At 57.9% G+C, this 224,637-nt stretch carries 225 protein-coding genes, 1 tRNA gene and 1 riboswitch (2 of these 227 only partly in view); of the genes, 111 read left to right on the top strand and 115 right to left on the bottom strand.

The window, feature by feature from the left end; translation table 11 throughout:
• The 4 genes from prpE to ACR3FC_RS04185 all read right to left on the bottom strand — a co-directional run.
• Nucleotides 1-383, bottom strand: the beginning of a protein-coding gene (gene prpE / locus ACR3FC_RS04200; RefSeq protein ID WP_480473554.1) for a propionate-CoA ligase PrpE. It extends 1,507 nt beyond the left edge of the window; only the first 383 of its 1,890 coding nucleotides appear in the window; the start codon lies at nt 381-383; its stop codon lies off the left edge, out of view.
• Between the two features lie 231 nt (nt 384-614).
• Complete coding sequence (locus ACR3FC_RS04195) at nt 615-1,004, bottom strand: GFA family protein (protein WP_480473553.1); 390 nt, start codon at nt 1,002-1,004, stop codon at nt 615-617.
• A 45-nt stretch (nt 1,005-1,049) separates the two neighbouring features.
• Entirely contained in the window at nt 1,050-3,323 is a 2,274-nt protein-coding gene (locus tag ACR3FC_RS04190) for an NADP-dependent malic enzyme (protein WP_480473552.1), read from the bottom strand.
• A gap of 215 nt (nt 3,324-3,538) precedes the next feature.
• A complete protein-coding gene (locus ACR3FC_RS04185; protein WP_480473551.1) occupies nt 3,539-3,697 on the bottom strand; it encodes a hypothetical protein in 159 nt (52 codons plus the stop codon).
• Between the two features lie 53 nt (nt 3,698-3,750).
• On the opposite strand from ACR3FC_RS04185, the gene ACR3FC_RS04180 reads away from it, so the two are divergent.
• From ACR3FC_RS04180 to upp, 6 genes are all read left to right on the top strand, one after another.
• Nucleotides 3,751-4,854 carry a cupin domain-containing protein gene (locus ACR3FC_RS04180; RefSeq protein WP_480473550.1) on the top strand — a complete coding sequence of 368 codons (1,104 nt, stop codon included), beginning with the start codon at nt 3,751-3,753 and terminating at the stop codon, nt 4,852-4,854.
• 93 nt (nt 4,855-4,947) lie between these two features.
• On the top strand, nt 4,948-5,340 hold the full coding sequence (locus tag ACR3FC_RS04175) for a cytidine deaminase (RefSeq protein WP_267365809.1): 393 nt from the start codon (nt 4,948-4,950) through the stop codon (nt 5,338-5,340).
• 4 nt (nt 5,341-5,344) lie between these two features.
• On the top strand, nt 5,345-6,652 hold the full coding sequence (locus tag ACR3FC_RS04170; protein WP_480476797.1) for a thymidine phosphorylase: 1,308 nt from the start codon (nt 5,345-5,347) through the stop codon (nt 6,650-6,652).
• Entirely contained in the window at nt 6,649-7,860 is a 1,212-nt protein-coding gene (locus tag ACR3FC_RS04165; RefSeq protein ID WP_480473549.1) for a phosphopentomutase, read from the top strand. Before ACR3FC_RS04170 ends, ACR3FC_RS04165 begins: the two co-directional genes overlap by 4 nt.
• The gene (locus ACR3FC_RS04160; RefSeq protein ID WP_480473548.1) at nt 7,857-8,843 is read left to right on the top strand and encodes an adenosine deaminase; all 987 of its coding nucleotides are present in this window, start codon (nt 7,857-7,859) and stop codon (nt 8,841-8,843) included. Before ACR3FC_RS04165 ends, ACR3FC_RS04160 begins: the two co-directional genes overlap by 4 nt.
• Entirely contained in the window at nt 8,840-9,472 is a 633-nt protein-coding gene (upp, locus tag ACR3FC_RS04155) for a uracil phosphoribosyltransferase (RefSeq protein WP_480473547.1), read from the top strand. Before ACR3FC_RS04160 ends, upp begins: the two co-directional genes overlap by 4 nt.
• 6 nt (nt 9,473-9,478) lie before the next feature.
• Here upp and ACR3FC_RS04150 read toward each other — a convergent pair whose 3' ends face one another.
• Nucleotides 9,479-10,492 carry a hypothetical protein gene (locus ACR3FC_RS04150; protein ID WP_480473546.1) on the bottom strand — a complete coding sequence of 338 codons (1,014 nt, stop codon included), beginning with the start codon at nt 10,490-10,492 and terminating at the stop codon, nt 9,479-9,481.
• A gap of 148 nt (nt 10,493-10,640) precedes the next feature.
• Between ACR3FC_RS04150 and ACR3FC_RS04145 the strand changes: the two genes are divergently transcribed.
• On the top strand, nt 10,641-11,576 hold the full coding sequence (locus ACR3FC_RS04145) for a DMT family transporter (RefSeq protein WP_480473545.1): 936 nt from the start codon (nt 10,641-10,643) through the stop codon (nt 11,574-11,576).
• A 268-nt stretch (nt 11,577-11,844) separates the two neighbouring features.
• Nucleotides 11,845-12,618 carry a Hint domain-containing protein gene (locus ACR3FC_RS04140; protein ID WP_480473544.1) on the top strand — a complete coding sequence of 258 codons (774 nt, stop codon included), beginning with the start codon at nt 11,845-11,847 and terminating at the stop codon, nt 12,616-12,618.
• A gap of 56 nt (nt 12,619-12,674) precedes the next feature.
• On the opposite strand, the gene ACR3FC_RS04135 is transcribed toward ACR3FC_RS04140, so the two are convergent.
• From ACR3FC_RS04135 to ACR3FC_RS04100, 8 genes are all read right to left on the bottom strand, one after another.
• A complete protein-coding gene (locus ACR3FC_RS04135; protein WP_480473543.1) occupies nt 12,675-14,876 on the bottom strand; it encodes a 3-hydroxyacyl-CoA dehydrogenase NAD-binding domain-containing protein in 2,202 nt (733 codons plus the stop codon).
• A complete protein-coding gene (locus ACR3FC_RS04130; RefSeq protein WP_480473542.1) occupies nt 14,869-15,357 on the bottom strand; it encodes a cupin domain-containing protein in 489 nt (162 codons plus the stop codon). Before ACR3FC_RS04130 ends, ACR3FC_RS04135 begins: the two co-directional genes overlap by 8 nt.
• On the bottom strand, nt 15,357-16,568 hold the full coding sequence (locus ACR3FC_RS04125; protein ID WP_480473541.1) for an acetyl-CoA C-acetyltransferase: 1,212 nt from the start codon (nt 16,566-16,568) through the stop codon (nt 15,357-15,359). The genes ACR3FC_RS04130 and ACR3FC_RS04125 overlap by 1 nt, the downstream gene beginning before the upstream one ends.
• Before the next feature lie 11 nt (nt 16,569-16,579).
• Entirely contained in the window at nt 16,580-17,218 is a 639-nt protein-coding gene (locus tag ACR3FC_RS04120) for a glutathione S-transferase family protein (protein WP_480473540.1), read from the bottom strand.
• A 280-nt stretch (nt 17,219-17,498) separates the two neighbouring features.
• Nucleotides 17,499-17,711: a hypothetical protein gene (locus ACR3FC_RS04115; RefSeq protein WP_209503252.1), complete on the bottom strand. Its 213-nt coding sequence runs from the start codon at nt 17,709-17,711 to the stop codon at nt 17,499-17,501.
• Nucleotides 17,712-17,766: 55 nt separating this feature from the next.
• A complete protein-coding gene (locus ACR3FC_RS04110) occupies nt 17,767-19,548 on the bottom strand; it encodes an acyl-CoA dehydrogenase C-terminal domain-containing protein (RefSeq protein ID WP_480473539.1) in 1,782 nt (593 codons plus the stop codon).
• Between the two features lie 42 nt (nt 19,549-19,590).
• Nucleotides 19,591-19,992 carry a MerR family transcriptional regulator gene (locus ACR3FC_RS04105; protein WP_209503256.1) on the bottom strand — a complete coding sequence of 134 codons (402 nt, stop codon included), beginning with the start codon at nt 19,990-19,992 and terminating at the stop codon, nt 19,591-19,593.
• 270 nt (nt 19,993-20,262) lie between these two features.
• A complete protein-coding gene (locus tag ACR3FC_RS04100; protein WP_480473538.1) occupies nt 20,263-20,631 on the bottom strand; it encodes a MerR family transcriptional regulator in 369 nt (122 codons plus the stop codon).
• 115 nt (nt 20,632-20,746) lie between these two features.
• On the opposite strand from ACR3FC_RS04100, the gene ACR3FC_RS04095 reads away from it, so the two are divergent.
• From ACR3FC_RS04095 to ACR3FC_RS04085, 3 genes are read left to right on the top strand one after another with little or no spacing between them, the layout of a single operon-like run.
• A complete protein-coding gene (locus ACR3FC_RS04095; protein ID WP_480473537.1) occupies nt 20,747-21,166 on the top strand; it encodes a PaaI family thioesterase in 420 nt (139 codons plus the stop codon).
• A gap of 1 nt (nt 21,167) precedes the next feature.
• Nucleotides 21,168-21,686 (top strand): PaaI family thioesterase, encoded by a 519-nt coding sequence (locus ACR3FC_RS04090; RefSeq protein ID WP_480473536.1) that lies wholly within the window; start codon nt 21,168-21,170, stop codon nt 21,684-21,686.
• Nucleotides 21,687-21,688: 2 nt separating this feature from the next.
• Entirely contained in the window at nt 21,689-23,005 is a 1,317-nt protein-coding gene (locus ACR3FC_RS04085) for an MATE family efflux transporter (protein ID WP_480473535.1), read from the top strand.
• Here the strand turns inward: ACR3FC_RS04085 and arsC are convergent.
• From arsC to ACR3FC_RS04065, 4 genes are read right to left on the bottom strand one after another with little or no spacing between them, the layout of a single operon-like run.
• Complete coding sequence (gene arsC / locus ACR3FC_RS04080) at nt 23,002-23,343, bottom strand: arsenate reductase (glutaredoxin) (RefSeq protein ID WP_480473534.1); 342 nt, start codon at nt 23,341-23,343, stop codon at nt 23,002-23,004. The genes ACR3FC_RS04085 and arsC overlap by 4 nt on opposite strands.
• Nucleotides 23,340-24,398, bottom strand: coding sequence for a quinone-dependent dihydroorotate dehydrogenase (locus ACR3FC_RS04075; RefSeq protein WP_480473532.1), 1,059 nt, complete (start codon nt 24,396-24,398; stop codon nt 23,340-23,342). The genes arsC and ACR3FC_RS04075 overlap by 4 nt, the downstream gene beginning before the upstream one ends.
• A complete protein-coding gene (locus tag ACR3FC_RS04070) occupies nt 24,395-24,826 on the bottom strand; it encodes a DUF1330 domain-containing protein (protein WP_480473531.1) in 432 nt (143 codons plus the stop codon). Before ACR3FC_RS04070 ends, ACR3FC_RS04075 begins: the two co-directional genes overlap by 4 nt.
• Nucleotides 24,823-25,161, bottom strand: a complete 339-nt coding sequence (locus tag ACR3FC_RS04065; RefSeq protein WP_480473530.1) for a DUF952 domain-containing protein — start codon at nt 25,159-25,161, stop codon at nt 24,823-24,825. The genes ACR3FC_RS04070 and ACR3FC_RS04065 overlap by 4 nt, the downstream gene beginning before the upstream one ends.
• Before the next feature lie 108 nt (nt 25,162-25,269).
• Between ACR3FC_RS04065 and ACR3FC_RS04060 the strand changes: the two genes are divergently transcribed.
• Nucleotides 25,270-26,847, top strand: a complete 1,578-nt coding sequence (locus ACR3FC_RS04060; protein ID WP_480473529.1) for a bifunctional metallophosphatase/5'-nucleotidase — start codon at nt 25,270-25,272, stop codon at nt 26,845-26,847.
• Between the two features lie 59 nt (nt 26,848-26,906).
• On the opposite strand, the gene ACR3FC_RS04055 is transcribed toward ACR3FC_RS04060, so the two are convergent.
• Nucleotides 26,907-28,559: a tetratricopeptide repeat-containing sulfotransferase family protein gene (locus tag ACR3FC_RS04055; protein ID WP_480473528.1), complete on the bottom strand. Its 1,653-nt coding sequence runs from the start codon at nt 28,557-28,559 to the stop codon at nt 26,907-26,909.
• Nucleotides 28,560-28,614: 55 nt separating this feature from the next.
• Here ACR3FC_RS04055 and ACR3FC_RS04050 point away from each other — a divergent pair, with 55 nt between their 5' ends.
• Both ACR3FC_RS04050 and mnmH read left to right on the top strand, forming a co-directional pair.
• Nucleotides 28,615-29,280 (top strand): SOS response-associated peptidase, encoded by a 666-nt coding sequence (locus tag ACR3FC_RS04050; protein ID WP_480473527.1) that lies wholly within the window; start codon nt 28,615-28,617, stop codon nt 29,278-29,280.
• 37 nt (nt 29,281-29,317) lie between these two features.
• Nucleotides 29,318-30,370, top strand: coding sequence for a tRNA 2-selenouridine(34) synthase MnmH (mnmH, locus tag ACR3FC_RS04045; RefSeq protein ID WP_480473526.1), 1,053 nt, complete (start codon nt 29,318-29,320; stop codon nt 30,368-30,370).
• On the opposite strand, the gene selD is transcribed toward mnmH, so the two are convergent.
• The 7 genes from selD to ACR3FC_RS04010 are packed head-to-tail and all read right to left on the bottom strand — an operon-like array spanning nt 30,361 to nt 38,453.
• The gene (selD, locus tag ACR3FC_RS04040; protein ID WP_480473525.1) at nt 30,361-32,520 is read right to left on the bottom strand and encodes a selenide, water dikinase SelD; all 2,160 of its coding nucleotides are present in this window, start codon (nt 32,518-32,520) and stop codon (nt 30,361-30,363) included. The two genes, mnmH and selD, sit on opposite strands and share 10 nt — an antisense overlap.
• A 5-nt stretch (nt 32,521-32,525) precedes the next feature.
• On the bottom strand, nt 32,526-32,912 hold the full coding sequence (locus ACR3FC_RS04035) for a Na+/H+ antiporter subunit G (protein ID WP_480473524.1): 387 nt from the start codon (nt 32,910-32,912) through the stop codon (nt 32,526-32,528).
• A 7-nt stretch (nt 32,913-32,919) separates the two neighbouring features.
• A complete protein-coding gene (locus ACR3FC_RS04030) occupies nt 32,920-33,189 on the bottom strand; it encodes a K+/H+ antiporter subunit F (protein ID WP_209503286.1) in 270 nt (89 codons plus the stop codon).
• Nucleotides 33,186-33,683 carry a Na+/H+ antiporter subunit E gene (locus tag ACR3FC_RS04025; protein ID WP_480473523.1) on the bottom strand — a complete coding sequence of 166 codons (498 nt, stop codon included), beginning with the start codon at nt 33,681-33,683 and terminating at the stop codon, nt 33,186-33,188. The genes ACR3FC_RS04030 and ACR3FC_RS04025 overlap by 4 nt, the downstream gene beginning before the upstream one ends.
• Nucleotides 33,683-35,227 carry a monovalent cation/H+ antiporter subunit D gene (locus tag ACR3FC_RS04020; RefSeq protein WP_480473522.1) on the bottom strand — a complete coding sequence of 515 codons (1,545 nt, stop codon included), beginning with the start codon at nt 35,225-35,227 and terminating at the stop codon, nt 33,683-33,685. Before ACR3FC_RS04020 ends, ACR3FC_RS04025 begins: the two co-directional genes overlap by 1 nt.
• Nucleotides 35,224-35,583 (bottom strand): Na+/H+ antiporter subunit C, encoded by a 360-nt coding sequence (locus ACR3FC_RS04015; RefSeq protein ID WP_480473521.1) that lies wholly within the window; start codon nt 35,581-35,583, stop codon nt 35,224-35,226. Before ACR3FC_RS04015 ends, ACR3FC_RS04020 begins: the two co-directional genes overlap by 4 nt.
• Nucleotides 35,583-38,453 (bottom strand): monovalent cation/H+ antiporter subunit A, encoded by a 2,871-nt coding sequence (locus ACR3FC_RS04010; RefSeq protein WP_480473520.1) that lies wholly within the window; start codon nt 38,451-38,453, stop codon nt 35,583-35,585. The genes ACR3FC_RS04015 and ACR3FC_RS04010 overlap by 1 nt, the downstream gene beginning before the upstream one ends.
• A gap of 233 nt (nt 38,454-38,686) precedes the next feature.
• Here ACR3FC_RS04010 and ACR3FC_RS04005 point away from each other — a divergent pair, with 233 nt between their 5' ends.
• Together ACR3FC_RS04005 and ACR3FC_RS04000 are read left to right on the top strand one after the other, a co-directional pair.
• Entirely contained in the window at nt 38,687-39,148 is a 462-nt protein-coding gene (locus ACR3FC_RS04005; protein ID WP_480476795.1) for a rhodanese-like domain-containing protein, read from the top strand.
• Entirely contained in the window at nt 39,145-39,969 is an 825-nt protein-coding gene (locus ACR3FC_RS04000; RefSeq protein ID WP_480473519.1) for a CE1 family esterase, read from the top strand. Before ACR3FC_RS04005 ends, ACR3FC_RS04000 begins: the two co-directional genes overlap by 4 nt.
• On the opposite strand, the gene mdoH is transcribed toward ACR3FC_RS04000, so the two are convergent.
• The 13 genes from mdoH to cbiE form a co-directional block, all read right to left on the bottom strand.
• Complete coding sequence (gene mdoH, locus ACR3FC_RS03995) at nt 39,970-41,841, bottom strand: glucans biosynthesis glucosyltransferase MdoH (RefSeq protein ID WP_480473518.1); 1,872 nt, start codon at nt 41,839-41,841, stop codon at nt 39,970-39,972.
• Nucleotides 41,838-43,337, bottom strand: a complete 1,500-nt coding sequence (locus tag ACR3FC_RS03990; protein WP_480473517.1) for an OpgD/OpgG family glucan biosynthesis protein — start codon at nt 43,335-43,337, stop codon at nt 41,838-41,840. Before ACR3FC_RS03990 ends, mdoH begins: the two co-directional genes overlap by 4 nt.
• The gene (locus ACR3FC_RS03985; RefSeq protein ID WP_480473516.1) at nt 43,334-44,551 is read right to left on the bottom strand and encodes an OpgC family protein; all 1,218 of its coding nucleotides are present in this window, start codon (nt 44,549-44,551) and stop codon (nt 43,334-43,336) included. Before ACR3FC_RS03985 ends, ACR3FC_RS03990 begins: the two co-directional genes overlap by 4 nt.
• 28 nt (nt 44,552-44,579) lie before the next feature.
• Nucleotides 44,580-45,950 (bottom strand): tetratricopeptide repeat protein, encoded by a 1,371-nt coding sequence (locus tag ACR3FC_RS03980; protein ID WP_480473515.1) that lies wholly within the window; start codon nt 45,948-45,950, stop codon nt 44,580-44,582.
• A 179-nt stretch (nt 45,951-46,129) separates the two neighbouring features.
• Entirely contained in the window at nt 46,130-47,314 is a 1,185-nt protein-coding gene (locus ACR3FC_RS03975) for a CaiB/BaiF CoA transferase family protein (RefSeq protein ID WP_480473514.1), read from the bottom strand.
• Nucleotides 47,301-48,920 carry a thiamine pyrophosphate-binding protein gene (locus ACR3FC_RS03970; protein WP_480473513.1) on the bottom strand — a complete coding sequence of 540 codons (1,620 nt, stop codon included), beginning with the start codon at nt 48,918-48,920 and terminating at the stop codon, nt 47,301-47,303. Before ACR3FC_RS03970 ends, ACR3FC_RS03975 begins: the two co-directional genes overlap by 14 nt.
• Nucleotides 48,921-48,999: 79 nt before the next feature.
• Nucleotides 49,000-49,458: a DUF302 domain-containing protein gene (locus ACR3FC_RS03965; RefSeq protein ID WP_480473512.1), complete on the bottom strand. Its 459-nt coding sequence runs from the start codon at nt 49,456-49,458 to the stop codon at nt 49,000-49,002.
• 87 nt (nt 49,459-49,545) lie between these two features.
• Nucleotides 49,546-50,289, bottom strand: coding sequence for a precorrin-6A synthase (deacetylating) (cobF, locus tag ACR3FC_RS03960; RefSeq protein ID WP_480473511.1), 744 nt, complete (start codon nt 50,287-50,289; stop codon nt 49,546-49,548).
• A complete protein-coding gene (cobA, locus tag ACR3FC_RS03955; protein WP_480473510.1) occupies nt 50,282-51,010 on the bottom strand; it encodes a uroporphyrinogen-III C-methyltransferase in 729 nt (242 codons plus the stop codon). The genes cobF and cobA overlap by 8 nt, the downstream gene beginning before the upstream one ends.
• On the bottom strand, nt 51,007-52,329 hold the full coding sequence (locus tag ACR3FC_RS03950; RefSeq protein ID WP_480473509.1) for a cobyrinic acid a,c-diamide synthase CobB: 1,323 nt from the start codon (nt 52,327-52,329) through the stop codon (nt 51,007-51,009). The genes cobA and ACR3FC_RS03950 overlap by 4 nt, the downstream gene beginning before the upstream one ends.
• Nucleotides 52,316-53,110, bottom strand: a complete 795-nt coding sequence (gene cobM / locus ACR3FC_RS03945) for a precorrin-4 C(11)-methyltransferase (RefSeq protein ID WP_480473508.1) — start codon at nt 53,108-53,110, stop codon at nt 52,316-52,318. The genes ACR3FC_RS03950 and cobM overlap by 14 nt, the downstream gene beginning before the upstream one ends.
• Nucleotides 53,107-53,475 (bottom strand): cobalamin biosynthesis protein, encoded by a 369-nt coding sequence (locus ACR3FC_RS03940; RefSeq protein ID WP_480476793.1) that lies wholly within the window; start codon nt 53,473-53,475, stop codon nt 53,107-53,109. Before ACR3FC_RS03940 ends, cobM begins: the two co-directional genes overlap by 4 nt.
• Nucleotides 53,472-54,671, bottom strand: a complete 1,200-nt coding sequence (gene cbiE / locus ACR3FC_RS03935) for a precorrin-6y C5,15-methyltransferase (decarboxylating) subunit CbiE (RefSeq protein ID WP_480473506.1) — start codon at nt 54,669-54,671, stop codon at nt 53,472-53,474. The genes ACR3FC_RS03940 and cbiE overlap by 4 nt, the downstream gene beginning before the upstream one ends.
• On the opposite strand from cbiE, the gene ACR3FC_RS03930 reads away from it, so the two are divergent.
• Nucleotides 54,670-55,401 (top strand): cobalt-precorrin-6A reductase, encoded by a 732-nt coding sequence (locus ACR3FC_RS03930; RefSeq protein ID WP_480473504.1) that lies wholly within the window; start codon nt 54,670-54,672, stop codon nt 55,399-55,401. The genes cbiE and ACR3FC_RS03930 overlap by 2 nt on opposite strands.
• Here the strand turns inward: ACR3FC_RS03930 and cobJ are convergent.
• The 7 genes from cobJ to ACR3FC_RS03895 are packed head-to-tail and all read right to left on the bottom strand — an operon-like array spanning nt 55,392 to nt 63,356.
• Nucleotides 55,392-56,156, bottom strand: coding sequence for a precorrin-3B C(17)-methyltransferase (cobJ, locus tag ACR3FC_RS03925; RefSeq protein ID WP_480473502.1), 765 nt, complete (start codon nt 56,154-56,156; stop codon nt 55,392-55,394). The two genes, ACR3FC_RS03930 and cobJ, sit on opposite strands and share 10 nt — an antisense overlap.
• Nucleotides 56,153-56,881 (bottom strand): precorrin-2 C(20)-methyltransferase, encoded by a 729-nt coding sequence (locus ACR3FC_RS03920; protein WP_480473500.1) that lies wholly within the window; start codon nt 56,879-56,881, stop codon nt 56,153-56,155. Before ACR3FC_RS03920 ends, cobJ begins: the two co-directional genes overlap by 4 nt.
• Complete coding sequence (locus ACR3FC_RS03915) at nt 56,878-57,507, bottom strand: precorrin-8X methylmutase (RefSeq protein WP_480473498.1); 630 nt, start codon at nt 57,505-57,507, stop codon at nt 56,878-56,880. The genes ACR3FC_RS03920 and ACR3FC_RS03915 overlap by 4 nt, the downstream gene beginning before the upstream one ends.
• A complete protein-coding gene (locus ACR3FC_RS03910) occupies nt 57,507-58,628 on the bottom strand; it encodes a cobalamin biosynthesis protein CobG (RefSeq protein WP_480473496.1) in 1,122 nt (373 codons plus the stop codon). The genes ACR3FC_RS03915 and ACR3FC_RS03910 overlap by 1 nt, the downstream gene beginning before the upstream one ends.
• Nucleotides 58,625-61,918: a cobaltochelatase subunit CobN gene (gene cobN / locus ACR3FC_RS03905; RefSeq protein ID WP_480473494.1), complete on the bottom strand. Its 3,294-nt coding sequence runs from the start codon at nt 61,916-61,918 to the stop codon at nt 58,625-58,627. The genes ACR3FC_RS03910 and cobN overlap by 4 nt, the downstream gene beginning before the upstream one ends.
• Nucleotides 61,919-61,921: 3 nt before the next feature.
• Nucleotides 61,922-62,977 carry a cobalamin biosynthesis protein CobW gene (gene cobW / locus ACR3FC_RS03900; protein WP_480473492.1) on the bottom strand — a complete coding sequence of 352 codons (1,056 nt, stop codon included), beginning with the start codon at nt 62,975-62,977 and terminating at the stop codon, nt 61,922-61,924.
• Nucleotides 62,978-62,981: 4 nt separating this feature from the next.
• Nucleotides 62,982-63,356 carry a DUF1636 family protein gene (locus tag ACR3FC_RS03895; RefSeq protein WP_480473491.1) on the bottom strand — a complete coding sequence of 125 codons (375 nt, stop codon included), beginning with the start codon at nt 63,354-63,356 and terminating at the stop codon, nt 62,982-62,984.
• Nucleotides 63,357-63,450: 94 nt separating this feature from the next.
• A riboswitch (cobalamin riboswitch) is annotated at nt 63,451-63,655 on the bottom strand.
• A 102-nt stretch (nt 63,656-63,757) separates the two neighbouring features.
• On the opposite strand from ACR3FC_RS03895, the gene ACR3FC_RS03890 reads away from it, so the two are divergent.
• The 4 genes from ACR3FC_RS03890 to ACR3FC_RS03875 all read left to right on the top strand — a co-directional run bounded on the left by ACR3FC_RS03890 (nt 63,758) and on the right by ACR3FC_RS03875 (nt 71,803).
• Nucleotides 63,758-64,753, top strand: coding sequence for an NAD(P)-dependent oxidoreductase (locus ACR3FC_RS03890; RefSeq protein WP_480476791.1), 996 nt, complete (start codon nt 63,758-63,760; stop codon nt 64,751-64,753).
• Nucleotides 64,754-65,591: 838 nt separating this feature from the next.
• Nucleotides 65,592-66,593, top strand: coding sequence for a hypothetical protein (locus ACR3FC_RS03885; protein WP_480473490.1), 1,002 nt, complete (start codon nt 65,592-65,594; stop codon nt 66,591-66,593).
• Between the two features lie 490 nt (nt 66,594-67,083).
• Complete coding sequence (locus ACR3FC_RS03880) at nt 67,084-69,213, top strand: site-specific DNA-methyltransferase (RefSeq protein WP_480473489.1); 2,130 nt, start codon at nt 67,084-67,086, stop codon at nt 69,211-69,213.
• A 4-nt stretch (nt 69,214-69,217) separates the two neighbouring features.
• Nucleotides 69,218-71,803, top strand: coding sequence for a DEAD/DEAH box helicase (locus tag ACR3FC_RS03875; protein WP_480473488.1), 2,586 nt, complete (start codon nt 69,218-69,220; stop codon nt 71,801-71,803).
• Nucleotides 71,804-71,813: 10 nt separating this feature from the next.
• Here ACR3FC_RS03875 and ACR3FC_RS03870 read toward each other — a convergent pair whose 3' ends face one another.
• Both ACR3FC_RS03870 and ACR3FC_RS03865 read right to left on the bottom strand, forming a co-directional pair.
• Complete coding sequence (locus tag ACR3FC_RS03870; RefSeq protein WP_480473487.1) at nt 71,814-73,175, bottom strand: tyrosine-type recombinase/integrase; 1,362 nt, start codon at nt 73,173-73,175, stop codon at nt 71,814-71,816.
• Between the two features lie 289 nt (nt 73,176-73,464).
• A tRNA-Cys gene (locus ACR3FC_RS03865) sits at nt 73,465-73,538 on the bottom strand.
• 224 nt (nt 73,539-73,762) lie between these two features.
• On the opposite strand from ACR3FC_RS03865, the gene ACR3FC_RS03860 reads away from it, so the two are divergent.
• The 3 genes from ACR3FC_RS03860 (at nt 73,763) to ACR3FC_RS03850 (ending at nt 76,776) form a co-directional block, all read left to right on the top strand.
• Complete coding sequence (locus ACR3FC_RS03860; protein WP_480473486.1) at nt 73,763-74,416, top strand: protein-L-isoaspartate O-methyltransferase family protein; 654 nt, start codon at nt 73,763-73,765, stop codon at nt 74,414-74,416.
• A 94-nt stretch (nt 74,417-74,510) separates the two neighbouring features.
• Nucleotides 74,511-75,929, top strand: a complete 1,419-nt coding sequence (locus ACR3FC_RS03855) for a TolC family outer membrane protein (protein WP_480473485.1) — start codon at nt 74,511-74,513, stop codon at nt 75,927-75,929.
• Nucleotides 75,930-76,002: 73 nt separating this feature from the next.
• Nucleotides 76,003-76,776 (top strand): hypothetical protein, encoded by a 774-nt coding sequence (locus tag ACR3FC_RS03850; protein WP_480473484.1) that lies wholly within the window; start codon nt 76,003-76,005, stop codon nt 76,774-76,776.
• Nucleotides 76,777-76,779: 3 nt separating this feature from the next.
• Here the strand turns inward: ACR3FC_RS03850 and ACR3FC_RS03845 are convergent, their stop codons facing one another.
• Together ACR3FC_RS03845 and ACR3FC_RS03840 are read right to left on the bottom strand one after the other, a co-directional pair.
• Entirely contained in the window at nt 76,780-78,237 is a 1,458-nt protein-coding gene (locus ACR3FC_RS03845) for a cobyric acid synthase (RefSeq protein ID WP_480473483.1), read from the bottom strand.
• 162 nt (nt 78,238-78,399) lie between these two features.
• Nucleotides 78,400-78,720, bottom strand: a complete 321-nt coding sequence (locus ACR3FC_RS03840) for a DUF6280 family protein (RefSeq protein WP_037310273.1) — start codon at nt 78,718-78,720, stop codon at nt 78,400-78,402.
• A 219-nt stretch (nt 78,721-78,939) separates the two neighbouring features.
• Here ACR3FC_RS03840 and efp point away from each other — a divergent pair, with 219 nt between their 5' ends.
• Entirely contained in the window at nt 78,940-79,503 is a 564-nt protein-coding gene (gene efp / locus ACR3FC_RS03835; RefSeq protein ID WP_480473482.1) for an elongation factor P, read from the top strand.
• Between the two features lie 53 nt (nt 79,504-79,556).
• On the opposite strand, the gene ACR3FC_RS03830 is transcribed toward efp, so the two are convergent.
• Together ACR3FC_RS03830 and ygfZ are read right to left on the bottom strand one after the other, a co-directional pair.
• Nucleotides 79,557-80,498, bottom strand: a complete 942-nt coding sequence (locus tag ACR3FC_RS03830; protein ID WP_480473481.1) for an ABC transporter transmembrane domain-containing protein — start codon at nt 80,496-80,498, stop codon at nt 79,557-79,559.
• A 106-nt stretch (nt 80,499-80,604) separates the two neighbouring features.
• Nucleotides 80,605-81,348, bottom strand: a complete 744-nt coding sequence (ygfZ, locus tag ACR3FC_RS03825; protein ID WP_480473480.1) for a CAF17-like 4Fe-4S cluster assembly/insertion protein YgfZ — start codon at nt 81,346-81,348, stop codon at nt 80,605-80,607.
• Between the two features lie 73 nt (nt 81,349-81,421).
• Here ygfZ and ACR3FC_RS03820 point away from each other — a divergent pair, with 73 nt between their 5' ends.
• Complete coding sequence (locus ACR3FC_RS03820; protein ID WP_480473479.1) at nt 81,422-82,096, top strand: TIGR04283 family arsenosugar biosynthesis glycosyltransferase; 675 nt, start codon at nt 81,422-81,424, stop codon at nt 82,094-82,096.
• A 1,004-nt stretch (nt 82,097-83,100) separates the two neighbouring features.
• A complete protein-coding gene (locus ACR3FC_RS03815) occupies nt 83,101-83,940 on the top strand; it encodes an EamA family transporter (RefSeq protein WP_480476789.1) in 840 nt (279 codons plus the stop codon).
• Nucleotides 83,941-83,968: 28 nt separating this feature from the next.
• Here ACR3FC_RS03815 and ACR3FC_RS03810 read toward each other — a convergent pair whose 3' ends face one another.
• The 3 genes from ACR3FC_RS03810 to parE form a co-directional block, all read right to left on the bottom strand.
• Nucleotides 83,969-84,940, bottom strand: a complete 972-nt coding sequence (locus ACR3FC_RS03810; protein ID WP_480473478.1) for a UDP-glucuronic acid decarboxylase family protein — start codon at nt 84,938-84,940, stop codon at nt 83,969-83,971.
• 240 nt (nt 84,941-85,180) lie between these two features.
• Complete coding sequence (locus ACR3FC_RS03805) at nt 85,181-86,068, bottom strand: trypsin-like peptidase domain-containing protein (protein ID WP_480473477.1); 888 nt, start codon at nt 86,066-86,068, stop codon at nt 85,181-85,183.
• Nucleotides 86,065-88,023 carry a DNA topoisomerase IV subunit B gene (gene parE / locus ACR3FC_RS03800; protein ID WP_480473476.1) on the bottom strand — a complete coding sequence of 653 codons (1,959 nt, stop codon included), beginning with the start codon at nt 88,021-88,023 and terminating at the stop codon, nt 86,065-86,067. The genes ACR3FC_RS03805 and parE overlap by 4 nt, the downstream gene beginning before the upstream one ends.
• A 152-nt stretch (nt 88,024-88,175) precedes the next feature.
• Here parE and ACR3FC_RS03795 point away from each other — a divergent pair, with 152 nt between their 5' ends.
• Complete coding sequence (locus ACR3FC_RS03795; protein WP_480473475.1) at nt 88,176-88,784, top strand: carboxymuconolactone decarboxylase family protein; 609 nt, start codon at nt 88,176-88,178, stop codon at nt 88,782-88,784.
• A gap of 70 nt (nt 88,785-88,854) precedes the next feature.
• Here the strand turns inward: ACR3FC_RS03795 and ACR3FC_RS03790 are convergent, their stop codons facing one another.
• Nucleotides 88,855-89,733, bottom strand: a complete 879-nt coding sequence (locus ACR3FC_RS03790; protein WP_480473474.1) for an alpha/beta fold hydrolase — start codon at nt 89,731-89,733, stop codon at nt 88,855-88,857.
• Nucleotides 89,734-89,854: 121 nt separating this feature from the next.
• Here ACR3FC_RS03790 and ppk2 point away from each other — a divergent pair, with 121 nt between their 5' ends.
• Nucleotides 89,855-90,778 (top strand): polyphosphate kinase 2, encoded by a 924-nt coding sequence (gene ppk2 / locus ACR3FC_RS03785; RefSeq protein ID WP_480473473.1) that lies wholly within the window; start codon nt 89,855-89,857, stop codon nt 90,776-90,778.
• Between the two features lie 107 nt (nt 90,779-90,885).
• Nucleotides 90,886-92,256, top strand: coding sequence for an MATE family efflux transporter (locus ACR3FC_RS03780; protein ID WP_480476787.1), 1,371 nt, complete (start codon nt 90,886-90,888; stop codon nt 92,254-92,256).
• On the opposite strand, the gene ACR3FC_RS03775 is transcribed toward ACR3FC_RS03780, so the two are convergent.
• Both ACR3FC_RS03775 and ACR3FC_RS03770 read right to left on the bottom strand, forming a co-directional pair.
• Nucleotides 92,253-92,654: a hypothetical protein gene (locus ACR3FC_RS03775; RefSeq protein ID WP_480473472.1), complete on the bottom strand. Its 402-nt coding sequence runs from the start codon at nt 92,652-92,654 to the stop codon at nt 92,253-92,255. The two genes, ACR3FC_RS03780 and ACR3FC_RS03775, sit on opposite strands and share 4 nt — an antisense overlap.
• Nucleotides 92,655-92,656: 2 nt before the next feature.
• Nucleotides 92,657-93,859, bottom strand: coding sequence for a pyridoxal phosphate-dependent aminotransferase (locus ACR3FC_RS03770; protein ID WP_480473471.1), 1,203 nt, complete (start codon nt 93,857-93,859; stop codon nt 92,657-92,659).
• 92 nt (nt 93,860-93,951) lie between these two features.
• Here ACR3FC_RS03770 and ACR3FC_RS03765 point away from each other — a divergent pair, with 92 nt between their 5' ends.
• From ACR3FC_RS03765 to ACR3FC_RS03755, 3 genes are all read left to right on the top strand, one after another.
• Nucleotides 93,952-94,344, top strand: a complete 393-nt coding sequence (locus ACR3FC_RS03765) for a helix-turn-helix domain-containing protein (RefSeq protein ID WP_480473470.1) — start codon at nt 93,952-93,954, stop codon at nt 94,342-94,344.
• Between the two features lie 29 nt (nt 94,345-94,373).
• Nucleotides 94,374-94,598, top strand: coding sequence for a succinate dehydrogenase assembly factor 2 (locus ACR3FC_RS03760; protein ID WP_480476785.1), 225 nt, complete (start codon nt 94,374-94,376; stop codon nt 94,596-94,598).
• Nucleotides 94,599-94,676: 78 nt separating this feature from the next.
• Nucleotides 94,677-95,174 carry a MarR family winged helix-turn-helix transcriptional regulator gene (locus tag ACR3FC_RS03755; protein ID WP_480473469.1) on the top strand — a complete coding sequence of 166 codons (498 nt, stop codon included), beginning with the start codon at nt 94,677-94,679 and terminating at the stop codon, nt 95,172-95,174.
• Here ACR3FC_RS03755 and ACR3FC_RS03750 read toward each other — a convergent pair whose 3' ends face one another.
• Genes ACR3FC_RS03750 through ACR3FC_RS03740 form a run of 3 tightly spaced genes read right to left on the bottom strand, consistent with a single transcriptional unit; the run spans nt 95,175 to nt 97,011 of the window.
• Complete coding sequence (locus ACR3FC_RS03750; protein WP_480473468.1) at nt 95,175-95,888, bottom strand: DUF1194 domain-containing protein; 714 nt, start codon at nt 95,886-95,888, stop codon at nt 95,175-95,177.
• Nucleotides 95,885-96,586: a DUF1194 domain-containing protein gene (locus ACR3FC_RS03745; protein WP_480473467.1), complete on the bottom strand. Its 702-nt coding sequence runs from the start codon at nt 96,584-96,586 to the stop codon at nt 95,885-95,887. The genes ACR3FC_RS03750 and ACR3FC_RS03745 overlap by 4 nt, the downstream gene beginning before the upstream one ends.
• Nucleotides 96,583-97,011 carry a VOC family protein gene (locus tag ACR3FC_RS03740; RefSeq protein ID WP_480473466.1) on the bottom strand — a complete coding sequence of 143 codons (429 nt, stop codon included), beginning with the start codon at nt 97,009-97,011 and terminating at the stop codon, nt 96,583-96,585. The genes ACR3FC_RS03745 and ACR3FC_RS03740 overlap by 4 nt, the downstream gene beginning before the upstream one ends.
• A 176-nt stretch (nt 97,012-97,187) precedes the next feature.
• On the opposite strand from ACR3FC_RS03740, the gene thyX reads away from it, so the two are divergent.
• Nucleotides 97,188-98,096 (top strand): FAD-dependent thymidylate synthase, encoded by a 909-nt coding sequence (gene thyX / locus ACR3FC_RS03735; protein WP_480473465.1) that lies wholly within the window; start codon nt 97,188-97,190, stop codon nt 98,094-98,096.
• Between the two features lie 446 nt (nt 98,097-98,542).
• Here the strand turns inward: thyX and ACR3FC_RS03730 are convergent, their stop codons facing one another.
• Nucleotides 98,543-98,749: a cold-shock protein gene (locus tag ACR3FC_RS03730; protein ID WP_008758035.1), complete on the bottom strand. Its 207-nt coding sequence runs from the start codon at nt 98,747-98,749 to the stop codon at nt 98,543-98,545.
• Between the two features lie 215 nt (nt 98,750-98,964).
• Here ACR3FC_RS03730 and ACR3FC_RS03725 point away from each other — a divergent pair, with 215 nt between their 5' ends.
• Together ACR3FC_RS03725 and ACR3FC_RS03720 are read left to right on the top strand one after the other, a co-directional pair.
• Nucleotides 98,965-99,282, top strand: a complete 318-nt coding sequence (locus ACR3FC_RS03725) for an ArsC/Spx/MgsR family protein (RefSeq protein WP_480473464.1) — start codon at nt 98,965-98,967, stop codon at nt 99,280-99,282.
• A gap of 41 nt (nt 99,283-99,323) precedes the next feature.
• Nucleotides 99,324-99,692, top strand: a complete 369-nt coding sequence (locus ACR3FC_RS03720; protein WP_480473463.1) for a hypothetical protein — start codon at nt 99,324-99,326, stop codon at nt 99,690-99,692.
• Between the two features lies 1 nt (nt 99,693).
• Here ACR3FC_RS03720 and ACR3FC_RS03715 read toward each other — a convergent pair whose 3' ends face one another.
• From ACR3FC_RS03715 to thrS, 5 genes are all read right to left on the bottom strand, one after another.
• Nucleotides 99,694-100,212, bottom strand: a complete 519-nt coding sequence (locus tag ACR3FC_RS03715; protein WP_480473462.1) for a DoxX family protein — start codon at nt 100,210-100,212, stop codon at nt 99,694-99,696.
• Nucleotides 100,209-100,970 carry an HvfC/BufC family peptide modification chaperone gene (locus ACR3FC_RS03710; protein WP_480473461.1) on the bottom strand — a complete coding sequence of 254 codons (762 nt, stop codon included), beginning with the start codon at nt 100,968-100,970 and terminating at the stop codon, nt 100,209-100,211. The genes ACR3FC_RS03715 and ACR3FC_RS03710 overlap by 4 nt, the downstream gene beginning before the upstream one ends.
• Nucleotides 100,967-101,824 (bottom strand): MNIO family bufferin maturase, encoded by an 858-nt coding sequence (gene bufB / locus ACR3FC_RS03705; RefSeq protein ID WP_480473460.1) that lies wholly within the window; start codon nt 101,822-101,824, stop codon nt 100,967-100,969. Before bufB ends, ACR3FC_RS03710 begins: the two co-directional genes overlap by 4 nt.
• 72 nt (nt 101,825-101,896) lie before the next feature.
• Entirely contained in the window at nt 101,897-102,199 is a 303-nt protein-coding gene (locus tag ACR3FC_RS03700; protein ID WP_267365389.1) for a BufA1 family periplasmic bufferin-type metallophore, read from the bottom strand.
• Between the two features lie 221 nt (nt 102,200-102,420).
• On the bottom strand, nt 102,421-104,379 hold the full coding sequence (gene thrS, locus ACR3FC_RS03695) for a threonine--tRNA ligase (RefSeq protein ID WP_480473459.1): 1,959 nt from the start codon (nt 104,377-104,379) through the stop codon (nt 102,421-102,423).
• A gap of 194 nt (nt 104,380-104,573) precedes the next feature.
• Between thrS and ACR3FC_RS03690 the strand changes: the two genes are divergently transcribed.
• From ACR3FC_RS03690 to ACR3FC_RS03675, 4 genes are all read left to right on the top strand, one after another.
• Nucleotides 104,574-105,323, top strand: coding sequence for an alpha/beta fold hydrolase (locus ACR3FC_RS03690; RefSeq protein WP_480473458.1), 750 nt, complete (start codon nt 104,574-104,576; stop codon nt 105,321-105,323).
• Nucleotides 105,323-106,315, top strand: a complete 993-nt coding sequence (locus tag ACR3FC_RS03685; protein ID WP_480473457.1) for an alpha/beta hydrolase — start codon at nt 105,323-105,325, stop codon at nt 106,313-106,315. The genes ACR3FC_RS03690 and ACR3FC_RS03685 overlap by 1 nt, the downstream gene beginning before the upstream one ends.
• Nucleotides 106,316-106,356: 41 nt before the next feature.
• Complete coding sequence (locus ACR3FC_RS03680) at nt 106,357-106,971, top strand: hypothetical protein (protein ID WP_480476783.1); 615 nt, start codon at nt 106,357-106,359, stop codon at nt 106,969-106,971.
• Between the two features lie 83 nt (nt 106,972-107,054).
• Nucleotides 107,055-107,771 carry an alpha/beta fold hydrolase gene (locus ACR3FC_RS03675; protein WP_480473456.1) on the top strand — a complete coding sequence of 239 codons (717 nt, stop codon included), beginning with the start codon at nt 107,055-107,057 and terminating at the stop codon, nt 107,769-107,771.
• Here ACR3FC_RS03675 and ACR3FC_RS03670 read toward each other — a convergent pair.
• The gene (locus ACR3FC_RS03670) at nt 107,762-108,349 is read right to left on the bottom strand and encodes a DUF6151 family protein (RefSeq protein ID WP_480473455.1); all 588 of its coding nucleotides are present in this window, start codon (nt 108,347-108,349) and stop codon (nt 107,762-107,764) included. The genes ACR3FC_RS03675 and ACR3FC_RS03670 overlap by 10 nt on opposite strands.
• A gap of 5 nt (nt 108,350-108,354) precedes the next feature.
• Nucleotides 108,355-109,626 carry a polyhydroxyalkanoate depolymerase gene (phaZ, locus tag ACR3FC_RS03665; protein ID WP_480473454.1) on the bottom strand — a complete coding sequence of 424 codons (1,272 nt, stop codon included), beginning with the start codon at nt 109,624-109,626 and terminating at the stop codon, nt 108,355-108,357.
• A gap of 111 nt (nt 109,627-109,737) precedes the next feature.
• On the opposite strand from phaZ, the gene ACR3FC_RS03660 reads away from it, so the two are divergent.
• The 3 genes from ACR3FC_RS03660 to phaR all read left to right on the top strand — a co-directional run bounded on the left by ACR3FC_RS03660 (nt 109,738) and on the right by phaR (nt 112,805).
• Complete coding sequence (locus ACR3FC_RS03660; RefSeq protein ID WP_480473453.1) at nt 109,738-111,540, top strand: PHA/PHB synthase family protein; 1,803 nt, start codon at nt 109,738-109,740, stop codon at nt 111,538-111,540.
• Between the two features lie 131 nt (nt 111,541-111,671).
• Nucleotides 111,672-112,118, top strand: a complete 447-nt coding sequence (locus ACR3FC_RS03655) for a phasin family protein (protein WP_209503426.1) — start codon at nt 111,672-111,674, stop codon at nt 112,116-112,118.
• Between the two features lie 135 nt (nt 112,119-112,253).
• Nucleotides 112,254-112,805, top strand: coding sequence for a polyhydroxyalkanoate synthesis repressor PhaR (gene phaR / locus ACR3FC_RS03650; RefSeq protein ID WP_480473452.1), 552 nt, complete (start codon nt 112,254-112,256; stop codon nt 112,803-112,805).
• A 48-nt stretch (nt 112,806-112,853) separates the two neighbouring features.
• Here the strand turns inward: phaR and ACR3FC_RS03645 are convergent, their stop codons facing one another.
• The 6 genes from ACR3FC_RS03645 to ACR3FC_RS03620 all read right to left on the bottom strand — a co-directional run bounded on the left by ACR3FC_RS03645 (nt 112,854) and on the right by ACR3FC_RS03620 (nt 119,345).
• On the bottom strand, nt 112,854-114,068 hold the full coding sequence (locus ACR3FC_RS03645; protein WP_480473451.1) for a DegT/DnrJ/EryC1/StrS family aminotransferase: 1,215 nt from the start codon (nt 114,066-114,068) through the stop codon (nt 112,854-112,856).
• A 113-nt stretch (nt 114,069-114,181) separates the two neighbouring features.
• A complete protein-coding gene (locus ACR3FC_RS03640; protein ID WP_480473450.1) occupies nt 114,182-115,486 on the bottom strand; it encodes an NAD(P)/FAD-dependent oxidoreductase in 1,305 nt (434 codons plus the stop codon).
• A gap of 8 nt (nt 115,487-115,494) precedes the next feature.
• Complete coding sequence (locus ACR3FC_RS03635; protein WP_480473449.1) at nt 115,495-116,853, bottom strand: glutamine synthetase family protein; 1,359 nt, start codon at nt 116,851-116,853, stop codon at nt 115,495-115,497.
• Nucleotides 116,853-117,533 carry a type 1 glutamine amidotransferase gene (locus ACR3FC_RS03630; protein ID WP_480473448.1) on the bottom strand — a complete coding sequence of 227 codons (681 nt, stop codon included), beginning with the start codon at nt 117,531-117,533 and terminating at the stop codon, nt 116,853-116,855. Before ACR3FC_RS03630 ends, ACR3FC_RS03635 begins: the two co-directional genes overlap by 1 nt.
• Before the next feature lie 59 nt (nt 117,534-117,592).
• Nucleotides 117,593-118,912 (bottom strand): glutamine synthetase family protein, encoded by a 1,320-nt coding sequence (locus ACR3FC_RS03625; RefSeq protein ID WP_480473447.1) that lies wholly within the window; start codon nt 118,910-118,912, stop codon nt 117,593-117,595.
• Between the two features lie 67 nt (nt 118,913-118,979).
• Nucleotides 118,980-119,345, bottom strand: coding sequence for a hypothetical protein (locus ACR3FC_RS03620; RefSeq protein WP_480473446.1), 366 nt, complete (start codon nt 119,343-119,345; stop codon nt 118,980-118,982).
• A 24-nt stretch (nt 119,346-119,369) separates the two neighbouring features.
• Between ACR3FC_RS03620 and dusA the strand changes: the two genes are divergently transcribed.
• From dusA to ACR3FC_RS03600, 4 genes are read left to right on the top strand one after another with little or no spacing between them, the layout of a single operon-like run.
• A complete protein-coding gene (gene dusA / locus ACR3FC_RS03615) occupies nt 119,370-120,320 on the top strand; it encodes a tRNA dihydrouridine(20/20a) synthase DusA (protein ID WP_480473445.1) in 951 nt (316 codons plus the stop codon).
• Nucleotides 120,321-120,338: 18 nt separating this feature from the next.
• Nucleotides 120,339-121,163: a sulfite exporter TauE/SafE family protein gene (locus ACR3FC_RS03610; protein WP_480473444.1), complete on the top strand. Its 825-nt coding sequence runs from the start codon at nt 120,339-120,341 to the stop codon at nt 121,161-121,163.
• Nucleotides 121,160-121,942 carry a hypothetical protein gene (locus tag ACR3FC_RS03605; RefSeq protein WP_480473443.1) on the top strand — a complete coding sequence of 261 codons (783 nt, stop codon included), beginning with the start codon at nt 121,160-121,162 and terminating at the stop codon, nt 121,940-121,942. Before ACR3FC_RS03610 ends, ACR3FC_RS03605 begins: the two co-directional genes overlap by 4 nt.
• 39 nt (nt 121,943-121,981) lie before the next feature.
• Nucleotides 121,982-122,707, top strand: coding sequence for a SpoIIAA family protein (locus tag ACR3FC_RS03600; RefSeq protein ID WP_480473442.1), 726 nt, complete (start codon nt 121,982-121,984; stop codon nt 122,705-122,707).
• A gap of 623 nt (nt 122,708-123,330) precedes the next feature.
• On the opposite strand, the gene ACR3FC_RS03595 is transcribed toward ACR3FC_RS03600, so the two are convergent.
• From ACR3FC_RS03595 to ccmI, 3 genes are read right to left on the bottom strand one after another with little or no spacing between them, the layout of a single operon-like run.
• Nucleotides 123,331-123,564 (bottom strand): DUF1289 domain-containing protein, encoded by a 234-nt coding sequence (locus ACR3FC_RS03595; protein ID WP_209503450.1) that lies wholly within the window; start codon nt 123,562-123,564, stop codon nt 123,331-123,333.
• 18 nt (nt 123,565-123,582) lie between these two features.
• Complete coding sequence (gene ruvX / locus ACR3FC_RS03590) at nt 123,583-124,047, bottom strand: Holliday junction resolvase RuvX (RefSeq protein ID WP_480473441.1); 465 nt, start codon at nt 124,045-124,047, stop codon at nt 123,583-123,585.
• Nucleotides 124,044-125,264 (bottom strand): c-type cytochrome biogenesis protein CcmI, encoded by a 1,221-nt coding sequence (ccmI, locus tag ACR3FC_RS03585; RefSeq protein WP_480473440.1) that lies wholly within the window; start codon nt 125,262-125,264, stop codon nt 124,044-124,046. Before ccmI ends, ruvX begins: the two co-directional genes overlap by 4 nt.
• A 176-nt stretch (nt 125,265-125,440) precedes the next feature.
• On the opposite strand from ccmI, the gene ACR3FC_RS03580 reads away from it, so the two are divergent.
• From ACR3FC_RS03580 to ACR3FC_RS03560, 5 genes are all read left to right on the top strand, one after another.
• Nucleotides 125,441-126,685, top strand: coding sequence for a sarcosine oxidase subunit beta family protein (locus tag ACR3FC_RS03580; RefSeq protein ID WP_480473439.1), 1,245 nt, complete (start codon nt 125,441-125,443; stop codon nt 126,683-126,685).
• Nucleotides 126,686-126,760: 75 nt separating this feature from the next.
• Nucleotides 126,761-127,090, top strand: coding sequence for a sarcosine oxidase subunit delta (locus tag ACR3FC_RS03575; RefSeq protein WP_480473438.1), 330 nt, complete (start codon nt 126,761-126,763; stop codon nt 127,088-127,090).
• Between the two features lie 67 nt (nt 127,091-127,157).
• Nucleotides 127,158-130,172, top strand: a complete 3,015-nt coding sequence (locus tag ACR3FC_RS03570) for a sarcosine oxidase subunit alpha family protein (protein WP_480473437.1) — start codon at nt 127,158-127,160, stop codon at nt 130,170-130,172.
• Nucleotides 130,165-130,731: a sarcosine oxidase subunit gamma gene (locus tag ACR3FC_RS03565; RefSeq protein WP_480473436.1), complete on the top strand. Its 567-nt coding sequence runs from the start codon at nt 130,165-130,167 to the stop codon at nt 130,729-130,731. Before ACR3FC_RS03570 ends, ACR3FC_RS03565 begins: the two co-directional genes overlap by 8 nt.
• Before the next feature lie 380 nt (nt 130,732-131,111).
• Complete coding sequence (locus ACR3FC_RS03560; protein WP_480473435.1) at nt 131,112-131,555, top strand: hypothetical protein; 444 nt, start codon at nt 131,112-131,114, stop codon at nt 131,553-131,555.
• Nucleotides 131,556-131,588: 33 nt separating this feature from the next.
• On the opposite strand, the gene ACR3FC_RS03555 is transcribed toward ACR3FC_RS03560, so the two are convergent.
• Nucleotides 131,589-132,407 (bottom strand): FkbM family methyltransferase, encoded by an 819-nt coding sequence (locus ACR3FC_RS03555; protein ID WP_480473434.1) that lies wholly within the window; start codon nt 132,405-132,407, stop codon nt 131,589-131,591.
• A 43-nt stretch (nt 132,408-132,450) separates the two neighbouring features.
• On the opposite strand from ACR3FC_RS03555, the gene ACR3FC_RS03550 reads away from it, so the two are divergent.
• Together ACR3FC_RS03550 and ACR3FC_RS03545 are read left to right on the top strand one after the other, a co-directional pair.
• Entirely contained in the window at nt 132,451-133,050 is a 600-nt protein-coding gene (locus ACR3FC_RS03550) for a superoxide dismutase (protein WP_480473433.1), read from the top strand.
• A 4-nt stretch (nt 133,051-133,054) separates the two neighbouring features.
• Complete coding sequence (locus ACR3FC_RS03545; RefSeq protein WP_480473432.1) at nt 133,055-133,933, top strand: metallophosphoesterase; 879 nt, start codon at nt 133,055-133,057, stop codon at nt 133,931-133,933.
• Nucleotides 133,934-134,037: 104 nt separating this feature from the next.
• Here the strand turns inward: ACR3FC_RS03545 and ACR3FC_RS03540 are convergent, their stop codons facing one another.
• Entirely contained in the window at nt 134,038-134,589 is a 552-nt protein-coding gene (locus ACR3FC_RS03540; RefSeq protein ID WP_480473431.1) for an LOG family protein, read from the bottom strand.
• A gap of 127 nt (nt 134,590-134,716) precedes the next feature.
• On the opposite strand from ACR3FC_RS03540, the gene ACR3FC_RS03535 reads away from it, so the two are divergent.
• Genes ACR3FC_RS03535 through ACR3FC_RS03525 form a run of 3 tightly spaced genes read left to right on the top strand, consistent with a single transcriptional unit; the run spans nt 134,717 to nt 138,435 of the window.
• On the top strand, nt 134,717-136,096 hold the full coding sequence (locus ACR3FC_RS03535) for a LysM peptidoglycan-binding domain-containing protein (protein ID WP_480473430.1): 1,380 nt from the start codon (nt 134,717-134,719) through the stop codon (nt 136,094-136,096).
• Between the two features lie 58 nt (nt 136,097-136,154).
• Nucleotides 136,155-137,978, top strand: coding sequence for an ABCB family ABC transporter ATP-binding protein/permease (locus tag ACR3FC_RS03530; protein WP_480473429.1), 1,824 nt, complete (start codon nt 136,155-136,157; stop codon nt 137,976-137,978).
• Between the two features lie 58 nt (nt 137,979-138,036).
• Nucleotides 138,037-138,435, top strand: a complete 399-nt coding sequence (locus tag ACR3FC_RS03525) for a DUF2147 domain-containing protein (RefSeq protein ID WP_480473428.1) — start codon at nt 138,037-138,039, stop codon at nt 138,433-138,435.
• 43 nt (nt 138,436-138,478) lie between these two features.
• Here the strand turns inward: ACR3FC_RS03525 and ACR3FC_RS03520 are convergent, their stop codons facing one another.
• Both ACR3FC_RS03520 and ACR3FC_RS03515 read right to left on the bottom strand, forming a co-directional pair.
• Nucleotides 138,479-142,258 carry an efflux RND transporter permease subunit gene (locus ACR3FC_RS03520; RefSeq protein ID WP_480473427.1) on the bottom strand — a complete coding sequence of 1,260 codons (3,780 nt, stop codon included), beginning with the start codon at nt 142,256-142,258 and terminating at the stop codon, nt 138,479-138,481.
• Entirely contained in the window at nt 142,255-143,481 is a 1,227-nt protein-coding gene (locus ACR3FC_RS03515) for an efflux RND transporter periplasmic adaptor subunit (RefSeq protein ID WP_480473426.1), read from the bottom strand. The genes ACR3FC_RS03520 and ACR3FC_RS03515 overlap by 4 nt, the downstream gene beginning before the upstream one ends.
• A 225-nt stretch (nt 143,482-143,706) precedes the next feature.
• On the opposite strand from ACR3FC_RS03515, the gene ACR3FC_RS03510 reads away from it, so the two are divergent.
• The 5 genes from ACR3FC_RS03510 to ACR3FC_RS03490 all read left to right on the top strand — a co-directional run bounded on the left by ACR3FC_RS03510 (nt 143,707) and on the right by ACR3FC_RS03490 (nt 149,066).
• On the top strand, nt 143,707-144,378 hold the full coding sequence (locus ACR3FC_RS03510) for a hypothetical protein (RefSeq protein WP_480473425.1): 672 nt from the start codon (nt 143,707-143,709) through the stop codon (nt 144,376-144,378).
• Between the two features lie 44 nt (nt 144,379-144,422).
• On the top strand, nt 144,423-145,745 hold the full coding sequence (locus tag ACR3FC_RS03505; RefSeq protein WP_480473424.1) for a PQQ-like beta-propeller repeat protein: 1,323 nt from the start codon (nt 144,423-144,425) through the stop codon (nt 145,743-145,745).
• Between the two features lie 49 nt (nt 145,746-145,794).
• A complete protein-coding gene (der, locus tag ACR3FC_RS03500; RefSeq protein WP_480473423.1) occupies nt 145,795-147,258 on the top strand; it encodes a ribosome biogenesis GTPase Der in 1,464 nt (487 codons plus the stop codon).
• 165 nt (nt 147,259-147,423) lie between these two features.
• Nucleotides 147,424-148,407: a fatty acid desaturase gene (locus tag ACR3FC_RS03495; protein WP_480473422.1), complete on the top strand. Its 984-nt coding sequence runs from the start codon at nt 147,424-147,426 to the stop codon at nt 148,405-148,407.
• 92 nt (nt 148,408-148,499) lie between these two features.
• Nucleotides 148,500-149,066: a helix-hairpin-helix domain-containing protein gene (locus ACR3FC_RS03490; RefSeq protein WP_480473421.1), complete on the top strand. Its 567-nt coding sequence runs from the start codon at nt 148,500-148,502 to the stop codon at nt 149,064-149,066.
• 58 nt (nt 149,067-149,124) lie between these two features.
• Here ACR3FC_RS03490 and serS read toward each other — a convergent pair whose 3' ends face one another.
• Both serS and ACR3FC_RS03480 read right to left on the bottom strand, forming a co-directional pair.
• Nucleotides 149,125-150,417, bottom strand: a complete 1,293-nt coding sequence (serS, locus tag ACR3FC_RS03485; RefSeq protein ID WP_480473420.1) for a serine--tRNA ligase — start codon at nt 150,415-150,417, stop codon at nt 149,125-149,127.
• A 72-nt stretch (nt 150,418-150,489) separates the two neighbouring features.
• The gene (locus tag ACR3FC_RS03480) at nt 150,490-152,154 is read right to left on the bottom strand and encodes a mechanosensitive ion channel family protein (protein ID WP_480473419.1); all 1,665 of its coding nucleotides are present in this window, start codon (nt 152,152-152,154) and stop codon (nt 150,490-150,492) included.
• 201 nt (nt 152,155-152,355) lie between these two features.
• Here ACR3FC_RS03480 and yajC point away from each other — a divergent pair, with 201 nt between their 5' ends.
• The 10 genes from yajC (at nt 152,356) to ACR3FC_RS03430 (ending at nt 159,362) form a co-directional block, all read left to right on the top strand.
• Nucleotides 152,356-152,643, top strand: coding sequence for a preprotein translocase subunit YajC (yajC, locus tag ACR3FC_RS03475; protein WP_209503494.1), 288 nt, complete (start codon nt 152,356-152,358; stop codon nt 152,641-152,643).
• A gap of 33 nt (nt 152,644-152,676) precedes the next feature.
• Nucleotides 152,677-154,338 (top strand): protein translocase subunit SecD, encoded by a 1,662-nt coding sequence (secD, locus tag ACR3FC_RS03470; protein ID WP_480473418.1) that lies wholly within the window; start codon nt 152,677-152,679, stop codon nt 154,336-154,338.
• A 1-nt stretch (nt 154,339) separates the two neighbouring features.
• Nucleotides 154,340-155,314 (top strand): protein translocase subunit SecF, encoded by a 975-nt coding sequence (gene secF, locus ACR3FC_RS03465; protein WP_480473417.1) that lies wholly within the window; start codon nt 154,340-154,342, stop codon nt 155,312-155,314.
• Complete coding sequence (locus tag ACR3FC_RS03460) at nt 155,307-156,059, top strand: TSUP family transporter (protein ID WP_480473416.1); 753 nt, start codon at nt 155,307-155,309, stop codon at nt 156,057-156,059. Before secF ends, ACR3FC_RS03460 begins: the two co-directional genes overlap by 8 nt.
• Nucleotides 156,060-156,071: 12 nt before the next feature.
• Nucleotides 156,072-156,425 carry an Mth938-like domain-containing protein gene (locus ACR3FC_RS03455; protein ID WP_480473415.1) on the top strand — a complete coding sequence of 118 codons (354 nt, stop codon included), beginning with the start codon at nt 156,072-156,074 and terminating at the stop codon, nt 156,423-156,425.
• Nucleotides 156,426-156,569: 144 nt separating this feature from the next.
• Nucleotides 156,570-157,184 carry a heme ABC exporter ATP-binding protein CcmA gene (gene ccmA, locus ACR3FC_RS03450; RefSeq protein ID WP_480473414.1) on the top strand — a complete coding sequence of 205 codons (615 nt, stop codon included), beginning with the start codon at nt 156,570-156,572 and terminating at the stop codon, nt 157,182-157,184.
• Nucleotides 157,181-157,837, top strand: coding sequence for a heme exporter protein CcmB (gene ccmB, locus ACR3FC_RS03445; RefSeq protein ID WP_480473413.1), 657 nt, complete (start codon nt 157,181-157,183; stop codon nt 157,835-157,837). The genes ccmA and ccmB overlap by 4 nt, the downstream gene beginning before the upstream one ends.
• A 61-nt stretch (nt 157,838-157,898) precedes the next feature.
• Entirely contained in the window at nt 157,899-158,672 is a 774-nt protein-coding gene (locus ACR3FC_RS03440) for a heme ABC transporter permease (RefSeq protein WP_480473412.1), read from the top strand.
• Complete coding sequence (gene ccmD / locus ACR3FC_RS03435) at nt 158,669-158,827, top strand: heme exporter protein CcmD (RefSeq protein ID WP_209503508.1); 159 nt, start codon at nt 158,669-158,671, stop codon at nt 158,825-158,827. Before ACR3FC_RS03440 ends, ccmD begins: the two co-directional genes overlap by 4 nt.
• Complete coding sequence (locus ACR3FC_RS03430; protein ID WP_480473411.1) at nt 158,820-159,362, top strand: DsbE family thiol:disulfide interchange protein; 543 nt, start codon at nt 158,820-158,822, stop codon at nt 159,360-159,362. Before ccmD ends, ACR3FC_RS03430 begins: the two co-directional genes overlap by 8 nt.
• Here the strand turns inward: ACR3FC_RS03430 and ACR3FC_RS03425 are convergent.
• The gene (locus ACR3FC_RS03425) at nt 159,357-160,058 is read right to left on the bottom strand and encodes an SDR family NAD(P)-dependent oxidoreductase (protein WP_480473410.1); all 702 of its coding nucleotides are present in this window, start codon (nt 160,056-160,058) and stop codon (nt 159,357-159,359) included. The two genes, ACR3FC_RS03430 and ACR3FC_RS03425, sit on opposite strands and share 6 nt — an antisense overlap.
• 135 nt (nt 160,059-160,193) lie before the next feature.
• The gene (gene acnA, locus ACR3FC_RS03420; protein ID WP_480473409.1) at nt 160,194-162,884 is read right to left on the bottom strand and encodes an aconitate hydratase AcnA; all 2,691 of its coding nucleotides are present in this window, start codon (nt 162,882-162,884) and stop codon (nt 160,194-160,196) included.
• Nucleotides 162,885-163,110: 226 nt separating this feature from the next.
• Between acnA and ACR3FC_RS03415 the strand changes: the two genes are divergently transcribed.
• A complete protein-coding gene (locus ACR3FC_RS03415; protein WP_480473408.1) occupies nt 163,111-163,812 on the top strand; it encodes a DUF1223 domain-containing protein in 702 nt (233 codons plus the stop codon).
• Here ACR3FC_RS03415 and ACR3FC_RS03410 read toward each other — a convergent pair whose 3' ends face one another.
• The 4 genes from ACR3FC_RS03410 to purB all read right to left on the bottom strand — a co-directional run bounded on the left by ACR3FC_RS03410 (nt 163,813) and on the right by purB (nt 168,253).
• Nucleotides 163,813-164,736 (bottom strand): lysophospholipid acyltransferase family protein, encoded by a 924-nt coding sequence (locus ACR3FC_RS03410; RefSeq protein ID WP_480473407.1) that lies wholly within the window; start codon nt 164,734-164,736, stop codon nt 163,813-163,815.
• Between the two features lie 120 nt (nt 164,737-164,856).
• Nucleotides 164,857-165,957, bottom strand: a complete 1,101-nt coding sequence (locus ACR3FC_RS03405) for a flagellar motor switch protein FliG (RefSeq protein WP_480473406.1) — start codon at nt 165,955-165,957, stop codon at nt 164,857-164,859.
• Between the two features lie 69 nt (nt 165,958-166,026).
• Nucleotides 166,027-166,569: a tetratricopeptide repeat protein gene (locus ACR3FC_RS03400; RefSeq protein ID WP_480473405.1), complete on the bottom strand. Its 543-nt coding sequence runs from the start codon at nt 166,567-166,569 to the stop codon at nt 166,027-166,029.
• 379 nt (nt 166,570-166,948) lie between these two features.
• Nucleotides 166,949-168,253 (bottom strand): adenylosuccinate lyase, encoded by a 1,305-nt coding sequence (purB, locus tag ACR3FC_RS03395; RefSeq protein WP_480473404.1) that lies wholly within the window; start codon nt 168,251-168,253, stop codon nt 166,949-166,951.
• Between the two features lie 354 nt (nt 168,254-168,607).
• Between purB and ACR3FC_RS03390 the strand changes: the two genes are divergently transcribed.
• Nucleotides 168,608-169,168: a hypothetical protein gene (locus ACR3FC_RS03390; RefSeq protein WP_480473403.1), complete on the top strand. Its 561-nt coding sequence runs from the start codon at nt 168,608-168,610 to the stop codon at nt 169,166-169,168.
• 11 nt (nt 169,169-169,179) lie between these two features.
• Entirely contained in the window at nt 169,180-169,497 is a 318-nt protein-coding gene (locus ACR3FC_RS03385) for a hypothetical protein (RefSeq protein ID WP_480473402.1), read from the top strand.
• A gap of 32 nt (nt 169,498-169,529) precedes the next feature.
• Here ACR3FC_RS03385 and ACR3FC_RS03380 read toward each other — a convergent pair whose 3' ends face one another.
• Complete coding sequence (locus ACR3FC_RS03380) at nt 169,530-170,744, bottom strand: bifunctional alpha/beta hydrolase/OsmC family protein (RefSeq protein ID WP_480473401.1); 1,215 nt, start codon at nt 170,742-170,744, stop codon at nt 169,530-169,532.
• Between the two features lie 275 nt (nt 170,745-171,019).
• Here ACR3FC_RS03380 and ACR3FC_RS03375 point away from each other — a divergent pair, with 275 nt between their 5' ends.
• On the top strand, nt 171,020-171,214 hold the full coding sequence (locus tag ACR3FC_RS03375; RefSeq protein ID WP_480473400.1) for a hypothetical protein: 195 nt from the start codon (nt 171,020-171,022) through the stop codon (nt 171,212-171,214).
• Between the two features lie 10 nt (nt 171,215-171,224).
• Here the strand turns inward: ACR3FC_RS03375 and dddP are convergent, their stop codons facing one another.
• A complete protein-coding gene (gene dddP / locus ACR3FC_RS03370) occupies nt 171,225-172,568 on the bottom strand; it encodes a dimethylsulfonioproprionate lyase DddP (protein ID WP_480473399.1) in 1,344 nt (447 codons plus the stop codon).
• 122 nt (nt 172,569-172,690) lie between these two features.
• On the opposite strand from dddP, the gene ACR3FC_RS03365 reads away from it, so the two are divergent.
• Nucleotides 172,691-173,434 (top strand): heme-dependent oxidative N-demethylase family protein, encoded by a 744-nt coding sequence (locus ACR3FC_RS03365; protein WP_480473398.1) that lies wholly within the window; start codon nt 172,691-172,693, stop codon nt 173,432-173,434.
• A 36-nt stretch (nt 173,435-173,470) separates the two neighbouring features.
• On the opposite strand, the gene ACR3FC_RS03360 is transcribed toward ACR3FC_RS03365, so the two are convergent.
• From ACR3FC_RS03360 to ACR3FC_RS03345, 4 genes are all read right to left on the bottom strand, one after another.
• The gene (locus tag ACR3FC_RS03360; RefSeq protein ID WP_480473397.1) at nt 173,471-174,373 is read right to left on the bottom strand and encodes a hypothetical protein; all 903 of its coding nucleotides are present in this window, start codon (nt 174,371-174,373) and stop codon (nt 173,471-173,473) included.
• A gap of 198 nt (nt 174,374-174,571) precedes the next feature.
• Nucleotides 174,572-175,360: a lytic murein transglycosylase gene (locus ACR3FC_RS03355; RefSeq protein WP_480473396.1), complete on the bottom strand. Its 789-nt coding sequence runs from the start codon at nt 175,358-175,360 to the stop codon at nt 174,572-174,574.
• A gap of 287 nt (nt 175,361-175,647) precedes the next feature.
• Nucleotides 175,648-177,054, bottom strand: coding sequence for a type I glutamate--ammonia ligase (gene glnA / locus ACR3FC_RS03350; RefSeq protein ID WP_480473395.1), 1,407 nt, complete (start codon nt 177,052-177,054; stop codon nt 175,648-175,650).
• 33 nt (nt 177,055-177,087) lie between these two features.
• Complete coding sequence (locus ACR3FC_RS03345) at nt 177,088-177,426, bottom strand: P-II family nitrogen regulator (RefSeq protein ID WP_209503542.1); 339 nt, start codon at nt 177,424-177,426, stop codon at nt 177,088-177,090.
• A 169-nt stretch (nt 177,427-177,595) separates the two neighbouring features.
• On the opposite strand from ACR3FC_RS03345, the gene ACR3FC_RS03340 reads away from it, so the two are divergent.
• The 3 genes from ACR3FC_RS03340 (at nt 177,596) to tig (ending at nt 182,238) form a co-directional block, all read left to right on the top strand.
• Nucleotides 177,596-179,299: an NAD(P)H-hydrate dehydratase gene (locus tag ACR3FC_RS03340; RefSeq protein WP_480473394.1), complete on the top strand. Its 1,704-nt coding sequence runs from the start codon at nt 177,596-177,598 to the stop codon at nt 179,297-179,299.
• 309 nt (nt 179,300-179,608) lie between these two features.
• Nucleotides 179,609-180,733 (top strand): porin, encoded by a 1,125-nt coding sequence (locus tag ACR3FC_RS03335; protein ID WP_480473393.1) that lies wholly within the window; start codon nt 179,609-179,611, stop codon nt 180,731-180,733.
• Between the two features lie 173 nt (nt 180,734-180,906).
• Nucleotides 180,907-182,238: a trigger factor gene (gene tig, locus ACR3FC_RS03330; protein ID WP_480476781.1), complete on the top strand. Its 1,332-nt coding sequence runs from the start codon at nt 180,907-180,909 to the stop codon at nt 182,236-182,238.
• Between the two features lie 100 nt (nt 182,239-182,338).
• On the opposite strand, the gene ACR3FC_RS03325 is transcribed toward tig, so the two are convergent.
• From ACR3FC_RS03325 to rpsF, 6 genes are all read right to left on the bottom strand, one after another.
• Nucleotides 182,339-183,193 (bottom strand): acyl-homoserine-lactone synthase, encoded by an 855-nt coding sequence (locus tag ACR3FC_RS03325; protein ID WP_480473392.1) that lies wholly within the window; start codon nt 183,191-183,193, stop codon nt 182,339-182,341.
• A gap of 107 nt (nt 183,194-183,300) precedes the next feature.
• Entirely contained in the window at nt 183,301-184,002 is a 702-nt protein-coding gene (locus ACR3FC_RS03320) for an autoinducer binding domain-containing protein (RefSeq protein ID WP_480473391.1), read from the bottom strand.
• Between the two features lie 235 nt (nt 184,003-184,237).
• Nucleotides 184,238-184,723 (bottom strand): transglycosylase SLT domain-containing protein, encoded by a 486-nt coding sequence (locus ACR3FC_RS03315; protein ID WP_480473390.1) that lies wholly within the window; start codon nt 184,721-184,723, stop codon nt 184,238-184,240.
• A gap of 166 nt (nt 184,724-184,889) precedes the next feature.
• Nucleotides 184,890-185,510 (bottom strand): 50S ribosomal protein L9, encoded by a 621-nt coding sequence (gene rplI / locus ACR3FC_RS03310; protein ID WP_267364588.1) that lies wholly within the window; start codon nt 185,508-185,510, stop codon nt 184,890-184,892.
• A gap of 12 nt (nt 185,511-185,522) precedes the next feature.
• Nucleotides 185,523-185,750 carry a 30S ribosomal protein S18 gene (gene rpsR, locus ACR3FC_RS03305; RefSeq protein ID WP_005608650.1) on the bottom strand — a complete coding sequence of 76 codons (228 nt, stop codon included), beginning with the start codon at nt 185,748-185,750 and terminating at the stop codon, nt 185,523-185,525.
• Between the two features lie 28 nt (nt 185,751-185,778).
• A complete protein-coding gene (gene rpsF, locus ACR3FC_RS03300) occupies nt 185,779-186,132 on the bottom strand; it encodes a 30S ribosomal protein S6 (RefSeq protein ID WP_209503558.1) in 354 nt (117 codons plus the stop codon).
• 353 nt (nt 186,133-186,485) lie between these two features.
• Here rpsF and ACR3FC_RS03295 point away from each other — a divergent pair, with 353 nt between their 5' ends.
• Entirely contained in the window at nt 186,486-186,932 is a 447-nt protein-coding gene (locus ACR3FC_RS03295; RefSeq protein WP_480473389.1) for a hypothetical protein, read from the top strand.
• A gap of 125 nt (nt 186,933-187,057) precedes the next feature.
• Nucleotides 187,058-187,630, top strand: a complete 573-nt coding sequence (locus tag ACR3FC_RS03290; protein ID WP_209596807.1) for a YceI family protein — start codon at nt 187,058-187,060, stop codon at nt 187,628-187,630.
• Between the two features lie 57 nt (nt 187,631-187,687).
• Here the strand turns inward: ACR3FC_RS03290 and ACR3FC_RS03285 are convergent, their stop codons facing one another.
• Complete coding sequence (locus tag ACR3FC_RS03285; protein WP_480473388.1) at nt 187,688-188,911, bottom strand: cytochrome b/b6 domain-containing protein; 1,224 nt, start codon at nt 188,909-188,911, stop codon at nt 187,688-187,690.
• Nucleotides 188,912-189,085: 174 nt separating this feature from the next.
• On the opposite strand from ACR3FC_RS03285, the gene fabD reads away from it, so the two are divergent.
• The 7 genes from fabD to mltG all read left to right on the top strand — a co-directional run bounded on the left by fabD (nt 189,086) and on the right by mltG (nt 195,393).
• Nucleotides 189,086-190,024 (top strand): ACP S-malonyltransferase, encoded by a 939-nt coding sequence (fabD, locus tag ACR3FC_RS03280; protein WP_480473387.1) that lies wholly within the window; start codon nt 189,086-189,088, stop codon nt 190,022-190,024.
• A 42-nt stretch (nt 190,025-190,066) separates the two neighbouring features.
• The gene (fabG, locus tag ACR3FC_RS03275) at nt 190,067-190,804 is read left to right on the top strand and encodes a 3-oxoacyl-[acyl-carrier-protein] reductase (RefSeq protein ID WP_480473386.1); all 738 of its coding nucleotides are present in this window, start codon (nt 190,067-190,069) and stop codon (nt 190,802-190,804) included.
• A gap of 207 nt (nt 190,805-191,011) precedes the next feature.
• Nucleotides 191,012-191,245 (top strand): acyl carrier protein, encoded by a 234-nt coding sequence (locus tag ACR3FC_RS03270; protein WP_050602116.1) that lies wholly within the window; start codon nt 191,012-191,014, stop codon nt 191,243-191,245.
• Nucleotides 191,246-191,383: 138 nt separating this feature from the next.
• A complete protein-coding gene (locus ACR3FC_RS03265) occupies nt 191,384-191,923 on the top strand; it encodes a GNAT family N-acetyltransferase (RefSeq protein WP_480473385.1) in 540 nt (179 codons plus the stop codon).
• A 123-nt stretch (nt 191,924-192,046) separates the two neighbouring features.
• Nucleotides 192,047-192,790 carry a 1-(5-phosphoribosyl)-5-[(5-phosphoribosylamino)methylideneamino]imidazole-4-carboxamide isomerase gene (locus tag ACR3FC_RS03260; RefSeq protein WP_480473384.1) on the top strand — a complete coding sequence of 248 codons (744 nt, stop codon included), beginning with the start codon at nt 192,047-192,049 and terminating at the stop codon, nt 192,788-192,790.
• Nucleotides 192,791-192,969: 179 nt separating this feature from the next.
• Nucleotides 192,970-194,235 (top strand): beta-ketoacyl-ACP synthase II, encoded by a 1,266-nt coding sequence (gene fabF / locus ACR3FC_RS03255; protein ID WP_480473383.1) that lies wholly within the window; start codon nt 192,970-192,972, stop codon nt 194,233-194,235.
• Entirely contained in the window at nt 194,236-195,393 is a 1,158-nt protein-coding gene (mltG, locus tag ACR3FC_RS03250; protein ID WP_480473382.1) for an endolytic transglycosylase MltG, read from the top strand.
• Nucleotides 195,394-195,483: 90 nt separating this feature from the next.
• On the opposite strand, the gene ACR3FC_RS03245 is transcribed toward mltG, so the two are convergent.
• Nucleotides 195,484-196,749, bottom strand: coding sequence for a DEAD/DEAH box helicase (locus tag ACR3FC_RS03245; RefSeq protein ID WP_480476779.1), 1,266 nt, complete (start codon nt 196,747-196,749; stop codon nt 195,484-195,486).
• 701 nt (nt 196,750-197,450) lie between these two features.
• On the opposite strand from ACR3FC_RS03245, the gene ACR3FC_RS03240 reads away from it, so the two are divergent.
• From ACR3FC_RS03240 to ACR3FC_RS03150, 19 genes are all read left to right on the top strand, one after another.
• On the top strand, nt 197,451-197,795 hold the full coding sequence (locus ACR3FC_RS03240) for a hypothetical protein (protein WP_480473381.1): 345 nt from the start codon (nt 197,451-197,453) through the stop codon (nt 197,793-197,795).
• Entirely contained in the window at nt 197,704-199,074 is a 1,371-nt protein-coding gene (locus ACR3FC_RS03235) for a DNA-packaging protein (protein ID WP_480473380.1), read from the top strand. The genes ACR3FC_RS03240 and ACR3FC_RS03235 overlap by 92 nt, the downstream gene beginning before the upstream one ends.
• A gap of 104 nt (nt 199,075-199,178) precedes the next feature.
• Nucleotides 199,179-199,805 (top strand): hypothetical protein, encoded by a 627-nt coding sequence (locus tag ACR3FC_RS03230; RefSeq protein WP_480473379.1) that lies wholly within the window; start codon nt 199,179-199,181, stop codon nt 199,803-199,805.
• Nucleotides 199,806-200,154: 349 nt separating this feature from the next.
• Entirely contained in the window at nt 200,155-201,318 is a 1,164-nt protein-coding gene (locus ACR3FC_RS03225) for a phage portal protein (RefSeq protein ID WP_480473378.1), read from the top strand.
• Nucleotides 201,311-201,529, top strand: a complete 219-nt coding sequence (locus ACR3FC_RS03220; protein ID WP_267365006.1) for a GTA head formation protein, RCAP_rcc01685 family — start codon at nt 201,311-201,313, stop codon at nt 201,527-201,529. Before ACR3FC_RS03225 ends, ACR3FC_RS03220 begins: the two co-directional genes overlap by 8 nt.
• 14 nt (nt 201,530-201,543) lie before the next feature.
• Entirely contained in the window at nt 201,544-202,101 is a 558-nt protein-coding gene (locus tag ACR3FC_RS03215) for an HK97 family phage prohead protease (RefSeq protein ID WP_480473377.1), read from the top strand.
• 35 nt (nt 202,102-202,136) lie between these two features.
• Nucleotides 202,137-203,315 carry a phage major capsid protein gene (locus ACR3FC_RS03210; protein ID WP_480473376.1) on the top strand — a complete coding sequence of 393 codons (1,179 nt, stop codon included), beginning with the start codon at nt 202,137-202,139 and terminating at the stop codon, nt 203,313-203,315.
• A 171-nt stretch (nt 203,316-203,486) separates the two neighbouring features.
• A complete protein-coding gene (locus ACR3FC_RS03205; protein ID WP_480473375.1) occupies nt 203,487-204,086 on the top strand; it encodes a head-tail connector protein in 600 nt (199 codons plus the stop codon).
• Nucleotides 204,083-204,421: a phage head closure protein gene (locus ACR3FC_RS03200; RefSeq protein WP_480473374.1), complete on the top strand. Its 339-nt coding sequence runs from the start codon at nt 204,083-204,085 to the stop codon at nt 204,419-204,421. The genes ACR3FC_RS03205 and ACR3FC_RS03200 overlap by 4 nt, the downstream gene beginning before the upstream one ends.
• Complete coding sequence (locus ACR3FC_RS03195) at nt 204,418-204,831, top strand: DUF3168 domain-containing protein (protein WP_480473373.1); 414 nt, start codon at nt 204,418-204,420, stop codon at nt 204,829-204,831. The genes ACR3FC_RS03200 and ACR3FC_RS03195 overlap by 4 nt, the downstream gene beginning before the upstream one ends.
• 20 nt (nt 204,832-204,851) lie before the next feature.
• Nucleotides 204,852-205,265 carry a phage major tail protein, TP901-1 family gene (locus ACR3FC_RS03190; protein ID WP_267364994.1) on the top strand — a complete coding sequence of 138 codons (414 nt, stop codon included), beginning with the start codon at nt 204,852-204,854 and terminating at the stop codon, nt 205,263-205,265.
• Between the two features lie 4 nt (nt 205,266-205,269).
• Nucleotides 205,270-205,590, top strand: coding sequence for a gene transfer agent family protein (locus tag ACR3FC_RS03185; protein ID WP_480473372.1), 321 nt, complete (start codon nt 205,270-205,272; stop codon nt 205,588-205,590).
• Nucleotides 205,587-205,796, top strand: a complete 210-nt coding sequence (locus ACR3FC_RS03180; protein ID WP_480473371.1) for a rcc01693 family protein — start codon at nt 205,587-205,589, stop codon at nt 205,794-205,796. Before ACR3FC_RS03185 ends, ACR3FC_RS03180 begins: the two co-directional genes overlap by 4 nt.
• Nucleotides 205,783-206,445: a phage tail tape measure protein gene (locus ACR3FC_RS03175; protein WP_480473370.1), complete on the top strand. Its 663-nt coding sequence runs from the start codon at nt 205,783-205,785 to the stop codon at nt 206,443-206,445. Before ACR3FC_RS03180 ends, ACR3FC_RS03175 begins: the two co-directional genes overlap by 14 nt.
• Before the next feature lie 15 nt (nt 206,446-206,460).
• Nucleotides 206,461-207,093: a phage distal tail protein, Rcc01695 family gene (locus ACR3FC_RS03170; RefSeq protein ID WP_480473369.1), complete on the top strand. Its 633-nt coding sequence runs from the start codon at nt 206,461-206,463 to the stop codon at nt 207,091-207,093.
• Nucleotides 207,093-207,980, top strand: a complete 888-nt coding sequence (locus tag ACR3FC_RS03165) for a DUF2163 domain-containing protein (protein WP_480473368.1) — start codon at nt 207,093-207,095, stop codon at nt 207,978-207,980. The genes ACR3FC_RS03170 and ACR3FC_RS03165 overlap by 1 nt, the downstream gene beginning before the upstream one ends.
• Complete coding sequence (locus tag ACR3FC_RS03160) at nt 207,977-208,423, top strand: C40 family peptidase (protein WP_480473367.1); 447 nt, start codon at nt 207,977-207,979, stop codon at nt 208,421-208,423. The genes ACR3FC_RS03165 and ACR3FC_RS03160 overlap by 4 nt, the downstream gene beginning before the upstream one ends.
• The gene (locus tag ACR3FC_RS03155) at nt 208,423-212,532 is read left to right on the top strand and encodes a baseplate multidomain protein megatron (RefSeq protein ID WP_480473366.1); all 4,110 of its coding nucleotides are present in this window, start codon (nt 208,423-208,425) and stop codon (nt 212,530-212,532) included. Before ACR3FC_RS03160 ends, ACR3FC_RS03155 begins: the two co-directional genes overlap by 1 nt.
• An 8-nt stretch (nt 212,533-212,540) precedes the next feature.
• Complete coding sequence (locus tag ACR3FC_RS03150; RefSeq protein WP_480473365.1) at nt 212,541-212,837, top strand: DUF7742 family protein; 297 nt, start codon at nt 212,541-212,543, stop codon at nt 212,835-212,837.
• Here the strand turns inward: ACR3FC_RS03150 and ACR3FC_RS03145 are convergent.
• On the bottom strand, nt 212,818-213,213 hold the full coding sequence (locus ACR3FC_RS03145; RefSeq protein ID WP_480473364.1) for a TraR/DksA family transcriptional regulator: 396 nt from the start codon (nt 213,211-213,213) through the stop codon (nt 212,818-212,820). The two genes, ACR3FC_RS03150 and ACR3FC_RS03145, sit on opposite strands and share 20 nt — an antisense overlap.
• 27 nt (nt 213,214-213,240) lie before the next feature.
• Here ACR3FC_RS03145 and cysE point away from each other — a divergent pair, with 27 nt between their 5' ends.
• Nucleotides 213,241-214,050 carry a serine O-acetyltransferase gene (gene cysE / locus ACR3FC_RS03140; RefSeq protein ID WP_480473363.1) on the top strand — a complete coding sequence of 270 codons (810 nt, stop codon included), beginning with the start codon at nt 213,241-213,243 and terminating at the stop codon, nt 214,048-214,050.
• A gap of 6 nt (nt 214,051-214,056) precedes the next feature.
• Here the strand turns inward: cysE and ACR3FC_RS03135 are convergent, their stop codons facing one another.
• The 7 genes from ACR3FC_RS03135 to ACR3FC_RS03105 form a co-directional block, all read right to left on the bottom strand.
• Nucleotides 214,057-214,362 (bottom strand): hypothetical protein, encoded by a 306-nt coding sequence (locus ACR3FC_RS03135; protein WP_480473362.1) that lies wholly within the window; start codon nt 214,360-214,362, stop codon nt 214,057-214,059.
• An 88-nt stretch (nt 214,363-214,450) separates the two neighbouring features.
• Nucleotides 214,451-215,764 carry a pyruvate dehydrogenase complex dihydrolipoamide acetyltransferase gene (locus ACR3FC_RS03130; RefSeq protein WP_480473361.1) on the bottom strand — a complete coding sequence of 438 codons (1,314 nt, stop codon included), beginning with the start codon at nt 215,762-215,764 and terminating at the stop codon, nt 214,451-214,453.
• Between the two features lie 14 nt (nt 215,765-215,778).
• Entirely contained in the window at nt 215,779-217,152 is a 1,374-nt protein-coding gene (locus ACR3FC_RS03125) for a pyruvate dehydrogenase complex E1 component subunit beta (protein ID WP_480473360.1), read from the bottom strand.
• Nucleotides 217,153-217,167: 15 nt separating this feature from the next.
• Nucleotides 217,168-218,157, bottom strand: coding sequence for a pyruvate dehydrogenase (acetyl-transferring) E1 component subunit alpha (gene pdhA / locus ACR3FC_RS03120; RefSeq protein WP_209503593.1), 990 nt, complete (start codon nt 218,155-218,157; stop codon nt 217,168-217,170).
• A 159-nt stretch (nt 218,158-218,316) separates the two neighbouring features.
• Nucleotides 218,317-218,616 carry an FtsB family cell division protein gene (locus ACR3FC_RS03115; RefSeq protein ID WP_209503595.1) on the bottom strand — a complete coding sequence of 100 codons (300 nt, stop codon included), beginning with the start codon at nt 218,614-218,616 and terminating at the stop codon, nt 218,317-218,319.
• A gap of 141 nt (nt 218,617-218,757) precedes the next feature.
• Nucleotides 218,758-219,102, bottom strand: a complete 345-nt coding sequence (locus ACR3FC_RS03110; RefSeq protein WP_480473359.1) for a lysozyme inhibitor LprI family protein — start codon at nt 219,100-219,102, stop codon at nt 218,758-218,760.
• A 72-nt stretch (nt 219,103-219,174) separates the two neighbouring features.
• Complete coding sequence (locus tag ACR3FC_RS03105; RefSeq protein WP_480473358.1) at nt 219,175-220,365, bottom strand: phosphoglycerate kinase; 1,191 nt, start codon at nt 220,363-220,365, stop codon at nt 219,175-219,177.
• Nucleotides 220,366-220,498: 133 nt separating this feature from the next.
• Between ACR3FC_RS03105 and ACR3FC_RS03100 the strand changes: the two genes are divergently transcribed.
• Together ACR3FC_RS03100 and ACR3FC_RS03095 are read left to right on the top strand one after the other, a co-directional pair.
• On the top strand, nt 220,499-221,005 hold the full coding sequence (locus tag ACR3FC_RS03100; protein WP_209503601.1) for a peptidylprolyl isomerase: 507 nt from the start codon (nt 220,499-220,501) through the stop codon (nt 221,003-221,005).
• Nucleotides 220,998-221,555 carry a peptidylprolyl isomerase gene (locus ACR3FC_RS03095; protein ID WP_480473357.1) on the top strand — a complete coding sequence of 186 codons (558 nt, stop codon included), beginning with the start codon at nt 220,998-221,000 and terminating at the stop codon, nt 221,553-221,555. The genes ACR3FC_RS03100 and ACR3FC_RS03095 overlap by 8 nt, the downstream gene beginning before the upstream one ends.
• A 41-nt stretch (nt 221,556-221,596) precedes the next feature.
• Here ACR3FC_RS03095 and ACR3FC_RS03090 read toward each other — a convergent pair whose 3' ends face one another.
• From ACR3FC_RS03090 to ACR3FC_RS03075, 4 genes are all read right to left on the bottom strand, one after another.
• The gene (locus ACR3FC_RS03090) at nt 221,597-222,439 is read right to left on the bottom strand and encodes an alpha/beta fold hydrolase (RefSeq protein WP_480473356.1); all 843 of its coding nucleotides are present in this window, start codon (nt 222,437-222,439) and stop codon (nt 221,597-221,599) included.
• Nucleotides 222,440-222,537: 98 nt separating this feature from the next.
• The gene (gene aqpZ / locus ACR3FC_RS03085) at nt 222,538-223,227 is read right to left on the bottom strand and encodes an aquaporin Z (protein WP_480473355.1); all 690 of its coding nucleotides are present in this window, start codon (nt 223,225-223,227) and stop codon (nt 222,538-222,540) included.
• A 102-nt stretch (nt 223,228-223,329) separates the two neighbouring features.
• Nucleotides 223,330-224,151 carry a M90 family metallopeptidase gene (locus ACR3FC_RS03080; RefSeq protein ID WP_480473354.1) on the bottom strand — a complete coding sequence of 274 codons (822 nt, stop codon included), beginning with the start codon at nt 224,149-224,151 and terminating at the stop codon, nt 223,330-223,332.
• Between the two features lie 118 nt (nt 224,152-224,269).
• Nucleotides 224,270-224,637 carry the 3' portion of a bactofilin family protein gene (locus tag ACR3FC_RS03075; protein WP_209596778.1) on the bottom strand. Its footprint extends 133 nt past the window's final position, so 368 of the gene's 501 nt are visible here — the last part of the coding sequence; its start codon lies beyond the right edge, outside the window — the gene reads right to left on this strand; its stop codon occupies nt 224,270-224,272.

Below are 224,637 nucleotides of genomic sequence, written 5' to 3'. Positions count from 1 at the left end.
GCAAGCATTGCCTCAAGCGCTTCGGGGATCATCGGCATGTAGATAATGACACGGTCACCTTTCTCGACACCCTTTGCGCGAAGCGCGCCGGCCAGAGTGGCCACGCGGTTGCGAAGCTCGACATAGGATATCTCGCGCTTGGTGTGGGTGATGGGGCTGTCATAGATGATGGCGGTTTGTTCACCGCGCCCGTTTTCCACATGACGGTCCACGGCATTCCAACAGGTATTGACCCGCGCGTCGCTGAACCATTCGTACAAGGGCGCATTGTCGTCGAACAGTGCCTTGCTGGGGGCCTTGACCCAATCGATCCCTTTTGCGGCGTTCATCCAGAACGCTTCGGGGTCAGTCTTCCAGCTGTCATAAACGTCCTGATACGCCATCTCGTCCTCCTCACAACGGCCTGGACATTGTGTTAGGTTGCAGAAAACATCCGGGCAAGCGCGACGCATGACGACGCGTCAGTTTATCGCAAAAAATTTGCAGATCAGCGGAATATGACTTGCAAATTTTTGCAAAATCGCAGGTGTAGCAGAGTTTTCATCGCCGCAGTGCGAAGATTTGCAAAGTTGCAAACTTTTACATGCAAATCTTGGGCTCCTCCGGGAATCATCTCAACCAGCCGTTTTGGCGTAACGTGGCAGCTTGTCCTGAAGGTTCAGCCAGGGCAGGTGATCGGCGTGGAACACGTGAAACTGTGGTGGCAGGGTTTCCGGTTCGTCCAGCGTTGCGGTGTATAGATGTATGTTCACGCAATCGCGCGCTGTGCGATAGGCCATCTGGGTTCCGCAGTTGCCGCAAAAAAGACGTTCGACCCCTTCAGATGAACGATAGATCTTTGGTGCCTGACCCAGCCATCTGACTGCTTCATGCGGCAGCCCGAAAAAAGCCGTGACCGGCGCGGCGCAGTTTCGCCTGCAATCTGAACAGTGGCAATAACAGCTCCACGCGACTTGGGCATCGCTTTCCCAATGCACGGCGTTGCAGTGGCAATGTCCTTTCATGCGCTTCCCCCCTGTTGACAGGGGCGCCAGCAAGGCTGCCCCCGGTTAACCGTAATGCGCCACGGGTGTTCCTGCAATCGCCGCCATGTTCAGCAGACCGCGCGCGGTGATGGATGGAGTAACAATATGGGCCTTGTTGCCCATTCCCATCAGGATCGGGCCAACTTCAATCCCGTCCGCCTTCATCTTCAGAATATTGCGCACGCCGCTGGCCGCATCTGCGTGGGCGAATATCAGAACGTTTGCCGCCCCCTCCAATCGCGACGCCGGGAAGATGCGCGCCCGCAGGTCTGCATCCAAAGCCGCATCTACGTTCATTTCGCCTTCGTAGACAAAATCGCGCGGCTGCCGATCAAGGATTTCCAGCGCCGCCCGCAGCCGTTTGCCTGATCCTTCAGCCTGATTGCCAAATTGCGACTGCGAACAGAAGGCGATCTTGGGCTCGATCCCGAACCGGCGAACATGTCGCGCAGCACCAATGGTGGTTTCTGCCAGTTCTTCCGGCGACGGCAATTGCCGGACATGCGTGTCGGCAATGAACAGGGGGCCATCTTCCAGGATCATCAGGGACAAGGCACCATGCGGGCGCAGTTTGTTGTCGTCCAACACCTGTTCGACATAATTCAGGTGCCAGCGGAATTCACCAAATGTGCCGCAGATCATGCTGTCCGCTTCGCCACGATGCACCATGATCGCGCCAATGGCCGTTGTGTTGGTGCGCATGATCGCTTTGGCCAGATCCGGTGTAACACCGCGGCGCTGCATGATCTGGTGGTAGGAAGTCCAATAATCGTAATAGCGCGGGTCGTTTTCCGGGTTGACGATCTGACAGTCCTTGCCCGGACGAATGGTCAGCCCCAGCTTTTCACACCGGGTTTCGATCACATCGGGTCGCCCGATCAGAATTGGCGTTTCCGTCGTCTCTTCGAGAATGGCCTGCGCGGCTCTCAGAACCCTTTCATCTTCACCTTCGGCAAAAACGATGCGACGGGATGCGACGGCCGCAGCCTCGAACACAGGACGCATCAGAAGGGCAGACTTGAAAACAGTCTGGTTGAGCTTTTCCTTATAGGCTTCAAAGTCGTCGATAGGGCGTTTTGCAACACCGCTTTCCATGGCGGCTTTGGCGACCGCCGATGACACCACGCCCACAAGACGCGGGTCAAATGGTTTTGGGATCAGGTAATCCGGGCCAAAGGTCAGTTGCTCGCCCTTATAGGCAGCCGCGGCTTCGGCGCTTGTGGTTGCGCGCGCCATCTCAGCGATACCATCCACGCAGGCAATCTGCATCGCGTCGTTGATCTCGGTCGCTCCGACGTCCAATGCACCCCGGAAGATAAACGGAAAACACAACACGTTGTTGACTTGATTGGGAAAATCGCTTCGACCCGTGGCGATGATTGCGTCTGGCGCAACTGCGCGCGCGTCCTCTGGCAGGATTTCCGGCGTCGGGTTGGCCAGGGCGAAGATAATCGGGCGGCTGGCCATTTTCCGGACCATATCAGGCTTCAGAACATTTGGTCCGCTGAGACCTAAAAACAGGTCAGCCCCACCGATCACATCGTCCAGCGTCCGCAAGTTCGACTTCTGCTCGAACTGTGACTTGTGCGGGTTCATGTCCTCGGCCCGTCCTTCGTAGACAAGCCCGTGAATGTCGCACAGCCAAATGTTTTCACGTTTCACGCCCAGCTTGACGAGCATGGTCAGGCACGCGATCCCGGCGGCCCCGCCACCGGTTGACACGACCTTGATGTCCTCAAAAGACTTTCCGGCCACATGTAGCGCATTCTTGGCCGCAGCCCCGACCACAATGGCAGTTCCGTGCTGGTCATCATGGAAAACCGGGATGTTCATACGTTCACGGCAGAGCTTTTCGACGATGAAGCAATCGGGGGCCTTGATGTCTTCAAGGTTAATGGCGCCAAATGTCGGTTCAAGGGCACAGACGATATTCGCCAGCTTTTCGGGATCGGGCTGATCGACCTCGATATCAAAACAGTCAATGCCCGCGAACTTTTTGAACAGAACAGCCTTGCCTTCCATAACCGGCTTCGACGCGAGAGCCCCGATATTCCCCAGGCCGAGCACGGCGGTGCCGTTTGACACCACAGCAACAAGGTTACCGCGCGCGGTGTACCGCTCGGCATTGGCTGCATCGGCCTTGATTTCAAGACTTGCCTCCGCCACGCCGGGCGAATAGGCGCGGGCCAGATCGCGACCGTTGGCCATAGGTTTGGTGGCCTTGATCTCAAGCTTTCCGGGTTTGGGAAATTCATGATATTCGAGCGCAGCTTGTCGCAGGCTGGGGGTGTCAGACATCGGCGATTCAGCTCCCATTGAGAATTTGATTTAGCCTTAAACTATTTATTTGAACTTGGCTACGCTACGTAACTCTGCCGTGATGTCGCAACCAGAATCCGGATTGATATTGTCTGAGTTCATTTTCACCTTTTCACATTGCGACGTCCAAGATCACTCTGGCAAGGCCGTCGTGACATTCAGGCCTGATGACATGGCTGGTAACCAATGAGGGATCAGTAGGTTGGATGTTGGTTGCAGCGATGCTGGGCAGTTGTTGTCGCCCAGATTTTGGTCGAGTTCACCGCGCTGAACGGCGGAATTTTACCCGTGATCATTGAAATGCGGTTCTTCGCTGCGGAAGAAATGCCGGGGATGTTTTTTTCGGTTGGCATTTTGGCGTCTGTTCTGATCGGATGGCCAAAGTTGCAATTCGAAGAGAATACTGATGACCAAGACATCCGATCTGGCGAAAACGCACGCTGAGATTCGCCTGCCCACGCGGGAAATTCGCGACGACATCCCCTTTTACACGAAAAAACTGGGGATGAAGATGGACATGATCTATCCCGCTGACGATCCGCGCGTCGCGGTGTTTTCGGGGCATGGCGTGCGGTTGCGCATTGAAAAAGACGCACCGGAAAGCCCTGGAACCTTGCGTATTCTGACGGATAATCCGTCTGATTTCGCGGGTGGTGAACGCGTTCTGGTGGCGCCAAATGGCACCCGGGTCGAAATTGAAGAACGAAATCCGCCACTGGTGATGCCAGAGACCGTGCATTCCTTTGTCGTGCGCAGGCTCAAGGATCAGGCCCCTTGGATCATCGGTCGGGCCGGGATGCACTATCGCGATCTGGTGCCGGATCGGCTGGGCGGGTCGATCATCGCCAGTCATATCCGCATTCCCGATGGCGGACCGGTCCCGGACATGGTGCATTTTCACAAGGTCGGGTTTCAGCTGATCTTTTGCATCCATGGCTGGGTGGATGTGGTCTATGAGGATCAGGGCGAGAAAATGCGCCTGACAGCGGGGGACTGCTTTATTCAACCACCGGAAATCCGGCACCGTGTTCTCGAAGCCTCTGATAATGTTCAGGTCATCGAGATTGGAGTGCCGGCTGAGCATGTCACGGAAATCGACCATGACATGATACTTCCCACTCCGCACATCCGCCCGGACCGCGAATGGCAGGGGCAACGTTTTGTCTATAATCAGGCCAAGGGTGCCGAGTGGATGCCCTTCCGTCTTCCGGGTTACATCTGCCGCGACACCACGATTGCCGAGAACACCAAGGGCGTCGCTGGGGTGCAGGTTGTGCGCAAAGGATCGGGTGATCCGGAATGGGCCATCCATGACACCGACATTCACTTTACCTTTGTGATGGACGGAGAGGTCACCCTGGAAGGAGAGGGGCGCGATCCCTACCGGCTGGAGCAAGGGGATGCGTTCGTCATCCCACCTGGGATGCGCACACGGCTGTCCGACCCAACAGACAATATCGAATTGTTGGAAGTCACCTTACCCGGTACCTTCAACACAACGCTGGGTTAAGCGAAAAACACGGGTCGGGGGCTTCAAATTCCCCGCTTTAATACGTTAGCGTGCAAATTTCTGACCAGATGATCAAAAAAATGGGGAATCGCCATGTCGCTGAAAGACGCCGCCTTGTCTGTCCGGGAAAACGCCTACGCGCCATATTCGAACTTCAAAGTTGGCGCAGCGCTCCGGTCTTCTTCGGGTCATGTCTTTTCCGGGTGCAACGTCGAAAATGTGGCCTATCCCGAGGGCACCTGCGCGGAAGCAGGTGCAATTGCCGCAATGGTGGCCGCGGGTGAGCAGGAACTGACCGAAGTCTACGTGGTTGCCTCCAGCCCTCAGCCTGTGCCGCCTTGCGGTGGATGCCGTCAGAAGCTGGCCGAGTTTGGCAAGCGCGATGTAAAGGTCACTCTGGCAACCGTCGATGGTGCGGAGTTTGAGACAACCATCGGAGATTTGCTGCCGGGTGCGTTTGACGCGTCGCACATGGAAGATGTCTGAACGCATGGACGCCCGTTCAATCATAGCCAAACTGCGCAGGCACGAAGTTCCAGGCCGCGACGAGCTGATCTGGTTCGCGCAAGGGTTGGCAGACGGCAGCGTCAGCGATGCGCAGGCCGGGGCGTTTGCCATGGCCGTCTGTATGGGCGGGCTGGGCCCTCAGGGGCGTGCGGACTTGACGATTGCGATGCGCGATAGCGGCGATGTTGTCAGTTGGGATGTGGACGGGCCGGTGATCGACAAGCACTCGACCGGTGGGGTCGGGGACTGTGTCAGCCTTGTGCTTGCTCCGGCGCTGGCGGAATGCGGTGCGTTTGTTCCGATGATCTCGGGCCGGGGTTTGGGGCACACGGGTGGAACATTGGACAAGCTCGAGGCGATTCCGGGTGTCAGCACTCAGATCAGTCAGGACCGACTTGCGCAGATATTGCGCGAAACGGGTGCGGCTATCGTCGGCGCGACGGGCCAGATTGCACCGGCGGACAAGCGGCTTTATGCAGTTCGGGACGTGACGGCGACGGTCGAAAGTCTGGATCTGATCACAGCATCGATCCTGTCCAAAAAGCTGGCGGCCAGCCCGGATGCCTTGGTTCTTGACGTCAAGGTCGGTAGCGGTGCCTTTATGAAAACAATTGAGGATGCCCGCAAGCTGGCCACAGCATTGACCGAGACTGCGAACGCGGCCGGGTGCCGGACTTCGGCGGTGATCACCGACATGAACCAGCCTTTGGCACCGGCGCTGGGCAATGCACTGGAGGTCGCGGAAGTGATGAAGGTTCTGACCGGTCCGGATGCTTCGCCTCTGGTGGACATATCTTCCGAGTTGGGCGGCGTCCTGTTGGCCGATGCAGGCATGTGCAAATCGGTCGAGGAGGGGTGCGAGCAGATCGCCGAGATCATCCGTGACGGTCGCGCCGCCGAACGGTTTGGTCGCATGTTGGCTGCGGTTGGTGGTCCTGTGAAATTTGTCGATACCTGGACCCGTTTCCTTCCTGAGGCGAGCGTTATTCAGGAGGTTCCTGCTCCCGAAGACGGTTACATCTCCTCCATCGACGGTGAGGCGCTGGGCCTTGCGGTCGTCGCGCTGGGTGGCGGCCGTCAGGTCGAAAGCGATGAGATCGATCCGGCAGTAGGAATATCTAACATCCTCAGGCTGGGGGATCGTGTGTCCAAAGGTTCACCGATTGCCGTGGTCCACACTGCGCGGGAAGGCGCCGCACGGCGCGCGGCGGAAACTGTGCTGTGCGCGATGACGATCAGCGATACAGCTCCCAAGCGTCCCGATCTGATCCACGAAAGGATCAGCGTATGAGCCGTGCATTCCTTGTGGTTATGGATTCCGTCGGAATAGGCGGGGCACCCGACGCAGATCAGTTTTTCAACGGTGATGTCCCGGATAACGGGGCAAACACGCTGGCCCATATCGCCCAAGCCTGCGCGGAAGGCCGTGCAGAAGAGGGGCGCACCGGCCCATTGCACCTGCCCAACCTAGACGAGCTGGGTTTGGGCGCGGCTGTGCGGCTGGCGTCTGGAGAGGCTACTCCGGGCCTCGATGCCGAACCCGCTGGACTATGGGGCTGCGCGCGTGAGCATTCGCCCGGTAAGGACACGCCCTCAGGCCACTGGGAACTGGCTGGCCTGCCGGTGCCCTGGGATTGGCATTACTTTCCAAACACGGTTCCGGCTTTTCCAACGGAACTGAGCCGCGCGGCAGCCGAAGCTGCCGGGACCGAAGGCATTCTTGGCGACTGCCACGCGTCCGGAACAGCGGTCATTGCCGAGCTGGGCGCCGAGCATATGCGCACCGGCTGGCCGATCTGCTACACATCCGCTGACAGTGTATTTCAGATCGCGGCTCATGAGGAAAGCTTTGGGCTGGAACGGTTGCTGGACATGTGCCGCGCGCTTGCTCCGCGTTTGCATCAGATGAAAGTCGGGCGTGTCATTGCGCGCCCCTTTGTCGGAACGCCTGAGACGGGGTTTGATCGGACGACCAATCGCAAGGATTTCGCCATTCTGCCCCCGGCACCGGTGCTGACCAATTGGGTGCAGGATGCAGGGCGGCGGGTTCATGCTGTAGGTAAGATCGGCGACATCTTCTCGATGCAAGGGATCAACACGCTGCGCAAAGGGTCGGATGCCCAGCTAATGCAGCACCTGTCTGACCTTGTGGACGAGGCGGAAGAGGGCAGTCTGGCCTTCGCCAACTTTGTCGAGTTCGACAGCCTGTACGGACATCGCCGGGACATCAGCGGATATGCGCGTGCGTTGGAATGGTTCGACCGCGAGATCGGAGAAGTCCTTAAGAAGCTTCACCCGGGCGACCTGTTGCTGTTGACTGCTGATCATGGCAATGACCCAAGCTGGACCGGAACAGATCACACCCGTGAACAGGTTCCGGTTCTGATTGCGGGGCAGGGTGCGGGACAGATCGGGCAAGTGGATTTTGCCGATATCGCGGCCAGCATTGCCCATCATCTGAATATTCCGGCGCAAGGGCCGGGAAGGAACTTTTTATGAGCGTTGCAGACCTGCCCAAAATTGAACTGCATCTTCACCACGAAGGTGCAGCGCCTCCGGCCTTCATCCGCCAGCTTGCGCATGAAAAACGGGTGGATCTGAGCGGTATCTTCAAGGCGGACGGGTTGTATGATTTTCGTGATTTCGCGCATTTTCTGAGCGTGTACGAAGCCGCTTGCGAAGTTCTGAAAACGCCCGAAGACTTCCGGCGGCTGACATTGGCCATTCTTGAGGAAAGCGCTGAAAATGGCGTGGTTTATTCCGAGACCTTCCTCAGCCCTGATTTTTGCGGCGGTGGCGACCTGCATGCGTGGCGGGATTATCTGAACGCCATTCAGGATGCGGCAGACGAGGCCGAGCGTAAATTCGGTATCACCTTGCGCGGTGTCGTTACATGTGTCCGCCATTTTGGCGCCGAACAAGCCAGGCGAAGTGCCCATTGTGCGGCCGAGACCGCCGGAAACTGGATCACCGGTTTCGGCATGGGCGGCAACGAATCCATTGGCACGCAGGGCGACTTCAAATGGTCTTTCGATTGTGCCCGCGAAGCCGGGCTGCGCCTGACCACGCATGCGGGTGAGTTTGGCGGTCCTGACAGTGTGCGCGACGCTGTGCGCGATCTGGGGGTTGAGCGTATCGGGCATGGCGTCCGCGCCATCGAAGACCTTGATCTTGTTCATGAACTGGTTGACCGGGATATCACGCTTGAAGTGTGTCCGGGTTCGAATGTGGTTCTGGGCCTTTTCCCGGATTTTGCTGCCCACCCCATCGCGAAACTGCGCGATGCGGGCGTAAAGGTTACGGTTTCCACCGACGATCCTCCGTTTTTTCACACGACCATGCGGCGGGAATATGAGATGTTGAACGCGGCTTTCGGTTGGGAGGCCGGGGATTTTGCGGCATTGAATGAGATGGCCCTGAACGCGGCCTTCTGCGATGAAGACACCCGCGCGCGGGTCAAGAAAAGACTGGAGAACACATGAGCGAACATCTGACCGTCGTCGATCACCCGCTGGTGCAACACAAGCTGACGCTCATGCGGGACAAGGGCACCTCGACCGCCGGGTTCCGGCAGTTGTTGCGCGAAATCACGTTGCTGCTGGCCTACGAGGTCACGCGCGACATTCCCTTGACCACGCGCAATATCGAAACGCCGATGGAAGAGATGGACGCACCCATTCTGGCAGGTAAGAAAATGGCACTGGTGTCAATCCTGCGAGCCGGAAACGGGATGCTGGATGGGGTGCTTGAACTTGTGCCTTCAGCACGCGTCGGTTTCGTGGGGCTGTATCGCGACGAAGAAACGCTGAAACCCGTACAGTATTATTTCAAGGCCCCCGAAAGCCTGAAGGACCGTTTGGTCATTGCGGTGGATCCAATGCTGGCCACCGGCAACAGCTCGGCCGCGGCCATTGACCTACTGAAAGAGGCCGGGGCGACGGATATTCGCTTTCTGTGCCTGTTGGCGGCACCCGAAGGTGTCGCGCGGATGAAAGAAGCGCACCCTGACGTGCGTATCGTTACAGCAGCGCTGGACCGCGAGTTGAACTCGAAAGGCTACATCATGCCCGGTCTGGGGGATGCCGGTGACCGGATGTTCGGAACTAAGTAACCCGGTTTATTCGCCGCAAATATTCTGTAGCCGGACCCAGTCGCGGTCCGGCAGCACCTGTTCCAGCGCCCTTCCCGCCATTGGATCCGCTTCGATCAGGCCAAGAACGGTTTCGCCGGTCACATCACGGGCATAGGCGTAGGGGGTTGAGGGAAGCGCGCTTTGCGAGAACATCGCCAGCAAATCGTCATCAGAAATGGCCGGGCGGGGCTGTGACAGGACCTGCTCGGTATATATGTCGATAATCTCGGACGTCAGTCCGCCGGTTGTCAGCAGTCTAAAGGCAGAGGTTGCGCCGGTTCTGTCCAGCAAGTCATCCAGCGGGTCTTTGTGCGCGGTCCGCGCCCGTTCAGCAATCACATAGCCCGCTGCGACCGCAGGGTCTTCGTAATCCTCTACCAAAGCACGGCTTAGCAGGACTGTGCCGCCAGGCAGGCTGAGGCTGTCCTGAACGCCTGCGGGCAGAATGATGATCTGCCGTACGCCGGTGCGCCGGGCCAATTGTTCCAGTGAATCCCGAGCATCCCGCGACGTACAGGCCCGGCCCGAGACGCGCTCGATCCGATGCAAGATCATATCGCCGATTTCTTGCCGTTTAACTTGGGGCACGACCGAGACAACATGGTTTTGCAGCGCACCGGGCAGCCAGAACAGCAACAGCGCCAGCACAGCGGCCACGACGCCTCCGACACTCAGCCAGCGCAAACGCCCCGGGTGGGGGCGGGACCGATCTATAGCGCGCTGCAATCGGTCGATCGCTTCAAGCATCGTGGTTTCGGATTCGGCCAGCTCAAGCGTTTCATCCGGATCACCGTCCGGGTTGAATATGGCCGGAAAGGAACCGGGGTTCTGGCGTTCAAGTGCCGCCAGCGACCAGTGGGTCAGCGCCCTGTCATTGAAATCGGAAATGGTCAGGGTGGCTTCGCCGATAGACACCACAACCTCGCGCCGCTGTTCATCGGGCGAGGGGCGCCACAGACCGGTGGCTTCGATCCGCTGGTACTGTTTCAGGGCCGTCATCTGGGTGGGTCTGCTCGAATTTGTTTTGCCGCAGCTTAGCATGGTGAAATCGCAGGGCGCAAACCTGTTGCGCAGTCATTGCGAATTGTGCTGGATACCCGAAAGGATCGAGAGTGTCGGTCCACGATCACAATCAGGACACGACTTCATGCAGGCGCATTCCTCATCTTCTGCTGTGCTGGCTTCGGCCCTGATGGTCAGTGCCATGGCAATTATCGGCGTCATCGACAATGTTGTGATCCTTTTGGCCGAAACCGTCGGGCTGTGGCAGTTCCATCTGACCCGTGCACTGTTGATGCTGCCGCTGATAGTTGGCCTGTCGTTTCTGGGGCTGGGCGGGTTGAGGCCCGTGCGGTGGGGCCCTGTCATTTTGCGCAGCGTTCTGATTACCACGGCAATGCTGTTCTATTTTGCATCCCTTGCCATGATGCCAATTGCACAGGCGCTGGCAGGGTTGTTCACCTCACCGATTTTTGTGCTGTTGATCTCCGCTCTGGTGCTCAGGCAACCAATAGGGCCGTGGCGCATACTGGCAGTACTGATTGGATTTACTGGCATCCTTCTGGTGCTTCAGCCAAACCCCGGCGATTTTGACCTGCGCACGTTGGTGCCCGTGGCGGCCGGGTTTTTCTATGCCCTCAGTTCGATCCTCACACGTACACATTGTTCTCAGGAAAGCACTGTGGCCATGCTGGCCGTCATGGTCATTACGCTGGGTTTGGCCGGTGCGATGGGGCTCACGTTTCTGACAATCTCGCCGGTCGTTACGGCAGACGGTGCCGAGGGGTTTGTTACGCGTGGATGGGTCTGGGATATGGGGCCTGCCATACCGTGGCTGGTTACTCAGGCTATCGGTTCTACAATCGCGGTTTTCATGCTGATCAAGGCGTATCAGGTGGGCGAGCCGTCTTATGTGGCGGTGTTCGAGTATTCTGTCATGATTTTCGGCCCGCTTTTCGCTTTTGTGGCCTTTGGACAAACCATTGGCGTCTTTCAGATTTCGGGCATCCTTATGATTGCGTCAGCGGGTCTGTTGCTGGGGTGGCGCGCCAGCCGATCATCTGACCAGCAAAAAGTTGCCTGACGCGATTGGGTCGTATGTACGCCTAAGCCAGACCGTTTTGTTATTTCCGTATCCAGTGAAACGCCGTGGATTCGGAGGATCGACAAATGGCATTCGTTTCAGAAATGGCAAAAATGCTCGGTGAGCTTTCTGGAGTGTTCACGAAAACCCTCGGTAATTACGCGGAATTGGTCAAAAATGGGCGCAAATATGTCTGAAATGTGACGGGCAGAATTTTTGGTGTTAGCTCATTGGCATAACCGTTTTGTGCCAAAAGGGGGTAAGGCACGTGTCCGAAGTAACAAGTATTTCTGTTTATCTGGATCAGCTGCCAGAAGTTGATCGAACCAACAAAAAACAGGCGGTAAATGCGCGCCGTGGCGGGTTTTTGCACGGCACCAAGATCGCCACGACTGCAGGGTGGAAGCCGGTCGAACGGATCGCGGTAGGTGATCTGGTTCGAACCCTCGATCATGGGTTCAAAGAGGTTCGGCGCATCTCAATAAGCGTTGTGGTCATTCCGGCCGATGAACGCCGGGTCGAGTTCCTGCCGATCCTCGTGCCTGCCCACGCCGCATATAACGGGCGAGCTGTCTGGTTGATGCCCGAACAGGGCATGGCGCTGAACCTGTCCCGGATCAACGCCAAGGCCGATGGACCTTCGGTGGTGCCCGCGCGTTTGCTGAACGGAGCCGGTCGCCTGACGTCACAGGCACCGGGGTCGTCTTTTGAAGTGTTTTCCTTGTTCTTTGATGATGATCAGGTGATCTTTGTCGAAGGCGGATTGCAGGCCTATTGCCCGTCCGGTCGCTTCAACATGCGCGGCGCAACTACGGGAACACGGTATGAAGTCGCGACCGAAGAGGTTGCCTCCGACCTGATCCATTCGCTTATAAGCAGAGGCGATATGTCGGCTCTTGCTAACCCATTGGGTGCGCTGCCTGCACCCATTCCCCAGGAACCGATATTTCCGATCCGCCCGCCATTTGGGGTCAGGCGACCGGGTCGACCGGGACGCCCAAGCGCGCCGGTTCTGTTCCTGCGGCCCGAATGGCAGATCTAACCAAACACTGACAAGAACGATGCGGGCGCATGATGACATGCGCCCGCGTCATTGGATTAAGCGGCTTTTGCTTCGGGGTTGAAGCGACCGTAGAAGCTCTGACCTTTTTCTGCCATCTCGCGCAGCAGCGGCGGGCAGGCAAAGCGTTCGCCGTATGTCTCGGCCAATTGATCACAACGCTCGGCCGCATAGGGCGTGCCGATGATGTCCAGCCAGCTGAACGGACCACCCGACCACGGGGCAAACCCCCAGCCCAGAATTGCACCGACATCGCCCTCGCGGATGTCTTCCAGAACACCTTCTTCCAGTGCGCGGACCGCTTCCAGAACCTGAGCAAACATCAGACGTTCCTGCACTTCGATCAGGTCAGGCTGGTCATCGGCAAGCGGATACTTCTCTTGCAGGCCCTTCCAGTATTCGACGCGCTTGCCCTTTTCGTCATAGTCGAAGAAACCCGCGTTCGCCTTGCGACCCAGACGGCCCTGTTCCTCCATCCAGAAGATCAAATCGTCCGAGGGGCTTTCCGGATAGGCATCGCCCATCGCCGCCTTTGTCGCGCGGGCGATCTTGGCACCCAGATCAATCGAGGTTTCGTCGGTCAACTGGATCGGACCGACCGGGAAACCCAACTGCCGCGCGGCGTTGTCGATCAAAATGGGGCTGACGCCTTCAGTGACCATGCGCGCGCCTTCGTTGATATATGGAATGATGCAGCGGTTTGCGTAGAAGAAACGCGCATCGTTGACCACGATCGGGGTCTTGCGGATCTGGCGCACATAGTCCAGCGCCTTGGCCACCGCACGATCCCCGGTTTCCTTGCCCTTGATAATCTCGACCAGGAACATCTTCTCGACCGGTGAGAAGAAGTGGATGCCGATGAACTGGTCTGCCCGCACCGAGGCTTTGGCCAGATCGCTGATCGGCAGGGTCGAGGTGTTCGATGCAAAGATGCAGTCCTCGGGGATAATCGCCTCGACCTTCTTGGTCATCTCAGCCTTGACGCCCATGTCTTCAAAGACGGCTTCGATAATCAAGTCACACCCTTTCAGGTTGTCCAGATCCGGCGTCGCGGTGATGCGACCCAGCATGGCCTCTTTTTTCTCAGCCGTGACCTTGCCGCGCTTCATGCCTTTGTCGAGATAGGTATCGGTATAGGCTTTGCCTTTGTCCGCAGCCTCCTGGTCGCGGTCGATCAGAACCACTTCCATACCGGCCTGCGCCGAAACCAGGGCGATACCAGCCCCCATCATGCCCGCGCCCAGAACACCGATCTTCTTGACCGACTGATCCGGGACACCGGCGGGGCGCACGGCGCCTTTTTCCAGCGCTTCCTTGTTCAGGAACAGCGACCGGATCATCGCACCTGACGAAGGGTTCATCAGCACGGACGTGAACCAGCGCGCTTCGATTTTCAGCGCGGTGTCGAAATCCACCAGAGCGCCTTCGTAAACCGCGCTCAGCAGAGCCTTGGCTGCCGGGAAAGCCCCTTGGGTCTTGCCGTTCACCATCGCCGACGCGCCAACGAAGTTCATGAAGCCTGCAGGATGATAGGGGGCGCCACCGGGCATCTTATAACCCTTCGCGTCCCATGGCTTGACCAGATCGGCGTCCTTGGCGTTCAGCACCCATTCCTTGGCTGCTGCCATTGGATCGGCTGCAATCTCGTCGATATAGCCTGCGCCCTTGGCTTTCTTGACGTCCAGCATCTTGCCTTCCAGCAACAGCGGAGCCGCGGCAATGGCGCCAACTTTGCGGACCATGCGGGTGGTGCCGCCCGCACCGGGGAAGATGCCGACCATGATCTCGGGCAGGCCGTACTTCGCCTTTGGGTTTTCAGCCGCAAAGATACGATGGGTGGACAGCGGCAGTTCCATACCGATGCCCGCAGCGGTCCCCGGCAGAACTGTAGCAATCGGCTTGCCACCTTTCTTGTTCTTGGGGTCCATGCCAGCCAGTTCGATCTTGCGCAACAGGGCGTGCATTTTCATCGTTCCCTCGAACAGACCCTTGGCCGGATTGTCGCCCGCCTGTTCTTTCATCACCGCCAGCAGGTTCAGATCCATGCCGCCCGCAAATGACCCTTCCTTGCCCGAAGTAACGATGATGCCTTTCACCTCATTGTCGGCCAGCGCCTGATCGATGCAATCGCTCAATTCTGCTAGCCCATCAAAGGACATCACGTTCATGGTCTTCCCGGGCACGTCCCAGGTGATCGTGGCGACGCCGTCTGCGTCTTTGCTCAGAGTGAAATCAGTCATTGTCATCTCCAATCTGGTCAGCCGTCAGCGGGCTGCCATCTTTGCGTGTGAAGGAGAATCCGTTCTCATCAACCTTCACCATCATGTCCATGTCGCTGTAATAGCCGGTCTCGGTCGGGGTCCGTGTGCCCACCACCAGAAAGGTCATGGGCGCATCGGTCTTGTTCACAAGATGATGGCCGTTGGCCTCACCTGCGGGCCAGGCAGCGCAATCGCCGGGCTGCATCTCGTGCTCGCCATCATCATCGACCAGCGTGCACGAGCCGGTGAGGATGATGGCAAACTCGTCCTGCTTCATGTGGTAATGGCGCAGCGAGGACAGGCCCTGCGGTTCCAGCCGCACGATGTTGACCCCGTATTGGGTCAGCCCGCCTGCATCGCCCACCCGCTGGCCGAAGCGACCTGCGGTCGCTTCGGCCAGCTTGCCGGGATAGGCCGAGCCGCCCTGAAACGGGATCTGAGAAAGATCCAGCTTGGGCATCAGACGCGCTCGATAATGGTTGCCGCACCCATGCCGGATGCAATGCAAAGCGTGGCCAGACCGGTTTCCATGTCCTGACGCTCAAGCTCATCCAGCAGCGTACCGATGATCATCGCACCCGTGGCACCCAGCGGGTGACCCATCGCGATCGAACCGCCGTTGACGTTGACCAGTGCAGGGTCGACATCAAATGCCTGCTGGAAACGCAGCACGACCGAGGCAAAGGCCTCGTTCACTTCAAACAGGTCCAGATCGCTGATCTTCATGCCATTGTCGGCCAAAATCTTCTCGGTCACCGGTACCGGGCCGGTCAGCATAATGGTTGGATCGGTGCCAATCTTGGCGGTGGCCTTGATGCGAGCACGCGGCTTGAGGCCGTATTTCTCGCCAAATTCCTTGTTGCCGATCAGAACAGCAGCGGCTCCGTCCACGATGCCCGAGCTGTTGCCTGCATGGTGGATGTGGTTTACGCGTTCAAGATGGGGGTATTTCAGCATCGCAACCTTGTCGAAGCCAGGCATCTGTTCGCCCATCATTGCGAATGAAGGGTTCAGGGCGCCGAGGCTCTGCATATCGGTGCCCGGACGCATGTATTCATCGCGGTCCAGAATGGTCAGACCGTTTTGATCCTTGACGGTGATCACGGATTTCTCAAACCGGTTGTCGGCCCATGCTTCCGCAGCACGTCTTTGCGATTCAACCGCCAGCGCATCCGCGTCATCACGGGTAAAGCCATACTCGGTGGCAATGATGTCGGCCGAGATGCCCTGAGGCACGAAATAGGTCTCCATCGCCAGCGAGGGGTCAACGGCGATTGCTGCACCGTCGCTACCCATGGCCACGCGACCCATCATCTCGACACCGCCTGCAATGTAGGCATCGCCCGCGCCGCCTTTCACCTGGTTTGCGGCCAGGTTCACGGCTTCCATGCCCGAGGCGCAGAAACGGTTGATCGCCAGACCTGGGATCGACTGGTCGAGGTCGGACGCCAGAACGGCCGAGCGCGCCAGACAGCCGCCTTGCTCCATCACTTGCGTGACGTTTCCCCAGATCACGTCTTCGACGGCGTGACCTTCCAGGTTGTTGCGCTCTTTCATCGCGTTCAGGGTCAGGGCGGACAGGCGCACCGAGGTTACCTCGTGCAGGCTGCCATCCTTGCGGCCCTTGCCGCGCGGCGTGCGCAGGGCGTCATAAATATAGGCTTCGGTCATGGGTCTTCTCCTCAAGCTCGATCCGACGGGTTGCCGGGCATCAGGTCATAGGGGTGTTTCCAGCCGGGCTGTTCGGACAAGCGGGTCAGCCAAGCGTCGATATGGGGCCAGTCGGCACGGTCAAAGCCAAATGGTTCAGGGTAATACAGATAACCACAGCAGCTAAGGTCGGCGTTGGTCACACCATCACCAACGATCCAGTCGCGGCCGTCCAGGTGGTTGTTCAGGATCTCATAAGCTGCCTTCAAACGCCCTTTATTGAATGCAATGACATCAGGGTTGCGGTGCTGCTCGGGTAGGAAATTGATCAGGAACCGCGTCAAACCAGCCATGGAGCTGAGTTTGTGATTGTCCCACAAGACCCAACGCAGAATATCGTAGTTTTCTTCCCGGTCCTTGCCACCGAACTTGCCGGATTTCTCTGTGACATAGGCTTGAATTGCACCGGATTGGCTGGTGCGAAAATCTCCATCGACCAGAACAGGCGCTTCACCCAACTCGTTTACGTCAGCACGATATTCCGGCGTGCGGGTTACGCCTTTGAAGAAATCGACAAAGACAGGTTCCCACTCCAAACCGGACATTTCCAGAGCCAAAGCAGCTTTGTAGCTGTTTCCACTTTCTCCGAAGCAATGAAGTTTGATGGTCATGTGCTCGCCCCTCCCAAGGCGCATGTGGCTAGGTTGGATTTGAGTATTTTTGAAAAGATGAAGGACTGCCGGTAACCTTAAATCAACCATCTTCGTTTCAAGTGGTCGTGCGGGACAGGCTGGAGAGCCGATGACCGCAAAAGGTGAAAGTCGTTCCTGTCCTGATGGCGAGTGCGCCCGGTGGCAGGGACGCATCGCCGCTTCATCTTTTCACAAATACTCCCGCCGGAGGCGTCCGGCATTCAAGTTAGCGTCGCCGTTGAGTTTTCTTTGCAGCAGCTCATCTTTTCCGTGCCTCAAGTTCGGAATTGAAGATGCGCAGGCGGTGGGTCAGGTTCTCCTCATCAATCACGCTGTTGAAATTCTCGAACAAGAAAGACAGCGCCTCGCCTTCGTCCAGACCAGCATCCCGCGCGAACGCTTTGAGTTTGCGATACCCATCTTCAGTCATCGCAACCGGAAAGCGGCGGGTCAGGCGAAAACGTTTTGGCATTTGGTCTCCTCCGGTAAGCTGGGTCCGGGCGGTGTTGCCCAGACCCAGACTGAGTTCAGAAGTTCGCCGCGTCTAGTGCCATTACCGTGTCCGCACCGGTCTGAATGCGCGCAAGATGCATCGCTGTCGCTGGCAGGCGGCGCGCCATGTAGAAGCGACCGGTGTTGATCTTGGTCTCGTAGAACTCTTTGTCCGACGCATTACTGTCCAGAGCGTGCTGCGCGGCCTTGGCCATCTGCGCCCACATCAGGCCCAGGCAAACATGGCCGAACATGTGCATGAAGTCATAGGACCCGGAAAGTGCGTTATTCGGGTTCTTCATGCCTTCCTGCATGAAATACATGCCTGCGGCCTGAAGATCCTTGGACGCAGCTTTCAGCGGCTCAATGAACGCCTTGTTGTAAGCTTCGTTCTGGCCCGCGTTATCCTTGCAGAAGCTTTTGACCATCTCGAAGAAGGCCATGACGTGTTTGCCGCCATCCTGCGCCAGTTTGCGACCCACAAGGTCAAGCGCCTGAACGCCATTTGCGCCTTCGTAGATCATCGCGATGCGGGCGTCGCGGGTGTATTGTGACATACCCCATTCTTCGATGTAGCCATGGCCACCATAGACCTGCTGCGCCTGAACGGTCATGTCGTAACCTTCGTCGGTCAGGAAGCCTTTGATGACCGGAGTCAGCAACGAGATCAGCCCGTCTGCATCCTTGTCTCCCGCGCGGTGCGCCTTGTCGATCATTGTCGCGCCCCAAAGGATGAACGCGCGTGCGCCTTCGGTAAAGCTTTTCTGATCCATCAGGTTGCGACGGATGTCAGGATGCACGATCAGAGGATCGGCCGGACCATCCGGATTTTTGACACCGGTCACATCGCGACCCTGCAAACGGTCTTTGGCGTATTCCAGAGCGTTCTGATAGGCCGCTTCGGCTTGCGACAGGCCCTGCATGCCCACACCCAGACGCGCTTCGTTCATCATGGTGAACATGGCGCGCATGCCCTTGTGCTCTTCGCCCAGCAGCCAGCCGGTGGCTTCGTCATAGTTCATGACGCAGGTCGAGTTGCCGTGGATGCCCATTTTCTCTTCGATCTTTCCGACCGATACGCCGTTGCGTTCGCCCAGGCTGCCGTCTTCGTTCACAAGGAACTTGGGCACAATGAACAGCGACACGCCTTTGATGCCCTCGGGGCCACCTGGGATCTTGGCCAGCACCAGGTGGACGATGTTGTTAGCCATGTCGTGGTCGCCAGCCGAGATAAAGATCTTCTGGCCGGAAATCTTGTAGCTGCCATCACCTTGCGGTTCTGCCTTGGTGCGCATCAGGCCCAGATCGGTGCCACAATGCGGTTCGGTCAGGTTCATGGTGCCGGTCCATTCACAGCTGACCATGTTGGGCAGGTATTTGTTCTTCTGCTCGTCTGTCCCGTGCGCCAGAATGGCCGAGGCCGCGCCATGGGTCAGGCCCTGATACATGGTGAAAGCCTGGTTGGAGCCCGAGAACATCTCACCTACGGCTGTGCCGATCACGTAGGGCATGTTCTGGCCACCATACTCTTCCGGCATGTCGAGGCCAGTCCAGCCACCTTCCTTCATCTGCTCGAAGGCGTCTTTGAACCCGGTAGGGGTGTACACAATACCGTTTTCCAACCGGCACCCTTCGGTGTCGCCGACAACGTTCAAAGGATGCAGGACGTTGGTGGCAACCTTGCCTGCTTCTTCCAGAACTGCGCCGGTGAATTCGGCTTCTAGTTCGTCATAGCCGGGGATATCCGACTGCGAGACTTTCAGAACATCGTGCAGAATGAACTGCATGTCTTTGGTTGGCGCGTTGTAAACGGGCATGTGAAACTCCCTTAATTCATATGTCCGGAAGGCAGGGCGAGGTTACTCGGCCGCCTTCTTTTCCTGTTTCATTGAGGCGATGACTTTCTCGCCCCAGCGCAACTGCTCTTTCAGATCGTCGATGGCCTGCGTCAGCTCTTCGCGGCGCGATTCCATGTCGGCCAGACGCTCGCACGCGATTTCATATGTGCGATTCATCTGGGTGACCTGTTGGTCGCCCACATGGTAGAGATCCAGCAGCTGTCGAATTTCCTCGAGGCTGAACCCGAATCTTTTGCCGCGCAGGATCAGCTTCAGCCGCGCCCGGTCACGTTTGGTGAACAGACGTTTTTGGCCTTCGCGGATCGGGAACAGCAGTTCCTTTGCCTCGTAGAACCGCAAGGTGCGTGGTGTGACATCATAGGTCTCGCACATCTCGCGAATGGTCATCACATCTTCGGTCATTCGTCATACTCTCGTCACTGGCGTCATGAGACATGAATTGCGCAGTTGGTGGGCGCTTTACAACATGTGAGTGACGTTTACGTAATCCAGACGCTGCGTCACTTTTAAGTTGACGTAACATCCGTGCACGTAAGCAGCTTCCGGCGTAATTTTGTTACCGTTACGTCAACTAATTTCCGGCATGAATAAACGGGTGCCTTGAAGGGGATGCGCACCGGTTTTGACAGGTTCTGCCACCTGCAATGCTTAGTTATGAAATATCGGAAAAGGTTATTCCAGCGACTTGGCCGTTTGGTTGCGCAGGCTTTTGAGTTCGTCCATTGCCTCATCCAGCTGCTGGCGCTGCTGCTGAAGCTCACTCATCTGGCGGTCCGCCATTTCGACAAAGGTGGCCATCTGGGCCTCGTTTCCCTGATCTTCATAGATCAGTAGCCATTGGCGAATCTCTTCTAGAGGAAAACCAAACTTTCGGCCGCGCATGATCAGTTTCATCCGCGCGCATTCCCGGGCCCCATAAAAGCGCGAACGCCCTTCGCGGTCCGGTTGCAAAAGCTCGATATATTCGTAGTAGCGCAAGGTGCGCGGTGTCACGTCAAACTCGGCGCACATTTCTTTGAATGACAAACGGTTGTTGGACATTCCCGGTCTCCTCGTCAGCAACCTAGGCGGTCCCGATCCCAAGCGCAACAGGCAGGCTTGCTCTTTACCGGAACACCGGCTCATAAAGGCGGTGCAGAGAACAGGACGCATACCCATGGTCGATAAGACAGTTTTAGCCCGCCAGTTTATCGAGGCGATCCCCCATGCGCGGGCATTGAACCTTACGCTCACGCAGATCGGCGAAGGTGAGGCTGAGATAACCTTGCCCTACAACGAAGACCTGATCGGGGATCCGCGCACAGGGGTGATACATGGGGGGGCGATATCCACGATTCTGGACACCTGTTGTGGTGCTGCGGTGATGAGCCACCCATCGGCCCCCGGAGGAACCGCAACAATCGATCTGCGGATAGACTATATGCGCGCGGCGACGCCAGGTCAGACGATTACTGCGCACGCCGTCTGTCACCATATCACGCGAAACGTTGCCTTCGTGCGGGCCACCGCAATGGACAACGACACGGACCTGCCGGTGGCGACTGCCTCGGGCTCTTTTACGGTTGAAGGGAAGTAATATGCCAAGACCTCGTCCCGAGCCGATGCAGGTGGTCAAGCAGCGCCGCGATGCAGCCCTGCGTGCGCTTGTCGACGGCGTACCGTATATACGTTTTCTGAACATCAGTTTTGACAGGCGCGGGGATGAACTGACCGGCGTTTTAAATTTCGATGACAAGCTGATCGGCAATCCGTTTCTGCCTGCAATTCATGGCGGCGTGACGGCTGCCTTTTTGGAAGTGACAGCCGTTATCACGCTGAGCTGGGAACACATATTCCCAAGTATAGAAAACGGTGAGATCGATGCAGATGCCATCGTGTCAGACGAAAGCATCCGGTTTCCGAAGACGATCGACTTTACCGTCGACTATCTGCGTTCCGGCTTGCCGCGAGACGCCTATGCGCGGGCGTTTATCAGCCGGTCCGGGCGGCGTTACGCCTCGGTACGGGTTGAAGCCTGGCAGGACAATCATGCGAAACTGTTTGCGCAGGCCTCCGGGCATTTCTTGATGCCGCAACCAGCCAGAGACAAGAGCTGACCATGCAGGTCGCCTCGGCGCCCATCACGCATGGACGGGTGCTGAAGATCGCGGTGCCGATTGTCCTGTCGAACGCCACGGTCCCGATTCTGGGGGCAGTGGATACCGGCGTTGTCGGTCAGTTGGGGCAGGCTGCGCCTATCGGGGCGGTCGGGATCGGCGCAGTTATCCTGTCAACGATCTACTGGATCTTCGGCTTCTTGCGGATGGGAACCACCGGGATGGCGGCGCAGGCACGCGGGGCAGGCGACGCTGTTGAAACCCGGGCATTGCTGATGCGCGGTCTGATGCTTGGCGGCGCGGCCGGGTTGTTCTTTATCCTCACCCAAGTGGCTGTGTTCGCGGGTGCGTTCGCCCTTTCTCCGGCAAGTCCCGAGGTCGAAACGCTTGCCCGCGCCTATCTTGAGATTCGAATTTGGGGGGCGCCAGCGACTATCGCACTTTTTGCGGTCACCGGATGGTTGATTGCCGTTGAACGCACGCGTGGGGTTTTTGTTCTTCAGGTCTGGATGAACGGATTGAACATCGTTCTGGACCTGTGGTTCGTGCTTGGTCTCGGCTGGGGTGTCGAAGGGGTTGCCATAGCCACTTTGATTGCGGAATGGACGGGTCTGGCGCTGGGCCTTTGGCTGTGTCGGGACGGGTTCGAAGACGGAATCTGGCGTGACTGGGCCCGCGTATTTGATGCCGTTCGGCTGCAACGGATGTTGCAGGTCAACGGCGATATTATGATCCGGTCGGTTTTGCTAACCGGATCCTTCACGACCTTTCTTTTCGTCGGTTCCGATCTGGGTGATGTCAATCTGGCGGCCAATCAGGTCTTGCTTCAGTTTCTAGAAATCACAGCTTTTGCGCTGGACGGGTTCGCCTTTTCCGCCGAGGCGCTGGTCGGAAGCGCGGTGGGTGCCAGAGACAGGTATCAGGTGCGCCGCGCGTCCGTCATGACTTCGCAATGGGGTGTTGGCGGTGCCCTGTTACTGGGTGTGGTTTTCTTTGTCGCCGGACCGGCGTTGATCGACCTCATGTCAACATCGCCGCAGGTGCGCGAGGCCGGGCGCGAGTTTCTTATCTGGGCCGCGTTGGCACCCGTTATAGGCGTGGCAAGCTGGATGTTTGACGGCATCTACATAGGTGCTACATGGACCCGCGCCATGCGTAGCGCGATGTTCCAATCGGTCGCTATCTATCTGGTTGCGCTGTTCATTCTGGTGCCAAGTTTCGAAAACCACGGCCTGTGGGCCGCGTTGATGGTGCTTAATATAGCACGTGGCGTGACTTTGGGATGGCGCTATCCCAAGCTCGAGGCGCAGGTGGCCTAGAGCAGCGCAAGAAGGTTTTCCGGCGGACGCCCTATGGCGGCCTTATCCCCCGCAATTGCAAGCGGACGCTCAATCAGGATCGGGTTTTCAGCCATGGCCCGGATCAGGGCGTCGTCTGGCGAAGCCTTTGTCAACCCCAGTTCCTTGAACCGAGATTCTCCGGTACGAATCATCTCAACGGGCGAAAGCCCCAAGGCGGATTGTGCCGCTCGCAGCTCATCGATTGATGGTGCATCCTCAAGATATTTGCGCACCGTGACCCGTGCGCCATTCTCTTCCAGCAATGCAAGACCCGCGCGGGATTTTGAACAGCGCGGGTTGTGCCAATATTCGATCATAGCCAGTCCTCTCGTTTGCTGCCGACGGCTTGGGCTACATTCTCAAAGCCGTCGCGGGCCAGTAGTTCATCCAGCCCGTTCGCAATGTCCGCCGCCAGAGAAATGCCGCCATACACCATCGCCGTATAGAACTGCACAGCAGATGCCCCGGCGCAGATCTTGGCATAGGCCTGTTCCGCATTGCTGATGCCACCGACGCCGATCAGGGGAATGTCACCCCCGGTCAACTGGCTGAGCCGCGCCAGAACACGTGTTGATTTCTCGAACAGCGGTGCGCCGGACAGCCCGCCGGTTTCACCTTTGTGCGAACTGCGCAGCCCGTCGCGTGACAGGGTGGTGTTGGTGGCGATCACGGCATCCACACGGGTCTCGCGCGCAACCTCGGCAATGTCCTGCAACTCGGCATCGGTCAGGTCCGGCGCGATTTTCAGGAAGATGGGCAGCGGGCGAGGCAGCGCATCCCGGGTTTCAATCACACCGTTCAAAAGTGCGCTCAGCGCCGCCTTGCCCTGCAAATCCCGCAGCTTTTCCGTATTCGGGGATGACACGTTGACCGTGGCAAAATCCAGATGCGCGGCACAATGCGCCAGCACCTTGACGAAATCACCCGCGCGATCCTCGCTGTCCTTGTTGGCGCCCAGATTCAGGCCGATCACCCCATTCTTGGGGCGATCAGCAAGCCGTTTTGCCATCACCTCCATGCCTTCGTTGTTGAAGCCAAAACGGTTGATCGCCGCTTTGTCCTCGGTCAGGCGAAACAGGCGGGGTTTGGGGTTTCCCGGTTGGGGGCGCGGTGTGACGGCACCGACTTCGATGAAGCCGAATCCTGCGCGTGACAGCGGCGTCAGAACCTCACCGTTCTTGTCGAAGCCCGCGGCCAATCCTACCGGGTTAGGCAGGTCCAAACCTGCAAGGCTGGTTTTCAGGCGCGGCGTTGCCACCGGCCCCGGCGCAGGCGCAAGCCCCGCCTTCAAAGCCCTGATCGACATTCCGTGGGCGGTCTCGGGGTCCATGCAATGCAGGGCCGCAAGCCCGAACTTCTCGGTCAGTTTCATCCAAACGCTTTCCCGCTTTTGCTTGATCCGCACCGGATCAGGCGCGAGGTTTCTACCGCAGCCTGCCGATGGACCACCGCTGCCCGGTACACCGGGTCAGTCACCATTTCCAGAAACGCATATGCAGTCGGATAGCGTGCGATAAAGACGGCATCCCATACCTCATCAGCCGGTCCGATCAGCGTCGTTTCAAATACACCCCGCCACAGGATGCTTGCCCCGATACGGCCAATGATTGCGGTGGTTTCAGTCCCGTATTTCTGATAGGCCTGCGCCCCGGTCAGCCCTGCGCCGGCCAATTCATGCGAACTGGGATACTGCGCCTCGGCGCGGAACTTCACTAGATTGAGCATCTCGATCGGCTGGTCGCGGTCCAGGGCCTTGAACGCCTCGAACTGGGCGCGATCCGGATCGACATAGGATGTCATGCCATGTCCTCGGGAAACCGATGTGCCGTACCGACAAAAGGCAGCGGACGCGCCCAGACAACATCGCTTAACCTGATCTGACGATACAGATGCGGAAACAGGGCGTTTCCTCGCGACACTTCCCATTTCAGGTCATCGCCCATGGCGTCGGCATCACATGCCAACAGTGTAAGCCCTTCAACGCCGGCAAAATGCTTGGCGGCGGTTTCAGCCGCTTGTTCAGCGGTGGAAAAGTGAACAAACCCGTCTGACACGTCAATGGGTGCTCCGTCTGTGGCGCCCAGACTTTGCAGTTCAGCCCATTCGTCGGTTCGGAAAATCTTGTAGATCAGCATGATGACCTGATGCCCCGCACGGCGCTTGGAATCAAGCTGGATTTCTCCTTTGACTCTCAGTCGACATAAGCGCACGATCCCCGGCAATAATAATTAGGGAGTTCCAAGATGTTGACCCGATTTTTAACTTCGGTTGCGGTGGTGGGCCTGACTGCGGGCGTCGCAGCAGCCGACTACAAGCTGACAATTCTGCACACCAACGATTTCCATTCGCGCTTTGAGCCGATCAACAAATACGACAGCGGATGCGGTGCGGAAGACAATGCGGAAGGTAAGTGCTTTGGCGGCTCGGCGCGCCTTGTTACGGCAGTTGCCGATGCGCGCGAGCGCGCAGAAAACTCGATTCTGGTGGATGGAGGTGACCAGTTCCAGGGGTCCCTTTTCTATACCTACTACAAGGGCAAGGTCGCGGCCGAGTTCATGAACAAGCTGGGCTATAACGCCATGACCGTTGGCAACCACGAGTTTGATGACGGCCCCGAAGTGTTGCGGGGGTTCATCGACTCGGTCGACTTCCCGGTCCTGATGTCCAACGCTGATATTCGCGACGAAGAGCTTTTGACGGACAGGATCAAGAAATCGACTGTTATCGAGGTGGGCAGCGAAAAGATCGGCCTGATCGGTCTGACCCCAATCGACACGGATGAGCTTGCCTCGCCCGGCCCCAACGTCACGTTCTCGGACCCGGTGCCAGCCGTGCAGGCCGAAGTCGATAAACTGACGGGTGAGGGCGTTAACAAGATCATCGTTCTCAGCCACTCCGGCTATGGCGTCGATCAGCGCGTCGCGCAAGAGACGACCGGCGTTGATGTGATCGTCGGCGGACATTCAAATACGTATCTTTCGAATGTGTCGGATAAGGCGGCAGGTCCGTACCCAACGGTGGTAAACGGCGTACAGATCGTTCAGGCCTATGCCTATGGCAAGTTTCTGGGCGAGTTGAACGTCACTTTCGATGACGACGGCAAAGTGGTCGAGGCAGTTGGCGAGCCTTTGATCATGGACAACGCAGTAACCGAGGATCAGGCCGCGCTGGACAGGATTGCGGAACTGGCGGTGCCTTTGGATGACATCCGTAACAAGGTCGTTGCAAGCGCTGCGGAAGCTGTTGAAGGGGATCGCTCTATTTGCCGCGTGCAGGAATGCCAGATGGGCAACCTGGTCGCCGATGCGATGCTGGCGCGCGTGGCGGATCAGGGCGTTCAGATCGCCATTGCCAACTCGGGTGGGTTGCGGGCGTCCATCGACCCTGGCGATGTAACCATGGGCGAAGTTCTGGCTGTACTACCTTTCCAGAACACATTGTCGACCTTCGAAATCAGCGGACAGGGTGTCATTGACGCGCTGGAGAATGGCGTAAGTCAGGTGGAAGAAGTGAAAGGTCGTTTCCCGCAGGTCGCTGGTCTTAGCTTTACCTGGGACCCAAGCGTTGCGCCGAACGAAGGACGCGTCAGCGAGGTGATGGTTGCCGACGGTGACGGTTTTATACCGATCGACCCGAACAAGACTTACCTTGTCGTCACCAACAACTTTGTTCGCAACGGCGGTGACGGGTACGAGATGTTCGAAGGCGACGACAAGAACGCCTATGACTTCGGCCCGGACCTTGCGGATGTAACCGCAGAATACCTGGCGGAAAATGCGCCCTATCAGCCCTATGTCGACGGGCGTATCAAGCAGAAATAACTGGGTTTACGACAAAGAAAAAAGCCGCATCCTCGTGATGCGGCTTTTTGGGGAACCGATCAGCTGAAATCGTATTCCGGCCAGAGTTCGGGGTCGATCCCGTCGAGCATCGGCTTGATATGCTCGACAACCCCGCGCCAACCTCCGATAGACTTGGTCGAGATCTTGCTGCGCACCTGATCAATGCTGGCCGTGCGCACCTGTTTCGTGTTCTTTTCAGGGTGCATCATCGTTTCGTTCCACTCCAAATCGCAGAACGCGGCGACCTGCTGGCTGTAAGTTTTCGGGTCTGCCACCAGTTCTTCGTAAGGCACCGTCAGAATACGATTGCCGAACACGGCATCCCAATGTGCCATGTAGCGACGATACATATTTGCCGAATGGGCGATGGCCTGCATATTCGAGGCATAGCGCATTCCACCGGCAGGAAAACACCTGATCCATTTGGACAATCCAACATCACGCGGATCGCGCAGCATATTAATAATCTTTGCCTTTGGGAAGGCAGACAGCAGGAAGCCGATACGTTGATAATTGTGCGGCATCTTGTCGACAAAGGCGACAGAGTCGCCCGGAATGGGCGGCATCAATTCGAGGAATTCCCGCGCGAGTTCAGACGCTTTGGCAACGTCGTACTTCATGCCTTTTTTCTCATATTCACGCGACAGGTCGGCCCCCAAAGTCAGTTCACCGCAACCGGATATTCCGGGGGCTGAACTCAACATCATTTCCATCAATGTCGTGCCCGAGCGGGGCTGACCCAGTACAAAGATTGGTGTTGGCCCCTCGGCAAAGCCAGACTCTGGTGCATCTGAATCGACGGGGAACAAGCTGGTGATCCGGAACAGTTTTTCCTCTTCATCGGCCGAGACATAAGGGTTGCCTTGGTGCTGAATATCATTGGCCCGCGCGTAATGCGGCATGGCGGCATTCAAACCGTCTAACTTTGAAATCAAATGCGCCTTGGCGAACTGGAGTTCCAGCTTATCATCTCCCTTTTCGGAGATGGCTTTATTTACGGCTTCCAGCAGCTCCGGAGCTTCCTCTGTAGTTGCCATTGCCGATAATTGCAGCAAAGCCGACACATGCTCGGGTTCGTTTTGAAGAATGCGCCTCAGTATTGCTTTGGACTCGTTCTTTTCGCCGGTTTGGTGAAGGTCTATAGATTTTATAAGGGCAATTTTTGTGTTCTCGGGGTCCAGCTCGTAGGCGCGGGCGACATCCCGCGAGTTTTCATCGTCAAAGCCGATATTGGCGTAAGCTCTGGCACGTTTAGCAAGAAGGTCCACATTGTCTGGATCGCTCTCCAGCTTCCTGCTCGCATGTTCGATCATCATGCGCCAGTTGGTGCCTTTGAGGTGAATTTCATCCAGCACGCGGTTCAATTCCTGGTTGTTGGGGAATTGCTCCAGCTTTTGTTCGGTATATTCCAGAGCCTTGGGAATTTGCCCGGTCTGCATCAATGCATTCGCCAGGTTTTCAACAAACTGCAGGTCGTCCGGTTTCATCCGCGAGGCTTCAACAAAATGCGGAATTGATTTCTTGTATTGCTTCATCTCGGTCAAGACAAAGCCGGCGATGGCATGATAATCTGAGTCTTTTGGGAATTTCTTGACACCCAACTGGGCCTTTTTCAAAGCTTGCGGCAGCTTGCCTGCTTCCAGAAGGGCCAGTGCTTTGCTCTTAAGGGATTGCGTTGTCTGGTTTTCCATGTGACCCCGTGAAATCCTGTGCCTGTATCAAGAATGTATCGGTGGTTCATTACCCATGTGCGGACGGTTTGCAATAACTCTTCCCAACGACGCAATGGCGCAGCTGTTTTCGGCGCGCCCGGCAAACGCTCTGCCTGCGGTGCCGAATTTCAATGTTTGTCCGACAAATCAGGTACATGTCGTGCGTAGTGGCGAAACAGGGCGCCATCTGGACGCGCTGCGGTGGGGATTCCTGCCTCATTGGTACAAGACCGAAACAGCGGGGCCGTTGCTGATCAACGCCCGGGCCGAGACCCTGGCGGACAAACCCGCCTTTCGCGATGCTTGCCGGACACGCCGCTGTCTGATCTTAGCGACCGGGTTCTATGAATGGACAAAAACGAAACAGGGAACGCGCCTGTCCTGGTATATCCACCGTCAGGACAAAGCTCCGATTGCTTTTGCCGGGGTCTGGCAGGACTGGGGTCCTGAAGGTGAACGGCAGGGCACCTGTGCAATCGTGACGACGGCTGCCAACAAAAGGCTTGAGGTCATTCATCAGCGAATGCCCTTGATCGTAGAACCCGAAGACTGGCCATTGTGGTTGGGTGAAGCCGGAAAAGGGGCCGCGCGGCTGATGCAGCCGGGGCACGAGGATGTGCTGACCTTCCACCGGGTCAGTCCTGTGGTGAACTCGAACCGGGCCAGCGGGCCAGAGCTGATCGAACCTTATGACGCGTGACCTTTTCTTTAGAAACGCAGCAAGCTAAACCTTCGGCATGGCTCTGAAACTTCCTGACCTGACCCAACTTTACGCGCACGGGTATGATACCGTGATCGACGTTCGCAGCCCTGCCGAGTTTGCCGAAGATCATCTACCGGGTGCAATAAACCTGCCTGTGCTGAACAACGAGGAACGCGCCCGGGTCGGAACCATTTATGTACAAGACAGCCCCTTTCTGGCGCGCAAGCTGGGCGCTGCTTTGGTGTTCCGCAATGCAGCCAATCACATCGAACACCACCTCAGCCATCATGACGGAGCGTGGCGCCCCTTGGTCTATTGCTGGCGCGGTGGACAGCGTTCCGGATCATTCACATGGATGTTGCAGCAAATCGGTTGGCGCGCGGAAGTTGTTGAGGGCGGCTATCGTACCTACCGTCGATTGGTGAACGCTTATTTGTACGATGATCCCTTGCCACATCGGCTGATCGCGCTGGACGGCTACACCGGCACCGCAAAAACCGATCTTTTGGCTCTGTTGCACGCACGAGGTGTACAGGTTCTGGACCTTGAAGCGCTGGCCAACCATCGCGGGTCCTTGCTGGGCGAAAGGCCTGGGGGGCAGCCCAGTCAGAAGGGGTTTGAATCTGCTCTGTCCGCTGCGCTGTGCGCAATGGACCCGGCGCGTCCAGTCGTGGTCGAAGCGGAATCCTCCAAAATTGGCAGCTTGATTCTGCCACCCAGCCTTTGGAACGCGTTGTGTAAGGCTCCGCGCGTGAGCATTACGGCTTCGATTGAAGCACGTTCGGCCTATCTGGTGCGGGCTTATGACGACATTCTGTCTGACAGTGACCGATTGCGGGACCGGTTATCACCGCTGCGGTTCCATCGCGGGCATGAGGTCGTGGACGGGTGGCTGCGCTTGATTGATGCGGACGAAAAACAAGCGCTGACACAGGCGTTGATGGAACAGCATTATGATCCCGCATACACCAAATCCCGACAATCCCGCCCGGTACAGGTGTTGGCCAATCTCGATATCGCAACTTTGGACAATGCGGGGCTGAGCGACGCGGCCGCGCAAATTGAAAGCCTGCTGAATCAGCTGTGAATGCGCAAGCCGGGTGTGCTGGTCAGTTGGCCAATGATCATTGCCGGATATCCCGCGTCCAGAAGATCTTGCAGAAGAGTTTCGGCGTCCTTCGCATTCACGGCGGCCAGCAGGCCCCCGGCTGATTGCGGATCAAAAAGCAGCGCCGCCTTGCCCCCGGACGGAAGATTGGGCGCAATCGCGCTGTTGTCAGCAAAAATCGTTGACCGGACCCCCTGATCCGTCAGCGCAAGAGCACCGTCCATCACCTTTACAGCGTTCAGATCAAGCATGGCGCCGCAATGCGATGCGTCGCAGATGCCTTGCAGATGCCCGGCCAGACCAAACCCGGTCACGTCGGTCATCGCATGGGCGTTGGCCAAAATGCGGGCTGCATCGCCCTGCGGCTGTGTCATATGTTTGTAGGCTGCCGCGACCCAGGCCCCTTCGGCAAGACCGGCCATTTCCGCTGCCATCAGAACTCCGCTTCCCAAGGGTTTGGTTAGGATCAGGCGATCTCCCGGCTGCCCGCCCGCCAATGTAATCGGGGTAGCCTCACACAGGCCAGTCAGCGTGAAACCAACAGTCATCTCATCGCCCATTGAACTGTGCCCGCCCACGATTTCTGCACCCGCAGCGCGCATGACGTCACTCGCGACTGACATGACTTCGGACATTGTGCGGCTTTGCAGGGGGGCGGACATGCGCGGCAGGATGATCGTTGCCGTGGCCGCCTGAGGCGCGGCCCCCATGGCCCAGATATCCCCTAGGGCGTGAACCGCGGCAACACGCGTCATCAGTGCGGGATCGTTGGTGAAAGCCCGCAGATGGTCGGACGTCATGACTTGCTGCGCCCCGCCTGTTTGCAATAGCGCGGCATCGTCGCCGGGCAAGGTAGTGACGTCGGTACGAGTAGGGGCGGGGAGGGATTTCAGGGCGATTTGCAATGCGTCGCGCCCGATCTTTGCTCCACATCCTCCGCACATGGGCTTTTCACCCAAAACCCCATCAAGCCCAGCGGCCCGGTCGCGTGGCAGGGCGGGCGGTGTCATTCGCGGCAGGTCGCGAAACATTTTCATGAAACTCTGGTCGATATGGTTCTTCCAGGCCCACATCAAAGGGCCGCTGAACGATGTTCCCAAACGCTCGGCCAGTGCTGACTTGCCACCTAGTGAGATCAGTTTGAGATAGTCTTTTTGCGGTGTGTATTTTCGCATCCGTCCCGCGCCGAGCGCCGCGCGCAGATTATCGAACAAAACCGGCGCTTCGCGCACCGCATAGACGCCAGCTTTCGGTCTGGGGTTTTCCGAAAGATGGGCGCAATCCCCGGCGGCAAACACAGCCGGATCACTGGATTGCAGGTAGCTGTTCACGCGGATGTATCCGTCCTGAAGGTCAAGCCCTGTATTTGCGATCCAGTCATAGGCGCGTGCTCCGGCGGCACCGGTCACGAAACCAGCCGGAATTGTGCGCCCGTCCTGTAGTTCCACGTGATCCTGCCCGATCCGGGTGATCACCGTGTTTTCGATCACCTCCACGCCAAGATCATGCATTGCAATCCGGATTGTTGCCGCCGCCTTGGGTTTGGTTGCAGTCAGGGCCGAGGCACTATCGATCAGGGTAATCTGTGCCGCCCGCCCCCTGGCCTTTAACGCGTGCGCCATCGCCATGACCAGTTCGACGCCCGCGACGCCGCCGCCGATCACAGCGACCGAGGCCGGCCCTTGACCCTTTAGATACTCGGCCCATTTCGCAGCAAAAGGTCCCAACGGCTTGGCTGGCACTGCATGTTCCGCAAAGCCCGGCAGGGCGGGCATGTCCGACGTGATCCCTACATTGACCGAAGCCACATCGAAGCCTACCGGAGGATGCCCGGGGACGTGCACTTCATGTGTTTCGGTGTCGATGCCACTGACCGCACCCAAGATCACACGTGCACCTGCGAAACGGGCCAATCTGACAAGATCGATATCCAACTCCCACCGGTCGTAATGACCGGCGACATATCCGGGCAACATTCCTGAGTAGGGGGCAGTGGGGCCGGGGTTGATCACGGTTACCCGCGCGCCGGGCAAAGGGTTCATTCCCCATTTGCGCAGCAGCAGGGCATGGGTGTGGCCGCCGCCAATAAAAACCAGATCACGGGTCAGGGGCAGCGGAGATGTGTGCATTTGTGTTAATTCGCGCTGTGGTCCGGAACATCCTCGACCTGCTCGACCGCGTGGGTGGCCCAGAGCTCATCCTCGCCAGCATCGGGCAGGTCGCTGGGCAGTTCATGACGGTGAATGTGCCATTTTGCAATGAACAGGGCCGTGATCGGAGCCGTCAGGAATAGAAACAGCGTGATCAGAAGCTCGTGTAGCGACAGTTTGCCTTCCAGCAGAACGGAATGGGTGATCGAAGCCAGCAACACCCCGCCCACACCCAAAGTTGTCGCTTTGGTCGGCGCGTGAAGGCGCGACATAGGGTCATTCAACTTGATCATGCCGAAGGACCCGACAAACCCGAAGATACCCGAGACTATCAGGAAAACGGCGATCAGCAGCTCTGCAAGGAATGTCATATCGCCCTCATTCGATGATGTTGCCGCGCAGCATGAAGCGCGCATAAGCCACGGTTGAGACAAAACCCAGCATCGCGATGATCATCGCCGCTTCGAAGAAAATCTCGGTCCCTTTCGACAGGCCATAAAGGATCATCAGGGCAATCGTATTGATGACCATCGTATCCAGAGCCAGAACCCGTGTCCCAACGCCGTCCGCGGTAATGATCCGCCACAGACACATCATGATCGCCGCGCCGAAACAGGCAAATGCAAAGTAGATTGCGTATTCGATCATTCGAAAATCTCCTTCAGGCGACGTTCATAGCGTTGCTTGATTTCGTCGCGCACCTGATCCGGGTTCGGCGCGTCCAGGCAATGAACCAGCAGATTGTGCCCCTGTGCCGACAGGTCGCAACTGACGGTGCCGGGCGTCATCGTGATGGTTCCGGCCAGCACGGTTATGGCCTCGGGTGTCCGAAGCTCCAGCGGAATGCTAACCCAGTTGGGCCGCCGGTCTTCATTGCGTTTGAAGAGGACGATCCGGGCCACCGTCATATTTGCAACGACAATATCCCACAGCACCACGATCATGTATTCGGCGACCATGGGCCAGTTGCGCAGCTTGGGCCTGTCGGGCCAGTAAGGTTGTGTGACGAAGGGAATGATGATTCCAAGGATCAGGCCAAAGACCAGAGAATTCAGTGACGGGCTGTTGGCCAGCAGAATCCAGACGATCGTCAACAAAATGGTCAGGTGCGGGTGCGGAAAAATCCGGTGTAGCAGTTTCATCACTCGGCCCCTCCCAATACGGCGGAGATGTAGTTTTCGGGCATAAACAGCTGCCCTGCGGTTTGGCTTGTATATTCCAGCGCAGGACCCGCGAACAATGTCAGCAGGATCAGGCCGGCTACGGCGCCAAACACGGCAGTAAAGGCCAGACCGGGTTGCGGTTCAGGTGCGACCGGTGCAGGGGCAGCTTCATTTTCCGCTGGCTCAGCTATCGGAACAGCCTGAGTGTCGTAACTTTTCCAGAAAATCAAAGTTCCGGCTCGGGCCAACCCGATTATTGTGACGAACGAGCCGATCAGAATCACGGCCCAGACCGTCGTGGCATCCGAAGCATCGCGCGAGGCGTCCAGCACAAGCAGCTTGCCAATAAAGCCGGACAAGGGCGGCATCCCCGCCATCGCAATCGCCCCCACGAAGAACAGCGCGGACACCAGCCCGCTTTGCGGCATGGGTGGCGTTGGTGCGATGGCCCCGCCGCGCCGCGCCATCACCAGATCGGCAACCAGGAACAGCAGGGCTGTCGCCAGTGTCGAATGGAACACATAGTACAGTGCCGCGGCTGTTGCATCAGGCGTGAATTGCGAGATTGCGATCAACAGGGTGCCCATGGATGCAATCGCGCAGAACGCCACCATGCGGGCGATGTGTTTTGACCCCAGAATGCCGATAGCCCCGACAGCCAAAGTGACAAGTGCAGCAGGTTGCAACCACGCACCCACCAGTCCCTGTGTTGCGGCGACATCGGGGCCAAAGGCCAGTGTGAACATCCGCAGAATCGAATAAGCCCCGACCTTGGTCATGATTGCAAACAGGGCCGCGACGGGCATTGGCGCATTGGCGTAGCTGGCAGGTAGCCAGAAATGCAGGGGCAGAACGGCGGCCTTGATGCAAAAGACCAGCAGCAAAAGAACCGCGCCAACCCGCAGCAATGCCGTATCCTCGGCCGGGATTTCTGCTACCCGTAAGGCGATATCTGCCATGTTCAGTGTCCCAGTCACGCCATAGATCGTGCCCAAAGCAAACAGGAACAAAGTCGATCCCAACAGGTTGTAAGCGACATATTGCACACCCGCCTTCAACCGCACCGCACCGCCACCATGGGTCATCAGGCCATAAGAGGCGATCAGCAGAACTTCGAAAAACACGAAAAGGTTAAAGGCATCTCCGGTCAGGAAAGCGCCGCAGACACCCATAAGCTGAAAATGGAACAGGGCGTGGAAATGCTTGCCCCGGTTGTCCCAGCCTGTTGCAATGGCGTAAAGCACAATCGGCAGGGCAAGCAGAGCTGTCAGCAAAACCATCATGGCTGACATTCGATCCAGCACCATGACAATGCCAAACGGGGCAGGCCAGTTGCCAAGCTCGTATACCTGAATATCTCCGCCCGAGGCCTGTGCCGTGATCGTCAAGGCGATACCCAACAGGGCTACAACACCGGCAACCGAAAAGATGCGCTGCAAATCCAGATGGTATCGCAGGACCATGATGTTAAACGGAGCCAGGATCGCGGGCAGGACGATCGGCGCAACGATCCAGTGGTTCATGCGTCTTCTCCTGCTGCATCTACGCTGTCCTGCGCTGTCATGTCGATATGGTCATCCTTGGAGGACAGGTACGCGCTGAGCGAGATCATCACGATCACCGCGGTCATCCCAAAGGAAATCACAATTGCGGTCAGCACCAGCGCCTGTGGCAGAGGATCGGTATAAGTGACGTCCTTGTATTTGTTCAGAACCGGGGGGGCGTTCAGCGCAAGGCGCCCGGTCGCGAACAGGAACACGTTGACCGCGTAAGTAATCAGCGACAGGCCCAGAATAACAGGGAACGTCCGGCGGCGCAGGATCAGGAATATTCCGGCAGCGGTCAAGATACCGACGGCAGAGGCTACGAGCGCTTCCATCAGGCCTGCTCCTTCTCTTGTTCTTGTTCCGGTGGAGAGTCCCGCAGAGGGTTGATATCCATCGGAAATTCCTGTGCCATTCCGGGTTGCCATGCAAAGCGGGACAGGCTGTCGAGCGCCAGCATTACCGCGCCCAGAACCGCAAGGAACACGCCCGTGTCAAACAGCATGGCGGTGGCCCATTCGAATTCCTCAAGTGGCGGCCAGTGGAGATAGCCGAAATCACTGGTCAAGAAGGGGCGTTCATTAAACCAGGCCCCCAGACCCGTGGCTGCGGCGATCAGGACGCCCCAGCCAATGGTGCCATGGTAATAAAACCGCTGCCGCTCAATCGCCCAGGTATAGCCGCTGGCCATGTATTGCATCAGATAGGCGATGGCGACGATCAGCCCGGCGATAAAACCGCCGCCTGGCTGGTTGTGCCCACGGAAGAAAATATAAGCCCCGACCATCAGCGCAATTGGCATCATCACGCGGGTCGCCACAACCATCATCAGCGGATGTGAATCACCGGATTGAGGCCAATGCGGTTTGCGATTCAGCAGGTAACTGCGGACATTGGTGCTTAGCACGGATTCCGTCAGCGCAAAGATAATCAGCGCGGCAATGCCCAGCACGATGATCTCGCCAAACGTATCAAAACCCCGGAAGTCGACCAGGATCACGTTGACAACATTGGTGCCGCCACCACCCTTATAGGAATTGGCCAGATGGAATTCTGAAATCGTTGGAAATGCAAAATCGCGCATCATCATCGCGTAGACCAGCGCGCCGGTGCCAAGACCGGCAACGACGGAAATCGCGGCATCCCGCCATCGCCGCGCCGCGCTGCTGTCCCACGGCGTCTCGGTCGGCAGGAAGTTCAGCGACAGCAGCAACAAGATCATCGTTACCACCTCGACCGAGATTTGCGTCAAGGCAAGGTCAGGAGCTGAAAGATAGTTGAACGCGATGGAAACGATCAGGCCCACGACACCGATCAAAACCAGCGACAACAGGCGGTTCCGGTGGAACCACATGATACCAAGCGTCGCGCCCACCAAACAGATCCAGCCGATGATCGGAATGATCTGCGCTGGCAGCGGAACGCGTGTTTCCACACCGATGGTGCCTGTCGAATAGGCGTAATAACCAAGGCCTACAGTGAAGGCGACGAAGATGACCGCATAGCGGCTGAGAACACCGTTATGCATTTCATCGGTTATCCAGCGGCTTAACCTGGTCAGCGCGTCGATGATTGCCTCAAAGATCACCTTGGCCTCGGGTCGGGGCAGGGCATTCCAGACCTGCTCGCCGCGTTTGTGCATTGCCAGCAGGAACAGGCCGCCCAACGTCGCAACAACCGACATGTAAAGTGCAGGCGTGAAGCCATGCCACAGTTTGAGCGAGTAATACGGCAGCTTCTCTCCGCCAATTACCGCGCTGGAAACCACGGCGATCAGGGGGCCAACGATTACTGCGGAATTCAGACCGATCAGGACGACCAGCACCACCAGCAATGCGGGTGCCAGCCACAGCCCGACAGGCGGGTCATGCGGATGGGCGGGATAATCGTCTCGCTGGGGTCCAAGGAAAACATGGCTGACGAATCGGAAAGAATAAGCGGCCGAAAACAGCGCTGCCAAAAGTGCCAGTCCCGGAACCAGATAATGTGAATGCAACCAGGTGGTATGGACGGTCTCTTCCAGCATCATCTCTTTCGACAAAAAGCCGTTCAGCGGCGGCAGACCCGCCATGGACAGGGCCGCGATGGTGCCGATGGTAAAGGTGATCGGCATCAGGTGGCGCAGACCGCCCAACCGCTTCAGGTTCCGCGTACCGGTCTCGTGATCCACGATCCCGGCGGTCATGAACAGGGCAGCCTTGAAGGTCGCATGGTTGATGATGTGGAAAATGGCGGCCACGGCGGCAATTTTGGTGCCAAAGCCCAGCAGCATGGTGATCAGGCCCAGATGGGATACGGTCGAAAAGGCCAGCAGCGCCTTTAGATCATCCTTGAACAGCGCGATGACCGCACCCAGCAGCATGGTGATCAGACCAGTCGTGGCCACGATGTAGAACCAGGCATCTGTTCCTGCCAGAACCGGCCACATCCGCGCCATCAGGAACAGACCGGCTTTCACCATGGTGGCCGAGTGCAAATAGGCGGAAACCGGTGTCGGTGCGGCCATCGCATGCGGCAGCCAGAAGTGAAACGGGAACTGTGCCGACTTGGTGAAAGCGCCCAACAGGATCAGGATCAACGCCGGCAGGTAGTAGGGGGACGCCTGAATCAGTTCCTTGCTCTGCAAAATGACACTCAGGTCATAGGACCCAACGATATTGCCGAGGATCAGCATCCCGGCGATCATCGCCAACCCGCCCGAGCCGGTGACGGCCAAGGCCATGCGCGCGCCCTGACGGCCATCGGGCAGATGTTTCCAATAGCCGATCAGCAGGAATGAGCTGAGCGATGTAAGTTCCCAGAAAACAATCAAAAGTAGGATATTGTCGGACAGGACAATACCAACCATCGCCCCCTGAAATAGCAGCAGGTAGGTATAGAACTGCCCCATCGGGTCTTCGCGCGACAGGTAAAACCGTGCGTAGAGAATGATGAGCAATCCAATGCCGAGGATCAGCAAGGCGAAAAGAAATCCCAGCCCGTCCAGCATGAAATTCGCGTTCAGGCCCAACCTCGGTATCCAGTCAAACCGGGCAGTCACGACGTCTCCGCGCATGACCGAAGGGATGTGGATCAGCAGCCCCATCAGGGCCAGAAATGTGGTCAACCCGGCTGCGGATGCGGCAGCGTTTCGGCCCGCGCGGATCAGCAGTGCGGGAAATACAGCACCAAGGAAGGGAAGGGCCGCGATAAGGAATAGGGACAAGTGCGATACTCCGGTCTGGGCGGTCAGGGTGAGGTCAATTTTGTAAGGATATTTTGCCGACTGTCCAGAGATGGCAACTTTTTAACGAGCTGAAATGGATCACCAAGGTATTGGCGGCGCAGCGCATTAATGACGCGATCTTGATCTGCGAGCTGTCTTTCACCGCGCAACCTGCTGTTTGGTTGTGATAGAAACAGCACCAGCGAACAGGAGGCTGAGGTGTGGCCGAAAAAATGAACCGATCCCGACGGTGGGTAGTGATTGGCGTCGGTGCCGCGATTGCTGCCGGGTTTGCGATTAGGCAATACAGGCTGATCCCCGAAGATCACAACGGCAGTCGCATCAGCGTGGCCGACGCCCATGAGCAGGCAGTGGACGGGCGCGTTCTGCTGGTTGATATCCGCACACCGCGCGAGTGGCGCGCCTCGGGAATTGGCGAGGGCGCGGTACCGCTGGACTTGCGCCGCGAGGATTTCGTTGACGTTCTGACACAAATGACCGGCGGTGATCAGGCTGCGCCCGTGGCGCTGATTTGCGCCCGAGGGGTGCGGTCCGCGCGCCTCAGCAATCGTTTGATTGAAGCCGGATTCACAAATATCATCGACGTACCCGAGGGTATGTTGGGCTCGGCGGCCGGGCCGGGATGGGTAAGAGCCGGTTTACCGGTCCGCAAATACAATGAGGATGCGGGATGATCAGGGAAATCGGCCTGGCAGCAGTATTTGCCTTCACCGCGCAGTTGGCCCTGGCGGGTTGCGCTGATCAGGGGGAAATTTGCGAAACCTCCTTGGGCGCGTACCATATCGAACTGCCCGATGCGGAAAACCCGCCATTGGTGGTGTTTCTGCACGGATATGGCGGCAGTGGATCGGGAACGATGCGAAATCGCGGGATGGTCGAACCTCTGTTGGCGCGCGGTTATGCAGTGATGGCACCTGAAGGTTCGGAAAGGCCCAACCGGGGTGGCAGAAAAAGCTGGAATTTTATCCCTGGATTTGGCGAACGGGATGAAACCACCTTTCTGTCCGAAGTGGTTCAGGACGCGGAAAACCGGTTCGGAATCAATGCGGATCGGGTCATGCTGGGCGGGTTTTCGGCTGGTGGCTTTATGGTCAACTATCTCGCCTGCAAGTCACCCGGGACATTTTCGGCATATGTTCCGGTGTCCGGAGGATTCTGGCGGCCACACCCAGAAACCTGCAAGGGTCCGATCCGGATGTTACATACCCATGGCTGGACGGACAACGTAGTTCCGCTTGAGGGGCGCGTACTGGGCGGGGGCAGGTTTCAGCAGGGCGATATCTATGCCGGGCTCGAAATCTGGCGCGAGGCAAATGGCTGCGTCGATCACAAACCGGCCGGCTTTAGCACAACGGGGAATTTCATGCGTCGCCGCTGGACCACCTGTGCCAAAGGCAGCGCGCTGGAGTTCGCCTTGTTCCCGGGCGGTCATACAGTTCCAGCCGGTTGGGCCGATATGGTCGTGGATTGGTACGAAGGGCTTCCCGGCAGTTGATCACTCTGCCGGCGCCATCTTGATCTTGCCTTCAACCAGTTGCTTCAGCTCGGCCCGGTAACGGCGGGCCGACCGGGTGATGGCAGGTTCGCGGAAATCCTCGCGCATCCCGACCATCCGGCGTGCGGCACCGGCCGAAACACCGCTGAGTGCCGATAGCGGGATGGCCAGGGCGAGACTGATGGCAATCGGAGCCAACCAGATCGAGACCAGCCCGGACAGGATACCAACACTCAAGGCGATGCCACTGACTGTTTCCAATGCATGACACAGAAGCAGAGTGCGTAATCCGTAACTGCCACCGTCGCGTGCTTGCGGCGACCAGCCCCGCTGAATGCCAAGCGCCGTCCGGAAAACGGCGATCATCTGTTGCACCATCAGGATCGGCGCATACAGGATCGACAGAATGACCTCGGCCAGAAACGAGGTCAGGAACTTGAGGCCGCCTCCGAATTCGGAATAGCGTACACCGCTTAGCGGCAAAGCCAGAACTCCCAGCACCTTGGGTGCCAGCAGCATTGCATACATCACAAGAATGATCAGAACGTGCCGGGTTTCGGACATTTCCGGCCATTGCGGGAACAGCGGATTATCGGGGCTGAAGTAATGCAGGACAGAAGCGTCTTTGCCCTGACCGATCAGTGCCCACATCAAAAGCAGCGCAAACCACAAAGGTGACATCAAATAGCCAACGGCACCGTGGAACATGTGAAAACGCGAGACGGCCCGGAATCCAGTTGAGCCCAACAGTTTCAGGTGTTGCAGATTGCCCTGGCACCAACGCCGATCCCGCAACGCATGATCGATCAGTGTGGGGGGCGTTTCCTCGTAAGATCCCCGAATGCGCGGCAGGAACCGCACCGCCCATCCGGCACGGCGCAGCAATCCAGCCTCGACGAAATCGTGGCTCATGATCAGCTTATCCTGACCGTTGAGCGCACGCATCTTGGGCAGTCCGGCACTGGTAGCGAAAGCCTTGGTGCGGATAATTGCGTTGTGGCCCCAATAATTACCCTCTTGCCCGCACCAACGCGCCAACCCTTCGGCAAAGGCGATGCCATAGACTCCATTGGCAAATTGTTGCATTCGGGCAAAAACCGATTGCGCGCCGATCAGTTGCGGGTAGCTCTGAATCAGCCCGGCACCGGGATCACGCGCCAGCGCATCGGTCAGCCGGTGTATAGCGCGGCCGGTCATCAGGCTGTCCGCATCCAGAACCAGCATCGCGTCCCAGTCTGCGCCCCAGCGACTGACCCAGTCGGCGATGTTTCCCACCTTGCGGTCGGTGTTTTGCTCGCGACGGCGGTAATACAACTCCAGTCCTGGGGCGAGCGTGGTGCGCAGGGCTTCGACGCTGGCCTGTTCCTGTGCCGCGATTTCAGGATCGCGCGTGTCGGACAGGATGAACATGGCATAGTGATGCTGCCCACCGCGTGCCTGCAAATCTTCGAGCATGGTGCGGGCGTTGCCCAGCACGTTCCATGGCACTTCGTTGTATACCGGTGTCAAAAGGGCCACGCGCAGGGGCTGTGCTGTGCGTTTGCGCTGCGGACGATCCTGTCTCGACAGCGAAACCATACCCAGCAGAACGGTGCAGACCGTGAACGAAATCCAGAAGAAGTTGAACGAGATAAGCGCCAACAGGATGCCCTCGATCAGATTGATCCCGTGGGCGCTGAACCAGTCGCTCATGATCCACAGCAGGCCCAATGTCGCTACCATCGCCGGTGAAAACGCAAGCGCGCGCCAAAATCCAGTCGCGCCCGTGTCTGTGCCCGACGGGGCGTCAGCATCGTGGAACCCAACGCTGAAATTCTGCGCGGGCATCGCCAGAGGTGCCTCGGGCGGCATGATATGCAAATCGCGGTTCATATGGTCCATCGGTAAAGCCACACCTCAGAGGCAGGCTGTTTGTCTTTCAGCAGTTGCGCGCGCAACTCGACATGATCGCGCCCATCTGGCTGGAATGAAAACGCAAGACGCAATCCACCCGTATCCGGGTTGCGTTGCAGAACACCGTCCGAGGTTTCTGCATGAGGGGAATCCACGAAGACACTGATCGCCTCGATATTATCGAACAAATCGCTGCCTTCGAAATCGATGACAGCCAAACGCCCTTCACCGAAGGTGTTCTCGCCCATGGCAGTGTTGGTCACCCGTGGCATCGGAGTGCGCTGAGGCTCCTCACCCCATATCAGACGATAGGACAGGTCAACCCGACTGCCTGCTGCATAGGGTTCTGCCGGGCGCCAATAGGCAACGATGTTGTCGTAGATTTCCTGATCTGCCGGTATTTCGACCAAACTAACGGTGCCTTTGCCCCAGTCATTCTGAGGCTCGACCCACAGGCCCGGGCGTTTGTGATAATTCGCCTCAAGGTCGGCATAGTCCGAAAACTCGCGCTTGCGCTGCATCAGCCCGAAGCCTCGCGGGTTCTCGTCAACGAAGGAAGATATTTGCAGGCGGGTCGGGTTGGCCAGCGGACGCCACAACACCTCGCCCGCGCCATTGCGGATCAACAGCCCGTCGCTGTCATGGACGGCAGGGCGGAAATCGTCAAACCGGCTGTGGTTGGTCTGGTCGAACAGGAACATCGAGGTGCCCGGCGCGATACCCACATGAGGCAGGTCTTCGCGGGGAAAAAGCGTGGCCTCGACATCGATAACGCAATCTGCCCCCGCCGTGACATTGAAGCGATAGGCGCCAGTCACGCTCGGACTGTCCATCAACGCATGGACGACCATATTGCGATGGCCGGGTTTGGGGCGTTCCAGCCAGAAACGGATGAATTCAGGAAATTCCTCACCATCCGGTTCGCCTGTTTTCAGGGCCAGACCGCGTGCTGACAAACCGTAGACCTCGTCCAGACCGATAGCGCGGAAATAGCTGGCACCCTGCCAGACGCAGAATTCATCCGTCTTGCCGGGGCGGTGCATCTCGGTCCGAAGGCGCAGGCCTGAAAAGCCCAGAGTCTCGTCGATGGGCAATTGCGGCACATCTTCAGATTTCTCGAACATCCCCAGATCGAAAACGACCGGTGTGGTCATGCCATTTTCGACCGTTTCCACCTTGACTGTCCGAGGGAAATACAGGCCCGGTGTGAAGAAATCGACGTTGAATGGTGTTTCGGTCTCGTACCACAAAGCCCGGTCCAGTCGGAATCGGATCGAGCGATATTGTTCGTAAGTCAGATCCTGCCATTCCTGAGGAACCATTTCGCGTTCCGCATAAGGGCGGTTGGCCAGGTCGCGGGCCAGTTCGATCACGTGGTCGCGGTCAAAGGGGACTGCGCCCCCGGATGCATAGGCCGATGGGGCAAAGGCCAAGGCTGTCGTCGAGACGAGGAATGCGCGACGGGTTAAATTCATCTCTTCAATTTCCAGGGTTGAGACTTGAACCAAGATGCCAGATAAGCCACGCCAATGATCATGGCAAAGCCAATCATGTTGGCGACAAAGACGGTGGCAACATCCCGCCCAGTCTGATCAAGGGCAACGCCGATAAGTCGTGCTGCCGCCATGGAAAATACAAAGATTGCAAGGGATTGCTGACCGACTTTGGTGATGACTGTCAACAGGAACTGCCAGACGCGCGCGCCCATGCTGTGACCCGTCGCAATCAGGCGGTGACCATGTTCGCCTGCCGCGACCCAACCCAGATAGGCCAATGACAGAAAATGGACATATCGCAGCGCGCCAAACTCGGTTTTGTTGCGCAATTCGTCAGTCAGTGGCCAGATCTTTCGGATCGCAGCGCCCAACTCAGGCGCAGCGGTATTGACCCAGAGGAAGACCTTCCAAGATCCAAACGGAGCTGACAGGATCAGGAACAAGGCAGCCGCCCAGACCAGAGATTTCGATACCGGTGGAGCGGGAATCCAGCCGCGCATCAAGGCAAATCCGGTGAAGAACAGCAATTGCCAGCCAAACGGGTTGAAAAACCATTGCCGATCCGACCACGGCTCGGCCGGAAGGGCCAGCGCGCCGGTCTGGGTGACACACCAGATCGCCACAGATGCAGCAGCCATCAGCCAGAAACTGATACGGTATAGCGCGATGTAGAGCGGCATCAGCGCCAGTACCACCAGATACATCGGCAAGATGTCAAAGTAGTTCGGTACATAAGTCAGCGTGAAGAGCCCCACCATCTGCGGGGCGGGATCATCGAAGAAATGCTGAAGGTTCAGCGACGAGACATAGGTTTTCTCGAACGCACCGGTCAGGTCCAGCGCTGCCATTGTCATGGCAACAAAGAAGAACAGGGCAATATGGGCCCAATAAACCTGCCAGATGCGATAGGCCACACGGGCTGTGCCCATCCACCAGCCCTTGTACAGGAACGCCCCGCCAAAGGCGATGGCCGAGGCCATGCCCGAACAGAACACGAAGATCTCGGTTGCATCTGAGTACCCAAAGCGCGCCGGGATCCAATTCGCCCAGGGATCATTGGGAATGTGGGCAATCAGGATGATGAACATCGCGATGCCGCGATAGAAATCCAGTCGCGGGTCACGCGTGCGGGCGGGGGTCGCAGCCGAGGCCGCGACGGGTGCAAAATCAGCAGCGGGCGATATGGTCGCCATACGGTCTCTGTCCTTCTTGGTCGTCTTGTTACTCGGCGGGGACGCTTTGCATGTCTCCGCCGTCGCGCGCCGCATCAATCAGGGCGCGGCGCGCAATGGCATAATTGTCTTCACCGCCGGCGCGTTTAGCACGGCGGTCATCCAGAATACGTTCGACGGCATCCAGACGCCCGGCACGCAGACCCGAGTCGATGGTAATGCGTTCAAATACATCACGTTGTGCGTGGCTTCCACCGGCCAGTTGCATTGAACCGCGCGCCGCCAACAAGTGATCAAATGCCGTGCCATAATGGCCGTCACCAAAGGCTTCAAGGCCCATGGCGGCCGCGACACCGGGATCGGCCATACGGCGGGTGGTGTCGTCATTGGCACGCGCTGCATCCTTGTTCATGCGGGTCAGCATCTTGGCGGTGGCGTCGGCGCGGTTGTCACCGGTCAGCGCCAGTAGATAGTGCAGATCGGCGAAGATCAGGCAGCCATCTTCGGTGCGCGCAGCACTCAGGTCAGCCAGTTCTTCCCAGCGATTCCCAACATTTACGCCTTCAAGTTCAAGCCGCATCAGCAGCGAAGTTCCGTTCGAGATGTCGCGGTAATCGTCGGTTTTGTCCTTGCGGACGTGGTTGTCATACAGATCCATCACCTGATCAATCTGACCCAGATCCAGATGCATCAGAGCCTTATGCCACCAGACGTGATAGCGGAAGTTGTTGCAATGGGCCCAGGCCGCCTCGCGCCCGGCCAGCCAGTCAAGGCCCAGCTGCGCGTTGCCGGTCATTTCATGGACATGGGCCACCGCGTGCAGACCCCAGGCATCGTCGGACACCATCCAAAGCGCCTGACGTCCTGCAATTTCGGCCTTTTCGTAGGCTCCGGTTTCTTCCAGTGCGAAGGAATGGCAGCCCAGCAGATAGCCGCGACCGGGGTGATCGGGTTCATATGCTGGCATTACCCGTTCGATCGAACGGCGCATTCCATCCGGATCCCCCAGAACGAAACGGGTCGCATGGCTGAGTTTCATCGCCAACGTATCTTGTGGATGATCGCGCAGGACCGCTTCGAACTTTTGCACCGCCTGTGTCAGTTGGCCCGCCAGATACAGCCCCAATGCATCGACAAACAGCCGCTCGCGCGCCGAGACGGGCTGCCGGCTCATCGCAGCATTGGCAGCCGCCAAAGCCTCGACTGCAACCGCCATCATCTCACGCCGACCGAGAAGGGCCATGAACAGGCCTTTCACGGCATGACCCAAAGCAAAATCGGGCTCAAGCTCCAACACTTTGCCCAGATGTTGGGGTGTAGCCGCGGCATGAGCCATGAACCCAAGCAGAACACCATTCCAGGCTTCGACAGCTTCCGGCTGCGCCAAGGTGTTCATCTGTCCAAAAACGTCTTGTTTCATACTTGGGTCCAATCTGATTGCGGTATTTGACACTGTTTGATGTAACAGAGTGTGCGAGAGCGGCGTATCAGTATCGACCCCGCTCTCGAATTGGTGAAATGTCGTGTGTAAGAAAGTCGAAAAAATCCGCCGATTCAAAGGCATGTTTCAGCAACTTGCCGCCTAGTTGTGCAAGTGTTTCAATCGTCGAACGGGTTTTCAGCGCTTAACACCCAGTCAGTATCGGCCCCGCAGGTGGGTGGCGCGCTGCGATATGTTACAGGCGTGCGTGACAAGTTCAGGGGATTCCCGATCAGGTTCACGATACCGGGCTGGGCCTGCATCGAAATCTGCATTTTTCGTGCTGCCACCTGTTCCGTATCAAAAACCTGATCCAGCGTCTGGACCGGTCCTACGGGCACTTTCACGGCTTCAAGACCGGAAATTACTGATCGTGTATCCAGACCTTGGACAGCGGGCCGAAGAATGGCGTTTAGCGCATCACGGTGTTCCAGTCGCGCCGGGTTGGTCACGAATCTGGGGTCGTCGGCAAGTTCGGGTTGTCCCAGGAAACCGCACAGCTTTCTGAACTGGCCATCATTTCCAACCGCCAGAATGACATGCCCATCGGATGTCTCGTAGACGTCATAAGGCACGATGTTGGGGTGCCCGTTTCCACGGCGCTGCGGAACGTTGCCAGAAGTCAGGTAATTGACGCCCTCGTTGATCAGCCATGCGATCTGAGAATCAACAAGTGCCAGATCGACCTGCTGGCCTTCACCGGTCAGGTCGCGGTGGCGCAGCGCGGCCAAAATGCCAACGCTTGCATACATTCCGCACATCACATCAGCGATGCCGACCCCCACTTTCATCGGCGCGCCTTCCGGGTCGCCGGTCAGGGACATGATCCCACCATAACCTTGCGCCATCAGGTCATAGCCGGGTTTGCTGGCGTTCGGCCCTGTTTGGCCGTAGCCCGAAATCGAGCAGTAAACGAGGCTGGGGAATTCCTGCGACAGGGCGGCATAGTCCAGCCCGTATTTCGCCAGACCGCCGGGTTTGAAATTCTCGATCAGAATATCCGCGTGTGAGGCCAGCCGTCGGATTTCCGCCTGACCTTTCTCAGTCGCGATATCCAGCGCCACGGATTTCTTGTTTCGGTTCGCTGACATGAAATAGGCGCTCAGGTCCGAGCGGTTGCCGTCGGCATCGGTGACATAGGGCGGACCCCATTGCCGTGTGTCGTCGCCCCCGGTGGCAGGGTTTTCGATCTTGATGACGCTTGCGCCCAGATCACCCAGCAACTGCGTGCAGGTCGGCCCGGCCAGAATACGGCTGAGGTCCAGAACCTTGACGCCCTTCAGCGGGCCCTCAGATGCGGCCATCGTATCCTCCACGGTCGATTTCAGCGGCGATGACGGTAAATGTCTCGGCCTTTACAGCAGCTTCAAGTGCTGCACGCAACTCTGCCCGGTTGCGGACAGTGTGACCGTTCCCACCAAATGCACGGCCCATGGCCGCGAAGTCATGGTGACCGAAATCCACGCCATTCTTGCCCATTTGCCGCTGCCGCTGTTTCAACTCGATAAGGGCAAGGCTGGCATCAACGAAGACAAGAAAGATCGGATTGCCGCCCATTTCAGCCGCCGTCGACAATTCCCCGGCGACCATCAGAAACCCGGCATCACCCGAAAAGCTGATCACCGGGCGGTCAGGCTCGGCCAGTTTCAGACCAATGGCCATTGGGACAGCACAGCCCATGGTGCAGAGCGCCGAGGATTGGATCAGCCCACGTTCCTCGCTGCAGTCCCACATCTGGCTCAGCAGAATGCGATGCGCGCCGCTGTCGGCGGTTGCCAGCGTTTCGGGGCGCAGGGTAGCGCGCGTTTCGGCGATGACCGCTGCGGGCCCCCAGTCCTCATCAGTGGGAAAGGCCTGTGCCAGAGCAGATTTGACCTGCGCGGGCTCACCACCCGGCCACGTTGCGCGGGCAGGGTTTCCCTTGGCAATGGCCTCCAGCGTCTCGCCCGTGTCAGCCACCAGATTAAGACCCGCCTGATGCATGTAGTGGTCATTGATCACCGCTGATATGTCGATGACGCGCTTTTCTTCGGGGTCCCAGATTTCGCGCCAGCCGGGGCGCATTTCGATCGGGTCATACCCCAGACACAGCACCAGATCGGCTTGTTCGATCAATGGGACAAGGTGCTTGTCTGCCAAAGGCGACAGGCCAGCGCCGCCCAAACACAAAGGGTGATCTTCGGGAACAACACCCTTGGCCTTGTAGGTGGTCACAAATGGAATTCCGAAATGTTCCAAAAACGCCTGCACCACACTGCGCGAGTCGTCATAGAGGACATCGAGACCAATAATGGCGATTGGGCGCTCGGCCTCAGCCACCCAGCGCCGGGCTTTTTCAAGGCATTCACCATTGGGACTGACAGGCGCGACCTTGGCCAGACGGCGGCGTTTCACACCCGTCACTGGCGTATCGGCGACCGAGATCGGAACATCGATATGGACCGGGCCCGGTCGCGGCTGTGTGGCCAGTGACACCGCCTTGTCTGCGACGATATCCGCGCCCTTGACCGTCAGTGTGAACGTGCCCTTGGTGATGGAACGGTAAACCTGGCTGTGATCCATGACCTGATGAGTATAGGTCAGCGCCTCGTCCGCATCGACGCAACCGGTCAGAACGATCATCGGAACACGGTCCTGTAACGCATTGGCCACCACATTGATGCCGTTCATCGCGCCCGGACCCAAAGTGGCGACCAGAATCGCAGGCGCGCCGTCGCGGTGATGCACGGCCTCGGCCATGAATCCGGCCGAGTTTTCATGTTTTGTCAGATGAAAGGTGATGCCCGCCTTTTCAAGCGCATCCACCAGTGTCAGGACCTCACCCCCCGGCATTCCAAAGGCGTGGCGGCACCCCGCTTCATACAGGCGTTGGGCCAGAAGATCGGCGGCGCGCGGCGTGGGGTCCTGCATCAGTCATGCTCCGAGATAACCGTTTCGAAGCAGATTGCGGAGGACGCCACCAGACGCAAGGCGGATCACGTCAGTGTGACTATTTGACTGCGTCTTCAGCGACAGATTGAAAGGTTTTATCAAGTTTTGCAGCAATGTCCTGCAAAGCTTGTCCGCCTTCCGCCATGTAAGGGTCAAACACGAAACTGGGGGTCTTGTAAGACAGGGTTGCGGTTCCGTCCTCGTTCTCGGTGACATAGAAACGGATCGGTGCTTCGATCATTGCATTGGTAGAGGTTTCCAGCACCCTTACCGCGTAATCGTTGTTGAACGCGCCAATAACCAGATTGCCCGGAATGGTGATTCCGCGCGCCGCAGCTGCCTTGGTGGGGCCGGCCTGCGTGACCACTATCAATCCGTTGTCCTTGATCGCAGCCTTGGTTGCATCGACCAGTTCCGAGTAGGTTTTGTCCGCAGGAAACACGGCCCAACCGGCTGGGACGTCCTGTGCCCAAACGGGTAAAGTGATCAGGCAGAGCAAGGGAATGAGGGCTTTCATTGTCACGTCTCCTGTATTGAGGTGCAACCTGTGTGCCAGACCTGACCGTCCAGCGACATCACAAACCCGTGTTCATGTGCCCGTTCGTTATTTCTGCCGCGTCTTCAACAGGTAGATATCCATGATCCAGCCATGTTCGGCGCGGGCCCTCGCCCGGGTCTCAAGGATATTTTGCGCAACCTCATCCAGCGGGCCACTAATCAGAACCTCTTCTTTCATACCCACATAGGCGCCCCACCAGATGTCATAATCTGCCAAATCAAGGGTTTGGAACGAGCATTCGCCATCCAGCATCACCGCGACGTTCGAGGCCGCATCGGGCCAGCCTTCGTCCCGGATACGACGACCGGTTGTGACAACGTAGGGCGCGCCCAGATCATTGATGGGAATCACATGGGCAGCGGTCAGCGCCTGCAACGCGGTGATGCCGGGGATAACCTTGGTATCGGGTTGCGGGTTCAACCGGGCAGCGATGCGCAATGAGCTGTCATAGAGGGACGGATCCCCCCAGATCAGCAACGCGACATTCTGCGCCTCTGGATGAGCGGCAATGGCCGCTTGCCAGCGCAGGGCGATGGCGTCGTGCCATTCATCGACACCGCGCAGGTAGCCATCGTCGGCCCGGCGCTGGGGAATATCGAAATAGGCGATCTGTGGCGGCGTTTCGGCGACACGCTCAATGATCGCTTCACGCAGCCCGGCCAGATCAGCCTTGTTTTCCCCTTTGCGCGGAATCAGGATCAAATCTGCCGCCCGGATCGCCTGCGCACCCTGAAACGTGACATGATCCGGATTGCCGGTGCCGATGCCGATCAAGCTCAAATCAATCATCGTCGAACTCCGCCAACGGGCCGTAAAGGATCAGCGCCGGTGCTTTGCTGATCTCGGTTTTCAGCTGTTCCGCCAGCGCGCCAATCGTAGCGCGTTGCAGTTTTTGGTCGGGGGTTGAGACGGATTCGGCCATAAGCGCAGGAGTATCCAACGGCAATCCTTGAGTGTGCAGGGCTTCGACGAGCAAGGGGAAGGTGCGTTTGCCCATGAAAACGACGGTGGTGGCCTGTGGATCGGCCAGCGCCTTGAGGTTCAGGTCGTTGGGCAATTCACCACTGACGTCATGGCCGGTCACGAACTGAACCCGTCGGGCCGTAAGCCTGCGCGTCAATGGAATGCCTGCAGCCGCTGCCGCTGCCACTGCTGAGGGGACGCCGGGAATGATCTCATAGGCGATACCGGCTGCGCGCAGGGCGACAAGCTCTTCCTCAAGCCGTCCGAACATACCGCCGTCGCCGGATTTCAGGCGCACCACATGCTGACCGGATTGCGCGTAATCCACCAGCAACCGGCTGACATGGTCCTGCTTGGGTGACGGACGACCGGCCCGCTTTCCGACACCAACCAGATCCGCATCGTCGCGCGCATGGCTCAGGATCGGGCCGCTGCTGAGATCGTCGAACAAGATCGCGTCGGCCTTTTGCATCCGGTCCACCGCCTTGAGCGTCAGCAGTTCCGGATCTCCGGGGCCAGAGCCGATGAAAGAGACAAAGCCACTCATGCCGACGCCTCCGCAATCAGGTGAAAGAACGTGCCAGTGACATTGCCACGCAGTGATCCGGTTTGCGGGCCTTCTTCCCCTTCGGCGTCAAACACGCGTGCCAATGGGGCGTCCGGTTGGTCCACGATCGAGGAATAATGGAACTCGTGTCCGCGCAATGCCGATCCTTTGGCAAAGCCGGGCATAGGGGCCAGAAGGGCGGCCTTTCTGTAACCAAGGTTGAACTTGCGCTTCTGATAAGATGTGACAAGGCCCAGCAAACCAGCCATTTCATGGTGCACGCCGTCCTTGTCGATCAGCGCCTGACCAAGCGCCATGTAGCCGCCGCATTCTCCGTGCACCGGTTTTGTTTCCGCGTGTTTACGCAAACCACTCAGAAAGGTGGTGGCCGCTGCCAATGTTCCGGCGTGCAATTCGGGATACCCGCCGGGCAACCAGACCAGATCGGCATCCGCCGCCGGAGGTTCGTCTGCCAAGGGTGAAAAAGGCAAGATCTCGGCACCCGCATCGTGCCACCCTTGCAAAAGGTGGGGATAGGTAAAGGAAAAGGCGGCATCACGGGCCAGCGCGATCCGCTGGGCCGGGGGCCGCGGCAGTGCGGCTGACGAAGGTCCGCTGGGGCCTGAGGAAGCTGCCCGCTTGATTGCGTCAAGGTCCACATGTTCTCGTAAAAACGCAGCATAGCCTACAATGGCGCTTTCCAGATCGGGGTGTTCGACCGCCTGAATAAGTCCCAGATGCCGCTCTGGCAGGGTCAAATCACCACGGCGGGGCAGCACGCCCAGAACAGGCAGGCCCGCGCGCTCCATTCCCAGACGGGTCAGGCGTTCGTGGCGGGGGCTGGCGCATCGGTTCAGGATCACTCCGGCAAAGGGCAGATCGGGATTGTACATCCTGAACCCCAGCGCCGTTGCCGCCGCTGATTGTGCCTGCCCGCCCACATCCAGCACAAGCACAACGGACCAGCCCATGCGCAGGGCGGTCTCGGCGCTCGAACCGTGCCCAACTTCGCCAGGCTTTGCGACACCGTCGAACAAACCCATCGAACCCTCGGCCACCACAATGTCAGCGCCTTCGGCCTGAGCAGAAATTGCACTGAGCAGGGGATCTGCCATCGCCCAGCTGTCCAGATTGAACGAAGCCCGCCCGGCAGCTGCCCGGTGAAAGGCGGGATCGATATAATCCGGCCCGCTTTTAAAGGGTTGCACGGTCAGGCCGTCTTCGGCCAGCGCGCGCAAAAGGCCCAGCATGACCGTCGTCTTGCCAGTACCCGAAGAGGGTGCTGAAATCAGAATACCCGGAGGGTTAGTCATCACCATGGCTCCAGCTTGACCAAGGGCTGTCGGTACTTTGCGGGCGATAGCGGCGGTCGTAATCTCTGGAATAAAGACAGCTTTCGTCAAAACCCTCACCGGCCAGCGCAGGGCCGACCATGATCAAAGCCGTGCGCGAGATGCTTTCATCCAGCGACCCTTTCAGAGTTTCCAGCGTTGCGCGGATGATCTGTTCATCCGGCCAGCTTGCGCGATACACAACGGCCACCGGGCAGTCCGGGCCATAAGCCGGGGTCAGGTCTGCAATAACCTTGTCCAGATTGCCGATTGACAGATGAATGGCCAAAGTCGCGCCGGTACGGGCAAAATTAACCAGGGTTTCACCTTCGGGCATGGATGACGCGCGCCCCGGCGTTCTGGTCAGAACCACCGACTGCGCTAGTCCCGGCAGGGTCAGTTCGGTGCCCAGGGCCGCTGCCGCGGCGGCAAAGGATGGTACGCCAGGGGTCACACTGACCGGAATGCCCAAGTCTTTCAGGCGGCGGATCTGTTCGCCCATCGCCGACCAGACTGACAAATCGCCCGAATGCAGCCGCGCCACATCCTGACCCGCTTTATGCGCGACTTCGATCTCGGCCATGATCTGGTCCAGATCCATGGGCGCAGTGTTGATGATTTTTGCGTCTTTGGGGCAGTGGCTCAGAATTTCCGCTGGCACCAGCGACCCGGCATAAAGGCACACGGGGCACGAGGCGATGATGTCGCGCCCACGCAATGTCAACAGGTCTGCAGCGCCCGGTCCGGCGCCGATGAAATGAACGGTCATGTTTGTCCTCCGATGGCGATGGCGCAGGTGGCCAGCCGGTCGTCCGAAATATGTCTGGGTGAAAGCAGTCGCGCGCCGGACCCGGCGGCGGCAAGGGCCGATGCTTCGGCAACGCTGCCGGTGCCATAAGCGGCACGGCTGCGGTTCGAGCATGTCAGGGTGCGTTGTCCGGCCAAATCGGCAGCCGCCACGAAGTGCAGCGGAAGAGCAAGGCTTTCCGCAAAGGCCACCAGCGCAGAGTGGCCGTTTTTGTCAGCGACCGTCGCCAGAGCTTGGACATCATGGCTGGCCGCTGCCGCGTCATAGGCGGCGCGCAAACTGTCTGCCGTCGCGTCGGATGAAAAGCCCAAGCCTGCCACGATCATAACGTCACGCTCCACTGGACAACCGGATAGGCAGATTTCCAGCCGCGCCGCGGTCCGAGGGGTGCAGAATGAGCCAGTTCGATCCGCAACAGGTCTCCGCCCAGATCTTGGTGCCATCGCGCCAACAGGGCTTCGCTTTCCAGAGTTACCGCGTTGGCGATCATCCGGGTGCCAGCGGGCAGGGCGTCGCGAAGCCACGCCAGCAGGCTGGCGCTTAGCCCACCGCCGATGAAAACCACATCCGGAAGGGGCAAACCGGCCAGCGCTTCGGGTGCTGTGCCGTGGACAACCTGTAACCGATCCTGCCCCAGCGCGTCGGCATTGCGGCGAATGCGTTCGGCCCTGTCGGCGCGGGGTTCGATACTGGTGGCTGTCAGGGTCGGGTCGCACATCAGCCATTCAATACTGATCGAGCCGGTGCCACCGCCAATGTCCCACAGATGTTCGCCCCGCTGCGGTGCCAGTGCGGACAGGGTCAGTGCCCGGATCGGGCGTTTGGTGATCTGGCCGTCGGTTTCAAAAAGATCATCCGGCTTACCCGAGGCCTTGGAAAGTCCCCGCCCAGTGCCGGTCACTTCCAGCCCGACGCAGACAGGATGATCGAAGGTTCCCAGCAGAGCTTCGGTCAGGCTCACTGTCTGGATGCTTTCCCGCGGGCCGCCGAGGGCCTGCATCACATGCAACGCGCTGTCGGCAAAACCGGTTTCGCTCAGATATGTCGCCAGTTCAGCAACCGCCTTGCCGTCACGCAAAAGCACAATGGCATGAAGATCCGGGGCCAGATGCGGCCGCAATCGGGTCAAAGGCGCAGCGTGCAGGCCGAACGTCGGCGTGCTTTCCAAAGGCCAGCCCAGCCGCGCGGCGGCCAGCGAAAACGTGGACTGGCCGGTCAGGGCGGTCCACTCGTTGGCATCGAAGTTACGCGCGATGACGGACCCCGCGCCAAACCAGAACGGATCACCTGACGCCAGAACCACCGTCTGCCGTCCGCGCAGGCCTTTCAGGATCGGCAATCCGTCCGAGAACGGCACCGGCCATTCGACTCGCTCAGCCTCGTTTTCCGGCAGCAGCGACAGGTGACGAGGCGGCCCCATGATCACTTCGGCCCGGTCCAGCACTTGACGGCTTGCAGGCGACAGGCCATCAAGCCCATCTTCGCCCAATCCCAAAACGGTCAGCCACGGAGACTCAGACATGCCCAACCTCCTGATTCTTGGCGGCACGACCGAGGCCAACGCTTTGGCCAAAGCTGTTGCGGAACAAGGGATTACGGCTGTGTATTCTTATGCGGGACGGGTGGAAACCCCGCGTCCGCAGCCGTTGCCGGTGCGAGTTGGCGGGTTTGGAGGCCCGGAAGGTCTGGCCCACTACATCCGTGAAAACGCGATCACCCATGTCGTGGATGCGACCCATCCATTTGCGGCGCAGATGAGCCGGAATGCGATTGAGGCGTGTCACACAACTCAGGTTCCACTGGCCGCCTTGACCCGCGCGGCGTGGAAGCCGCAACCCGGCGATGTCTGGCACCGCGTGCCCGATATCCCTGCCGCCGTCGATGCGCTTGCAGGTGATCCTCAGCGTGTGTTCCTGGCTGTCGGACGTATGCATCTTGAAGACTTTGCTGCCCAGCCCCAGCACCACTACCTGCTGCGTCTGGTGGACGAACCCGACAGCGTGCCCTTGCCTCTGGCGCAGATTGTCGTGGCCCGGGGTCCTTTTGCAGAAGCCGATGACCGCGCACTGATGCAGCAACATAGGACGCAACTTGTGGTGTCCAAGAATGCGGGCGGCTCGGGCGCGCGCGCCAAGCTGGACGCAGCGCGGGCGCTGGGCCTGCCAGTGCTTATGATCGAGCGCCCTGTTCTGCCTAAGCGGACCGAGCTTTCGGCTGTCACACAGGTTCTGGACTGGGTGTCTCATCCCTGATCCTCGACCGGGGTGAAGCGTGGCGTATAGACGATCGGCGTGCCTTTGCGTTCGATGACTCGGGTGCGCGACGAACCGACAATAACCACGGTCTGCATATCCGCCATCTCGGGCGTGGCCTCGGCCAGAGTAGAAACCCGGATCACCTCATCCGCTCGTGACACGGCGCGCGCAAACAGGATCACCCGCTCGGGCTCGCATTCTTCGCGTAGGATTTCCAGTGTCTTTACAAAGCCTTCCGGGCGGGATTTCGAGCGGGGATTATAGAAGGCCATCGAAAAATCGGCTTGCGCAGCTAAGCGCAGGCGTTTTTCGATCAGCGACCAAGGCTTTAGGTTGTCGCTAAGGTTGATGGCGCAAAAATCATGCCCCATCGGAGCGCCTGCGCGGGCAGATGCGGCCAGCATCGCGGTGATCCCCGGCAGCACATCTATCTGAATGTCACGCCATTCTGTTGGGCCATTCTCCAACGCTTCGAACACAGCTGCAGCCATAGCAAACACACCGGGATCGCCCGAGGACACAACAACCACCCGCCTGCCGTCGGCGGCCATTTGCAGCGCGTGTTGCGAGCGGTCGATTTCAACCCGGTTGTCACTGGCGTGCAGGGTCAGGCCGGGGCGGTCGGCCACGCGGGCCACATAAGGGATATAGCCCACCACATCAGTGGCGTCGGCCAAAGCCGCTGTAACTTCGGGGGTGACCAGCGCTTCGTCCCCCGGACCAAGGCCTGCGATCTTGACCCAGCCGCTCATGGTCGGCGCCCTTGACCATGAACAACGATGATCGAGAAATACGGGGTGATCTTCTCGCAGGCCTCAGACAGTTTTGTCACCGTCTGGTTCGGCATTTGCGCGTATTCGACAATCCATGCGCGGTCGTACAACCCGGAGGTTTTCAGTGCGCGTTTCACCTTGTCGATGTTCCGCCCGATCTTCATCACGACCAAAGCATCTGTCTTCGCCATGCGTTCAGCCAGAACCTCCTCGGGCAGGGTGCCGACCAGAACGGTCAGCACATCATCCCCCCAGGTGATCGGATCGCCGGTGGCCGTCCATGCACCGGACATACCGGTGATGGCTGGTACAACCTCGACCGGAGCTTCGTCACGCAACCGATTGTAAAGATGCATGAACGAGCCGTAGAAAAACGGATCGCCCTCACACAATACCACCACATCCTCACCCTGTTCCGACAGCGTCTTCAGGTGTGCTGTGCACTCTTCATAGAACGCGGCCAGCAACTCGTTATAACGCGGATCAGTGACCGGGATTTCGGTGGTCACCGGGTATTCCATCGGGAATTCAATCGCGCCTTCGGGGATCATCCCGTTGACGATTTTGCGGGCCTGACCGCTGCGACCCGGTTTGCGAAAGAATGCCACGTGTTTGGCGTTGCGTAGAAGGCGATCGGCCCGGACACTCATCAGATCAGGGTCACCGGGGCCAAGGCCCACGCCGTATATGGTACCCATTTTCATTCCGCCCGGCTTGCGATGGCGTTGATGGCTGCAACGGTGATGGCGCTGCCACCCAGACGGCCTTTGACAATGCAGGAGGGGACGGGTTGCGCCTGCCACAACGCGTCTTTGGATTCCACCGCTCCGACAAATCCGACCGGGCAGCCGATGATCGCAGCAGGGCGCGGGCAATCCGGGTCTTCCAGCATGTTCAGCAAGTGAAACAGCGCGGTGGGCGCGTTTCCAATGGCGACCAGAGCACCTTCCAGATGCGGACGCCAGAATTCCAGCGCAGCGGCAGAACGGGTGTTGCTCATCTTGGTGGCCAGAGGGCGCACGCGTTCGTCATGGAGGGTGCAGATCACCTGGTTGTCGGCAGGCAGACGGAAGCGGGTCACACCTTCGCTGACCATGCGCGCGTCACACAGGATCGCCGCGCCGTTTTCCAGCGCCGTGCGTGCGGCCTGCACAAATCCGGGTGAGAAATGTACAAACTCCTCCAGCCCGACCATGCCGGCGGCGTGGATCATCCGAACGGCGACCTGCTCTTCATCGGTATCAAAGCGGGCCAGATCAGCCTCGGACCGGATGGTGGCAAAGCTTTCCTTGTAGATCGCCGCGCCATCAGTTTCGTAAGTGTAGGGCATCAGGTGAAGTCCATGGTCATGAGTGTTTCGGAGTCGAGGCCGCGTTGGCAGGGCTCATCCCCTGCGCAGCCCTGTTTGACAAGATCAAATCGCCCGTTGTTGCCGACCACTGTGATCTCGGCCGGGCCCATATGGGCGCACCCCTTGGCGCAGCCCGAGACATGCAGACGACCGTGAATGCGCCGAGCCAATGCACGGGCGATGTCGCGGGTTTCCACCTGCGCTTGCGGGCAGAACGGCGCGCCGGGGCAGGCGTCGGTTGTCATCATCGGATCGGCTCCGTCCATGACGAAATCCGGGGAGGGTATCGCCGCCCCGCCTTCCAGCAGGATCAGCCGCCACGGGGTGACACGCAGGGCAGAAGCGCCGCTGGCTTCAACCAGTTCACAAAGCTTGCGCGCAGGCAGCGAGCCGAATGCCGCGCCGTAGAGAGAACCCAGTTCACAGGGGCCGGGTTGCAGTTTTTCACCGATAGGACCGGGGGCAAATCCCTGCCAATCCTGTGGCAGCGCGTAGGCGACCCGCGCCATGCGGCGTGTCTCGGCCGTATAGGTCTGTGCAAACCAACGGGCCAGCGCGATCACGTGGTCGATGGCGTCGCCTTCGGCCACACACCGCCCGGTTTTGCAGCCGTCGGCGCGCAGGATCAGACCGTCAGCACCCAGTTCCAGACGAATATCTGCGGAATCCGAGGCCAACAGGCGCGTCGGGCCTGTATCTATGGCAAAACCGAACTTAGCGGGCAGAGCAGGCAGTTCCGCCAGTCGATCGATCAATTCCTGCGTCAGCCGCGCGGTCAAATCGCCCGCCTGATAGAGCGGAGTGACCAGAATATTGCGGCGTACTTCGATGCCGGGTTCCGCATCAAGCAAGTCCAGCGCCGCAAGCTCCACAAGCAACGGCTGGTGGTCGCGCTCATCCACGCCGCGCAGCTGCAGGTTGGCACGATTGGTCAGGTCAATGGTGCCGTTGCCGAACTGTTCAGCCAGTTCGCACAAGCCAATAGCCTGCCTGGCATTCAGTCGCGCCAGACGCGGACGGACCCGCACGACCAGCCCGTCGCCTGACATCATCGGGCGATGCGCGCCGGGACACCAGCCTTGAACGATAGGTGCACTCATCTCAAACCCTCCAAATCGGCCCGGATCGAATTCCGGCGCGTGTTCCAAAGCCCCGCTTCCAGCAATGCACGGAACCTGTCTTGCATGGCCTGATGGGCCTTCGGGTTGGTCTCTTGTAGAAAGGTATCAACGGCCTCATTACCCAAAGTGGCTTCGTGATAGAGATCAAACAGATGCGGAGCGACAGTGCCGGACAGATGCGCGAAAGAGGCCATGTGATCCAGCGTCGCAGCAATCTCGGCGGCGCCGCGAAAACCATGGCGCTGCATCCCCGCAATCCAGCCGGGGTTGGCAGCGCGGGCATGAACGACGCGGCTGATTTCTTCCGGCAGAGTCCGGGCGCGCGGATTATCTGGGTTGGTGTTGTCCAGATGGTAAAGCTGAGCGGTGCCCCCAGCGACCTTTTTGGCGGCGGCAAAACCGGCTTCATGCGTGGCATAGTCGTTGGCCAGCAGCAGGTCAGTTTCCGTCAGATCCTGGAGGTGAACAAAACTGTCGGCATTGGCGACACGATCCGTGATTCCCGCTTTGTCCTGCGCGATGTGTTCACCTTCCAGCGCGTACGAGCTGGCCTCAAGCCATGCCTCCCCGGCTTGGGCGCGCGCCTCGTCCGTATAGGTCTCGGACAGATGGGTCATGTTCAGGCCGTAACTGCCGGGTGCCGGGCCAAACACCCGCGTAGCCGGGGCGTGACCGGCATAGGGGTTCCAGTCGGTCGCTTCATCACGCTCTGACAAAGCCCGAACCGCCTGACCATAAAGGGCTGACAATGTGGGGAACACATCGCGAAACAAGCCCGAAACCCGCAGGGTGACGTCCAGACGCGGGCGGCTCAGGTCGGTGATGGGTAAAACTTCGATACCCGAAACCCGCTCGGATCCCTTGTCCCAAACCGGCTTTACACCCAGAAGGTGCAGGGCCATGGCGAATTCTTCGCCCGCAGTGCGCATGGTGGCCGATCCCCACAGATCGACAATCAGCCCTTTCGGGTAATCACCTTCCTCCTGCAAGTGCCGCCGTACCAGTTCCTCGGCCAGTTTCACGCCTTGCGTGTAAGCTGCGCGGGTGGGCACAGATCGCGGATCGGTGGTGTAAAGGTTTCGCCCGGTCGGCAGCACGTCAAGGCGGCCCCGATAGGGCGAGCCGGACGGGCCAGCCTCGATCCTCTTACCGGCCAGCGCATTGATCAGAGCATTGCGCTCGGCATGGGCGGATGGGGCAGGGTCGAAACTGCCGGTCACGTCCGGGACACGCCCATAGACGTGCAGCCCGTCGCCAAACTGACTTTCTTTGATATCGCAGACAAAGCGGTCAATGCGCGTGATAGCTTCGGCGGTGCTGGTGGCCTGATCCAGACCCAGATCGTTCTCCAGTCCAATGGCCTGTGCTTCTTCCCGGATATCTTCCTGCAACCGGTTACGGCGTCTGGGGTCAAGACCGTCCGCGTTTGAAAACTCGTCCAGCAGGGCTTCCAGCCGCACCATCCGGTCAGGCGTTCCGCTTTCTTTCATGGGAGGCGGGATGTGGCCCAGGGTCACCGCGCCGATCCGGCGTTTGGCCTGCGCGGCCTCGCCCGGGTCGTTGACGATGAACGGGTAGATCACCGGCAGGTCTCGGATCAGCGCCTCGGGCCAGCAGTTTGCCGATAGGGCAACTGATTTGCCGGGCAGCCATTCCAGCGTTCCATGCGCACCGATATGGATCAGCGCATCCGCTCCAAGACCTTTGCGCAGCCATAGATAGAAGGCGACATAGCTATGGCGCGGGGTGCGCGAAAGGTCGTGATAGTCGTCATCGCGCAGCTCGGGTGTTCCGCGTTCTGGTTGCAGTGCGACCAGTGCCTTGCCGCGTCGCAAAGCCGTGAAGTGAAACGCGTCATGAGCGAAAATTGGGTCTTGCTCGGGATCGCCCCATACGGTGTGCAGATCGGTGCGCAGGGTCTCGGGCAATTCAGCGAGTGCACTCAGATAATCCTCAAGCGGCCACGATACCCGGGCGTCCAAGAGTGTGTCGGCAATCGGTTCGGCAGCCGTGATGTCGTAGCCTTCACCGTGAAGATCAGACAGCATCGCTTCGGCTGAGGCCAACGCGTCGAGACCGACCGCATGGGCCATCTGCCAGTCTTTGCCGGGATATGTGGACAGTACCAACGCGGGGATCTGGTCTGCCTTGGGTTTATCACTCAGAGCAAGCCAGCCAGATACCCGGTCGATGATCGCCTCGATCCGGTCCGGCTCGGCCCGATGCGCAAAACGCGAGTATTCCAGATGCGGATCGCGCTTGCCCGGCTCTTTGAAGGAGGCAATGCCTGCTGATATTCGCCCGTCCACTTCGGGTAATACCACGTGCATGGCGAGGTCGGCAGGCGACAGGCCGCGTTCGGCCTCGGCCCAAGCCTTGCGTCGCGAGGTGGCGAGGGCGACCTGAAACACCGGCACATTCGCCGCGTCCAGAGGCGACGTGCCAGACGCGCCCTTACCCGAGAATGAAGTGGCGTTGATGATGGCCGATGGTCTGAGGGCAACGACCTGTTCCCTGAGCCAGTTGGCAGCGGCCGGGGCCTTGAGCGACGGGGCGAACAAACCCACCGCCTGGAGCCCGCGGGCGCGCAGGCTGCGGATCAGGGCCGCGACCGGGGCTGTGTCTGCTGATGTCAGATAAGCGCGGTAGAAGGTTACGAGAATGCGTTTAGCATCGTTCTCGAACGCGCAATCCACCGGGATGACACCCTGTTCCGGGCACCACGCACCGCATTCGGGCACGGTTTTCGCGCCCATCACCGGGCCGGCATAAAGCCCTGCTGCTAACGCCATCTGGGCCAATGCGGCCTGCGCGGCGACTTCTCCGCCGGTATCACACAGATGTGCCAGCCGCCGCAGGGTCGAGAGGGGCAGGGTCGAATACTCATCCAACCGAGTGTCTTCGCGCCCATCCGCCGGTAAAACGGCCAGCGCGATGCCTTTGGCCTGTGCCAGTGCCAGAACCCGTTGCAACCCGTAAGACCAATAGGGCACGCCACCGATCAGACGGATCAGGATGCCCTTTGCGCCTTCAAGTGTCTGTTCAACATAGGTGTCGACGGACAGTGGGTGTTTCAATGCTGCAAGATTGGCCAGTCGCAAGGTTGGCATCCGCCCCTCAGGTCCGCCGCCGCGATGCCAGCCCGCCGCGAAAGCGCCCAGGTCACTGTCGGAAAAGGACAGTACAACCAGATCAGCCGGGCTTTGGCCCAGATCGGTTGGGGTCTCGGTTTCCTCGAGCCCGTGGCTTTCGCGAAAGACGACGTGCATGACTTACTCGGCAACCTCGGTCACACCCACTAGGATATCACGGATCTCAGCCTCTTTGATGTCGTCATGTTCGGCAATGACGACCAGGCGCGAGCGGCGCTCTTCACCGGGCTCCCACGGGCGGTCGTATTGGTGACGAACCCGTACGCCGACAGCCTGAACCAGCAGGCGCATCGGTTTGCCAGTGACGGCGGCATAGCCTTTGACGCGCAGGATATTCAGCTCAGTTGCCAGACGTTCAATCCTGGCAACCAGTTCCGCCGGGTCGGTCTGTTCCGGCAACTCGACGATGATGCTTTCGAAATCGTCATGCTCATGATCGTGATGGCCATCGTGATGTGACGGGCGCGCGTCCATGTCATCTTCGGCGGCAGCCTCAAGGCCAAGCACGACACGAACGTCGACGACACCCTCGGCAACCTCGACGACGGGAAGCGGGCGCGGCGCCTCAGCGGCGATGATCTGTTTAGCTTTCGCGACACCTTCGGGACCTGCCAGATCGGGCTTGGTCAGCAGGATGATATCCGCGCACGAGATCTGATCCTCGAACACCTCGGACAAGGGTGTTTCGTGGTTGATCGAGTCATCAGCCAGCCGTTGGGCATCCACCGCTTCAACGTTCGGAGCAAAGCGACCGGCGGCCACGGCCTCGGCATCGGCCAGCGCAATAACGCCATCAACGGTGATCTTCGAACGGATATCAGGCCAATCAAACGCTTTCAGCAGCGGTTTGGGCAGTGCAAGGCCGGATGTTTCGATCAAAATGTGATCCGGGCGCGGTTCCAGCGCCATCAGCGCCTCGATGGTCGGGATGAAATCATCGGCCACGGTGCAGCAGATGCAGCCGTTTGCCAGTTCCATGATGTTTTCCGCAGGGCATTCCGGAATCGCGCAGGACTTCAGGATGTCGCCATCAACACCCACATCGCCAAACTCGTTAACAACAATCGCAAGGCGCTTGCCCTGCGGGTTCTGCATCAGATGGCGCACCAGCGTGGTTTTGCCCGAGCCCAGAAAGCCGGTGATCACAGTGACGGGGAGTTTTTCAAGGTTCGACATGATCTCAGGCTCCAATCGGGGGAATGCGCGAGGCGCAATTTTTGCGGAAATGTTCAGGACGGTCGCGCCATTTCACCAGACCATCGCCTGTGGCCAGATACTTAGTCGCGCCATCGATGATGACATCGACGTGATCGATTTCGTTCAGATTCTCGTAAACAAAGGTCCAGCGATCCGGCCCGCCCCGAAGAACGATGGAACAGCCCTGATCGCAGTTCGAAAGGCATTCGACCGGTTTCAGAGTGATACCATCCGGCAGGACAGCCTGTTCCAGGGCCTTGTGCAACAATGTGCCGGGTCGCTCAGCGTCATCCTCGACGGGCAGACCCCGGCGGCAAGTCGTGCAGACCAGTAGCTCTACCGGTGCGTTCTCGGTCATGTCTCTCATCCCCCCAAATCCTCTTCGCGGGGGACGGGGTTTCATGCGGGCACCACGTCTGCACATGGACCCGACACCGGAACACCCCGCCCGGTTTCAACTTCGGGTGTTGGCAGGTCTCCCGGCTTGCGGATGCCAGAGCGGTCGCTCTGTCGGATGTCCCGCCTTCCCGGCACAGGCCAGTGGCATTGGGCATCCTCTCCGGTCACGGTCGCGGGGGCGGCTGCGCTTGGCGGATGAACCGTTGACGCATTCCCTTTTCATCGGCTGTCGCCGACACCAACGAAAGGGACATGCGGCACCGCTGACCCGCTTGTCAAGCGGTTCGCGCGCAACAAATAAGCCAAGGAGAAAAAAGCGACCTGTAGGCGTCGTTCGGCGGCATGAAGAATGTGTTCGGTATGTGGTCGCATGACGGGAAAACGACGAACTTGGAGATGCGTCATATGAAAGTGGGATTTATCGGTCTGGGTAACGTAGGCGGCAAGCTTTCGGGATCCCTTTTGCGCAACGGCATTGATCTGACTGTGCATGACCTGAACGCGGATCTGGTGGCCGAGTTTGTCGCCAAAGGTGCAAAGGCGGCTGAGGGGCCCGCCCAGTTGATGCGCGATTGCGATGCGGTGATCACCTGTCTGCCGTCTCCGGCAGCATCGGACGCAGTCATGCAGGAGATGTTGCCCGAAGTGGGCCCCGGCAAGATCTGGATGGAGATGTCGACCACGGACGAGGCCGAAGTCAAACGCCTAGGTGCCGAAGTCATATCGCGCGGCGGTGCGGCCGTCGATTGCCCGGTTTCTGGCGGGTGCCACCGTGCCGCGACGGGCAATATCTCGATCTTTGCGGGCTGTAACCGGGAAACGTTTGAACGAATTCTGCCGTTCCTGACGACAATGGGTCGTCGGGTTTTGCACACCGGCGAACTGGGCTCGGCCTCGGTGCTGAAAGTGATGACCAATTATCTTGCCACCGCCAACCTGATCACCTGCGCCGAAGCACTGGTTACGGCAAAGGCTGCGGGGATGGATCTGAACACGACCTATGAGGCGATCAAAATCTCGTCCGGCACGTCCTTCGTGCACGAAACCGAAAGTCAGGTCATCTTGAACGGGTCGCGCGATATTTCCTTCACCATGGATCTGGTGAAGAAGGATATCGGTCTGTTTCAGGAGGTCGCCGACCGCGCCGGGGTGCCGCTGGAAATAAACCCGGTGATGATCAATATCTTTAACGATGGTATCGCACGCTATGGCGAACGCGAGCTTTCACCAAATATTATCAAGCGGCTGGAAGAGGCAACCGGCCTGGATATCACCGCCCCGGGCTTCCCTGCCGAAATGACGGATGATGAGCCGGAGGAGCCGGGATACGAGGTTGTGCCACAAGGGCGCGCCTGAACGTAAAGCACATACCAGACAAAATCGGGCCCCTTGAACGAGCAGGGGTAGGCAGGAGTTCCGAAAAACACGCCATATCTGGCCCGCAATTCGACAGAATCGCGGGCCTTGAACGTCTTGAAATACCGAGCGTCGCACGCGTGTACTGCGGGGTTAAGTCAGCGATTTTGATGTGATTGGAGGCGAGTACCGGACCCGCTACCATTTTGCTAAGCCATTGAATACCCATAGTTATCGGGAGCGAGGTTGGCTTGTGTGTCTCACTTTGTGTCACACAAGCTGGAGATTGGTTCGGGTAATGTCAACGCCCAAAAAGCGATGGCAAAGGGTGCTAACCTCTAGTGTCGAAGTCTGATGGACTAGATACTTCCCAGAAGCCCGGCTAAGGAGCCAAGCAAACAACACAGACAGAAGTGAGGGGTATGGGGGAAGTGGGTTCGACAAAGAAGATAGATAGGTGCGCGCAAAAATATGTCGGATTTTCGTAATGAACCAAGACCGGAGCCAAGAGTTTCTGAGGCACATTAGGCAAGCTATAGAAGAGGCTAACCTACCCGATCAAGGAGCCGCGCAGTCTTGGGCTTTCGAGCCGTATCTACAACTCAACAATGAGCAAGCTCAGGCTAGGTTGGATGCCACGCTAAAGGGGCTTTGCGCACATTGGCAAGCAAGCTACGCACGCAAACGTAATCAACAAGAACAGCAAAAGTTCAGTGATTGCGCAGGGACTGTGCTTGTCAATGTGTTACGGGCCCATGTGAAGAAATGCGGAATGTCTGTAGGAATAGGGCGGCAGAAGCAGCGCCTTGATCGTGAGAGCAGGTATAGACCGGCATACATGACTACCCATCGCTTCCGCATGGCACTTGATTGGCTGTTGAGTGCAGACCTCATATGCATCACCGCGGATGGATACCAATACGGGGACAATGCACAGCATACCCGTTTTGCAATGACGCCAACGTCGATAAAGGCACTGTACACAGAACAGCTGACCATGAGTGCCTTCAAGACTGCAGAGCCAGATGAGGTGCTGATACTAAGGGATAGCGAAAAGCAACCTATTAAGTACCATGACACAGGGCCGACCCATGCCATGAGGGCCGCACTTCACTTGATCAATGAGGTTAATGGGCAGGCTGACATTACCTCAATAAAGCCCTTGGGGTACGAAGACATAAGCAAGGATTACGCAGACCTAGCGTTTTCAGAGAATGCAAAGTACCTGCGCCGCATCTTCAACAACGGCACGTTTGAACAAGGTGGCAGGTTCCATGGAGGATGGTGGCAATACGTGCGCAAGCATGTGAGGCGAACGGTGAGGATCAATGGAGAGAGAACAGTAGAGGTCGACTACAGAGGCTTTAATCCAGCGGTACTATTGGCAAAGGCGAACGCCACTATACCTGCAGACCCGTATTCAGCAATCAAGGGTGTTGTTGCCGGTAGCGTACTTCGCGATCATGCAAAGTCTACACTGGCCGCTTTTCTCAATGCGCAATCCAGACACATAGCCGAGCCTAGAGGGTTTGATGAAGGCGAACATGGGATGACTGCCGCCGAGTTCCGTCAAGCCGTTTTGGACGCTTACCCGATGGTCCAGAATTTGATTGGGCAGGACGCGGGCCTAAAGCTGCAGCGTGAGGAAAGTGATCTGGCTGAAAGAGTAATGCTGCACTTTGTCCGGCAAGGGCATCCGATCTTACCTATTCATGACGCCTTCGTTGTACAGTCTCATCTGCGAGATGAACTTGTTTCAGTCATGAAAGATCAGTTTCACAGAAAGTACGGCCAAGTACCAGAAGTGGAAGTAAAGGCTTCTTTGGTAGGAAGGGAGTGACCCAATATTCCTTCTCCCACAACAACTCTCCCATTACCGGGGCGAATAAGGAAACTCGGTATCAGCGGAGCACCGGTCCGGCGTCTCTCTTGCGCTATGCATATGTGGTCTCTGTCCACGCCATGACGGGAGCATTTCAACCCGATGGAATGGAGTGACGGGTATACCTTTGGCAAACTCCTTGCGACTCTAAGTGCCTCTTTCCGCACATCAAGATGTCGTTCCCCGAGGTTCTTGTATGCTGATGTTTTGTTTCTCGTAGTCAGCAAATCACGTCGGTGCGGTTCGACGTCGATCCATGGCAAACACCCGAAGTTTCGACTGGCCTCTTGGTTTGCACTCTGCAATTGTAGCGGCGAGGGCAGAGCCTCCCACCACATTTAGTAAGAATCCAAACCGGCCATTTCGGTCGCAAGAGCAAGAACATGACAGTAAGGCACGTGCAGAGTATTCACGAGATTTTCGTTTCCTTCATTCTAAGAGATGACTCATGTCACGCCTGACCGATCTGATTGCACAGGCCAAGGCCAAGGACGCGACACTCGGCAATGAACTGGAACGGGAGTTCAAGGCGTTGGCCAATCGCCGAGCCTTTGGGCTGAACTTTGAACGTCATGCGCCTGAGAGTGTGGAACTTCCCGGTCGACCTATTCGCAAGGGTGACAAGGTGCGCGTATTGCCGCCTCGTGGCAGCTTGGAGAAAGGCGACCAGCGGCTGTGGAAGGTTAACCGTACCCACAGGCACGATGGCAAGCGATTGGCCGACCTGACGTTGCACCAGACTGCAGAGCCAGAGGTGCAGACTGTGGCCGTCGAAGACCTGATCGTTGTGGCCGAATTCCGCGACTACATCTATCCCGGTTTAACCAGCACCGGTAAAGTCGAGCACGGCGGCGACAAGCCCCACCACACGGTGATCAATGGTGAAAACTTCCACGCACTAGAGGCGCTGACCTACACCCATCGTGGCAAGATCGACGTGATCTATATCGACCCGCCTTACAATACCGGCGCGAAAGACTGGAAATACAACAACGACTATGTGGAAGGTGATGACCTGTATCGTCACTCTAAGTGGCTGGCTTTTATGGAGCGGCGCTTGAAAGTTGCGCGACAGTTGCTTGATCCGTCCGATTCTGTCCTGATCGTGTCGATTGATGAAAAGGAATTCCTTAGACTGGGTCTTCTTCTGGAGCAAACTTTTCCGGAAGCGCAGGTTCAAATGGTGAGTTCCGTGATAAATCCGTCCGGCGCCGCTCGGGCGTCAGCGTTTAGAAGGACCGATGAGTACGTTTTCTTTGTTTTTAATGGTGCTTCTGCGCCGCAGGAGTTGCCGCTTCCTGTTGAGTGGCGAATAACAAGGGATCAAAGGGCGGAGAAACTCCGCTGGGACGGGCTGCTGAGGTCAGGTAGCAATACTCAACGAGAAGATAGCCCTAATCAGTTCTATCCGATTTATGCCTATGAAAAGGACCAGCAAGCCTACGTTCATTCAATTGGTGACGCGTTTTTCGGCCCTGATTGGCGCGAACAAAGCTCGCCAGAAGGAACGGTTTCCATTTGGCCAATTCGGCAGAACGGCACCGAAGGGAATTGGCAAATCAGCGCACAGAATGCTCGTTCCCTTCTAGAAAAGGGATATCTGAAACTTGGTAAATGGCGAGAGAGCAATACTACAGTCTCGTATATCAAGAGAGGTGGCCAAAACAAAATTGAAGCTGGTGTTTTTCCAATTATTGGTAGGAACGCTGACAACTCCGTAATCGTAGATCATTCCAACTATGACTCTTTGTTTATACCCGGTACGCAATGGAGATTGCCGTCTCATAGCGCGGAACAAGGTGGTACAAAGCTCCTAAGAAATTGTTTGCCGGATCGGAAGTTTCCATTCCCCAAAAGCCTATACGCTGTTGAGGATGCAGTGCGTTTCTTCGTGAAAGACAAGAGTAATGCGACCATTCTGGACTTCTTCTCTGGCTCCGGCACCACTGCACACGCTGTCATGCGTTTGAACAAGCAGGATAACGGCAGACGGCAATGTATCTCGATCACCAACAATGAAGTGTCGGCCGACGAACAAAAGGCCCTGCGCCAACGAAACCTGCGTCCCGGAGATCGTGAGTGGGAGCAATGGGGTATTTGCGACTACATCACCAAGCCGCGCATCAAGGCCGCGATCACTGGCCAGACGCCGGATGGCGACCCGATCAAGGGCGACTACAAGTTCACCGATGAGTTTCCAATGGCCGATGGTTTTGAGGAAAATGCCGAGTTCTTCACGCTCACCTATGAAACCCCGGTCTCGGTCAGCCACAACCGCGCCTTTGCCCGTATCGCGCCGCTTCTCTGGATAAAGGCAGGCAGCGAAGGGCAGCGCATTGAGAACCTGCCTGACGCGGGCTGGGACATTGCCGACACCTATGGCCTGCTGACCGATCTGGACGCTGCAGCGCCCTATATCGAAGCGATAGAGGCCAAGGGCACTATCCGCATCGCCTATATCGTCACCGACGACGACAGACGCTTTCAGTCGGTCGCACAGGGCCTGCCTGACGGGGTTGAGGCAGTGCGGCTCTACGAATCCTATCTGACCAATTTCCGCTTCTCGATGGGGCGCTAAGAAGATGAAATTTACACTCAAAGACTACCAAGACGACGCGGTGGCCCAAGTTCTGGACCGCCTGAGGAAAGCCAAGAAGTGGTGGCAAGATGACAATATGACCACGGCTTTCTCGCTGACCGCAACTACAGGTGCCGGTAAAACGGTCATGGCCGCGGCGGTGTTTGAGGCACTGTTCTTCGGCTCTGACGACTACGACTTTGAGCCTGACCCCGGCGCGGTAGTAATCTGGTTTTCCGACGACCCGTCTCTGAACGAACAGTCCCGCTGGCGGCTGCAAGAGGCGGCGGACAAACTGACGACCTTTGACCTTGTGACGGTAGAGAACACTTTCTCGCGTGAGGTGTTTGAACCGGGCAAAGTATATTTCTTGAACACGCAGAAGCTGTCCAAGAACTCAATGCTGGTACGGGGTGCTGACCCGTCGGACCAAGGCGTTCTGACAATCGACGGAACGCCGATCATGCCCGACAGTCGGTCCCATACAATCTGGGACACAATCCGCAACACCGTCGAAGACCCGGACCTGACGCTTTATTTGGTTTTGGATGAGGCGCACCGGGGGATGCGCGACGCGGTGAAGGGCACACAGACCATCGTGACGCGTTTGATCAACGGCCAAGGCACGGTGCCCGGTATTCCGATTGTCTGGGGTGTGTCAGCAACCGTGCAAAGGTTCAACGATGCTGTGAAGTCGATGAAGGACCGCACGGCCCTGCCGAACGTGGTGGTTGATTCCAAGCTGGTGCAAGAGTCAGGCTTGCTCAAGGACACGATCACTTTGGACGTGCCAGATGAACAAGGTGACTTCACCACAGTCTTGCTTCGGCGGGGGACAGAGAAGCTGAAAGAGTCTAGCAAGGCTTGGGCCGCCTATGCTGATGAACAGGGCGACACAGCGAAGGTCAAACCGCTCATGGTGTTGCAGGTACCGAACTCGCCCAACAAAGATGATGTAGGTGCGTGGTTGCAAACCATCTTCGACGCGTGGCCTGACCTGACGCCGGACAGCGTTTACAACGTGTTCGGGGAACATAAGGAAGAGAACTTCGGCGGCTTTGTCGTGCCCTACATCGAACCGCAGCGCGTTCAAGAGGCTGACCATGTAAGGGTCTTGCTGGCGAAGGATGCAATCAGCACTGGCTGGGATTGTCCAAGGGCCGAAGTAATGGTGTCTTTCCGAGCCGCATCAGACCAAACACATATCACGCAGCTATTGGGCCGCATGGTGAGGACACCGCTTGCGCGGCGTATACCGGGCAACGAGCGGCTGAACTCGGTCGATTGCTTATTGCCCAAGTTTAATCAAGACACGGTGAAGGCCGTTGTTGAGGTGCTTATGTCGGGCGGCGAGGCAGGTGACAAGTTGCCGGGACGCCGAGTGCTGATCAATCCGATAGAGACGGCCCCAAACCCGAATGTACCGCAGGCGGTTTGGGACAAACTGACTAGCCTGCCTTCTGCTGCATTGCCCAAGAAACAGGCGCGGCCAGTAAAGCGTCTCACAGCCTTGGCACATGAGCTAGCAGCCGACGGCTTGTTGCCAAATGCTGGCAAACAGGCACATGCGCACTTGCATGGTGTGTTGGATGCACAGCGAACAGCACTCACCGCTGACATTGCCAAGGCCCGGACAGACGTCCTCACTGTCGAGGGTAAGACTGTCAGTGCGGATGTTGAAACGCAAGAAATGTCCTTTAATGACTTTGTAGAAGCAGCTGACTATGCGGTGATCGAAGAAGCCTATAGACGTGCAGCTCGCCTGCTTTCCCCTGACTTGGCAAAGACTTACAGCGAATATTTGGCTGACCAAAACACCGATGCAGAAGACTATGAAGAAGCCTTGATCGAGGCGCATACGGATGTGGCCGCGCTCGGGTTGATAGACGTTGTGAAAGTCACACTGGAAGCTGAGGCGGAAGCCTTGGCAAATACATGGCTTACTGCGCAAGAGGCTGCAATCAAGGCGCTGACTGATGAGCGGCAGGACGTATACCGAGAGTTGCGCGAACTCAGCGCCGAACCACTGGACGTGACGCTTGCTATGCCAAAGAACAGGCTGCAGCCAACAGTCGAAGTTAGGGAAAACGGCACCGAAGTTCCTTTGCCGCGTCATGATCACCATCTTTTGTGTGATGAAGATGGTAAATACCCTGACGCACTGAACTCATGGGAAGCCAGAGTGATCGAAGTGGAAATGGCGCTAGAAACATCTGTGGCATGGTACCGCAATCCGTCGTCTGCAAAGCCCGAATCCTTGGGAATCGTTTACGATGAAGACGGTCAGGCAAGTATCCTGCGACCTGACTTTGTTTTCTTTGAACAATCCAGTGACGGTAGCGTTAAGGCCAATCTTGTTGACCCGCATGGGCAACACTTGGCTGATTCATTGCCGAAGTTGCTCGGTCTGAAAGATTATGCCGAACGCCATGGTGATGAATTTGGCCGCATTGAAGCTGTAGCAAAGATTGAAGCGTTGGGCTTCCAATCGTTGGACCTCAAAGATGCAGATGTTCGGGCTGCAATCGCTGCGGCCCCCAGCGCCAAGTCTCTTTTCGAGGGGCCGCATTCAAAGCCGTACCCGAGTTAGGTTTGAAAGCTCAGCAGGGATTGAATTTGTCTAGCGCGGTCTTGAGTTGGTTTAGCTGGTAGCCTTCTCTCATGTACACTTCTTGAGTTACGCCAGATCGAGCGTGGCCGACGATACACTGTACAATGGGCTCAGCTACTCCGGCTTGGCTCAGTCGTGTCACGACCGTGTGCCGGAAGCTGTGGAATACCAAGCCGGGCTCTTTAATGCGCAGCTTTTTCAAGAAACTCTCGTTGCACCAGCGTCCTAGGTTGCGTCCATAACCCCCGTTTGCGTTGAAGCTGTATTCAGGGAATAGGCGTGTCCCTGACTTTCTGCTCTCTACAAAGTTCAAGAAACCTAGGCGTATCAATTCGGCGTGTACGGGTACTTTGCGTCTTCCGGCATCAGACTTCACCCGCTGGTCCTCGCCCTCATCTGTAATGTTAAGATACCATACGCCACCTTCTTGTTGAACATCGGCGATGTCTAGTTGGCATATCTCGTTCAGGCGCGCACCTGTGAACATTCCTAGTAGCATACCCCACTTATGGCATTCCTTGCGCACCAGCCCAGACGGGTTTTCTGTTAGTTCTTTGTAAATCAAGCGGGCGTGGTCGGGCTTGAAGGGTTTGCGTTCGGTTACGCTGTTTTTGGCCTTTGCCACCTTCATGCCGTCGAAGAGGCTATGCGGTGAGTATCCGTGTCGTTCGGCCCAATCAAAAAACCCTTTGAACATTTGTATGTGGCTATTGATCGTTTTGGGGGCGATTGTCTTCTGACCCGGCAGCTTGATGACTTCCATCAAAGGCATGTTTTTCAGGGCGGGCTTGGTGTTCCGGCTGGATGGTAAGGCTTGCAGAACCTTTTTGACTTCGTTCGCATCCTGCTTTGTTATCGTGCCCAGCAACCTATCTGGCCCGAAGTATTCAATAAGAATATTCAGGTACGCGCGGTTCTGGCCGACTGTTTTTTCCGCCCATTGACGCGAATGTTCCGCGATGAAGTCATCAATTGCCATGCCTATTGGCGAAGAGGCGGGGAGCGTCTTTGTGGGCGGCGATACAGTAGCGGCTGGGGCGTCATCATAAGAATAGTGTTCAAGGCGTTCTACGGCCTCCAGAACGCGCCTGAGCATATCTCTACGCCCCTTTCGCCACTCCCGGCGAAGGTCAATCTCGTTATCTTCCCAGTCCTGTGGGTTTATGTCAGAGGCTTTGCAAAACGCATTGCTGTCGAGATAAAGGTCAGACAGTAGGTCCTCGCCGTCTGTAGCGTTTTCATGGATTTCAATCTCTTGCTGCATCGCACTGATTGATCCATCTGGAAAGCCTTTGTCGTTTAGCCGTTCCAGATACTTGTCGAGCGAAGCCTTGAAGTACCGATGCACCATTGATCGGATTTGGTCTTGTCTTAGTCGGGGCACGTTTGTTTGATCCGGTATTAATCGACCGCAAGATGCAAGAAAGCGCGCCAGATCACCAGCCCTATGCGGGCAGCGAGTGCGCAGCGATATTCTTACAGATGTTCTCTTTTGCTCAGAAGACGGAGGGATAGGCCACCGGAAGTAATAAACACCGTGTCTAGAAAGGCTTAGATAGGATGACTGCATCATTGTAGGTGTGTCCCACTTTGTGTCACACCCGAGCACCACAGGGCTAAGTCAATGATTTAGAATAAAATGGAGGCGAGTACCGGAATCGAACCGGTGTACACGGATTTGCAATCCGCTGCGTCACCACTCCGCCAACTCGCCTTTTCAAGTAAAATCAAATACTTGCCGTGGTGTGATTGGGTTTTTAACAGCTTTCCTCTGGGGCGTCCAGTGGATTGCGTGCGAATTTGCCGGCAAGACTGAAATTTGCCGAAGTCCATGCCCAAGAAGGTGATCACGATTCAGGTTGCGGCAACAGGGGCGTTGCTGGAAGGTTCAGGATATGGCACAAGCCCGACATCTTTGGGAATGAGACGAGATATCCAATGACTGACTTCGCAGCCCGGCGCCGCACAATGGTTGATACACAGATCCGCCCCTCTGACGTCACCAAGTTCCCGATCATTGAGGCTATGCTGAGTGTTCCGCGGGAAAGCTTCGTACCCGATTCTCAACGCGAGGCGGCCTATGTGGACGGCCTGATTGATCTGGGTGGAGGGCGCAGCATGCTGGAGCCGCGGACCCTGGCTAAAATGCTGGACGTGCTGAACATATCCAAGGATGAGATGGTCCTCGATATCGCTCCGGCAATGGGATATTCCACGGCTGTCACCGCACGGATGGCTGAGTTGGTTGTGGGTGTTGAATGCGACGAAACCCTTGCAGCCGAGGCGCAAAACCTCTTGGCCGAGGCTGACGTGCACAACGCCATCATCCACGTCGGCGCGTTGGAACAGGGTGTGGCGGAACACGGCCCCTATGATGCGATCATGGTGCAGGGCGGTGTCGAGCAGGTGCCCGATGCCCTGTTGGATCAGCTCAAGGACCACGGTCGGATTGTGTGTCTGTTTGTCAACAGCAACCTGGGTACCGTGCGGATCGGTCGAAAAACCGGTGGTCGCGTCAGTTGGCGTGATGTGTTCAATGCCCATGCGCCGGTTCTGGAAGGTTTTTCGGCAGAGTGTGCATTTTCGCTATAGTCCGCCGATAGATTTTTCTATCGCCTTGATTAGTTGAAAAGAAGGCCGCAAACTGCCTGTAGGGCAGTGTAATTTCGTTTGAGAGGATTTTGGTATGCGTGGTTCGGCGACAGGTAAGCTGGTCAGGGCGTTTGCTGTGACCGCAGGACTTGCCATGAGCGTGATGCCAGGGCGTGCAGCGTGGGCAGACAACATAACGGATGCGTTCATCGGCGCGTATAACACCAGTGGTTTGCTTGAGCAGAACCGGGCGTTGCTGCGCGCGGCGGATGAAGATGTGGCCATTGCGCTTTCTGCGTTGCGGCCAATCATCAACTGGACCGTGCAGGTCAGCCAGGATTACACCCGTTCGCGGGTCAATAACGTCGTGACGACAAACGAGCCGTCGCGGTTCTTTTCGGGCCTGACGCTGAGCCAGCTTTTGTATGATGGCGGCGCGTCGGTGCTGGGCAAGCAGTCGGCGCAGGAAACGGTGCTATCGACCCGGCAAACCCTGATCGATATCGAACAACAGGTTCTTATCCGCGCAGCAAATGCCTATCTGGGCGTCCTGTTGCAGGAAGAGACCGTGGCGATCCGCCAGAACAACGTGGATGTGTCGGCAGAGGAACTTAGGGCGTCGAATGACCGCTTCGAAGTGGGCGAAGTAACCCGGACGGACGTCGCATTGTCCGAAGCGCAGCTGGCAAGCTCTCAGGCGGATCTGGCTGTGGCACGCGGTGAATTGAGCATTGCCCAGGCCGAATACGTGAACGCGGTCGGAAAGGCACCGGGGCGAACGGCTGGCCAGCCGAGCCTGCCCAATCTGCCGCGTTCCGAAGCTGAAGCTGTGAACCTGGCGCAACGCAACCACCCGGCCATTCTGTCGGCACAGCATCAGGTCAGGGCGTTCGATCTGGTCGTGCAGCAACAGCGGGCCAACCTTGGGCCGAATGTCAGCCTGAATGCCGATGCAGGCGTGTCCGAGCGCTATGACAATAATGACTATGTGAACGACGCGACCGTGTCGCTGAACTTCAATCAACCCATCTACGCAGGTGGCCGGTTGGCGGCAAATGTGCGCCGCGCGATGGCCAGCCGCGATGCCTCGCGTGCGAATCTTCTGAACGTTCAAAAGAACATCACGCAGGGTGTGACCGACCGGTATGCGGCGTTTCAGGCGGCCAGCGCCAGTTTGAGGGCGTCAACCGAGCGCGTTAACGCCTCGCAGGTGGCATTTGATGGCATCCGGGAAGAGGCGACTCTGGGCGCGCGAACAACTCTGGATGTATTGAATGCACAGCAGGATTTGCTGGATGCACAGCTGGCGGAAGTTGCTTCGCGCACCGAACGGTCGCGGGCTGCCTATCAGTTGTTGCAGGCGCAGGGCCTTCTGACAGCCGAGCGTCTTGGGCTGGCGGTGCAAATCTATGATCCGACTTTGTATTACAACCTGGTCAAGAATGCACCTGCACAGGTCAGCAAGCAAAGCAAGGATCTGGATCGTGTTCTCAAAGCGTTGCGCCGGGACTGATCGCCAATACTATTTGTTGTGAGGCACGGATTGTTTGGCTACACTTGATCCAAGGATAGAGCGGTAGAGAACAATGTCTGATAATGTCGTGAAAGCAGGGATCGAAGACGTTCTGTCTTCGGTCAAACGTCTGGTCAGTGAAGACAGTCGTGATAAATCCGTCTCGGATCAAACGACTAAGGCACGCAAGCCGGGGCGGCTGGTGCTTACCGATGCTTTGCGGATCAGCACACCAGATCAGTTGGGAGTGATTCCCGCTAAAGCTGTATCCAAAGCCGAAGTTACAGATGCCGCCAAGCCGATGTTGCTGCGAACCTGTGACATCGTTCAGACGGGTCAACCCGCGAACGCCGACGAGGACAAGCCAGAAGCAGCCGAGATGAAACACGCCCCGTCGGATGATGCTGCAATCAGCCTGAGTGCAAAGATCGAAGCGTTGGAAGCGGCCATTGCACAAACAGAAGACCAGTGGGAACCGGACGGTGACAGCCAGGATGCATATTCGGGCACACCGTCTCATGCGCTGCCATGGGATGTCGAAGAAGAATTTGCCGCTGCGATGTCGATTGATGCTGCTGGAGGCGACGAACCAGAGGCGGCTCAGCAGGACGAAGGTGCACCTTATCAGGCGAAATTCATCCGGTCGTCTCAGGCTGTTGTGTCTGATGCTGATTCCGACGAAAACGTCAGGACGATCGACATGGACGAGGACGCTCTGCGCGCCCTGATCGCAGAGGTTGTCCGCACCGAACTGCAAGGAACGATGGGCGAGCGAATTACAAGAAATGTGCGCAAGATGGTCAGACGAGAGATCGCCCGCGCTCTTGCGGCTCAGGATCTGGAGTAACGGTCAGCTGCGGTGCGGGGGCTGCGCGAGGCTGAGCAGCAGGTCAAGATCCATGTGGCGCTCCAGATGATCGGCCAGATCGTCCAGCGCCTGCTCGACGCCATCTTCATAGGACAGGTCCGAGGTCACGCCTAACGCTGACAAATACCGCGCCCGGAATGCGTCGGACGAAAAGATACCGTGCAGATAGCTTCCCTTGATCCGCCCGTTTGCGCTGGCCGCGCCCTCGGGGCGGCCTTCGACCTCAAGCCATGCATTGGCGCAATCCGGTCCGTCTGTATGGCCCATGTGGATTTCGTATCCGGTGACCGGCTCTCGGTCCGGCAAGGCATGGGCCTTACGCAGGACAACTTGCTTTTGTCCCCCCATGACCGTGTCTACATCCAGCAACCCCAACCCTTCGACCTTACCCGGTCGACCGTCCACGCCATCGGGGTCGGAGATGGTCTTGCCCAGCATTTGAAAGCCGCCACAGAGACCCAGAACATGCCCGCCGCGCCGGACATGGCCAAACAGGTCGATGTCCCAGCCTTGTGCGCGGAAATAGGCCAGATCTCCGATGGTGGACTTGCTGCCCGGTAGCAAAACCAGATCGGCATCGCCCGGCAATGGGCGTCCGGCCGGAATGATCTCGACGCTCACTCCGGGTTCGGCAGACAAGGGGTCAAGGTCGTCGAAATTCGCCATCCGTTCAAGCTGTGGCACAACAACCTTGCATGTGCCGCCTGTGTGAGAGCGGATGTCCATCATATCTTCGGCCGGAAGCTTCCAGGCGTCGTGAAACCATGGCACAACCCCCAAACAGGGCCACCCGGTAAGAGAGGCGATGTCATCGCGCCCTTCGTCAAAAAGGGACACATCACCCTTGAACCGATTGACGGCGAAGCCCCGAATTCGCGCAAGATCACCCTCATCCAGAACCGCCTGAGTGCCAACGATCTGTGCGATCACACCGCCGCGGTGAATGTCGCCGACAAGTATAACAGGTATATTCGCAGCGCAGGCAAAGCCCATATTGGCGATGTCACCCTTGCGCAGGTTGGTTTCGGCCGGGCTGCCCGCACCTTCGATCAGAACCAGATCCGCATCGCTGCACAGTCGGTCAAAGCTTTCCAGTGCGGCGCTTAACAGCCTGGATTTATCCTTGCGATAATCACCGGCCTTCATGGTGCCCGCGCGCTGCCCCTGAACGATGATCTGCGCGCCGGTATCTGTTTCAGGTTTCAGCAATACAGGGTTCATATCCGTATGCGTCGCCCGCCTTGCCGCCCGTGCCTGAAGGGCCTGTGCGCGACCGATTTCCCCACCGTTTTCCGTAACAGCAGCATTGTTCGACATGTTCTGCGGCTTGAAGGGCGCAACCCGAAGACCTCTCCGTGTAAAAGCTCGCGCAAGCCCCGCCACCAGAACGGATTTTCCGACATTGCTGCCGGTGCCTTGAATCATGATGGCGCGAACCATGGATTGTCTCCTACCTGTCAAAGCGCAGATGACCTGATTTGGGCGGGCAGGGGAAGCCCCGAACTCACCTTGACGCCCGGGATCGGGATTGTGGCGGTATACGCATAGAAAAACGCGCTCTGATGGCAGAGCGCGTTTTTTCTGAGTTGAAACAGCCTTCGATCAGGCAGCTTCAGCCTGCTGAGCGGCGTTGCGACGCTCGCTTTCTTCACGCGACAGCGCGACCGAGGTCCGCACGCCACGGCCAACGAACTCCATCAGTCCGCTGACAACCCGTTCGTTCGGGTCGATTCCCGCGCAAGACAGCACTTCGCGTCCATCGCGCGAGCGCGCCCAACGGGCGATTTGTTCCGGACCATTGCCATATTTCTTGTCATCGGCAATGGCGTCATCGAGTGCGGCCAACACAACGGCCGCGAAAAGTTTGCGAGCACGATTGCCTTGTTCGTTGTTAAAGGCAGTGCCGTCAACGAAATCTCTCATCTCGTCTTCCTTGTTTTTCTTGCTCTTGCAATTTTCGGCGTGACGGTCCTTATGACCGATAAAGTGCGATTCGGATACAGCTAATATGCATAGTTGCGTTGCGTCACTTGCATATCTCGCTGCACCTGCAGCACTAGGTTTGGTTGTCTTGTCAGGTATGTTCCCGCCAGATATAGGAGGCGCAACTGACGCATCAACCGTTTGTGAAGGATTTATGTAATGCCCAAGATAAATGGGAACGAAATTCGCCCCGGCAATGTGCTTGAGCATAACGAAGGCCTTTGGGCCGCGGTCAAGGTTGACCATGTGAAGCCCGGCAAGGGCGGCGCTTTCGCGCAGGTCGAACTGCGCAACCTGCGCAATGGTTCAAAACTGAACGAACGGTTCCGCTCAGCTGACAAGGTTGAGCGTGTGCGCCTTGAGCAGAAGGATCAGCAGTTCCTGTATGAAACCGATGGCATGCTGGTCTTCATGGATGCCGAAACATACGAACAGATTGAATTGCCAGCGGATTTGCTGGGCGAGCGTCGTCCGTTCCTTCAAGATGGCATGACGATTGTTGTCGAATTCTACGAAAGTGAAGCGCTGAACGCGACGCTGCCGCAGAAAGTGACCTGCAAGATCGTCGAAACTGAGCCGGTCGTAAAAGGTCAGACCGCCGCGAACTCGTTCAAGCCTGCAATTCTGGACAATGGCGTGAAAGTCATGGTGCCGCCGTTCATCGGTCAGGATGAAATGATCATCGTGAACACCGAAACCATGGAATATTCCGAACGCGCGTGACGTTTCGTCGCTTTTAATATCAGACCGCGCAGACAGCCGCTGCGCGGTCTTTTTTATGCACTGTTGCGGTACCGGTAATGCGCGGGGTCCGGGCCGAATAGTTCCAACATAAGTTCGTATTTGATGCGGTTGGCACTGACTTGTCTGTAAAAGGCGATCAGGAACGCGGTCGGGCCCTGTATCCGGCCAAGCCCGCTGGTCGCGGCCACCACTGTGCCGACATCGGTCTTGCCGTGCAGCACCAGATAACCGCCCAACATCAGAATACCGACGGTTCCGGCGCCATTGATCACGCTCAACAGGAACTTGGCCGAAAGCTTCCAGAGAAACATGCGCCGTCGTGTGTCATAGATGTCGTCGAACAAGGCATTGATATCCTGCTCGACGGCCTGAATATCTTCGGTGGTCAGCCGGTCAGTGGCGCTGCGCAACAGGCGGACGCGTTCGGCAACGAACGTGTTCACTTTGCGTTGTGACACCAGAACGATAATGATCTGCGGTACAATCATGGAAAACGCGATAAGGCCAAGGCCTGGCTGCGTTGAGGATATGTATCCGATCACGCTGATCAGCGTTCCGACCTGAACCACCGGGTCCGAGAATGCGCCCCCGGCAAACTTGCCCAGCTCCTCAGCCTCGGCCGAGATGGCGGTCGTCATGGTGCCCTTGCGCAGGTTTTCACCCGTTTCCTTAAGGTCGGTCGCGCGCCAGAGCAAGCGTTGCCGGATCAGCCGGATCATGTCTTCGCCCAATATCCCTGCGCGAAAACCCAGAACCCATTTCAGGGCGAGGCTCAGCAGGATGACAATCATCATGCCGATGCCCAGCAGAACCAGCTTTTCGACGTGAAGATCATTGGACGTAAGGTGGTTGACGATATCGCGCTGAAATTCAAGCGGAACAGCGGCAAGCGCCGCAATGGCAATGGATAACAGGATGAGGATAATCTGCCGCCCGGCGCTGGCGCGCCAAATCGCGGAATAAAGCTGAAACATGCGGGTATCCGTGTTGCCCCTGTGCCGACACATTGGCAGGGCTGGGTAACGGGTTCAAACTTTATGAAACATACGGCGGATAAGGCCGTGCCGATTTGGCAACAAGTTACGCTTGGTCCGTCAGGCGAACCACGACGTCTTCGGCCAGCATGTCAGCACTCGCACGGTCAAAGCGCAGATACGCGATTCCTTGGCCGCCTGATTGCGTGAACAGGGTGCCGACGGGTTTGCCGTTTGCGGTAATCTCAGTCCCCGCCGGAACCGATCCTTCGACAAAGACCCGCCGCAAGCCTTTGCGCAACTCGGTCTTGTGCTTCATGCGCGCAGTCACTTCCTGACCGACATAGCAACCTTTTTTGAAATCCACACCATTCAGCGTCTCGAACCCGGATTCGAGGATATAGCTGTCTGGCGTCAGTTCAGCGCCCGCCTCGGGGATGCAGTGTCGAACACGCAGCGCGTCCCAGTCGGTTCCGTCATCGCCTTCTGGGGCTGTCGAGTAATCGCGCCAACCCATATCCGGATGACGGGGGTCGGGCAGGGCAGTGTCCGGTGCTGGCCCAGTGCCGCGTTGCAGATGTAGATCCGTGCCTTCGATCACCACATCCGCACGGAGTTTGTACATGTTCAGGCGCTTGATCAGGTCATCTGCAAGTGGCTCGGCCACGTCCAGCAGCACGCCACCGTCATCGCGTTTCAGAAAGAAATCTGCCAGATACTTGCCCTGTGGTGTAAGCAGTGCGGCATAGACCAGCCCATTGCCCAATCCCTGAACGTCATTGGTTACAAGGTCCTGCAAAAAGTTTTCGGTGTCCGAGCCGGTCAGGCGCAGGATGCGGCGGGTGGGCATGGCTTGGTCCTCGTCATTGCCTTTGGCCTCGTGATATAGGAAGTCTCGCAGCCAAGACCAGAGGTTATCGGACGTGCCCGCACCCCTCACTGTAGTGATTCCAACCTTGAATGCCGCCGGTTCCTTGCCTGCGTGCCTTGAGGCCCTGATGGAAGGGGTGCATTCCGGGCTGATCCGGGACCTGATCGTCAGCGATGCAGGCTCAACTGACCAGACGTTGAGAATAGCAGAAGATGTTGGCGCGCATGTCATTAGAGGTGAGCCATCGCGCGGCGGTCAATTGCGCCGGGGGTGCGCGCATGCTGATGGAGACTGGCTTCTGATCCTTCATGCAGACACCGTGTTGCAAGAGGGATGGGCCAAGAGCGTAAGCGCCCATCTGCCATCCAACGCACCAGCGGCGTTTCGGTTGGCTTTTCGCGCGCGTGGGCTTGCGCCAGCCTGGGTGGCCGGATGGGCCAATTTGCGCAGCAGGCTGTTCGGTTTACCGTACGGAGATCAGGGGTTGCTGGTTCCGCATGAGGCCTATCTGGCGGCTGGCGGGTATCCGGACCAACCCTTGATGGAAGATGTGGCGCTGGTGCGCGCATTGCCACGGATCAAGATACTCGGGTCGCATGCCTTTACGAGCGCGGAGCGCTATGAACAGGCAGGTTGGTTTCGGCGGGGCACGCGGAACTTGTGGACACTTCTGCGCTATTTTCTGGGGGTTGATCCTCAGGTGTTGGCGCGGGGCTATCGGCGTTAAGCTTCGTGCGCAATTCGACCAAAGATTTTCCCAATCGAAAGGGGGCCGCAAAGCTAACAAGACAAAGCGCCACGATTTGCAGCACCAGAATATGGGCGTTGGCCTGCAGGTATTCCCATTCGTTCTTCAACTTGCCGACTTGCTCGATCAGGTCGTCATAGCTTTGTGCTAGGATCTGATAATCTCCGGCAATCGCGGGCACCTTACGGCGCATGTTGTCGATGGCTACCTGAGTTTTGTCGTCCAGGGACGTGAATACGAGAAACTGGTCGATATCGAAAGCATCGGCTTTGGCCGTCATATCCCGTAGCTCGTCCATTTCATCCTTGGCCTGACTTCCGAACAGGAAGTGCAGGCCCTGCAGGGGGGCTACTTCGTTGGTAACGGCGATGAACAGGGGCAATTCCGAGTTGCTGGCAGTTGAAGCCGACAGAAATTCAACCTTGTCGCACAGCACTGCCGTGTCAGGATCGTAAGCAGGGTCGCAGAAACGCAGACGAAACCGTGCGGCATCCCTGTCGAATGCCAATGTTGCCGCGTAGGCCACATCAATCTGACGATCCAGTCGCGAACTGTCCGACGTATAAAGCCCTGCCAGAACAGCCACCAATGCGCCGATACCACCCAGCACGACCCAGACCAGATCGGCCAGTTTCCACGCCCGGTGCCCCGCTGGTTTGCGGAACAAAAAGGCGGTGCCGATCGATCCTGACAGAAAAAACAGGATAAGCAGGGGCAATTGGTTGTCTGTCACAAAACTCATGTGCCCGATCTTAGAACCTGATGCACGTCCTGCAACCGGGATCACGTGCAGTTGTAACTTCTTGCCGGGCACAAAGGCGCAGGACGAGACCGGAAACGGCTTGCGGACACATTCCCAACGGTGGCGGTATTTTGACCACTGGAATCCTGCTTGACAAAAATCCCGGTTTTGGCAGACACCACGCCCAAGTGAATAGGGCCCAAGACCCTTGTTGCGCGTATTCTGCGGGAAAGGTTCGGGTATAACCCTGTTCGTCATTCTGATTATTCTGTCGGCGGCGCTGCTGCATGCCGTATGGAATGCCATCGTGAAAACGGCAGCGGACCGCACCACCATGCTGGGTCTGGTCGCGTTGGGTCAGGTCTTGCCGGCGGCGGTAATGGTGATGGTCCTGCCGTTGCCGAACACGCAGAGCTTTGTCTATATCCTGCTCTCGACCGTCGTGCATTTCGGCTATTACTTCATGCTGGGCAAGGCCTACCAGCATGGCGATCTGAGTGTGGTTTACCCCATAGCACGCGGGATTGTTCCGGCGCTGGTCTCGCTTTGGGCGATGGCGCTGGTGGGCGAAGTTCTGCCCTGGCAGGCCTGGGGTGGGATCGCCCTGATCGCAGTTGGCATTCAGCTGAGCAGCTGGGCGGCGCTGCGTTCGGGCGTCGGGCGCAGCGCGCTGGGATTTGCGCTGGGAACCGGGTTCTGCATTTCGATCTATTCGGTGGTTGACGGGATTGGGGTGCGGCTGTCAGGCAATACGCTCAGCTATTGGGTGTGGGGGGCCTTTCTGCACCTGTTCATTGCAGGGTTTATCGGGGTCAGGAAACGCACCACCCTCAAAGACCTGCCAGTCAGAATATGGATGACGGGCCTTTTGGGTGGGCTGGTTTCGATGACAGCGTATGGTCTGGTGCTTTACGCCAAGAACTTTGCGCCGCTTGGGGCGGTTTCGGCCCTGCGGGAAACCTCGGTCATCTTTGCGGCGCTTATCGGGTTCATTTTCCTGAAGGAAGGCAACTGGATGCGACGCCTGGGCGCCGCGGTCCTCATGGCGATTGGCGTCGCGCTGATCGGCACGGCGGTCTGATCCATTCTCTGAACCACGGTGAGACGCGTTATCCGGCTGCGCCTTCTGACTGAAGCGCCCGGAAATACCGGATCGTTGCGTCCAACCCTTCCTTCAGCTGCACTGTGGGTTCCCAGTTCAGCAGGGTCCGCGCCAGCGTGATATCGGGCTGACGTTGTTTCGGATCGTCCTCGGGCAACTCCCTGAAACTGATAGGGGTTTCCGCGCCAACAAGCGCCTGCACCTCGCTGGCCAGCTCGTTCATCGAGAATTCGTTGGGATTGCCTAGATTGACGGGGCCGGTAACGTCCGAGCCGGTGTCCATCAGGCGGATGAACCCTTCGATCAGATCATCCACGTAACAGAATGACCGGGTCTGCGTGCCATCGCCAAAGATCGTGATCGCCTCGCCCGTCAGGGCCTGCATGATGAAATTCGACACAACGCGCCCGTCGGCGGGGTGCATTCGGGGGCCGTAGGTGTTGAAGATGCGGGCGACCTTGATCTCAAGCCCCATCTGACGGTGATAGTCGAAGAACAACGTCTCGGCGCAGCGCTTGCCCTCGTCATAGCACGAGCGCGGACCAACCGGGTTGACGTTGCCCCAATAGTCTTCGGTCTGCGGATGGATGGTCGGGTCGCCATAGACCTCAGAGGTCGAGGCCTGAAAGATCTTGCATTTCAGCCGCTTCGCCAGCCCCAGCATGTTGATCGCGCCATGCACGCTGGTCTTGGTCGTCTGCACCGGGTCGTGCTGATAATGCACGGGTGAGGCCGGGCAGGCGAGGTTATAGATCTCGTCCACTTCCACGAACAGCGGGAAGGTCACATCATGGCGCATAAACTCGAACCGCGGGTTGTTGTGCAGATGGTCAATGTTGCGCTTGGTGCCGGTGAACAGGTTGTCGACGCATAAAACCTCGTGCCCCTGATCCAGAAGCCTGTCGCACAGATGCGAGCCCAGAAATCCGGCCCCACCGGTTACGAGAACACGTTTTCGACTGTCATAAAGGCGGGCCATTGCAAATCCTTAATCGTTAAATCCAAGCCAGCTTGTCACGGGGAAGCCGGGTCTTGATCTGATTAGTAAACTGAAGGGATTTGAATTGCAGCAGATTTTGGTTTTTTCAGGGCGCGTGTGGTGGTGGTGGGTCTTCCGCCCAGTCAATGCTTGATGCGAGGCATCAAGCACGCGCCCGCCCCGCCCCCCAGGGGGGGTGTGTTCCGCACCCACCCTCGGGGCCGGGCGCGAGGAATTTGGTTAGCTAGGATTATGAAGGCATTTGGGGCTCAAATTAGGAACTAGTTCGTAGCTTCCTGCCCGGACTTTGTTGGTGAGGATTTGATCGACAACTCCAATTGGCCAGACGATTCCGATTTCCGCGGAGAACTTGTCGCTCGAACTAATTCGCCCGGAATACACACCAAGCGGAACATAGAGTTCTTGTTCCTCATCGTTTTCCGTTTGCAATGAACCTTCTGCCATCGCCCTACTTCGAGCATAAACAGGCGAACCGGACATCCCCCTCTTAGTGGCTGAGTCAACAAAGAACTTGAAGATAACTCCATCTTTTTCAAGCGTCTCTGACGCAATTGAACCCCGTTTCCAGATCGGCAAGCCAAGATGAACTGGAAACTTTTCGGGGAAACCAACGATATATACATCGTTTCCGATAGAAGCGTCAGGTCCTGACGCAAAGGCTCCTGAATTTATGGCATATCCTACGACCTCAGGTGGGAGCTTTCCTAACGGGATCGCCGCAACATCTACTTTTTGACCATCGGGATGTTGTAGCCATAGTGGCCCATTGTCATCTGATAACGGAGTATTGCCGAATTTGTACTCTGCCGGCATGTTTTCGCAGTCAATGATCGCTTGGGAGTGGAAACTAATTGTGAAAGATTCTGGTAGCGCACCGTACTTATTAAGTGGTTGACCGCATCTAGCACAACGCCCAGAAAAAACATGCCAATTTGAAACTAAGACAGTTTGGCCTTTGTGATCGTACAAAAAGCCAGTTGCTTCTCCGAGGCTTATCTCTCGAGCAAATATCTCAATCTTTAGTGAGGTAAGACTATAGTGATGTACTGACTTTCCATAAAATGGAACACGCTGAGTGACAGCAGATAACCGACGTTTGTCCCTCAAACATCCAACTCCTCCACAAACCGCGCGTTCTCCTGAATGTACTGGAACCGCAGTTCGGGCTTCTTGCCCATCAGACGCTCGACCAGATCGCCGGTCTCGCCGGGTTCGTCCTCGTCAATGGTGACCCGGATCAATTTCCGGGATTTGGGGTCCATCGTGGTCTCTTTCAGGTCCTTGGCGTCCATCTCGCCCAGACCCTTAAAGCGGGACACGTCGATCTTGCCCTTGCCGCCCAGACCTTTTTTCAGCCATTCGTCGCGCTCGGCTTCGTCCAGACAATAGACGCGTTTGGCACCCTGCGTCAGGCGGTACAAAGGCGGGCAGGCCAGGTACAGGTGGCCCGCGTCAATCATCGGGCGCATCTGAGTAAAGAAGAACGTCATCAGCAGCGCGGCGATATGCGCCCCGTCCACATCCGCGTCGGTCATGATAATGATTTTGTCATAGCGCAGGTCGTCGACGTTGAACTTGGTGCCAAGGCCGACACCCAGCGCCTGTGTCAGATCGCTGATCTCGGCATTGGTGCCCAGTTTCGAGCTGGCCGCGCCCAACACGTTCAGGATCTTGCCGCGCAGGGGCAACAGGGCTTGCGTTTTGCGGTCGCGGCCCATCTTGGCGGAGCCGCCCGCAGAATCGCCCTCGACGATGAATAATTCCGTGCCGTCGCGTGTTGAACTGGAACAGTCCACCAGCTTGCCGGGAAGACGAAGTTTCTTAGTGGCGGACTTGCGTTGTGTTTCCTTCTCGGCCCGACGGCGCAGGCGTTCCTCAGACCGCAGGATGAGGAAGTCGAGGATCGCGCCGGCGGATTTCGTACCAGCCGCCAGCCAATTGTCGAAATGGTCGCGGACCGCGTTTTCGACCAGCCGCTGCGCCTCGACCGTGGCCAGACGGTCCTTGGTCTGGCCCACGAATTCCGGCTCGCGGATAAAGCACGACACCAGCGCGCAGCCACCCGTCAGCAGGTCGTCGCGGGTGATCTGCGCGGCTTTCTTGTTGTTGATCAACTCGCCATAGGCCTTGATCCCCTTAAGGATCGCAGCCCAGAAACCGGCCACATGGGTTCCACCTTCGGGGGTGGGAACGGTGTTACAATAGGACTGGATGAACCCGTCACGCGACGGTGTCCAGTTGATGGCCCATTCGACCTTGCCGGGGGTACCGAATTTCTCGTTGAAATCGACGGTGCCCGCAAAGGGTTGCTCGGCATAGGTGGACGAGCCGTTCATTGTCTCTTTCAGGTAATCCGACAGGCCGCCGGGAAAGTGGAACGAGGCCTCAAGCGGGGTTTCGCCGTCATCGATGGCGGTTTTCCAGCGGATTTCGACGCCCGAGAACAGATAAGCCTTGGAGCGGATGGATTTGAACAGCCGCGCGGGCTTGAACTTGTGATGGCCAAAGATGTCCGGGTCGGCGTGGAAGGTCACCGTTGTACCGCGCCGGTTCGGGGCCGCGCCAACCTTTTCGACCGGGCCAAGCGGGATACCGCGCGAGAAACGTTGTTCATAGAGAGTTTTGTCCCGCGCCACCTGCACGACCATCGAATCAGACAGCGCGTTCACCACCGACGCACCGACCCCGTGCAAGCCGCCCGAGGTCTGATAGGCCTTGCCCGAGAACTTGCCACCCGCGTGCAGGGTGCACAGGATCACCTCCAACGCGGACTTGCCCGGAAATTTCGGATGCGGGTCGATCGGGATACCGCGCCCGTTGTCACGGACGGTCAGGGCGTAGTCGGAATGCAGCTCGACCTCGATCCGGTTGGCATAGCCAGCCACAGCCTCGTCCATCGAGTTGTCGAGGATCTCGGCCAACATATGGTGCAGCGCACGCTCATCCGTGCCGCCAATATACATGCCGGGGCGTTTGCGAACCGGTTCCAGCCCTTCGAGCACCTCTATCGAGGAGGCGTCATAGGTAGAGGTGGCGCTGGGCGTCAACAGATCTTCGGGCATGGGTGCTGCTCTTGTTTTTGGGTTTCCGTCATTATGGCAGGTGATGTGGTCCGGGGGAAGAGGGACGCGAGGTGTTGTGGATTTTCTGTCAAGCCGCTTGCAATCCGTGCAGATAACCCGTCCTTTGATCCCGGTAAAGCGGAGGTGAATAAATGAGCTGGATCAGAACCGTTCCGTTCGAAGAAGCGACTGGAAAGTTGAAGAAACTCTACGAGCGCGTGACCGGGCCGAACAATAACGTAGACAACATCATGATGGCACACAGCCTTCGCCCGCATTCAATGGAAGGCCATATGGCCATGTACAAGGCGGTGCTGCATCATTCGGGCAACAAGATACCGAAATGGTTTCTGGAAGTGCTGGGGGTTTGGGTCAGCTCGCTGAACCGGTGCAGCTATTGCGTCGAGCATCACTTTGCGGGTCTTCAACGCTTGCTGGGTGACGCGGCGCGCGGCAACGCGATCAGGGCAGCGATTGAGGCGCGCGATCCCTTGGCTGCACCGCTGGATGCGGCGCAAATGGCTGCGATGGATTATGCCCGCAAGCTGACCGAAGCGCCGGCCGATCTGGTCGAGGCGGACGTCGCCGCCCTGCGCAACGCGGGGTGGGATGATGGCGAAATCCTCGAGATCAATCAGGTCTGCTCCTACTTTTCATATGCAAACCGGACGGTTCTGGGGCTTGGGTGCTCAACCGATGGTGATGAGTTGGGCTTGTCGCCGAACAACTCTGACAACCCTGACGATTGGGGGCACCGGTAAGGTGCTAAAGATGTCGTTGGCGCTGCGACAAAGGCTGCCTGGCTTGCCGTTGTGCGCGGGCGGGGCCTGATTACGTCAGGCCAGTCCATTCCAGAATGGCCTGCGCCACGGACCTCGGGTTTTGATGATGCAACCAATGATCGGTCCCAGGGATCGTGACACGGGTGAGGTAGGTGGCAAACGCCTCCAGCCCCTCAGTGGATTCGGGTAAAAGGGCTTTGTCGTCCGGCCCCCAAAGCAACAGGTGCGGACACCTGACATGCAACCGGTCGAGCGGCAGGTCAGGCAGACCTGTTGCGGGGACACCGGGTTTGGCGACAACGAGCGGAGAAGCTCTGTACCAATTCAGCATCGCCTGCAGCCGACCAAGTCGAGCCCATTCAGTGCGGTAGTCGGCCATGCGAGCTTCGGTCAACCAGTCCAGTCCCATACCATGGCGAAAGAACTGTTCCAGCATCGCAAAGTTGTTTTCGGACAGTTTTTGTGCGGCATCAGGTGCCCGCAGCAGATTGATATATTGCGAGGCTGTGGATTGTGCGCCACCCAAGGCCATGGCGCGTTGAAACGGCACCGGATGTACGCCGTTTGCAATGATTAGCCGATCTACGAGTTCCGGGCGGAACATGGCGACGCCGTAACCTACCGATGCGCCCCAGTCGTGACCCAGCAGCGCAACAGGCGCACCGCAGGATTCTATCAGCGCCGCTATGTCCGTGACCAGTTGCGACAGGGTATAGTTCTGCACCCCTTCGGGACACCAGCTTTGGCCATAACCGCGTTGGTCCGGAGCAATACAATAAAAGCGTTCGGCCAGATGAGGCGCAAGATCGGCCCAGGCGCCGCTGTATTCGGGGAAACCATGCAGCATCACTAACGGTGGCGCGGCTTTGTCGCCCCATGTCCTGACGTGGAAAGAATGGCCGTTCAGCTTGAAAAAAGACGTTTGCATTGGAACAAGTGATCCGCGCTGGAAACTATGGGTTTTTGAGGCATCTATTTGATACCAATCAAAGCGCATTTCCGAGCTTTCTGCTAGCCACCGTTCGGGACAGTAGAAAAGGACAGGATGTATGGACGCCATTGCCACGACCAACGCAGAACCCACCCAGATCAAGACCACGCTCGCCAAAGACACCGACCCCTCAGCGCCCAGCCCCGAGAAAATCCGGCAGGCATTTGAAAGTGGGAAATACCCCTATGGCCGCAAAATGGCCCGGTCGGTGTATGAGACGCAAAAAGCCAATCTGCAGGCCGAGCTTTTGAAGGTTCAACTGTGGGCGCAGGAAACGGGGCAGCGGTTTGTGTTGTTGTTCGAAGGGCGCGATGCCGCAGGCAAAGGGGGTACGATCAAGCGGTTCATGGAGCACCTGAACCCGCGTCAGGCCCGTGTCGTTGCATTGAACAAACCCACCTGGGAAGAGAAAGGCCAGTGGTACTACCAGCGCTACATTCAGGAGATGCCGACCGTAGGCGAAATGGTGTTCTATGACCGGTCCTGGTACAACCGCGCGGGTGTGGAGCGGGTCATGGGGTTCTGCACGCCCAACGAATATCTTGAGTTCATGCGGCAAACGCCCGAGTTGGAACGGATGCTGGTGCGCTCGGGCATTCAGCTATACAAATACTGGTTCTCGGTTACACAGCAAGAGCAGCAGCGCCGTTTCAAAAGCCGCGAAACCGACCCCCTGAAGCAATGGAAACTGTCACCGATCGACAAGGCGAGCCTCAGCAAGTGGGATGACTATACCGAGGCGAAAGAGGCCATGTTCTTTTACACGGATACGGCTGATGCACCCTGGACGATTATCAAGTCGAATGACAAGAAACGCGCGCGCCTGAACTGTATGCGTCACTTCCTGTCCTCGCTGGATTACCCTGGCAAGGATCACGATATCGTGTGCGAGCCTGATCCGCTGATCGTAGGGCAGGCGCATCACGTTATTCACCGATCCGAGCATATTCTGGGCACCGCGTTGCATCCCGACGCCCGCTGAGCATCAAAATGCCCGGCCACAGGGAAAGGACGGGCACCAAAGTCTCAATCTGAAATTTTGCCGATCCGCTCTTGTCCCGCGCCAAAGCCGCGCATATGGCTGGAGCGATGACAAAGGTGATGACATACCCGGCCCATTTTCGGGCTATTGCCGTTCTTGGCCTGCCACTGGTTGGCGGTCATCTGGCGCAATACGCGATCGGTTTGACCGACACCATCATGCTGGGTTGGTACGGGGTCGAGGCGCTGGCGGCCGTTACCTTGGCCAACAGTTATTACTTCGTGTTGTTTTTGTTTGGCGCGGGATTTGGCTGGGCAGTCATGCCCATGGTGGCCACAGCAGCGGCGGAAGGGGACGAAACCAGCATTCGCCGCTCGACCCGGATGGGTCTGTGGTTGTCGTTGCTGTATGCCGTGGTTGTCATGCCCTTGCTGTGGTGGTCCTATCCGATCCTGATCGCCATGAAGCAGGAACCGCAAGTCGCTGCAACCGCAGCCGAATACCTGAGAGTCGCCGGTTGGGGATTGTTTCCGGCCCTCATTGTGATGGTGTTGAAAAGCTATCTGGCTGCATTGGAGCGAACGCAGATCGTTTTGTGGATCACAATTGCGGCGGCGGCTGTGAACGGGCTGACCAATTATGCGTTGATTTTCGGCAACTGGGGCGCCCCCGAACTGGGCGTGACAGGGGCGGCAATCGCCTCGATCACGACACAAGTTGTTTCGCTGATCGCGGTCGTTATCTACGTGGTCCGGACGTTGCCGGAGCACAGCCTCTTCCAACGGTTCTGGCGACCGGATTGGGAAATGTTTGCCAGCGTATGGAAGCTGGGTGTGCCCATCGGCTTGACCACATTGGCCGAAGTTTCACTGTTCGCGACTTCTGCGGTGATGATGGGTTGGCTGGGTCAGGTCCCGCTGGCTGCGCATGGGATCGCCTTGAACCTGGCTTCGGCCACCTTCATGGTTCACCTGGGCTTATCAAATGCAGCGACCATCCGGGCTGGCAATGCGCTGGGTCGTCGGGACAGGGCGCATTTGGAAAAGGGCGCAATCTCCGTGACTGGTATGTCGCTGGTCATGTCGGTGGCAACCATCATCCTGTTCCTGACTTGTGCCGAGCCTTTGATTTCCCTGTTCATGGAAGCAGATGATCCGCAGCGGGGACAAATCCTGACCATCGGTACCGGTTTGCTTGCCATGGCGGCTTTGTTCCAGCTGGTCGACGGCGCGCAGGTGATTGCGCTGGGCCTGCTGCGCGGGTTGCAGGATGCCAAGATCCCAATGGTCATGGCGGCGCTCAGCTATTGGGTCGTGGGAATTCCGGCGTCGTATTATTTCGGCTTTGTTCGTCATATGGACGGCATCGGCGTCTGGCTGGGGCTGGTGCTTGGTCTCGCCTTCGCGGCCGTGCTTCTCATGACCCGGTTTTGGATGTATTCGGTACAGCAGATACAGATATCAGCCGAGCCCGCTTAGTCTTTGTCCAGACGATCTGCCTTTTTCCGGACCAATACCGTACGCAGGTCGTGCATGGCCATCAATAACCTGTCGGTCACATCCTCCAGCTGCGTGTCGCTGGCCTTGGACTGAGCCCATTGCGTGGTCAGATTCAGATAGTCGACCGCGCGATGAATGTCGTCGATGTCGCGCTGGGCCAGCAGGGCCCGGCGCTCTTCCATCCATTGGGCAATCTCGGCCTGATCCCGGTCTGACAGCGTCCGCTGCCCGTGCGGCTTGACCTCGCCATTGCGGATATTGATGACGGCAATCTGATCCATTTCGATCCGACGCTGACGGTTTTCAGTATCGATCCGAAACACCGCAGCACCGTTTTCACGTATGCGAAAGTAATACTCAGGCAGTTCGGCGGACATGGTCACCTCAGAGAAGCACAAAAACGCTGGATGCGGCTGCAAGCTTCGGTCAGTGCCGCGTCGGACGTAGCATAGCTGACGCGGAAATTCGGCGACAGGCCAAAGGCGGCACCAAACACAACGGCCACGTCGGCTTCTTCCAGCAGGGCGGTTGCAAAGGCTTCATCGTCTACAAGGACCGTCCCTGCCGGCGTCGTTTTCCCGATCAATCCGGCGATAGACGGATAGACATAGAAGGCCCCTTCAGGCGTTGGGCAGGTGACGCCGTCGATCTCGTTCAGCATCCGAACCACCAGATCGCGTCGGCGCCTGAATGTCTCGTTATTCGGGGCCAGAAAATCCTGGGTTCCGTTCAGGGCCTCAACAGCAGCCCATTGGCTGACCGAACAGGGGTTCGACGTTGATTGCGACTGGATCTTGCGCATGGCCGCGATGATCTCGACCGGGCCGGCGGCATAACCGATGCGCCAACCTGTCATGGCATAGGCTTTTGAAACCCCGTTGCAGGTGAGGGTCCGGTCAAATAGACCGGGTTCAACTTCGGCCGGGGTGCAGAACTCGAACCCGTCATAGGCCAGATGTTCGTACATGTCGTCCGACATGATCCAGACATGCGGATGACGCATCAGTACATCGGTCAGCGCCTTCAGTTCATCCCGACTATACCCTGCACCCGTCGGGTTCGAGGGCGAGTTAAAGATGAACCACTTTGTTTTGGGCGTGATGGCGGCTTCCAGTTGTTCTGCGGTCAGTTTGAAGCTGTTTTCCAGCGTCGTTTCGACCACAACAGGGGTGCCCCCCGCCAAAAGCACCATATCGGGATAACTGACCCAGTACGGCGCAGGGATGATTACCTCGTCACCGTCATTCATCGTCGCCATCAGGGCATTGTACAGCGTTTGCTTGCCACCGGTCCCGACCGAGATCTGGGCCGGCGAATAGTCCAGCCCATGATCGCGTTTCATCTTGGCACATGCCGCTTGTTTCAGTTCGGGGATGCCGTCCGGCGCGGTGTATTTGGTTTTGCCTGCTGCGATGGCCGCAACAGCGGCGTCTTTGATGTTCTGTGGCGTGTCAAAATCCGGCTCACCGGCGCTCAGGCCGATGACATCACGCCCGGCGGCCTTCAGCTCGGCTGCCTTGGCTGTCATAGCGATGGTGGGTGAAGGTTTGACGCGTGACAGTGTCGCAGACAGAAAACTCATGCTCGGCCTCGGTTTGTATGTTCAGCCCGACTGTCATAGGGTGCGTCAGAGTGACGATCAAGCCGTATAGATAAAGTGAATTGGAGACCCGAATGAATGATGAAAACGACTGGTATGGTCCGGATTCTGCGACATTCGGAGACCGTCTGGCCGGTGCACGCGAAGCCGCGGGAATGACACAGGCGCAACTGGCACGGCGTCTTGGGGTCAAGAAGGCGACAATTTCAGATTGGGAAAACGATCTGTCCGAACCCCGGGCCAACAGGCTGTCGATGATGGCGGGCATGGTCAATGTCTCGATCATGTGGTTGTTGACCGGCGAGGGCGACGGCATGGATGCACCTGTGGGTGAGGGCGAAGGTGGAACGGAACTGTCCTCGGCCGTGGCCGAACTGCGCGCCATCCGCGCTGAGATGCGCGCATGTTCCGAACGCGCGGCACGTCTGGAAAAGAAAATGCGTCAGATGCTGGAGCAGAAGAATTGAGCGAACCCCGGGATGTGCGCATCAAGCGCATGCAAATGCGGTCGATGCGACGCGGCATCAAAGAGATGGACATTATCCTGTCAGCCTATGCTGGGCGCAATCTGGCCGACATGGATGCCGACGGTCTGGATATCTATGATGCGCTGTTGCACGAAAACGATCAGGACCTTTATCAATGGGTTACGGGGCAGGTGCAGCCTCCGGCGCGATTTGCCAGCCTGGTTGCAGACATAGCGCAAACCTTTCAGAAATAAGGCAAAGTTCCGCTTAACCGATTTTTCGGATTTTCGGTTCATCGTGTGTCAAACAGCGCGACGGAATCGGAGGGTCGGATGAGTATGGAAATGCAGGTCTCCACACCAGAGACTAAGGGCTTCATAACCAGCTATCTTGAGGCACTGGTCCTGGTGGAGCGTCTGCACCGGTTGTTGCTGGATGTCATCAAGGACGAGTTTGAGCGCGTCGGCGTATTGGAAATCAATGCGGTTCAGGCGTTATTGCTGTTCAATATCGGTGATCACGAAGTTACGGCAGGCGAACTGAAAAGCCGTGGATACTATCAGGGCAGCAATGTCAGCTATAACCTCAAGAAACTGGTTGAGATGGGCTATATGCACCACCAAAGATGCGAGATTGATCGCCGTTCAGTTCGCGTACGCCTGACGCCGCAGGGCAGAGAAATCCGCAATATCGTGTCCAAGCTGTTTGCACGTCACGCCGAAGGCCTGCAAGGCAGGGGGGTGCTTGGGCTTGACGGTATTGAGGATATCACCAGTTCGCTGCGTCGCGTTGAACGGTACTGGACGGATCAGATACGGTATATCTATTGATCAGTGGCGGGCGTCAGACAGAACAAGGCTGTCCAGCTCACGAAGAAGTTTGCGGGTCATGGCCTCTTCATATGCCTCAAAGCCCAGCGCCACTTCTACGAATGCGTTTGGCCCCAAAATGACCCAGGCTGAATAATAGGCTGATAGTTCACCGACCTGAACATATCTCCGATCACCTTCTTTCGGATCGTCGGCACCGATCACCAGCCCGTTAATTGTGATCCCGTCATGTCGTAAACTAGCTTTCACATCACGTGGATGCGGTCCGAGGTTATGTTTGCCATCACCGGACAAATCCAGCGTACGGCGCCAGCACCCCCTTTGCTGATCAAGCAGGGAAGAGCCAAATAACATGGCCGACCCTAACGCCGTTCCCTGCGGCGCTGCGCTGCGCGAGGTGCGGATCAAACGATCACTGATTGCGATCAGGTCGGCGGGGGACCGTACTTCTGTCCACTCCAGCAGCATCCGTTCATGTCCCCGCTCGCTCCATTCGAAGATCGCCAGACGCAAGGCGGTTGCGCCGTCCGACAACATAAGTTGGCCAACTTCGGGGCGGCTCAGGGCCGCCGCCAGCCCGTCCAGTTGCAGCCTGTATTCCCGGCTGTCGACCGAACCCGACACATCCAGCCCCAGCGCAAGGGCCTGACGGCATTCGCCAAAGGCAGGTCCTGATATCAGGCAAGCCAGTAAGACGATCACGCGACGTATCATGGGCCTTCAATCCGCAATGCACCGATCTGCAAGCCGCTCAGTTCCCGTTTCAGTTTCTTTCGCATGGCGCGCTCGAAATCTTCAAACCCGGTGGCAATTTCCAAAAAGGCGCCGGGCCCGTGCAGGACGTTATTTTCGAAGAAAGGGATCAGGAACAGCTCTCCCTCGAAATCGGCTGCGTTGATCACAAGCCCATTCACGACAGTGTTTTGAAAGGGAAAGTGCCGATAGGCGATCTGCGGCCCATAGCCATCGTTGTTCGTGCCGTCGCCGGACAGGTCAATGGTTTGAAACAAGCATTGCGGCGCTTGCTCCATAAGGGTTGCACCGTATGCCAACGCATAGCCCATAGCTGTTGCTGATCCGCTGTCAGATCGGACGGATTGGCTGACCTGGCTGGATGCGAACAGCAGATCACCAACATCATCGATCATTGTCCAGTTCAGGACGACATTTTGGGTTGAGCGGCCACTCCACTCATATACCGCCAGGGCAACCGGCATCGGTGAAGAAAAGAAGGCCTCTTGCACTTCGGGCGCAATCAATGCGGCGGCTAACCCCTGCCGTTGTAACACATCTTCGGCCTCATCGACTGAAACGGAAATATCCATCGCCAAGGCCAGCGCCAAGCGGCATTGCTCGGCCTTGACAGGGCTGGCCTGAACGACCAGCCCAATTGCTATCAGCCAACGGATCACCAGTGACCACTGCTCTCCATGCTGGTCCAGGGTTCGGCTGGTTCCAGTGCTTCGCCATTCTGCAAAAGCTCAACCGAGATATTGTCGGGCGATCGAACAAAAGCCATGCGACCATCCCTTGGCGGGCGATTGATCGTAACACCGTTGTTCTGAAGATGTTGGCAAACCTCGTAGATATTGTCGACACCGTAGGCCAGATGGCCGAAGTGACGGCTGTCGGCGGGCAACTCGTCATCACCGTCCCAATTGTACGTCAGCTCGATCGGGGCGTCTTCCTGTCCCGGAGGAGCCATGAAGATCAGAGAAAATCGCCCGGCTTCACTGTCATACCGACGTGTTTCTTTCAGACCCAGAAGCTCGTAAAATGCCATGGATTTTTCCAGATCCTTCACGCGGACCATAGTGTGAAGATATTTCAACGCCATTTCGGCCATCCTTTTTCGACTCACATTGCCAAGAGCTTAGCGCTCCTCCTCGACGTGTCGATAGAGCCCTCAGCAGCAATTTGTTTATTGCGTCCGCTGCGGCATATATCGCGGTTCCTGTGCCGGGATCGGCGATATATAGTGGCAGGCGACTCATTGCCAGAAAGGAAGATTCGATGCCGCTGTCCCCTGATCAACAGGCCGAGATCGACGCGCAACGCGCGCAATCGCATCCCACGCGTCGAGTTGTCTCGGCGGGAATGGAAGACCACCTATACACAGCGCATCAGGTTTTGGATCATGGCTTTGTCCGCGTGATCGACTATATGGGTGACGATGCCGCCATCTGTCAGGCTGCGCGCGTTTCATACGGCACAGGCACCAAATCCGTTCAGAATGACGAGGGGCTGATCAGGTATCTGATGCGGCACTGGCATTCGACGCCATTCGAAATGTGCGAAGTCAAATTGCATGTGAAATTGCCGGTGTTTGTGGCGCGGCAGTGGATCCGGCACCGGACCGCCAATGTGAATGAATACTCGGCACGGTATTCAATTCTGGATCGCGAGTTCTATATCCCTGCCCCTGAACATGTGGCAGCACAGTCCGAAGTGAACAATCAGGGCCGTGGGGCAACGTTGGAAGGTGAAGAGGCCGCGCGCGTATTGGAAACCCTCAAGGCGGACAGCACGCGGTGCTATGACAACTACGAGTCCATGATCAGCCAGGACGGGCAACAGGGGCTTGCCCGTGAACTGGCCCGCATGAACCTACCCGCAAACGTTTATACGCAGTGGTATTGGAAGGTGGACCTGCATAATCTGTTCCACTTCCTGCGCCTGCGTGCCGACCCACATGCTCAGTATGAAATCCGCGTTTATGCCGAGGCGATGTGCAAGATCGTCGCTGATTGGGTGCCGTTTGCGTATAAGGCGTTCGAGGATTATCGGCTGGGTGCGGTAAACCTGTCTGCCCAGATGGTCGAAAGCCTGCAACGAATGCTGGCAGGAGAGGCGGTCACGCAGGAAAACTCGGGGATGACGGCGCGCGAATGGCGTGAGTTCGAGGCGATCATTCGCAGATAGAACCGACAAGCTGCATAGCTTTTGTCTATACGTGTCGTCATGGAATTGTTACATTGGTTCCATGGCCCGCTTTTTGAACCTTGCTCTGTTATGTCTGGTTTTTGGTTTTGCCCTACCTGTGCGAGCCAAATCCCCATAGCTGAGGTTCTGTGCGAACTGACGCCCCGGCTGCACCAGAAACTGGAAAGTCAGTTCGGCGCGTGGCATCGGGTGTTCGCGGGCCGGAACAGGTTATGGAAGTCTGGGCAAGTCAGCGCGGGGACTGGACAATGGTTGTCACCTACGCGACAGGCACATCTTGCATCGTGGCTACGGGCGAAAACTGGAATAACCACGCCGACGCCAAGCCCGCGCGAGGGTAATGGAACGAAACCGGTGGGGGATGGATAACGGCCGGAAATTGGCCGTCATCCTTAATGATCTACCGCGTGTTTAGCGGGAAGTCGTTACAGTGGTTTCAAATCAGCTGCCATTTGGCGGCCGTCGCGTCCGTCCTGCAACTCGTACGAAACTTTTTGGTTGTCTGCGAGTCCGGTGAGGCCGGACCGTTCTACGGCCGAGATATGTACAAACACATCTTTGCCCCCTTCGTCAGGGGCAATAAATCCATAGCCTTTGGTGGTATTGAACCATTTCACGGTGCCGGTTGGCATGTCCCGTGTCTCCTTCTACTTACGCATTGTCCCACAAATTGGTGGGGGCTGTGGTCAGCGTCACCACACAAAAAAACTGCGTAGCGCATGCTGAACAGTCCAATTCGTGCGTTTCGCCTTTTTCAACATTGCACGGTGAAGTAAAAAATCAAGAATAACCGCAAGAAACGGGCAAGATTGCCTAAAAAGGAAGCAAGGGCAGGAGCGTCAAAGACATGCAGCTTTATGGATTGAAAAACTGTGACACCTGTCGCAAGGCATTGAAATCACTTCCAGACGCCAAGTTTTTTGACGTACGCAGCGACGGTGTGCCGGATTCGGTGCTGTCACGGGCCTTTGCTGAGTTCGGCAATGACTTGCTTAATACCAGATCGACGACATGGCGCGGATTGGACGAAACCCAGCGTGCTAAGGCCCCTTTGGAGCTTTTGAGAGAGCATCCGGCCCTGATGAAACGCCCACTGATCGAAGCGGATGGCAGGCTGTTGTTGGGCTGGACGGCTGAAACCCGTGCTCAGCTTGGCATTTCTTGAACGAGTGCCTATCTGCCTGAAAGCAACAATGAGGATTTTCAATGCGTAATGCCGCAATGTTATTGGGTGTAATCGCCGGGTTGATCGGCATGATCGTCGGGTTCTTCGGCTATGCGAAGGTGGTCGTGGTTGACCATGTCGGTGAAATTGAAGGCATGCTAAGCCAGGTCGACAATCCTGATCTGGTGCAAGCCATTTCGATTATCGCGCCCCTCTTGGCAATCGCGGGCGGGGCCATGGCGCCAGCGCGCGCGTTGATTGCCGGGGTCTTGTTGCTGGTGTCGGCGGCCGCGATGTACTACGCGTTCGGCTTTGGTGTTTTCACCATGTTCCCGATCACATTTGCTGCTGTCGCCGGGGTACTTGGGCTGGCCGCAGGAAAACCGGACCAGCCCAAGGCGCATTTCTAAGTTACTTAAGGCGCAGGATCCGGTCGAGTGAGATCGGACCTGCGCCGTTGACGACGATCACCAGCATCAGGAAGGTCCACATCGTGCGCTGATCCATCAGGGACGGGGCCGCGTCGAACAGGCTGCCCAGTTTCACGCCATGTCCGGTGACGTCGACAAGGGTCTGCACCCAGATAAAACCGATCATGCCCAAAGCCGCCAGACGCGAGAATAGTCCAACCAGAAGTAGCGTCGGAAGCACAAATTCGGCAACCGTTCCCATGAAGATGACGATGCGTTGGAAGAACGTCATTTGGGACACGTCATACAGAACAGCTTCTGCCGCTTTGGGGAAAATCTGACCAAAGGCACCTGCCGAAGGCGAAAAGATCGATCCGTCGATCTTCAGCATGGCCGAGTTCCAGTAATAGACCAGAAGAACCGCAACAAAGACCAGCCGTGCCAGCGTAGGGGTCAACCAGCCAGACGCAAAGTCCAGTTTTCCCATGGTGTTATTGTAGGTTGAGATCAGAGCAGTCATGTCTTGGGCCTTTCGATAGTCACAGAGGTTATTGCACCACCCTTCAGAAGCAGTGCCAGAGTGGTTCCAAGATCAAATTCAGGCAGTTCAGCAGTCGTTTTTTCAAATGCCCCGCCGATTGTGTCGCCGTTCTGCATATAGGCGATCCAGTCTGCACCACCCGCTGGAAGCGGATTGGGTGTCGGGTCGAACTCGGCGCGCGTGATCAACACATCCTCGGCCCGTGCATCTGGTTTCGGGGCATCGGCTTCCATGTTGAAGCGCCAGATAGCGTGAATGGGCCAGTCCGAGCGGATCACCTGCATGGCCGGTGCAAACTGCAACCGGGCCTGCATGACCTGCTCGGGCTCGACCGCTAAAACGTCTGCCGGCGCAGGTTCGCTGTCGGCGGCGTGGTAGGACTTGCGCAAGGCAATCTCTAACCGGGCCACGTCGGGCAGGTATCCGAGATGGGCAAGTTGGGGCATTCCGGCCAGAAAATCAGGAAACGCCTCGCCATAAAACATCATCAGAGGAGAGGAGGGCGGGTGTTGACGCAGGAAAATCCCGGCCAGCCCATCCATGTTCTGCGCCCCTAGCAATTTGGCAATCACGGGAAACGCCTGATGCATCGCCTCGGTCAGCGACACCGCAACATTGTTGCGGTACACGCTGAACCGGCGACCAGCGGGGCGCGCGCCACCGTCCAGCAATCCGCCGGGAACGGGCGCTGACGCATCCATCATGGCCGCGCGGAATTCAGATTGCGAAACACTCATACCGGTATCCGGTCCAGTGCGGATTGCGCGCGAACGGCCTCATCTCGCAGAACGGGCCAATCCGGCACATCAGTGTCCCATTCGATCAGAATGGGTTTTGGCCCCGAACGCTCCAGCACATAATCCAGCAGGGTCCACACCGGATCGACCACTTCACGTCCGTGACTGTCGATCAGCAGCGGATGACCGTGGTCGTCTTCATCCTCATCATGGCCGCCAAGGTGGATTTCCGACACTTTTTCAAGCGGATAGGCGTCAATATAACCTTGCGGCGAGAAATCCAGATTGGTGGCCGAGACAAAGACATTGTTTACGTCCAGCAACAAGCCGCAACCGGTGCGCCTGGCAATCTCCCTCAGGAAATCAGGTTCGGACCAGGTGCTTTCCTCGAAGGCCAGATAGCTGGACGGGTTTTCCAGCAGCATCTGGCGCCCGACCGTGTGCTGGACCTGGTCGATATGTTCACAAACCCGCGCAAGAGTTTCGTCGGTATATGGAAGGGGCAGCAGGTCGTTGTAAAAATGGCTGTCATGGGTGGACCAGGCCAAATGTTCGGAAAAGCTTGCAGGGTTCAGCCAGCCTACCAGGTGTTTTAGCCGGGCCAGATGATCAAGGTCCAGCGCGCCTTCACCGCCAATGGAAAGGCCAACGCCATGGACCGAGATTGGGAACTTTTCGGAGAGGTGGCGCAGCTGCGCCAAGGGCCGCCCGCCGTCGCCCATATAGTTCTCGGCATGGATTTCCAGCCATGCAACAGGCTGTGCGTGTTCAAGTATCTGAGCAAAATGTTGCGGTTTGTAACCTACGCCCGGCGCTGCAGGCAGGCGGTTTGACCGGTGGGTGTCATCCAACATGGGCCAGTTCCTCGATCACGAAAGGGAAAGGGCGGGCGATGGTGCCCGCCCCTTGAAATCGTCAGGCCAATCTTATGCCGGCAGGTCGCGTTCCAGCGCTTCCAATGAACCTTTGCGCGGCGTGCCGTTTGCTTCCGCAGGAAGTTCGATGTCGGCGCAAGTGCCTGCGTCAACCAGGGTCCAGGCGTTGCCCTGATAATCAACGGTCGAGGTGCCTGCGCAGGTGGTGCCGGGGCCTGCGGCACAGTCGTTCTGGCCGGCCAGCGATACACCGTAGCACTTTTCTTTTGCCTGTGCGCTTGCTGTGGTTGCGGCACCCGATACGGCGGCTGCGACTGCGGTTGCGATAACCAGGGATTTAGCTGTTTTCGACATCTCGGTAATCCTCTTGATGACTGGGTATGTCTGCTTGTGACAATGACAAAGGTAGTGGCTTGGTGGGTAGAGTTGAATTCACGAGCCCGTGTCTCACAAGCGCGTCATGGGGCGGCCTGCCCCCTTGTAGCGTAATACATTGTTTTTGATGAAGAAAGGGTGAAATGTTACAATCCGACCCCATAAGAGGGGTCGGATTTTTTTGGATATGGTGCTGTTTGTTACAGCAGATCTGGCGGGGTGGCGGCGCGTGCCAGCTCTTTTGTTACAACATCAAGCGGTTGTACCTGAGTCTGTTTTTCACCCAGTCGCCGCACGCTTACGGTGCGCTCGTCAACTTCGCGGTGACCGACGGCCAGAATTACAGGTACTTTGCCGACCGAATGCTCACGGACCTTGTAGTTGATCTTTTCATTGCGGATGTCAGCCTCGGCCCGCACACCTGCCGCGCGCAGGGTTTCGACCACTTTGGCGACATAGTCGTCCGCGTCGGACGTGATGGACGCGACGACGACCTGACGCGGGGCCAGCCAGAACGGCAATTTGCCTGCGTGTTCCTCGATCAGGATACCGATAAAGCGTTCGAAGGATCCCAGCGTGGCGCGATGCAACATGACGGGGCGGTGTTTGGCCCCGTCGGCGCCGATATAGGTGGCGTCCAGCCGTTCGGGCAGAACGAAATCGACCTGGAAGGTGCCGCATTGCCAGTCACGCCCGATGGCGTCCGTCAGAACGAATTCCAGTTTCGGACCATAGAATGCACCTTCGCCCGGGTTCAGTTCCGGTTCGATCCCGGCGGCACGGGTGGCGGACAAAAGTGCCGCTTCTGCCTTGTCCCATACCTCGTCCGATCCGGCGCGGGTTTCGGGACGGTCAGAGAATTTCACCGAAAAATCCTCGAACCCCAGATCCTTGTAGATCACGCTGAGGAAACGGATGAATTCGGCGGTCTCCGCCTCGATCTGTTCTTCGGTTGAAAAGATATGGGCGTCGTCCTGCGTGAACCCGCGCACCCGCATGATGCCATGCAATGCACCAGAGGGTTCGTAACGGTTACACGATCCGAACTCGGCCATGCGCAGCGGCAGGTCGCGATAGGATTTCAGGCCTTGCTTGAAAATCTCGACATGGCAGGGGCAGTTCATCGGTTTGAGCGCGTTGACGGCCTTTTCGCGGGCATGTTCCTCGTCGACTTCGACGATGAACATGTTTTCCTGATATTTGTCCCAGTGGCCTGATCGTTCCCACAGTTTGCGGTCAACGACCTGCGGCGTGTTTACCTCGACATACCCACCCTTGCGCTGCTGACGTCGCATGTAGTCCTGCAACTGGGTGTAGATGGTCCAGCCATTGGGGTGCCAGAAAATCTGACCGGGGGCTTCTTCCTGCATGTGAAACAGGTCCATCTCTCGGCCTAGTTTGCGGTGGTCGCGCTTTGCGGCCTCTTCCAGCATATGAAGGTGGTCTTTCAGTTTTTCCTTGCCGGTGAAGGCCACGCCGTAGATGCGTTGCAGCATCGCGCGGTTGCTGTCGCCGCGCCAATAGGCACCGGCGATGGACATCAGCTTGAACGCATCACCGGGAACCTGACCGGTATGTTGCAGATGGGGACCGCGGCACAAATCCTGCCAGTGGCCGTGCCAGTACATGCGCAACGGCTCATCCCCAGGAATGGCTTCGATCAGCTCAACCTTGTAGGGCTCGTTATTGGCCTTGTAGAACTCGATGGCCCGCTCGCGGTCCCAAACCTCGGTGGTGACAGGATCGCGCTTGTTGATGATCTCTTTCATCTTTTTCTCGATGAGGCCAAGATCTTCGGGCGTGAACGGTTCTTCCCGGTCGAAGTCATAATACCAGCCGTTTTCGATAACGGGGCCGATGGTGACCTTGGTCGCAGGCCAAATTTCCTGCACGGCGCGGGCCATGATGTGGGCCAGATCGTGGCGGATCAGTTCGTTGGCCTGCGCGTCATCCTTCATGGTGTGGATGGCAATCTGTGCATCGGCTTCGATCGGCCATTGCAGGTCCCAGTGTTTGCCATCAACGGTGGCCGAGATGGCCTTTTTGGCCAGCGAACTTGAAATATCGGCAGCCACCTGCGCGGGCGTAACCCCTGCGTCATAGGAACGTGCATTGCCATCTGGGAAAGTGAGAGAGACGGATTTTGAATCCAGGGCCATGTTGGCTCTCCTCGTCGGTTTGGCGCCCACTGAACGCCCGGTTGCGGGTTATTTGCGTCTGGCTGATGTGGCAGGTGCAGCAATTCCTGTCAAGGGTCGCAGGGTACGGTCACTGACGCCACGACACCCCGAATTCGGGAATTGCGACCAACGGGCTGCCGTGCATGATGTTCCCCAAAGCGTAAGAGGGTTTTATGGCGGCGACGGATTTTCTGGAAACAGCACAAGGGCGAAAACTGGCCTATCACAAGACCGAAGGGGCAGGGCCGACCCTGGTTTTTCTGGGTGGGCTCATGTCGGATATGGAAGGCACCAAGGCAGTCCATCTGGAAGTTTGGGCGCAGGCGCGGGGGCGGGCCTTTTTGCGGTTTGATTATTCCGGTCACGGCGAAAGCTCTGGCGCGTTCACGGATGGCTGCATTGGGGATTGGCATGAGGACACTGTCGCTGCGGTCGATGCCTTGACCAAAGGGCCGCTGATCGTTGTCGGCTCGTCCATGGGGGGGTGGCAGGCGCTTTTGCTGGCCAAGGCCCTGCCGGACCGGATCGCAGGTATGGTCACGATCGCCGCCGCGCCGGATTTCACGGAAGATGGCTATTGGGCTTCATTCACCGATGACCAGAAAGCCGACCTGGAAACGGTCGGGCATGTCGAGTTGCCGTCCGATTACATGGAACCTTACATCGTCACCAAAAGGATGATCGAAGATGGGCGGCAGCGCCTTGTACTGCGCGACACGTTGAACCTGCCGTTCAAGGTTCGTTTCCTACAGGGAACAGCGGATACGGCCGTTTCGACTGAAACGGCCGTTCGGTTGCTGGACCACGCAACAGGGCCGGACATGCAGCTTCTTTTGGTCAAGGATGCAGATCACAGGTTCTCGGATGATGCATGTCTTGGCTTGATTGAGGCGGCGGTTCTGGATGTGTTGGGAGACGCGTGATGCGGCGTTTGGGATGGCTTCTGGGGCGCTTGTTCCTTGCGTTGATTGCCGTCGGCGGCCTTATCTACTGGTTTGGCCCGCGCGAAGAGGTGAACCTGAGCCCAAGCTTTGATCCGCGCAAGTTCGGTGAGGGCGTACAGGTTTATTTCGAAAGCACCGAAGCCGCGTTTGACGATATCGTTCCGGGTGTCGAAAAACGAGTGATCTGGCAGGATGGCTTTAACGAACGGCGCACCCCGTATTCCGTTCTTTACATCCATGGCTTTTCAGCAAGTTCCGAGGAAATCCGGCCAGTGCCGGACCTTGTGGCAGACGCGCTGGGGGCCAATCTGGTTTACACACGCCTGCAAGGTCATGGGCGAACCGGATCAGCCATGGCGGAAGGCACTGCCTCGGGCTGGATGCAGGACACCGCCGAGGGATTGGCGGCCGCTCGTGCTGTTGGGGACAAGTTGATCGTGATTTCAACGTCGACCGGTGCGACGCTTGCAGCCGCCGCCGCTTTGGATGCCAGCCTCAGCGAGAACGTTGTCGGCATGGTCTTTGTCTCTCCGAATTTCGGGGTCAACACGGCCGCGGCATGGATTCCCACTTTGCCATGGGCGAGGGATTGGTTACCGGTCCTGATGGGGGACGAACGCGATGTGTCGGGGCCAGACCAGGAAAAGAACAAATATTGGTCTACGGTCTATCCGTGGGAATCGGTCGTGCCGATGTCCATTCTTGTCGAGAAAGTATTTGCGCTGGATTTCTCGAACGCCCTTGTGCCCGTGCTGTTCTGGTTCTCGGACAACGATCAGGTGGTGCGCCCTGGCCGCACACACGAGGTCGCCGAAGCGTGGGGTGCGCCAGCATCCGTCAAACTGGTGACAATGGGTCCCGAGGATGATCCGTCATCTCATGTTATTGCCGGTCGCCTGATGTCGCCAGGGCAGACCGACGCGGCTGTGGCCGGTATCCTGGATTGGTTAAAAGGGCTGGGGGTGGAATGATGGCGGCCTCGGGTCGCGGTAAGATGCGTAAGCCGGGCAGTATGTGGGGCCTTGAGACCTTGGGGCGCGTTCGTCTGTCCCGGTATTTCTTCATGCGCGATTTCCTCTATTCCGAGATCGGGAACTTTCACCAGAAACAGAACATTCCAGACAATCCTGATCTGGCTATCGAGACGGGACGCGCGTTCTGCGAAACTCTGCTGGACCCGCTGGAAGAGACCTTTGGCAGGATCGCTGTGCGCTCGGGCTATCGCTCACCGTCGCTAAACAGGTTTGGCAATGAAAACAAACTGAACTGCGCCCGGAATGATCACCCGTTGGAATGCCACATCTGGGATCGTGGAGCCGGGGACGAGCGGATTGCCGGGGCGTCTGTTGTAATTCCGTGGTTTGCGGATCAGCATGCGCAGGGCAGGGATTGGCGCGATCTGGCATGGTGGATGCATGATCACCTGGATTATTCCGAGATCTGGTTTTTTCCGAAACTTTGCGCTTTTAATCTGGTGTGGCGCCCGAAACCGCAGCGCCGGATTGACAGCTACATTGCGCCACGCGGATGCCTTCTGAAACCGGGCGCTGAGCCCGAGGAAAGTGCGGCTTCACGGCGGTCCCGCTATGCTGACTTTCCAGCTTTTCGGGCAATCGCCTATCCGTGACGTTCCGCTTGTTGGAATGTGATAAACTCTCAACCTGACTACAAACCCAAGGGCTCGGAATACCGAGCATATGGAGGCCCCGTGTGATCGAGCCGCTGGTACTGCTACCTGGACTGATGTGCGATGCCCGACTGTATCGCCCTCAGATCGAGGTGTTTTCGCAGACGCGACCCGTAACCGTTGCGCCAATCTCAGCAGGTGAGCGTATCGAAGAGATCGCCTCGGGTATATTGGACCAACTTCCACATCGGTTTGCACTGGCTGGTTTAAGCATGGGTGGTGTGGTGGCGTTAGAGCTGATCCGCCGGGCCCCGGAACGTGTGTCACGCCTGTGCCTGATGGCAACTGATGCACAGGCGGACACGCCTCAAATTGCCGCCGGTCGCGAAGACCTGATCATTGGCGCGCAGGGTGGCCGGTTGGAGGAGGTCATGCGGAAACTTGTGGGGTCCGACACGCTGGCACCGGGCCCGCAGCGTATTCCCATCCTGAACGGCTTGCTGGCAATGGCACAGGATTTGGGTGTTGAAACCTTCGTGCGTCAGATGCGTGCCCTGCAACGACGCCCGGATCAACAGGCCGCATTGCGCCGCATCAAGGTGCCCACGTTGGTTCTGTGCGGTGCGCATGACACTCTGACACCGGTTAAACGACATTCTTTCATGGCAGAGCTCATTCCCGGAGCGGAACTGCTGGTTATTGAAAAGGCGGGTCACTTGCCGACCCTCGAAACGCCCGACATCGTCAATGAGGCGCTGCAAACCTGGTTGGACGCCCAGCAACGGTTTGATTACTGGTAAAGCGTCGCGCGTTCGGTCTTTGAAATGACAGTTGGCGTCACTACGGGTTTACCGGTTTCTCGGTCGAAAAACGGTGTGTTCTTCCATCGCCCAGACAGGCGCGATCCGACGGCCCTGCGCAACAGTCCAAAAATAGCGGGGCCGGGATTTTCGTGCTTTTGCTTTCCGTTCGGTTGGGGAACAAACCCACGTGTCGTGACGGGCCCAAGCGCTGAAGCACCTCCCGCAACCCTGCCGACGATAACGCCAGCAAACGGGAGTTTCGCGGTTTTGGGCGTTGCCGCCAAAGGTGCGTTACAGCAACTGGCGTACCAACGCAGCATGCCCTTGGGGCTGAGTTGCATCGCCGCAAGATACTGACTTCCGGTGCTGATTTCGATCTCATCCGGTGCGATCTGAAAAATCTCGACAGGCGCAGGTGCAGGGTCGGGTTGCTTGAAATATAGTTGAGCGGCACGGCAATCGTGACAGAAACACTCAACATGTGTCCCTTGCTGAACACCGCGGGGTGAAATGCGTCCCTGCAAGTTGCCGCATTGGCAGGAAAAGGTAAGGCCATTTTGCGCTGACCCACTCATTTCGGTTAGGCAACCTTGTTGGAATTGGCCGCGCGACGGTTTGGTTTTCGCGCATTTTCGTTCATGAAATCAATCACAAGAGGACGAATGTTGTCGCGCCAGCTGCGGCCTGCGAAGATACCATAGTGACCGGCGCCGGGTTCAACGTGGCTTGCCTTTTTGCTGTCGGGCAGGCCGGTGCACAAATCCAGCGCGGCAATACACTGGCCGGGTGCAGAGATGTCATCATTTGCACCTTCGACAGTCTTCACCGCAACATCAGTAATCTTACTGATGTCCACCTTGTGACCCGCGACCACGAACTCGTTTCTCGCAATCTCTCGATTCTTGAAAACCCGCTCGACCGTCGAAAGATAGAACTCGGCTGTCATGTCCATCACGGCCAGGTATTCGTCGTAGAAGCGGTTATGGGCATCCTGATCCGAGGCTTCGTCCCGCATGACGCGCTGAATCTGGTCGGAAAACGCTTTGGAGTGACGATCTGCATTCATGGACATGAACGAGGCCAATTGCAGCAGGCCCGGATAGACCATGCGCCCTACGCCCTTGTACTTGAAGCCAACGCGCTGAATCATTGTTTCTTCCAACTGGCCCATGGTGACGCGACGGCCAAAGTCTGTCACATCGGTCGGTGTTGCGTCCGGATCGACGGGGCCACCAATCAGTGTCAGAGTGCTTGGCTGCGCTTTGGGTTCGATTTCGGCCAGGTATGCCGTTGCGGCCAATGTCAGAGGCGCAGGTTGGCAAACGGCAACAACATGGGTGTCCGGTCCAAGCTCTTTCATAAAATCGACAAGGTAGAGCGTGTAGTCTTCGACATCGAATTTACCTGCGGACACAGGGATATCGCGCGCATTATGCCAATCTGTGATGTAGACTTCGCAATTGACCAGAAGGCTTTTGACCGTCGAGCGCAGCAACGTTGCATAGTGCCCGGACATCGGGGCAACCAACAGCACTTTGCGGGGTTGTTCTTTCCGGCCATTGACGCGGAAATGTACCAGATCACCAAAAGGGCGTTCCAGAACAGTCGTGATTTCAACCAGATGATCCTTGCCATCTTCGCAGGTGAACGTGCGAATACCCCAATCGGGCTTTGCAACCATCCGTTGGAACGTACGCTCGGTAACCTCGCCCCAGGCGGCCATCCAGTTGAATGCGGGGTTCGGCACCATGGAAAACATCGGATAAGACGCCATCGCGCTGGCGGTTGCACCAAGCCACTGGTTGGTGTTTCGCGCAGTTTCCATCAGGTCGTAGGTCATCATGTAGCGCATAAATGGGGCCTCCTGAGTGTCAGCCTGAGAGTTCGGACCATTCGTCGCTTTGCCCCCCAGCACCCACGACGTTATTCTGCATAGCAGCGAGGTTAGGGGGGAATTGTTAAAATGACAACTAGTGAAGACCACATGCCAGACGTATCCGAAGAACATATTGAACGCCTTAAAGAAAATATGGAAAAGGTCGAGAAGCTGTCCAAGCGCCTGATTGAGGTCATGGCTGTAAAACGGCCGCACACACCCGCGCTGGACGGCCCGAATCAAGAGCTTTTCGCACGAGCAGCAAGTGCCTACTGGGCGGAGGCTTGGCAAAATCCCGCCAAACTACTGGAACAGCAGATAGAATTCTGGGGCAAGTCAGTGCTGAACTTTGCCGAGGCGCAGAAAGCGCTGACTGCGTCTGACGCGGAAGGCGAAGCCCCCAAAACAGAAGACAAGCGATTTTCGAACCCCCTTTGGGAGACCAATCCCTATTTCCGACTGATCCGCCAGCAATACCAGACCAATGCGCAAGCGATCGCGCAGGCTGTTGCGTCCGTGGACGATCTGGATGCCAAGGACAAAAGGCGGCTGCAATATTTCTCGCAGCAAATCGTCGATATGATGGCGCCGACAAACTTCCTGGCGACCAATCCGGATGCATTACAAAAAGCGGTCGAAACCGAGGGCCAGTCACTGATCAAGGGGTTGGAAAACCTTGTGTCAGATCTTGAGGCCAACAATGGCGAGCTGGTCGTCAAACTGGCAGATGAGAGTGCCTTTGAGGTCGGCGGTAACCTGGCGACGACGCCGGGGGAGGTGGTTTATCGTAACCGGATGATGGAACTGATCCAGTACAAGCCGGCGACCGAAACTGTATATGAGACACCGATTGTCCTGTTCCCGCCCTGGATCAACAAGTTCTATATTCTGGACCTGAAAGCCCAGAACAGCATGATCAAATGGATCACCGAACAGGGATATACCCTGTTTGTAGTGAGCTGGGTCAATCCGGACGAAAGTTATGCCGAAACCGGCATGGAAGACTACATTCAGGACGGTTTCCTGACCGCGATCGAGACGGCCAAGAAGATTTGCAAGGTCAAACAGGTCAACGCGGTGGGGTATTGCATTGCAGGTACCACCCTGAGCCTGACGCTGTCTCTGCTGAAACAGCGAGGAGACAAGTCGGTCAAATCGGCGACCCTGTTCACCGCATTGACGGATTTTTCCGATCAGGGAGAGTTCACGCCTTTCCTTCAAAACGATTTTATCGACGGAATCGAAGAAGAAGTGAAAAAGGAAGGTGTTCTGCGGTCGTGGATCATGGCGCGCACAATGTCATTCCTGAGATCACGTGACCTTATCTATGGCCCGGCCATTCGAAGTTACATGATGGGGGAAGTGCCCCCGGCCTTTGATTTGCTGTACTGGAACGGTGACGGAGCCAACCTGCCTGCGAAAATGGCGGTGGAGTACTTGCGTGGGCTATGCCAGCGCAATGAATTCGCGACCGATGGCTTTGAGGTGCTGGGGCATAAGCTGAAGCTCGGTGACGTTGATGTGCCCCTGATGGCCATCACATGCGAAACCGATCATATCGCGGCGTGGAAAGACTGCTATCGCGGTGTGCAAAAGATGGGCTCGAGATCAAAAACTTTCGTGGTTTCCGAGTCGGGTCATATTGCGGGCATCGTGAACCCGCCCAGCAAGAAAAAGTATGGGCATTACACCAACCCGGATTTGAAAACAGACGCCGCCACCTGGTTAAAGGAAGCCGATTTTCATGAAGGGTCATGGTGGCCCATGTGGGATGCCTGGCTTAAGAAACGGTCGGGCAAGCAGGTACCGGCCCGTGAACCTGGCGATTCGAAGCACCCGAGCCTGGGTGCTGCACCCGGAACGTATGTAGTGGCAAAACCAAACGCCTGATTTCATTCTGAAACTTGATTTATTCTGCAGCGCAGCAAGAAAAAACTTGCAATGCTGCGCTGCAGCAATCATATTGCCCTCAAGCTGATGAAACCCGGGGTGGGCCCGGACTGGCTAAAAGGATTATGACAATGGCTAAGACCCAAGACTTTACCGCGATCATGAAAGACATGATGGGTGCATTCCCCGTGGACACAACCGCAATGGAAGGCGCATTCAAATCGACCGCTTCGCTGAATGAAAAGCTGTCGGGCGTTGCTCTGGAAGCAGCAGAGAAATCGGCAGAAATCTCGAGCAAATGGACCAAAGACACGCTGGCCAAACTGACCGAGATGTCGAAAGCCAAGGCAGAGCCTGCCGACTACGCAAAAGCAGCAACCGATTTCGCAAGCGCGTCTGCTGAAGTTGCAGCCGAGAACATGGCCGCTTTCGCAGAAATCGCGAAAAAAGTTCAGACCGAAACCGTCGAACTGCTGATGGCTGCTGGTAAAGAAGCTGCGGAAGAAGCGTCCGCCGCTGTTAAAAAAGCAACCAACGACGTGACCACAGCCGCTAAAAAAGCTGCTGCTGCGAAGTAAGAAAAGTCAGCGAAACGCACCCGACCCTCCCTATAGGTGCAATCGCGTTGGGCAGGTCCATTGACCTGCCCTTTCTTTTTGTGCTGCACTCGCATAACCTGTGCTGCAACGCATCATCCTTGGGGAGGGTACCCGGTGTCGGACCAAGAAAAACCGCTGCTGATCAAGCGCTATGCCAGCCGTCGGCTGTATAACACCGAGACCAGCGATTACGTGACGCTCGAAGATATCGCGGGATTCATCCGTGACGGGCGCGAAGTACAGATCATCGACCTGAAATCCGGCGACGACCTGACGCGGCAGTATCTGCTGCAAATCATTGCTGAACATGAAAGCCGCGGCGAGAATGTGCTGCCTGTCAATGTTCTGAACGATCTGGTGCGCAGTTACATGCTGCCGGGCGGGGGCATGATGCCGCAATTCCTGCAAAGCTCGTTCGATATGCTGCGCGAAAGCCAAAGCAAGATGATGGAAAACATGAACGCCATGAACCCGATGTCCCAGATGCCGGGTTTTGAAGCGTTGAAAGCACAGCAGCAGGCATTTCTGAAGGCTATGACTGGTGGGTTGTCTGGCAGATGGTCCTCGCCAGAGAAGGAAAGCGAAAAGTCAGAGCCGAAAGAGGATCTTGACGATATCAAGAAACAGTTGGCCGAACTTCAACAGAAGCTTTCAAAACTGAATTAAGGTGAGCCTGAGGAAAAGGCCCACCATTTAAGTGGGTCAGTTCTAGTCTCAGGTGCCGTAGACCGGCATTGGGCCGGTCACTTCGCCGACCGCGGCCAGCAGAATATCGGCGATCACGTCCAGCTCTGCGCGTGTCAGGCGTACGGGCAGTCGGACGTCACACGCTTTCATCAGCATGTCACGTGTTTGCGGCAGCTCGAACGTTTCCGGCAGAAATTGCCAGTTCCAGAAGGCGCGTGCATTGTTCTGGCTCAGGCCAAAGACCTGAACTTTGACACCGCGTGCCTCGGATGCGGCGGCAAATGCGCGAATCTCGTGTTCCTGCAACCCAACCAGATTGAATTGAATAGAATCCGGCGCGCGCTGCTCGGGGGGCAAGGGCGCGGGCACATTGATATGGGGTGAGGTATTCAAGCGCCCGGCAACGTAGTCGTGATTCGCAAGACCATCGCGGACACGACGGGCCAGTTCCGGGATCTGCGGGCGGATCACAGCGGCGCTCAGGTTGTTCAAGCGCAGGTTATACAGTGGCAACTTGTTCTGCCAGCGGGCGAAGGCCTCTTCCAATTCGGGCGAGTTGTCGCCGTGCGGTCCTTTATGTTTCTTCCAGTTATGTTCGTACGCGCCCGACATGATGACGGCACGGGCCACCAGATCAGCATCGTTTGAGATCAGAATACCGCCTTCGCCCGCATTGATCATCTTGTAGGACTGAAACGAGAAACAGCCGACCTTGCCGATGGTGCCGATATTTCTGCCATGCCAGGTCGTGCCCAGCGAATGCGCAGCGTCTTCGATTACCGGGATGTCACGCGCGTCGCACAGCGCCATGATCGCGTCCATATCAGATGTGTGGCCGCGCATGTGACTGATGATCACCGCCTGAACGCTGTCGAGCTTGGCCTCGAAATCGGCCATGTCGATGCGATAATTCTCACCCACTTCGCACAGAACCGGGATGCAGTCCGCGTGAATGACCGACGAGGGAACCGCGGCAAATGTGAAGCCGGGGATCAGGACGCGCGCATCGCGCGGCAGACTCAGTGCCTTGAGCGACAGAAACAGCGCAGCAGAACAGGATGAAACAGCGAGAGCGTATTTTGTGCCCAGAAGTTCGGCAAACTCGGCCTCCAGCAAAGACACCGGGGCATCTTGCGGGGCGGTATAGCGAAACAAGTCGCCCGACTGCATCAGGGCGTCGATGGCTTCTTTTGCTGCTTCTGGGATGGGTTCGGCGTCATGAACGTTTGGTGGAAGCGTCATATTTGGAATTCCCGAATTCTATCTTTGGTAAAGATAAAGCTATTCAGGCGGCAATCCAAGCCCTCAATCGCCGCGCCAGCGGAAATTTACCAATTTGTCACAAGTCACGTGGATCAGATCCCAAGCCGGTCTCGCATGGCGAACCATGTCATTGCCAGCACGAGCAGCGGGTTGCGCAGGGCGGAACCGCCGGGGAAAGGCAGGGTTGGCACGCGGGCCATTGTATCGAACCCTTCTGCCTGCCCCTGAATGGCCAGTGCCATCAGTTGCCCGGCGTGGGTCGCGGTGCCTACACCATGGCCGGAATAGCCGGAAGCAGACAGAATATTGGGTGCGATACGCACCAGATAAGGCATCCGCCGCATGGTAATGGCCAGAGTTCCACCCCATGCGTAGTCGATTTTGACATCGCGCAGATGTGGGAAAATCTCGGTCATCGGCTTGCGGACCTTCGCCGCGACATCCGCAGGAAAACGATAGCCATAACTTTCGCCGCCACCGAACAGAAGCCGGCCATCGGCGCTGAGGCGGAAATAGTTCACCACGAACTTGGTATCCGCGACCGCGACATCCTGAGTCAGGACCCGCGCAGCCTCGCTGCCAAGGGGTTCAGTCGCTGCGATGAAGTTGTTGATGGGCATGACACGGGCCGCGACGGTCCGGTTGAGATTGCCAAGGTAGCCATTGCAGGCCAGCACAACATGGTCGGCCCTAACGTTCCCCCTGGCGGTCCGGATCAGTGCAGGCCGGGTTTCGTCAATATCGATGACTTCGGTGCCCTCAAAAATGCGAACACCCGCTTTGGCCCCCGCCTGCGCCAACCCCAGCGCAAAGTTCAATGGGTGCAAATGAGCAGCCCCCATGTCCAGATACCCACCCTTATAAGCGGGTGAGGGGCACAGTTTGTGGCCTTCGTCTTCATCCAGCAGCTTGATCTGGTCATAGTGATAACGGTCGGACAGATGGCCTGCATGGGTGTGCAGCTCTTTTCGTTCCGAAGCTGACAGACCCAGAACCGCGACGCCGGGTTGCAGGTCGCACGCGATCTGATGCTTGGAGATCAGTGATTTGACCAGATCCTTGGCGTCTTCGGCCAGGTCCCACAGCTTTGCAGCATCCGCGTCACCAACAAGACGCTCGAGGTCTTCCTGATCCATCCGCTGCGCGCTGCCCAGCTGGCCACCATTGCGCCCCGAGGCACCAAATCCGACACGGTGGGCTTCAAGAAGAACGACATCGAACCCCGCCTCGGCCAGATGCAATGCTGCGGACAGGCCTGTGTAGCCACCGCCCACAACGCAGACATCCGCCGTAATATCTTCGGCCAAAACAGGAAAGCGTTCCGTTGGGTTCGCAGTCGCGGCATACCAGCTAGCAGGGTATTCGCCCTTGCGGTCATTGGAATAGAGCAGATTCACGAAAAGTCTCAGACGTTGATCAGCAGATGTTCCCGTTCCCACGGAGAGATGACCTGCAGAAATTCTTCATATTCGGCCCGCTTCACGATGCCATAGACACGGGCAAACTCGGGGCCAAGGATTTCGTGCAGGGCTGTGGCTTCGTCAAACATATCCAACGCATCGCCCATGACCTGGGGGATATCCCCTTCGCCTTCATAGGCGTCACCATAGAATTGACGACGCGGGCGTTCTTGTTCAACCAGACCCAGATAGCCGCACGCCAGCGACAGGGCGATGCCCAGATACGGGTTGCAATCCATACCGGCGATGCGGTTTTCGACACGGCGCGATTCAGGTCCGGACAGAGGAACGCGAATGCCTGTAGTGCGGTTGTCGCGGGCCCATTCCAGATTGATCGGTGCGGCGTGGTCTTTCACGTAGCGACGATACGAGTTTACATAAGGTGCCATCACGGCCAGACCGGAGGGCAGATGGTTCTGCAACCCGGCAATGAAGTGATAGAACGCGTCCGTTTCGCCGCCCTGCGGGCCCGAAAAGATATTCTGGCCGGTCTCCATGTCGATAATCGAATGATGGATATGCATGGCCGAGCCCGGCTCTTCCTCGATCGGTTTGGCCATGAAGGTTGCAAAACAATTGTGCCGTAACGCCGCCTCGCGGATCAGGCGCTTGAAGTAGAAAACCTCATCAGCAAGTTTGACTGGGTTGCCGTGGCGAAGGTTGATCTCCAACTGGCCCGCACCGCCTTCCTGGGTGATGCCATCGATTTCGAACCCCTGATGTTCGGCAAAGTCATAGATATCGTCGATGACCGGGCCGAACTCGTCCACCGCGGTCATCGAATACGCCTGCCGCGCCGCAGCTGGGCGGCCAGAACGCCCCATCATCGGCTTGATTTCCTGTGCGGGATCGACATTGGGGGCGACCAGAAAGAACTCCATTTCTGGCGCAACAACCGGTTTCCAGCCTCGGTTGTGATACAGCTGGACCACGCGTTTCAACACGTTGCGTGGGCTGTAAGGGATCGGATCACCATCCCGGTCATAGGCGTCGTGGATCACTTGCAGCGTCCAGTCCCCTGTCCAGGGTGCGGCTGAAGCCGTCGAATAGTCGGGCTTCAGGATCATGTCCTTTTCGATGAACCCGTCGTCACCTGCGGCTTCTCCCCAGTCCCCCGTGATGGTCTGGAAGAATATGCTGTCAGGCAGGTGAAAATAGGATTGCTTGGCGAATTTCGTGGCAGGCACGGCCTTGCCACGTGCAATTCCGGGAAGGTCCGAGATGATACATTCAACCTCGTCCAGCCGCTGTCCGTGGAAATAGGCTTTGGCGGCTTCCGGCAGTTTATCAGTCCAATCAGCCATCAGGCTCTCTCTTTCTTTAAAAACTCGGCCATATGGCGCGCGATTGTGGCGTTGTCATCCGGGGCGGTTTCGCGATTTGCGGCCTCGCGCATCAGGTCTTCGGGGACGACGCCTTTTCCCCGTGTGCGCATCAGGCCCGCGACAAAACCATTGGTGAATTCAGGGTGGGCCTGAACCGTCCAGATCGTGTCTCCATAAGCCAGCATCGCGTTTTCGCAAAATGCGTTCTGACCAAGAACGCGCGCGCCTTCGGGCAACTCGACAACCTGATCCTGATGCCAGGCATTCAGCCAGACTGTGTTGCCGTCAAACTCGTATTCAGTGCGTCCGACGGCCCATCCGCCCTTGAACTTCTCGACCTTGCCGCCCAGTGCCTGCGCGATGATCTGATGCCCAAAGCATACGCCGATCAGTGGCTTTCCGCTTTGCTGTATCTCTCTGACCAAGTCTTCCAGCGGGGCGATCCACGGCAGGTCTTCGTACGCGCCGTGGCGCGAACCGGTTATGACCCAGCCATCTGCGTCATCCGCGCCGCTTGGGAATATGCCGTCGACCACGGCGAAGGTCTGGAACTCAAATCCGTTGCCACCGAGAAGTGCAGGAAACAGCTCATCATAGTCGCCGAATTCGCCATGCAACGCATCTGGTGTGTGGCCGGTTTGTAATATGCCGATTTTCATGTGTCACCAAATTTGATCAAATTCACTCTAGCTGAGTCCGAATGAGGCGGCAAGGGGGGTCAAACCGCCTCGAGATAGCTCAGCCAGTGATCTTCAGGAGCGATACGCTCAAATCGTTCAATTTCCTGTCGCTTGGTCATGATCAGGTACTGGATCAGATCCGCCGGGAAAAGCCGGGCGACCAGGGGGTCGGTCTCAAATCTGTCAATTGCGGCCGCCCAGTCCGGCATCAGTTGAGGCAGGTCTTCGATATCGTAGGCATTGCCTGTGATCGGGGCAGGGGGTCGCAGACCGTCTTCGATCCCGGCAAGGGCTGCACCCAAAACCGCGGCCAGCATCAGGTAGGGGTTGATGTCACCACCTGCGACGCGGTGTTCGATGCGCCGCGCTGCTGTTGCCCCGCCCGGGATGCGAATTGCGGCAGTTCTGTTCTCATAGGCCCAGCAGGCCCCGGTCGGGGCATGCGCGCCCGGTACAAGCCGGGTGTAAGAGTTGCCGTGGGGCGCAAAAATCAACGTGCTGCCTGGCATGGCCGCCACACAACCCGCGACGGCGGAATGCAGAATGCCGGTCCCTTCAGGCCCGCCATTGTCAAACACATTGCGCCCCCGATGGTCCAGCACCGAGAAATGCACATGCATCCCATTGCCTGCATCATCTGCATAGGGTTTCGACATGAATGTTGCGGCAAACCCGTGTTTGCGCGCCAGGCCACGTGTCAACGCCTTGAAAAGCCACGTATCGTCGGCACAGCGCATGGCATCCTGATGATTCAGGTTGATCTCGAATTGGCCAACGCCACTTTCCGAGATAGCGGTTTGCGCGGGGATATCCATGGCGGCGCAGCCATCGTAGAGGTCTGTGAAGAAATCCTCAAACGCATCCATTTCAGCGACCGACAGAACGGATTCATGCAGCAGGCGGCGCCCGGTGATCGGGTTCAACGGAGGTTGCGGTTGCGCACCCGAAGCATCGATGAGTGTGAATTCCAACTCGGTCGCCGCAACGACCGACCAGCCGCGTTTGGCATAACGGTCAAGAATGGCAGACAGAGCGTGGCGCGGATCACCCGCAAACGGGGTACCTGCATCGTCATACAAGCTCATCGGAACCAGCGCCGTTTCTTTCGGAAGCCAGGGCACGGGCACCGGGCCCCGGTCGGTTGGGCGCAGCACGCCATCCGCATCACCGGTTTCAAACACCAGCGGGCTGCCGTGAATATCCGCGCCCCAGAGATCGACATTGAGTGCCGAGAACGGCATGCGCACGGCGCCTTTCTCCAGCTTGCCCGCATACTCAGGGGGCACGCGTTTGCCCCGCATCTGACCGTTCAGGTCACATGCAGTCACGCGAAAACTGTGCAAGGCGCTCAGGTCCATTGGGGGCTCCGTCAATTCTGTTTCCCCGTGATGTACTTCAATGGATCAGATTTGTCACCAAATTTGATCAAATTTTGATATTTGGGACAGATGTGACTGCTCGGCATAGTTTTTGGTCGAGTACGAAATTGGTCTTGCTGACAAAGCTCGCGCCTTGCGTTTCCTTCAGTGAAAACATCACGGAAACATCTGTTAAGCCATTGATCATATTATCCAATGGCGTTGTCTGCGGCAAGTCAGGGAGCGGCTGGATTTTCCCAGTGTTGAAAGCGCGGCGATCGGATTTGATACGACGTCCGAACCCGCAAATCAGCTTCGTTTGCCCAGTCCTCAAGAATTGGCTTATTTTGGCGATTTTTCTATGATAGCTGCGGGTTTCGTATTCTTGAGGATGGTTGAGTTGACTGCACGTGGAAGAGATAATATTCAACACCATGCTACTCTGAGCATTGCCCCCATGATGGATTGGACCGACCGCCACTGTCGGTATTTTCATCGGCGGCTTAGCACGGAAACCTTGCTGTATACCGAGATGGTAACGGCACCGGCGCTTGTCCGAGGAGGGGCGCTGCATCTGTTGGATCATTCACCGCAGGAACATCCCGTGGCTTTACAGCTGGGCGGGTCCGATCCAGAGGAGCTGGCGCAAGCGGCGAGATTGGGTGCAGATGCAGGATATGATGAGATCAATCTGAACTGTGGATGCCCGTCGGACAGGGTGCAGTCTGGTACTTTCGGGGCGGTTCTGATGAAAGATCCGGCGCGGGTTGCAGAATGCGTCGCAGCAATGCGCGAAGCGGCGAATGTAGATGTCACGGTCAAATGCCGCATCGGTGTGGATGACCAAGAGCCCGAAGAAGTTCTGCCTGCGTTTCTTGAGCAGATCAGTGCGGCGGGCTGTCAAAGAGTAACGATCCATGCGCGCAAGGCGTGGTTGCAGGGGCTGAGCCCTAAGGAAAACCGCGATGTTCCACCGCTTGATTATGACCTTGTGCATCGGATGAAAGCCGCGTTTGCGGATCTGCATATATCGATCAATGGTGGTATCGCCAGCTTGGATGAAGCAGCAACACATCTGGACGCGGGTCTTGACGGTGTCATGATTGGTCGGGCGGCCTATCATCAGCCCGGTGATATCCTGGCAGATGCCGACCGGCGCATCTTTGGCGTTGGAACCGTTCGCGATCCGCTGACGGTTGTTCAAGAAATGGTGCCCTATATTGAAAGGCACCTTGCCAATGGCGGGCGTTTGCACCAGATCACGCGGCATATGCTGGGTCTCTTTGCGGGGCGCCCTGGTGCGCGGGCATGGCGGCGCGCCTTGTCCGAAGGGGCCGTGCATGAAGGGGCCGGGCCAGAAGTCATGCTACAGGCCCTGAACCACATAGCGCCGATGGTCGAGGTTTAAACGGCAAAAGGGGGGACGATGCCCGAGACAATTTTGCTGGCCCAGATGATGGGCCTTTTGCTTGTGATCGGCGCGCTGGCCGGTGTGCTTGCCGGGCTGTTGGGAGTGGGCGGCGGCATCGTTTTGGTCCCCGCGTTCTTCTATGCGTTTCAAACGCTTGGCTATGGTGGTCCGCAATTGATGCAGCTTTGTTTGGCGACGTCGCTGGCCACGATCATTGTAACGTCGATGCGGTCAGTTCTTGCCCACAACAAGAAGGGTGCGGTGGATTGGGATATCCTGCGCGGTTGGGGGCCGGGTATTGTCGTCGGCGCAATTGTCGGAGTGCTGGTCGCATCGGCCCTGCGGACCGAGGCTTTGCAGGCACTGTTCGGAATTCTGGGCATGGTGATCGGTGCCTATCTTGGGTTGGGTCGCGCAGAATGGCGGTTGGGCGACTCAATGCCCGGCGGTATCAAACGGGCCGTCCTATCCCCGCTGGTCGGGTTTCTTTCCGTTCTGATGGGCATCGGCGGCGGCAGTTTCGGTGTGCCGCTGATGAGCCTCTATAACACCCCTATCCACCGCGCGGTCGCGACCGCGGCCGGGTTTGGGGTGATCATCGCCGTACCGTCGGTCATTGGGTTCTTGTTTGTGGATATCGCGCCCGAGCATCGCCCCCCGTTGACCATTGGCGCGGTTAATCTTGTGGCCTTCGGGATCGTTGTCGCAATGACAATGATCACCGCGCCATGGGGGGTAAAGCTGGCCCATGCAATGGACCCAAAACCGTTGAAACGTGTCTTCGCCGTGTTCCTGACGCTGGTCGCGCTGAACATGCTGCGCAAGGCTGTAGGCTTATGAGCGATTTTTCGGCCCGGGGCTGGGTGAAATTCCCGTATGATCCGGTGCTGGCCGAATGGGTGAGCCACGCTTTGCCTGCCGCACGGGCGTCGACAACGGACCCGGCCCACGCGGAATGGTTGGATTGCGAAGGGACGTGGTTCATCGGTGTCGACGCACTGCCCAATGACACGAAGGGCAGGGTCGGGCAGTCCGGGCCGTTGAACGGCAAGGCCATGGCGTTCATCGACAAACACTTTGGAGATTTACCGCTGCACAAGGGGCAGGTTTCTGTTGTTTATCCGGGTTATCCGCGCCCGCGCCGGGGCGAGAATGAAGCGGCCACCCGCTACCGTCGAAACAGGGATGCGGCCCATGTGGACGGTTTGCGCCCAACAGGGCCGGATCGCCGCCGCCGGGTTGACGAACCTCATGCCTGGATTCTGGGCATTCCACTGACCGAGGCCAGCGCAGACGCGTCTCCGATGGTGGTGTGGGACGGCAGTCATGACATTCTACGGGCCGCGTTCAGGCAGGCGCTAGAAGGGATGCCGCCTGAGGTCCTGCACGACGTTGACATAACGGATATCTACCAATCCGCCCGTCGCGAGGTGTTTGCGACCTGCCCAAGGATCGAGGTGCCTGCAAAGCCGGGAGAGGCCTATCTGCTGCACCGCCATTGCCTGCACGGGGTTGCACCTTGGGCCGCAGGGGCGACGGCGGGGCAGGATGGTCGAATGATCGCCTATTTCCGCCCCGAATGCTCCGGTGGAGTAGCCGAATGGATCGAATCCGCCTAACGTCCTGTCATTAATTGGCTTTGGAGGTTTTGACCGATGATGACGGTTCATACGAATTCTGACGGTGCACTCATAGAAGTCGAGTTGTCGGGGCAAGTGACCAGCGCCGATTACGCCAATACTCTGGTTCCCGCGATCGAGGCTGCGCTGACCGAACATGACACGGTTCGGCTGCTGGCGATAATACAACCTGAATTCCAGGGGTACGATCTGGGCGCGGCCTGGTCTGACACCAAGCTGGGGTTAAGCCATTGGCGCGGGTTCGACCGGATCGCTGTTGTGGCGGATCAGGGCTGGGTGCAGACAAGCGTTCGTCTGGCGGCCCCCATTCTGCCCTGTCCGGTTCAGGTGTTCGATCTGACCGAGCTTGAGGCGGCCCGACGCTGGATGCGTGAGTCCCTGGGATCGATCCACGTGACTGACCTGAGCGGCCCATGTGTTCAGATCAGCCTATTGGGCAAGCTGGACCCTGAATGGTACAAACAGGCAGAACGTGATCTGGATGCAGTGTTACAGGACCGGCCAGGGTTTCGCCTGCTGATAGACCTCAGGGAGTTTGACGGCTGGCAAGGGCTGTCAGCGCTTGCGGCGCATTTTCGGTTGGCCAGCCGACATATCGGACAACTGGACCGAGCTGCCATCGTTGGGGACAAAAGCTGGCAGCGCATGGCGCAGAAGGTCGCCAGCCATGTGTTAGGGACCCGGACACAGTTTTTCCCGTCCGAAGAGTACGACAACGCCAGGGCTTGGCTTGCCGCCGGATAAAACCTTCGACTGTGGAACGCCTGAGCAGGCAACACCCAATCGGTCAAGGTTCGTGATGCAGCCTCAAATCCGGTCGTGCGATGTCAGGCATGATTCGACTGCTGACGGCGGGTTTCCCGCAGCTTCGGCCCCAGCTTTCCCAGTCTCGGCAAAGTCGGGTCGAAAAGTGACGTTAGGAAATTATGTGCTTTTGAGAGTTTTTCTTGATTGAGACGTCAAAAACGATCAAAGGCCGCGTGTTTTCCCCCTACTTGTGACGGGAAATACCTTTAGCCACACCCTGTCGCTGCGGGTTACCACTCACGTTGAACCTCAATGTTCAAGAGCTAGACCCCCTCGGAGCCCGAACTCGACCCGCAGTGGCACGGTTACTGGAAACGGGACGTCCGCAATGCCACTTAAGACTTTGATCGGAAGACTCACTAATACAAGAAAGACCAAACGTGCAGCTGACGTGCTGCAATCGGAATGCGCGCGCAATGATGATCGGCGGCCCAAAACCAGCCAATCCGAGATTGCGCTTCTGTTTCAGAAAGAACTGCGTGGCACCGCGCCGAACGCACCTATCCCGAAAAGGGCCGCACAGTCGGCAGAAATGTCATCAAAACGTCTACGCTGATCGGTCAGGAGCCATTCATGCGAGCGGCACGCCCGCCGCGCCGCTTGCTGAGTCGCGGTTTACGAGACGGCAGGTCGTTCATGATTTCAGCGCGTTCGCTGCTGTCCATCCTGGACCAGCGAGAAATCTCGTCAATCGTGCGGTAACATCCGGTGCAGATGCGCTCGGCCGGATGGACAACACAAATCTGGACACAAGGGCTTTCGACCTCATTGCGCTTCCAAACCATATTCGTCATCGATCGGTCTCCGACCTGTTACAAAAAGCGCAGTCTGTCCAGTGCTCCCTGCAAGATATAACCTGCTGCAACGTGATCAATAACCTGTCCGCGACGTTTTCGTGACGTATCCGCCTCAAGCAGTGCTTTTTCTGCCGCAACCGTACTCAGCCGCTCATCCCAGAATCCGATTGGTAAATCCGTCAGACGGGACAGGTTTCGCGCAAATGCCCGCGTAGACTGGCAGCGCGGCCCCTCTGTGCCGTCCATGTTTTTGGGAAGACCCAACAGAATGCCGCCAACCTCGCGATCCGTAGCAATTTCGATCAACCGGGCGGAATCGAGTGTGAATTTCTTGCGCCTTACGGTCTCCAACGGGCTGGCCACGCCCCGCATCCGGTCGGAAACCGCGACGCCGATGGTCTTTTCACCCAGATCCAGCCCTATCAGCGCTTGCATCGGGGGAAGCGCATTGGCGAAGTCTTCGAAAACGTCGTGGATCATTGCGCAATCCCGGCTTGCAGGGCTGCGGCATCAATGATCTGCAACGCCTCGGTGTTTCCGGCAAACACCTCCAGCGCCTCATTGTGGATATCCATGGCCCGTTGGCCCTGGCCCAGAACACCCAGAGCGGCGATCAGACGAGCCCATTCTTCGGGCGCGCCGCCTTCCGTCGCCAGGCGGTCGGATAACTGATCCACCATTCCCTGAATCATCTGTTGCCGTTCCTCGGGACTCATTTCCGCCGCTGCAGCCATGTCTTCGCGACTTGGACCAGACGGCGCGCTCAGGTCTGGTGGATTGAAAACCCCTGCCCGAAAGGCCAACTCATCAATCTGATCCCGGATCGCCCCCGCCCACGGCGCGCCTGCCGGGGCTTCCCTCAGCGTTTCGACCCAAATGCGGTAGGCAAGGTCCGGTCGACCTGTCTGAACCAGCATTTGCCCCCAATAATATCGGGCCGGGCCGTGATGGGGATCGCGATTCAAAGCTTCGGCAAGGGCCTTTTCAGCTTCGGGCGACACATATCCGCCCGCAGCCAGGATCATCATCTCGGCAAAATCCGCGTAGTGCTCGGCTGTGGCTGCGTCGCCTGACAGTTCGATCACCCTTTGTTGCGCGGTATATCCATCCTTGAAGTTCCCCGAATTGGTCTCATGCTGCGCCAAAAGCATCTGCCCTTGCAAATCATCCGGGCGGGCCGCAACGGTCTCCCGCAACTGCTTGAGAAGAAACGCGTAATTTTCGTCAAGATGCGCCGTTTGAGGTGGGGTCGCCAGCTCTTCTGCGGCGCTCTGGGACGGACGATTGGCGCGCACCTCCTCGGCCAGTTCCAGCCGCGTGGTCAGGGGCATGTCGGGCAACGCGACGGCACCAATACGATGATACATCGCCATCGCGCCCCCAATGATGATCAGCATGACAACCGGGATCGTCACAATCGAGACGGTCCGCGATGGCCCAGCACCCGAGCCACCCTTTTTCATCTGTTCATCAGCGGCAAGAATTCGTCGAGAGATTTCGGTGCGGACCCGTTCCGCATCGGCCTCACCAATCACCCCGCGCGCCAGATCCCGGTCCACACCGGAGAGCTGTTCGCGATACACACGCAGATCGTAAGCCGCCGCAGGTTCATCCCCACGGCGTTTGCGCAGCAGTGTGAAACTCAAAAACACCGCGATCAACAGCGCGACAAGAAAAATCAGAACCCAGAACGTCATGGTCCCTCCGAAGATGCTGTCCTGACTTAGACCTGTGCGACGTCCAACAAAAGGGACAAATGGCCGCGAATGAACGACATGTCGCAATAGTGCGATATTGCGGCGTTGCGCGGCGCGGTTAAACTGTCGCCGCGCGGCATATCTGCGCGCAATCACCGAACCGGATGGATTCGCTTATGAAACACTACTCAGCCTTTGCTGTCGCGCGGGAGGCCCTGCGCTATCACACCGGATGGGAACGCGCTTGGCGTTCGCCCGAGCCAAAGAAACGTTATGACGTCATCATCATCGGTGCTGGCGGGCATGGTCTTGCGACCGCGTATTACCTTGGCAAGAACTACGGCATTCAGAATGTCGCGGTGATCGAAAAAGGCTGGCTGGGTGGTGGCAACACAGGTCGAAACACAACGATCATCCGCTCGAATTACCTGCAGGACCCTTCGGCGGCGATCTATGAAAAGGCGCGTGGCCTATACGAGGATCTGAGCCAGGATCTGAACTACAACATCATGTTCAGCCCGCGCGGCGTGATGATGCTGGCGCAGACCCAGCACGAGATTCGCGGTTACCAGCGAACCGCACACGCCAACGCCCTGCAGGGTGTAAAGACCGAATGGATCACCTCCGAACGTGTCAAGGAACTGGTGCCAATCATCAACCTGGACGGCCCCCGCTATCCGGTTCTAGGGGCGCTGTGGCAGGAACGCGGCGGTACTGCCCGTCACGATGCCGTCGCGTGGGGCTATGCGCGCGCCTGCTCAGCCATGGGTATGGACATCATCCAGCAATGCGAAGTCACGGGTGTCCGATCTCAGGATGGCCGTGTCGTCGGCGTAGACACCACCAAGGGTGCCATCGATTGTGACAAGCTGGGTATCGTCGTTGCGGGCCACTCCGGTCAACTGGCCGAGATGGCGGGCTTCCGTCTCCCGCTGGAAGCCATTGCATTGCAGGCGCTGGTATCCGAGCCGATCAAACCCTGCATGGATGTGGTTGTCATGGCCAATACCGTGCACGGCTACATGTCGCAGTCCGACAAGGGCGAGATGGTGATCGGGGGTGGGACCGACGGGTTCAACAACTTCACCCAGCGCGGAAGCTTCCATCATATCGAGGAAACCGTCCGCGCCCTCGTCGAAACCTTCCCGATGATTTCGCGCCTCAAGATGCTGCGCCAATGGGGTGGTATCGTCGACATGACCGGTGATCGCTCACCTATCCTGTCGAAAACTCCGCTGGGCGGGTGCTTTATCAACTGCGGCTGGGGCACCGGCGGTTTCAAGGCGATTCCCGGGTCCGGCTGGGGCATGGCACAGCTGATGGCCACAGGTCATTCGCCGTTGACCGAGGCCTTCTCGCTCGACCGCTTCAAGGAAGGCCGCTTCATCGACGAAAGCGTGGCCGCCGGGGTGGCACACTGAAGGTGGTTCCGAGGTTGCCAAAAAACAGAATTCCGGTTGGCCACTGCGCCAACCAACCGCCAAAAGGATGACAACATGCTGATCCTGAATTGCCCTTACTGCGGCGTTGATGCCGAAGAAACCGAACTGGCCGCCGGTGGCGAGGCGCATCTGAAGCGTTTTGGTCCCGGCTCGTCGGATGACGAGTTCCACGACTACCTGTTCATGCGCGAAAACCCCAAGGGCGTGCACTTTGAACGCTGGCGCCATGCCAATGGCTGCGGCAAGTGGTTTCACGCGGCACGCTGCACAAGCACGCTAGAAGTGTTCGGCACTTACACGGCTCAGACCTCCGAGCCGCCGCAGGACATCAAAGAGGCCATCGCCGCAAAGCGCCCTGGATGGACCTGGAGAGAGTTCTCCTGATGCTTCATCTTTTCAAAAATACTCCCGCCGGAGGCTCCGACGCCTCCACCCGCGAAAGGTCCGCACAATGAGCACCCGTCTCGCAAAACAAGGCCGGCTGATTGATCGGTCGAAAAAGGTCACGTTTACCTTCAACGGAACTTCGATGCAGGGCTATGAGGGCGACACGCTTGCCTCGGCACTGCTGGCCAACGATCAGATGATGATGGGCCGGTCGTTCAAGTACCACCGCCCCCGCGGTGTCGTTGCAAGCGGCGCCGAAGAGCCGAACGCCCTGGTCGGGCTGGGGCAGGGCAACCGGTTTGAACCGAACCAGCGCGCCACCACGACCGAGTTGTTCAACGGTCTGACTGCGATTTCGCAAAACCATTGGCCTAACTTGGACTTTGATATTGGGGCAGTGAATACAGCCTTTGCCCGGTTCCTGCCGGCTGGCTTCTACTACAAGATGTTCATCCACCCCAAACCGTTCTGGAAACACGTCTACGAGCCGTTCATCCGTCAGTCTGCCGGTCTGGGCAAAGCGCCCGACAAGGACAGCCGCGATGCCGATACCTATGAGCACTTCTATGCCTTCACCGATGTTCTGGTCATCGGTGGCGGCGTGGCTGGCCTACAGGCGGCAAAGGCGGCAGCAGCTTCGGGTGCCAAGGTTCTGCTGATTGAGCAGAGCGCACATTGGGGCGGTCGCGCTCCGGTTGACGGCGGCACGGTCAATGATGAGCCTGTGGATAAGTTCGTGGAGCAATTGGTTTCCGAACTCGAAACAATGGACAACGTCACCATGCGCTCCCGCTGCATGGGTGCGGGCGTATATGACCATGGTTACGTGCTGGGCTATGAACGCCTGACAGACCACACGCCGGGCGTGCAAGGCCCGCGCCACCGCCTCTGGCGTATCCGTGCCAAGCAAATTGTGACTGCAACCGGCGCAATTGAACGCCCGTTGTCCTTTGCTGGTAACGATGTTCCGGGTGTGATGCTGGCTTCTGCCATGCGCGATTATGCCGTGAACTGGGGTGTCACCCCGGGCGAGCGTGTCATCGTCGCCACCAACAATGACGACGCCTATCGCACCGCGATTACGCTGAAGCAAGCGGGTGTGGATGTTTTGCGTATTGTTGACGCACGGGCAACGGCTGGACCTTTGGCAGAGGAAGCCCGCCAGTTGGGGATCCGCGTTGATCCGGGCAAGGCCATTGCCAAGGTCAAGGGCGGCAAGCGCGTCAAAAAAGTCGCCATCTGCAACCAGGAAGGTGTTGGCGGCGCACGTGAAGAGGTTGAAGCAGATGCAGTGGCCATGTCGGGCGGCTGGTCGCCGGTCGTTCATATGTGGTCTCATTGCGGTGGCAAGCTGACCTGGGATGACGCGAATGCCTTTTTCCGCCCCGATCCCTCGCGCCCGCCGCTGGGCGCAAACGGTGAGGGCTTTGTTCTGGCCGCCGGGGCATCGAATGGTGCGTTGGCGCTGGGCGATGTTCTGACCGACGCCCACACGGCGGGAAAAGCCGCAGCCAAGGCCGCAGGTTTCAAGCCGAAAAACATCAAGGCTCCTGTTGGCGAAACCACTGCAGAAGCTCCTATGGAGGCTGTCTGGCTGATGCCAGCAAACGCAGAAATCCAGCTGCGCATGAAATCCTGGCTCGACTTCCAGAATGACGTCAAAGTCTCGGACGTCCAACTGGCTGCGCGCGAGGGCTATGAGAGCGTTGAGCACACCAAGCGTTACACCACACTTGGTATGGCGACGGATCAGGGTAAGTTGAGCAACATCAATGGCTTGGCAATTCTTGCTGATGCGTTGGAGTCCGAAATCCCGAAGGTCGGCACCACGACCTTCCGCCCGCCTTATACACCCATCTCGATGGGCGCAATCGGCGGTGAAGCGCGGGGTGAAGTGTTCCAGCCGATCCGACAGACACCAATGCACAACTGGCACGACAAGAACGGCGCCGATTGGGAGCCGGTCGGCTACTGGCGCCGGACGTACGCCTATGTCCGTCCCGGTGAATCCGTGCATGACGCCGTGAACCGTGAGGTGAAGAACACCCGCGAAAACCTTGGCCTGCTGGACGCCTCGACGTTGGGCAAGCTGATCGTCAAAGGCCCTGACGCAGGCAAGTTTCTGGACATGTTGTACACCAACATGATGTCCACGCTGAAGGTCGGAAAATGCCGCTATGGCCTGATGTGCTCGGAAAACGGCTTTCTGATCGACGACGGCGTGGTCGCACGCATCGATGAGGACACATGGCTGTGCCACACCACCACCGGCGGTGCCGAGCGTATCCATGGTCACATGGAAGAATGGCTACAAACCGAATGGTGGGACTGGAAAGTCTATGTCGCCAACGTGACCGAGCAATATGCTCAGGTCGCTGTAGTCGGCCCGAACGCCCGCAAGGTTCTAGAAAAGTTGGGCGGCATGGACGTCAGCCGCGAGACGCTGCCCTTTATGGAATGGCGAGATGGCAAGATCGGCGTGTTCGACTGCCGCGCCTATCGCATCTCGTTCTCGGGCGAGTTGTCCTACGAGATCGCCGTTCCCGCCTCGCAGGGTCAGGCGTTCTGGGATGCCCTGATGGAAGCAGGCAAGGAATTCGGTGTGATGCCTTACGGCACCGAATGTCTGCACATTCTTCGGGCCGAGAAGGGCTTTATCATGATCGGCGACGAGACCGACGGCACCGTGATCCCGCAGGATCTTGGGCTGCACTGGGCGCTGTCGAAAAAGAAAGAGGACTACCTCGGTAAACGCGCCCATTCACGGACCCACATGGCCGATCCAGAACGCTGGAAATTGGTCGGTTTGGAGACTGTGGATGGATCAGTTTTGCCGGACGGTGCCTATGCGGTCGGTGAGGGTGTGAATGCCAATGGTCAGCGCAACATGATCGGGCGTGTGACCTCGACCTATTACTCGGCCAACCTCGGTAAAGGGATCGCTATGGGCCTGATCAAGCACGGCCCGGACCGGATGGGTGAAATCGTCGAGTTCCCGGGCACGGACGGCAAAACCTACAAAGCCAAGATCGTGGACCCGATCTTCTTCGACAAGGACGGGGAGAAGCAGAATGTCTGAACCCATCAGCGCATTGAACCACGCCAGCTATGATGGCATCGCCAATGTCAGGGAATGTGGCCTGCAAGGTATGATCACCCTGCGCGGCGACTTGTCCGACAAAAGCCTTGCCAAGGCCGTAAAGGATGCGACTGGACAGAACGTATCCGGTCAGCGCGAGGCGTTGGTCAGCGGCGATACCGGCGTATGCTGGATGTCACCGGACGAGCTGCTGGTGCTGGTCCCTTATGCCGAGGTCGAGGCCAAACTGGCCGCAATGGTCAAAGCTTTGGGAAAAACTCACGCACTGGCCGTCAACGTCTCGGATGCCCGCGCGGTATTCACGATATCAGGCGCCAGCGCACGAGAAGTGTTGGGCAAAGTCGCCCCGGTTGATCTGTCGACCGAGGCCTTCCAACCCGGCCAAATCCGCCGCTCGCGCCTGGCGCAAGTGGCAGGTGCGTTCTGGATGGACGATGCCGAAACCTTCCGCGTGGTCTGCTTCCGTTCGGCTGCGGATTATGTTTTCAAACTGCTGAAGGTTGCGGCGCAACCGGGCAGTGAGGTTGGCGTTTACTGACAGTTTCCTCGGCCCGAAAATACAAGACCGCCCGCTGATTGCGGGCGGTTTCTTTTTTGAGGACAGACAACTTAATTTTCCTTTTGAACCTGAGCTTACGATTGTGAATGCGACGGCCTTGCATCCATTTGGAGAAAGTGTTTCAGACTGTTCGCGTTAGATGCGAATGAGCGTCTGATTTAATAATTGGTTGCAAAACAAAGCACTTGGTTTCGATGGCATGGTCATTTTCCCGTATAGGCCCTGATTTTGGCAAGGGCGTTATGACGAAGCATCAAAACTCTCATAGCCCCTCTGTTCATACCGTCTGCTGCTACAGCAGGACCGGCGGCCGAGGGGCGCGAGTTGAAAACAAAGAGAACACAAAAAAGGTAAATCAAATGAAACTAACTTCTCTTTTTCTGGCTTTTAGTTTGTCGGCAGTCGCCGCTCAGGCGGAAGTGCAAAGCTATGAATGCGACCTACATAGCACACAGGATCGGGGATGGATTCCACGCAAGGTGCTTTTGAGCGTTGATGCAGACGGCAAGCACGCAAGAGCCTATGACGGAGCAATTCGTGCGTCAAATGAACTGGCAAATACTTCTATTGAAACACCGGCAGACGCCAAGCTCAAAAAAACGGGGAAAGGGGAATATCGGTTGTCGTGGCGTGTGACATTGCCAGCTCAAGCAACAGGCGACTACAGGGTTGCGTATACAGCAACGCTCAATCCCAAGAGCAATGCCATAATAATGAGAGTCAGCTTCCCGCACGCAAATGTGGGTCTCCGACCATATGGGACAGGTACGTGCAAACCGATTGCTTCAGCAGGCCTGTACTAGGCGAATACTACGCTGTCGGGTCAATTGCGGCGCTTAACGTGTCAGCAAAAATGTTTTAAACCCGGAAAGGGTCGAAGCTTTGGTCATACACTCAAAGCTTCGACAGGTCTCGTCACTTGTCTGGCAGTGAGTGTAGAACGAAAGAAGCTCTGCCAATTCCTCCATACGATCCAACCGCGTCTTCGAATCCAACAGTCCCGCATGTGTTGAAAGATAAAGGGCTGGGCGCTGTTCCTTCAGCCATGGCACCAGCGTCGGCAGCACGGAAAATTCGGCGCCTTCGATATCCATCTTCACCAAAGACACGGCGGACAGATCGTTCACTGCGGCGAACTGATCCCAGGCAATCGTCAGGGTATCGGTTCCGTGCGCGCCGTCGTGCAGAAGGGAGCTGGTAGAATCTCCGGGCTCTCCACGAACCGAGGCCATGCGGGCGACACCGAACTTATCCGACAGTGCGACACCCAAAGCGGAGACGTTATGAATGTCATTCAGGTCGAGGTTCCAGGCCAGGTGACGGAACGCTGTGGGGTCGGGCTCAAAGCACCAGACATGGCGTGCCTTACGCGCACCATAAAGAACCGTGGGCCCGATCCATGCGCCGATATCCAAGTAATCGCTTTCAGGCGAGAGATACTTGTCCATCACGGCAAAGGTTTCAGGCTCCCACTGGCCAGTGGAGGCTTTACGCCAGAACTTTGAATGATAAGGGTCCAGACGAAACGGTTCGCCGTTCAGGTTGCCCGCATAGTAACCGCGGGCGCGGTAGAACATCTTGCGCGCCTGTGTCAGCATCGCCTGCCTCCGGGTTTTCTTGTCTCGGCCCTTGACCTGCGGCGGCTGCCAAAGCATTTAACCTTGGGAACCGCAACTCAAATTTAAACAGGGGGCCGACATGGCTTTTGAACTTCCTGATCTTCCTTATGCACATGACGCGCTGGCAGCCAAGGGTATGTCCGCGGAAACACTGGAATATCACCACGATCTGCACCACAAAGCCTATGTCGACAATGGCAACAAGCTGATCGCCGGCACCGAATGGGACGGCAAGTCGCTGGAAGAGATCATCGTTGGCACCTACGACGCAAATGCCGTCGCGCAGAACGGTATCTTTAACAACATCAGCCAGCTGTGGAACCACAACCAGTTCTGGGAAATGATGGGCCCCGGCGACAACGCCATGCCCGGTGAGCTTGAGAAAGCTCTGACCGAAAGCTTTGGTTCGGTTGACGAATTCAAATCGCAGTTCAGTGCGGCAGGTGCCGGTCAGTTCGGCTCGGGCTGGGCGTGGCTGGTCAAGAACGCCGACGGCTCGTTGGCTGTGACCAAGACCGAGAATGGTGTGAATCCGCTGTGCTTTGGCCAAACCACTCTGCTGGGTTGTGACGTATGGGAACACTCATACTACATCGACTTCCGCAACAAGCGTCCGGCTTACCTGTCGAACTTCCTCGACAATCTGGTGAACTGGGAAAACGTCGCGTCGCGGATGTAAACCATTGAACCGACGCTGGTTTATCAAGGGCCTGCTGGCGGTGACGCTGGCAGGCCTAATCACATCAGTCTACGGGTTTTTCATCGAACCCGCCCTACGGCTGCGCGTGCGAAAATGGCGCGTCCGCCGAGAGGATTGGACAGCGCCACCGCTCAGGATTGCCGTGCTGGCCGATTTGCATCTGGGCGAGCCTTTGGTCGGGCTGGACCGAATAAAACAGGTGGTACGGCGCACGAATGCGCTTGCGCCGGATATGATCCTGCTTCTGGGTGATTTCTTCGCAAGCCACAAAGGCGTTTTACGTCCTGTCGAAATGAACGATCTGGCACCGGTTCTTGCTAAGCTTGAGGCCAAGAACGGTGTCTTTGCGGTACTTGGCAATCACGACTGGTGGGATGACCGGCAGGCGCAGCGCCGTGGTGCTGGCCCCAACCGATATGTCGATGCGCTGGAACAGAGCGGAATTACGGTTTTGTCGAATGCCGCCATCAAGCTAGAAGCTTTTGGTATCTGGTTGGCGGGTCTTGAAGATCAGCTTGCGATCTGGCGTAACGGTAAACCGAAGGGGCTGGATGATCTGTCGGGGACACTGGCGCAAATCACCGACGACGCCCCGGTTGTGATGATGGCGCATGAACCCGACATCTTCCCTCAAGTGCCCGACAGGGTGGCCTTGACGCTATCCGGTCATACGCATGGCGGTCAGATCCGCCTGTTTGGCTGGTCGCCGATCGTGCCTTCTAAATACGGCAACAGATATGCCTATGGGCATGTACGCGAAGGTGGGCGGGACCTGGTTGTTTCCGGCGGTATCGGATGTTCCATCCTTCCGGTTCGCTTTGGTGTGACCCCCGAGATCACGGTCATCGAACTGTCTGCCTAAAGGCTTGAGGCTTCGCCAAATCGAACAGCCCCATTTCTTACCCACATATGTGCGGCAACGATGCACCGCAGTGTTCGGTCAGACACTTTCGCGATCTGCCGGGTTTACCTCAGCTTGTCGCGCAAGGCTCTCATCGCTGTTTCCGCATCTTCAGCCCAGATAACAAAGTCGCCCAATGACCGATCTGCAAAGCCTTGACCGATCACCTGGTGCAGCAGGGTTTTCAACGCGTCCCAATAGCCGTTCACATTGACGATCACGATGGGTTTGTCGTGCAGGCCCAGCTGCCGCCAGGTCAGTGCTTCGAACAGTTCGTCCAGTGATCCCGGCCCGCCGGGCAGGACAACGACGGCGTCAGCATTCATGATCATGACCTTTTTCCGCTCGTGCATGGTTTCGGTGATCACGAAATGGGTCAGGTCGGTCTTGCCGACCTCTCGTGTGACCAGGTGTACCGGAATGACACCAAAGGTCTCGCCACCGGCCTGTTGCGCGGCACGGGCAACTTCACCCATCAGCCCGACATCCCCAGCGCCATAAACAAGTCGCCAGCCCTCCAGTGCAAGAAGGCTGCCAAACTGTCGCGCGGTTTCAGAATAAGCCTTCTCGGCCCCATTGCGTGACCCGCAATACACACAGACGGATTTCTGAGACATGAAAGAGACGCTCCGGGGTTGTGTCAGAGGTTTTGACCCCTGATAGCGGGATTGATAGATTGGCTCAACTGTCCGCTGGAAGGCTTTTGAAGACAAAGTTTTTGTACGGCGGGGTGAAAGGAAAACAATGGACGCCAAATCGGGAAACGGAAGCTCGGGCAATTTTGTCTGGGGTGTGATTGCGGGTCTGGTTGCCGTGCTGGGCGTTGGGGGTTTGTATCTGTCCGGCGCTTTCACCAAAGCGCCAGAGCCTGAGGCGGGCGCACCGCAGGAACCCGCATCTGTTACGGCCACACAGCCGCAGGAACAAGCGGCCGAAGCGCCCGCGGAAACCACCACAACAGAACCAGCTGAGCAGGCCGCCGTAACACCGGATGCGGCACCAACCGTTGAACCCGCTGAAGATACGGCTGCGGCAACAGATGTGGTTCCAGACACAGAACCTACAGCGGCCCCGACGGAAGAGAATGCAACGGCACCCGTGGCCCCCCCGGTTTTGGATCAGATTTTTGTTGAAGCAGACGGAACGGCGCTTTTGTCAGGTGACGCCGAGCCGGGCAGCCAGATTGAGGTTCTGCTGAACGGTGAAACCGTGCACACATTCACGGTGGACAGCAGCGGGCAATTCGCCGAGTTCGTCTCCATCCCCTTCAGCGATGCCGCGCGGGGGCTAGTCCTGCACAGCAAAAGCAGCGGGCAAACAACCCGGTCTGATGACTATCTGATCGCCGCCCTGCCCAAGCCGGTCGAAGAAGAGCCGGTTGCGCAGCAAACTGATGCTGCCGATCAGGGCGAAACAGCCGAGACTGATGAACAAATAGCCGCTGCAGTGGTCGACCCAGAGACCGAAACCCCAACTGAGACCGAAACATCAGACCCTGTAACGACCGCGCCGGATACCGGCGAAACGCAGGTTGCCGATTTGCCAGCGGAGACATCTGAAACGGGTCAGCAGATCGCGGTACTGCGGTCGGGCGAAGAAGGCGTTGAGCTCGTGCAGCCTCCCGTGGTTCGGGATACCCCGCCGGAACAGGTCGCGCTGGATACCATCGGGTATTCTGAAACCGGTGATGTCCAGTTGACCGGGCGAGTACAGGACGGGGCGGCCATCAGGGTGTATCTGGACAATCGTCTGGTTGCCGACCTCGCTCCGGAACAGGATGGATCCTGGCGGAGTGATCTGGACGGTATCGACCCCGGTGTTTACACGTTGCGTGTTGACGCGGTGAACACGGACGGGAAGGTCCTCAGCCGGGTCGAAACCCCCTTCAAGCGCGAGCCTGTTGAAGTTTTGGAAGCAGCATCAGGTGGCGGTGACGGAACGGCGGCGCAGGACATCCCGGCAATCCGGTCGGTCACTGTGCAGCGGGGCGACACGCTGTGGGCGATCTCGCGTGACCGCTTTGGTGATGGCATCCTGTATGTGCGCCTGTTCGAAGCCAACCGCGACTTGATCCGCGACCCGGATCTGATCTATCCGGGGCAAATCTTTACGATACCGGAATAATCAACGCGCTGGCCCGTCGCGGGCCAGAGCCTTTCTCTGACCGCAGACAAGGTACGTGATGAGACGAACATCTCCGATGGCCTCGAATGACGGGGTGCAGAGCGGCGGGCGCAGTTCAGGCTGGCGCACAATCCGCAAGGTTGCGCCCTACCTCTGGCCGCAGGACGAGGTTTGGGTAAAGCGCCGCGTGGTTATTGCCATGGCGATGCTGGTTCTGGCCAAACTGATCGCGGTTTATACACCGATCCTTTACAAAGGCGCCGTTGACTCATTGGCAGGTGAAGGCGTGCCGCCGCTAGCGCTGGGCGCAGTGGGTGTGACGGTTGCCTACGGCGTGGCTCGCATGATGACGGTTGGGTTCCAGCAAATGCGGGACGCCGCCTTTGCCCCTGTTGGACAGCGGGCCTTGCGGGCGCTGGCGCTGGAGACGTTCCGACATATCCATAACCTGTCCATGCGCTATCACGTTTCGCGCCGCACCGGCGGGTTGAGCCGTATCATCGAGAGGGGCGTCAAAGGCGTTGAATTCCTGCTGCGCTTCCTGCTGTTCTCGATCGGGCCGCTGATCCTTGAGCTGTTGTTGGTTGCGATCATCCTGATGTGGTTGTTCGACGTCTGGTATCTGGTGGTCGTCGCCGTCACCATCGGCCTTTATATCTGGTTCACTTTTGCCGTGACCGAATGGCGGGTAAAGCTGCGGCGTGAGATGAACGATCAGGACACCGAAGCCAATCAGCGCGCCATTGACAGTTTGCTGAACTTCGAAACCGTCAAGTATTTCAACGCGGAATCCCGCGAAACTGCACGTTACGACGTGTCGATGAAAGCCTATGCCGGGGCGGCGCTGAAAACCGCCTATTCGCTGGCGTTCTTGAATTTTGGCCAATCCTTCCTGATCACCTGCGGCCTGATCGGAGTCATGGTTCTGGCCGCAATTGGCGTTCAGAATGGAAACCTGACCGTGGGCGATTTTGTCATGGTCAACGCGTATATGATCCAGATTACCGTTCCATTGAACTTCCTGGGGACGGTCTATCGCGAGATCAGGCAATCGCTGGTAGATATGGGGCAGATGTTTGATCTGCTCGAACAACCCGCCGAAGTCATCGATCACCCCGATGCACCCGACCTTGCGGTCAATGGTGGCGAGGTAACACTTGAAGATGTGCATTTTGGTTATGACCCTGAAAGGGAAATCCTCAAGGGTGTTTCCTTGACGGTTCCGGCCGGACAGACGGTCGCGATCGTAGGGGCGACGGGGTCTGGAAAATCGACCATCGGGCGGCTGTTGTTCCGGTTTTATGACGTGACCAAAGGCGCGCTGAAGATCGACGGGCAGGATGTTCGGGATGTGACCCAAACCAGCCTGCATGCCGCGATCGGCGTTGTGCCACAGGATACGGTGCTGTTTAACGACACCATTCGCTACAACATTGCGTATGGGCGCGACGATGCCACCCCGGAGGATGTCGAGGCCGCAGCCCGTGCCGCCCAGATTCATGACTTCATCACTTCGCTGCCTGACGGATACGACACCATGGTGGGTGAGCGCGGCTTGAAACTGTCCGGCGGCGAAAAGCAACGGGTTGGCATCGCGCGGACATTGCTGAAGAACCCCCCGATCCTGTTGCTGGACGAGGCGACCTCGGCCCTGGATACCGACACGGAACAGGATATCAAGGATGCGCTGGCGCGCGCTGGGGAAGGGCGGACCGTGATCACGATTGCCCATCGCCTCAGCACCATTGCCGAGGCTGATCGGATCGTGGTTCTGGAAGCTGGCGAGATCATCGAACAGGGCACCCATGACGAGCTGTTGGCGCGGTCCGGGCGATATGCTCAACTGTGGAACCGCCAGCAATCCGACAGTGAGGCCGCGTGAGGGGCTCATCTTGCCCTGCGGAATGTGCTAGGATGCGCCATGCATGAGGGTGGATGCCATGATCAATGGATTAGCAAGACGTTTAGTATCTGTAGCCGTTGTGGTTCTTCTCCCGGCTATGGTCGCAGCTGACCCGATTGAGGGCGTGTGGAAGACCGAACCTGATCGAAAGAACCTGATCTCGCATATCCAGATATCCGCCTGCGCGGACAAGTTCTGCGGCACGATACTTTCGGCTTTTGATTCTTCCGGCAAAGAAGTTCAAACGCCGAATATCGGGAAAAAGCTGTTCTGGGACGTGTCGAGCGAAGGCGGCGGAAAATACGGCGGGGGTGAGTTCTGGGTTCCCCTGATCGACGTTGATGCTGTTCCGCAGATGACGTTGCAGGGTGACAAGCTCATGGTCAAAGGCTGTGAACATTCGATTTGCGCGCACCAGACCTGGTCCCGACTGTGACGACAGAAAACGAAAAGGACCGGAAATCCCGGTCCTTTCATTCTTATTCTGCGGCTTTTAGCGGCGATCCAGGAAATTGATCCGTGGGCTCGTCTTGCAAACCGGTCTCGGATTGGTGCGGCTCATCCCACACAATCTCGGTCGCCTGTAGTTTGCGGGCCGAGCGACCAATAGCCATGTCCTGCGCGATCTTACTGGACCGCCCCGCGGTCATACGGGCAAGCCCGCGGCTGAGCCAGACAGCGTAAGTCGTTACCCATACACGCAGCGCCAGAAGCGACGGCGTCACGATCAGGGTGAGAACAGTGGCGATGCCAAGACCAAAGACAACCGCTGTGGCCAGCTGTTTCCACCACAGAGCGGTGGGACTGTCGATGGAATAGCCGCCATTGATAAAGTCCAGCGAAAGCCCAAACATCATTGGGGTCAGACCTGCCATCGTGGTCAACGTAGTCAGCAGAACCGGGCGGATACGCGATTCCGCGGTGCGGACGATTGCCTCGATCCTTGGCATATAGGCGCTGTATTCCTGATAGGTATCGATCAGAACAATGTTGTTGTTCACCACAATTCCTGCCAGAGCAACGATACCGGTGCCGGTCATGATGATCGAGAAGGGTTGCTCCATCACGATCATGCCGATCAGAACCCCGGTGGTCGAAAGAACAACCGCCAACAGCACCAACACCGAATTGTAGAACGAGTTGAACTGGGCGAGCAGGATCACGAACATCAGCCCCAAAGCACCCATGAAGGCATTCACCAGAAATGCGCCGGATTCTTCCTGTTCTTCCTGATCACCGGTCCATTGCCAGCTGATCGAGTTGGCGAAGGGGCTGGTTTCCAGCCATTCGGTCAGTACTGCGATCCGCTCATTCGGGTTGATCAGGGCGAACTGCGCGTCTCCCGCGTCAATCACGCTACGTAGCTTGTCTATATTCTCTGCACCGGTCAGTTGAACCAGTTCGTAGGACTTTCCTACGTCGCCGTCCAACACGGTGCCGGTTGGAGTGTAGCCGTCGGTCACTTCGCGCATTATAGCCAGACGTTCTTCTTTCCCGTCCGGCCCTTTGGTCACAACCTTGCTCAGCCCCGGTTCAACATCCGCTTTGACGTCATAGTAACGTTGCTGGTCGACACGGTTGATCTGGGCCAGTTTGGCCACGGGTTCCCGGGTTACGAAGTTCGACAGCGGAACCAACCCGTCCGGAGTGCGGACCTTGAGCGTATCCAAAGTCGACAGCACGCGATCCTCTTCCGGCAATCGGACACGGATCTCGATCTCTTCATCCGTATTGTCTGGGCGCATCTCACCCAACAGGATGCCGCGTGTCATAAGCTGCACCATGGCACCAACAGTGGCTACATCAGCGCCGAACCGACCAGCTTTGGCCACGTCGACATCGATCTGCCAATCGATACCAGGCAGGGGCAGGGTATCTTCGGTTTTGATCAGCCCCGGCGTTTCGTCAAAGACCTGGCGCGCGGCGACGGTGGCCGATCTCAATTCGTCCCAACCGTCCCCCTTGATACGCAGGTGAACCGGTTTGGCCGAGGCCGGGCCCTGTTCCAATGCCAGGATTTCAACAACGATACCGGGTATTGTCGCCAGTTTGGCGTTAAGATCGCCGATTACATAATCGCCATCATATTCGGGTGCCACAAAGTGGCGCTCAAACAATCCCCACAAAGCGGATTCCGAAACGTTCGGACGATCTTCCCATGGGATAATTTCAAACTGGACCCGCCCCACCGTGTCCGCCGGTGCCTGCGCGCCGCCGGTATTCTGGTCAAGACCGCCTTCGCCGGCAAAGGAAAAGACGTTGATTACCGCCGGATGAGATCCAATGATCTGTTCGGCCTGCAGGACCATCTTGTCTTTTTCTGCCAGTGACAGGTTGCCACGGGCACGGACGTAAGCTGTTGCCTGTTCCGGTTCGCTTTCAACGAAAAATTCGACACCTCTTGATTCCTGTGGGAACCAGACGAAGGTCACAAAATACACGGCAGAGAAAACTGCCGCCAGCGACACGATCGGCATAATCGGGTTGCCGACAAGGAACCGGATCACATGTCCGAAAGGTGTGTGTTCGTCAGCGGTGTGGACGTGGTTTTCTTCCGCCCGCTCGAACTTGGCCGCGCTCAGTGTTACAGACCCGGCAAAGGCCCCGAACAGGAACAGCAGGGCACCAGCGACCACTCCTCCGGGCAGTAGATAGTCAGGGTTCAGAACCTGCATCGCACCCAAGAAGATCATATAAAGCGACGGGGGCACCATCACTGCCCGAACCCACCACCGGGTACGCGCACGGAGCCAGTTCGAAGACCGGTCGAAAACTCGGCTCAGACGCCCCGAAACACCGCCCATGACCGGCAGGTAGATCAGCGCCACAATCAGCGACGCCGACAGAACAAAGATCAGCGTGACGGGCAACATCCCCATGAATTCGCCCGGAACACCGGGCCAGAAGAGCATGGGCAGGAAGGCACATAGCGTCGTCGCGGTCGAGGATACGATGGGCCAGAACATGCGTTGGGCCGCCTCGACATAGGCATGCATCGGGCCGACGCCTTCCTTTATTCTCTTGTCAGCATATTCCACGACCACGATGGCACCGTCGACCAACATCCCTACGGCCAGAATGAGGCCGAACATCACAATGTTCGAGATACTGATGCCCATGACCGCCAGAAATGCGAAACACAGCAGGAACGAGGTCGGAATTGCAAAGCCCACCAAAAGCGCGGCCCGCGTACCCAAAGAGGCCAGAACCACGATCATCACCAGAGCGATTGCGGTCAGAACCGAGCCTTCAAGCTGGCTGACCATCGAACCGACAATGCGGCTCTGGTCGTTCGACGTTCCAAGCTCGACCGCGGCCTGAAGCTCGGGCGGCCATTTGGTCTTGGCCTGAGCTATGGTTTCTTTCACCTGCGTAACGGTGTCGATCAGGTTATAGCCCTTGCGTTTGACAACTTGCAGCGCGACGGTCGCCTCGCCGTTGAAGCGGGCGGTACCTTCGCGATCTTCAAATGTGTAGTTGATCTGCGCAAGCTCACCCAGCGTTACAACCCGGTCGCCATTGACCTTGATTGGCAAGCCATAAACATCCTGCGCCGTTTTGAACGACGATGGAATCTTGACTGAGAATGTACCCTGCGCAGTTTCGACCTCGCCTGCCGCGATCAGCTGGTTGTTGTTTCGCACGACATTGATCAGCTCGTCTGCGGTCACGTTGTATGCTTCAAGCCGCAATGGGTCGATAACGACCTCAAGCAACTCGTCACGATTGCCCGCGATACCCGCTTCGAGAACGGAATCCAGCGCCTCAAGCTCGTCCTGCAAATCCTTGGCGACACGGGCCATTGTGCGTTCCGGAACGGCACCGGTCAGATTGACGATGACGATTGGGAACTCGGAAAAGTTGATTTCCGTCAGCGAGTATTGTTCCGCACCTTCGGGAAAATCAGCCTGGGCCGTGTTCATGGCATCGCGCACGTCCGCCATGATCGAGGTCTTGTCCCAGCCAAATTCAAACTCCAGCGCGACCCCGGCATAACCTTCGGCCGCAGTCGACGTCATTTCCTTGAGCCCGTCGAGATCCGCCAGTTCGGTCTCCATCGGCTTGACCAAAAGGTTTTCTGAGTCTTCCGCTGAAATCCCGGGAAACTGCACCGAAACGAAAAGGGCAGGGATTTCGATATCCGGCTCACCCTCTTTCGGAAGCGAGACATAGGCAAAGCCGCCTACGACCAGCGAAATGGCGATGAACGCCATTACCATTCGGGCCCTGCCTGCGGCCCATGCGACGATACCCGTCATTGCGAGGCTTCCCGATAAGTTGGTGCAACGGTCACACCGCGGATCACGAATTCCTGCCCGACCACAATGATATCAACCGTTTCCGGCAAGCCATCGATCCAGACACCTTCGGCTGTGTCGCGCAAAATGCGGACCGGCATGAAATCAACCACATTGCCTGCGCCAACTGTGCGCACACCCAATTGACCTTCGTTGCTGAGTGTCAGCGCCGATTGCGGCAGCAGGTGGGCTTTCGTACCTTCAGCCGCGATGAGGATGGTGGCGGTCTGACCGTCGCGAATGGTCAAGTCGGGGTTCGGAACGGTGATTTCCACCTCGAATGTACGTGTTGTCTCGTCCGCGGACCGGCTGAGGAACGTGACCCGACCGCCCAGTTGCCGACCGGTCACAAGTGTTGCCGTTGCTTCGGACCCGACAAGCACCCGATTGACTTCGGTCTCGGGCACGAAACCGACCAGCTTAATTGGGTCCAGTTGAATGACAGTCGCGCAAAGCGATCCAGGCTGCATCAGGCTGCCCAGTTCCGCGGTGTCGCTTTCCAGCAAACCTTTGAAGGGGGCTTTGATGGTCAGGCGGCCAATCTCTCGCTGTGCGGCCTCGACTGCTGCTGCGGCGGCTTCGATGCCCGCACGCGTGGCCTCCAGCCCGGCTTCGGCAGATTTCACACCGGCTTTTGCAGAGCTCATCACAGCTTCGCTGGAGATGCGGCGGGTTTCCGACGCATATCCGGTTTCAGCCAGCTTGCGTGAGGCTGTCAGATTGATCTCGGCCTCGGCCACAAGCGCATGTGCCTCTATCAGACGTGCTTCGGATTCGGGAATGCGGCTTTGGGCTTCTAGCTTGCCCGCCATGGCCTCGGCCAGTTGTGCCGGGCGCGTGCCGGGGTCAAGTTCGCATAATATATCGCCCGCCTCAACAAACGCACCTTTGCGTTTGGGCTCAGAGACAACGGTGGACGTGGTTTCCGAAAGCACTTCGACCTGCCGGTTCGCCTTCGTCTGCCCGCGCAGCAGCACAGCGCTGTCAATTTCGCGCGCTTGCGAGCGCACGGCGACAACGCCCACGGCAGAGATATCGGAGTTTTCGGTTTCCGTGGCTTCGACTTGTGTTGCTTCCACGGCATCACCGCGTCCGGCAAAGGCGAACATGGTGTCACGTTCAAACACCAGAAAATACAGTGCAACAATCACGAGAAGGGCGTTGATGAATGAAATCAAACGCATAAAGTGTTTCTCCTAAGAATCTGCGCCATTAATACTTGGGCTGTCACGCCATGAAATGGGGTCTGTTCGGCATCTTTTCCATACTGAACTGAATAGTTCGGTTTGCATTTTTTCGCAAGAGGGAAGCAAAGCGGTGAAAATGCGCATATTCGGACCCTTGGCTTGGCGTTGGTGCCGGGGTATGACATGGCGCACTAATACAAGATAGACAGCCCGGGGGCTTGGATGAGCGATATAGACAGTTTCATTGATGAGGTCACCGAAGAGGTGCGCCGTGACCGGATCTATCTGTTGCTGCGTCGCTGGGGCTGGGTGGGTGTCGTCGCCGTCGTGTTGATCGTCGGCGGTGCCGCTTTCAATGAATACCGCAAGGCGCGGGACACGGCGCAAGCTCAGCTATTGGGTGACACGATTCTTGCTGCATTGTCCGAAAATGACCCGGCGGCAAGGGCTGCTGGTCTTGCACAGGCAGAGGCGATGTCACCGGGCGGGAAAGCCGTGCTGGACATGTTGTTGTCTGCGTCACAGGTCGAATCCGGATCCCGAGAAGACGCGGTCACCAGCCTGAACGCGGTTGCCGTTCAGGGCGACCTGCCCGAGATTTACCGCGCGATTGCAAGCTTCAAGTCGCTGCTGTTGCAAGGCGATACGTTGCCTGCCGCCGACCGGCGGCAACAGTTCGAGGCGTTGGCGGCCCCCGGAGCGCCGCTGCGGCTGCTGGCGGAAGAGCAGTTGGCCCTGATTGACGTGGCCGAGGGGAATGTCGATGCTGCGCTGGATCGATTGCAGGCGCTGCGGCAGGATGCAGAGGTTGGGATCGATCTGCAACAGCGCGCGGCGCAAATGATCATTGCTTTGGGTGGGGAACCTGAACCATTGGTGGCGCAGCAAGGCTGACCAGGCGGGACAAAAGACTTAACGACAGGCGAGTTCGGAATATCATGGTAACAAGATTTTTTTCCCGTACGGGATTGCCTTTTGCGGCTCTGGCCTTGACAGCACTGGCGGCCTGTGAGCCGCCCGAAGCCATTCTGCCCGGTGAACGCGAGGATATTCGCCCTGTTTCAGATCTGGAAACGGTCGAAAAGCGCGGCTCGCAACCGATCAGCCTGCCGGCGCAACAGGTCAACGCCAACTGGTCACAAAGTCCGGGAACGTCCGCATACCGAACCACCCATGCCGCTTTGCGCGCAACACCACAACGGATCTGGTCTGTTTCGATCGGGCAGGGCGACTCGCGCAAGCAACGCATAACTGCCGAGCCGGTGGTTGCGGGCGGATTGATCTTTACACTGGATTCAGGAGCGACGGTTTCAGCCGTCACCCAGCAGGGGCAGTTGGCATGGGAAACCGATCTGATCCCGCCAAGTGATGGCGACTCGGATGCAACAGGGGGTGGTTTGGCTTATGCCGACGGCGTCCTTTATGTGTCGTCAGGGTTCGGTCGGTTGACCGCGCTGGACGCCAAATCGGGTGCCGTGCGCTGGCAAAAACGCCTGGAAGCGACCGGCAGCGGCGCTCCGCTGGTGAACGACGGGCTGTTATACGTTGTGGCCGGAGATGAAACCGGCTGGGCTGTAAACACCAAGGACGGACGCATAGCCTGGCAATTCGAAGGCACACCCAGCGTCGGGAACGTTCTGGGTGCGCCTGCGCCTGCAATCGCATCTGATCTGGCGGTATTTGCCTTTGGCTCGGGTGACGTGGCGGCCACTTTCCGCCGCGGTGGTATCCGCCGCTGGAACGCGTCTGTTGCAGGGGGGCGTCGCGGGCGCGCCGCGGCGCAAATCGTCGATGTGACTGGCGGTCCGATGGTTGTCGGCAACAGTATCTACATCGGCAATCACTCGGGCCGGACCGTCGCATTTGATGCCGCTTCCGGTGAGCGCCGGTGGACTGCAGACGAAGGTGCGGTCGATACGGTCTGGCCTGCGGGCAACAGCATCTTCCTGATCAGTGATCGCAGCCAGCTGGTGCGTCTGAACGCGGCGGACGGGTCTGTCATCTGGGCGCAGGATCTGCCGGGCTTCGTCAAGGACAAGCGTGGCCGCCGGGGACCGATCTTTGCGCATTACGGCCCAATTCTGGCCGGGGGTCGTATTGTGGTTGCGTCCAACGACGGGTTTCTGCGGTTCTTCAATCCAGTTGACGGAACACTGGTTCATCAGGCTGAGGTTCCCGGAGGCGCGACAGCATCCCCTGTTGTGGCCGGGCAGACGCTGTATGTTGTTTCGACCAAAGGTGATCTACACGCTTTCCGTTGACGGCAAGATGCGTTAAAGGGCGCAACTTGAGTCTTGAAAGTAGAGTATCATGTCGCTGACCCTCGCCATCGTGGGGCGCCCGAACGTGGGCAAATCCACATTGTTCAACCGCCTCGTAGGCAAACGTCTGGCGCTGGTCGACGACCAGCCCGGTGTGACGCGTGACTTGCGCGAGGGCGAAGGGCGTCTGGGCGATCTGCGCTTTACTGTGATCGATACGGCCGGACTTGAAGACGCGACAGATGACAGTTTGCAGGGCCGGATGCGCCGTCTGACCGAACGCGCCGTGGACATGGCCGATGTCTGCCTGTTCATGATCGACGCGCGGGTCGGGCTGACGCCCACGGATGAGATGTTTGCCGAAATCCTGCGCAAGCGGTCCAAGCACGTGATCCTTGCGGCCAACAAGGCCGAAGGCAGCGCAGCGGATGCCGGGGTGCTCGAGGCATATAACCTGGGTCTGGGTGAACCTGTGCGTCTTTCTGGTGAACATGGCGAAGGGATGACAGATCTTTATGCTCGGCTTATGCCTTTGGCCGATGCAGCCGAGGAAAAGCAGGTCGAAGAAGCCCCGGAAACTGAGATCGAGCTGGATGAAGACGGTGAGGGCGAAATGCCCCTGATCACCTCTGCCAAGCCGTTGCAGGTGGCCGTGGTTGGCCGTCCGAATGCGGGCAAATCCACGCTGATCAACAAGATCATCGGCGAAGACCGCCTGTTGACCGGGCCTGAGGCCGGGATCACCCGTGACGCTATCAGCCTGCGGATTGATTGGGCCGACCCGGACGGAGAAAGCACTCCGATGCGGATCTTTGACACAGCAGGAATGCGCAAGAAAGCAAAGGTACAGGAAAAGCTGGAAAAGCTCTCGGTGTCAGACGGCTTGCGCGCGGTGAAGTTTGCCGAGGTTGTCGTCGTACTTCTGGACGCGGCCATTCCATTTGAACAACAGGATCTGAGAATTGCCGATTTGGCCGAACGCGAAGGCCGGGCTGTTGTTGTTGCCGTAAACAAGTGGGACGTCGAGGAAAACAAGCAGGAAAAGCTGCGGGAACTGAAAGATGCCTTTGATCGCTTGCTGCCGCAGCTGCGCGGGGCCCCTCTGGTTACCGTCTCGGCGAAAACGGGCCGCGGGCTTGAGAGATTACGCGCCGCCATCCTGCGCGCCCATGACGTCTGGAACCGCCGTGTGCCAACCGCGGCGTTGAACCGGTGGCTGACTGCCATGCTGGAACAGCACCCGCCGCCGGCCCCGCAGGGCCGCCGCATCAAGCTGCGCTATATGACCCAGGCGAAAACGCGGCCGCCGGGTTTTGTTGTGATGTGTTCTCATCCCGATAAGATGCCCGAAAGCTATACCCGCTATCTGGTCAACGGGTTGCGTCAGGACTTTGACATGCCTGGCACCCCAATCCGCCTGACGCTGCGCGGGCAGGGCGACAAGAACCCATATAAGGGTCGGCGCAAGAAAAATGCGGGCGCGCTGGCCAAGCATCTCAAGGGCCGCGCGTAACTGCGCCAATTTTCAGCATCTTACCTCACGGGGGCGTGACAGTTTCTGTTCTCCGCGCTAGCATTCATGCGTGTGCATTTGTTTGGGCACGCACTGCTTGCATGCGGACTAGCCGCACCTAGATTTGAACAGAAAACTGAACGGCCATCGTAAGGAGACGGCTGGATGGATTTGAGGGAATATACAAGACATTACGCGGTGCAGGACAACAGATTGGCCGCGGCAAGTTATTTTGGCACATTTGCGGTGTATTTTGCGTCGCTGACCCTTGCGATCACCTTTGTTGATCGCTGGTACATCATGATACCCGCCGGGATCGTGTTCGCCTTTGCCGCAGTACGGCTTTATGTGCTGCAACATGATTGCGGGCATCACTCTCTGTTTGAAACACGGATTCAAAACGAATGGGCAGGGCATGGCCTGTCTCCCTTCACTTTCGCCCCGTTCGAGGTGATGAAGCAGAACCACAATCTGCACCATGCGGGCATCGGAAATCTTGAACATCGCGAGACAGGTGAAATTCATACGATGACTCTGCGAGAGTGGAATGCGGCTGATTGGAAAACGCGTTTGTTTTACAGGCTGTATCGCAATCCCTTCATCCTGGTTCCGGTCGGCGCGTTGTTCACCTACTTCATCCGATACCGTTGGCCCAAGAACACGGTGCGTTTTGGCGCTAAAGGTGTGGTGTTGCACAACCTGTCGATCATCGTGTTTCTAGGATTGTTGTATCTGATTGCGGGTATGACCGGCATTTGGGTCTGGTTGGTGTTTTCCTTTTTGGGTGGAATGCTGGGCGTCTTCCTTGTTTATCTTCAGCACAACTTCGAAGATACCTATTGGGATCGCCGCCCCGATCTGAACCCTCAGACAGCAGCGCTTGAGGGATCATCCGCACTGGATTTCGGATGGTGGTTCGATATGGCTGTGGCCTGCATCACGTTGCACGACATCCACCATTTCAACGCGCGTATCCCATCATATCGCCTGCGTGCCTGCCATTATAACCTGCCGCCGGAATACACCCCGCGCCGGATTAAGTTTCCCGAGGCCGTGGCCGCATTGAACCTGAAGCTATGGGACGAAGATGCCAAGCGCCTTGTACCCTTTCCGAGAGACAACCGAGCCGCTAGTCTTGCCCATAACTAAGCTGGCAGAACAGGGGTTATCACTACGCTGCTTGCTGCTTCGTATATCCGGTGTATATACGAATTTATAGAACGACACAGAAAGGACCCATAATGACCGCAGTGACCGAAATAAAAGGTGTAGGGGAGGCGCTTGGCCAGGCCCTTGTTGCCAATGGCTTCAAGACCGCCGAGGCAATAGCCAAGGCCGCTCCTGCTGATTTGGTCAAGGTCCCTCGGATCGGTGAGGCGCGCGCGTTGGTTTTGATTGCATCTGCCAAAGAAGCCGTTGCTGCAAATCCGGTTGCTGCGAAGCCAACAACACGCCGAACTGCGGCCCGGACTCCGGCGGTACGCAGGCCTTCCGCACGCAAAGCCGCGTCCCGCAAAACAATCGCCGCAGCCGCAGCCGAGAAACGGGTCGAGGAAGCCGCACGCAAGGCGGCAGAAGAAAAAGCAGCGGCCGAAAAAGCCGAAGCTGCGGAAAAGAAAAAGGCCAAAGCCAAGGCCAAGGCTGAAAAAGCCGCGAAGAAGCGTAAAGAGATGGAAGCCGCCTTTTCAAAGGCGAAGGACAAAGTGAAAGCCAAATCCAGCAAGGACAAAAAGTCCAAGAAGGACGGGAAAAAGAAGGACGGCAAGAAAGGCGGAAAGAAGAAGGACAAGAAAAAAGCGAAGAAGTAAAACCTCTTCGCCTTCAGTTGATGTCCTAACCGGTGCCTGACGGTGCCGGTTTTGTGTGTCAGGCCAAAGTACCGTCAAGTTGCAGGGTCAGCTTGCCGCCCAGATAGGGGCCAAGTACCTCGGGCAGCGAAACAGTGCCGTCTTCATTCTGCCCATTCTCCAGAACTGCGATCAGACAACGCCCGACAGCCAGACCGGAACCGTTCAGAGTATGAACAAATTCGGGTTTGCCACCACTTTCAGGCCGGAAACGGGCATTCATCCGACGCGCCTGAAACGCACCTGTGGTCGAGACCGAGCTGATCTCGCGATAGGTGTCCTGTCCGGGCAGCCAAGCTTCGATGTCATAAGTGCGGCGCGCGCCAAAGCCCATATCACCGGTGCACAAAACAACAGTGCGATAGGGAATACCCAACTGTTCCAGCAGATCCTCGGCGCAGCGCAACATGCGCTTTTGCTCGTCATCTGACGCGTCGGGATGGGTGATCGAGACCATCTCGACCTTTTCGAACTGGTGCTGGCGCAGCATCCCTGCGGTGTCCTTGCCTGCACTTCCGGCCTCGGACCTGAAACAGACGGTATGGGCGGTCATACGGATGGGCAGGGCAGACTCTTCGAGAATGTCACCAGCCACTGAATAGGTCAGTGTAACCTCGGAGGTCGGGATCAGCCACCAGCCATTGGTCGTCTGATAGCTGTCGTCGCCGAATTTAGGCAATTTATCCGTGCCATACATCGCCTCATCCCGGACCAGAACCGGTGTCTGCATTTCTGTCAGACCGTTCTTGTCGATATGCGTGTCCAACATGAACTGGGCCAGCGCGCGGTGGATGCGGGCAACCCCCTTGGACAGATTCACGAACCGGCTGCCGCTTGTTTTAGCGGCGGTTTCGAAATCCATCGCGGCTGCGACGGCGGGAATGTCGTAATGCTCTTTCGGTGCAAAGCTGAAATCACGCGGGGTGCCCCAGCGGTTGACTTCGACATTGTCGTTTTCGTCCGCGCCTTGCGGCACGTCATCGGCGGGCAGGTTGGCGATGCGGGCCAGTTGATCGGTCAGCAAGGCATCCAGATCCTTGGCCTCGGTCTGCATCCGGGCGACTTCGGCCTTTTTCTCGGCGACAAGCGCGCGCAGGCGTTCGAATTCAGCCTCGTCGCCGCGTCCCTTAGCAGCGCCGACTTCCTTGCTGGCCTTGTTTTGTTCGGCCTGTGCGGTTTCGGCGGCCAGAATCTTGGCACGCCTGCTTTCATCCAGCCTCAGCAGATCTGACGACACCGGCGCGTCCCCACGGCGCGCTAGGGCGGCGTCAAAGGCGGCAGGGTTTTCGCGAATGGCGCGGATGTCGTGCATGTCTCAGATCCTTGAATGCGTGAATCACTGAACCCGCTTATGCACCATCTGCAGGGCAGGGTGTAGCACCGGTTACGACTTATCAGCGTCTTCGTGGGTTTCATGCGTCAGGTGGCCATCCCATGCCCCGGCCGGTATTTTTGGCTCGGGCGGATCAGCCACATAAGAAGGCGTCATGATCTGCACATTGTTCTCGTTAAATACAGCGACAATGTTTCGATGCAGGTCCGAGCGGATTTTGGGGATGATGCTGCCACGGGTGGTGTAGCCGTTGATCTGATAATTGATCGCGTAATCGGCCAACGCGGTCCACAACACAAAAGGTTCGGGATTGACCTTGATACCTTTGGTGCGGTTGGCGGCCTCGATCAGCATCGCCTCTACCTTCTCAGGGGGTTCTTCGTAGCCGATGCCGACGGTCGTGTGCAATAATAGTCCGTCACCATTGGTTTTCTTTGAAAAGTTAACGACATCTGAGTTCATCAATTGTGCATTGGGGATCGAGATCAGCTCGTTCTTGATCGACTTCAGGTGGGTCTCCATCAGTTTGATCTGAACGACATCGCCGATATGGTCTCCGATTTGGATACGGTCGCCGATTGAGGTAGACCTGCGGTAAATCACAAACAGCCCGGCCAGCATGTTGGACACGACCGAATTCGCGCCCAAAGACAGCATGGCGCCGACCAGAATGGTCAATCCCTGGAACGCGGCAGAATCTGAGCCCGGAATATAGGGAACCGCAAAAACCAGCGCGATCAGAATGACGGCGACACGGGCAATGTTGAACGTCGGGTTGACCCAGTGTTTTTCGAAATCGCCCATTTCGAATGAACCGGCTTCGACCGCATCAAAGAAGACGCGCAGACCTTTGATGATGTACAGCGTGACCCATGTGATCAGGCCCAGCATGATCAGATTGGGGATATAGCTGAGGATGCCCCGGAAGATAAGCAGCACGGGCTCTGTCAGATAGGTTAGCAGAAGCTGTGCGAAGTATCTGGTTTCCGCAAAAGCCAAAAGTACAAAGGACAGGTAATAGTAGAAGCCGAGAAAGAAGATAACCAGCAGCACGAAGTTCAGACCATAGCGGATAAGGGCTGCAATTGCTTCGGCCTGAACGCTTTTGGCCGTCGCCGTTTCGACATCCTTTAAGTAGCGTTTTACCAGCTTCAATGTGCGACGCCTGATCCGACGGTGCAGCCACAGGATAGTGACAACAAACAGGACAAATCCCAACGTCCAGGCGGCCGCTTCTATGGCACCGGAAACACGCGCCTGATCGGTTCGGTTGGCTCGGTACGCCTCGATGGACTGTTTGATCGCATTGCCATGCAAAACGCTCAGAACACTTAGTTCCATCTGATCCAGTTCAGCGTCAGCCTTGGTAACGATCGAGATTCTTTGACCATCGGCCAGAATCCAGATGCCAAACTGGGTCTCTTCATAGGTGATCTCGACCAAAGGTGCTTCCGACGCTTCCGCAACCGCAATGACCTTGTCCTGTACGCCCTCGGCGCGCTCCGGAGCAGGCAGGGCGCTTGATCCTCGCACCTGAAACAGAACGTCCCCGTCCACGATGACCGGGGCCATGAACGTGTCCGGTTCCGCCGTCTCGGTCAGGGGGGATTCCGCGGGTGCTTCCTGCGACAGGGCCGCACCGGAAAGCCACACGGTCACCGACAGGGCAGTCAGTAAATAAAGCAACGAAAGGAAAGGCTTGAGCGGCCGTGTCATGTGTCCCCCTTCGGACAAACTATACCCGGTTTCGGTTATGTTCCTAGGGCATATCTGCAACGCTTTGCCCGTGGTTGCCGGGACATGCCAGTATTCAGGTGGGTTACATAACCGCCTTTGCTTGCAAACCGACATTTCAAAGCATAGGTTCCGCCCAAATTTGCGGAACTGTGCCGCAAGACTAGAACAAAGGAATATCCCATGGATGGTGGCGCAATCGCCCAGTTTCTCCCGCTGATCCTAATCTTTGCGATCATGTATTTCCTGCTGATCCGTCCGCAGCAAAAGAAGATGAAGGAACACCAGGCCATGGTTGATGCCGTGCGTCGCGGTGATCAGGTGATCACTCAGGGGGGCGTGATCGGCAAGGTATCGAAGGTCAAGGAAGGCGATAACGAGATCGAGGTCGAAATCGCCGAGGGCGTCAAGATTCGCGTGGTCAAATCGACCATCGCCCAGGTTCTGAACAAGACTGAGCCGGCGAAGTAACTTCGCGCGACAATTCCTTGAAAAGGCAGGGTAATGCTGCAATTTGATACCTGGAAGCGGGTTCTGATCTGGCTGGTCTGCGTGACCGGCCTGCTCATGGCCCTGCCAAACGCATTTTACACGCGGGTCGAACAATCCAACGACGCCAAGGCCGCGATCGAGTTGGGCAACGACACACCCCAGATGCAGGCTGAAGCCGCGCAATGGCCGAGTTGGTTGCCGTCATCCCTGGTCAATCTTGGCCTCGACCTGCGCGGCGGCGCGCATTTGCTGGCCGAAGTACAAGTACAAGACGTCTACGGCTCCCGGATGGAGGCGATGTGGCCGGAAATCCGCGACGCCCTGCGCGATGAACGTGCCACGGTGGGAACCATCCGCCGTCAGGACTCGGCTGCGGGTGAGATTCGCGTGCGCATTAGCCAGCCCGAAGGAATGCCACAGGCATTGGAGGTTGTCCGCGGTCTGGCACGGCAAGTGCAGACCCTGACAGGTGTAGGTGCCACAGATATCGAAGCCCGCGCGGATGGTGACACAATTGTTGTTCAACTGTCCGAGGCAGAAAAACTGGCCTCGGATGACCGCACGGTGCGTCAGGCGTTGGAAATCATCCGCCGCCGGATCGACGAAGTCGGTACACGTGAGCCCACAATTCAGCGTCAGGGGACGGATCGTATCTTAATTCAGGTGCCGGGTATCGGCAGTGCGGGTGAACTGAAGGAAATTATCGGAACAACAGCACAGTTGACCTTCAACCCGGTTGTCGGGCGCGGAACCGATCCGGATGCCGTTGCAGGCGTCGGCGAAAAAATCGTGCCGTCGATCGACGAAAACGGCGTTTATTACACCATCGAATCCGCTCCGGTCGTGACAGGAGAGGAACTGGTCGACGCGCAGCCATCCTTCGATCAGAACGGCCGCCCTGCGGTCAGCTTCCGATTCAACACATCCGGGGCACGCAAGTTCGGGGATTATACCCGTGACAATATCGGCGCACCCTTTGCAATCGTTCTGGATGACGAAGTGATCTCGGCCCCCGTGATCCAAAGCCATATCCCGGGCGGATCGGGTATCATCACCGGTAATTTCACCGTTGAGGAAAGCACCAATCTGGCCGTCCTGTTGCGTGCAGGTGCTTTGCCCGCAGGGCTGGAATTCCTGGAAGAACGCACCATCGGGCCCGAACTGGGGCAGGACAGTATCGACGCAGGCAAAGTTGCCACAATCGTGGCCTTTGTCGCCGTGCTGGTATTCATGGCGCTCAGCTATGGCCTGTTCGGTGTCTTCGCCAATATCGCGCTGATCATCAACGTGGGCCTGTTGTTCGGTTTGCTGTCCCTGATCGGCGCAACCCTGACTCTGCCGGGGATTGCAGGGATCGTTCTGACGGTCGGTATGGCGGTGGATGCCAACGTACTGATCTTTGAACGCATCCGCGAAGAACTGAAATCCGCCAGAGGTCCAGCCCGCGCCATCGATCTGGGCTATGAAAAGGCGTTGTCGGCCATTCTGGACGCCAACGTAACCACTTTCATCACCGCCGTTATCCTGTTTGCCATGGGCAGCGGCCCTGTGCGCGGGTTCGCGATCACTCTGGGCCTGGGTATCCTGACATCGGTCTTCACCGCGATCTTCGTGACGCGCCTGATGGTTGTCATGTGGTTCGAACGCCGCCGACCAAAAACGATCGAGGTTTGACATGAGACTGAAACTCGTACCCCAAAGCACCTCGTTCGACTTTTTCAATCGCTGGAAAATCTGGCTTGGAATCTCCGGCCTGATGATGGTGATTGCGTTCTCCTCATTTCTGCTGCAGGGACTGAACTTCGGCATCGATTTCCGCGGTGGAACCACGATTCGTACCCAAAGCGCACAAGAAATCGACGTGGGTGTTTACCGCGATGCTTTGTCTCCGCTGCAACTGGGTGACGTCACCATCACCGAGATTTTTGATCCAAGCTTCGGTCCCGATGAAAATGTCGCAATGATCCGTATTCAGGCTCAGGAAGACGCCGAAGCGGTCACAGCAGACGTGATCACCCAGGTCGGCGAAGCGCTGGCTGCCGCAGACCCCGGACTCAAACTGCCGTTTGAAAGTGTCGAATCCGTTGGTCCAAAAGTGTCGGGCGAGCTGATTCAGACGGCCGTTATCGCGGTTGTCTTGGCCATCGGTGCCGTTCTTGTCTACATCTGGCTGCGCTTTGAATGGCAGTTTGCACTTGGGGCGGTTGCTGCATTGGTGCACGACGTGATCCTGACCATTGGCATCTTCTCGGAACTGCAAATCCGCTTTGATCTGGCGATCATAGCGGCGTTGTTGACCATCGTCGGCTATTCGCTGAACGACACCGTGGTCGTTTTCGACCGGGTGCGCGAGAACCTGCGGAAATATAAACAGAAAGATCTGAAAGAGGTTCTGAACTTATCGATCAACGAAACCCTGAGCCGGACGGTGATGACCTCGGTCACAACTTTGCTGGCGTTGATCTCGCTTTATCTGCTGGGCGGGGACGTCATCCGCGGATTCGTCTTCGCGATGATCTGGGGTGTCGTCGTCGGGACCTATTCGTCGGTCTTCGTGGCTTCGACCATCCTGCTTTGGCTGGGGGTCAAGCGCGACTGGTCCAAACCGTCGAACACGGCGGGCAACCAGTTTGCCAATATTGATGCCTGAGGCCCTGCAACAGGCCCTGGCCCTGCCGGGCCTCACTTGGCTGATCCTGACTATCGGAGCCGCGGGACTTGTCCGCGGCTTCACAGGTTTTGGCACCGCGATGATCTTTGTGCCGGTGGCGACCCAGTTCTTGCCTATTGCAGATGTGGTCTTTCTGATGGCCGCCACCGGAATCGCATCAACATTTGCCTTGGCGCCTCAGGCGTGGCGGGATTGCGACAAGGTCGAAATCAGCACTCTGGGCTTTGCTGCAACCGTAACTGTTCCATTGGGGCTGTGGATCATGGTGCAGGTGGACTCGGTTGCGTTGCGCTGGGTTGTCTGTGGCATCACCGGTCTGACCCTGCTGGCCGTGGTTACCGGCTGGCGATGGGAGGGGAAACTGGGACTACCCGGACGTCTCGCCATCGGCGGCAGCGCGGGCATTGTCGGCGGCATGACCGGGCTGACTGGTCCGGTTGTCATCGTGTTCTATCTGGCCAGTTCCACAGACGTGCGCAAGATTCGCGCCAACACCATCATTTTTCTGGCATTGCTGGACGTCGTCATCGTTTTCAACATTCTCATCAGCGGTGCTGCAGATTTGTCGATCCTGTGGATTGTCCTTCTGCTGTGCGTGCCTTATCTGATCACTACGCTTATCGGCAAAGCACTGTTCGACCCGAGACTCGAACGGATCTACCGCCTTGCGGCCTATTCGGTCATCCTTATCGCCGTCATTTCCGGGCTGCCGCTTCTGGATTGAAGAAGGGACATCATGCGTCTGAATCAGATTACTTTTACAGATGCCAAACCCGTAGACGGTTATGGCCCCGGTTTTTTCCGAATTGGCGGTGATGTCTTCCACGGCGCTGTCCTGACAGGCCCGGCAGGCCCTGCAGAGTGGGGCGGTTTTGACGACCGACACCCCCTTCTGGAATTGGTGGGCAGGATCGACGTCCTGCTCATCGGTACGGGCGCGGACATGGCCCACATCCCTCAATCCCTGAGGGTTGAGCTGGAGAATGCCGGACTTGGTGTCGAAATCATGAACTCCCCCGCCGCCTGCCGCACCTACAATGTGCTGCTCGCCGAAGGCCGCCGCATCGCACTTGCCCTGATCCCAGTCTGACGGGATCCTCTTCATCTGGCCGAAAATATCCCGGGGAGTGTGGGGGGCTGGCCCCTCACTCCGACATGGGGCAGCGGTTGTGCACCGGCATCCTGCGGCAAATCTCGCCTTTTGCCCCTGCGGACAATCCGCTAAGCGGGTCTCATGACTTTGACTGTAACAGATCTGACGATCACACGTGGCGGTGTTCCCGTCCTTGAGGGCCTCAGCTTTCAGCTGTCGCCGGGCAAGGCTCTGATCCTGCGGGGGCCGAACGGTATCGGAAAAACGACGCTTCTGCGCACGTTGGCTGGCTTGCAACCTCCGCTGGAAGGCAAGATCGAAGGGGCCGAGGACCAGATCGCTTACGCGTCCCATTCGGACGGGCTCAAACCGACATTGTCAGTGACTGAAAACCTGACATTCTGGGCAGCGGTCTTTGGCACATATGACATCCAGCCGGCGCTGGACGCTTTTGAATTGAACGAACTCGCCGACCGTCACGCCGGCAACCTTTCGGCGGGCCAGAAACGGCGGTTGGGGTTGGCACGGATGCTGGTCACAGGGCGGCCGATCTGGATGCTGGACGAGCCGACCGTCTCGCTGGACAGAAACGCGGTGCAAATGTTTGCCGACGCTGTGCGGGTACATCTGGGTCAGGGCGGGTCAGCCCTGATCGCGACCCATATAGATCTTGGCCTGGATGGCGAGGTTCTGGACGTCGGTCCGAACAAGGCCAAACCCAAGCCCATCGACGATTTCGACGGAGGTTTCCTGTGATCGCCCTGTTGCTGCGCGACCTGAAACTGGCTTTCCGCGCGGGCGGCGGGTTCGGGCTGGGTCTGGCCTTTTTCCTGATCGTGACCGTGATGGTGCCATTTGCAGTGGGGCCGCAATCCTCGCTTCTGTCCACGATTGCACCCGGTGTGCTCTGGCTGGGGGCCTTGCTGGCCTGCCTTCTGTCGCTTGACCGCCTGCTGGCACTGGACTGGGAAGACGGCTCGCTCGACCTCCTGGCTACAGCACCGCTGCCGCTTGAATCGGTTGTCACTGTCAAGGCGCTGGCCCATTGGCTGACCACCGGCTTACCGCTGGTTCTGGCCGCGCCGTTTCTGGGCGTACTTCTGAACCTGCCGGTGCCGGGGTTCTTCTGGCTGGTCATCTCGCTGTTGATAGGTACCCCGGCCATGAGCGTCATCGGGACATTTGGTGCTGCGCTGACCGTTGGTCTGAAACGTGGCGGGCTATTGCTGTCGCTTCTTGTGTTGCCGCTTTACGTCCCCACCTTGATATTCGGGGCCGAAGTTGCCCGGCGTGGAGCAACAGGGATGGAGGTGCAGACACCACTGCTGATGCTGGCCGGGATCACGGCGGCGACCATTGCATTGTTGCCCTTTGCCAGCGCTGCCGTGCTACGTATCAATCTGCGGTGAACCGCGACAAGTTTGATGGATGTCAATTGAGAACCACCCCAACTCGGACTAGATAGGGCCCATGTCAATCGCAGCCAAAGCCAACGCCCTCTGGGAATATGCCAACCCGCGCAAGTTTCTTGAAACCAGCGAACGGGTCCTGCCGTTTTTCTGGATTGTCTCGACCATCTGCATCGTTGTCGGTCTGACATGGGGCTTTTTCTTTACACCGGACGACTACAAGCAGGGGTCGACCGTCAAGATCATCTATCTGCATGTTCCGGCGGCCCTGATGGCGATCAATTGCTGGCTGATGATGCTTGCCACCTCATTGGTTTGGCTGGTGCGTCGCCACCATGTCAGCGCGCTTGCGGCACGCGCTGCTGCACCGATCGGTATCGTAATGACCCTGATAGCGCTGCTGACGGGGGCCATCTGGGGACAGCCCATGTGGGGCACATGGTGGGCCTGGGATCCGCGCCTGACATCGTTCCTGATCCTGTTTCTGTTCTACCTTGGCTATGTCGCCTTGTGGGAAGCTATCGAAGATCCGGATACCGCAGCCGATCTGACCTCGGTTCTGTGTCTGGTGGGGTCGGTCTTTGCGATCCTCAGCCGGTATGCGGTGAATTTCTGGAATCAGGGCCTGCATCAGGGCGCATCGGTCATGCGGGCGGGGGCCGTTACCGGGGCGGATACGGAAGAGAAGGTCAGCAATGTCTTTTTCTACCCCCTGCTGGCCTGCATCATCGGATTTGTTCTGCTGTTCATCGCATTGGTGTTGTACCGCACCGGAACGGAAATTCGCGCCCGTCGTATCAAGGCGCTACAGGCACGGGAAAGGGTGGGCGGATGATCCCCGATCTTGGAAAATATGCAGACGCCGTTTTGTCGTCTTATGCCGTTTCCATTGCCCTTATCGTGGCACTGGTTGCGTTCAGCGTGATGCGCGGGCGCAAGGTGCGTGCGGAAATGGAGAAGGTCGAACAGAGGATGTCGCGCAATGGCTAAAATCTCGCCCCTGATGATTGCGCCGCCTCTGATTTTTGGCGCATTCGCGGTTCTCGCAGGCATCGGCATGTTTCGCGAAGATCCCAACGCCTTGCCCTCGGCCCGCGAAGGGCAACCGGCGCCGCCCGTGGTTCTCACCGAGTTTCCGGGAAAGACCCTTTTCGACGATGAAACGCTGCGCAACGGAGAGGTCAAGCTGGTCAACTATTGGGCCAGTTGGTGCGCGCCATGCCGCGCCGAGCACCCCAACCTCGAGGCTCTGGCGGCTGAAGGCATCCCGGTTTACGGCATCAACTACAAAGACAAGCTGAGCAATGCCGAGGCTTTCCTGGATGACCTTGGTGATCCGTACACCGCCATGGGCCGCGACGAACAGGGCCGAATGGCGATTGACTGGGGTCTGTACGGCGTTCCCGAGACCTACGTGATCGACGGTGACGGAACGATCATTCTGCGCTTTGCTGGCCCGATTACGCAGCGTGTCATTGCAAGCACCATCCGGCCTGCGCTTGAGAATGCTGCGGGCGGTTCATAAACGATAGCCTCCCGTTACGGACAAAACTTCACCTGTGATGAACGAGGCCGCGTCCGATGCCAGAAACCTGATCACTTTGGCTATATCCTCGGGCCGTCCGGCCCGGCCCAACGCAGTATCCTTCACGAAAAGTTCTGTCAGTTCTTCCGAACGAGGCGCTTCAGGAATGTTGATCGCACCGGGGGCCACAGCATTGACGCGTATCCCGTTTGGCCCCAACTCTTTGGCCATGGCACGGGTCCACAGGTTCAGAGCCGCCTTGCTGGCACCATAAGTGACAGCATCACGGGGCGGCAACACTGCATTCATCGACGAGATACTGACAATGGCGGCGCCCCGTTCCAAATGTGGCAAAGCTGCAGCCAGCAAAGCAGCGGGGGCTAGCAGATTCATATCCAGAATGGCGCGATGCTCCTCCGCTTGGAACTCCTCTTTTGGCGTCGATCGAACCAACCCAGCATTGTTCACGATCACATCAAGTCGTCCAAACCGCTCCATCACTTGCGCAATCACCGCCGCAGGTTGATCAGGAGCCGTCAGATCCGAACGGATCGCCAAAGCTTCCCCCCGCAATAGCGTCGCCCGAGGGTTGGTGGACAACCAAGTGAACGCCACCCTATGGTCGCGGCTCAACTCCTCTACGATGGCGTGTCCAATACCCCGCGCCCCGCCTGTTATCAACGCCACCTTTTCCATAACCACCTCCTGTTTTCAGAGTGCCGCGTATATCCAACTTCTTCTGCTGAATAAAACTTCGGAGCGCGAGGCAGAGCCTTGCAAAAGAAAGGACGCCCGAAGGCGCCCTCAAAACTTTCTTATCCGCTGCGTTCGTCAGCCAGCCTTCGCCAGATTTCTCAGCACGTAATGCAGCACGCCGCCGTTTTCGATGTATTCGATCTCAGGCGCGGTATCGATCCGGCATTTCAACTGGATGGTCGTCTCAGCCCCATCTGCATAGGTGATGGTGCAGGGCACGATCTGCAACGGCTCGACCGTATCCAGACCGTGGATCGAGACGGTTTCGTTCCCCTTCAGACCCAGGGTTATGCGGGTATCTCCACCGGTGAATTCGAACGGGATAACGCCCATGCCAACCAGATTAGACCGGTGGATCCGCTCAAAGCTTTCCGCAATCACGGCTTTGACACCCAGCAGTGCGGTGCCCTTGGCCGCCCAGTCACGGCTTGAGCCCGCGCCGTATTGTTCGCCACCAAACACAACCAGCGGAGTGCCATTAGCCTGATAGGCCATCGAGGCGTCGTAGATCGATGTCTGTTCGCCATCCGGGCCTTTGGTATAGCCGCCCTCAACTCCGTCCAACATCTCGTTCTTGATGCGGATATTGGCAAAGGTGCCGCGCATCATGACTTCGTGGTTGCCCCGTCGCGAGCCGTACGAGTTGAATTCGCGCGGTTGAACCTGACGGTCGGTCAGATATTTGCCTGCTGGCGTCGTTGCCGCGAATGACCCCGCGGGTGAGATATGGTCGGTGGTCACCATGTCGCCCAGAATGGCCAGAACTTTGGCGCCTTCGATATTCGAGATCGTGCCCGGTTCCGCCCCCATACCCTGGAAATAGGGCGGGTTCTGGATGTAGGTCGACGTTGGCGGCCAGTCATAGGTTTCCTGTTGCGGAACCTCTACGCTTTGCCATTTCTCATCGCCCTTGAAGACGTCCGCATATTTCGACTGGAACGCTTCGCGGGTTACGGTCGCTTCAACCAGTTCCGCGATTTCGCTTTGGGTCGGCCAAATGTCCTTCATGAAGACGTTGTTGCCGTTCTTGTCCTGACCGATAGGTTCGGACGTCAGATCGATGTCGAGCGTACCTGCCAGCGCATAGACAACAACCAACGGCGGCGAAGCCAGATAGTTGGCGCGGACATCCGGTGAGATACGGCCTTCGAAATTACGGTTGCCGGACAGAACCGACGTGGCGACAAGATCGCCCTCGGAAATGGCTTCAGAGATTTCTTTCTGGATCGGGCCCGAGTTGCCGATGCAGGTGGTGCAGCCGTACCCAACAAGGTTGAAACCGACCTTGTCCAGATCTTCTTGCAGTCCAGCGGCCTCAAGATAGGCCGATACAACCTGCGAACCGGGTGCCAGCGAGGTTTTGACCCAAGGCTTGCGGTTCAGACCCAGCGCTGCGGCTTTGCGGGCCACAAGGCCTGCACCGATCATCACGTAAGGGTTCGACGTGTTGGTGCAGGAGGTGATCGAAGCAATTACAACCTTGCCCGACTCCATGGTGTAGTCTTCGCCCTTGACCGCGACTTCCTTGCCCATCGGGCGCTTGAAGGTCTCTTTCATTTCCGTGGTGAAAGCGGCCTTGGCGTTGGTCAGCGCGACGTAGTCCTGCGGGCGTTTCGGGCCTGAAATTGCTGGAACGATTGTGCCCATGTCCAGCGACAGAGTGTCGGTGTAGATCGGTGCATAATCCGGGCCTCTCCAGAACCCGTTTTCCTTGGCGTAGGCTTCGACCAGCGTGATGCGGTCTTCGTCGCGGCCGGTGTTGCGCATGTAGCGAAGGGTTTCGCCGTCGATCGGGAAGAAGCCGCATGTTGCGCCGTATTCCGGCGCCATGTTGGCAATGGTTGCACGGTCAGCCAGCGGCAGGCGGTCCAGCCCCTCGCCATAGAACTCGACGAACTTGCCCACCACGCCCTTCGCGCGCAACAATTCGACAACCTTCAGAACAAGGTCCGTACCGGTGGTGCCTTCGACCATCGAGCCGGTCAACTCAAAACCGATCACCTCAGGGATCAGCATCGAGATCGGCTGACCCAGCATTGCAGCCTCCGCCTCGATTCCGCCAACACCCCATCCCAAAACGGCCATGCCGTTAACCATGGTGGTGTGGCTGTCGGTGCCAACCAGCGTGTCGGGATAGGCAACTTCTTCGCCGTTCTGATCGGTGTCGGTCCAGACCGTCTGCGCCAGATATTCCAGGTTCACCTGATGGCAGATACCGGTGCCGGGAGGCACAACGCGGAAATTGTTGAACGCGTTCTGACCCCATTTCAGGAACTGATAGCGTTCCATGTTGCGCTCGTATTCGCGGTCGACGTTCATCTGGAACGCACGCGGGTTCCCGAACTCGTCGATCATGACCGAGTGGTCGATAACCAGATCGACCGGGTTCAGCGGGTTGATCTTCTGTGCGTCACCGCCCAGGCCTTTGATCCCGTCGCGCATGGCGGCCAGATCGACCACCGCGGGAACACCGGTGAAGTCCTGCATCAGCACGCGGGCAGGGCGGTACGCAATCTCGCGCGGGTTCTTGCCGCCATTGGCACCCCATTCGGCAAATGCCTTGATGTCATCGACCGAGACCGAAAAGCCGCTGTCTTCAAATCGGAGCATGTTTTCCAGCACGACTTTCAACGCGGCGGGAAGGTTGGAGAAATCACCCAAACCGGCCTGCTGCGCGGCGGGGATCGAATAGTAGGAAATGGATTTGCCATTCACGTTCAGGCTGCGGCGTGTCTTGGCGGTATCCTGTCCGACTTTAATGGGCATCTGGTGGCCTCCCTTCTCAAATGGCTTGGATTTCGGGCATCGCTGAGTGTTATCTGCATCACCCAAGCCGTTGGTTCAAGGTTCAATAGCACTGGATTTGCAATTTTGTATACCATTGCACACATTTAGGCGGCGAATTGCAGAAGCCGCCCTCAAGAAACGTTGATTGGCGGTTGAGCGGCAAAACGGCTATCCCAGAGAACACCCGTTCAATCCGAGAGTTTTTATGTTCAAGTCCGCTGCTTTGACCGCCCTCGTATCCTGCCTGTTCGCCACCCAAACCATGTCCGGTGAGGATCCTGTGGTGGTTGAGCTGTTCACCTCACAGGGGTGTTCATCTTGCCCGCCGGCGGACCGGATCATGCATGAGCTGGCGAAACGCGACGATGTCATCGGGCTGGCATTGCATGTCGACTATTGGGATTACATCGGCTGGAAAGACGAATATGCCGATCCTGATCACACGTTCCGGCAACGGGCTTATGCCCGCGAAAACGGAAAATCCATGATCTATACGCCCCAGATGATCATAAATGGTCAGCACGATATCGTCGGCGCTCAGGCTCAGGAGCTCGACCGTCTGATTGATGCGCATCTAACGGCCGCCCCCGAGGCAGCGGTGACCGCGACCCGAGACGCAGACGAAGTGACCGTGAGTGTGACACCTGTGGAATTGCCCGAAGGTGAGACCTATGACGTGCGTATCGTTCAGTATTCGCCCCTGCGCCATGCCTCGATCCGTCGCGGAGAGTTAGCCGGGCGGGAGTTGGATTATGCCAATGTTGTCGAAACCTGGCAGATTGCGGGCCAGTGGGATGGGCAAACACCGCAGACTTACTCGGCGCAGCTGGAACCAGACTTGCCAGCCGTCGTGCTTGTGCAAAGGGCCGGTCACGGGCCGATTGTTGCCGCGACATGGGCCAAGTGATCAGGGCAGGTTGTCCGGTTGGACGCCAAGCCCGTTCCAGCTTTTCCAGCGCCGATGGATCCAGAACCACTGTCCCATATGCTGCCGCACGATCTGTTCCAGATCGTCATTGGTGAACTGAGTCATCGTCTTTGGGTCCGTGTGCGGAACGGGATCATGCAGGATGATTTCAAAGTCGATGCCATTAGGCTGGCGCACGGCATAGCACGGTACAAGTACGGCCTTGTACTTGATGGCCAGTTCTGCGTTCAACACGGATGTCACGGCAGGCTTGCCGAAGAATGTCAGCTCTTCGCCCCCTAACGCATGCAGGTCGGATACGATAGCGATAATTCCACCGTTCTTGAGTGACCGGACCATTTCGACCATACCGCGCCGCCCCTGTTCGAACATCGGCGCGCCGGTTTTGTAAAAAGCTTCGACATAGGCGTCGTTGAAATAAGGATTCGCCATCCGCCGGTAGAGGCATCCAATCGGTTTGCCGCTGTGTTTCTGCAGGGCGACGCGTGCGGCCAGATAGTGACCGAAATGCGCAGTGATCATCATCACCGGACGCCCTTCGGCAATCGCTGCATCAAACGCAGCAATACCCGGCCCGGATATCTTGGCGTTCACCTGACGTTCGATGAAACCTTCGGGTGAGAAATGCTCCATTATTGCCCGACCGGCATTATCCGACACGTCACGATAAATCTTTGTGATCTCGGCGTCAGACAATTCAGGGCAGGTGAGCTTTAGATTCCGGCGGACACGGGTGCGAAATCCAACGACGGGCGCAAGGGTTTTCATGATTGCACCCATGGTTGCTATGCGCCTTTCATAAGGAAGCAGGCGCATAGCGCTGATGATTCCCTGCAGGAACATATTGGCGACATAGTATTTTCCAAGCTCAAACCGGCTGAGCTCCGACTTTTCGACGGGCATGGAGGTGTCTCACCGCGTGTTGCGAAATGTTGCCTAAGACATACAACCCGGTACCCGTAACCTCAAGCACCCAAGCGAAATGGCCGCCCCAACGATTTTGTGGGAGCGCCTGTTCCTGCCTCAACCCGTGCTTTCGTCTTCTTCCTTTTCAATCAGCGTAATTGTTCCGGCGTCAGACAGGGCACGAACCGCCCCAACAATCTGGGTCATGGCATCTTCGGCCTCAGATTGCTTGACCCGCCCGCGTTCCGCGATTTCCTCGCGCAGGTTATCTGCCATACGAGAGGAGATATTCGACAGCAGAAACTCGACAGATGCCTTGTCATCATCCGCGGCTGCACCAGCCAGTGCCGCGACCAGAACAGGCTGATCGACTTCCCGCAATATCGCTGGAACATCACGGGGCGAGATCCGGCTGGAGATATGGGCGAAGGTAAAGATCGACCGGCGCACCAGATCGGCAAAATCAGCGTCGTCCTCATCCAGCGCGTTCAGCAGGTCGTCGCGCGTGGCAGACGCAGACTGGTTCAGAATTGCACCCACCCGCGCGCCCGGACCGTCATTGAAGGCCTGAACAGGCCGCTGATCCAACTGAGCAGCCAGTGACCAGCCAATACGCTCAACCGCTTCGGGTGTGACATTTGCTGTTTTCGAGATTGCGTAAGTGATCCGCCGCGCCACCGGACCCGGCATGTGGCCCAGCATCTGCGCCGCCTGTGCCGTATCCATTTTCGATAGCATCACAGCGGCCACTTCGGTGCTTTCCGCCTGTGCCATGGTCGCAAGGTCCTGGGCTGGAATGTCGCGCAACCTTTGCCAGGGATCACCGATCTGACGAACTCCGGCAATTTTGCGCAAACGTGCCGCTGTTGCGGGTGTGATTTTTCCACTGACGGCATCCAAGGCCCCGGCAAGCCCATGTGGAAAGGCCAGACCGACATTGTCCAGGGCTTCGCTGAACTCCTGTGCCACGGCACCCAGGGTCACGCGATCCACAAGACCCATTTCCCCCAATTGATGTGTCAGTTTTTCTTGCAGGTCGTCGGGAAGCTCCTCCAACGGAAGATCGGCGCCTTCGTTCAACAACAGGCGCACGACGACGGCCGCCTTCTGACGGCTGGTCAAAGATCGGGGAACAAGGCGCGGGCTGTCGCTACCCCCTGCGGAAAACGGGGCCGAAGCCCCTTGAACCGTTTGAATTAATGCGTTGGTGTTTTGCATCTGCCTGTGGAGCCAAAGTTTTCGAACCACAGGCAGATTAGAGAGAGTCGGGTTAAATAACCCTGAACCTTAATAACTGTATGTCAGACCCGTTCGGATCGCTTCACGCAGCGACGCCTCGGCCCAGGTGCCTTCTCCGCCACGGGCCTTTATTTCGCGCCATTGCTCGATCGCCAGATCGGTTCGGCCTTCGGACACAAACCCCTGCGCCATGTAGCTGCGCGCCAAAAGATTGTCTGGGTTGGCATTGATCGCGTTTTGATAAAAGACATTTGCCAGTTCAAGCTCGCCCATCTTGCGATAGGTGAAACCCCAATAGGTCAGGACACGATCGTCGTCCTGATCCATGACGCGCAGAATGTCCTGAGCGTGCCCGTATTGCCCGTCATAGGCCAGTTCGCGGACCGCATTATACAGCTGATCATCTGTCAGGTTTGACTTGTCAGGTTTGACGCATTTTCCACGGGTTTCGTCATATACACGGCCGAACAGGCATTTCTTGGTTGTATTCGTCGGTTTCGGCGGGCTGCTGCTGTCACCACCTGCAGCATGGACAGCAGGCGCGAAGGCAAAGGCTTGCAAGGCAAGGGCAGAAGCTAACAAAAGGCGCATTTCTTTACTCCGTTCTCGGGGCTCTTATTGAAATCATAGTGCGATCTACAAAAAAGCTAACAGGGGAACGGTCGCTTTTATTCACGAACTGGACAAAAATTGTCAGCTGTTGACAGATTTCGCGCAGCTTTTTGTTTCAGTATCCCAGGCCGTACCGGGAGCGCAGGATTGGGTCTGTTTGGAATGCTGCTCGCAGGCAAGCCCGGCCGAAGCCACAAGAACCAGTGCCAATGCGCTTAGGATTGTTCGGATCATGATGTTTCCCTCGTATGGAAAAAGCACATGCAGGATACCGCATTTCCGTTGATCTGGCAAAAACAAGGGGGGGTGCCCTGCACGTGGCAGAGCACCCCCGGCTAATAGACTGAAAAGATTTCCGTTATTCGCCAAACACGCGCGCAAAGATCGTATCGACATGCTTGGTGTGATACCCGAGGTCGAATTTCTCTTCGATCTCCGCAGGGCTGAGTGCGGCAGTTACATCAGCATCCGCCAACAGTTCCTCCTTGAAGTCGGTGCGGTGTTCCCAAACCTTCAACGCGTTGCGCTGTACCATGGCATAGGCGTCCTCACGGCTTACGCCCGCTTGTGTCAGTGCCAACAGAACCCGCTGACTCATGACAAGGCCGGGAAACTTGTTCATGTTCTCGATCATGTTCTCGGGGAAGATCAGCATCTTGTCGACCACGCCTGTCAGCCGTGCCAGCGCAAAATCCAGCGTGATCGTGGCATCCGGACCGATCATGCGCTCGACCGAAGAATGCGAGATATCGCGTTCGTGCCAGAGCGCAACATTCTCCATCGCCGGTATTACGGCCGCGCGGACCATGCGCGCCAGACCGGTCAGGTTTTCGGTTAGCACCGGATTTTTCTTGTGCGGCATCGCCGAGGAGCCTTTCTGGCCCATCGAGAAGAACTCAGCCCCCTCCAGCACCTCGGTCCGCTGCATGTGGCGGATTTCGATGGCAATGTTTTCGATGCTGCTGGCGACAACGCCCAGCGTGGCAAAGAAGGCCGCGTGGCGGTCGCGCGGAATGACCTGCGTGCTGATCGGCTCAGGCACCAGCCCCAGCTTGTCACAGACATGTTCCTCGACCGCGGGATCAATATTGGCAAAGGTACCAACCGCGCCGCTGATCGCTCCGGTGGCGATTTCCGCACGCGCATCGCGCATCCGGGACAGGTTGCGGTCCATCTCGGCGTAGAAGCGGGCAAAGGTCAGACCCATGGTTGTCGGTTCGGCGTGGATGCCGTGGCTGCGTCCGATACGAACCGTGTTCTTATGTTCCATCGCGCGGCGCTTGAGCGCGGCCAAAAGCCCTTCCAAATCGGCAATCAGGATGTCGGCAGCGCGGGTCAGCTGTACGTTGAAACAAGTGTCCAGCACGTCCGAGCTGGTCATGCCCTGATGCACAAAACGCGCCTCTTCACTGCCGACATGCTCTGCAAGATGGGTCAGGAAGGCGATAACGTCATGCTTGGTGACGGCCTCGATCTCGTCGATGCGGGCGACATCGAATTCCACATCCTTGGCTTTCCAGACAGCGTCCGCATTTTCGCGCGGGATCACGCCCAGATCCGCCATGGCGTCGCACGCGTGCGCCTCGATCTCGTACCAGATGCGGAACTTGGTCTCGGGCGACCAGATGGCGACCATGTCGGGGCGGGAATAACGGGGAATCATAGGCGACGGCACCTTTATTGCAGATTGGATGAGGCGTTGGCGCGGGGTTTAGCCGCGTGCGGGGTAGGGAACAAGATGCGAGAGCGCATATGAGACGGTTTGCCCTGATTCTTGCCGTCTGTTCGGGCTTTTCAGCAGCAGACGGGTTCGGGAAACTGTCTTGCAAAGGACTTGGTGCGGCAGTGACGGGCAGGGTGCCGCTACAAGGCAGGTTTTGTACCCGCACTGGTTCTCACGGGATCATGCCGCCAGTTGGGGTTGATGCCCGTCTTGACCTTGCTGCCAAGCGATGCTGGACAAACAGCACATTGACTGTTCAATCTGAAAGGAAGGAAATAATCAGGTTATTGAGATATGCGTTTGTTTTCATGTTCGATACTTGCCCTCTGTGGTGCTTTTTGCGTCGGCGCAGCTGCACCAGCACTGGCTGACACACCCGTGACCTACACCGAGGAAGGCCGAGCGCTTTTTCGGTTTGACGTACCCGACTTCTGGATCCTTCGCACCGGCGGCCCGCGCGAGATTGAGGATACCGAACTGGGCGACGCCCGCGCGGTCGCGCGGGTTATGGGGCTCCGGCCGGTGACAGACGACGCAGTGTGGATGGGTTTCGTATCACCTTCGGGGGTTGGAACAATTCAGGGCGGCGTCCGGTACTTGCAGGATATCGACAAGTTTCTGGTCAAAGACCCGACGACGACCAGCACCAGCGATACCCGTATTGGCGGGTTGCCAGCCCGCGTGTTTCGGGGCACCGGGCACCGGGACGGCAAGGGAGTAAGCTTTTCCGCCACCGTCATTGACCTTCCGCAAGGCCGGGTTGCCATCGCAGTTGCCATTCTGCGGGACGGGGCGGACCCGAGTTATGCAGATGATCTGAACGCCGTTTTCGCGTCGTTCCGGGCACTTCAGTGAGGGAGGGAGCGATGAGTGTTAGACTGATCAAACGGATGTCCCTTGCGCTGGGGTTTGGGATCGCGACTTTGACGCTGTCGGCCTGTGACGGTGTGACGGTCGGGGTCGGGTACGGGTATGACCCGTTTTACGACTCGATGCTGTGGAACGACTATTACCATGACGTTAATGTGGATATTGACGTTGATCGTCCCAACCGGCCTGATCGACCAGTGCGCCCCGAGCGTCCGAAACCGCCTGTGGCCAAACCTCCCGCGCGCCCGCGCCCACCTGTGGCGCGCCCACCGGTTGCCCGCCCGCCCATTCATCGACCGGGCCCGCGACGCTAAGGAACAAAAGGCCGCCTGTCAGGCGGCCTTTTTTATGAAAGAAGCTCGGTCGTTATGTGGGCCGAGCCTTCGAGCGTCCGGTGAACCGGGCACTTGTCCGCAATCTCAAGCAATCGTTGCCTTTGCTCCTGATCCAGCGGGCCGCTCAGGCGGATTTTCCGGCGAAACTGGTCCACCTTGCCGTCATTCACCAATCCGGCATCCTGCGCATGAACTTTGTCATGACACACATCGACGCTGACATTTGTCAGGGGCCAGCCTTTGCGCCTGGCGTACATGCGTATTGTCATCGATGTGCAGGCCCCCAAACCGGCCGAGACAAAGCCATAAGGCGACATGCCCTTGTCCGTACCGCCATAGGATGCGGGCTCATCCGCGACCAGATGGTGGTTTGGACCGGCCTGAATATCCTGCATGAACCCGCCCGGATCTGCTTCTGTTATGCGCACAACGCCCTCTGGCGCACCCGGTGGCGGAGCGGGCGGGCACAGTTTCACATAGCGCGAAACCCAAGCGGCGATGACATCTGCTGCATATTCGGCGTCAGAGGCGCGCGTGATCAGATGATCGGCATCGTCGAGAGTTACAAAGCTTTTGGGGTGTTTCGCGGCCATAAAGATCGCGCTCGCATTGTCGATGCTGACCGTTTCGTCGCGTGGAGCATGAAGGATCAACAGGGCAGCTTTGAGGTCGGCGATTGCAGATGACAGGGCTGATTTGGCAATATCGTCCACAAAAGCCTTACCAATTCGGAAGGGGCGACCACCCAGAGAGACCTCGGCACTGCCGTCCTCTTCGATCTGAGGCAGCGCCGCCTCAAAGTGATGCGATACATGGGCGGGGTCCGCCGGAGCACCCAATGTCACGACGGCTTTTACAGTCGGAATACCAGCCCGCGCCCGCAGCACCGCCGCGCCACCAAGCGAGTGGCCGATCAGCAGTGCAGGTGCCATGTTTCGACCGGCCAGATATTGCGCGGCTGAAATCAGGTCCTCGACATTCGAAGTGAAGGTCGTGTTGGCGAATTCGCCTTCTGAATGGCCCAGCCCGGTGAAATCGAACCGAAGCACCGCGATACCCATGGCAGCCAGACGGGCAGAAATGCGCCGGGCGGCCGGGATATCCTTGGAACAGGTAAAGCAATGGGCGAACAGGGCCGTTGCCAGCACTGGTCCGTCCGGCAAATCCAGTCGCGCCGCCAATTGGCTGCCGTCATGTCCGGCAAAAGTGATGCGTTCCGTGGGCATGTCGGCTCCTTAAGTGGTACGGGGGAACACGCCCAATACTGTGTATTTGACCCTTCGGTCACAACCCTTAAGTCACACGCGTAACGGGAAGGTGAGAACGAATGGGTGTTTCACAGACTGCACAAGATCCCCGCCGTTTTCGTGTTGCACGGCGGCGGAACTCTCACTTTCTTTTAATATCAAGAACGATGATGACAATCAGAACAAACATTCGTTTCACTTATGTCTCGGCACATCCCATCTGTAGTTCATGAAAGCTGAAACAGGAGACACAGATGTCACATGCAGATATTGCGCCCCAGATACCCGACCTGCGTTCACGTATGATCCTGGCCATTATTCTGGCCGGCGTTGCCGGGTTCGCGGTCGGCCAATCCTGGCCCGCACCCCAAGGTGGTTCACAGGTTCAGATCAGCCCTGCCACGGAAGACTGGCATGGAAACGTCCGCCGGTCCCATTGGTCGGAGTGAAGGCCCGGCCTTATTCGATCCCCATCAATTGGGGGTCAAAGGGATATCTGGACAGGTTCTCATACCCGGTTTCGGTAATGAGAACCTGATCCTCAAGCTTGATGCTGAAATCGCCACCGACTTCGCCGACACAGGCTTCGACGCACAACACCATGCCTGGCTCCAGCGGATAGTCATAGGCGCCTTCGACGGCTTTGTCCGGATACGCGACCAGCGGCCATTCATCACACAATCCCACTCCGTGCATCAGGCAGCCGTATTTCTGCGCCTGAAACTTGTCGTCAAGCCTGTGCGACATGGCCGTAAGTTCCGGGATCATCACACCGGGCTTCAGCATTTGCATGTTGGTCATGATGTGTTCATGCGCGTGCTGCATGGCATAGATCATGTCAGGGCGGGGCTTTTGGTCACCAATCCACCATGTACGCGAGATATCGATGCAAATCCCGTAAGACCCGATCAGGTCGGTGTCGAAGGCGATGATTTCGTTTTGCTGCGTGATGCGCGGGCCGCATTCCTGGAACCAGGGGTTCGTGCGTTGGCCTGACGCCAACAGGCGGGTCTCGATCCACTCGCCACCGCGCCGGATGTTTTCCGCGTGCAGAACAGCCCAGATATCATCCTCGGTTGTCCTGCCATTGCCGACATTGGCGCGCGCAAAGCTCTCCATTTCCGCTACAGCGGTTTCACAGGCGTGATTGGCACAGCGCATGGCCAGAATCTCATCTGGCCCCTTCACGGAACGGGTCTTTTCGGTCAGCTCTTCGCCTTCCATGACCTCAAAGCCCTGCGCCTCAAGCGCGCGCAGACCGTGCAACATGATCTTGTCGACAGCCAAACGTTTATTGCCGCCGCCATGCGCATCGATCAGCACGCGCACCTCGTTCGAGAAGACATCTGCCGCTATATTCACCTTGTCGCCACGGTCGAAGTAAAACAGATCCGCGCCTGAACGCTGCTCGCGCACCAGCGGATTGAACGTGCTGAGAAAAGGAGAGTTCTTGTAGTCCCAGATCACCATATAGCCATCGGCACATAACAGCACCGCGCGAAACGGGTTATGCGTATTCCACAACTGCATGTTCGTGCTGTCGGTCGCATAGCGGATGTTCAGCGGGTCAAAAACCAGCAAACCACCATATCCGCGATCAACGATGGCCTGCGTCAGTCGCTTCCAGCGGTGTTCCCGCATCCGTGCAAGATTGGGCAATTCCAGACCTGCCGCAGCCCATTCGTCAAAAGCCAGCTGTGTCGGCCCGATCTCGATCCGGTCATTCTCATTTGGCGTGCCATCGCCCAGCGTAGCGCCTCGGCTGGGGTCAATCTTGCGCGCGTCTCGGTAATGCTTGTTCATGACGGACCTCGTTGCTTGTTCGGTCAAACCTAAGGTGCCCATGTGGATCGTCTTGGAAAAATGCGACGGCGAACCTGTCGTTTTCGACCGACAAAAATATCGACCTATGCTAAGTCGCTGGTATGAATAAAGTTCTGCAGGAAAAAATACCATATGATGTCGGCGACCCGCGTGCTTTACCGGGTATACAGCCTGCAACGATGGAAAACTGGTTGCATCGGGACGAGGCTTATGCCGGTCAGATGCAACGCCGGGAGAAGCTGCTGACAGAACGCCGCGATGACGTTCTGGCGCTTGATCCGCAGGCTGAATCTGCTGCTCGGGAACTGCTCGACCTTGTGGTGTCGCAGGTCTATCCCAATGCGGGTGAGGAGGTCGTCAGACCCGATGGTGCGACCGTCGCAGTCGACCGGGCGCAGCCGCTTGATACATTGTGCAGGCTGGTTCAGGAGGATTTTTGCATCCTTCAAAAGCGCGGAACTGAACATGTATTGACCGGCGCAATCCTGTGTTTCCCGGCCAGCTGGCTTTTGTCCGAGAAATTCATGCGACCACTGATCGACATCCATGTGCCTGTAGCAAGTTACGACGACAATATCGCCAAGCGGGTGCAGCGCCTGTTCGACGGGATACAGCCCGGTCGTCCGCTCTGGCGCTTTAACGTGCTTTGGTATGAAGACCCCGAACTGTTTCAACCCCGAAGCGCCAGTGACAGGCGGGGCGTCAAAGAACGACGTAAAACGTCTTACCTGAGAAGTGAGCGGCAAACCCTGCTGCGCTTGCCGAAAACGGATGCGGTCGTCTTTTCAATCCACACTTATGTTCTGGCGGCGAACGCGGTCCCCAAAATGGAAAACCCCGCCTGAAGGCGGGGCATCCAAGGAGGGTCTTCTGTAATTCTCTTATTGGCCCAAGGCGGCCGCAACATCGGCAAACGCGTTTGTTGCGTTCAGGGCAACTATCGCGAAGGTAAAGACAAGCACCTGGGTGTTGAGGCGAAAATCTTCACCCCGGATCAGATTCACTGCAGCCATTGACAGGGCAATCGGGGTCGAAACGCCTGCCAGTACACCCGTCATGCACCAACTGCTGAGACGCAGAACGTCGCTTGGCTTTACGACACCATCGTCGTCATCGAACGTTTCCTGACCTGGCATGTTTGTATCTTCACTGCGAAACGCGATGCTGAGCAATTGTTCATCTGTCAGCTGGATCGGGCGGGACGTCGAAGTATGAAGTACACTTAAGGTGTCACCGTTCTCTGGCACATTCACTGCCGAGAATTGCCCGGTCAGCGACTGAAAAATTTGTTTTCTGTCGCGTGATCGGCTGGGGGCCAGAGTGTCAAAGGCGCTCATAAACTGCTCGACCGTCAGAACCGTGTGTGGCGACAGCCATTCAACGCGCCGGGTCGAACAAATGTCGACCATGCGATACAGAATGACGACCATCATCAGTTCCGAAATCTCGGAGTCATCCAGCAGGGGTGAGACCGGCGTGATTGAAAGAACCAATCTGTTTTGCGGATTTGCGGCGCGGGGTTTTGTTATCGTTTTTAGCCCCGCGGCGCGATCCATACGCTCGTACCGGTCTTCCTGCTCGGGGGTGCCTGTATCCAAGGTCAGTCGCACAAGATACTGACTTGAAACAATGCTGGCTTCAGAATTGCTCAGCAACGCCTTGCGTTCGACCAGATGGCCGTAATCTTCCAGCGTCGTGGCAACGATTGTGCCAAAACGCTCGATCGCGCCATTCGCGTCGCCGTTAAATTGCAGGCCGCCATGGTAGCTGTGCTTCCGAGCCACTGCACTGTCCTTTTTGCGTACTGTTCAGCAAACACTGTAACAACCATTCGTGTGGAGAATTTGGCGGAAAATGCAAAAAAGGTGATTTTACTCCGGTATTGGTTACGCGTTGGAAACCAAGAAACTAAAGGCTTTTGTTTGTCACTGTGGCGGAAATGTGGCGAAAGCGGGTGCGGAGTGTGTTTTTGGTGCGACCGCCTATTGGTCGATTCGGGCGGCCATGATTGCTATGGATTGCTGATAAACAGAGGCCGCGTTCCACTGTTGCAGCACTTGAAAATTCGGCTCCCCTGGCTGATAGCCACGCCCCGGCTTCCACCCTTTCTTGCGAAGATAATTGGCGGTCGAGGCAAGCGCGTCGGTCATGTCATAGAAGTCCACCCGACGGTCGCCGGTGGCATCGACGCCATAGGTCAGGGCGTTGCCCGGCAGGAACTGAGTGTGGCCCAACTCGCCATGTTTTGCCCCTTTTGTCGCCACGGTAATGCTTCCTGCATCGACCAGTTTAAGTGCCCCAATTGCGTGCGGAACAAAGAACTCGGACCGGCGACAATCATAGGCCAGTGTTGTGATTGCGGAAACAACCTGACTGTCTCCCATAAAATTGCCAAAGCCGGTTTCCATGCCGTGAATGGCGATCAGAATGCCCGGCGGAACACCGTATTGCCGTTCAAGCGCAGCATAGAAATCGGGATTTGCAGCCTTGCGTTTGCGCCCCTGCGCGACGATTGCATCAGCACCTCTGACACGCATGAATTTGTCCAGTGTGTATTTGAAGCTTTTCTGATTGCGGTCTGCCGCAATTGTGCCCGTGGCGTATTGAGCTTGGGCAAGCGCCTGAAGGCCCTTTTTTTTCACACCAGCCTTGCGGGCCTGCTGGGCGAAATCGGCCTTCCAGGCCTCGAACCCCGCGCTGGTATTCCCACAAGGCGCGGCCAGAAGGGGTGAGGACACAAGCAGGGCGAATAATACGTAAAGGCGAAACATGCAGGTAATCCGGTTGTGTTAAAATCTGAGGCCAGCCTACTTTGAGCTTTGAATTGGGCAAAGCAGTTCGTTGGAGTAGCACCAACCGCTCCTGCAAAAGCTTGTTGACTGGTCTGCAGAGCGCCTTTGAAGGGTTTCAGATCCTCAGCATCGGGCAGATAGCAAGGGCGAAGGTAAAAAGTGTGTATTCTGCGTCATGGCGCTCGAAAAGGCTGAACAGCGACAGACCGGCGCAAATGAAACAGGGGCGCCCGTTTGGGCGCCCCTGTAAATCCATGCCGTGTTGCTTAGCAGCTGTAATACATGCCGTACTCAACCGGGTGTGGTGTGTGCTCGTAGGTTTCGACCTCTTCCATCTTCAGGGCGATATAGCCGTCGATCTGGTCTTTGGTGAACACGTCACCTTGCAACAGGAAGTCGTGATCGGAAGCCAGCGCTTCCAGAGCTTCACGCAAGCTGCCGCAGACCGTCGGGATACCGGCCAGTTCCTCGGCAGGTAGATCGTACAGGTTCTTGTCCATGGCTTCGCCCGGATCGATCTTGTTTTTGATGCCGTCCAGGCCAGCCATCAACAGAGCGGCAAACGCCAGGTAGGGGTTCGCTGCCGGATCGGGGAATCGAGCCTCGACACGTTTTGCTTTAGGGCTCTCGGTCCACGGAATACGGACACAACCTGATCGGTTGCGGGCCGAGTAGGCGCGCAGAACTGGGGCTTCGAAACCGGGGATCAGGCGCTTGTAGCTGTTGGTTGCCGGGTTGGTGAAGGCGTTCAGTGTCTTGGCGTGCTTCAGGATACCACCGATGAAGTACAGCGCTTCGTCCGAAAGATCAGCGTATTTGTCACCCGCGAACAGTGGCTTGCCGTCTTTCCAGATCGACATGTTCACGTGCATGCCGGTGCCGTTGTCACCTGCGATAGGCTTCGGCATGAAGGTTGCCGATTTGCCGTACGCATGAGCCACGTTGTGGATGACGTATTTGTACTTTTGCAGTTCATCCGCCTGCTTGGTCAGGCTGTCGAAGATCAGGCCCAGTTCGTGCTGGCATGACGCAACTTCGTGATGGTGCTTGTCGACCTTCATGCCCAGACGCTTCATGGTGGACAGCATTTCCGACCGCAGGTCCTGCGCTTCGTCGATCGGGTTCACCGGGAAGTAGCCACCCTTGACGCCCGGACGGTGGCCCGTATTGCCCATTTCGTATTCGGTGTCGGTGTTCCATGATGCGTCAGTTGCATCAACTTCGTAGGATACCTTGTTGATCGTGTTCGAATACCGGACATCGTCAAACAGGAAAAACTCGGCTTCGGGGCCCATGTATGCAACATCGCCGATCCCCGATGCCTTCAGGTAGGCTTCGGCTTTCTGCGCTGTGCCGCGCGGGTCACGCTCATAGGCTTCGCCTGTATCGGGTTCGACGACCGTGCAGTGTACGCAAATGGTTTTCTCAGCGTAGAACGGATCAACATATGCGCTTTCGGTGTCGATCATCAGCTTCATGTCCGATGCTTCGATCGACTTCCAGCCTGCGATGGACGAGCCATCGAACATGAAGCCTTCGTCCAGGAAGTCTTCGTCGACCTGATCGGCCATCAGGGTCACGTGCTGCAGCTTGCCGCGGGGGTCGGTGAAACGGACGTCGACATATTCGGCGCCCTCTTCCTTGATCAGCTGAAGAACTGCGTCCTTGCTCATTCTCTTAATTCCTCTGACTTGAAGATTGGTATGTTAGAGCGCGTCCGAGCCGGTCTCGCCGGTACGGATGCGAATGGCTTGTTCAACCGGAGAGACAAAGATCTTACCGTCGCCGATCTTGTCGGTCTTGGCTGCCGACACGATGGCCTCGATGGCCGCATCGACCTGGTCATCGTCCAATACGACCTCGACCTTTACCTTGGGCAAAAAGTCGACAACATATTCCGCGCCACGATACAGCTCGGTATGGCCTTTCTGACGGCCGAAACCTTTGACTTCGACGACGCTGAGACCCTGAACACCTACGTCCTGCAACGCCTCTTTCACTTCGTCCAGTTTGAACGGCTTGATGATCGCTTCGATCTTTTTCATTCCGGCTCACCTTGAATGGTTGTCTCAGGCGCAGTGATCACGTCTAAGATCGGGCAGCAACGTGATTGCGGTATCGGTCGGGTCGGTATCCGTTGAAATCAGGCTCTGTGCTAATTTTTGGGCGGTTTGCACAAAAAGTAATCGAAACTGAATCGCGCGAGGGTGTGACATGTCCGAATTGCTGACAGCGGCGCAGATGAAAGCCATCGAACTCGCGGCCATCGAGTCCGGTGAGGTCACGGGCTTGGAGCTGATGGAGCGGGCAGGGCAAGGCGTTGTCGAGGCGATCTTCGAGGAATGGCCAGATCTGGACAGGCGAGGGGCCAACCCCTCGCGCTCCCCGGAGTATTTGGAAAAAGATGAAGATAATCCGTTGCGCGCGGTCGTGCTGTGCGGGCCCGGAAACAACGGCGGTGACGGGTTTGTCGTGGCGCGTCTTTTGCGGGAACTGGGCTGGAAGGTTGAGGTATTCCTGTATGGCGATCCTGACAGGCTGCCGCCGGACGCGCGGGTGAATTATCAGCGATGGGGTGAGTTGGGTGTTATCAACGCGCTTTCAAAAGAAGGCTTGAAGAATGACCGCCTGGCCAATTTTGGAATACCTAACGTTTTGGTGGACGCGATTTTCGGCACGGGGTTGACACGTCCGATTGATCCTGTGCTTGGGCAATTGTTGGAGTATTTTTGCAGCTTGTCATCACGCGTTCGCTTTGTGGCAGTCGATTCTCCTTCGGGGCTGTGCATGGACAGCGGAAAGGTGCTTGGTGCCCGAGCAGAAATATTGACCGATGCCAGACCCCTTTCTGCGGATCTGACAGTAACCTTCGAACGAAGAAAACTTGGGCATGTGTTGAGCGACGGTCCGGCCTATTGCCGGAAAGTGAGCGTCGTCGAAATTGGTCTGAATGAAACGTCGGAGCGGCACTGGGGGCAGGTTATTTTGCAAGGAGAAAGAGCAGGCCGGGGTCCAGTCCGCAGCGTCACTCTGGACGACCAAAAGCTCGATAGCGGGCGGCGTGCAAGAACGCTTTTGACAAAGCAAAGCGATTTACCTTCAGTCGTTGCGCACAAATACACCCATGGCCATGCCCTGATCCTTTCGGGTGGCCCCTCCAAATCCGGTGCGGCGCGTCTGGCCGCGCGGGGGGCCTTGCGGATTGGGGCAGGGTTGGTGACGCTGGGGGTGCCATCCTTGGCGTTGGCAGAGGTGGCGAGCCGGATCACTGCCCTCATGCTACAGTGCGTTGATGGTTCTCAAATGCTGTCAGACGTATTGCAGGACGTGCGGATGAACGCCCTTTGTCTGGGCCCCGGTTTGGGGTTGGAGCGCGCGCGGGACCTGGTGCCGGTCGCCCTGATTGCGAAACGTGCGACGGTTCTGGATGCGGATGCGCTGACAGCTTTTGCTGGTGATCCCGGAAACCTGTTCGAAATGCTGCATGACCGCTGCGTTCTGACCCCACATGGCGGAGAGTTTGCGCGGCTGTTCCCCGATCTGGCGGAAAAGCTGAGCGAAACGCCGGTCAGAGGCCCCGCCTATTCCAAGGTGGACGCAACGCGAGAGGCAGCGGCACGTGCGGGATGTGTCGTGTTGTTCAAAGGGCCGGATACTGTCATTGCGGCCCCGGACGGGCGATGTTCGATCAATGCCGCGTGCTATGATCGCGCCGCCCCTTGGCTTGCAACCGCCGGGTCAGGCGATGCGTTGGCCGGTTACATCGCCGGGCTATTGGCACGGGGGGTCGATCCGATGACGGCGGCTGAGACAGCAGCGTGGCTGCACGTGGAATGCGCACGGCGTTTCGGGCCGGGATTGATCGCCGAGGATCTGCCTGAGCAATTGCCCGGTGTTTTCAAACAGCTGAATGTCTAGTTGTTTTGGGCAGAAAGCAGTTCAGGCTCTGTCTGAATCGCATGTTTTCGCTGTCAAGATGTGCGCGGATGCATACCGCATATTTGTCAGGTGCATAGGTAGGCATCACTATTCATTTGCAAGCTGCCAGTGGGGGCTGGAGTCGTATCTTGTAAGCTGATGAAAAATAATGTAAAATGGTAGAATTCTTTGTGTGTTCTGTTGCTAAAATACAATTCTTGCGTAAGACAAGGGGCAGACCACTGGAACGCTCGGATTCAGTAAACAAATGGGCAGTATCTGAACCCCGAACCAATTATGGTGAGTGAAATGACCCCAAATATCAAAAAGATATCGGTTGCTGCCTTTCTGACTGCCACGGTCGCTGTTCCGGCAGCCGCAGAGCTGAAATACGAAAATAACAGTGGCGGCTATGTGCTGTTGTACGGGCAGTTTAACCCAGCCTTGATTTCTGTTGATGACGGGCAAGATACCGAGACCCGGGTCCTCGACAACGATCTGTCGAACAGCCGGGTTGGCCTGCGCCTGATGCAGCCATTTGGCCAGAACGAGTTTACCTTTCGCTTGGAAACGGCGTTGGGCTTGCCGAACTCGACTGAATGGAACCAGAACGGTACAAATTTCAGCGGCTGGACTCGCGACGATATCCGATTTGTGGATTTTGCCTTGAAGGGCAGCTACGGCAAATTCTCGGCTGGTCAGGGCAGCATGGTGGCAGATGGTGCTGCCGAGGTGGACCTGTCCTATGTCGGCACCGCGCTGTATTCGTTCACAAACGATGAAAACTCGGGCTTTTTCTATCGTGGCACAAACGGTGTGTTGAGCGGTATTACGGTTGGTGACAGTTCCAGCAACTTTGACGGCTCACGTCGCGGGCGTGTGCGGTATGACACACCAACGGTTAACGGGTTCTCGGCCGCATTTGCATATGGTCAGAACATCCTGTCCAGCAGTGACGATGATGACTACTACGACGTCGGTGTGTTCTATGAAAACACCTTTGCAGGCGGAGTAGAGTTTGCGGCAGCTGTCGCGTATTCGGTGCGGGACCGGGATGACAATTCAGGGGATCGCAAAGATACCATCGGTTCGGCCTCGGTGTTGTTGCCCAGCGGTCTGGGTTTCACGATTGCCGGCGGCACGCGTGACGATGACCGGGCTGGCCAGACGGACCCGAATTACTGGTACGGCAAGGTCTCGTACGAAGGGAACTGGGTTTCCTGGGGTAAGACAGGTGTCGGCATCGACTATTATGACGGCGCGGATTTCGAGACCAACGGGTCCGACACCAAGGCATGGGGTATCGCTGTCGTGCAGAAGGTCGAAGCGATCAATACCGATGTATACCTGAAGTATCGCAACCACGACTTCGAGGATGGTTCATCCTTTGACAACAACGAAGCATGGGTTCTGGGCGCGCGCTGGAAGTTTTAATTGCCTTCCAGCGACCCAACACGAACGCCCCGAAAACCGGGGCGTTCTTTTTTGCCAAAACCAGGTTGATTCAGCCTTTGCCCCTTGCACGTTGGCGGCAGGGCAAATAGAAGGCGTCAAATTTGCCCGGCGCGCCCGTTTTGCGCGCCCCGAATCCTATGGGGACTACCAAAATGCAGGTTACCGAGACGCTGAACGAAGGTCTGAAACGCGGCTACAACATCGTTGTGACCGCAGCCGAACTGGACGACAAGGTCAATGAAAAGCTGACCGAAGCACAGCCTGAAATCGAAATGAAAGGCTTCCGCAAAGGCAAGGTGCCGATGGCGCTGCTGAAGAAGCAGTTTGGCCAGCGCCTGCTGGGCGAGGCGATGCAGGAATCCATCGACGGTGCGATGAACAAGCATTTTGAGGACAGCGGCGACCGCCCCGCGCTGCAGCCCGAAGTCAAGATGACCAACGAGGACTGGAAAGAAGGCGATGATATCGAGGTCGCGATGTCCTACGAAGCGCTGCCCGCGATCCCTGAGGTCGATCTGAAATCGGTCGCGCTGGACAAGCTGATCGTCAAAGCGGATGACGCCGCCGTCGAGGAAGCGCTGAACAACCTGGCTGAAACCGCTCAGGACTTCAAAGCCCGCCGCAAGGGTTCGAAAGCCAAGGAAGGCGACCAGATCGTGTTCGATTTCGTCGGCAAGGTTGATGGTGAAGAATTCGAAGGTGGATCGGCGGAAGATTACCCGCTGGTTCTGGGCTCGAACAGCTTCATCCCCGGTTTTGAAGACCAGCTGGTCGGTGTGAAGGCCGAGGAAGAAAAAGACGTCAACGTGACTTTCCCGGAAGAATATGGTGCCGAACACCTGGCCGGAAAAGACGCGGTCTTCACCTGCACGATCAAGGAAGTGAAAGAGCCGGTTGCAGCGGAGATCAACGATGAGTTGGCGATGAAGTTTGGCGCCGAGGATCTGGCCGCCCTGAAAACTCAGATTTCGGAACGTCTGGAAGCAGAATACGCAGGTGCATCGCGCGCTGTCATGAAGCGGGCCCTGCTGGACGCGCTGGATGAGAAAGTGTCGTTCGACCTGCCGCCGTCGCTGGTTGAAGCCGAAGCCAAGCAGATTGCACATCAGCTGTGGCACGAGGAAAACCCCGAGGTAACCGGCCATGACCACGGTGAGATCGAACCCACCGATGAGCACAACAAGCTGGCCGAACGCCGCGTGCGTCTGGGTCTGTTGCTGGCTGAACTGGGCCAAAAGGCAGAGGTGGAAGTCACCGACGCCGAGATGACCCAGGCGATCATGAATCAGGCCCGTCAGTACCCGGGCCAGGAACGCCAGTTCTTCGAGTTCGTACAGCAGAACGCTCAGATGCAGCAGCAACTGCGCGCGCCGATCTTCGAAGACAAGGTTGTCGACTATGTGTTCGAGCTGGCCCAGGTCAGCGACAAGGAAGTCAGCAAGGACGACCTGCAAAAAGCCATTGAGGCATTGGAAGAGGAATAATCCTCTTCCTTCCCTCTTTGTTCAGAGAGGGGAAAAAACGGAGCCGCCTGTAAACAGACGGCTCCGCATGGGTGGCTTTTGTGTCTATGAGGTGAGGGGGTCAGGCCTCATGAGCAAAAGCACGGGGGGTTTCTAACAAAGCGATCTTCTGCTCTGGTGTGAACGTATCCGAGAGCGCTTCGATCAGCTTCAGAACGTCCTGACGTTCAGCTTCGTTCCTCGCGGCGCTCATCTGTTCCACAAAATACTTCTCAAGATCAGTCAGTGGCTTGTGATCCTGATTGGCCGGGTTCTGGGTTGCGGCCTTCTTGGCTGCAAACAGTGCCAGTGCCACTTCGTCGTCCATAAAGACGTTCTCATGGATGCCTGCAAATTCGCGCAGGCCCGAGATGCGTTCATCGGTACAATCCAACAGGGCGGCCAGTGCCGAGACTTTCCCCATGGGAACCGTTTCGCCGACATAGTCATATGGCGCGCAGTTCGACCGTTTCAGAACCCGGTCCATGACCGGATCGATTACGGTGATGATATCCTGAATGCCTGAGTTCTTGGCATATTCCAGAGAACCAATCATCAGCTCGCAGGTAGCATAAGAGACAGAATTCTTTTCCTTGCCACGCGTTAGGCGCTGCGTGTCCACGCAGAAGCGTGTTGATTCCCACATTGTTGCGCTGCGAAGTGGTGCTTCCCCGCAAAGGATTGCCGAAAACACATCCGACAACATATGAGGTCCTGTGGTCTGTAGGGCACGCACGGCTGCGACGACATTCCCCCCGTCGTCGAGTCCGATTACATATGCCGGGTCCAGATGATCGAATTCATCAATTTCCTTGCCGTCTTCGATCTTTACGTCCCATCCAAGACGTCCGCCAAAAACACGTGCTCTCAACTCGAACATTTCGTCAAGAATTTCGCTGAACATATGTCTGTTCAGGCCATCTACCACGATGATCATTTCTTCCCCCTTCGAGTGGTTGTTCGGTAATACTGACGTTACCGCTCTCGAAAGATTTTTCTATTGGGGGATTCCCGTATTTTGACGAAATTTGGGGATTTTTTTGTTTATCCCGGGGTAATAAGCCCGATCGCTATCGCCCGCCCTACAGCCTGAGGGGTGGTCAGCGCACTAAGCTTTTCCCGGCTCGAACGCAAGTGTACTTCTACGGTTCGGTGCGAAATAGACAAAATATCGCCGATATCCTGCTGCGACTTACCTGCGGCGACCCATTGCAGGATTTCCGCTTCGCGAGAGGACAATGTCGGATGATATAGTGCGTTGGTCAGCTGATCCGACGACACGACATTGTCGTGGATGTGTACGGCCATGGCCTGCAAATCGCCGATAAAGTTTGTATAGAGCTTACGCCACTCTTCCTTGCTGCAATTTCGGGTTGCGCTCAGCAGGCCAATATCACCGTAAGGGCCACGTACCGGGATCGTAACACCCTGACTGGGCAGGCCAAAATCATGAGCATCCCGGAACACACGCTGAAAATCCGGACTCCGTTCAAGACGACTCCAATCCACCGGAGCAATACTGCGGCGGGCCATGTGGATGGTCGGGTCGATCATGATCAGACCCTGTTTCTGGTAATGCTCGGTCCAGGCGTCGTCATAGGTGACAAAGCCAGCCACTGTTCCTGCCGCGGGATTCATGCCAGCGTAGGCCGCATGATCCATGTCATGCTTCTCACAGATTTGCCTTAGAAACTCGGTATATCGAACTTCAGAATCCGGCAGAGTGCTCAGATCGACAATTTCCATGTGGCGCCTACCAGCTGTGGCCCATCTTGCCGCCCGATGGTGTCGTCGAGCATGCGTCTTACACAGAGTGGAACCCGTTTACCTCACCACGTCAGAACATCATACTTTTCTAAACATGACAAGGAGAGGTCTTAATTGTCTGTGCAATACCGCATATTGCGACTACCAATAGAACATTTTTGTCACTATTCAGTTTCAAGTGCCAAATCCGGCCAATTTCTGACGCCAATGGACGTCAGGGCGCCGGTCTCAACCCGGTTTCGACCAGCATCCCCTTGGCTTTTGCCTCTGGATAGTAACCTTTGGCGTACAGAAAAATCGCCCTGCGTTGATCCCCGTCGGACAGCAGCCAGGCACCGCGCAGGTACTTTCCCGCAAACTCAAGGTTGGTGTCTGCGTCCAGCAAACCTTCGGCTTTACCAGTGTAACCCATCGAGCGCGCAGTGGCGGGCAGAACCTGTAGAAGGCCGTAATAGGGCTGGTTGACGGCCCATGGCCGGTGCGTGCTTTCGCGAATGGCCAGCTTGTGAACCAGCTCCCGCGGAATTTCGTAATGGTCCGCCCATCTGTTGATCGAAGCTCTCAGCTCGGGCGTTTCATTCGGGTGGAGCGGCGGGTCAAAATGTGGCGTACCCGCCTTGGAGACCTGGTCTGCCCCGCAGGCAACCAACGACACAAATAGAAACAGTGCCAGGAAACTTTGGCGCAGATAAACAAGCATTTTTCGGTCCTCTGGATTTCGGCGGCAATGATACGGAACGACAATGAGCCTTCAAGCGTACACGGGAAAATGGGCTGAAACTTGCCGGTACGACTTGTGAATACAAAGGGAAAAAAGAAAAGGCCGCGCTTTGGCGCGGCCTTTAGGATGCTCACAAGCAGCCGGATCAGGCTTTGGCTTCGTCTTCCGCAACCGGTGCCGCGTCGGCAACCATGTCATCATCATCCGAAGCGGCCGAGCCGATGTCGTCGAACAGTTCGGCGATTTCGAATTCAGCAGCGGCTTCTTCTTCAGCAGCCAGTTCCTGAATCGATTTGCCCGAAGCCTGCAGTTCGGCTTCTTCTGCCGAACGGGCCACGTTCATTTTGATTTCGACTTCAACCTCGGGGTGCAGTTTCACTGCGACAGTGTGCAGACCCAGTTCTTTGATCGGGGCGATCAGGACAATCTGTTTCTTGTCGACGGTGAAACCTGCTTCGGTTGCGGCGTCAGCGGCGTCACGCGGGGTGACCGAACCGTACAGAGCGCCGGCATCCGATGCCGAGCGAATCACGATGAACTGCTGACCGTCCAGCTTTTCAGCCAGTGCTTCAGCTTCTTTCTTGGTTTCCAGGTTGCGGGCCTCAAGCTGCGCTTTCTGGGCTTCGAACGACGCGATGTTGGCGTCGGACGCGCTCAGGGCTTTGCCTTGGGGCAGCAGGAAGTTGCGGGCGTAGCCGGGCTTGACGTCAACGACGTCGCCCATCTGACCCAGTTTCGCAACGCGTTCCAGCAGGATAACTTGCATGTCAGTCTCTCCTTACTTCACAGCGTAGGGCAGAAGGGCGAGGAAGCGGGCGCGCTTGATAGCACGGGCCAGTTCACGCTGCTTTTTCGCCGAAACGGCGGTGATGCGCGAAGGCACGATCTTGCCACGCTCAGAGATGTAGCGCTGCAGCAGACGGGTGTCTTTGTAGTCGATTTTCGGCGCGTTCTCACCCGAGAACGGGCAGACCTTGCGGCGGCGGAAAAATGGTTTTGCGGCCATGGTTTAGTGTCCTTTTCTCAGGCGTTGATCAACGGCGCTCGCGGCGTTCGCCACGTTCGTCACGCTTCTGCATCTGAACCGACGGACCATCTTCGTGGCCGTCGACCTTGATGGTCAGAACGCGCATGACATCTTCATGCAGACGCATCAGGCGTTCCATTTCCTGTACCGCGCCCGAGGGGGCATCGGTTTTCAGAAAGGCATAGTGGCCCTTGCGGTTTTTGTTGATCTTGTAGGCCATCGTCTTGACGCCCCAGTACTCGCTGTCAACCAGCTTGCCGCCGTTGTCAGCCAGAACGGTGCCGAAATGTTCGACGAGGCTTTCCGCCTGCGCGTTGGACAGATCCTGACGCGCGATCATTACATGCTCATACAGTGGCATGTGCACTCCTGTTTATATCAAGGCGCATTTCATAGGCGGGGCCAAACATTCCTTCGCGACCCTGCCACGAGAGGCTGCGCGATTCATATGACTGCGAAGGATGGCCCCGTATACACGTCTGAGCCGCAGGAGCAAGCCCTGCCACACATGCCTCTGAGACGCCGCCCAAATTCCTTTGGGTCGCCCAATTGCTGACGCTTTTCGGCTCAAAGTTGTTTTGCATACCGGGCATCAACCGGACCAACAGAATTTCGAAAGTAACCTTAAAAGGGTGACGTGTTATGACCGCTACTAACACAAACGCATATCAGGAAAACGTTGCCGGCTCGCGCTTTGAGAATTCAGTGCCGGTAATGATCACGTTTGCACCGAACTGGAAGGCCCGCCTGATCCTGGCGCGGATGGTCGGGGCGTTTTTGATCGTTTCCGCGTTTTCAATGTGGTTGATGCCCGGATCGGTCGTTGGCGCAGATGTTTGGCCGATCAAGATGGCGGCATCCATGCTGTTTCTGGTCGTTGGCGTCGCCTTGCTGACGATCGAGGTTCTTGACCCGCGCCCTGACGCCTATTTCGACCCGATCCGCCGAGAAGTCCGGGTGTTGCAAAAGAACGAAGACGGACGCCCTCAGACTGTCCTGCGCCGCAGCTATGACTCGCTGGGTGGGGCGCGTTTTGAAGAGAATGAAGTTCACCTGTTTGACGTGGACGGCAGTCTTTTGATGAAGCTGCCACTTGAATCGGCGGATGTCAGCCGGGCGCTGAAAGGGCAGCTCAGCAAAAGCGTAACAATTTTCGGTTGATTTTTATTCTGTTCAAAAAAGAACAGAAGTTGTGAATCAAAAAAGGTTGTGTGCCGCCCTTGGGCGGCACATTTTGTATTCAAGCAGTCCTGACGGACTGCATTCACAAAACCGCGGAGATTGATATGAAATCCACCCTTCTTGCTGCTGCATTGGCCGTATCAGCGACAACGGCATTCGCCAGCGCCGAGAAATACGTGTTGGATCCCAGCCACAGCCAAGTCATTTTCAGCTATGACCACCTTGGGTTTTCAACCACGACTGGCATGTTTTCCGGCTTTGAAGGCGAGATCATGTTCGACCAGGAAAACCCCGCCGCTTCGAGCGTGAGTGTGTCGATGCCCGTTTTGGAGATGTTTACCGGCTGGAAACCCCGTGAAGATCACTTCATGACCGAGGATTTCTTTGGCGCGGCCGAAGGAGATTTGATCACCTTTACTTCGACAGGAATCGAGGTGACTGGTGAAAACACCGCGAACATCACCGGCGATCTGACGATGAACGGTGTGACCAAATCGGTTGTTCTGGACGCAAAGCTCAACAAGGCTGACACCCACCCGATGGCAAATCAACCCTGGGCTGGCTTCAACGCGACAACAACGCTTGTCCGTAGCGAATTCGACTTGGGTCAGTTTGCACCGTTTGTCAGCGACGAAGTGCAAATCCAGATTTCGGTCGAGGCACAAAAAGCCGAGTAATCACAGAATCACGAACAGAAAAACGCCGGTGACCAAATCACCGGCGTTATTTTTGCCTTACTGACCGCGTGCCGCTGTGAGTTCTACGGATACTGCGACGGTAAAGCCCAGCGAGTCTTCGGTAGGCTGCGATGTGCCTACATCAAACTCCAACCGGTTAAGTTCGGTTGTGCCCGCCATGGTGGCCGTGTCGCCCTGAAGATCCAGTGAGAAGGGCAAAACGACATCGATCGACTGGTCGCGAATTGTAAGCGGACCGCGCGCCTCGTACCCATTTTCGGTTTTATAAAGGTCGGCCTTGAACTGAGCAGTCGGGAACCGGGCGTTGTCGAAGAAATCCGGTCCCATGGCCTGATCGGTTACGGTTCCAAGACTAAGCGAGCCGATGCCTATCGTGACATCGACAGATCCTGCCGGGCCCGGCTCTGTGGGTTCGTCAAAAGTAATTGCGGCCGTCCAGTCAGAGAACGTACCCGTGACGGGGCTGTTCAGTTGCGAAATCGTAATCGACAGCGTGCCGTTCTGAACCTGCCATTCGGATTGAACCTCGGCCAGTTGGACATCCGGTGCTTCACTTACGTTAGGGGTAAGCTTACCCGTTGCCCAGCCTCCGGTGACGACGACACCCCAGACCACCAATGCGGCGACGGCTGGAATCAGTGAATGGGTTTGATGTGGTGGTTCCGGCACATCAGACAGGCCCGGTAACATCCGGCGCAATGTGCCGTCCTTGTCGATGACGTGATGTTTCAGCGCACCTGCAACGTGTAGGACAAGGGAAACAACCAGAACCCATATGAAAAGCCAATGCAGAACCCCTGTAACCTCGGCCACGGCGGTGGATTTCGGTACAAAAGGCAGGTTTTGGCCGAAGGGCCAAAGGATTGGGGCAAAGCCTTCGGTCGCGGCGTGGTGAATCCAACCGGTCAGCGGCACAAGGACCAGCGATCCGTAAAGCAGCCAGTGGACGGTTTCAGCGGCGAAGGCTTCGGGCTTGTTGTCAGCATTCAGAAGGCCGGGCTTGGTTTGCGTGAACGCCCAAAGAATGCGGGCCAATGCCACGAAGAACACGGTAACCCCCACGGTTTTATGCAATGAGAACACGCGCGCTGCACGGGCAATTTCCAACTCGGTCGGGGCCGCTGCCGAGTGCAATACCGCATGTGCCAGATTGTCCGCGACCCAGCCGAGGGGCAAAGCCGTGAAGATCAGCAACGCGGTTAGCCAATGAAACGTCTTTGCGATGCTGCCGTAGCTTGAAAAGGAATTGGTCGATTGCATGTGTCGGACGCTCCGGGATTCTGGGTTGTGCCCAAGGTAAAGCCGGATGAAACAGACACAAGTGAGCGCGGGTGCACACAAAAGGTGCCACAATGCAGAAAGCAGGCAATGCTTGTGCCAGACGATCAGTCAGTTTACACCCCGCCGCAACCTGAAACCATCCATGAGGTTGCAATGACACTCGCGTTCGTTTTTCCGGGACAAGGCGCCCAGACCATAGGTATGGGCAAAGCTCTGGCAGAGGCCTATCCGGCGGCTCAGGCCATTTTCGATGAGGTGGACGACGCGTTGGGCGAGAAGTTGAGCAGTCTGATTTGGGACGGTGATATTGCTGACCTGACACTGACCCAGAATGCTCAACCCGCGTTGATGGCGACATCGATGGCAGCCATGCGTGCTTTGGAAGCCGAGGGCGTATCCGTCAGCATGGCGGCTTTTGTGGCGGGGCATTCACTGGGTGAATACTCGGCTCTGGCCGCGGCGGGGGCCTTGTCTGTTGCAGATACAGCGCGTTTGCTGCGCACCCGTGGTCAGGCTATGCAAAGCGCGGTACCCGTGGGCGAGGGGGCCATGGCCGCCATTCTGGGGCTGGATCTGGAGGCCGTACGCGCCGTGGCGGAAGAAGCCGCACAGGGCGAGGTCTGTCAGGCCGCAAATGACAACGATCCCACGCAGGTCGTCGTGTCGGGTTCAAAAGCGGCTGTCGAGCGCGCAGCCGAGATAGCCAAGGAAAAAGGTGCAAAACGTGCCGTTATGTTGCCGGTAAGTGCTCCATTTCACTGTTCGCTGATGAAACCTGCTGCAGATGTAATGGCAGAAGCGCTTGCTGCCGTCGAAATTAAGGCACCAGCCGTACCTTTGGTGGCCAATGTTCGCGCCGAGGCTGTCAGCGATCCGGATCTGATCCGTCAATTGCTGGTCGAGCAGGTGACCGGTTCGGTTCGCTGGCGGGAAAGCGTGCAATATATGGCGGCTCAAGGCGTGACTGAAACATGGGAAATCGGCGCTGGCAAGGCGCTGTCCGGTATGATCCGCAAGATCGATCGCGAAATCGCGGGCAAGGCCGTGGGCACACCGGAAGACGTTCAGAAGACCATTCAGGTCGAATCGTAAGCTCAATCCGCGTTGTAAGCGACGCAGCAAGAGGGAAACCGAATGTTTGATTTAACAGGTAAGAATGCGCTGATCACCGGTGCTTCGGGCGGTATCGGAGGTGACATCGCACGTGCGTTGCATGGCGCAGGTGCAACGGTTGGATTGTCCGGTACACGCGTTGAACCGCTTCAGGCTCTGGCCGACGAACTGGGCGAACGTGCGCATGTTCTGCCCTGCAACTTAAGTGACCCGGAAGCCGTTGAAGCTTTGCCTAAGCAAGCGGCCGAGGCGATGGGTTCGGTGGACATTCTTGTAAACAACGCCGGAATCACGCGCGACAACCTGTTCATGCGCATGTCCGACGAAGAATGGCAAAGCGTCATTGACGTGAACATGACCTCGACCATGAAACTGTGCAAAGGGGTGATCCGGGGCATGATGAAGGCGCGCTGGGGCCGTATCGTCAATATCTCGTCCGTGGTGGCCGCAATCGGCAACCCGGGGCAGGCGAACTATGCCGCGTCGAAGGCCGGTATGATCGGGTTTTCCAAGGCTTTGGCCCACGAAGTTGCGACACGCGGAATTACTGTGAATTCCGTGGCACCTGGATTTATTACAACTGCAATGACCGAGAAACTGACCGAGGAACAGAAAAAGGGTCTGTTGCTCAAGGTTCCGGCCGGTCGCATGGGCGATCCCGAGGAAATTGCAGCTGCCGTTCTGTATCTTTCCAGCCCCGAAGCGGGCTATGTTACCGGAAGCACCTTGCATGTGAACGGTGGTATGGCCATGTTGTGAGCGCGACAGGGGCGAGTGCGAAAGCGTTTGCCTCTTGCGTCGACTATGCTATAGGCGGCGCATCTATGCGGGGCCGGTCGTTCAGGTCGGCCTTCTATTTCCCGGTTCGCCGGGACCGAAACCGCCCAAAACGGGCAAACCAAAGCCAACCCGTGCGGGCAAGGGCAGAATCGGGCGGACCGCCCTGTAAAGGAATGAGGAACAGACATGAGCGACGTCGCAGATCGCGTTAAGAAGATCGTTGTTGAGCACCTGGGTGTTGAAGAAGATAAAGTCGTGGAAAACGCGTCCTTCATCGACGATCTGGGCGCAGATAGCCTGGACACTGTTGAGCTGGTCATGGCCTTCGAAGAAGAGTTCGGCATCGAGATCCCCGATGACGCAGCCGAGACCATCCAGACCTTTGGCGACGCCGTCAAGTTCATCAGCGAAGCGTCCTAAGCGTTTCTTTCTGATCAAAATCGGCGCTTCCGGGCAACGGGGGCGCCGTTTTTTTATGCCTGCCCGAATTTCGGACTTGCGTGGCTATTGTGGCCTGCGCACTGTTTCCACTGAGGCAAAACTCAAAGTGGACAGGGCATGATAAGATCCACTCCGATGATAAATACCGCGCGTTTGACGCTGTGCGCCATGCGCCCGGAAGACTTCGACCGGTTTGCGGAAATTTGGCGTGACCCTTGTGTCGTCCGGCATATCGGCGGCTCTCCCCGGTCGCGTGGCGAAGCGTGGGATTCGTTCCTGCGTAATGCCGGGCATTGGCAGATGGCCGGTTTTGGCCAGTGGGGCGTGATGCAACAATCGAATCGCAAGCTGATAGGGCAGGCCGGATTCTTCTATAGCAACCGATGCATGGGCGACGATTTCGACGGCTTCCCAGAGGCGGGGTGGGTGCTGGTCCCCGAAGCACAGGGGCAGGGATTGGGATACGAGGCAGCCAAGGCTGCGCATGACTGGTTTGATCGGGTGATTCCCGGACCGTTGGTCGCGATGATAAACGCGACGAACATGTCTTCGCAGAAACTCGCCAAGAAGCTAGGCTATGTTCTGATGCGGGAAGGGGTGTATAATGAAACCCCGGTGCATTTGTTACGACGCAACGGACCGCCAGCTCGCGCATAGATTCGCCACTTAAACAGTATGCCGCAAAATGGCCAAGCTGTGCCGATCCCGGTGATTTCGGGCGGGCGTTCTGGATGTATGCTGCCGGGGATTTTCAGAGCGATTGAGCGGAGGACCAAGCTCATGAGGATTTACCCCACGATGGAACTGCAGAACGGCCGGTGTGTCTCGCTGGACAAGGGTCGTCTGGAAGAAGCGATGATCTGGCACGTGAATCCGGTAGAAACCGCACGGAGCTGGGCAGAGGCGGGTGCCGAATGGATGCACCTGACGGATTTCGACGCGATCGAGGGTAAGGATACCAACGCGCAGCTGGTCGAAGATATCCTTCGCAAGGCCGAGATTCCGGTGCAGTTGGCGGGTGGCATGCGCTCGCGCGAGCAGATTGAGCGCTGGATCGACAAGGGCGCGGGCCGCATCGTGGTTGGCACGCTTGCTGCGCGTGAACCAAACCTGGTCAAGGATCTGGCCAAGCTGCACCCTGACCAGATCGTGCTGTCAGTGGATGTCTGGCAAGGCCTTGTTATGACTGACGGCTGGCGCAGCCAAAGTGCGTTCACGCCCGAAGCCTTTATCGACGCATTCGGCGATACGCCCTTTGCCGCCATCGTGGTAACAGATATCGACAGCGACATCGAAGATGTCGAGGCAAAGCTTGGTCTGATCTCGCGATTGGCAAACCATTCGCGTACTCCGGTGATTGCCAGCGGTGTCGTGCGCACAGCAGACGATATCTCACGGCTGGCATACATCCCCAACATCTCGGGCGCGATTGTCGGGCGTGCGTTGTTCCGCAAGACACTGGACTTGGCCAAAGCACTTGAAACTGCCAAATCGGCCCACGAGCCGGTCGCGCAGTTTCAGTAAGCAACTCCGCCCTTTCGGCTGGACGCGCGAAAGGGCGGTTTTGACAAGCGCCGAATTTCTGGTTTCCTTGGGCATTCGGCGACAGGACGCCGGGACGGAAAGAACCGTTGCTCTTGCCCCCGCACCCCGGGCCGGGGTATGAGCGGTTCTCATAAGAGGAAGCAGGCAAGAGGCACTTCATGCGCAGAGTCGTTGTAACCGGTCTTGGATTGGTCACTCCTTTGGCCAGCGGGGTCGAGGAAACCTGGTCGCGGCTGCTGGACGGAGAGTCCGGTGCAGGCCCAATCACGCATTTCGATGCAGAGGCAAGCGGGGTCGCAACGACCTACGCCTGCGAGGTGCCGCGCGGCGACGGAACCAACGGGACCTTCAATCCCGATGACTGGATGCCGCTGAAGGAGCAGCGCAAGATCGAAGACTTTATCCTGTATTCCATCGCGGCCGCCGAAATGGCCTGTAAGGATGCAGGCTGGCTGCCGGAAGACGAAGAATCGCGCCTGCGTACGGGTGTTCTGATCGGCTCGGGCATTGGTGGTCTGGGATCGATTGCCAATACCGCGAACCTGATCCGCGACAAGGGTCCGCGTCGGGTATCTCCGTTCTTTATTCCGGGCGCACTGATCAACCTGGCCTCGGGTCAGGTATCAATTCGCCATGGGTTCAAAGGGCCGAACCACTCGGTCGTGACCGCATGTTCAACCGGTGCGCACGCAATCGGCGACGCCAGCCGCATCATCCGGGCGGGTGACGCGGATGTCATGGTGGCAGGTGGCGGCGAGGGCTGCATCTGCGAGATCGGTATTGCCGGGTTCAACGCATGTAAGGCGCTGTCGACCAAATACGCAGATAATCCAAAGGCTGCCAGCCGACCCTATGACGTGGACCGTGACGGTTTCGTGATGGGCGAGGGCGCCGGCATCGTGGTTCTGGAAGATTACGAACACGCCAAAGCGCGTGGGGCTAAGATCTACGCCGAGGTTCTGGGCTATGGTATGTCGGGCGACGCCTATCACATCACTGCGCCGTCCGAGGATGGCGACGGGGCCGAACGTTCTATGAGAGCGGCGTTGCGCAGCGCCGGGCTGGAGCCGAAGGACCTGGATTACATCAACGCGCATGGCACCTCGACCATGGCGGACACGATCGAACTGGGTGCTGTCGAGCGCCTGTTGGGCGAGCATGCCGGGAATGCGACGATGAGTTCGACCAAGTCGGCAACCGGTCACTTGCTGGGTGCTGCGGGCGCGATTGAGGCAATATTCTCAATTCTGGCAATCCGCGATCAGGTCGCACCGCCAACAATTAACCTGGATAACCCGGCTGTTGAAACTCCGATTGATCTTGCCCCCAACGCCAAGCGCGAGCGTGAAATCAATGTGGCGCTGTCGAACTCGTTCGGGTTTGGTGGAACCAATGCCAGCGTGATCTTCGGAAAGGTCAATTAAATGTGGCGGGCCATCGCTTCGAATGCGCTGACCATCCTGGTGGTCGGCCTGTTTCTGGTGGGCGGTCTGATCCTGTGGGGACAGTCGCAGTACAAGGCCGAAGGCCCGCTTGAGACCGCGATTTGCCTTCAGGTCAAAAGCGGTTCGAACATGACACGTGTCAGTCGCGATCTGGAAGATCAGGGTGCCATTCGAAGTTCAATTCTGTTTCGAATGGCCGCTGACTATACCGATCAGGCGCAGCGGTTGAAAGCGGGCAGCTTTCTGGTGCGCGAAGGTGCGTCGATGGCGCAGATCATCGAAGAAATCACCAGCAGCGGCGCCAGCACTTGCGGGTCGGAAATCGAATACCGTATCGGTGTGACACGCACCCAAACCCGCGTGCGTGAACTGGATCCTGCAACTTTGGATTTTGTCGAGATTGCTTCATTTGATGCGGCAGAGGAACAAACGCCTGAGGCCTATACCGAGAAACGCAACGAGTCTGATACGCGCTATCGCGTGTCGCTTGCCGAAGGTGTGACCTCGTGGCAGGTGGTTGAAGCTCTGAAATCATTCGAAGCGCTGTCGGGTGATGTGACCGAGATTCCGGCTGAGGGCATGTTGGCCCCGGACAGTTACGATGTTGTGGCCGGACAGGATCGCAATGCGATTTTGCAAGCCATGCAGGACAAGCAACAACTGCGGATCAACGCGGTTTGGGAAAGCCGTCAAGGCGGGTTGCCGCTGGACACTCCTGAAGAGATGCTGATCCTTGCGTCTATCATCGAAAAGGAAACCGGTGTTCCGGAGGAACGCGGCCAGGTCGCCAGTGTGTTCGTGAACCGCCTGAAACAAGGGATGCGGTTGCAAACCGATCCGACCGTCATCTATGGCGTGACAAAGGGGCAGGGCACATTGGGTCGCGGGTTGCGGCGCAGCGAATTGAACCGTCCAACACCGTGGAACACCTATCAGATCGACGGGCTGCCTCCGACGCCGATTGCAAATCCAGGTCTGGCGAGCCTGGAAGCAGCGGTTGCGCCGGATGACACCAACTATGTGTTCTTCGTCGCTGACGGCTCGGGCGGGCATGCGTTTGCAGAAACCCTGCAGGAGCACAATCGCAACGTTGCCAAATGGCGCGAAATTGAAGAACAGCAGAGCTCGGGGAATTAAGCCGGGCGGATTGCTGGTTTTGTTAACAAAATACGCCGACGCCGGTATAAAAACTGGCGTCGGCGTTTTCTTTGGCAGGCTCTTCAGTTCTTAGGCGGCTGAGCGTCTTTTGTTGGGACGGCGCCGTCTGGAGCTGGAAGGTTTCCCATCGCCGTTGGCCGGCTTGGGCTTGAACCCGCGACGGCGGTTGTTTTGACGACGTGCAGGTTGCTGAACCTCGACCCCTTCCGGCATGGTGCCGCTTGTGACAGGGATTTCAATTTTCATCAGCTTCTGGATCTGACGCAACAGGTCGACTTCTTCCGGTGCACAGAACGCGATCGCTTCCCCTTCGCGCCCGGCACGGGCGGTGCGCCCGATACGGTGGACGTAATTGTCGGGCACGTCGGGTAGGTCGAAGTTGATGACATAGGCGACGCCGGGGATGTCGATGCCACGCGCGGCAACGTCGGTGGCCACCAGTATGTTCACCTCACCAGCGCGGAAGGCATTGATGGCCCGGTCACGCTGGCCCTGGCTTTTGTTCCCGTGAATGGACGCCGCGTTAAAGCCGTCGTCCACCAGCCCTTTCATCAGCCGTTCAGCGCCGTGTTTTGTGCGGGTGAAGACCAGTGTCAGCGCATCCGCGTCCTGCGACAGGATTTCGCGCAATTTAGACGGTTTTCCGGGTTTCGAAACAAAGTGAAGGGACTGGGTGATCTTGTCAGCGGCCTTGCCCGGGGGCGAAACCTGCACCCGCTGCGGATTGTTCAGATAGGCACGGCTAAGCTCCTCCATCTGTTTCGGCATTGTGGCCGAGAACAGCATGGTCTGGCGGGGCGTGCCCAGTGCAGGCGCGATGCGACGCAGAGCGTGAATGAAGCCCAGGTCAAGCATCTGATCTGCTTCGTCCAATATCAGATGGCGCACCGAACCAAGGTCAACAGCGCCCCGTTCCATCAGGTCAATCAGGCGGCCCGGGGTGGCGACCAGAATATCGGTGCCACGTGCGAGGAACATCACTTGTTTGTTGATCGACTGGCCACCAACAACTGTAGCGACCCGCAGCTTTGTTCCTTTGGTGAGGGTGCGCAAACTGTCGGCGATCTGGTTCACCAGCTCGCGGGTGGGGGCGAGGATCAGTGATTTGGCTGTTTTGGGATCGGGCTTGCCGGGCTGCGCCAGCAAGTGGTCGATCAGGGGCAGGCCAAAGGCCAGTGTCTTGCCGGTGCCGGTTTGGGCCAGCCCGAGGATGTCATGCCCATTCAGGGCCAGCGGAATGGCCTGGTTCTGAATCGGGGTGGGTTGTGTGAAATTGGCGCGTTTCAACGCGTCGTTCAGTGTCGGCGCGAGGCCGAGCATATCGAAGTCGAACAAAAAATTATCCTTTACGGCCCGCAGGTTAAGCCCCGCGAGCAGGTGATGAATGGCCACGTTCATGTGACCGGCAGGGTTGAGCGAGACCTCGGGATGCGCGAGCGAATCCAGCGCCATCCGGCCATCGCGTAAAGAACCCTGCGTGAAGGGGAACCGGGAGTAATGTGCTGGCGCTGTGGGGCCTGAAGCCCGACGATGCTCACGCGGTGGCGCCGTGATTAAGGGCACATGAGGGTTTCGGGAGGGAATGTCAAGGACTGGTTTGGCCGCGGGCAGGTTGCGCGCAGGACCTTGACGCGCCGAAATCGGGTGATGCGGGCGATTTTGAGCGCGATTTCGGAAAATGTCAGGTTTGTACACGCGTCAAGGTGGGGAGTGTGCAATTTGTACACGCTGAAAGCGGCACGGGGGTAACCCTGTGTTAATCCCTCTGGTCGGTGAGGCGGTCAGGGCTTGGAAGGCTAAAGGGCGGGGCGGCGTTTTGGCCGAGGGTTACCATGGCCGGAAATTCACTGTCCGTTAACCCGCACCGTACGATCCCTGTTGCGCGCCTGTTGCGTAAATCCTTGACTTTACGCGCTTTATCCCGTATTGGATGTGTCATGCTAGAAGAAGTGGGCGAACGGCCTCGGGGCGACCCGGTGGCCGTTTTTTCGTTTCTCTCGTGCGGAGAACACTCACGCATGAGGTCACAGGCAAACATGACTTTGATTACCCCGGAAGAGCGGATTTCCCAGACGGCTGAACTGTTGCAGTCCCTGGAAAGGTCCATTCGCGATCTGCGGCAAGCGGCAGAAGACCTGCGCAAACAGATCGGTGCCGGGGAGGATGCAGATCTTGCTGGTTCAGCCAAGCAACTCGGTCAGCTGGAGGGGTTGATCCGAAGTTGCCAGAAAGTGGAGACAAGCTTTGTCGAACAACATTACAGACAAGCCGGAATTGCCCAAGGGGGCTATGCGCTCGACCTTGAGCGGGCCCGATTTGAGATCGGGTGCAGGCTGGCTCGCCTCCGCCAATGCTGCGGTGCGGGAGAGATTTCTGAGTGAGATCGGGGAGGGGGGGCTGTGTGCCCTCCCTTTCCTGTTTGAATTCTGGGCGCTGCCGCATCAATTGCCGCCCGAGGGCGAATGGCGGTCCTGGGTGATCATGGGCGGGCGCGGGGCGGGCAAAACGCGGGCCGGGGCCGAATGGGTTAGATCGATTGTCGAGGGGCCGAAACCGCTGGACAAGGGCGAGGCGTGCCGCGTGGCGCTGGTGGGTGAAACATTCGATCAGGTGCGCGATGTGATGATCTTTGGCGACAGCGGGATATTGCAATGCTCGCCCCCGGATAGGCGGCCCACGTGGAAGGCATCCGAGCGCAAGCTGATCTGGCCCAACGGGGCCGAGGCGCAGGCGTTTTCAGCACATGATCCCGAAGGGTTGCGCGGGCCGCAATTTGATGCGGCCTGGGTGGATGAGCTGGCCAAGTGGAAGAAGGCGGGTGAGACCTGGGACATGCTGCAATTTGCGCTGCGCTTGGGCGAGCGGCCTCGGGTTTGCGTGACCACAACGCCGCGCAATGTGAAGGTTTTGAAGGAGTTGCTGGCGTCGCCATCCACCGTGCAGACCCATGCGCCGACCGAAGCGAACCGGGCCAATCTGGCGGCGTCGTTTCTGGAAGAAGTGCGCGCGCGCTATGCGGGTACGCGGCTGGGGCGGCAGGAGCTGGACGGAGTGCTGCTGTCGGATGCGGAAGGCGCGCTGTGGACGGGTTCGATGCTGGAGGCGGCGCGCTGTGCGCAGGTGCCCGAATTGGATCGCATCGTGGTGGCGCTGGACCCGGCGGTGACGTCTGGGTCAGGCGCGGATGCCTGCGGGATCGTGGTGGTTGGGGCGCAAGTGCAAGGCCCGCCTGAGGCGTGGCGGGCGTTCGTGCTGGCTGACCGAACGGTGCAGGGCGTTGGCCCGGCAGGCTGGGCGCAGGCGGCGATTGACGCCATGGATGAATTTGGCGCCGAACGGCTGGTGGCCGAGGTCAATCAGGGCGGGCAACTGGTTGAAGAGGTGGTGCGGCAGGTGGACCCTCTGGTGCCTTATCGGGCGGTACGCGCGTCGCGCGGCAAGGTCGCGCGGGCCGAGCCTGTGGCAGCGCTGTACGAACAGGGGCGGGTGCGCCATGTGGCCGGGTTGGACGCGTTGGAGGAGCAGATGTGCCAGATGACCGCGCGCGGGTTTGAAGGGCAGGGCTCGCCCGACCGCGTCGATGCGCTGGTTTGGGCGCTGCATGAGCTGGTTGTGGGGCCTGCGGGGGTGTATCGTCTGCCTAGGGTGCGGGCGTTGTGAGCCTTACGATGGCGAAGGAATGACGACAACAAAGCTTTAACCAAGCTTTGCTATCAACTGTTTGCGGCTGGTTTCTGGAGATTTGGCAGTGTATAGGCCAAGCTATGCAAAAGGTCACAGTAACCAATACTAACAGATTTGATTTAAAAGATATTCTTGACCCCGACGAAAAGTTACTTTGGTCAGGTGGACCGGGTTACGGAACCAAGTACTTTCAAGTTGTAGGTGACGAGCGTAAGCTCCATTTCTTTAACTTAATTGCTTGTGTTGTCATGTGGGCGACGCTGCCTTTCATCAATGCCGACGCCCAGTTTGGTCCCGGTGATGCGCTTTGGATTTATGGGGCCACGACAATCGCCTTTTTCTTGTTTTCAACAGGCATGGCGAGCCAACGTCAGTATGTGCTGAACAACCTAGCCTACTTTGTCACAGATAGGCGCGTGATTGTTTGTAGGCGCGGTAGAAATTGGAGACTTGGTGTACGGCTCTATGTCATATCGTGTGAGCATTCAGCAACGTTTCCGTACTCTGTTGTCGATACGTGCCCTTACCCGTCACTTGAGGTTGGTATTCTTCTTTCCGAACAGCAAGTACAGCCATTCGGACTCGGGCTTTCTCACCCAGGTCATCCAATTCTCTTTGGCAGGACGCATTATCCCATTTTGCTAGACTATATTCCGGATGCCGAGCATCTAGTTGCGACTATTCGGTCGTGTTGCCTTGACAGGTAGGACCATGGACTTCATCGGAAAAGTACTGAAGTTCCCATCTGCAGCTGAGTTGCCTGTTCTGAAGCAAGGGTTATTTGTCAGACTGATCTTCGTTGCAATCTTGCTGTTTGCGTCGATTTCAGAAAAACGATCGTTCCTCTACTACGTACTAGCCCTCCCTTGGATATACTTGATACTGATGTTCAGCGTGATCGAAAGCAGGTTTGCGAACCGAAACGATCCGCGTGATTGACCCGTTGCCCACCCCCCGTTGCCCACCCCCCGTACGCCCCATTCCCAAGGCTTAAACGTCTTTCCGTCATAACTCCTTTCAACAAGCCGGGCAGAGCGGCGGCAGAAAGGAGCACAGATGGTATTCGATTTCTTGCGTCGTGGATCGGCTGGGAAAGCGCCCGAGGCGAAGGCGAGCGCGACGGGGCCTGTTGTGGCGTGGCAGACTGGCGGGCGCGTGGCGTGGAGCCCGCGGGACACGGTGTCGCTGACGCGGACGGGGTTTTCGGGCAATCCGGTGGGGTTTCGGTCGGTCAAGCTGATTGCTGAATCGGCGGCGGCTCTGCCCTTGATATTGCAGGGTCAGGGGCAGCGTTTCGATGCGCATCCGATCCTGGCCCTGTTGCGGCGCCCGAATGCGGCGCAGGGGCGGGCAGAGATGCTGGAGGCCCTGTTCGGGCAGTTGCTGCTGTCGGGCAATGCTTATGTCGAGGCGGTGCAGGCCGAGGACGGGCTGCCGGTTGAGCTGCACGTTTTGCGCTCGGACCGGATGAGCGTGGTGCCGGGGGCGGATGGGTGGCCCAAGGCCTATGATTACAGCGTCGGTGGCAAGACGCACCGGTTCTCGGCCGAGGCCATCTGCCATATCAAGGCGTTCCACCCGCAGGATGATCATTACGGGTTCTCGCCGATGCAGGCGGCGGCGACGGCGATTGATGTGCATAACAGCGCCTCGCGGTGGTCGAAATCGCTGCTGGACAATGCCGCGCGGCCCTCGGGGGCGCTGGTGTGGAAGGGCGGTGATGGCCACGGAATGATGGCCGAAGAACAGTTCCGCCGTCTGTCCGACGAGATCGAGCAGAATTATCGCGGGGCGCGCAATGCCGGCCGTCCGATGGTTCTGGAGGGGGGGCTGGATTGGAAGCCGATGGGCTTTTCCCCCTCGGACATGGAGTTTCAGAAGACCAAGGAAGCCGCCGCCCGCGAGATCGCGCTGGCCTTTGGGGTCCCGCCGATGCTGCTGGGGATACAGGGCGACGCGACCTATTCGAACTATCAGGAGGCCAACCGGGCGTTTTACCGCCTGACAGTGCTGCCCCTGGTGACGCGGGTGGCGGCGGCGGTGTCGGAGTGGCTGACGGGCTTTACCGGCGAGGATCTGATGCTGAAGCCCGATCTGGATCAAGTAACAGCCCTGTCTGCCGAGCGGGATGCGCAATGGGCGCGGGTCAACCGGGCGGAATTCCTGAGCGATGTGGAAAAACGCAGGTTGCTGGGGCTGCCGGAGCGTGCAGATGGCTGAGGGGTATCCTCCGTTCGAATGCGCGCCGGGGTTGCGTCTGGCCGCGCATGAGCGGGTGGCCGAGATCCAGCACGCGCATCTGTGCAGGCGGCTGGATCAGATCGAAGAGATGATGGAGCGGCTGGAGAAACGGCTGTGGCTGACTGTCTATGGTGTGGCCGCAGTGATCCTGGCGCAGGCGTTTCAGTCATTCCTGGTGGTAACGCCATAAGTTCAGTGGGTTACATGGAGAAGTTCATGGATATGGAGCATAAGTTCGCAGGGTTCGGTGACATCCTGTCGGTGACCGAGGATGCAATGATCGAAGGCTATGCCAGCCTGTTCGGGCAAGTCGATCATGGCAGTGACATGGTGCAGCGCGGGGCCTATCGCGCCTCGCTTGAGGGGCTCGCCAAGGCGGGTCAGCGGGTCAAGATGCTGTGGCAGCACGACCCGGCGCAACCCATAGGCGTCTGGGACGAGGTACGCGAGGACGACAAGGGCCTGTGGGTCAAGGGACGTCTGCTGGAAAGCACCCAGAAAGGCCGGGAAGCGGCCGAGCTGATCCGCGCGGGTGCGATGGATGGCCTGTCGATCGGCTATCGCACCAAACGGGCCGTGAAGAATGACAAGGGCCAGCGGGTCCTGACGGAACTGGAGCTGTGGGAGGTGTCGCTGGTGACCTTCCCGATGCTGCCCAGTGCGCGGGTGGCGGCAAAGGGGAGCGACCCCGATGCCGAGAATACCTGGCGCAGTATTGCCGAGGTGTTCAACGACGCCCGGCAGGAGCTGGCGCGGACCTAGCGCGCCTCAAACCCACCCAAAAACAGGACATGCTGATGAGCAAGACCGAGATCCCGGCCTTGACCGGAGAGGGTGCGCCCCTGGTTCAGGAGGTGAAGCAGGCGATGGCTGGCTTCGTGAATGAATTCAAGGGCCTGAAGGCTGAAGTTAAAACAAAACTGCAACAGACAGAAGAGCGACTGACCATGCTGGATCGTAAAACAACCATCGCGGCGCGCCCGCATCTTGCGGCCTCGACCCTGGACGGTGCACCGCACCAGAAGGCGTTCGACGCCTATGTACGCTCGGGCGAGGATGACGGGCTGCGCGGGCTGGAGATGGAGAGCAAATCGCTGTCCACCGCCGTCAACAGCGATGGCGGGTATCTGGTCGATCCGCAGACCGCCGAGACGATCAAGTCGGTTCTGAACGCAACCGCGTCGATCCGCTCGATTGCGTCGGTGGTGAATGTCGAGGCGAATTCGTTCGATGTGCTGATCGACCATACCGATGTCGGTGCCGGCTGGGCCGATGAGAATTCGTCCACTTCCGAAACCGGAACCCCGTCGATCGACCGCATCTCGATCCCACTGCACGAGTTGAGCGCGCTGCCCAAAGCCTCGCAACGTTTGCTGGATGACAGCGCGTTCGATGTCGAGGGCTGGTTGGCCGGTCGGATTGCCGACAAGTTCGCCCGTGCCGAGGCGGCGGCCTTTATCGCGGGTGACGGTGTGGACAAACCCAAAGGTCTGATGATCCACCGCGCGGTATCCGACGACACCTGGTCCTGGGGCAGCCTGGGGTATGTTGCCACCGGCATCGATGGCGGTATCGACGCGGATGCGATTGTCGATGTGGTTTATGCGCTGGGCGCGCAATACCGGGTCAATGGCACATTCGTCATGAACTCGAAAACGGCGGGTGTGATCCGCAAGCTGAAGGACAGCGATGGCCGCTTCCTGTGGTCGGACGGTCTGGCCGCTGGTGAGCCCGCGCGCCTGATGGGCTATCCGGTACTGATTGCCGAGGACATGCCGGATGCCGCCTCGGACAGCTTCTCGATTGCGTTTGGCGACTTTAAATCCGGTTACACCATCGCTGAACGCCCCGATCTGCGCGTGCTGCGCGATCCGTTCAGCGCCAAGCCGCATGTCCTGTTCTACGCGACCAAGCGCGTGGGCGGTGATGTGAGCGACTTTGCAGCCATCAAGCTGGTGAAATTCGGCATCGCCTAGGCGGTGGCGAATCCGGGGGGCCATCAGCCCCTCGGGCGGCGGGCACGGGCCGGGGTGAGATCCCCCGCGTTGTCTAGCTGCTCCCCTCCGTCCGAGCAACGTGGGGCGGCGCGTGCCCGTCATTTTCCTGACTGAGGCCCCCGGTGGGGTCCGAGATTGCGGAGTGAATGGATGATGTTGATCGAAGAAACCGCCATCGCGGATGCGGCGCTGCCGGTGGATCAGTTCAAGGCGCATCTGCGGCTAGGCAGGGGCTTTGCCGAGGATGACGTTCAGAACGAGGTGCTGAAGGGGTTCCTGCGGGCGGCCATGGCCGCGATTGAGGCGCGCACCGGCAAGGTTCTGATCGAGCGCGACTTTTCATGGAGCCTTAGCGGTTGGCGCGATCCGTCGGGCGAGGTTTTGCCGGTTGCTCCGGTGACATCGGTGCTGGCCGTGACGCTGACCGATGCGGCAGGTTCTGAAACCGTTGCGGATGCGGCGGTGTATCGGCTGGAACGCGATGGCCAGCGCCCGCGGTTGCGTCCGGTCGGGTCGGTCCTGCCTGCGATTGCAACGGGGGGCGCGGTGAAGATCGCCTTCACGGCCGGGATGGCCACGGACTGGGCCGGTTTGCCTGCCGATCTGGGCCAGGCAGTACTGTTACTGGCGGCGCATTATTACGAATACCGGGACGAGACCGCGCTGGGTGCGGGGTGTATGCCGTTTGGCGTCACCAGCCTGATCCAGCGCTATCGGATGGTGCGCTTTGGTGCGGGGTTGGTGCAATGAACACGCCGCGTCTGAACCGCAAGCTGGTGCTTGAGGCCCCGATGCGCAGCGCTGACGGGTCCGGGGGATATACCGAGGCTTGGGCCGCGCTGGGAACGCTGTGGGCCGAGGTCACGGCGCGCAGTGGTGCGGAACGGCAGATCGCTGGCGTTTCCGTCTCGCGCGTGGGGTATCGCATCGTGGTGCGGGGCGCCCCCGAAGGGTCGACCATGCGCCCGGCGCCGGATCAGCGGTTTCGCGAGGGCAATCGCCGTTTCGTCATCCGCGCCGTGGCAGAGCGTGACGCGCGCGGCCAGTACCTGATCTGTTTCGCGGATGAAGAGGTGGCGGCATGAGCTATGGCGTATCAGCCGCCCTGCAGGCGGCGGTGTTTCAGCACCTGACCGCGGATGCGGATGTCAGCGGCCAGTCCGGCGGCGCGATCTATGACGCGGTGCCCACGGGAACGGTTCCGCAGACCTATGTGACATTGGGCCCGGAAGAGGTCCGCGACGCCTCGGACCGGTCGAGCGCGGGTGCGATCCACCGCTTTACGGTTTCGGTGGTGTCCGAAGCCGCCGGGTTTGGCGCGGCAAAGACGCTGGCCGGGGCGGTGTGTGACGCGCTGGACAATGCGCCGCTGGTTCTGAGCCGCGGGCATCTGGTCGGGCTGTGGTTCGAGCGCGCCTCGGCCCGGCGAACCGGGACAGGCGGCAGCATCCGCCAGATCGACCTGAGATTCCGCGCCCGCGTGGAAGACGACTAAGCAATCAACGGAGAGAGCACATGGCTGCCCAGAACGGAAAAGACCTTTTGGTCAAAGTGGATATGAACGGCACGGGCCTGTTCCAGACCATTGCGGGCCTGCGGGCCACGCGGATCAGTTTCAACGCCGAAAGCGTGGACGTCACCAGTCTGGAAAGTCAGGGGGGCTGGCGCGAGCTGTTGTCGGGGGCGGGGGTCAAATCGGCCTCGATCTCGGGTTCGGGCGTGTTCAAGGATGCTGGTACGGACGAACGTGCGCGGCAGCTGTTTTTTGACGGCGAGACCCCGGCGTTTCAGGTGATTATCCCCGATTTCGGCATTGTCGAGGGGGCGTTTCAGGTGACGGGCATCGAGTATGCGGGCTCACACAACGGTGAGGCGACCTATGAGATGAGCATGGCAAGCGCCGGTGCGCTGAGCTTTACGGCGCTGTAATCGCATGGCCAATCCGTGGACGGGCGAGGTGGCACTGACCATCGATGGAGAGCGGCGGGTGCTCAAGCTGACGCTGGGCGCTTTGGCGGAACTGGAGCAGGAGCTGAACACCGGATCCCTGGTCGAGCTGGTGCAGCGGTTTGAGGGTGGCGCGTATTCCAGCGGTGACGTGCTGGCGCTGATCGTTGCCGGATTGCGGGGCGGAGGCCGGAATGCCACCCGCGCCGACCTGTTTCATGCCGAGATCGAGGGCGGCCCCATGGCTGCGGCCAAAGCGGCGGCCGAACTGCTGGCCCGCGCCTTCATGGTGCCGGAAACGACATGAGCGGGTTTGACTGGCCCGTCCTGATGCGGGCCGGGTTTCTGGGGCTGCGGCTGACGCCGGACCAGTTCTGGCGTCTGACCCCGGCAGAACTGCGACTGATGCTGGGGCAGGGTGCCGAGATGCCCGCGATGAACCGGGCAGGCCTTGACGCGCTGCTGGCCGCCTTCCCGGACAAGCAACAAGGAGAGCGTGATGACGGATCGTGACGGGTTTGACGACTTGCAGGAACGGGGCGCGGCGCTGGGCGATGCCCTGGGTGATGCTGCGACGATGGCCGCGGCGTTTGACAGCCAGATGAAGCGGATCAGTGCCGCGTTCGTGGAAACCGGCAAGGATGTCGCCACGTTGGAGCGGGGCATGTCCAGCGGTTTGCGCAAGGCGTTCGATGGTGTGGTTCTGGACGGGATGAGCCTGTCGGGCGCGCTGGATGTGCTGAAGAACTCGCTGATCCAAACGGCTTATGCCGCCGCGATCAAGCCGGTGACGGATCATTTCGGTGGGTTGCTCGCAAACTCGGTCGGCGGGTTGGTGCAGGGTCTTCTGCCCTTTGCCGATGGCGGCAGTTTCAGCCAGGGCCGGGTGATGCCCTTTGCCAATGGCGGCGTGGTCAGCAGCCCGACGATGTTTCCAATGCGGGGCGGCACCGGGCTGATGGGCGAGGCCGGCCCCGAGGCGATCATGCCGCTGGCGCGCGGCGCGGACGGCAAGCTGGGCGTGCGCACGCAGGGCGGCGGGCGTTCGGTGAATGTGGTGATGAACATCACGACCCCGGATGTGCAGGGGTTCCGCCGCTCGCAGGGACAGATTGCAGCACAGATGAGCCGTGCGTTGGGGCGCGGCAATCGCAACAGGTAAATCAGGGAGCAGGTGATGACTTTCCACGAGGTGAGATTTCCCGCCAGCCTGAGCTTTGGCTCGGTCGGGGGGCCCGAGCGGCGCACGGATATCGTGACGCTGGCCAACGGGTTCGAAGAACGCAACACGCCCTGGGCCCATTCCCGGCGCAGGTATGATGCGGGACTGGGGATGCGCTCGCTGGACGATATCGAGACGCTGATTTCGTTCTTCGAGGCGCGGCAGGGCCAGATGTATGGGTTTCGCTGGAAGGACTGGTCGGATTTCAAATCCGGCAAGGCCACGCTGGATGTCGATGTCGGAGATCAGGTTATCGCACGCGGCGACGGTGTGCGGACTGAGTTTCAACTGATCAAGACCTATAGCTCGGGCGGGGTCAGCTATGCCCGCCCCATCGTCAAGCCGGTGCTGGGGACGGTGCGTCTGGGGCTGGATCAGGATGAGATCCGGGAGGGTGTGGAATTCGACGTCGATCTGGCAACCGGCCGGATCACCTTTGCCGACCCGCCACCGGAAGAGGTGGATATCACCGCCGGGTTCGAATTCGATGTACCGGTACGGTTTGACACCGACAAGATCCATACCAGCGTCGCCAGTTTTCAGGCCGGAGAGGCGCCGAACGTTCCCGTGGTCGAGGTGCGTGTCTGATGGCTGTGGATGAACAGGGCCTGCACGCGCATCTGCAAAGCGGAATAACCACTGTGTGCCGGTGTTGGGCGATCAGACGCCGGGATGGTCAGGAATACGGGTTCACCGATCATGATCTGGAACTTGGCTTTGACGGATTGACGTTCAGGGCCAGCACCGGATTGACGGCGGCGGCCATCGAACAGGCCACCGGCCTGTCCATTGACAACACCGAAGCCATGGGCGCGCTGTCGGATGCGGCCATTCGCGAAGAGGATATCGAGGCGGGGCGGTTCGACGGGGCCGAGGTGCGCGCGTGGCTGGTCAACTGGGCCGACCCGGATCAGCGTATCCTTCAGTTCCGGGGCTCAATCGGGGAATTGCGGCGCGCAGGCGGCGCGTTTCACGCCGAGCTGCGTGGCCTGACCGATTTGCTGAACCGCCCGTTGGGGCGCGTGTATCAGAAGCCTTGTACTGCCGTATTGGGGGATCGGACTTGTCGGTTCGACATGGATACGCCCGGCTATTGGATCGAGGGCGCCGTCACCGGTTTCGATGGCGGAACCGTTCTGCTTGTGGCAGGCGGGGGAACCATCGATGACGGGTGGTTCGAGCGCGGCAGGGTCGACGTAGTGTCGGGAGCGGCGGAAGGGCTCTGGTCATCGATCAAGCACGACCGGCAGGTGGCGGAAGGGCGGCAAATCACGCTCTGGTCCGGTTTCGGGGAAAGCCTGGTGCCGGGTGACATGGTCAGGCTGCGGGCGGGGTGCGACAAACGCATGGAGACCTGCCGCCTGAAGTTCAACAACCTGCTGAACTTTCAGGGCTTTCCAGATCTTCCGGGCGAAGACTGGGTGATGGCCGTTCCCAAACAGAGCAAAGCCAACAGCGGAGGGAGCCTGAGGTGACGATACACAGGCAGGATATTGTCGCAGAAGCGCGCAGCTGGTTGGGGACGCCTTATGTGCATCAGGCCTCGACCAAGGGGGCGGGCACGGATTGTCTGGGCCTGCTGCGCGGCGTCTGGCGCGCCGTGATCGGGCAGGAGCCCGAGGCGGTTCCGGTCTACAGTCTGGACTGGTCCGAGCCGCAGGGCGAGGAACGCATGTGGGCGGCGGCGCGGCGGCATCTGGTCGAAAAACCGGTCACCGATTTCGCGGTCGCAGATGTGCTGCTTTTCCGCATGCGCGATGGCAGCGTGGCCAAACATCTTGGCATCGTCAGCGTCGCAGGCCACGAGCCGAGGTTCATTCACGCCTATTCCGGCCATGGCGTCGTCGAGAACGCGCTGAGCGGCCCTTGGCGTCGCAGGGTCGTTTCCTGTTTCGAATTCCCGTTGGAGGTGCTCTGATGGCTACTATTCTTCTTTCCGCTGCCGGGGCCGCGCTGGGCGGGTCAATCGGTGGCACCGTCGCGGGCCTGTCCACCGCGATCATCGGCCGGGCCATTGGCGCGACGGTCGGGCGGGTCATTGATCAGAGGTTCTTCAGCCAGTCCGTTATGGGCAGTGGCAGCGAAGTCGTCGAAACAGGCCGCATGGACCGGTTCAGGCTGACGGAAACCGGCGAGGGCGCGCCGGTGACCACTGTCTTTGGGCGTATGCGCGTTGGCGGTCAGGTCATCTGGGCGTCGGACTTTCTTGAGACCGAGACCCGGGAAACGCAGGGCGGCGGAGGCGGGGGTAAAGGCAAACCCAAGGCCCCCGAAGTGACCACCGTCAGCTACAGCTATTCGATTTCGCTGGCCATTGCCGTTGGTGCAGGCGAGATTGCCGATGTCGGGCGCATCTGGGCAGACGGGGAAGAACAGGACCGATCCGGGCTGAACATGCGCATCTATCACGGCACGCAGGATCAGTTGCCCGATCCCCTGATCGAAGCAATCGAAGGGGCGGGCACGGTACCAGCCTATCGCGGTACAGCCTATGTGGTGATCGAGGATTTCCAGCTTGCGAGTTTTGGCAACCGGGTGCCGCAGTTCTCGTTCGAAGTGGTGCGCCCCGCGCAGCGCGACATGCCTGATTACCCAAGCTCCTTGCCGCAAATCGTGCGCGGGGTGGCGATGATTCCGGGCACGGGAGAATATGCGCTGGCCCGTTCGCAGGTGAATTATACGCAATCCGGGACAAGCTGGGCGGCCAATGCGCATTCTTCGTCCGGTGTATCGGATCTTGTGAGCTCGACCCGTGCGCTGGAGACCGAGCTGCCAAATTGCGATGCGGCCTCGTTGGTGGTTTCTTGGTTCGGTGACGATCTGAGATGCGGCACATGCAGGATCCGGCCCAAGGTCGAACAGAGCGACACGGACAGCCGCAACATGCCCTGGATCGTGTCGGATCAGGTCCGAAGCACGGCGGGCCAGGTCGCGCGGCAGGATGGTCGCCCGGTCTATGGCGGAACACCCGCAGACCCGGCGGTGGTCGAAGCGATCCGTCACCTCAACCAGTCGGGTAAGCGGGTCATGTTCTACCCGTTCATCCTGATGGAGCAATTGCAGGGAAACGGGCTGCCGGACCCCTGGTCGGAGGCCGCAAGCCAGCCCCATCTGCCTTGGCGGGGACGGATCACGCTGGATGTGGCACCGGGGCGCGCGGGGTCTGCTGATCAGACCGCTGCGGCGGACGCGCAGGTGGCCGCGTTCTTTGGGACAGCAAGTGCTGCAGATTTTACGATCAACGAAGGCTTTGACGACCCGGTGGACTCGGGCGGTGGCGGCGGCGGCAGTGGCTCGGGCCCGTTGCTTGGCGGGCGGCCGGATGATCGCGGGCTTGGCGATCTGCAATGGCTAAACGGTGGTGGCACGTTTGGCGGCTTGCTTGGCAATGGTTCCGTTCGGGCCACGAAAATCGTCAAATATTCTGGCCCGCAGGAATGGGGCCTGCGACGGTTCATTCTGCACTATGCCATGTTGTGCAAGGCGGCTGGTGGAGTGTCGTCCTTCTGTATCTCGTCCGAGATGCGTGGCCTGACCCAGATCCGCGGAGCCTCGGGCTTTCCCGCTGTTGCGCAACTGCGTGCGCTGGCGGCAGAGGTGCGCCAGATTCTGGGCCCGGACACCAAGATCGGCTATGCGGCGGATTGGAGCGAGTATTTCGGATACCAGCCCGACGGAAGCGGAGACAGGTATTTTCACCTCGACCCGTTATGGGCGGATGACAAAATCGATTTCATTGGCATCGACAATTACATGCCGTTGTCTGACTGGCGTGATGGCGAAAGTCACGTAGACGCCGAGGAAGGTGCGCCGTCGGTCTACGACCTTGGGTATCTGCGCAGCAATATCGAGGGGGGCGAGGGGTATGACTGGTATTATGCCTCGCCGGAAGAGGCCGAGGCACAGATCAGAACGCCCATCGAAGATCAGGAGCATGATGAGCCATGGGTCTGGCGGTACAAGGACCTGCGCGGCTGGTGGTCAAATCTGCACCACGAGCGGATCGGTGGCGTTCGTCAACCCAATCCGACCGACTGGGTGCCCGGATCAAAGCCGATCTGGTTTACCGAGTTGGGATGTGCGGCAATCGACAAGGGCACGAACCAGCCGAACAAGTTTCTGGACCCGAAATCGTCTGAGTCGCTGCTGCCTGCATATTCAAACGGTCTGCGCGACGATTTTATTCAGGTCCAGTACCTTGCAGCGACCCTTGGATATTGGAGCGACCCGAACATCAACCCGGTGTCGCAAGTCTACGGCGGGCCAATGCTGGATTTGGCGAATGCCTATGTCTGGGCGTGGGATACCCGCCCGTTTCCGACCTTTCCCAATCTGCGAAGCCAATGGGATGATGGGGCGAACTATGACCGGGGGCATTGGCTGAACGGCCGGTCCGGCTCGCGGACGCTGGCCTCGGTCGTGACTGAGATATGCCACGCGGCAGGGGTGACAGATATCGATGTTTCCGGGCTTTATGGCTTGGTTCGAGGATATGTCATCGAAGATGTGACAAATGCGCGGTCGGCTTTGCAGCCGCTGATGCTGCGCTATGGGTTCGACGCGATCGAACGGAACGGCATCTTGCGCTTTCAGATGCGCGATGGCTATGGCGCGATTGCCCTGAATCCCGATCATCTGGCGATCAGCGGTGATCTGGATGGCACGGTTGAGCACCGGCGAGAAGCCGAGGCCGAGATGACGGGCCGCGTGCGCCTGCGTTTTGTCCAGTCGGATGCGGATCACGATCTGGTTGCGGAAGAGGCGGTTCTGCCCGAGGACAGCACGCATTCGGTCTCGGTCAATGAGATGCCGTTGTCCATGACACGCACCGAAGGTCGGCAAACGGCCGAGCGCTGGTTGAGCGAGGCCCGTGTTTCCCGCGATACGGTGCGGTTTGCCTTGCCGCCATCGCTGCTGCATCTGGGCGCAGGTGATCTGGTGCGGTTGTCAGAGACCGAAAACAGCCCCCTTTACCGGATTGACCGTCTGGAATCTGCCGATCTGCAACTGGTCGAAGCGGTCCGGGTTGAACAGGGCGTGTATAAGGCATCGCACCTGCGCGACGACCCGGCGGTTGTCAGACCCTATGCCGCGCCCGTTCCAGTGTTGCCGGTGTTTCTGGACCTGCCGCTGATCACCGGGGCAGAGGTCCCGCATGCACCTTATCTTGCGGTGACCGCTGATCCCTGGCCGGGGGCCGCGACGGTTTATTCCTCCTCAACCGATGAGGGGTACAGCCTGAGTGATGTGATCCCCGGTCAGGCCATTGTGGGCGTGACCGAAACACCGCTGAGGCGCGCCAGTATCGGCGTCTGGGACGAAGGCCCGGCCGTGAAGGTGCGGCTGTTGGCCGGTCAGTTGGAATCGCGTCCGCGTGGCGCGGTTCTGAACGGTGTCAATCTGGCGGCCATCGGCGACGGAACACCCGGCAACTGGGAGGTGTTCCAGTTCTCGGATGCCACGCTTGAGTCCCCCGGCGTTTACGCATTGTCCGGGCGGTTGAGAGGCCAGTTGGGGTCGGATGCCCTGATGCCGGATGTCTGGCCGGACGGGTCCATATTCGTGTTGCTGAACGATCAGGTGCAGCAGACCAACCTGTTGCGCAACGAGCGGGGATTGGCCAAACACTATCGCATCGGCCCGGCGACCCGTGGTTACGATGATCCGGCTTACCAGCACCTGATCGCCTCATTCGACGGCAATGGTTTGCGCCCGTTTTCCCCGGTTCACCTCCGGGTGCGATCCGACGCAACCGGCGATCACCTGAACTGGGTGCGGCGCGCCCGGTTGGATGGGGATGACTGGTCAGGTCTGGAGGTTCCGCTGGGCGAGGAAAGCGAATCCTATCTTGTGCGTGTCTTTGCTGGGGGAACCCTTGTTCGTGAAGAGATGACATCCCTGCCGGGGTGGTCCTATTCGGCGGCAATGAAGGCGGCAGATGGTCTGACCGGGTCATATGAGGTCGGGATTGCGCAGGTGTCGGCCATTTACGGCCCCGGTGCGATGGCGCGTCTGGTTGTCGGATAAGCGGCCTGATGCGACCGGTTTTGCATGGTGATGTAAGTGCCGCGGCGCGCGCCTTGTTGGCGGCGCCGCCGACCGAGCGGACCCGCTTATGCGCCCGGATGATCCATGAAGCGGAACTGGCCGACAATCACCGCACGCGCACGGGTCGGCTGCATCCGGTTTACGGCAACGGATCGTTGATGGCGGTTGCGCGCAACAGGGTGCTGGCCGATGAGCCTGGGTTTGACGATTTGCAATATTGTCGGTGTTTTTCGACGGTTTTGCACCATCTTGCCGAGTTTCTGATCACCCGGTCGCGCAGCTGACACATTTGCTGGCGGCCAGATCCAGAGACAATCGTCCATCGGGAATACGGTCGCCACAATCCTCGCAATACCCATACTCCCCTTCGTCCAACCGCATAAGCGCGGCCTGTAGGCGGCGGGTTTCGATATTGCGATTCACCTGTTGCGCCTTTGCCATCGCCTGGTTTTGCAGCGCATCCATGCGGCTGAGCCGACCAACGGCCTGCTGATCCAGCTCAACAACGGCCTGAGCCTGCTGGCCTGATGCGGACAATTGATCCAGTTCGGCCAGACGCTCGTGAATTCGTGTTTCAAAATATGCGCGTTCAGACTCATTCATTTTCGTTGTATCGCGGATCACGGGTTTGCGTTTGGCCTTTTTGCCACTAAATGGCATTCTAGGCGCAGCAAAGGATCAAAAGCTATGTTTGAAAAACGCAGCCCTGTGACACCGGTCGATCCGGTCTGGAACCGTATCACATCCGAGGCCCAAGCAGCCGTCGAGACGGAGCCGCTTATGGGCGGGCTTGTACACGCCTGTATTCTGCATCACCGCAGCCTTGAGCGTGCACTGTCCTATCGGATCGCGGCCAAGCTGTGTTCGAACGAAATGTCGATGATGGTTCTGCGTGAGATCGTGGACGAGGCCTATGCAAACGATCCTGGATTGCTGGAAGCCGCCCGCGCCGATCTGATGGCGGTTTATGAGCGTGATCCGGCCTGCCATCGGTTGTTGCAGCCGATCCTGTATTTCAAGGGCTATCAGGCCATGCAGGCCTATCGCGTGGCGCACTGGCTGTGGCGCAAAGGACGTTTTGATCTGGCCTATTTCTTCCAGATGCGATCGTCGGAGATATTCGGCATCGATATTCACCCGGCCGCGAGGATCGGCAAAGGGATCATGATCGACCACGCCCATTCCATCGTCATCGGTGAAACCGCCGTGGTCGGAGACAACGTTTCGATGCTGCATTCGGTGACGCTGGGCGGAACCGGCAAGGAGGAGGAAGACCGCCATCCCAAAATCGGAGATGGTGTTCTGATCGGGGCCGGGGCAAAGGTTCTGGGTAACATCAAGGTCGGCCATTGCAGCCGTATCGCCGCCGGTTCGGTGGTGTTGCAGGACGTTCCGCCGTGCAAGACCGTTGCCGGTATCCCGGCCAAGATTGTGGGCGAGGCCGGATGCGATCAGCCGTCGATCTCGATGGATCACATGCTGGGCAAAGATCAGTAAACGGTTTCAGTCCGAGCGGTTGTTGCGCCTTTCCAACCGCTCGCGACGCCTGTCTTCCCGCTTTTGCCTGCGCATTTCCCTGCGCTGTTTTTGCTCGGCTTTCTGGCGCGCGATGACGGCGGGATCGTTCGAATTGAACTTTGAATTCTCACCGGGATAGCTGTTGGGCTTTGCGGATACCGCATCAGGTGCCGCCCCCGCGAGGAGTACAAAGACGAACAGGATTTGGATCAGGGATCGTAGGAACATCGCGCACCTTTCTTCGTTCAGCATCCGCAGGAAGAAGGTGGGGATGGCGCCCGTGTCGGGCAATCGGTTCGCCGATCACGGGGGCTCAATTCAGCGCCATAAAAAATGTGCCCTCGCCAGAGATGCTTTCTGGCGAGGGCGTTTATTGTGATCAGGCCAACATGACCATCGGGTTTTCCAGATTGTCGACAATGGCCTTGAGCAGCTCGGCCCCCAGCGCGCCGTCGATGACCCGGTGATCAACGGACATGGTGACAGACATCACCGTTGCCACGGTCAGCTCGCCATCATCCCCGACAACCGGTTTCTTGACGCCGGTGCCGACGGCCAGAATACCGGCATGGGGCGGGTTCACGATGGCGTCGAAATTGTCGATGCCGAACATGCCCAGGTTCGAGATGGCAAAGGTGCCGCCCTGATATTCATGCGGAGCCAGCTTGCGTTCGCGTGCGCGGGCGGCAAGGTCTTTCATCTCGGTCGAAAGGGCTGACAGGGATTTCATGTCAGCATCTTGCAGGACCGGCGTGAACAACCCGCCTTCGATTGCGACAGCAACAGCCACATCTGACGGTTTCAGTTGCAGCACCCGGTCACCTGCCCAGACGGCATTACAAGCCGGAACCTGCTGCAACGCGTTGGCGACAGCCTTGATGATGAAGTCATTGACGCTAAGCTTGACGCCGCGGCCTTCCAACTGCTTGTTCAACTGACCACGGAATTTCAGCAGCGCATCGAGCTTGATATCGCGGCGCAGGTAGAAATGCGGGATGGTCTGTTTGGCCTCGCCCAGACGTGCGGCGATGGTTTTGCGCATACCGTCGAGCTTGATTTCCTCGTACGGGCGGCCTTCGTACATCCGCGCGACCATATCCGCCGATGGACCAGACGGAGCTGCTGGGGCAGCTGCGGGCGCGGCGGCGGCGGGAGCAGTGGCAGGAGCTGCTGCCGGAGCGGTGGCAGTTGCGCCTTCAACATCAACCTTGACGATGCGACCATGCGGGCCGGAACCGGCAATCTGCGTCAGGTCGAGACCTTTTTGCGCAGCAATCCGGCGGGCCAGAGGCGAGGCAAAAATCCGACCACCATCAGCCTTGGCCGGAGCGGCCGGGGCAGGGGCGGCCGCCTCGGGTGCCGCTGGCGCGGCAGCCTCGTTGCCCGCGACGGCTGCGGGGGCAGCCGCCGTGGCTGCAGCCGGGGCCGTGCCAATGTCATCGGTGCTTTCGCCGTCTTCCAGCAGAACCGCGATGGCGGTGTTGACCTTGACCCCTTCGGTGCCCTCGGGGATCAGGATCTTGCCGATGGTGCCTTCGTCAACGGCCTCGAACTCCATCGTGGCCTTGTCGGTTTCGATCTCGGCCAGCAGGTCACCGGAGGAGACGGTGTCGCCTTCCTTGACCAGCCATTTGGCGAGCGTGCCTTCCTCCATCGTCGGGGACAGGGCGGGCATCAGAATTTCTGTAGGCATCTGTCTGTCGCTCCTTACCGGTAGGTCACTTGTTTGACGGCGGCGATCACCTCATCGGTGGTGATCAGGGCCAGCTTTTCGAGATTGGCGGCATAGGGCATCGGAACGTCCTTGCCGGTGCAGTTGATGACCGGTGCGTCGAGGTAATCAAACGCCTCCTGCATCACGACCGAGCTGATGTAGCTGCCGACGGACCCCTGCGGCCAGCCTTCTTCCACTGTCACCAGACGGTTGGTCTTCATCACCGAGTTGATGATGGCGCCAGTGTCCATCGGGCGGATGGTGCGCAGGTCGATCACTTCGGCGCTGATACCATCTTCGGCTAGCTTGTCGGCGGCTTCCAGCGCGTATTGCATGCCGATGCCAAAGCTGACGATGGTCACGTCCGAGCCCTCGCGCCAGATGCGGGCCTTGCCCAGCGGAATGGTCAGGTCATCCACCTGCGGCACTTCGAAAGAGCGACCGTAGAGGATTTCGTTTTCCAGGAACACAACCGGGTTGGGATCGCGGATGGCCGATTTCAGCAGACCTTTGGCATCAGCAGCCGAATAGGGCATGACGACCTTCAGACCGGGGATCTGCATGTACCACGCGGCATAGTCCTGGCTGTGCTGTGCGGCCACGCGGGCCGCGGCCCCATTGGGCCCCCGGAACACGATGGGGCACCCCATCTGACCACCGGACATATAGAGCGTTTTGGCCGCAGAGTTGATGATCTGGTCAATCGCCTGCATGGCGAAGTTGAAGGTCATGAATTCGACAATCGGTTTCAGACCGCCGAAGGCCGAACCCACCGCGATACCGGCAAACCCGTGTTCGGTGATCGGGGTGTCGATCACGCGTTTGGAGCCAAATTCATCCAGCAGGCCCTGCGAGATTTTATAGGCCCCCTGATATTCGGCGACTTCCTCGCCCATCAGATAGACGTTTTCATCGCCGCGCATTTCCTCGGCCATTGCATCGCGCAAGGCTTCGCGCACGGTTTCGGACTTCATCTCAGCATCCGCGGGCCAGTCGGGTGACAGGTCCACCGCCGGAGCAGCGGGGGCTGCTGCGGCAGGAGCCGGGGCCGCGGTTGCTGTGGGGGTGGCCTCGGGCGCCGCTGCGGCTGCGGGGGCTGCTGCGGGCAGGGCTGAGGCGTCTTCGCCTTCTTCGACCAGCACCGCGATGGGGGTGTTCACCTTGACCCCTTCGGTGCCCTCAGTGATCAGGATCTTGCCAACGATGCCTTCATCGACGGCCTCGAATTCCATTGTTGCCTTGTCGGTTTCAATCTCGGCCAGGATATCGCCCGAGGATACGGTGTCGCCTTCCTTGACCAGCCATTTGGCCAGCGTGCCCTCTTCCATCGTGGGGGAAAGGGCGGGCATGAGAATTTCGGTTGCCATGTCTTATTCGTCCTCTCAGGCGTAAATATCAGTCCAGAGCTCTTCGACCGAAGGCTCGGGGCTTTCTTTCGAGAATTCGGCGGCCTGATTGACGATCTCCTTGATTTCCTTGTCGATCGCTTTCAGGTCATCCTCGGTCGCGTGCTTTCCGGTCAGCAGCAACTCGCGCACGTGTTCGATCGGGTCGCTTTGTTCGCGGACCTTCTGAACCTCTTCGCGGGTCCGGTACTTGGCCGGGTCGGACATCGAGTGGCCGCGATAGCGGTAGGTCTTGATTTCCAGGATATAGGGGCCTTTGCCCGCGCGGCAGTGCGCGACAGCCTTTTCGCCTGCTTCCTTGACCGCCAGCACATCCATGCCGTTGACGATCTCGCCCGGAATGCCGAACGCTTCGCCGCGATGGAAGATGTCTTTGGTCGAGGTCGAACGGGACTGAGCGGTGCCCATGGCGTATTGGTTGTTCTCGATCACGAAAATCACCGGCAAGCCCCAGATGGCCGCCATGTTGAAGGTCTCATACACCTGACCCTGGTTCGCGGCACCGTCCCCGAAATAGGTGAAGGTAACGCGGCCGTTTTCCTTGTACTTGTCAGCAAAAGCCAGCCCCGCGCCCAGCGGAACCTGCGCGCCGACGATACCATGCCCGCCGTAGAAATGCTTTTCTTTCGAGAACATGTGCATCGAGCCGCCCTTGCCCTTGGACAGGCCACCGATGCGCCCGGTCAGTTCGGCCATCACGCCGCCCGGATCCATGCCACAGGCCAGCATGTGACCGTGGTCGCGATACGAGGTGATGCGCTTGTCGCCTTCCTCTGCAGCGGCCTCAAGCCCGACAACAACGGCCTCTTGTCCGATATAAAGGTGGCAGAACCCGCCGATCAGGCCCATGCCATAAAGCTGACCGGCCTTTTCCTCGAATCGGCGGATCAGCAGCATCTCGCGGTAGTATGTCTGGAGTTCTTCCGCAGAAACATTTGGTTTCTTTGTGGTTTTTCGCGCAGCCATCGTGGCGATCTCCCCCTTTCGGACAGATAGTTTAGCGTTAAACTATCTCATAAAGCATTTGAGGCTTTCTGGCGAGGGGAAATGTGACGCAGCGTTCGGCACGGCGCATCCTGGCCGAAACGCCGGGCCTGAGTTGCCTTTTCTGAAAAGGGTCGTTGATCAGCGGATCACAATTTCGTCCGACCGGATCATGCCCAGAACCGAGCGCGCCTGCTGATCCAGCAGGTCCAGATCCAGATAGGTGTCGGACAGACGCCGTGTCAGGTTTTCCATCTCGGCGATTTCGACATTCAGTTTTTCCAGACTGCGTGACAGAGCGTCCCGTTCCGCCGCAATTTCGACCCGCCGGAACAGGCCGTAATCCCCCTGAACGGCGGCGAAGGTGAAATACACACCCAGCATGAAAGCCACCGAGAAGAAGAGAACTGCACCCAAACCGGGCCGATGGGAACGGGACACTCTGTTTACCGCCGTATGAAAACTTGCCTCAATAACGGGCTCTTTCCGAGCCTCTGATCGCACTATGTCACAGGCGATTCGGGTTGTGAATCCCCTGATTCGGTTTTTTCATCAGTATTTCGTGTGCGTCCCGGTTAAAGCTCAGCGCCAGGACTGAAGCTGCTGATTTCTTGCAAGCGTCTGCTCTTTCATACAGGTCCAGTAGAACATGGGCGCAGCGCTGCCGCCGCCGGACAGTTCCTTGTCGCAAGTGGCGTCCCGTGTCTTTAGCCACGCACGTTGTTCCGTCAGAAGGGCATCGCCGTTGCCACGTGCATCAGCGACCGGCTTGATCTGTTTCCATAACCGGTTGAGGTTGCGGTCAACGGCTTCCCATTGCTCCTTGGCACAGAAATTTGCGTCAAGCTGTGTCTGGCCACCGCAACTGGATTGTGCTGTTGCAGGCCACGGCATTGCAAGAAGGACGAGCAGGTATAATGACCTCATGACATAATCCCCCGTTCAAATAGGGGATAATACCATGAACCGTGACAAGCGGCCAAATGCGGTGAGCGTCGCTTAGTGTTCCAGCGCAGCGACACCCGGCAGGGTTTTGCCTTCCATCCATTCAAGGAACGCACCACCTGCGGTCGAGATATAGGTGAAATCCTTGGCCGCACCCGACGCGTTCAGCGCCGCAACCGTGTCACCGCCACCCGCGACCGAAATCAGCTGACCCGAACGGCTGAGGGCTGCGGCTTTCAGGGCCGCGGCATTGGTGGCCGCGTCGAACGGCTCCAGCTCGAACGCGCCCAGCGGGCCGTTCCAGATCAGGGTTTGGCTTTTGTCGAAAATCGCGGTAATCGCGGCGATGCTTTCAGGGCCCGCGTCCAGGATCATGCCATCCACAGGGCATTGATCGGCGGGCAGAACTTTGTGGGGTGCGTTGGCCTCGAATTTTTCAGCCACCACAACATCAAGCGGCAGGACGATCTGGCAGCCCGAGCTTTCGGCCTTGGCCAGAATTTCGGCGGCGGTGTCCTTCATTGCGGTTTCAGCCAGAGATTTGCCAACGCTGATGCCTTGGGCGACAAGGAATGTGTTCGCCATACCACCACCGATCACCAGATAATCGACCTTGTCGATCAGGTTACCCAGCAGTTCCAGCTTGGTCGAGACCTTGGCGCCGCCAACAACCGCCGTTACCGGGCGCTTGGGTGCACCCAGCGCGCTTTCCAGCGCCTGCAACTCAGCCTGCATCAGACGGCCCGCACAGGCCGGCAGCAGACGGGCGATAGCCTCGGTCGAGCTGTGGGCGCGGTGCGCGGCTGAAAACGCATCGTTGCAATAGACATCGCCCAGCTTGGCCATCCCAGCGGCCAGATCGGCGTCATTCTTGGTTTCGGCTGCGTGAAAGCGCGTGTTTTCGAGCAACAGGACCTGGCCGGGTTGCAAGGCACTGGCGGCCAGTTCCGCCTCGGCCCCGACGCAATCGGCAGCAAACAGAACCTTTGCGCCAAAAGCGCTTTCCAAAGTCGGGACCAGTTGTTTCAGTGACAGGCTTTCACGCCGTTCGCCACCGGGACGGCCAAAATGGGCCAGAAGGATCGGTTTGCCACCAGCGGCCAGAATATCGCGCACCGAAGGGACGATCCTTTGGATACGGGTGGCGTCGGTCACAACACCGTCAACCACGGGCACGTTGATATCCACACGCACCAGCACGCGTTTGCCGTTCAGGTCCATATCGTCCAGTGTTTTCCAGCCCATTGTGCGATCCTTGTCATTGGCAACCGATTTAGGCGGTTCTTTTCCTGCATTTTGCCCTCAGGTCAATGCGTCACTTGGCATTCGCACGCGTGCGTCATAGGTATTTGCGCAAGATAAACGACAGGAGGGCCTCATGGCCGAGATCAAAGACCCCGAAAACACAATCATCATCGAGCTGAAAGGCGGCAATGTCGTCATCGAGCTGCTGCCGGATGTAGCGCCTCTGCACAGTGCGCGGATGAAGGAACTGGCCCGTGGCGGTGAATATGACAACGTGGCGTTTCACCGTGTGATCGACGGTTTCATGGCGCAAACCGGCGACGTGCAGCATGGCGATATGGAAGACGGGTTCAACCTGCGCATGGCGGGCACCGGCGGTTCGTCGCTGCCGAATGTTCCGGCAGAATTTTCCAAGCTGCCCCATGATCGCGGCACGCTGGGCGCGGCGCGCTCTCAGAACCCGGATTCGGCCAACTCGCAGTTCTTCATCAACTTCAAGGACAATCACTTCCTGAACGGTCAGTACACGGTCTATGGCCGGGTCATCGACGGGATGGAGCATGTGGACGCCATCGTACGCGGTGAGCCGCCTGCGAGCCCGGACCGCATGATCAGCGTCAAGGTGGCCGCAGATGCATAAACTGGCTGCGGCTTTTGCCTTGCTGGCAAGCCCGGCGCTGGCCAGCGGTTTGCAGATCGAGGTCGAAGGGGAAGGGGCCAATGGCACAATCTCGATCGACCTGTTCGAAGATGTGGCACCCCAGCATGTGGAACAGATCACCGCTCTGGCTGCTGAAGGTCAGTACGATGGCGTCGTGTTTCACCGCGTGATCGATGGCTTCATGGCGCAGACCGGCGACGTGCAATACGGCAACTCGGGCGCGGACGGCTTCGACATGCGTTATGCCGGGCGCGGCGGGTCTGATCGCGCGGACCTGCCGGCCGAGTTCTCGGACGTGAGTTTTGACAGGGGTGTGGTCGGCATGGCCCGGTCCAGCGATCCGGATTCGGCCAACTCGCAGTTCTTCATCATGTTCGCCCCCGGCCCGTTTCTGGACGGCCAGTATACCGTGGTTGGTCAGGTGACCGACGGTATGGATGTAGTCGACGCGATCAAGCGGGGCGAAGGTCAGAATGGTGCGATCATCGGTGCACCGGATATGATGAAAAAAGTCACTGTTACCGAATAAGATGATTTAGCCCGGCTCAAGCGCCGGGCTTTTTCTTTGGCCTATTGGTCGATGAAATCACGGATGGCACGGGTATAGCCACCGGGATCCTGAAAAGATGCGAAGTGGCTGACATCTTCCAGAACAAGCAATTTGGCTTCGGGGATCGCGTCAGCAATTGCTTGCGAATGCGCCATCAGAATGGCCTCGTCATGTGCGCTTTGAACCACGAGTGTCGGGACGGTGATCGATGACAGCGCCCCGAGCCCACCGGGTTTTTCGGTGCCCCACATGGCGGCAACCCCACCAAGAAATGCCTCGAACCCGTCAGGAGTGGGGGACATGGCCGCATAATCTTGGGCCATCATGCCCATGTAAGTGCCAAACACCTCGTTGGTTTCCACCGAAGGATCGATCCCGTCCAGCGTGACATTGCCTGCATGGGCAAAGTGACTGGCCAGCCGATCCGGGTTGGTGGTCGAGATTGAATACCCGATATTTGCCCCATCGGACCAGCCGACCAGATGCACCTGATCGACCCCCAGATGATCCAGAAGCGCCAGATAATCCTGCGACAACAACGCGTAAGAATAAGGGCTGCCATCGTTTGTGGATCGTCCATGCCCGCGCGTATCCGCCACAATCACCCTGTGGTCCTGCGACAGGTCGGCAACCTGCGCAGCCCAGACATCGGCATGGGCAAGCCCGCCGTGGATCATCAGAACCGGGGTGCCGCCCGCATCGCCATACGTGGCGTAATACATGTCGATGCCGTTGATCTCTGCCGTGCCCGCTTCGGTGGCGGCGGGCATCTGGGGGGCTTGCGGGATGCTCAGCCATTTGTCTTCGGCCCAGCCTGCCGTCGCAGCGCAGCTTAGGAAAAGTGCTATGGAAAATGTCTTCATTGTATCCTCCCGTTGAATTAAAGGCTGTGACCAAGCCAGGTTGGGCGGAAGGATACCGTGTTTTTCAGAAAACGGGATAACTACCTTTCCCGCGCGGATCAGTCATCCGAGGACATTGCTTTCCATATCAAAGCGCCGATTGCGCCGCCAATCAGGGGGGCCACCCAGAACAGCCAGAGCTGAGCCAGAGCCGGGCCGTCGGCAAACAGGGCAACGCCGGTTGAGCGCGCCGGGTTGACGGAGGTATTCGTCACCGGGATTGAGATCAGGTGGATCAGGGTCAGCGCCAGACCGATGGCAATCGGAGCGAACCCGGCGGGTGCCTTTTCCGACGTCGCGCCCAGAATGATCAAAATGAAGAAAGCCGTCATCACGATTTCGATGATCAAAGCCGACATCAACGAATATCCCTGCGGCGAGGCCTCACCATACCCGTTTGACGCGAACCCTCCGACACCTGCGAAATCGGGTGCCCCGCTGACGATCAGGTACAGAACCACTGCGGCAGCGATTGCGCCAACGACCTGTGCGACCCAGTAGGGCAGAAGGTCTTTGGCCGGAAACCGTCCGCCAATCATCAGACCCAAACTGACGGCCGGGTTGAAATGCCCGCCCGAGATTGGGCCAACTGTGTAAGCCATCGTCAAAACGGTAAGGCCAAAGGCAAAGGAAACACCAAGCCAACCGATGCCCACATCAGCTACGCCTGCCGCCAGAACGGCACTGCCGCAGCCCCCCAGAACCAACCAGAACGTGCCGAAGAACTCGGCAAGTAGTTTCGATGACATAGAAAATCCTCCGCCCAATAATGAGGTTAACCGTAATTCAAGAATTAGCTTATGTTAAATTGTTGCGAACGGGGAATTTTTTTCGACGCTACCTCAATCGGGTCAGAACTGACCCCTGTGCCATTGAGCGGGATCAAGATGAAAAAGCTTTGACAGCTGTTCATAGATTGCCGGGTCAGAGGATTTCAGCGCATGTGGTCGTTCAAAGAACACCTCGACCGAAACGGCAAAGAATTCTTCGTGCCCTTCCGCGCCGTAGGGATCGATCACTGTGGGTTTCCCATTTTCCACGGCGTGAACATGTGTCTTGTAACCGTTCAGAAAGGCGGTTTCCCACTCGCCAAAGCTTTGGTCATTGCTGAGCACGGGAACACCATTGGTTGCGCCCGAGAGGTCATCAAGCTGGTGCGCGAACTCGTGAAAGACGACGTTCCGACCATCGTGATCATTCAGGGCACCGCGCTGGCTGTGGGCCCAGGACAGGATCACGGGGCCGCGGTTCCAGCTTTCCCCGCTGCGGATGATTTCCTGTTCGGTGACGACATAGCCACTGTGGCGGCGCTGTTTTGATTTGAAGGCACCGGGGTAAACCAGAATGGTCGTCAGGTTGTCATACCACTGGTCTGTATTCACCACGAGCAGACAGGCTTGCGCGGCAATCGACACCTGCATATCTTCGGTGACGTCCAGCCCGTCGCAGCCGACGAAATCGACCTGATCAAGAAACAGGTTGATCTTTCCTTCCAGCGCCCCGCGCAAGTCTTTGGGCAGCTTCTGGATAATCGGCACCTGAGCGTTCACAATATCGCGCTGGTGCTGGGACAGCGACTTGGCCAGCAAGGTCAGGCGGGTTTGTCGTTTCGACCAGAAGTGAAAGGCCGCAGCGCCAGCGATCAGCGCGACAACCGTCAGAAAAAGCAACATGGATCGACTGTAGCGCGATCAGAAAGGGACGAAAACGGGAATCCCGGATCATCCGGACACTCAAAAGAAATGACGCCACGGGTTTCCCCACGGCGCCCTGACATGAAGTGCAGTCTGCTTACTGTTTGACTTCTGCCGCCGGGTTCGATCCGGCTTTGGCGCTGCGGCCGGGGTTCAGGGGATCGTCCTGACGCTGAACCGAGCCTTCGAAATGCGCGCCGCTTTCAATGGCGATGGTCTTGTGGATGATGTCGCCTTCGACACGGGCGGTCGAGGTCAGGCGAACCTTGAGGCCACGTACGCGGCCAACGATACGACCGTTGATCACAACGTCATCTGCGGTGACTTCGCCCTTGATCGTTGCCGATTCACCAATGGTCAGCAAATGGGCGCGGATGTCGCCTTCGACAGTGCCTTCCACCTGAATGTCACCGCTGGTCTTGATGTTGCCGGTGATGTGCAGATCCGAGGACAGAACCGAGGCCG

Source organism: Ruegeria sp. AF3 (assembly GCF_056536285.1).
This window is presented reverse-complemented; position numbering and strand designations above follow the sequence as displayed.

Coding starts and splice junctions, on each gene's coding strand:
- ACR3FC_RS03230 (WP_480473379.1), top strand. CDS start 199,179: ATGCAAAAGGTCACAGTAACCAATACTAACAGATTTGATTTAAAAGAT.
- fabD (WP_480473387.1), top strand. CDS start 189,086: ATGACACTCGCGTTCGTTTTTCCGGGACAAGGCGCCCAGACCATAGGT.
- ACR3FC_RS03870 (WP_480473487.1), bottom strand. CDS start 73,175: ATGGTGCATCGGTACTTCAAGGCTTCGCTCGACAAGTATCTGGAACGG.
- ACR3FC_RS03200 (WP_480473374.1), top strand. CDS start 204,083: ATGAACACGCCGCGTCTGAACCGCAAGCTGGTGCTTGAGGCCCCGATG.
- ACR3FC_RS03570 (WP_480473437.1), top strand. CDS start 127,158: ATGAGCACCCGTCTCGCAAAACAAGGCCGGCTGATTGATCGGTCGAAA.
- ACR3FC_RS03660 (WP_480473453.1), top strand. CDS start 109,738: ATGACAACTAGTGAAGACCACATGCCAGACGTATCCGAAGAACATATT.
- ACR3FC_RS03670 (WP_480473455.1), bottom strand. CDS start 108,349: ATGAGTGGGTCAGCGCAAAATGGCCTTACCTTTTCCTGCCAATGCGGC.
- ACR3FC_RS03920 (WP_480473500.1), bottom strand. CDS start 56,881: ATGAAAATGGGTACCATATACGGCGTGGGCCTTGGCCCCGGTGACCCT.
- ACR3FC_RS04020 (WP_480473522.1), bottom strand. CDS start 35,227: ATGAACCACTGGATCGTTGCGCCGATCGTCCTGCCCGCGATCCTGGCT.
- ACR3FC_RS03940 (WP_480476793.1), bottom strand. CDS start 53,475: ATGATCGTGGCAGGCTTGGGCTTTTCATCCGACGCGACGGCAGACAGT.
- ACR3FC_RS03205 (WP_480473375.1), top strand. CDS start 203,487: ATGATGTTGATCGAAGAAACCGCCATCGCGGATGCGGCGCTGCCGGTG.
- ACR3FC_RS04145 (WP_480473545.1), top strand. CDS start 10,641: ATGCAGGCGCATTCCTCATCTTCTGCTGTGCTGGCTTCGGCCCTGATG.
- ACR3FC_RS03860 (WP_480473486.1), top strand. CDS start 73,763: ATGACTGACTTCGCAGCCCGGCGCCGCACAATGGTTGATACACAGATC.
- ACR3FC_RS03105 (WP_480473358.1), bottom strand. CDS start 220,365: ATGGGCTGGAAAACACTGGACGATATGGACCTGAACGGCAAACGCGTG.
- dddP (WP_480473399.1), bottom strand. CDS start 172,568: ATGAACAAGCATTACCGAGACGCGCGCAAGATTGACCCCAGCCGAGGC.
- ACR3FC_RS03605 (WP_480473443.1), top strand. CDS start 121,160: ATGAGCGATTTTTCGGCCCGGGGCTGGGTGAAATTCCCGTATGATCCG.
- ACR3FC_RS03645 (WP_480473451.1), bottom strand. CDS start 114,068: ATGACGCTTCCACCAAACGTTCATGACGCCGAACCCATCCCAGAAGCA.
- ACR3FC_RS03180 (WP_480473371.1), top strand. CDS start 205,587: ATGAGCGGGTTTGACTGGCCCGTCCTGATGCGGGCCGGGTTTCTGGGG.
- ACR3FC_RS03265 (WP_480473385.1), top strand. CDS start 191,384: ATGATAAGATCCACTCCGATGATAAATACCGCGCGTTTGACGCTGTGC.
- ACR3FC_RS03755 (WP_480473469.1), top strand. CDS start 94,677: ATGAGTATGGAAATGCAGGTCTCCACACCAGAGACTAAGGGCTTCATA.
- ACR3FC_RS03880 (WP_480473489.1), top strand. CDS start 67,084: ATGTCACGCCTGACCGATCTGATTGCACAGGCCAAGGCCAAGGACGCG.
- ACR3FC_RS04050 (WP_480473527.1), top strand. CDS start 28,615: ATGTGCGGACGGTTTGCAATAACTCTTCCCAACGACGCAATGGCGCAG.
- ACR3FC_RS04185 (WP_480473551.1), bottom strand. CDS start 3,697: ATGCCAACCGAAAAAAACATCCCCGGCATTTCTTCCGCAGCGAAGAAC.
- ACR3FC_RS04150 (WP_480473546.1), bottom strand. CDS start 10,492: ATGACGGCCCTGAAACAGTACCAGCGGATCGAAGCCACCGGTCTGTGG.
- ACR3FC_RS03525 (WP_480473428.1), top strand. CDS start 138,037: ATGATCAATGGATTAGCAAGACGTTTAGTATCTGTAGCCGTTGTGGTT.
- ACR3FC_RS03845 (WP_480473483.1), bottom strand. CDS start 78,237: ATGGTTCGCGCCATCATGATTCAAGGCACCGGCAGCAATGTCGGAAAA.
- cobF (WP_480473511.1), bottom strand. CDS start 50,289: ATGATTGATTTGAGCTTGATCGGCATCGGCACCGGCAATCCGGATCAT.
- cbiE (WP_480473506.1), bottom strand. CDS start 54,671: ATGTCTGAGTCTCCGTGGCTGACCGTTTTGGGATTGGGCGAAGATGGG.
- secD (WP_480473418.1), top strand. CDS start 152,677: ATGCTGCAATTTGATACCTGGAAGCGGGTTCTGATCTGGCTGGTCTGC.
- ACR3FC_RS03950 (WP_480473509.1), bottom strand. CDS start 52,329: ATGGTGATGACTAACCCTCCGGGTATTCTGATTTCAGCACCCTCTTCG.
- ACR3FC_RS03390 (WP_480473403.1), top strand. CDS start 168,608: ATGCGTTTGTTTTCATGTTCGATACTTGCCCTCTGTGGTGCTTTTTGC.
- ACR3FC_RS04095 (WP_480473537.1), top strand. CDS start 20,747: ATGGTCGATAAGACAGTTTTAGCCCGCCAGTTTATCGAGGCGATCCCC.
- ACR3FC_RS03965 (WP_480473512.1), bottom strand. CDS start 49,458: ATGAAAGCCCTCATTCCCTTGCTCTGCCTGATCACTTTACCCGTTTGG.
- ACR3FC_RS04055 (WP_480473528.1), bottom strand. CDS start 28,559: ATGGAAAACCAGACAACGCAATCCCTTAAGAGCAAAGCACTGGCCCTT.
- cysE (WP_480473363.1), top strand. CDS start 213,241: ATGTTTGAAAAACGCAGCCCTGTGACACCGGTCGATCCGGTCTGGAAC.
- rpsR (WP_005608650.1), bottom strand. CDS start 185,750: ATGGCCGCAAAACCATTTTTCCGCCGCCGCAAGGTCTGCCCGTTCTCG.
- ACR3FC_RS03415 (WP_480473408.1), top strand. CDS start 163,111: ATGTTCAAGTCCGCTGCTTTGACCGCCCTCGTATCCTGCCTGTTCGCC.
- phaZ (WP_480473454.1), bottom strand. CDS start 109,626: ATGCGCTACATGATGACCTACGACCTGATGGAAACTGCGCGAAACACC.
- ACR3FC_RS03720 (WP_480473463.1), top strand. CDS start 99,324: ATGCGTAATGCCGCAATGTTATTGGGTGTAATCGCCGGGTTGATCGGC.
- secF (WP_480473417.1), top strand. CDS start 154,340: ATGAGACTGAAACTCGTACCCCAAAGCACCTCGTTCGACTTTTTCAAT.
- ACR3FC_RS03560 (WP_480473435.1), top strand. CDS start 131,112: ATGAAACTAACTTCTCTTTTTCTGGCTTTTAGTTTGTCGGCAGTCGCC.
- ACR3FC_RS03930 (WP_480473504.1), top strand. CDS start 54,670: ATGCCCAACCTCCTGATTCTTGGCGGCACGACCGAGGCCAACGCTTTG.
- ccmI (WP_480473440.1), bottom strand. CDS start 125,264: ATGACGTTCTGGGTTCTGATTTTTCTTGTCGCGCTGTTGATCGCGGTG.
- ACR3FC_RS03325 (WP_480473392.1), bottom strand. CDS start 183,193: ATGATCATCGTGGTAGATGGCCTGAACAGACATATGTTCAGCGAAATT.
- ACR3FC_RS03320 (WP_480473391.1), bottom strand. CDS start 184,002: ATGGAAATTGTCGATCTGAGCACTCTGCCGGATTCTGAAGTTCGATAT.
- ACR3FC_RS03780 (WP_480476787.1), top strand. CDS start 90,886: ATGACAAAGGTGATGACATACCCGGCCCATTTTCGGGCTATTGCCGTT.
- ACR3FC_RS03840 (WP_037310273.1), bottom strand. CDS start 78,720: ATGAGAGATTTCGTTGACGGCACTGCCTTTAACAACGAACAAGGCAAT.
- parE (WP_480473476.1), bottom strand. CDS start 88,023: ATGCCCGAAGATCTGTTGACGCCCAGCGCCACCTCTACCTATGACGCC.
- acnA (WP_480473409.1), bottom strand. CDS start 162,884: ATGCCCATTAAAGTCGGACAGGATACCGCCAAGACACGCCGCAGCCTG.
- ACR3FC_RS03970 (WP_480473513.1), bottom strand. CDS start 48,920: ATGCAGGACCCCACGCCGCGCGCCGCCGATCTTCTGGCCCAACGCCTG.
- ACR3FC_RS03380 (WP_480473401.1), bottom strand. CDS start 170,744: ATGCCCACGGAACGCATCACTTTTGCCGGACATGACGGCAGCCAATTG.
- ppk2 (WP_480473473.1), top strand. CDS start 89,855: ATGGACGCCATTGCCACGACCAACGCAGAACCCACCCAGATCAAGACC.
- ACR3FC_RS03235 (WP_480473380.1), top strand. CDS start 197,704: ATGCGCTCGACCTTGAGCGGGCCCGATTTGAGATCGGGTGCAGGCTGG.
- aqpZ (WP_480473355.1), bottom strand. CDS start 223,227: ATGTCATCGAAACTACTTGCCGAGTTCTTCGGCACGTTCTGGTTGGTT.
- ACR3FC_RS04125 (WP_480473541.1), bottom strand. CDS start 16,568: ATGACCGAAGCCTATATTTATGACGCCCTGCGCACGCCGCGCGGCAAG.
- ACR3FC_RS03655 (WP_209503426.1), top strand. CDS start 111,672: ATGGCTAAGACCCAAGACTTTACCGCGATCATGAAAGACATGATGGGT.
- ACR3FC_RS03505 (WP_480473424.1), top strand. CDS start 144,423: ATGGTAACAAGATTTTTTTCCCGTACGGGATTGCCTTTTGCGGCTCTG.
- ACR3FC_RS03440 (WP_480473412.1), top strand. CDS start 157,899: ATGTCAATCGCAGCCAAAGCCAACGCCCTCTGGGAATATGCCAACCCG.
- selD (WP_480473525.1), bottom strand. CDS start 32,520: ATGCACACATCTCCGCTGCCCCTGACCCGTGATCTGGTTTTTATTGGC.
- ACR3FC_RS03220 (WP_267365006.1), top strand. CDS start 201,311: ATGGCTGAGGGGTATCCTCCGTTCGAATGCGCGCCGGGGTTGCGTCTG.
- ACR3FC_RS04180 (WP_480473550.1), top strand. CDS start 3,751: ATGACCAAGACATCCGATCTGGCGAAAACGCACGCTGAGATTCGCCTG.
- ccmA (WP_480473414.1), top strand. CDS start 156,570: ATGACTTTGACTGTAACAGATCTGACGATCACACGTGGCGGTGTTCCC.
- ygfZ (WP_480473480.1), bottom strand. CDS start 81,348: ATGCCCACCCGCCGCATCCTGCGCCTGACCGGCTCGGACACCGAAAAC.
- ACR3FC_RS04120 (WP_480473540.1), bottom strand. CDS start 17,218: ATGACCATCAAACTTCATTGCTTCGGAGAAAGTGGAAACAGCTACAAA.
- ACR3FC_RS04110 (WP_480473539.1), bottom strand. CDS start 19,548: ATGCCCGTTTACAACGCGCCAACCAAAGACATGCAGTTCATTCTGCAC.
- yajC (WP_209503494.1), top strand. CDS start 152,356: ATGGATGGTGGCGCAATCGCCCAGTTTCTCCCGCTGATCCTAATCTTT.
- ACR3FC_RS03730 (WP_008758035.1), bottom strand. CDS start 98,749: ATGCCAACCGGCACCGTGAAATGGTTCAATACCACCAAAGGCTATGGA.
- ACR3FC_RS03295 (WP_480473389.1), top strand. CDS start 186,486: ATGATCACGTTTGCACCGAACTGGAAGGCCCGCCTGATCCTGGCGCGG.
- ACR3FC_RS03850 (WP_480473484.1), top strand. CDS start 76,003: ATGTCTGATAATGTCGTGAAAGCAGGGATCGAAGACGTTCTGTCTTCG.
- ACR3FC_RS03385 (WP_480473402.1), top strand. CDS start 169,180: ATGAGTGTTAGACTGATCAAACGGATGTCCCTTGCGCTGGGGTTTGGG.
- cobA (WP_480473510.1), bottom strand. CDS start 51,010: ATGAGTGGCTTTGTCTCTTTCATCGGCTCTGGCCCCGGAGATCCGGAA.
- ACR3FC_RS04035 (WP_480473524.1), bottom strand. CDS start 32,912: ATGACATTCCTTGCAGAGCTGCTGATCGCCGTTTTCCTGATAGTCTCG.
- ACR3FC_RS03185 (WP_480473372.1), top strand. CDS start 205,270: ATGGCCAATCCGTGGACGGGCGAGGTGGCACTGACCATCGATGGAGAG.
- rpsF (WP_209503558.1), bottom strand. CDS start 186,132: ATGCCACTGTATGAGCATGTAATGATCGCGCGTCAGGATCTGTCCAAC.
- ACR3FC_RS03630 (WP_480473448.1), bottom strand. CDS start 117,533: ATGAAAATCGGCATATTACAAACCGGCCACACACCAGATGCGTTGCAT.
- ACR3FC_RS03165 (WP_480473368.1), top strand. CDS start 207,093: ATGGCTGTGGATGAACAGGGCCTGCACGCGCATCTGCAAAGCGGAATA.
- ACR3FC_RS03760 (WP_480476785.1), top strand. CDS start 94,374: ATGCAAATGCGGTCGATGCGACGCGGCATCAAAGAGATGGACATTATC.
- ACR3FC_RS04075 (WP_480473532.1), bottom strand. CDS start 24,398: ATGAAACTGACCGAGAAGTTCGGGCTTGCGGCCCTGCATTGCATGGAC.
- cobM (WP_480473508.1), bottom strand. CDS start 53,110: ATGACCGTTCATTTCATCGGCGCCGGACCGGGCGCTGCAGACCTGTTG.
- ACR3FC_RS03345 (WP_209503542.1), bottom strand. CDS start 177,426: ATGAAAAAGATCGAAGCGATCATCAAGCCGTTCAAACTGGACGAAGTG.
- ACR3FC_RS03895 (WP_480473491.1), bottom strand. CDS start 63,356: ATGACCGAGAACGCACCGGTAGAGCTACTGGTCTGCACGACTTGCCGC.
- ACR3FC_RS04170 (WP_480476797.1), top strand. CDS start 5,345: ATGGACGCCCGTTCAATCATAGCCAAACTGCGCAGGCACGAAGTTCCA.
- ACR3FC_RS04130 (WP_480473542.1), bottom strand. CDS start 15,357: ATGCCCAAGCTGGATCTTTCTCAGATCCCGTTTCAGGGCGGCTCGGCC.
- ACR3FC_RS03710 (WP_480473461.1), bottom strand. CDS start 100,970: ATGAGTGTTTCGCAATCTGAATTCCGCGCGGCCATGATGGATGCGTCA.
- ACR3FC_RS03975 (WP_480473514.1), bottom strand. CDS start 47,314: ATGGCCGCATCTGAGGGCCCGCTGAAGGGCGTCAAGGTTCTGGACCTC.
- ACR3FC_RS04190 (WP_480473552.1), bottom strand. CDS start 3,323: ATGTCTGACACCCCCAGCCTGCGACAAGCTGCGCTCGAATATCATGAA.
- ACR3FC_RS03600 (WP_480473442.1), top strand. CDS start 121,982: ATGACGGTTCATACGAATTCTGACGGTGCACTCATAGAAGTCGAGTTG.
- ACR3FC_RS03490 (WP_480473421.1), top strand. CDS start 148,500: ATGACCGCAGTGACCGAAATAAAAGGTGTAGGGGAGGCGCTTGGCCAG.
- ACR3FC_RS03270 (WP_050602116.1), top strand. CDS start 191,012: ATGAGCGACGTCGCAGATCGCGTTAAGAAGATCGTTGTTGAGCACCTG.
- ACR3FC_RS03715 (WP_480473462.1), bottom strand. CDS start 100,212: ATGACTGCTCTGATCTCAACCTACAATAACACCATGGGAAAACTGGAC.
- ACR3FC_RS03855 (WP_480473485.1), top strand. CDS start 74,511: ATGCGTGGTTCGGCGACAGGTAAGCTGGTCAGGGCGTTTGCTGTGACC.
- ACR3FC_RS03400 (WP_480473405.1), bottom strand. CDS start 166,569: ATGCGCCTTTTGTTAGCTTCTGCCCTTGCCTTGCAAGCCTTTGCCTTC.
- ACR3FC_RS03240 (WP_480473381.1), top strand. CDS start 197,451: ATGACTTTGATTACCCCGGAAGAGCGGATTTCCCAGACGGCTGAACTG.
- ACR3FC_RS04105 (WP_209503256.1), bottom strand. CDS start 19,992: ATGACCGAAGATGTGATGACCATTCGCGAGATGTGCGAGACCTATGAT.
- ACR3FC_RS04135 (WP_480473543.1), bottom strand. CDS start 14,876: ATGACTGATTTCACTCTGAGCAAAGACGCAGACGGCGTCGCCACGATC.
- ACR3FC_RS03430 (WP_480473411.1), top strand. CDS start 158,820: ATGGCTAAAATCTCGCCCCTGATGATTGCGCCGCCTCTGATTTTTGGC.
- ACR3FC_RS04100 (WP_480473538.1), bottom strand. CDS start 20,631: ATGTCCAACAACCGTTTGTCATTCAAAGAAATGTGCGCCGAGTTTGAC.
- ACR3FC_RS03335 (WP_480473393.1), top strand. CDS start 179,609: ATGACCCCAAATATCAAAAAGATATCGGTTGCTGCCTTTCTGACTGCC.
- dusA (WP_480473445.1), top strand. CDS start 119,370: ATGATGGATTGGACCGACCGCCACTGTCGGTATTTTCATCGGCGGCTT.
- ACR3FC_RS03810 (WP_480473478.1), bottom strand. CDS start 84,940: ATGGCCCGCCTTTATGACAGTCGAAAACGTGTTCTCGTAACCGGTGGG.
- ACR3FC_RS03795 (WP_480473475.1), top strand. CDS start 88,176: ATGAGCTGGATCAGAACCGTTCCGTTCGAAGAAGCGACTGGAAAGTTG.
- ACR3FC_RS03790 (WP_480473474.1), bottom strand. CDS start 89,733: ATGCAAACGTCTTTTTTCAAGCTGAACGGCCATTCTTTCCACGTCAGG.
- ccmD (WP_209503508.1), top strand. CDS start 158,669: ATGATCCCCGATCTTGGAAAATATGCAGACGCCGTTTTGTCGTCTTAT.
- ACR3FC_RS03130 (WP_480473361.1), bottom strand. CDS start 215,764: ATGCCTACAGAAATTCTGATGCCCGCCCTGTCCCCGACGATGGAGGAA.
- ACR3FC_RS03210 (WP_480473376.1), top strand. CDS start 202,137: ATGAGCAAGACCGAGATCCCGGCCTTGACCGGAGAGGGTGCGCCCCTG.
- glnA (WP_480473395.1), bottom strand. CDS start 177,054: ATGAGCAAGGACGCAGTTCTTCAGCTGATCAAGGAAGAGGGCGCCGAA.
- ACR3FC_RS03290 (WP_209596807.1), top strand. CDS start 187,058: ATGAAATCCACCCTTCTTGCTGCTGCATTGGCCGTATCAGCGACAACG.
- ACR3FC_RS03890 (WP_480476791.1), top strand. CDS start 63,758: ATGTGGTCGCATGACGGGAAAACGACGAACTTGGAGATGCGTCATATG.
- ACR3FC_RS03725 (WP_480473464.1), top strand. CDS start 98,965: ATGCAGCTTTATGGATTGAAAAACTGTGACACCTGTCGCAAGGCATTG.
- ACR3FC_RS04165 (WP_480473549.1), top strand. CDS start 6,649: ATGAGCCGTGCATTCCTTGTGGTTATGGATTCCGTCGGAATAGGCGGG.
- ACR3FC_RS03480 (WP_480473419.1), bottom strand. CDS start 152,154: ATGACACGGCCGCTCAAGCCTTTCCTTTCGTTGCTTTATTTACTGACT.
- tig (WP_480476781.1), top strand. CDS start 180,907: ATGCAGGTTACCGAGACGCTGAACGAAGGTCTGAAACGCGGCTACAAC.
- ACR3FC_RS03510 (WP_480473425.1), top strand. CDS start 143,707: ATGAGCGATATAGACAGTTTCATTGATGAGGTCACCGAAGAGGTGCGC.
- ACR3FC_RS03910 (WP_480473496.1), bottom strand. CDS start 58,628: ATGAGTGCACCTATCGTTCAAGGCTGGTGTCCCGGCGCGCATCGCCCG.
- ACR3FC_RS03460 (WP_480473416.1), top strand. CDS start 155,307: ATGCCTGAGGCCCTGCAACAGGCCCTGGCCCTGCCGGGCCTCACTTGG.
- ACR3FC_RS03150 (WP_480473365.1), top strand. CDS start 212,541: ATGCGACCGGTTTTGCATGGTGATGTAAGTGCCGCGGCGCGCGCCTTG.
- ACR3FC_RS03625 (WP_480473447.1), bottom strand. CDS start 118,912: ATGGACCTGAGCGCCTTGCACAGTTTTCGCGTGACTGCATGTGACCTG.
- ACR3FC_RS03610 (WP_480473444.1), top strand. CDS start 120,339: ATGCCCGAGACAATTTTGCTGGCCCAGATGATGGGCCTTTTGCTTGTG.
- der (WP_480473423.1), top strand. CDS start 145,795: ATGTCGCTGACCCTCGCCATCGTGGGGCGCCCGAACGTGGGCAAATCC.
- ACR3FC_RS03125 (WP_480473360.1), bottom strand. CDS start 217,152: ATGGCAACCGAAATTCTCATGCCCGCCCTTTCCCCCACGATGGAAGAG.
- purB (WP_480473404.1), bottom strand. CDS start 168,253: ATGATTCCCCGTTATTCCCGCCCCGACATGGTCGCCATCTGGTCGCCC.
- ACR3FC_RS03875 (WP_480473488.1), top strand. CDS start 69,218: ATGAAATTTACACTCAAAGACTACCAAGACGACGCGGTGGCCCAAGTT.
- ACR3FC_RS03555 (WP_480473434.1), bottom strand. CDS start 132,407: ATGCTTTGGCAGCCGCCGCAGGTCAAGGGCCGAGACAAGAAAACCCGG.
- serS (WP_480473420.1), bottom strand. CDS start 150,417: ATGCACGACATCCGCGCCATTCGCGAAAACCCTGCCGCCTTTGACGCC.
- mnmH (WP_480473526.1), top strand. CDS start 29,318: ATGGCTCTGAAACTTCCTGACCTGACCCAACTTTACGCGCACGGGTAT.
- ACR3FC_RS03155 (WP_480473366.1), top strand. CDS start 208,423: ATGGCTACTATTCTTCTTTCCGCTGCCGGGGCCGCGCTGGGCGGGTCA.
- ACR3FC_RS03595 (WP_209503450.1), bottom strand. CDS start 123,564: ATGACGAATATGGTTTGGAAGCGCAATGAGGTCGAAAGCCCTTGTGTC.
- ACR3FC_RS04175 (WP_267365809.1), top strand. CDS start 4,948: ATGTCGCTGAAAGACGCCGCCTTGTCTGTCCGGGAAAACGCCTACGCG.
- ACR3FC_RS03985 (WP_480473516.1), bottom strand. CDS start 44,551: ATGGCGACCATATCGCCCGCTGCTGATTTTGCACCCGTCGCGGCCTCG.
- ACR3FC_RS03830 (WP_480473481.1), bottom strand. CDS start 80,498: ATGTTTCAGCTTTATTCCGCGATTTGGCGCGCCAGCGCCGGGCGGCAG.
- ACR3FC_RS03215 (WP_480473377.1), top strand. CDS start 201,544: ATGGAGAAGTTCATGGATATGGAGCATAAGTTCGCAGGGTTCGGTGAC.
- ACR3FC_RS03260 (WP_480473384.1), top strand. CDS start 192,047: ATGAGGATTTACCCCACGATGGAACTGCAGAACGGCCGGTGTGTCTCG.
- ACR3FC_RS03405 (WP_480473406.1), bottom strand. CDS start 165,957: ATGCAAAACACCAACGCATTAATTCAAACGGTTCAAGGGGCTTCGGCC.
- ACR3FC_RS03750 (WP_480473468.1), bottom strand. CDS start 95,888: ATGATACGTCGCGTGATCGTCTTACTGGCTTGCCTGATATCAGGACCT.
- ACR3FC_RS04090 (WP_480473536.1), top strand. CDS start 21,168: ATGCCAAGACCTCGTCCCGAGCCGATGCAGGTGGTCAAGCAGCGCCGC.
- ACR3FC_RS03455 (WP_480473415.1), top strand. CDS start 156,072: ATGCGTCTGAATCAGATTACTTTTACAGATGCCAAACCCGTAGACGGT.
- ACR3FC_RS03885 (WP_480473490.1), top strand. CDS start 65,592: ATGACTACCCATCGCTTCCGCATGGCACTTGATTGGCTGTTGAGTGCA.
- ACR3FC_RS03765 (WP_480473470.1), top strand. CDS start 93,952: ATGAATGATGAAAACGACTGGTATGGTCCGGATTCTGCGACATTCGGA.
- ACR3FC_RS03635 (WP_480473449.1), bottom strand. CDS start 116,853: ATGGCTGATTGGACTGATAAACTGCCGGAAGCCGCCAAAGCCTATTTC.
- fabG (WP_480473386.1), top strand. CDS start 190,067: ATGTTTGATTTAACAGGTAAGAATGCGCTGATCACCGGTGCTTCGGGC.
- ACR3FC_RS03170 (WP_480473369.1), top strand. CDS start 206,461: ATGACTTTCCACGAGGTGAGATTTCCCGCCAGCCTGAGCTTTGGCTCG.
- ACR3FC_RS04065 (WP_480473530.1), bottom strand. CDS start 25,161: ATGCTGATCTACAAGATTTTCCGAACCGACGAATGGGCTGAACTGCAA.
- ACR3FC_RS03515 (WP_480473426.1), bottom strand. CDS start 143,481: ATGCGTTTGATTTCATTCATCAACGCCCTTCTCGTGATTGTTGCACTG.
- cobN (WP_480473494.1), bottom strand. CDS start 61,918: ATGCACGTCGTCTTTCGCGAAAGCCACGGGCTCGAGGAAACCGAGACC.
- ruvX (WP_480473441.1), bottom strand. CDS start 124,047: ATGATCCACGACGTTTTCGAAGACTTCGCCAATGCGCTTCCCCCGATG.
- ACR3FC_RS03340 (WP_480473394.1), top strand. CDS start 177,596: ATGTCCGAATTGCTGACAGCGGCGCAGATGAAAGCCATCGAACTCGCG.
- ACR3FC_RS03315 (WP_480473390.1), bottom strand. CDS start 184,723: ATGCTTGTTTATCTGCGCCAAAGTTTCCTGGCACTGTTTCTATTTGTG.
- ACR3FC_RS03365 (WP_480473398.1), top strand. CDS start 172,691: ATGAATAAAGTTCTGCAGGAAAAAATACCATATGATGTCGGCGACCCG.
- ACR3FC_RS03225 (WP_480473378.1), top strand. CDS start 200,155: ATGGTATTCGATTTCTTGCGTCGTGGATCGGCTGGGAAAGCGCCCGAG.
- ACR3FC_RS03740 (WP_480473466.1), bottom strand. CDS start 97,011: ATGGCGTTGAAATATCTTCACACTATGGTCCGCGTGAAGGATCTGGAA.
- ACR3FC_RS03770 (WP_480473471.1), bottom strand. CDS start 93,859: ATGAGTTTTCTGTCTGCGACACTGTCACGCGTCAAACCTTCACCCACC.
- ACR3FC_RS03580 (WP_480473439.1), top strand. CDS start 125,441: ATGAAACACTACTCAGCCTTTGCTGTCGCGCGGGAGGCCCTGCGCTAT.
- ACR3FC_RS03285 (WP_480473388.1), bottom strand. CDS start 188,911: ATGCAATCGACCAATTCCTTTTCAAGCTACGGCAGCATCGCAAAGACG.
- ACR3FC_RS03410 (WP_480473407.1), bottom strand. CDS start 164,736: ATGCCCGTCGAAAAGTCGGAGCTCAGCCGGTTTGAGCTTGGAAAATAC.
- ACR3FC_RS04160 (WP_480473548.1), top strand. CDS start 7,857: ATGAGCGTTGCAGACCTGCCCAAAATTGAACTGCATCTTCACCACGAA.
- ACR3FC_RS03190 (WP_267364994.1), top strand. CDS start 204,852: ATGGCTGCCCAGAACGGAAAAGACCTTTTGGTCAAAGTGGATATGAAC.
- ACR3FC_RS03425 (WP_480473410.1), bottom strand. CDS start 160,058: ATGGAAAAGGTGGCGTTGATAACAGGCGGGGCGCGGGGTATTGGACAC.
- ACR3FC_RS03095 (WP_480473357.1), top strand. CDS start 220,998: ATGCATAAACTGGCTGCGGCTTTTGCCTTGCTGGCAAGCCCGGCGCTG.
- ACR3FC_RS03375 (WP_480473400.1), top strand. CDS start 171,020: ATGTCACATGCAGATATTGCGCCCCAGATACCCGACCTGCGTTCACGT.
- upp (WP_480473547.1), top strand. CDS start 8,840: ATGAGCGAACATCTGACCGTCGTCGATCACCCGCTGGTGCAACACAAG.
- cobJ (WP_480473502.1), bottom strand. CDS start 56,156: ATGAGCGGCTGGGTCAAGATCGCAGGCCTTGGTCCGGGGGACGAAGCG.
- fabF (WP_480473383.1), top strand. CDS start 192,970: ATGCGCAGAGTCGTTGTAACCGGTCTTGGATTGGTCACTCCTTTGGCC.
- ACR3FC_RS03915 (WP_480473498.1), bottom strand. CDS start 57,507: ATGCCCTACACTTACGAAACTGATGGCGCGGCGATCTACAAGGAAAGC.
- ACR3FC_RS03355 (WP_480473396.1), bottom strand. CDS start 175,360: ATGTTTCGCCTTTACGTATTATTCGCCCTGCTTGTGTCCTCACCCCTT.
- ACR3FC_RS03520 (WP_480473427.1), bottom strand. CDS start 142,258: ATGACGGGTATCGTCGCATGGGCCGCAGGCAGGGCCCGAATGGTAATG.
- efp (WP_480473482.1), top strand. CDS start 78,940: ATGCCCAAGATAAATGGGAACGAAATTCGCCCCGGCAATGTGCTTGAG.
- ACR3FC_RS04115 (WP_209503252.1), bottom strand. CDS start 17,711: ATGCCAAAACGTTTTCGCCTGACCCGCCGCTTTCCGGTTGCGATGACT.
- mltG (WP_480473382.1), top strand. CDS start 194,236: ATGTGGCGGGCCATCGCTTCGAATGCGCTGACCATCCTGGTGGTCGGC.
- ACR3FC_RS03540 (WP_480473431.1), bottom strand. CDS start 134,589: ATGTCTCAGAAATCCGTCTGTGTGTATTGCGGGTCACGCAATGGGGCC.
- ACR3FC_RS04070 (WP_480473531.1), bottom strand. CDS start 24,826: ATGACATCCTATGTCGATCCGGATCGCGCCCAGTTCGAGGCGTTCAAG.
- bufB (WP_480473460.1), bottom strand. CDS start 101,824: ATGTTGGATGACACCCACCGGTCAAACCGCCTGCCTGCAGCGCCGGGC.
- ACR3FC_RS04000 (WP_480473519.1), top strand. CDS start 39,145: ATGATCAGGGAAATCGGCCTGGCAGCAGTATTTGCCTTCACCGCGCAG.
- ACR3FC_RS03495 (WP_480473422.1), top strand. CDS start 147,424: ATGGATTTGAGGGAATATACAAGACATTACGCGGTGCAGGACAACAGA.
- ACR3FC_RS03690 (WP_480473458.1), top strand. CDS start 104,574: ATGGCGGCGACGGATTTTCTGGAAACAGCACAAGGGCGAAAACTGGCC.
- ACR3FC_RS03100 (WP_209503601.1), top strand. CDS start 220,499: ATGGCCGAGATCAAAGACCCCGAAAACACAATCATCATCGAGCTGAAA.
- ACR3FC_RS03550 (WP_480473433.1), top strand. CDS start 132,451: ATGGCTTTTGAACTTCCTGATCTTCCTTATGCACATGACGCGCTGGCA.
- ACR3FC_RS03175 (WP_480473370.1), top strand. CDS start 205,783: ATGACGGATCGTGACGGGTTTGACGACTTGCAGGAACGGGGCGCGGCG.
- ACR3FC_RS03680 (WP_480476783.1), top strand. CDS start 106,357: ATGTGGGGCCTTGAGACCTTGGGGCGCGTTCGTCTGTCCCGGTATTTC.
- rplI (WP_267364588.1), bottom strand. CDS start 185,510: ATGCAAGTTATCCTGCTGGAACGCGTTGCGAAACTGGGTCAGATGGGC.
- ACR3FC_RS03145 (WP_480473364.1), bottom strand. CDS start 213,213: ATGCCATTTAGTGGCAAAAAGGCCAAACGCAAACCCGTGATCCGCGAT.
- ACR3FC_RS03700 (WP_267365389.1), bottom strand. CDS start 102,199: ATGTCGAAAACAGCTAAATCCCTGGTTATCGCAACCGCAGTCGCAGCC.
- ACR3FC_RS04015 (WP_480473521.1), bottom strand. CDS start 35,583: ATGGAAGCGCTCGTAGCCTCTGCCGTCGGTATCTTGACCGCTGCCGGA.
- ACR3FC_RS03530 (WP_480473429.1), top strand. CDS start 136,155: ATGAGACGAACATCTCCGATGGCCTCGAATGACGGGGTGCAGAGCGGC.
- thrS (WP_480473459.1), bottom strand. CDS start 104,379: ATGGCCCTGGATTCAAAATCCGTCTCTCTCACTTTCCCAGATGGCAAT.
- ACR3FC_RS03080 (WP_480473354.1), bottom strand. CDS start 224,151: ATGTTGCTTTTTCTGACGGTTGTCGCGCTGATCGCTGGCGCTGCGGCC.
- thyX (WP_480473465.1), top strand. CDS start 97,188: ATGCCGCTGTCCCCTGATCAACAGGCCGAGATCGACGCGCAACGCGCG.
- ACR3FC_RS04085 (WP_480473535.1), top strand. CDS start 21,689: ATGCAGGTCGCCTCGGCGCCCATCACGCATGGACGGGTGCTGAAGATC.
- ACR3FC_RS04005 (WP_480476795.1), top strand. CDS start 38,687: ATGAACCGATCCCGACGGTGGGTAGTGATTGGCGTCGGTGCCGCGATT.
- ACR3FC_RS03565 (WP_480473436.1), top strand. CDS start 130,165: ATGTCTGAACCCATCAGCGCATTGAACCACGCCAGCTATGATGGCATC.
- ACR3FC_RS03575 (WP_480473438.1), top strand. CDS start 126,761: ATGCTGATCCTGAATTGCCCTTACTGCGGCGTTGATGCCGAAGAAACC.
- ACR3FC_RS03990 (WP_480473517.1), bottom strand. CDS start 43,337: ATGAATTTAACCCGTCGCGCATTCCTCGTCTCGACGACAGCCTTGGCC.
- mdoH (WP_480473518.1), bottom strand. CDS start 41,841: ATGAACCGCGATTTGCATATCATGCCGCCCGAGGCACCTCTGGCGATG.
- ACR3FC_RS04025 (WP_480473523.1), bottom strand. CDS start 33,683: ATGAAACTGCTACACCGGATTTTTCCGCACCCGCACCTGACCATTTTG.
- ACR3FC_RS03775 (WP_480473472.1), bottom strand. CDS start 92,654: ATGTCCGCCGAACTGCCTGAGTATTACTTTCGCATACGTGAAAACGGT.
- ACR3FC_RS04060 (WP_480473529.1), top strand. CDS start 25,270: ATGTTGACCCGATTTTTAACTTCGGTTGCGGTGGTGGGCCTGACTGCG.
- ACR3FC_RS03110 (WP_480473359.1), bottom strand. CDS start 219,102: ATGAGGTCATTATACCTGCTCGTCCTTCTTGCAATGCCGTGGCCTGCA.
- cobW (WP_480473492.1), bottom strand. CDS start 62,977: ATGTCGAACCTTGAAAAACTCCCCGTCACTGTGATCACCGGCTTTCTG.
- ACR3FC_RS03090 (WP_480473356.1), bottom strand. CDS start 222,439: ATGAAGACATTTTCCATAGCACTTTTCCTAAGCTGCGCTGCGACGGCA.
- ACR3FC_RS04030 (WP_209503286.1), bottom strand. CDS start 33,189: ATGATCGAATACGCAATCTACTTTGCATTTGCCTGTTTCGGCGCGGCG.
- ACR3FC_RS03195 (WP_480473373.1), top strand. CDS start 204,418: ATGAGCTATGGCGTATCAGCCGCCCTGCAGGCGGCGGTGTTTCAGCAC.
- ACR3FC_RS03685 (WP_480473457.1), top strand. CDS start 105,323: ATGCGGCGTTTGGGATGGCTTCTGGGGCGCTTGTTCCTTGCGTTGATT.
- ACR3FC_RS03535 (WP_480473430.1), top strand. CDS start 134,717: ATGGACGCCAAATCGGGAAACGGAAGCTCGGGCAATTTTGTCTGGGGT.
- pdhA (WP_209503593.1), bottom strand. CDS start 218,157: ATGGCTGCGCGAAAAACCACAAAGAAACCAAATGTTTCTGCGGAAGAA.
- ACR3FC_RS04195 (WP_480473553.1), bottom strand. CDS start 1,004: ATGAAAGGACATTGCCACTGCAACGCCGTGCATTGGGAAAGCGATGCC.
- ACR3FC_RS03980 (WP_480473515.1), bottom strand. CDS start 45,950: ATGAAACAAGACGTTTTTGGACAGATGAACACCTTGGCGCAGCCGGAA.
- arsC (WP_480473534.1), bottom strand. CDS start 23,343: ATGATCGAATATTGGCACAACCCGCGCTGTTCAAAATCCCGCGCGGGT.